Source organism: Stenotrophomonas rhizophila (genome assembly GCF_000661955.1).
Lineage (GTDB): Bacteria > Pseudomonadota > Gammaproteobacteria > Xanthomonadales > Xanthomonadaceae > Stenotrophomonas > Stenotrophomonas rhizophila.
This window is the reverse complement of the sequence record NZ_CP007597.1, coordinates 3140789-3371474: the sequence shown is the minus strand read 5'-3', so window position 1 is coordinate 3371474 and position 230686 is coordinate 3140789. Positions and strand designations below refer to the sequence as shown.

Below are 230686 nucleotides of genomic sequence, written 5' to 3'. Positions count from 1 at the left end.
TTTTACGCGGCATCGACATTACTTAATCGGTCCTCGTCGAGAGGTGCCGGTCACACAATATCTACACAGAAGCCGTTGCTAGACTCGCCGCGTCGAAATTGGCGAACCTATGCAGACACAAACTTCCCGCGTCACCACCGGCATCCAGGGCCTGGATCAGATCCTCCGCGGCGGCTTCCCGCAAGGGCGGCTGTACCTGCTGGAAGGCCCCCCAGGCTCCGGCAAGACCACGCTGTCGCTGCAGTTCCTGCTGCAGGGGCTCAAGAAGGGCGAGCGCTGCCTGTACATCACGCTCTCCGAGACCGCCGAGGAGCTGCGCGAAGTCGCCAGCGCACACGGCTGGTCGCTGGAAGGGCTGCACCTGTTCGAACTGGGTTCGGCCGAGGACGCGCTGGGCAACGGCCGGCTGCAGTCGGTGCTGCACGCCTGGGAGGTCGAGCTGGATGAAACGGTCAACCTGATCCTGGGGGAAGTAGACCGCATCCGCCCCAGCCGGGTGGTGTTCGACTCGCTGTCCGAGCTGCGCCTGCTGGCGCAGGATTCGCTGCGCTACCGTCGCCAGATCCTGGCGCTGAAACAGTTCTTCGCGCCCAAGAGTACGACCGTGTTTCTGGTCGATGACCTCACCTCCACCAGCGAAGACCGCGACGGGCAGCTGCACAGCCTGTGCCACGGCGTGCTGTCGCTGGAGCGGCTGACCCTGGACTTTGGCGCCGCACGTCGTCGGCTGCAGGTGCAGAAACTGCGCGGCGTGGATTTCGTCGCTGGCTACCATGACATGGTGATCCGCGAAGGTGGGCTGGAAGTGTTCCCGCGCCTGATCGCGTCCCAGCACCACGAGCAGTTCGTGGGAACCACGATCAGCAGCGGCGTGCCCGCGATCGACAACCTGCTCGGCGGGGGGCCGCTGCGCGGCACCTGCACGCTATTGACCGGCCCGGCCGGCAGCGGCAAGACCAACGTGGCCCTGCAGTACATCTGGGCCGCCTGCGAGCGGGGCGAGAAGTGCTGCATCTTCGAGTTCGATGAACGCGTGGGCACGCTGCTGATCCGGGCCAAGGCACTGGGCATGGACCTTGAGGCGCACCTGCAGGCCGGTCGTCTGGAGATCATGCAGATGGACCCGGCGGAGATCTCGCCGGGCGAGTTTTCCTGGAACATCCAGCGCGCGGTCGAGGAACGCGGCTGCAGCGTGCTGTTGATCGACAGCCTCAACGGGTATGTCGCGGCGATGCCGCAGGAAAAGCAGTTGATGCTGCAGCTGCACGAGATGCTCTCCTACCTCAACCAGAAGGGCGTGGTGACGTTCCTGATCAATCCGCAGCATGGACTGGTCGGCACCATGTCCACCGGCAACATCAACGTGTCCTACATCGCCGATGCGGTCATCCTGTTCCGCTTCTTCGAGGCACAGGGCCGCATCCGCAAGGCCGTCTCGGTGATCAAGAACCGGGGCGGTGGCCATGAAGACACCATCCGCGAACTCAAGATAGACGGCTGCGGGGTGTCGCTGAGCAGCCCGCTGAAGGAGTTCAAGGGCATCCTGACCGGCACCCCGGAGTTCGTCGGCGACAACGGCGCGTTGCTGGGCCATCCCTATGCCGGATGACAGCGGCGGGGCGGGCGTTGTCCACATCGTTGCCCCGTTTGGACGCGATGCCGAGAGCATCGCCGCGGTGCTGCACAGCGCTGGGCTGGCCACCGCGATAGCGCCGACCCTGGCCGCACTGGGCGACGCGCTGGATGCGCGCGCCGGGGCGGTGCTGGTCACCGAAGAGGCGGTCGCAAGCGGCACCGATGCGTTGGTGGAGGCGCTGGCGCAGCAACCGGCCTGGTCGGACCTGCCGTTCATCCTGCTGCGTTCCCCGCGCGCGCACCGCCGGTCGCCGGCCGATGGCCTGCTGCCGCGCACGCTCAACGTGATCGAGCTGGACAGGCCGCTGGGCAGTATTTCGCTGCTCAGCGCGGTGCAGGGCGCGCTGCGTGCACGCGAGAAGCAATACGTGGTCCGCGATCAGATGCAGGCACTGGCCGACAGCCGCGTGGCGCTGGTCCGCAGCGAAGCCGAGCTGCGCCTGATCGCCGACGCCATGCCGGTGCTCATCGCCTTCATCGACCGCTCGCTGCATTACCGGTTTGCCAACAAGGCCTACGAAGCCTGGTTCGACCTGCCGATCGGTGAGGTCATCGGCCAGCATGTCAGTACGGTGATCGGTGCCGAGGCGTGGGAGTCGCGCAAGCCGGCGATGGCGCGCGCGCTGGCCGGGCGCGAAGCGCTGTTCGAGACCAGCTGGCCGCGCCGGGATGGCCGCCGCCGCGATGTGGAAGTGCGCTATTCGCCGCGCTTCGGCGCCGATGGCAGCCCCGACGGCTTCCATGTGTTCGTCACCGACATCACCGCCTCCAAGGTGGCGCTGGAGGTCAGCCGGCAGCACGCCCAGCAGCTGGAGGTGATGGTTGCCCAGCGCACGCGTGAGCTGGAAGCGCAGATGGCCGCGCGCGAAGCCAGCGAGGCCGCGCTGCGCCAGTCGCAGAAGATGGAGGCCATCGGCCAGCTTACCGGCGGTATCGCGCACGACTTCAACAACATGCTCACCGGCATCCTCTCGGCGCTGGACATCGTACGGCTGCGGCTGGAAAAGGGCCGCTACGATGACCTGGAGCGCTTCTTGGATACCGCCACCGCGTCCAGCCAGCGTGCGGCGAGCCTCACCCAGCGCCTGCTGGCGTTCTCGCGCCGGCAGTCGCTGGATTCCAAGCCGGTGGAGCTCAATGAACTGGTGGGGTCGCTGCAGCACCTGCTGCGCAGCACGCTGGGCGAAACGGTGCACATCCAGACCCGGCTGGCGGACGATCCGCTGCATGCCGCGCTGGACACCAACCAGTTCGAAAGCGCGGTGCTGAACCTGGCGATCAACGCACGCGATGCAATGCCCAATGGCGGCCAGCTTGAACTCAGCACGTCGCTGGTGCGGGTGGGCGAGGGCGTGTCGGCCACGATACCGGCCGGCGTCTACGCGGTCGTCGGGGTCGCCGACACCGGCACCGGCATGCCGCCGGAGGTGGTGGAGCGCGCCTTCGAGCCGTTCTTCACCACCAAGCCGATCGGCAAGGGCACCGGCCTGGGCATGTCGATGGTGTATGGCTTCATGCAGCAGTCCGGTGGCCACATCGCCATCGACTCCGTGCCCGGCCAGGGCACCACCATTTCGCTTTACATCCCGCTGGCCGAGCCTGCCGCGGAGCCGGACACGGTCGTCAGTGCGCCCGAGGTCTCGCTGGGCGCCGGCCAGTCCATCCTGGTGGTGGAAGACGACGAACAGGTACGCATGCTGGTAACCGTGGTGCTGGAGGACCTGGGCTACCAGGTGGAGGTGGTGGGCGATGCCAATGGCGCGATCCCGATCCTGCAATCATCGCGCGGCATCGACCTGCTCATTACCGACGTCGGGCTACCCGGGCTCAACGGCCGCCAGTTGGCCGAGATCGCGCGGCAATCCCGGCCGGTGTTGCCGGTGCTGTTCATGACCGGCTATGCGGAAAAGGCGCAGGAGCGCGCCGCGTTCCTGGAGACGGGCATGGCGATGATCGCCAAGCCGTTCCTGCTCGATGAGTTCAGTGCGGCAGTGAGGCACTCCCTCGCGTAGAGCGGGGCGTTGCCCCGCTGCTCCACTGCCGCGCTGTACCCGACAGCCGGGTGGAACCCGGCGCTACAGGCTCACCTTGCGCCGGTTGTCATCGCTGACCCGGTCGATCAACTTGTTGTACGGATCAAACCCGGCCTCGTCCGGCTTGCCGTCCACCACCACGGTGATCGTCGGCGTCGCCTCGGTGACGTGGTGGCGCTGCAGGTACAGCACCTTCTGGTCCCGCTCCTTGCCCGAGGGGGCATTGGCGAATACGCCCACCTCGATCCAGTCGTCCATGGTGCCGGCGGTCTCCTTGCCGCCGCCGTCGGCGTAGCGCTTCTCGGCGTGCAGCTTCAGGGTGACCTCGTACTTGCCATCGGCACGCTTGCGCGCCTTGGCGTCCAGCAGCCGGTTGTCGTACAGGGTGATCTTCTCGAACAGGTCGGTGACCACCTGCTGGCGGTCGGCCGGCGTCTCGGCGCGGATGTAGCCCAGCAGTTCGCGTGAGGTGGTGTACGGCGGCTGCTGGTAGCCCTTGTCCTGCAGGAAGCGCTTGAGCGCGCGGTTGAGCGCGGCCTCGCCGATCTCCTCGCGCAGGCGGTAGAACACCAGCGAACCCTTCTGGTAGTGGATGTACTGCTGGTTCTCCACCCGCTCCAGCGGCAGCTCCTCTATGCCTTCGCCGCCGCGCCCGGCCAGGTAGCGGTCCAGTTCGGTCTTGAGGAACTGGCGCATGTGCGCGCGGCCGTACGCCTTCTCCATCACCATCAGTGCCGAGTACTGGGACAGCGACTCGGACAGCACCGTGGCCCCCTGCACGTTGGCGCCGATCACCTGGTGCGCCCACCACTGGTGGGCGATCTCGTGCGCGGTTACATAGAACACGTAATCGATCTTGTCCGGGTCACGCAGGTCGGCAATGAAACCGATCGACTCGGAGTAGGGGATGGTGTTGGCGAAGGACTGCGCGAAGCTCTGGTAGCCGGGGAACTCGATGATGCGCACCTGGCGGTGCTGGTACGGGGTGAAGTTGGCCTCGTAGTACGCCAGCGACTTCTGCACCGCCTCGATCATCCGGTCCACGTTGTAGCCGTGGCGCGGGTCGTAATACACCTCGATCGGGATGTCCTTGTACGTGCCGCGCTTGACCTCCCAACGCGCGGACAGGTACGCGTAGAAGTTGAGCATCGGCCGGTCCATGGCATAGCGGAAGCAGCGCCGCCCGTCCACCGTCTTCTCCTCCTGCAGGTAGCCGGGTGCCAGTGCGATCTGGTCCGGCGCGGTGCAGATGGTGGTGCGGAAGTCGAGCCAGTCGGCGTCATCGGAAATGTAGGTGTTGGCGCGCGCGGCCTCATCCTCCAGCTTGGGCATGCGGGTTGGTTCGCCCAGCCCGCGCTTGCGGCGCTCGTTGCGGTCCTCCAGCTCGTTGCCTGCGTCGTAGCCGAACGAGGGCAGCATGCGGCTGTTGAAGAAGCTGCCGTTGGCCACCAGGTTGGTCGGCGCCTGCCCGGCGGTGATGCCGTTCGGGTGCTGGTCCACGCGGAAGTGCACGCGGCGCTCTTCGCCCGGCTGCAGCGGCGTTGCCAGGCGGTAGATGCGGTAGCCCAGGTCCACGTCGTGGAAGGCCAGCGTCTGCCCGCCCAGGTCCACCGCCACCAGCTGGCGGTCATCGCCCATCGCGATATGGATATCGGTGATCGGCGCGGCGTGGGTGTTGCGCACGGTCCAATCCGCATCAATGGTGACCGATTGGGTTTCCGGGTGCAGGTCCACGCGGTTGTCCACCGCGGTGATGCGCGGCTGCGGCAGGTGGCGGTACTTGGACAGCTCGCGCTCGTAGCGCACCTGCAGGTCGCGTTGCTGATCAGGGGAAAGGAACGGATTGCGGATGTTGGTGTTCCAGTACAGCCAGCCGCCCACCGCGACGAAAGCCAGCAACGCTGCCACCGCGCCCACGCCGGCGGGGCCGCGCAGGCGGCGACCGGCCAGGGCGAGGCGTTGGCGCAGGCCCATGCCCACCCCGCGCACCCAGAACGCCGACGCCAGGCACAGCAGCGCCACCAGCAACAGGCCCCAATAGCCCTGGAAGGCCAGCTGTCCGGTCAGGAAGTGGCCGAAGCCGTTCATGTCCGAATACGGTGCGTTGGGCCAGTTGCCGAAGTTGTAGAGGTTCTGGGTGTAATCCAGCATTCCCAGCGCGACCTGGCCGATCATCACCACGATCAGCAGCGCATAGCCGAGGAACTTGTTGTTGGTCAGCACCTGCAGCACCAGTGCCATGCCGCCCATCAGCACGTAGAACACCGAGCCCAGCGCCAGCATTTTGAGGTACACCAACGGCTCAAGGTGGGTGTAGCCCTGGCCCAGCTGCAACGCCATCGAGGCCAGCGCGCCAATCGCTTGGAAGCACACGATCACCATCACCAGCACGCTGAACTTGGCCAGCAATGGCACCCAGTTGGGCACCGGCATGGCGTCGTTGACTTCATTGAGCCGCGCGGTGCGCTCCTTCCACACCAGCTCGCCGGCGTAGAACAGCACGATGATCACCAGCAGCCAGCTGTAGGCGCCCTGCAGCGCGCCGAGCATTTCGGCGGTGACCGGGTAGATCGGCGTGCCGTACAGCGTCTCCTGCGACAGCGCGCCCGGGATGAAGTTGGCCAGGCCCAGCACCAGCAGCACCAGGAATGGCACGCTGCGCAGCACGCCGGCGGTGTCGAAGCGGACCTGGCGCAGGTACTGCCGCCAGCCGGTAGCGGCGCCGAAGGTCGGGTGGATGCGCGGTACGGTGAGCTGCGTGGGGCGGGTGGTGGCGGCGACCGGCGCGGCGGGCTTGCGGCCCCAGCGTCGGCGCCCACTGCCGCTGCGCTCGGTGCGGAACAGCGCGAAGGTCGCCGCGAACAGCGCCACCGCCACGCCCAGCCACAGCGCGCGGTTGGCCAGCACGTAGCCGGCCAGCTGCGGCAGCTGGGTGTTGCTCTGCTCGGTCGCCCAATAGCGCACGGTGCGGCCCAGCGCACGCATGCCGAGCGGTTCGGCCAACGTGGCGATCCAGGTGTTGTCGATGTCGCGCAGCAGCGAGGCGCTCACCCCGTACAGCACGAAGTAGCCCACCAGGCCGATGTACACCCACAGGATCGAGCGGGTCAGCGCGGCCAGCATGGCCAGCAGCGCGGTGGTGAACACCAGGTTGGGCAGCACGATCACCGCGAACGTCCACGCGTAGGCGCGCAGCGGGGTGGGGCCTATCCGTGCCGGGTCCACCCACGGCATGAACGGGGCCAGTAGCAGGCCCAGCGCGATGATCAGGTAGAACAGCAGACCGGCGCACAGCGCGGCCAGGATGCGCCCGGCCAGGTAGTCACGGCGTTTGATCGGGCTGGCGAAGATCAGCTCGGCGGTGCCCAGCTCGAAGTCGCGCAGCAGCGCGTTGCTCACCAGCAGCGCGGACACCAGCATGCCCATCATGGTGAAGATGCCCATGAAGCGGGCAATCACGATCGGGGCATTGCTGTGCACGTTGCCGGCACCCCCGCCGATCTGCACGGCATCGCTGGAGGCCGCCGCGAAGGCCAGCGCGGCAAACAGCACCGACAGCAGCCACAGCAGCGGGGAACGGAGCTGCTCGCGCAGCTCGAAGCGGAAGAAGGCAGTGATCATGGGCGCGCTCCGGTCAGGCGGCCCGCGACTGCAGGCGCAGTCGCTGGAAATACACATCCTCAAGGTCCGGGGCCACCGGCTGGAACCCGTCGCCGGGGTCGCTGGCGCTGTGCACGTGGATCACCGGGCGGCCGCCCACCAGGCGGGTGGAGAGCACCACATGGTTGGCTTCGTAGGTGGCCAGTTCGGCGCTGTCCACCTGCTTGCGCCAGACCTGCTGCTGCAATGCGTCGATGGCATCGCTCGGCTTGCCGGTCAGCAATACCTCACCCTTGTTCATGATGGCCATGCTCGGGCACAGGTCAGTGACGTCTTCGACGATATGGGTGGACAGGATCACCGCCACGTTCTCGCCGATGGCGGCCAGCAGGTTGAGGAACCGGTTGCGCTCTTCCGGGTCCAGCCCGGCGGTGGGCTCATCGACGATCACCAGCCGCGGGTCGCCCAGCAACGCCTGGGCAATGCCGAAGCGCTGGCGCATGCCGCCCGAATACGTGCCCAGCTTGCGCTTGCGGGCATCCCACAGGTTCACCTGCTGCAGCAGCCCGTCCACCACCTCGCGGCGCTGCGCCTTGTGGGTGATGCCCTTGAGCACGGCGAAGTGGTCCAGCAGATCCAGTGCGCTGACCTTGGGGTACACCCCGAAATCCTGCGGCAGGTAGCCCAGCCGGCGGCGCACCGCATCCTTGTCGCGCAGCACGTCGATGGCCGGCTCGCCGGGAATCTCCAGGGTCACGCTGCCGCTGTCGGCTTCCTGCAGCGTGGACAGCGTGCGCATCAACGACGACTTGCCCGCGCCGTTGGGGCCGAGCAGCCCGAACATGCCCCGCGGGATGTCGAGGGTGACGCCGTTGAGTGCGTGCACGCCGTTGGCGTAGGTCTTGGACAGCGAGCGGATCTGCAGCATGCGTCGGACACCTTCCCCTGAATGGTGAACGACTTATCCCGGCAAAGCGGCCCGGCCACATCACCCGTAAGTCATGGGTGCGGTCGGGAGCGGCGCGCCTCTGCTCCCGGCACGACGGGCTTTATCGCGACCAGGTCGGTTTCATCGCACCGCGCTGGCGCCTGGCCAGGCGGGCAGGCAGGCTGGGCCATCCACTGCAGGAGCGTGCCATGCCGATCCACCTCCATCTGACCCGCACGGCCCTGCGCGGGAGCGCGTTGTGGGCGCTGCTGGTCAGCAGCGCACTGGCCAGCGCCGCGCCGGCGCCCGAAGTCGCAACCGCCGCGCAGTGCGCGGTCGGCAGCTACCGCATGGCCGATGGCGGCAGTCTGGACATCGGGCCGGGAGCAACGGCCGAACAGTTGCGCTGGCGGCTCCCGGACGGACGCACCGGGCAGCTGCACGCGCGCGGCCATCGTCGCTGGGCCAGTACGCTGGGCTGGACCGACCGCGCCGATGGCCACACGGTCGTGCTGCCTGCATGCGGCAGCACGGCCATCCGCTTCGACGGCCAGCCCGGTGAGCGCATCGCACTGGTACAGACCGACACCCGCTTCGTGTCCGGCGGCGTCACGCTGGCCGGGCGGCTGACCTTGCCGCCGGGCAACAGCCAGGTGCCGATCGTGGTGCTGGTGCATGGCGCCGAGCACGATGCCGCGTTGCCGGCCTATTCACTGCAGCGCGAATTCGCCGCCGCCGGCATCGGTGTGTTCGCCTACGACAAGCGCGGCACCGGTGACTCGGGCGGGCGCTACACCCAGAACTACCTGACCCTGGCCAACGACGCCATCCACGCCGCACGCCAGGCCCGCCGCCTGGCGGGCGCGCGGGCCGGCCGGCTCGGCTACCAGGGCGGCAGCCAGGGCGGGTGGGTGGCGCCGCTGGCCGCACGCATCGAGCCGGTCGACTTCGTCATTGTCAGTTTCGGGCTGGCGGTATCGCCGCTGGACGAGGATCGCGAAGCCATCGCCTATGACATGGCACGCGCAGGCGTAAGCGCCGATGACACCGCCAAGGCGATGGAGGTGGCCGACGCGTCGGCGGCCATTGTCGGCAGCGGCTTCACCGACGGGTTCACGCAGATGGCGTCCGTCAAAGCCCGCTACGGCCACCTGCCCTGGTTCAAGGCGGTGCGCGGCAACATCAGTGGCTACCTGTTGGCGACCCCGGAAGCGACCGTGCGCGTCGACGGCCCGCGCCTGCTTGAGGGCGTGCCGGCCGACTACGACCCGCTGCCGGTGCTGGAACACCTGGACGTGCCGCAGCTGTGGCTGCTGGCCGGGCAGGACCGCGACGCGCCGCCCGGCCAAACCCTGCAGCGGTTGGCCTGGCTGCAACGCGATGGCCGCCCGATCCAGACCGCGGTGTTTCCCGATGCCGACCACGGCATGTACGACTTCGAACGGGATGCGGCCGGCGAGCGCGTCTCCACCCGCCAGCCCGACGGCTACCTGCGGCTGATGCAGGACTTCATCCTGGCGCGGCCGTTGGCGGCGTCCTACGGTGCGGCAAAGCTTGCTGCGGGGCCGCGCTCAACGCCGCCGTGACGACTCGCGCAGCACCTGCTTCACCGGAATGGTCTGCCCGTCCACCGGCGCGCCGCTGATCAGCGCCAGCAGCTTTTCCACCAGCAGCTGCCCGGCCTGTTTGGTGTCCTGCTGCACGGTGGTGAGCGGCGGCGACACCGATGCGGCCAGCGGGATATCGTCGAAGCCGGCCAGCGCCACATCCTGCGGCACGCGCAGACCGTGCTCGCGCAGCGCCCGCATGGCGCCGATCGCGATCAGGTCGCTGGCCGCGAACACGCCATCCACTGTCTCGCCGCGTGCCAGCAACGCCTGGCAGGCGTCGAACCCGTCCTGCTCGGTGGTGATCGCGTCGTGCTGCAGGCCCGGTTCGGCGCGGATGCCGCGTGCCGCCATCGCCGCCACATGCCCGCGGTAGCGCTCCTCGAACTCGGGGTAGTGGCTGGACGCGTGGCCGATGAAGGCGATGCGCTGGCAGCCCTGGTCGAGCAGGTGGGCGGTGATGTCGAAACCGCCCTGGAAGTTGTCGCTGCCGATCGAGACCCCGGGCTGGTCGGGCAGGGCCGCGCCCCAGCGCACGAAGTGGGTGCCCTGTTCAACCAGCCGCTGCAGCCGCTCGCGCGACTCGTGGTAGTCGCCATAGCCGAGCAGGATGATGCCGTCGGCCTTGTTGCTGTCTTCGTAGTCGGCCTGCCAGTCGGTGGACAGCTGCTGGAAGGACACCAGCAGGTCGTAGCCGCGCAGCGCGCAGGCACGGGTGATCGAGCCCAGCATGGCGTGGAAGAACGGGTTGATCAGCGAGTCGTCGTTGGTGGGGTCTTCGAAGAACAGCAGGGCCAACGTGCCGGCATTGCGCAGGCGCAGGCTGGAGGCGTTCTTGTCGACCTTGTAGTTCAGCTCCCGGGCGATGCGCAGGATGCGCTCGCGGGTTTCCGGATTGACCATCGGGCTGCCGCGCAGGGCGCGCGAGACGGTCGGCTGCGACACCCCGGCCAGGTGGGCGATGTCCAGGGAGGTGGCTTTGCCGCGGATGGTCATTGCTGGGAACGGCGGGAACGACGACCTGCATGATGCCATGCGGCACGGCACCCGGGCGCTGGCCGGGCGGGTGTCACCGGGCCAGGCAGGGCGGGCATTGGCCCCGGGGAATGTGAAATCCATCACGCCCGGCGATCCCGTGCCATGAAAACGTTTTCTGCGATAGACAGAATGCACAAGCCGGCTATAGAGTCGCGCCACAGGGGCCAACAGGACAGGGCAGTGGCAAGTGACGGATCAAGGATTGATCTGCAGGATGAACCCTGCGCGGCTGACGAGAATGCGCTGGGGTGCTTTGTCGCGCTGTTGGGGTTTCTCGACCGACCGGCCGAGCCGGACCAGCTGCGTCACCAGCTGGGCAATCCCGGCGGTGCGATAACCCCTCAGGATCTGCTCAAACTCGCCAAACGTCTGGACGTGAAGGCGCGCGTGGTCAATGCCGATGCCTTCAGTCTGGGCGACTACCCGCTGCCGGCGATGGCCTGCCTGGCCGGGGGGCGCTACACCCTGGTGCTGAAAGCCGACGCTGAGCGCGTGCTGCGTTTCGACGCGGGCGACCACGAACGCCCGGTTACCCAGTCACTGGCCGATTTCGCCCTGGACTACGATGGCCGCCTGCTGCTGATGACCACCCGCGAGGGGGTGGCCGGCGCTGCGCGTGCCTTCGATATCAGCTGGTTCATTCCCGCGCTGGTGAAGTACCGCCGGTTGCTGCGCGATGTGCTGCTGGCCTCGTTCTTCCTGCAGTTGATGGCGCTGATCACCCCGCTGTTCTTCCAGGTGGTGATCGACAAGGTGCTGGTCCACAAGGGCATCACCACGCTGGAAGTGCTGGCGATAGGCCTGATGGTGGTGTCGGTGTTTGAAGTCACCATGGGCGGTCTGCGCACCTATCTTTTCTCGCATACCACCAGCCGGGTCGACGCCGAACTGGGGTCGAAGCTGTTCGCGCACCTCACCCACCTGCCGCTGGCCTATTTCCAGGCCCGCCGGGTCGGCGATTCGGTGGCGCGGGTGCGAGAGCTGGAAACCATCCGCGACTTCCTGACCTCCTCGGCGCAGACCGTGGTGCTGGACCTGTTCTTCGCCATCGTCTTCCTGCTGGTGATGTGGCTGTACAGCCCCACCTTGCTGCTGATCGTGTTGATCACCCTGCCGTTGTATGCGGCCGTGGTGATGCTGGTTGGTCCGATGCTGCGCCGCCGGCTGGACGAGAAGTTCATCCGTGGTGCGGAGAACCAGTCGTTCCTGGTGGAAGCGGTGACCGGCGTGGAAACGCTGAAGGCGCTGGCGGTGGAGCCGCAGGCGCAGAATCGCTGGGACAAGCAGCTGGCCGGCTACATCCAGGCCAGTTTCCGCGCCAGCATGCTGGCCAACTGGGGCTCGCAGGCGATCCAGCTGATCCACAAGCTGGCCACCGTCGCGCTGCTGTTCTTTGGTGCGCGCCTGGTGATCGATGGCAAGTTGACCGTTGGCGAGCTGGTGGCCTTCAACATGCTGGCCGGCCAGGTGTCCGGCCCGGTACTGCGGCTTGCGCAGCTGGCGCAGGATTTCCAGCAGGCCCGCATCGCCGTGGATCGGCTGGGCGACATCCTCAATTCTCCGACCGAGCCGGCCAGCTCGCCCTCACGCGCCAGCCTGCCCAGCGTGGAGGGACGCATCGCGCTGGAGCATGTGGCCTTCCGCTACCGGCCTGACGGGCCGGAAGTGCTGTCGGAGTTGTCGCTGGACATCGCCCCCGGCGAGATCATCGGTGTGGTCGGTCCGTCCGGGTCCGGCAAGTCCACCCTGACCAAGCTCATCCAGCGGCTGCACACGCCCGAACGTGGGCGCATTCTGGTCGATGGCGTGGACCTTTCCATGGTCGACCCCACCTGGCTGCGCCGGCAGGTGGGCGTGGTGCTGCAGGAAAGCCTGCTGTTCAACCGCAGCGTGCGCGAGAACATCGCCATGGCCGACCCGGCGATGCCGATGAGCCGGGTGGTCGAAGTGGCCAAGCTTTCCGGGGCGCATGAGTTCATCCTGGAACTGCCCGAAGCGTATGACACCCGCATCGACGAGCGCGGTGGCAACCTGTCCGGCGGGCAGCGCCAACGTATCGCGATCGCGCGTGCGCTGGCGACCGATCCGAAGATCCTGATCTTCGACGAAGCGACGTCGGCGCTGGACGCCGAAAGCGAAGAGATCATCCAGGACAACCTCAAGCGGATGGCGGCCGACCGCACGGTCATCATCATTGCCCACCGGCTGTCGGCGGTACGCCAGGCCCACCGCATCATCACCCTGGAACGTGGCCGCATCACGGAAACCGGTACGCACGACACTCTGCTCCGCGCCGGTGGCCGCTACTCGATGCTCTACACCAAACAGATGGGGCTGCCTGCAATGGCCGCCCCGGTCAACTGACCCCGCCCCACACTCCCCACACGGCAAGGACGCATCGTGATGTTCAAGGGTCTTCGGCACCATCTTGCGATCCTGCGCGAGAGCCTGCGCGCGGAGCGTGCCGCGGGCGACCGTCCCGTATCGGCCGCCCCGGATTTTCTGCCTGCAGCGCTGGAAATCCTCGAAAAGCCGCCCAATCCACTCGGCCGTGCGGTGTTATGGGTGCTGATCGCGTTCCTGGCCATCGCGTTGGTCTGGTCATGCATTGGCCGCCTTGACATGGTTGCCGTGGCCGAAGGCAAGGTGATCCCGCGTGGCAACGTCAAGATCCTGCAGGCGGCCGATCAGGGCGTGGTACGCGCCATCCATGTAGTCGAAGGCCAGATGGTCAAGGCCGGCGCGCCCCTGCTTGACCTGGATCCCACCGTCAGCCGTGCCGAGGTGGAGCAGGCGCGCCAGGCGTTGTTGAGCGCGCAGATCGATGTGGCCCGTGCTCGTGCCGTCGTGGAGCATATCGAAGGGCGGGAAGGCCGCTTCATCGCGCCCGAAGGCGCTGAACCGTCGACAGTGGCCATCCAGCAATCGCTGCTGATCGCCAAGCACCGCGAATTCGACGCCACAGTGGCCGGGTTGCGCCAGGAGCGCAGTCAGCGCGATGGCGAGCGCGGGATGATCGATGCCGAAGTCGCCAAGCTCGAGGAACAGCTGCCGCTTGCGACGGACCAGCTGACCAAAATGGAAGCTCTCAGTCGTGACAACTACGTGCCGCGACTGCAGGTGGCGGAGATCAAGGAGCGGGTAGTGGGAATGCGCCAGGACCTGGCGATCCGTCGCGAAGAGCGTGGTAAGGCCGGTGCGGCACAGTTGGCCGCCAACCAGCAGTTGGCCAAGAGCCGCAGCGAATTCGCGCGCGAAGCACTGGATGCACTCACCGAGGCCGAAGCCGCCCGCGCGCTGCGTGCCGAAGAACTCAAGAAGGCCGAGGACAAGGCCAGCCACACGATACTGCGTGCTCCGGTGACTGGCGTGGTGCAGCAGTTGCAGGTGCATACCCTGGGGGGAGTGGTGAAACCTGCCGATCCCCTGATGGTAGTGGTGCCGCATGACGGCGAACTGATGGTGGACGCGATGTTGCCCAACCGAGATGCCGGTTTCGTACGTGAAGGGCAAGCGGTTGAAGTGAAGCTGGAGGCATACCCCTTCACCCGCTACGGCGTGGTCGACGGCGTGATCGAAACCGTCGGCCGGGATGCGGTGCAGACCGAGAAGGAAGGCCTGCGCTATCCCGCGCGCGTGCGCTTGCTTCGTTCCTGGATCGAGATCGACGGCCGGCGCATGGCGCTTGCACCAGGACTGGCCGCCACCGCCGAGATCAAGACCGGGGACCGAAGGATCATCGAATACCTGCTGTCGCCGCTGTCGAGGCGGATGCAGGAAGCGGGGAGGGAACGATGAGAGTCTGCGCACCATTCGACGTCCGGCACAGGCGGGTACGTAGCCGCATGGCAGCTTTGCTTGGCCTAAGCCTGCTCTTTCTCCCGCTTGGCCAGCCATTGGCCGGTGAGCCGTCTGCGCGCTTGGCGAGCCCTGAAGACCGGCTCGTTGCATTGATCGGCGGCCAATCGGGGAGCAACGCGTGGCACGGCATATCGATCGCCGATGTTGAACGGGCATTTGCCGTGCGACTGCTACCCGGAATAGGAAGGGTGCGCGCACGCGGTGCGCGGCGCGAGGTCCCAGCCGGATGGTCCTATGGGGTGGATGTGAAGACGTCCCAGGCTGGTCGCGAGTTCCAGTTCGTCGCATTTGCACCGCTGCGCCCTGGCGAGCTCAAGCGTCAGTGCACCTTCCGCGTTGATTCGTTCGAGCGAAGGCTCCGCGGCTTGGGGTTCTCAGGCGGATTCGCCGGTGGACCTCCAGTTAGTCCGAACCTCTGGCACTACTCCCGGCGACGTATCTCTATCCATGTGATCAGCTACGACGCCGTCGAAACCGATACGCCGAACTCCAAGTGCGTCGAAACCATTTCAATCCTGCCGACGGAGCAAGATCATGTCTGAGTTGAACGCAAGGCTCACTGGAATGTTGAACGACCTCGCCTCCAGAGGCGCAGCTTCAGCTCGGGCAGCAACCCAGCTACGCAAGGCTCTTGCCGGCTCGCCAAGTTTGGTTGAGCGATTCCAGCGTGCCATCCAGACCGGCCAACTCAAGCGGATCGAGCTCCTTTCCAACGATGCGGCGGAGTTCGCACACATGACCTTGGACGGCACTCTTCGCATCAGGGAGAGCGCGACGGTGGGGGTTTCGGACGTCCAGAAGATGGATGTCCTTCGCTCAGCCCTTGGCCACGAGATTGCCCACGGCTTGTACACCGACTTCTACAAAGACTATGCGGCGGTCACCTACGCCGCCGCAAATCTCGCGCAAAATGGCGGCCCAGTCCGCGATTACACAAAGCTGATCGGCAATTACCTCGCGTCCGCGCGTAGGAACGAGGCTGTAGCCAATATTGGGGGCTGGAACGCGGTAGTTTCACAGATGAATGCAGACAATGGCGGGAAGCCATTGGTGCGCAGCGAAGTGATGGAGCGCATGCGTCAGGCCATGCCTGAGTCATTTGAACAGGTTTCCCCCGGAGTCTTCGAGCTGCGTTCGGGCATCACGCTTACAGCGGATATGCGGATCAATGCCGGAATTGCGAGCAACGTTGAGGCATTTGCGCGTGATCATTTCGACAGAGGTTCTTCCAGCCTCGGTCCCGGCAAGGACGTCAACTACCTCCACTACTATGCTGCCGGAATAATCAGCTATGTACTTTCCGCGGAGATGGACTTCAACCATGGAGAGGGCCAGAGCGGCGTACATATCAACCTGGGCCAGCTTGGGCTGGTCGAATCAATGCTTGAGCGCGCAGGTCTGTACTTCAATGGCAGTAGTGACTACTTCCATTTCACCAACACAGGCGGTTCCCCGCTTGACGGCTTCAAGCGGCGCGGCACAACGGCAGACCAGAGGTACAGTCCCTTCCAGTCCATGAACCTGGATTTGGCGGCGCTCCAGAAGCTGGCGCAGTCGGGCTTCCTGGGAGGAGCGATCGGGGGGGCGATCGCCTCGGCGTTGAAAATCAACGATCCAGGATGGCAGGTGCTGGCCTCGGCTACGTTGACAACCGTTGGCCAGAACCTTGCGCAGGCGATCACTGCCGGCGGAATGGGAGGTCGCCTGCCATCCGGGGTGTTCATCGAAGTTCTGGCCGATCTTCCTGAAGAGTTCCAGACCAACCTGCGTGGCGCAGCGGCGGGAGCTATTTCTGCCTACCTCACCGCTGAGTTGTTCAGCTCGCTGGGCATCGAGGGGACGCTGGGAGAACTGGGGCAGACGGCCGCTTCAGCCGCGCTTGCACAGGTAGTCCAGAATGCGGCGTTGATTGCCGATGGCGCCAAAATAAGCTTGTTCGATGGGCTTGGGGCCGCACAGATATTCAATGCGGTAGGCGGCTATGTAGGGGCCCGCCTTGGCGCGAGTCTAGTGAAGTTTGATACCGTCGGCGGCCAGATCGGTGCCCAGATCGGCTCCGCAGTTGGTGCGTATGTTGGGGCTTCGGTGGCCACGACATGGGCTGCGGCGGGCGGCAAAGTTGGTGCGATTTACGGACCTCTGGGCGCAGCGGTGGGCGCCTTGGTTGGCTACGTGCTGGGCGGATTGATCGGTTCGTTCTTCTCCAGTGGAAAGCCTCGTTCCTGGGCGTCGGTCACATGGGAAGAGGGCGCCGATATCTTTGTAGTCAGCGGCGCCCGAGCGCGGTCCGGGGGCTCGCGCCTTGGCGCGACACTGCTGGCAAACGCCGTTGCAGAGACGCTAAATACGGTACTGGACATCACCGGAAGCCAAGTCGGATTCGGGGCCCGTGTGGATGGCGGAACCTACGGAACCTATGGGAGTGACTACCGATACTGGTCGGCAACGCCCCTTGATCTATCCACCGCGGAAGAGCTGATAGCGCACGGAACGACGCGGGCGCTGATCGGGTTGTCGGGCACGCTGGTCGGGGGCGATGTCTATATCAAACGTGCACTTACCACCCACCTCGCCAATCTGGCTGCTCCGACTGCCTTCACTACCACTTCGCTTATCGGTGATCTGGCCATGGCGGCCGACTATAGTCGTTACTCTGCCGACCCTTGGCAGATCAACGCGTTGATCTCTGGCGCTGGGTCCAGTGGCCTTGGCGCGCAATGGGCCATTACTTTCGCCCGTGCCATTGAGCTTGGACTCAATAAGCGTGCGTTTACCGATTGGACGGGCGGGTTCGCGGCTTGGTTCGACCAGATGGCGGATGGGCGCCTGGACGGAAAGGGATTGAATGCAGCGAACGTGGCACCCGTTTTCAGTCGTACAGAGGGCCGTCAGTTCCGATTGCTCGATTCGAGCGGTGACGCAGTTGCGACCTTGGAAGATACTGTCGTCGCCGCTGACAAGGATGAGGTGTTTGGCACCAGCGGCAACGACAGCATCGTTGTGGATGGCGCAACACTTTCGTCTAGCGCGGGTGTCCTGATCAATGGAAGTGCTTTGCAGGCCAGCCACCGCATCGAGATCGCAGCCGTCATCGACGCCGGCGCCGGAGACGACATCGTCCGTGGCGGCGACTTGGGCAATGACCTGCTGGGTGGAAGCGGAAATGACACTCTGGTGGGCGGCCTGCTCGATGACTGGTTGTTCGGCGGCGACGGCAATGACGTCCTGTTCGCGGGCAACGTCGCCAATGTGAACTTCGTCGTCGGCGACACGGCTGCCCAGGCGACAGCCATCGCCGGCAACGGTGGCAACGGCAACTACCTCGACGGTGGCGCTGGCGATGATCGCTTGTACGGCAGCATCGGCTCGGACTGGCTGGAAGGTGGCGCGGGCAACGACCTGTTGGTCGGTGGCGAAGGCGGCGATATTCTCGCCGGTGGTGCGGGCGACGACCGCGGTGCCGGTGGCGAAGCGCGCCTGTTCGGTGGAGGTGGTTCGGACCAGTACCTGTTCCGCCTCGGCGACGGCCGCGACGTGGTGTACGACGAGCAGGGCAGCGGCGGGATCCGTGGCAGCGGCGACAGCCTAAACGACCGCCTGGCGAAGATTGCCAACGGAGAGCTGGCGCGCAACTGGGCCGGCGGTGGTGACTATGAAGTCAACGGGTCGGTAAAGGGGGGCGAAGATGCCATCGTGTTTGGCAGCGGTTTGTCGCTGCAGAATGTCCAGATGCGTCGTTCAGCGGCCAGTGGCGCAGGCAATGATCTGGTCATTGCGCTGCTTGCCTACGATGCGGCGGGCAACGCGATCCTTACCGGCGACGAGCTGATCATCAAGGACTGGTTCGAGTCCTCACACCGCGTGGAGTGGCTGCGTTTTGCCGACGGCGAAGAGATCCGCATCGGGGACATGACCTCCTACATCATCGGCACCGGTGGCTCGGACGTTATTTTGGGCACCTATGGCGCTGACTTCCTGTACGGCGGCGCTGGCAACGACGAGATCCGCGGCCTGGCCGGCAACGACTTCGGCAATGGCGGGTCGGGTGACGACTTCGTCGCCGGTGACGGCGACCAGGACTGGGTGATGGGCGGGTCCGGTAATGACCAGGTGCTGGGCGGCGCGGGTAACGATACGGTATTCGGTGACGACGGCGACGACCGTGTGTACGGCGGCACTGGAGCGGATCTGGTCGTTGGTGGCCGTGGGAACGATGAAGTAGTCGGCGGCGCAGGTGATGATGTCTTCCGCTACCAGCGTGGCGATGGCGATGACACCCTCATGGACGACTATGTCGACAATTGGGATCTGGTCTGGCAGAACGGCGGGTACGTCAACGGCTATGTGCGCAATGCCGATGGAACCGTCAGCAAGGACGGTATCGTCTACTTCGACGGTTCCACCTGGACCAGCCATAACGACTGGAACGACGAGGCCCAGGTGCTGCGCCGCCACCAGGGCGCGATCAACGGCTTGATCGCGCGCAACGCTGGTGTGGATTCGCTGGAGTTCGGTGTCGGCGTCGACATCCAGGACGTGATGCTGCAGCGGGATGGCAATGATCTGCGGCTGGTGATCGGTCGTGATGGCGAGGTTGGCCAGCTGTCCGGTTCCGGCGATCGCATCACCATCAAGGACTGGTATGCCCTGGGTGGCTCCATCGAGAACATGGTCTTCGCCGCAACCGGGCGGCACGCCCTCACCGACATGACCCTCCTGGGTGGGGGCGATGGGAACGACACCATCAACGGAACAGCTGGCAAGGACTGGCTGACTGGTAATGGCGGCGATGACGTGATCGACGGCGGGCAGGGGGGCGACCTGCTGATGGGGAACGACGGCAACGACACGCTGCGTGGCGGCGCCGACAACGACGTTCTCTACGGCGGGCGGGGTGACGACCTGCTGCACGGTGGTGCGGGTGCCGACACGCTGTTTGGCGGCGGCGGTGTGGACATCGCGTCGTATGCGGGCAGCGTCGGCGTACGCGCATATCTGGAAGGTACCTTCGCCAACACGGGTGATGCCAAGGGCGATGTGTACAGCAGCATCGACGGACTGGAGGGCAGCAGCGGCGACGACCGGCTGGGCGGCAGTGTCGGCGCTGATGTCCTGCGTGGTGGCGGCGGCAGCGATGTTCTGTATGGCGGCGAGGGAGACGATACGTACGAATACAACCTGGGTGATGGAAACGACCAGATCTTCGAGGGTGCCTTCGCCCTGGAGGAAGTGGTCACCTCCGCTGGTGACGTAGCGGGCGGCTATTCGGCATCGTGGGAGTCGCTTGGTCAGGGGGCGGGCGGTCTGTATGCCCATCGTCTGACGATCACCAGCCGGGAGACCGGTCAGGTTGTCTACAAGAGCATTGACCGCGTTGACTTCCTGTTTGCCACCGCGCAGGCAACCATGCCGCCTGCGTCGGCATGGCCTTATGGCGTCGCGCGGCTGCTGGGCAATGCATGGCGTAACACCGAAAACGGTTCGCAGATCGTCCGCGAAGCCTTCCAGGATGTTGAAGGTGGCAACGATGTCCTGGCGTTCGGCGGCGGCATCAGCCTGTCAAACCTGCGCATGCGGACCGTGAGCGGCGATACCCAGCTTGATGTCATTGCGGCACAGACCGGCTCGGTCAGACTCAGTGATGGGTTCACCAGCCAGCGCCGCGTTGAGAAGGTCCAGCTCAGCGATGGACTTGTGTTTGACCTTGAAAATCTGCGTCAGCTTGCGCAGGGGGGGACGACCGCTGATGACGTTGTTCTGGGAGGCGCTGCGGCCGACACCATCAACGGCGGCGCCGGGCATGACGTGATCTCTGGCGGGGATGGGGATGACAGGCTGTCCGGCGGCGAGGGTGACGATACCCTGGAAGGCGGTGCGGGTGCGGATGTGCTGGACGGTGGGAGCGACCGCATCAGTCTTGGTCTGCCGTTGGAGTCAGGTCGTGGCTACGGGGACACGATCCGCTACGTAAGCTCCGACGCCGCGCTGGTCCTTGATCTGGCGGCTGGCACGCTGTCCGGCGGTCATGCAACGGGCGACACCATCGTGATGAGCGGGGGTGTGAGGTCCATTGAGAATGTGGTCGGAACAGATGGCTTTGCCGATACCTTCAGTGGCGATGCGCGGGCCAACCGCCTGATTGGCCTGGGCGGCAATGACTGGCTGGATGGCCGGGGGGGCGATGACGTCCTCATCGGCGGCGATGGCAACGACACCCTGATGGGCGGGGATGGCAACGACGCGATTTCTGGCGATGCCGGCGACGACCGTCTTGAAGGCGGAGCGGGCAATGACGTGCTCGCCGGTGGTTCGGGTGCCGATGACATCTACGGTGGCGTGGGCGACGACCAGATCAGCGGTGATGTCGGTGACGACAAGGCATGGGGTGGCGAGGGCAATGACACCCTTGGCGGTCAGGAGGGGGCCGACCAACTGTACGGCGACGCCGGCGACGATACCCTGGTGGGGGGCGCCGGTGATGACCTGCTCGATGGTGGTACCGGCAATGACACGCTGGTGGGCGAGGCGGGCAATGACCTGCTGCGCGGAGGAGATGGCAACGATACCTATCTCTTTGATCGCGACGGCGGCAGCGACCGGATCGAAGACGCACAGGGCGTGAACCGCATCGTGCTGCAGAACGCCGCGCCCAACGAAGTATGGTTGCAGCGCGTTGGCAACGACCTGCTGGTAAGCGTGATCGGTGGCAGCACCCGCATCACCATTGCCGGCTACTACGCCGGAACCAGCCGCATCACCGAGATCACCACCGGCGGTGGGTCGCTGTTCCTGGCGCACGCCGAGCCGTTGCTGGCGGCGATGGCGGCCGATTCGGTCTTGGTACCGGGCAGTATGTCGTCCGCACTCCAGGAACAACTGGCCAGCTACTGGCAGAACTCCAACAAGCCTGCTCCGCTGGTGGCCACCCAGTATCTGGCAACCGACGAAGACGTGCCCCTCACTGGCAACGTCAACGCCGTGGACCATGATGACAACATCACCGGCTATACGCTGCTGACAGCGCCGGGCATGGGTAACTTGACCCTCAATGCAGTCACCGGCGCATGGGTCTATACCCCAGCGGCAGACCGCCACGGCAATGATCGCTTCGTGGTCCGCGTCACCGATGCCGATGGCAACACCGCCGACCAGGTGGTCGAGCTGGCGGTGCGGTCGGTCAACGACGTGCCAAGCGACATCCTTGCCCCGGGCCCGTTGGCCGTCGACGAGAACGCGGCAAACACCCTGTCGCTGGGTCGCTTTGGCCATGTGGACCGCGACGGCCCCGAAGACACCGCCACCTTCACCCTGGTTGACGATGGCGGTGGGCGCTTTGCGATCAGCGCCGATGGCGTGCTGAGCGTACGCGACGGCACCAGGCTCGACTACGAAACCGGCGTGGCGCACACGGTCCGGATACGCGTCACCGATGGTGCGGGCGCCTGGTTCGAAAAGAACTTCGTCATCGACGTGCGCAACGTCAACGAAACCCCGTTCACGCCCAGCCGTCCGCCCAACATGGCCCCGGTACTGGCGGGTGAGAAGACCGGCGCCGGCACAGTGGTTGGAAGCTTCGTGCTGAGCGATCCGGACAAGACCACGCCAACGCTGCAACTGGTGACCAATCCGGGTGGACTGCTTGAGGTGGTGGGCAACCAGGTGCGTGTCCGCGCAGGGGTTGCGATCGATTTCGAGGCGCTGTCCAAAGCGCAGGGCGCCACGCTGGTTGATCTGGACGGCGATGGCATCAAGGAGGTGTTGTTGACTGCCAGCGTGCGCGCGCATGACGGCAGCCTGGCCTCGGACGGGACGCTGAGCTTCACCTACGCAATCGAAGACGAGAACGAGGCGCCCACGGCCGTTGCGTTCGCTGCGAGCACCACCAGCATTACCGAAACCGACCGCGTACCCACCGGGACCGCGCGGCCGGCGATCCTGCTTGGCACGTTGTCGGCGACCGATCCGGACACGACCCCGGGCAGTGATTTCGCCACGATGGCGTACAGCGTGTCCGACAGCCGCTTCGAGATCGTCAACGGCAACCAGCTGCGGTTGAAGGCCGGTGCGATCGTCGACTACGAGGCGGGTACCACCATCACGGTGACCGTTGTTGCCACCGATCGTGGCGGTGCTGGGCTGAGCGTCAGCAAGCAGCTGGTGTTCACCGTGGTCAACCGCGATGACTACCTGTATGGCACCGCCGCAGGCGAGACCCTGGTGGGGCAGGCCAACCGGGACGTAATCCAGGGCTTGGGCGGCAACGACATCATCAACGGGGGAGGCGGCAACGATGATCTGTACGGTGGTGACGGCGACGACACCCTGCGCGGTGAAGCCGGCGATGACAAGCTCTGGGGCGATCTAGGCCGCGACACCTTGTATGGTGGGGCGGGCGTTGATGAGCTGCGTGGCGGTGACGGCGACGACACGCTCTATGGTGACGACGGTGATGACCGCCTGTACGGCGAAGCCGGCAACGACGTGCTCGACGGCGGTGCCGGTAGCGATCTGCTGGACGGTGGCCTTGGCAACGATACGCTGCTCGGCGGACTGGGCAACGACACGCTGCGTGGCGGTGAGGGCGATGACATCGTTGATGGCGGGGCCGGGGCCGATGTGCTGTCCGGTGGCGCAGGTGTCGATACGCTGACCTACGCCACGGCCACCGCTGGCGTCGTGCTGGACATGGCTACCGGAACGCACGGCGGGGCTGCGCAGGGCGATGTGCTGGAAGACGCGTTTGAACGCGTTATCGGAAGCAGCTTCGCTGACACGATCACCGGCACCGCCGGTGATGACTACATTGAAGGTGGCGCAGGCAACGACAAGCTCTACGGTGGTGCCGGCAACGACACGCTGTACGGCGGCGATGGCGATGATCTGCTCGACGCGCAGGCCGGCAACGATACGCTCTATGGTGGTGCCGGCAACGACATCCTGATCGGCGGCGACGACAGTGATGTCTATCTGATCGACCGGAGTTCCGGGGCTGACGAGATCCGTAACTATGATTCGAGCGGTGACGACATCGACGTCATCGGCTACCGCGACATCAGCCGCAATGATCTGTGGTTCAGCCGCACCGGGGATGACCTGGTGATCTCGGTCATCGGGACCAGCGTGCAGACCACGATCAAGGGCTGGTACACCACCACCAATGCCAGCGATCGGGCGAGCTACAAGATCGATTTCTTCCTGGCCGGTGAGCACGCAACGAGCACGATCAACGCCGAGGCGCTGGTGGCGCTGATGGCTGGAAAAACCAAGCCTGCAACCTTGGCCGACTACCAGGCCCTGCACGCGGACGCAGCGTTCGAGAACCAGTGGCGCCACCACTGGGATGGCAACGGCCTGCCGACGGTCAGCGTGGTGGCCAACCAGCAGATCAATGAGGACGGCCAGGTGGCCGTGCAGTTCACCGTAGGCGATGACCTGACCCCGGCCAGCGGCGTGAGCGTGCGTGCCGTGGCCGTGGATGCCACAGACCTGAGCACCGTATTGGCGTGGATGAACCCACCGACCATCACCGTGGGCGCCAACGGCTCGCGCACGGTGACGCTGGTTCCCAAGGGCAACGCCAGTGGCCGGGTGGCCATCAAGCTGATCGCCACTGACGCCGGTGGCCTGGTGACCGAGCGTGTCTTCTTCCTGGACGTGGCGCCGGTGGTCGATGCGCCGCTGATCACCCGCGCGGTGCAGGTGGGCACCACGCTGGACGGTGGCACGCTGGCACTGGACGTGCAGGCGGCGTTGTCCGACAAGGATGGGTCGGAAACGCTGGAAATCCGTATTTCGAACCTGCCGGCCGGGTTGACGCTCAACAAGGGCACACACCTGGGCAATGGCGTCTGGTCGCTGACGCCTGCGCAGCTGGCGGGACTGGCACTGGTGGGCCCGGCGACGTGGTCGGCCGACCTTGCCGGCACCGCTGCATTGACGGTGACGGCCATTGCCAAGGAGCTGGCGACCGGCCAGACCAGCAGCAAGACACAGACACTGACGGTGACCATCAACGCTCGCCCGACCGACATTACCGTGGACCGGGCGCTGAGCACTGCCGAGTCCACCAGCGAGGCACCGCTGGCCAACGGGACAGTGTTGGGCAACTTCGCGCGCGTGGATGCGGACAATGATGGGTTCACCTTCAGTCTGGCCGACAACGCAGGCGGTCGCTTCGCGATCTCGGCGGCCGGTGTCCTGACCATCGCCAACGCCAGCCTGCTCGACTACGAAACCAATGCCTCGCACCAGATAGTGGTGCGCGTGACCGACGCCGGCGGCCTGACCCGCGACAAAACCTTCACTGTCGCGGTCACCAACGTTGACGAAGCACCTGGCACGCCCACGGTGTCCAACCAGCCGGTCGCGATCGCGGCTGAGAATGCTGCGCTGGGGGGCGTGCTGATCGCCAACCTGTCCTCCAGTGGCGGCAATGGGACCTACAGCTATGTGCTGGAGGGCGATTCCAGGGGGTGGTTCACCCTGGTCGGCAACCAGCTGAAGTTCCGTGCTGGCTTGGTGCTGGACTTCGAGGCGCTGAAAGCTGCCGGCATGACGTTGAGCGATGCGGATGGCGACGGCCGCCAGGAAGCGGTGTACTCGGTGTCGGTGCGCGCCGTATCTGGCGGGCTGTCATCGGTAGGCGTACGCACCATCACGGTGCGGCTGGAAGACGTCAATGATGCGCCGCACGGCATTACCGCGGACCGGACACTGACCATCGCCGAAAACACCGCAAATGGCGCGGCAGTCGGTACGTTCAGCGGCCAGGACCAGGACACCACCGACGGCCTGACCTTCAGCCTTGTCAACAATGCCGGCGGGCGCTTCGCGATCTCGGCCGCCGGCGCATTGACGGTGGCCAATGGCAGCCTGCTCGATTATGAGTCCGCGACCACGCATGCCGTCACGGTACGGGTGACCGACAGTCATGGTGCCACTCGCGACCAGGTCTTCCAGGTCGGCGTGTCCAACGTGAACGAGGCACCGCGCACTCCGGATGTCGTCCAGCACATCGTGCTCACCGGCGAGAACACCGGGGTGGCCGGGCAGGTGGTGGCAACCCTGTCGTCGTCCGACCCGGACGGCACCACGCCGTCCTATCAGGTCATCAACGATCCCTTCGCCTGGTTCGTCATTTCCGGCAACCAGCTCAAGTACAACGTCAGCAGCTTCGATTTCGAAGCGGTTGCCCCGTATCTGCAGCTGATCGACGGTGATGGCGACGGCCAGTTGGAGGCGTATTACAACGTGACCCTCCGGGCCACGGATGGCGCGCTGGTGTCGGGCAACCGGGAAGTCACTGTCCGCATCGAAGACGTCAACGAAGCGCCGACTACCTGGGGCCAGAGCGTCTCGCTGGCGGAGTCAGCGCCCGGCGCCGGTCAGACGGTGTTCCAGTTCACCAACTGGTCCGATCCGGACAGCCAGTGGTACAACCGTGACCACCGCTTCGCCATCACCGGCGGTGCCAGCAATCTGTTCGGTATCAACGCCACCACCGGGCAGATCGCGCTGCATGGCCAATTGGACTACGAGGCCGCGCAAAGCCATCAAATACTGGTCACGGTGACCGACCGGGGCGGCCTTTCGTCCAGTACCTGGGTGACGATCAACGTACAGAATGTCAACGATCGTCCTACCGTCGTACGGGTCGAAGACAATGGTATCCAGGTTATGTGGGGCAGTGACGCCGAAGATGGGTTGGCTCTGCTGGTGGTGACAAGTGCAATCGAGTTCGTGCATGTCACCGGGCAATACACCGATACCTATAGTGGTGAAGGTTATAGCTATGATCGCGGAATAACGACGCGCGCGGTATCCGGGGACGGTTTCCTCACCGGGTATCATCACAGCGCCAATTATCTTGCCACTCGCGTGAATGCGCGTGGCAGCTGGCGTCAGGAGACGTCTGGCAATTGGGGCGATCCGCGCGGAAGTGGTGCAGGCTACTTCGAAGAAACCAACTACGAAACCTGGTACGAAATTACAGTCGCCTCAGTCGACAGTGGCGGTCTTTGGAGCGACCCCATCAAGTTCGTCGTCAACATGCACGGCGCACGCCTTGGGCCGGTGGTGCTGGATCTGGACGGCGACGGCGTTGAAACCGTTGGCTGGGCGCAGAGCGCAACCCGCTTCGACATGAATGGCGACGGCGTGCGCGACCTCACCGGTTGGGTGGGGCCGCATGATGGCCTGCTGGTCCTGGACCGCAATCGCAACGGCGTGATCGATTCCGGCGCCGAAATCTCGTTCACCGCTGACCTCGACGGTGCCCATTCGGACCTGGAGGGTCTGGCGGCCTACGACAGCAATGGCGATCGCCGCTTTGACGCCAACGATGCACGCTTCGGCGAGTTCCAGGTGTGGCGTGACGGCAACCGCGATGGCATCAGCCAGGCCGATGAATTGCTGACCCTCCAGCAGGCGGGCGTGGCGTCGATCAACCTCGATGCGCAGCGCACCGGGCAGATGCCAGGCCAGACGCCAGACAACACCACCTATGCCAACGGCCAGTTCACCCGCACCGATGGCAGCCAGGGGGCACTGGCGGACATGTTCTTCGCCTTCGGCGAACGCAACAATGACGAGGGTGGCACCGGGCAGAACCTCAATGCCGGCAACGGCAACGGGGGGCGCGATCTGGGCAGCGGCGATGCCACGTCCGGCCGCGTCAACCGTCGCGGTGGGAATCTGAGGGTCGCGGCCAGTGCAGACCTGCCGCAGTCCGGGACCCCTCCGGTAGTGGCCGGTGCGCCGGATCGCTTCGGCGGGGTCGAGCAGACAGCGGCCGAACGCAGGCAGGCCCCGTCTGGACAGGATCGTCGACCGGCCGTTGACGACAGCCTCCCGACCAGCCCCCGGACGTCACGCTCGGCCCTGCATGACAATCTGGCACTCGCCCAGAAGAAGCGGTTCCAGATGATCGAAGCGATGTCCACCTTCGATGCCCAACCCTACGCGCAGGGCATCAGCACGGCCGCGCGCAACCCTGCCACCATGGAACTGCTCACTGCCATTCCCGACTACAGGATTTCCCACTCATGATCACGTCCCCGACGTCCGCTTCACCGGCCAGCGATGGCGCCCCCCGCACCGTGGCCGAGGCATTGGGCCAGATCGTCTGGCTGCTTTCTCAGTCTGCGCTGCATCGTGAGCTGAAGTTGAAGGACTTGGAATGGTCCTTCATGCCGCCGGTGCTGAAGGAACAGTTCCGGGTGTTCCGCTTCGGCACCCTGCCGCCGTTGCCCGGGCTGCAGGATGCCTCGCCGGCCTTCAGCGGGCTCACCCAGCAGGCGCTGGAGCAGCTGCCGCTGGGCGTGGCCATCTGGGCGAACTTGTCCGAGGTGGCCGAGCGGAAGCTGGAACAGGGGCAGCGCCTGGAACTGGAGGAGTGGAATAGCGGCGACCGGCTGTGGCTGATCGAGTTCGTCACGCCCTTTGCGACCCCCGGCAACGGCCTGGCAGAAGCCATGCTCACCGACCTGCTGACCGGTCCGTTCGCGGGCAAGCTGGTCTCGATGCACCGGACCGACCCGCAGACCGGCCGGCGCGACAAGGTCACCCTGAATGCCCCGGGGGCCGAGGCGGCCTGAGGGCGGGCGCTGAGCCCCGTCGCAATTGACGCCCGCTTGCGTTCTGGTGGGTTTCATCGAACTTTCCGTGGTCGCCCCCAGCGGGCGGCCAGGGGCGGTTCCAGTGGTACCATGGCGGCCAAGTACCCCAACGAATCACCCCCCGCAGGGCCGCCGCATCCCGGCATCGATCCGCTTGTGCGATGACACCAGGCGGCCCTCGGACAACGGAAGAGCAACCCTATGGCGCGCGGCATCAATAAAGTCATCCTGGTCGGCAACCTCGGCAACGACCCGGACGTGAAGTACACCCAAGGCGGCATGGCGATCACCCGCATCAGCCTGGCCACCACCAGCGTCCGCAAGGACAAGGATGGCAACCAGCAGGAGCGCACCGAATGGCACCGCGTGGTGTTCTTCGGCAAGCTCGGTGAAATCGCCGGCGAATACCTGCGCAAGGGCAGCTCGGTCTACGTCGAAGGCAGCCTGCGTTACGACAAGTACACCGGCCAGGATGGCGTGGAGAAGTACTCCACCGACATCATCGCCGACGAAATGCAGATGCTGGGCGGCCGCGGTGAAGGCGGCGGTGGCGGCGGTGCAGGCGCCGGTGCCGGTGGCAACTACGGCGGCGGCGAGCGTCCGCAGCGCCAGCAGGCCCCGCGCCAGGAGTACGGTGGTGGTGGTGGTGGCGGTGGTCAGCGCCAGGGCGGGCAGGGCGGTGGTTACGGCCAGCAGCGCCCGCAGCAGCAGCCGCAGCAGCCGGCGCCGCCGATGGACGACTTCGCTGACGACGATATTCCGTTCTAAGCAAAACTCACCGGTACATCCCGGCAGAGTTTCAAGAAAAGCCCCGTTCTTACGGGGCTTTTTTGTGGGTCTTCGCCTGTTCACGGGGAGCAACGCAGACCGATCAACGGTCGGGCAACGCAGGCGCCCGTGAAAGCGGATCTGTGTCCACGGAAGAATCGCACGCACACCCGTAGAGCCGACCGTTGGTCGGCTTCTCCCAGCGCCCGACGATACCGACGTAAGCCCCCAGGTCGAGCCAAACGGACGTGCGCTTTGTGCTCTGCAGCATAGGTTTTAGTGCACTGCGTCTTGCAAAAAAAAGACGCGCTCCTCTATGGTGCAATCGATTGCATTAAACCGAATCGTCAGCGTGTGATACCGGTTGGGAGGCCGGAAAGTGGATGCCTATCCATTCGATCGGACCAGGCCCGGCCCCGGGGCTCACACGGCGCGATGCGCTGCGCATGGCGGTGGCCGGGAGCGTTGGCCTCGGCGCAGCGGCCGTTCTGCCCGCGTTCGCAGCCACCGCGCCGCTCAAGGGCAACCTGAAGCACTCCGTCGCCCGCTGGACGTTCCCGCAACAATCGATCGCCCAGCTCTGCCAGACGGTGAAGGGCATCGGGTTCGCCGCCATCGATCTGGTGGGGCCGGCGGACTGGCCCACGCTGAAGGCCCATGGCGTGGACAGCGCGATGTGCAACGGCGCGGAGCTGGGCCTGACCAAGGGCTTTGCCGGCAGCCAGTTCCACGACGAACTGGTGGAGCGTTATACCCGGCACATCGACCTGGTGGCCGATGCCGGCTATCGCAACCTCATCTGTTTCTCCGGCAACCGCAACGGCATGGACCCCCAGGAGGGCATGGCCCATGCCGAGGCAGGGCTCAAACGCATCCTCGGGCATGCAGAGAGGCGCGGCGTGGTGCTGGTGATGGAGCTGCTGAACTCCAGGGTCGATCATCCCGACTACCTGTGCGACCACTCCGCATGGGGCGTCGAGCTGTGCCGACGGATCGGCTCGGATCATTTCGGCCTGCTATACGACATCTACCACATGCAGATCATGGAGGGCGACATCATCGCCACCATCGGCAGGCATCACGCGTACTTCAAGCACTACCACACCGCGGGCGTGCCTGGCCGACACGAGATCGGCGACCAGCAGGAGCTCCATTACCCCGCCATCTGTCGCGCGATCCGCGACACCGGTTTCGATGGGTATCTGGCGCAGGAGTTCATGCCTGCCGCGCCGGATCCCATCGGCTCGCTGCGCGAGGCGATCCGCCTCTGCGACGTCTGAAACGCTATCCACCCAGGTGAAGTAGAACCCATGGCAGACAATCACTATGACGCAATCGTCGTTGGCTCCGGCATCAGCGGCGGTTGGGCGGCGAAGGAACTGACCGAGAAAGGCCTCAAGGTCCTGATGCTGGAACGCGGACGCAACATCGAGCACGTCAAGGACTACGTCAACGCGATGAAGGAGGCGTGGGATTTCCCGCACCGCAACCGGCCCACCCAGGCGATGAAGGCCGACTATCCGGTGTTGATGCGCGACTACGGCTTGGCCGAGAACCTTGAGGGCATGTGGGCCAACGAAAAGGAATCGCCCTACACCGAGACCAAGCGATTCGATTGGTTTCGCGGCTATCACGTCGGCGGGCGGTCACTGATGTGGGGGCGGCAGAGCTATCGCTTCTCCGACCTGGATTTCGAGGCGAACCTCAAGGACGGCATCGCCACCGATTGGCCGATCCGGTATGCCGACATCGCACCGTGGTACGACCATGCGGAGAAGTTCGCGGGTATCGCCGGCACCCGGGAGGGGCTGGATGTGCTGCCCGATGGCGAGTTCCTGCCGCCGATCCCGTTGAACATCGTCGAGAAGGATGTGGCCGCGCGGATCCGGAAAGCCTTTGGCGGAACACGCCATATGATCCACTCGCGCACTGCCAACATCACCCAGCCCATGCCCGAACAGGGCCGGGTCAACTGCCAGTACCGCAACAAGTGCATCCTGGGCTGCCCCTTTGGCGCCTATTTTTCGACCCAGTCGGCGACGCTGCCGGCGGCGATGAAGACCGGCAACCTGACATTGCGGCCGTTTTCGATCGTCAAGGAAGTGCTCTATGACAAGGACCGCAAGCGTGCGCGCGGCGTGGAGATCATCGACGCCGAGACCGGCCAGACCTACCAATACACGGCCAAGGTCATCTTCCTCAATGCGTCGTCCTTCAATTCGACCTGGCTGCTGATGAACTCGGCGACCGATGTCTGGGACGGTGGGCTGGGCTCCTCGTCCGGCGAACTCGGGCACAACGTGATGGACCATCACTTCGGCGCGGGCGCCTCCGGCCGGGTCGAAGGGTATGAAGACAAGTACTACTTCGGCCGCCGCCCCTGCGGCTTCTACATTCCCCGTTTCCGCAACGTCGCTGCGGACAAGCGCGGCTACCTGCGCGGGTTCGGTTATCAGGGCGGTGCCAGCCGCAACGGGTGGTCACGCGAGATCGCCGAGCTGAACATCGGTGCCGACCTGAAGGAGGCGCTGACCGTTCCGGGTGACTGGCGCATCGGCATGACCGGCTTCGGCGAAATGCTGCCGCACCACGACAATACGATCCGCCTGGACGCCGAGCGCAAGGACAAGTGGGGCCTGCCGGTATTGGCGATGGACGTGTCCATGCGCGCGAACGAAAAGGCGATGCGCAAGGACATGGCCGCCGATGCCGCCGAGATGCTGGAGGCTGCCGGTGTGAAGGACGTGGAGATGCACGACAACGACTACGCCCCGGGCAAGGGCATCCACGAAATGGGGACCGCGCGCATGGGACGTGACCGCAGAACCTCCGTACTGAACCAGCACAACCAGGTCTGGGATGCGCCCAACGTCTATGTCACCGACGGTGCCTGCATGACCTCCAGCGCCTGCGTGAATCCTTCACTGACCTACATGGCACTCACCGCGCGCGCTGCGGACCACGCCGTGCGCGAACTGAAAGCGGGGAACCTCTGATGGATCGCCGCGAACTGCTGAAGATGATCGTCGCCGCCACCGGCGCAGCCATGATCGGTCTGCCCGCGCTCGTCCAGGGCCAGGCGCCCGCCACAGGGATGAATACGCCTTTCTCCGACGCTGATGTGGGCATGCTGGATGAGATCGCCGAGACCATCCTGCCGCGTACCGCAACGCCGGGGGCGAAGGACGCCGGGGCCGGTCTGTTCATGGCGCGGTTCGTCACCGACTGCTACACGGTCCGGCAGCAGGCGACGTTCCGGGCCGGCCTGGCCGATATCGACAAACGCGCGGGCGGCCGGTTCGTTTCGCTCGCGCCGCAGACCCGCACCGAACTCCTGCGCGCACTGGATGCAGAGGCCCGGAAACACGCGGTCGACGTGACCGAGACCGGCACCGCCGAGGAAGGAGAACCGATGCCGCACTACTTCACGATGATCAAGCAGCTCGCCATCTTCGGCTTCTTCACCTCGAAGGTCGGCGCGACCGACGTGCTGCGCTACGTCGCGGTACCGGGTCGCTACGACGGCGATCTGGCCTATGTGCCTGGCACGCCCGCCTGGGGGACCAGCTGATGGACCGCGGCACGTTGATCAGGTCTCTCCACGTCGCAGCGGGCCTGCTGGCCACCGCATCCGTGTTTGCGCAGGCCGAGACTGATCCTGCGCGCGATCCAGCCAGGACCGAGGTGTGGACGCCCGTGCCTGCCGTGGTGTCCGCGCCGCCGGGCAAGGCGCCTTCCGATGCGATCGTGCTGTTCGACGGCAAGGATGTGTCTGCCTGGGAGTCGGAGCAGGGCGGACGCGTGCCTTGGCGCGTGGCCGACGGCGCGCTCACGGTGGTTCCGGGCAGCAAGGGCATCCGCACCCGGCAGCGCTTCTGCGACATCCAGCTGCATGTCGAGTGGCGCACGCCCACCGACACGAAGAGGTTCGACGGACAGAACCGGGGCAACAGCGGCATCTTCCTGCAGGAGCTCTACGAGCTGCAGGTGCTGGACAGCTACAACAACCCGACGTACGCCAACGGCCAGGCCGGCTCGATCTACAAGCAGGCCATGCCACGGGTGAATGCCTCGCGTGCGCCGGGCCAGTGGCAGGCCTACGACATCCTCTGGAAGGCGCCGCGCTTCTCGCCGGGTGGCGGGCTCATCTCGCCCGCGCGCATCACCGTGCTGCACAACGGTGTTCTGGTGCAGGACGACACCGTTCTCTCGGGCAAGACCGAGTACATCGGCGCACCGTCGTACGCGCCACACGGGTGCGCGCCGCTCTACCTGCAGGAGCACGATGCCAAGGTCAGCTACCGCAACATCTGGGTACGCGAACTCTGACGGCGCAGGGCCGGCGCCAGTGCCGGCCTGCTACTTCGCCAGGTAACTGCTGATGTCGTCGATCTCCTGCTGTGACAGGTGGGAGAAGGGAGGCATCAACCCGCCGCCCTTGCTGATCTTCTCCTTGATCTGCACCGGCGTCATCCGCTTGCCGATATCGGTCAGCGCGGGGAACGCGCCGGGCATGCCGGCACGATCCGCGCCATGGCAGGCCGTGCAGTGGGTCGCGTACAGCTTCGCGCCCGCAGCAGGGTCGTCCTTGGACCACGCCGCCGGGGCATGCGTTGCCGCCCAAAGGGCCAGCGTCAGTATCAGGGTCGTTCTCAAGCAGGGCTCCTTTGCGGGCTAGCGCGGTGCGCGGGCGGGCAGGCTGACGGTCAGGTGGTCGCGCAGGTAATCGGCACCGGTCTTGATGACCTTGGCAGGATCACGGGGTTGGTCGTGTTCGATGATGTACCACTGCACACCGGCACCCGCCGCCGCCGGCAGGATCGCGTTCCAGTCGAGCACGCCCTGACCGACCGCGGCGAAACCGCCTTCGTCTTCGGCCTGGCCCTTGGGCGCATTGTCCTTGGCATGAACGGCGAACAGCCGGCCGCGGAACTTGCCCAGCATCACCGCCGGGTCGTAGCCGGCGCGTGCCACCCAGGCAAGATCCAGCTCGGTCTGCAGGTCAGGCCCGGCCGCGGCGAACAGCAGTTCCAGGCCGGTCCTGCCATTGAAGTCGACCAGCTCGAAGTCGTGATTGTGGTAGGCCAGGCGCATGCCCTCCGCCCGCACCTGTTTCGAGATCCGGCCCAGTTCCTTACCCAGTGCGGTCCAGCCTGCGGCGTCTGTGGGCCGATCCTTCGCATCCAGGTAAGGCACCACCAGCGTGGTGTTGCCGATCGACCGGTTGAAGGCCACCACGCCGGGCAGGTCCTTGCGCAGCTCGGCCAGCGGCACGTGCGACGAAATCGCCTTGATCGCGTATCGGTCCAGCAACTGCTTGAGTTCGGGGGCGCTGACGCCCTGCGTGCCCACCGTTTCCACCGCACCCACGCCCGCGTCATGGACGATCTTCAACTGCTGGTCGAGCGAGCCGGCGTTGCGCAGTGAGTACATCTGCACTGCGATGGGCTTCTGCGGAGTGGCGATGTCGTGCGCGAAGGCGGGCAGGGCAGCGAGCAGCAGGGCGAGGATTGCAGTTCCGCGAACAGAGGTGTTCTTCAAGAGAGTCTCCCGGGATTCAGCCGATGGTGGTCCAGGCGCGTGTCCTGGCCGATGCAATGACGCGGTCGACGATCAGCGCCGATCGCACGCCGTCTTCGAAGGTGGGCAGACCTTGCGGCTGCTCGCCTTCGATGGCGCGATAGGTGTCGGCGACAAACGCCTCGAAACACGGGCCGTAACCCTGCGCATGCCCGGCGGGCAACACCGACAGCCGGCGTTGTTCGGCACTGCCGGCGCTCGGCCCACGCACGAAGACTTCCTCGCGCTGGTCGGGCAGGCCGATCCACAGCCGCTCGGCGTCTTCCTGGTTGAACGCCACGCTGGCCCTGGCGCCATCGATCTCGAACCAGAGGCGATTGTGGCGTCCGGCCGAGACCTGGCTGACCGTCAGCGACGCCAATGTGCCGGCGCCGGTCCGGAACATCGCCGCCGCCACGTCCTCGCTCGCAACCGCCTGCATCGCGCCGCCGGCCACCGCTGTGGTGAAGCTCTGCCCGGTGTCGGTGCTGCGTTCGGCGATCACCGTGGCGAATGCCGCGCTGACCTCGGCGAAGCGCTCGCCGCTGACCCATTCCACCAGGTCGCACCAGTGCGAGCCGATGTCGGCGAACACGCGCGACGCGCCGCCCAGCGCCGGGTCCACGCGCCAGTTGTTGCTGGCCGGGTCCAGCAGCCAGTCCTGCAGGTAGCTGCCGTGGATGAGGTGCAGCGGTCCCAGTTCGCCCTGCGCGATGCGGGCGCGGGCCTCGCGGATCACCGGGTGGTAGCGGTAGACGAAGGGCACCGTGGCGACCAACGCGTTCGAGGCGGCCAGCGCAGCCAGGGCCTGGGCGTCTTCCAGCGTCGTCGCCAGCGGCTTCTCGCAGATCACGTGCTTGCCCGCTTCCAGCGCGGCCTGCGCCATGGGGCGATGCAGGTGGTTGGGCGTGCAGACGTGCACCACCTGCACCTGTGGATCGGCGACCACGTCCTCGAGGTCCCGATAGGCACGCGGAACACCCCACGCCTGCGCCACGTCGCGGGCGCGTTGCGGTGACGAAGCGGCCACGCCACGGATCTCCGCACCGGCCAGCAGCGCCGCGCGACGGTGTACGGCGCCGATCATGCCGGTGCCGACGATGGCAATTCCAAGCTTGGGCATCGGGTGCGGTCCTCAGGGGGTGGACGGTGCGGCCGCGACCACCGGCCGGTCGCGGAACAGCAGCAGGAAGGCGATCAGCACAACCAGCGCCACGCCCGCCGGGAACAGCCAGATCTTCTGCCAGTCCGGGCCCGCCGCGGTGGTGTAGTGCTCCACCACCGCGCCGGACAGGAACGTGCCGATCAGCATGCCCACGCCGTAGGTGGCCAGGGTGATGAAGCCCTGCGCGCTGCTGCGCGCGGCAGGGCCGGCATGCGCATCGGTATAGATCTGCCCGGTGACGAAGAAGAAGTCGTAGCAGATGCCGTGCAGCACGATGCCGATCACCAGCAGGGAAAAGCCGCTGCCCGCATCGCCAAAGGCGAACAGGACGTAGCGCACCACCCACGCGGCCATGCCCACCGCCAGCATGGTCTTGACCCCCAGCCGCACGAACAGGAACGGCATGGCCAGCATCAGCAGGACCTCGGACACCTGGCCCAGCGATTGCAGGCCGGCGGCGCTGCGCACGCCCAGATCGTTGAGATACGGGTTGGTGAAGTTGTAGTAGAACGCCAGCGGGACGCAGATGGCGATGGAGGACAGGAAAAACACCAGGTAGGCGCGCGACTTCAGCAGCCGCAGCGAATCCAGCCCCAGGATCTGCCCGAGACCGGCGTCGCGCTGTTGCGCCAGCGGCGGCGTGTGCGGCAGGGTGAATGCATACAGGCCCAGGGCCAGCGACGCCATCGCGGCCATCTGGAAGGTCAGCTCCAGCCGGTGTGCCTGTTCCCAGCCCAGCCAGCCGATCAGCACGCCCGCCACGATCCAGCCGACGCTGCCGGCCACCCGCACCAGCGGGAATTGTTTCTCAGGCGATTGCATGTGCCGCATCGCCACGCTGTTGGCCAATGCCAGCGTCGGCATGAACAGCAGCATGTAGCCCATGACGCAGGCGAAGAACATGCGGAAGTCGGTTGCCGTGGACGCCAGCCACATCAGCACCGCGCCGGCCAGATGCAGCACCGCGAGAATGCGCTGCGCCGCGAAGTAGCGATCGGCAATCAGGCCCACCAGGAACGGCGCGACGATGGCGCCGATGGACTGGCTGAGGAAGGCCGTCGCCACCTGGCTCGCACTGGCCTGCAACGGCCCCTGCACCAGGTACGTTCCCAGGGTCACGAACCACGCGCCCCAGATGAAGAACTGCAGAAACATCATCGCGCCCAAGCGCGACATGGTGTGCATCATGGCTTGCCCTCCCAGGCAGTGATGGCTCAGATTCCCAGCATGCGGCGCAGTGATCCAGGATCGGTCCCGCTGTCGGCAAAGTCGTCGAAGGCGCGCTCGGTCACGCGGATGATGTGGTCGCGGATGAACGCGGCGCCCTCGCGCGCACCGTCTTCCGGGTGCTTCAGGCAGCACTCCCACTCCAGCACCGCCCAGCCGGGGAAGTCGTACTGCGCGAATTTCGAGAAGATCGCCTTGAAGTCGATCTGCCCATCGCCGAGCGAGCGGAACCGGCCCGGACGATCGATCCAGTCCTGGTAACCGCCATACACGCCACTGCGCGCACTGGCGTGGTACTCCGCGTCCTTGACGTGGAAGATGCCGATGCGCGCGTGGTAGCGGTCGATGAAGCCGAGGTAGTCCATCTGCTGCAGCAGCAGATGGCTGGGGTCGTACAGGATCTTTGCGCGGGGGTGGTGGTCCACCACGTCGAGGAAGCGCTCGAAGGTCGCGCCGTCGTGCAGGTCCTCGCCCGGATGGATCTCGAAGCACAGGTCCACGCCGCAGGCGTCGAAGGCATCGAGGATGGGGCGCCAGCGGCGGCCGAGTTCGGCGAAGGCTTCTTCCACCAGTCCGGGCGGGCGTTGCGGCCAGGGATAGAAGTAGGGCCAGGCCAGCGCGCCGGAGAACGTGGCGTGCGCGGTCAGCCCCAGGCGCTCGCTGGCCTTGGCGGCCAGCAGCAGCTGCTCCACCGCCCAGGCCTGGCGGGCCGCGGGATCACCGCGCTTGTCCGGTGGTGCGAAGCCGTCGAACAGGCTGTCATAGGCCGGATGGACGGCAACCAGCTGCCCCTGCAGGTGGGTGGACAGCTCGGTGATCTGCAGGCCATGCCCGGCCAGCATGCCGGCGACGTCGTCGCAGTAGGCCTGGCTGCGCGCCGCCTCGGCCAGATCGAACAGGTGGGGCGCGCTGGTCGGTACTTGTACGCCAGAATAGCCCAGCCCCGCGGCCCAGCCGGCCAGCGTGTCCAGCCGATCAAAAGGAGGTGTGTCGCCGATGAACTGCGCCAGGAACAGCGCTGGACCCTTGAGCGTTTTCAAGAGGATTCGCCCTCGATGCAATCGATTGCATTATCCTAGCAGGGGCATTCGAAAGAGCCGTTGTGCACTGCACAGCGGAAGGAAGAGGTAACCCCATGGCCACCATCTACGACATTGCAAAGCACGTCGGCGTCTCGGCCGGCACGGTGTCGCGGGCGCTGTCCCGGCCGGAGAAAGTGCTGCCGGCCACGCGCGCGCGCATCGAGCAGGCGGCCGCCGCGCTGGGCTATGTCCCCAACACGGTGGCCAGAACGCTCAAGACCCAGCGCAGCGGCAAGATCCTGGTCACCGTGCCGGACATCGCCAACCCGTTCTTCGCCCAGATCCTGCAGGGCGCGGAGGACGCGGCGCAGGCCGTTGGCTACGCCGTGCTGCTGGGCGACACCCAGAACCTGCCCGAGCGCGAGGAGCGCTACGCGCAGATGCTCCGGCGCAACGAGGCCGATGGTCTGATCGTGCTGGGGCATCGCCTCCCGCCCACGGCACGTGACATCGTCCAGCAGCAGGGCAGTGCCGCGCCGGTGGTCAACGGCTGCGAGTTCGATCCCGCGCTGGGCATCCCCAGCGTCCACATCGACAACGCGGCTGCCGCGCGCGCGGTGATGGACCACTTGTATGGCCTGGGACACGAGCGCATCGCCGTGGTCGGCGGGCCGCCGGACAATCCCCTGCACCAGCAACGGCTGGAAGGGGTTCGGGCCGCCGGCAAGGCGCGCGGTCGCCTGCGTCACCTGAGCGTTGTGCCGGGTGACTTCTCGGTGGAGTCCGGCCATGCGGCCGGGATGGAACTGCTGGCCCGCGCGTCGGTGCCGACAGCGGTGTTCTGCTTCAGCGACCAGATGGCACTGGGTGTCCTGGCGGCCTGCCGGGATCTGGGCGTCCGGGTGCCGGGTGATCTTTCCGTCGTCGGCTTCGACGACCTGGCATCGTCGCGTTACCTCACGCCTCCGCTGACGACCATCCGGCAACCGATGCGGGAGATCGGTGCCCGCGCGGTCAACCTGCTGCTCGCCATCATCGAACGTGTCGATGTGCCGCTCCAGCAGACGCTGGATTTCAGTTTGATGCTGCGGGGCTCGACTGCCTCGCCCGGGCGGAGGTGAGGGCAGTCCGGTGCCTGGCACCCCGCCGCGCCGGTTGGTCGAAGCGGCGGGGCAACGTGTCCATCCGCGATGCCGGTGGCACCGCAGCCTCAGCAGCCATGCACCCAATCGATTCCATTACGCAGGTGCGTCTGCAACGGGCTCCTTGCAGACGAAGTACGCGTAGTAGGCAATGACGCATGCCATCGCTGAGATTATCACGACCGAAGCATAGCTCCAGCGGATGGAAACATGGGCGCCGGCTCCGCCGACCAGGCCATACATCACGAGTATGAGAGCGCTGGAGACCGCGTTGGCTGCAGTCTGTACACGCCCCTGCATCCCCTTCTCGGTAAGCCGCTGCGCGGCGGTCGTCACCACCGGCCAAGCGGCCAGGCAGGTGCCGATCACAAAGTAGAGGAAGAATGCCTTCCAGAACGAACTGGTCAGGGCAAAGATTGCAAAAGAGAGGGCCATTACAAGCGTCGCGGCCACCAGCGCAGGACCATAACCCCATCGCGTGGCGGCAGCCGGGAGGACGAACGCCCCTATCACGGCACCTGCCGACAGCGACGCTTCGATTGCACCAAACTGGCCTGAACTGAGGTCCAGCACCACCTTGGCGAACGGCGCAAGTAGGATGCTTGTCGTCATCAGAGTGACGTAAACAAGCATCTGTATGCTGTACAGCAGTACCAGCCTATGCTCTCCCAGTAGGTAGCGGACGCCGTCACGGGTGTCCTGCCAGTAGCTGCCCTTGCTGGTTGGATCGCAGCGGAACTCCAGGTGTTCCTTGCGCACGAACAGCATGCAAAAAAATGCCGCTGCGAAAAGGCCCGCGGTTATCAGCAGCACCGTCGCCGGTGAAGCGACCATCATGAGTGCTCCGCTGATAGGCATGCCGACGATGAAACCAACCTCGAATGCGATGTCAACCGTGGAATTGGCATGCAGCAGCCTGCTGTCGTCGACCAACTCACGGACCATGGCCAGCAGGGCTGGTGTGTACAGGGCAGCACAGGAACCCATCACGAACGCCAGAGCCATCAGCGCAGCAACGCCCGGGTGCCTGATGTAGAGTGCAGCGGCAGCAACAAGGGCAACCACGCGCAGGATCTTCGTCGCCATGACGATGTGACGTCTGTCCACCCGGTCGACCAGCAGGCCGATTGCGGGGGCAAGAAGCAGGGAGGGCAGCCAGAAACAGACCATCAGTCCCGCCAGTGCGGATACGGATGCGTGTTGGTTTACGACCGTCCACGACATGGTGAGCAGCACCATGCCAGCGCCGATGTTCGCCAACAGGCAGCTGACTATGAGCCAGCGCACGGCGGGGATACCCAGAAGCGCCATCCGCGCGGTCAAGTGGTTCATTCGTTGCTCCTGCATGGCGTTCAAGAAGGGGTGTGGGCAACATCCAGGACGAAGCCGTCGAGGATCCGTTGCATGCGCTCCTGGACCTCGGCAGAGGTCCGTCCTTCGACCTGCACGTAGCCGGCGCAGAATCCGGACGATCGCTTCGGTTGAATGCAATCGCCGATCGCAACGTTCATCTGGCAGCTGAGCACGCCGGGATAGGCCATGAGTTCCCGTGCTGTCGACAACCGGGTCACAACGCCAGCAACCGCCGGCAGCAGAAGATCGCCAACAGCCCTGTCACGCGTGTAAACCAGTTCGGGGTGCCGTCCTACATAGGTATCCATGATCGCGTGCAGAAGATCAAAGCCATACGCGTGGCCATGATTGAGTGGCACTTCGCAGCCGCTCAACCTTGCGGCGATCTCGCTCATGAAGAACCGGCCGTCGTCAGTCATAAAGAATTCTCCGTGCAGGTAGCCATGGTCGAGACCTACGAGTGAAGCAAGTCGCTGCATGATCGCAACAGGGTCGATCGGCTTCTGTTCCGAAGGAGCAAGGGTGATGTTGGCATTCATCCCTCCCGTGAATACCTCGATGATGGGCACAGGGTTGCTCGCTACGTAGGCATCCAGCACTTTGCCACCAGCGACAATGGCGCAGATCTGGTACTCGCGTCCGGCGATGTAGGTCTCTACCATCCATTGGACGTCGTCACAAAGACAAGGAACATCCGTCGCACTGTCCACGCGGAAGGTATTGATGCATGAATCGGAATCGACAGGTTTTACGATGGCCGGGTAACCATGCAGGGCCGCGAAGGACTCGACGTCGCGGCTTGACTGCACGGCACTGAAGGCCGCGCAGGGGATGCCATTCTGCTGATAGAGCATCTTCATCGCAACTTTGTTCCTTACCAGCTCAACCTGCGCTTGGGTCAGGTGCGGCAAGCCAAGGGCGGCCGCGAAGCGCTGCGCTGTGTGCTGCATGGCTTCGTTCGGATTGCAGAAGAAGTCCGGGTTGAACTGGTGTGCTACTGCCCACTGCTGGAACCGTGACACTGCGTTGCCCATTACAAGGGCTTCTATCTGGTCCCGCTCATCCCTGTCGATTTCGAGTTCAGCGTTGCTCATAGGTTTCCCATCGAGCACATGAGGATCGCCCTCATGGCAGTGTCTGTTGATGCGCCCTGGCGCGATTGCCCGAAAAATGGGCAGCGGAGATGACATGCGTCCGCAAAGGCATCCGACGTGCGTTTGGCACATCGGCACCGGCTTGGGCGTGCGGGAAGAGGACCGGGGGCCTCGCTCAGCGTTTCACTCGCCCCTCGATGTGATGACGAAGGGGGGCGCTAGATCAGATGGCCGCGATGGCGGCGGCGATTACAGCGAAGGTGAGATCTTCAGGCGTGCCATCGGCTTGACTGAGCGCTGGATGGCGTTCTGCCGTTGTGACAAATGTGGTCTCGTTGCGAGACGGTCAATCGGATGGCGTGAAGTGTGCGTGGTCGACATCGTGGAGATTCCATCAGGCATCGATACAGCTCCTTGCTTGCGTGTCGAAACACTAACATGGTGACCTGCGCCGGTGCCAAGATGGTGGTCTCATTCTTGATCGCTGAAGCGTATTGAATGACGTACTCCAGCGCCTTGAAGAGATAGCACGCAGCATCATCTGCACCGTTGAATGTGGGCGAGGCGTCGGGGATTCTGCAGCCGAAGTGGCCTCCTTAATGTGCTCGATGCAGACAGCCATCGAGCTCGGGCCGACGCTGCGCGATGGCGGCGAGCTGAACCCGTTCGCCTGGGCCTGTGCAGTTTCTTGATGGCGCTGGGCAGTACCATGGGCCACCCGTCAGGATGCGCCCGCATGTCCATAGTGATCCCCGCGTTGCCCAAGCCGCCCACCGCCCGCATCGCCGCCTGGTTGCTGATGCTGCTGGGCATGTGGCTGACCTTGAAACTCGGGCTGGTGGTAACCCTGCTGTCGGGCCTGCTGGTGTTCCACCTGACCCACCTGCTGGCCTCCACCGTCGAAGGCAAGCTGCCGCCGGGGCGCGCACGGGCCTATTCGGTGATCGTGCTGTCTGCCCTGATCATCGGCGCGCTGACCCTGGCGGCGATCGGCATCGCCTCGTTCTTCCGCAACGAGACCGGTGGACCGGATGCGCTGCTGATGCGCCTGATGGACATCCTCAACACGTCCCGCCACCAGGTGCCGGACCTGCTGCAGCCCTATATCCCGGAAGACCTGCAGGCGCTGCGCACGGCCATGAACGACTGGGCGGCGACGCACCGCCAGCAGCTCGGCATCGCGGGTACCTCGGCGGTGCAGATCAGCGTGCGGATCCTGATCGGCATGGTGCTGGGCGCGATGATCGCGCTGTACGACGAACTGCCGCTGCCGAAGATGGGGCCGCTGGCGCAGGAACTGATCGGCCGCACCTCGCGGCTGGCTACTGCGTTCCGCCAGGTGGTGTTCGCGCAGGTGAAGATTTCCCTGCTCAACACATTGTTCACCGCGATCTTCCTGCTCGGCGTGCTGCCGCTTTTCGGGGTGCACGTGCCCCTGTCCAAGACCTTGGTGCTGATCACCTTCCTGGCAGGTCTGTTGCCGGTGGTGGGCAACATCATCTCCAATACCGTCATCACCATCGTCGCGCTGTCGGTGTCGTTCTACGTGGCCGTGGTCGCGCTGCTGTACCTGGTGGTGATCCACAAGCTGGAGTACTTCCTCAACGCGCGCATCGTCGGCGGCGAGATCCAGGCACGTGCTTGGGAGCTGCTGTTGGCGATGCTGGTGATGGAAGCAGCGTTCGGTCTGCCCGGGTTGGTGGCCGCGCCGGTGTTCTATGCCTACATCAAGCGCGAACTGCTGGACCAGCGCTGGATCTGAGCGCGACCGCGCACACCCTGGGCGGCGCTAGCGCCGGGTGATTTTGCTGCGGCGGTAGTCGGTGCGGTTGGCCTGGAAGCGGGCGATGCTCTGGCCCAGTTCGTCCAGCGCTCCGGCCGGCAGCCACAGCTGCTGGGTGCCGCGGGTCATCGCCGTGTACGCCGCACGCACCGGGTTGTGCGCGTAGCCCCGGCCGAAGCCGGTGCGGAAGCAGCACATCGACATCGCCACCACCGCGAACTCGGTGTTCTTGGCATGCTCCACCAGCAGCAGTTGCAGCGTGGCGTCGTGGAACTCGGCCAGGCGCTGGCCCAGTTCGATGAAGCGGTCGCGGTTGTAGCCGCGCATGAACATGCGCGGGATCTGCGGCATGTCCTGCTCGTTGCATTCGGCCAGCAGCGCTTCCCAGCGCTGGCTGCTGCCGCCGTGCGAGGTCATTTCGCGGTAGGCCTCTTCGCCGCGGTTCACCTCGCGGCCCACGCTGGTCAGCGTGTCCGGGTGGATGCCGAACGGGACGCCGGCGGCAGCCAGGCGCTGTGCTTCTTCCAGCAGCCGCCATGGGTTGCCGTAGACGCGCGCACCGCTGCCGGGAACCTCGTCCCAGCTGCTGTAGGTCCGGGTCAGCGTGGGCTGGTCGGCCGAGCCTTCGAACGGCCCGTCGAAGAAGCCGGTGGCGTCCAGTGCCACGGTTTCGTTGACCAGTTGCTCCACCAACCGGCCCTGGCGTACGGACTGGGCGATCTCCAGCTTCATACCGGTGGCAAAGCGCGGCGCGCGCCCCACCAGGCGCTGGTTCGGATCGCCCAGGCTGATCACCGACCCTTCGTAGCCGGACAACAGGCCTTTCCAGGCCGGGCTCATGTCGTGGCCTTCATCGATCAGCAGCGTGCCCCACAGCGTTGGAATGCGCGCGCGATGGAGCGCCAGCCACTTGCCGATGTGGTCGACGTTGAGGCTGAGCAGGGGGGTCTTCTGCACGGCCGGGTCGAACATGCAGCGCCACACGTGCTCGGCGGCGGCGATGTAGGGGCCGGCATCGACCATCGCCCACGGCAACGCGCGGACGAAGTGGCGCGGCTCCAGCCGCTCGGCCGGGGACCGGCACCATGCGGCGATGCCGTCGAAGGCCACGCGCAGCACGCTGGTGGGGGCATGGTTGCCGATCGCCTGCAGGCCGATGCGCTGGGCGATATCGCGGAACGAGGCCTTGCTGATCTGGAAGGTCGGGCGGAACGCGGTGCCCAGAATGCCCTGGCGGAAGGCGGCACCGGCAATCTGGTTGGCGAAGCTGATCTGCGACAGGATCTCGATCGGCAGCGCGCCACTCAGCCGGCGCCGGAATGCCTGCACCTGGCTGGGGCGTGGCGCGATGTAGGTGTAGCGCCGGGTCGCGCTGTCCAGCAGCTGCAGGATCAGGTGGGTCTTGCCCGCGCCTGCATAGGCGTCCAGGTCGATGTGTTCGTCATCGTTGGCCACGATCGCGCGCAGTGCACGGGCCTGCTCGGCGGTGTAATCGTGGGTGCGCTCGACATAGGCCGGGGCCTGCGCAACGTCGATCCCGACGTCGTCGGGTTCTTCACCGGCGGCGTCGGTATAGAAACGGATGGTGTGCGGCTCCAGCGTGGTACGGCAGGCCGCCTGGAACGGGTCCACCGGGTAGTCCGCCGGCGACATCCGGCAGAACTCGGCCACCACCGCGTCCGGGCCCAGCACCACACTCTGTGCGGCCAATGCCTGCAACGCGTCGTTGAGCTGGCCAGGCATGCCGGCGGCCAGGGCCTTGAACTGGGCATCGGCATCGTCGGGCTGCGCGGCGAACAGCGCACAGGCCTGGTCGATCAGCCGGGTCAATGCGGCGCTGTGATGGGCGCGCCCCTGGCACAGGGCTGCGGCGAACAGGCCGGCACGCTCCAGCGCGCTGGCCGGGATCTGCCCCACATCAAGGAACGCGGCAAGCGCTGTTTCGCTCAGCGGCAGGAAATACACGGGTTGGGTCGGCAGGGGCATTGCAGGGGCAGTCGGACGGCTGCCGGCACGGTAGCAGATGCACCCCGGCTGCGCGTGCAACCGGGGTGCGTTGGCTTATGCTGCGGCAGTGCCCGGCACCTGCCCGGGTCGCCGTGCCCCGTCCAGCATCACCCGGATCAAGGACCTGTCCATGTTGTTCTTCCTGCTGTTGCTGGCCATCACTGTGGTGAGTGTCTGGATTGTCTTCCTGGGCGGCGCCGAGCGCATGCAGGGGCTGTTTTCGCTGCTCAGCTTCGACCTGGTCGATCTATTCACCGAACCGCTGACCGTGCAGCAGGTGCGCCTGTGCACGGCGATCACCTGGTGCATCGCGGTGGTCATCATCGCGGTGGTCGGCCTGCGCTGATCACATCGCGCTGCCCACCGGGGTGATCCGGCGCGCGTCCTGTTCGGCCTTCACCTGGCGCCACCACGGCGTGCCGGGCTGCGGTGCGTCCAGGTCCAGGCGTTCGCCCATGCCCGGCGTTGCCAGCGGAATGGCGCGCTGCCGCGCCAGTGCGCTGACCCGTTCAAACGGCTCGTCCCACTGGTGCAGGGCCAGGTCGAAGGTGCCGTTGTGGATCGGCAGCAGCCAGCGGCCCCGCAGGTCCTGGTGGGCCTGCACGGTCTGCTCGGGCTGCATGTGCACGAACGGCCACTTGGCGTCGTAGGCACCGGTTTCGATGAAGGTGACGTCGAACGGCCCGTAGCGCTCGCCAATCTGGCGGAAGCCGTCGAAGTAGCCGGTGTCGCCGCTGAAGAACAGGCGCAGGCCGTCATCCAGGATTACCCACGACGCCCACAGCGTGCGGTTGCCGTCGCGCAGCCCGCGGCCGGAGAAGTGCTGGGCCGGGGTGGCCGCGAAGCGCACGCCGTCCACCTCGGTTTCCTGCCACCAGTCCAGCTGGCGCACGCGGTCGCGCGGCACGCCCCAGGCGATCAGCCGGTCGCCCACGCCCAGCGGGGTCAGGAACACATCGGCGCGGCTGGCCAGGTACTTGATGGTGGCGCGGTCGAGGTGGTCGTAGTGGTCGTGCGAGAGCAGCACGCCACGGATGGGCGGCAGGTCGTGCAGCGCGATCGGCGGGGCGTGGAAGCGCTTGGGACCCATCCACTGCACCGGCGAGGCACGCTTGGAGAACACCGGGTCGGTCAGCCACCAACCGCCGCGCAGCTTCACCAGCAGGGTCGAATGGCCCAACCGGTACAGGCTGTGCTCGGGGGCACTGGCCAGCTCGGCGGCGGTGATCGCGCGCACCGGTGGCGGCGCGGGCGGCGTGGTGCCTGCGGGGCGGTCGAACAGGAATTCCCACAGCAGCTTGAGCGTACCGGTCACGGTTTCCTTGGGCTTGGGGGCAACGTTGGCGAAGTGGCCGTCGTGCATCTGCGGCGACTGGTCATTGGGGGCGATAGGCACGGTCAGGGTCATCCCGATAAGTACGGTGAGGGAGAAGGCAAGGGCAAGCAGGGGGAGGGCTCTCATGCGGTGCCTTCTGGTTTATGAGTGTGTACGCACTCATTTAATGGAGGAAAAAACGGGTTCATCGTTGGATGCCTTTCCAGAACAGGTCGAACCCGGCCTGCTGCAGCGTGGCGGCGTGTGGGGGGTCGGCCGCCATCGCCTCCAGCGTGGTTTCCAGCAGGTTGATCAGCACCCGGCCCAGGTAGAACGGCAGCCGTTCGGGATCGATGTGGCTGGCCAGGCTGGTTTCCAGCGCCTGCAGCATGCTGCCGAACAGGCCCGCGCATTCGCTGCGGGTGTGCGCGCTGATGCGCTCGGACACCTTGAGCTGGCGCAGCGCCATGCGATCGATGGGGTAGGTCGAGCCCCATGCGATCAACGCATTCCAGGCATGCAGCACCAGGTCGCGGGCGTCGGCCTGGTCCGGGAAGTCCGCGCCGAGCACCATGGCCAGCCGGGTTTCCAGACGCACGAACAGCGCGTTGAGCAGCGCGTCCTTGGTCTCGAAGTAGGTGAACACCGTGCCTTCGGCCACCTTGGCCGCCCGTGCGATCTGCGCCGTGGACGCGCCAATGCCCTGCGCGGCCACCAGTTTGGCGGTAGCGTCGAGGATAGCGTCGCGTTTCTGTTCGCTGAGCGGGCGGGCCATGGGAATGAGTAAGTGAGTGCTTGCTCATTTATAGGCGCGCGACCTTCCCGGCGCAAGTGCTGGCGGCCGCGCTGGCGGGTTTTGTTCAGCCACGCCGGACCGGGGGCTTGATCGGCCGGTGGCCCCCGCGTGACCATGCCGGCCTGTTCACCTTGGGACCCTGAAATGGCGCCCGCCGCCCCGATCACCTTGCGCACCCCGCGCCTGCTGCTGCGCGCGCAGGCCATCGCCGATTTTCCCGCGTATGCCGCGTTCCTGGCGTCGCCGCGCGCAATCGGGCTGGGCGGTCCGTTCGACCTGCGCGCGGCATGGGGCATGTTCTGCCACGACCAGGCCTGCTGGCACTTCTTCGGCCACGGTGCGCTGATGATCGAGCACGCCGACACCGGCACCTGCCTGGGGCAGATCGGCATCAACGACGGCCCGTTGTTTCCGGAAAAGGAGCTGGGCTGGCTGCTGTATGCCGGCCACGAGGGGCACGGCTATGCCACCGAGGCGGCGCAGGCCATGCGCGACTGGGCCTTCGGCACGTTGGGCGTGGCCACGCTGGTCAGCTACGTGGCGGCCGACAACCCCGGTTCGGCGCGGGTGGCCCAGCGGCTGGGCGGAACGCTGGATGCCGGCGCCCCGCGCAGCGATCCGCACGATCGGGTGTACCGCTACGCGCGCTGAGCCCTGCCTGCGTTGCCATCCCGTCCGCCGGGGTCTATAAGGCGGTTCTGGTCTGCTTCCGGAAGGCGTACACCATGCCAACGCGATCGACACCGTCTGCCACCACTCCGCCCGCCAACGCCGCGCCGCGCCTGTTGGCCGGCGGCAATCCGCAGATTGCCAAAGGCGAGGGCGACGCGCCCGTGCAGGCCTACATCGCGGCGATGCCCGGCTGGAAACGCGCCGTGGGTGAACGCCTGGATGCCCTGATCAGCGCGGCGGTGCCGGGCGTGCGCAAGGCGGTGAAGTGGAATTCACCGCTGTATGCCGCCGGCGATGACGGCTGGTTCCTGAGCCTCCATTGCTTCACCGGGTACATCAAGGTGGCCTTCTTCCGCGGCACCGCGCTGAAGCCGGTGCCGCCGGAGCCGTCGAAGAGCCAGGACACGCGCTACCTGCATATCCGCGAAACGGTGCCGTTGGATGAGGCGCAGTTCAGCGCCTGGGTCCGCCAGGCCAGCCGCCTGCCCGGCGAGCGCATGTAACCGGCCCGCGTGCCGGTGGCGCCTTCCAACCGTCATCCCTGCCAGGACATTCCCATGACCAAGGCTACCTCCAGCGTCACCCCGAGCGCATCGGCCGACACGGAGGGGCCTTCGGCTGCGCAACTGATCGACGCGAAGATTGCCGGCCTCGACGACTGGCGCGGCACCACTCTGGCACGCGTGCGCCGCATCATCCAGCAGGCCGACCCGGCCGTGGTGGAAACGGTGAAGTGGCGCGGCGTGCCGGTCTGGGAGCACGACGGCATCCTGTGCACCGGCGAAATCTATGCGCGCGCGGTCAAGATGACCTTCGCCAAGGGCGCCGCACTGGCGGACCCGGCCGGGCTGTTCAACGCGAGCCTGACGGGCACCACGCGCCGGGCGATCGATCTGCATGAAGGCGAGACCATCAACGCGACGGCCTTGAAGGCGTTGATCCGTGCGGCGGTGGCAGCGAACGTGGCGGCCACGACAGCGAAAACGCCGCCAGCGCGCAGACGTACCGCAACAAAGACGCCAGCGGACACGCGTGCCGCGGCGCCAACCAGCAGGCCACGCACTCCGCGGCGATAGGTGGTCGCACGCCGGCCGCGAGGCGCATCGTTGCCCACATGACAGTGGCGCGGTGGCAGCCACCGGCGGATTCGGCAAAGATGGGGGCTGCCTTGTCGCCGTGTAGCGGCGATGTCGGCTCTCCCCCATTGAAACTGGATCTGCCTGTGCTGAGTGTTGTTGGTGTGTTGCTTGCGCTGTACGTGGTGTGGCGTGTGGTGTGGCCGTTGCGGGTGTCGCTGTCGCTGCGCGGCCCGCTTGGATTGCTGGTGGTGTCGCTGGCCCTGCATCACCGCATCGTGGCCCGGTTCGCCAGCACCATGGCCTCGCCGGAACTTCCCAAGCCGGTCATCGCGGTGCTGGCCACCGGCTTCACCGCGCTGCTGATCGGCGCGCTGGCGGTACTGCTGCTGGATATCCTGCTGCTGGGCGCGCGCCTGTTGCGCCGCCCCCGTGCCACCGCCGCACTGCGCACCCCATGGCTGCGGCCAGCCGCGATGGGCGCTGCACTGGTGGTATCGGCCTATGGCATCTGGCAGGGCATGGCCGTGCCGCAGACGCGGCAGATCGAGGTGACCCTCGATGGCCTGCCGGCACAGTTCGACGGCTACCGCGTGCTGCAGCTCACCGACATCCACGCCAGCCGCCTGCTCACCGGTGGCTGGGTGGCCCAGGTGGTGGCCAACAGCAATGCGCTGTCGCCGGACCTGGTGGTGATCACCGGTGACCTGATTGACGGCACGGTGGCGGCACGTGCCGCCGACTTTGCCCCGCTGGCCGGGCTGCGCGCCCCTGATGGTGTCATCGCCATCACCGGCAACCACGAGTACTACGCGCAGTACGCCGACTGGATGCAGGCGTTCCGCGCGCAGGGCATGCAGGTGCTGGAGAACTCCCACACCGAGGTCCGCCGCGACGGCGCCGTGCTGACCATTGCCGGTGTCACCGACCCGGTGGCCGTGCGCTATGGCCTGCCCATGCCGAACTTGGCCGCCGCACTCGCCGGCGCCGATCCGCGCGCCCCGGTGATCCTGCTCGACCACCGCCCGGGTGCGGCGCGCGCGAACGCCGCGCACGGCGTTGCACTGCAGTTGTCCGGGCATACCCACGGCGGTCACATCCTGGGCATGGACCAGCTGGTCAAGCACGCCAACGGTGGCTACGTGTCCGGGCGCTACACGGTGGACGGCATGACCCTGTATGTCAGCAACGGCGCCGGTTTGTGGGCCGGATTCGCGGCGCGCATCGGCGTACCGTCGGAGATCACGCTGATTACGCTGCGCCAGGGCGCGGCCAGCCACACCGCAGCTGAACGCCCCGGCTTGGCAAGCCCGCAGGGAATTGCGACGCTTGCGCGCTGATACGGCGGAAGAACGCGGATGAAAGCAATGCGCAACGTGCTGGGAACGATGATGGTGCTGGCCACCACCGGTGGCTGTGCGCTGCACGGCGATGCGCTGCGCAGTGCACCTGCGGCGGCGGTGCCGGCGGCAGGCGTGGTCCTGCCCGATACCGAGAGCTGGAGCGTGCATGATCCGGCCGGGCGCGATTACCCGATCTGGGTGGCGCTGCCGGCCAGCTACGCGCAGCACCCGGAGCGGCGCTACCCGGTGCTGTTCGTCACCGACGCGCTGTACAGCTTTCCGCTGGTGCGCAGCGTGCGCAACCTGGTGGGACAGGGCGGCGCCAACCTGGAAGATTTCATCCTGGTCGGGCTGCCGCCGCAGCAGGGGCTGACCTCCAAGCAGAGCCGCTCGCGCGACTACACGCCCACCCAGCCGCAGCGCACTGCCGACGACGACTACAGCAACGACGTGGTCTACGGCGGTGCCGCGCACTACCGCGATTTCCTGGCCACGCACGTGTTGCCCGCGGTGGACGCGCGCTACCGCACCGATCCGGCACGGCGCAGTTTCGCCGGGCATTCCTACGGGGGTCTGTTCGGCACCTATGTGCTGCTCACGCGCCCGCAGATGTTCCAGACCTACATCCTGTCCAGCCCCTCGCTGTGGTTCGACGGGCACTATATCGACCGCCTTGAAAAGGACTACGCGCAGCAGCACCGCGCACTGCCGGCACGGGTACTGCTGGCGATCGGTAGTGAAGAGACGCCCACGCCCGATACGGTAGATGGCCCGCGCAACGACATGGTGCGCGATACGCAGGCCTTCGCCGATCGCCTGCGCCAGCGCGGCTACCAAGGCTTGCAGGTGGACAACCGGGTGGTCCCGGCCGAAGACCACCTCACCGTGTACCCCAGCACGCTGACCCGCGCGCTGCTGCAGGTTTACCCGGGCACCGGACCGTACAACGGCGGCTGAGCATGCAGACCGTGCGCACCGTGCCGTTGTTTGACGCCCGTTGCAGCCACTGCGGTGAGGCGTTTGCCCATCCCAGCCTGGGCGATGCGGTGTACGGCGCGCTGATGCTGTGCAGTGTGGACGGACGCCAGCACGCGATCGTGGACGGCTTCAGCGCGGTGCCGGCGCAGGTCGCCGCGTTGCTCGCGGACGATCAGGACACCGCGCTGTGGCCGGTGCTGGCCGCGTTGGCCGATCCCCCCGCAGGCTCGTCCTGGTCGGTAGAACTGCATTGCCCGCACTGCGGTCAGCCTGATCCGGCCTTCCAGGAAGGCACGCGCCGCGGCATGGCGGACATTCCGCTGGCCCGCTTCGGCCAGTGGGCAGCGGGCGACCTGGCCGCGCAGGTCGCACGGCTCGCGGATCACCAGCGCTGAGCCCACCCGATCAGGCCAGGGCGGTGTCCTGCAGCGATATCGCGGTAGCCAGTTCCGGTGCCAGCGCGTGTGCCACGGCCATGCGCAGCATCGCCGGGCTGACGTGGCGGCGGTGCACCCGGTTGATCGCCGCCATGTACAGGCGGCCGAACGCGTTGAGCGTACGCACCCGGGTGCCCAATGCGATCACCGCCGCACCATCGTCCAGCACCTGCACGCGCACGCACGAGCGGAACTGCAGGTGGCGGTCGTCGGCGCCGAGCAGGACTTCGGCGCTGCGATCGGCGGCGTCGGTGACCTGGGCATGCACCGGGAAGCGACCGGCGAAACGCTCGCCGGGCCCGTTAGACAGCAGCGAGGACACCGGGCAGCCCAGCGACGAGGTGCGCAGCCGCAAGGGGGTCACCAGCACATTGCGCAGGGCCATCAGCCGACCCACGCCCGGCGGTGGGTTGCGGACGAATCCCTCCAGCACCGCTTCCAGCAGCGCACGCGCCGAGTGCCCGCCGAGGCTGTGGGCGGGCAGGGTGAGATAGGTGTAATCCTGGTGGTCGAAGCCCTGCGGCAACGCCTGCCGCAGCAGTGAATCTGCCGGCGCTGCGGGTTGCGTGGCCAGCGTGCCGCATGCTGCGCGCTGCCCGATGTAGCCATGGGCAGGGCGCAACCATGCCAGGCTGCTGCGCACCCGGCCGACCAGGTCGCGGCTGCCGGCGCAGCAGCGGGCCAGTACCGACGCGGCCGGTGCGCGCAGCGACAGCGTCACCCGCGGAAGCTGGTCCAGGTCGGTCTGGTCAAGCAGCTGCTGCAACGCCGGCGGCAGGGTGTCGGTCAGGGAAGGAATATCGGCGGCGCCTGCATCGATGCGCGCACGTTGCGCCTCGCTCAATGCACCACTGCGCTCATCGGCATGGCAGGACAACGCAAACAGCGCCGGGTGCCGGGGATGACGCGACACGAACTGGTGCCAGGTACCGCTGCCAAAGCGCACGGTGAACAGGCAGTCCGGCTGCACGTCGATGCAGCGCAGGGCGCGCACGAAGGCGGCCGGGTCCTGCAGCAGCTGTGCGTCGGACACGGTGGAAAAACGCAGCTGGGCGCCGCCGCTGCCGGCAATGGCGGTGAACATGCGCGGGCCGGCATGGCGATGGAACGGATGCCCCTTGCGGCCTACCGAGAACGAGTACAGCGACGAGGCATCGCCGTGCGCCAGGTGCATGCCGCCCAGTCGCGCAGAGGGTTCATCCAATGCGTCGACGAAGCGCGGATGCTGCGCCTGGCGCAGGCCCGCATCGCGCAGCAGCGCATCGCCGGCACCGATCCCAAGCTGGGCGATCAACGCCACCTCGACCGGGCTGCCATCGCCGCAGGAGGGCAGGCTGATGCTGGGAAACGAACGACTCACGTGGGCGGTGTCCAGCATGCCGATCTCCTTGTCGTTGGGTCGCTCAGCTCACGCGGTGGGTTTGCGGCGGGCACGGGCGCGGCTTTCGCGCTGCAGCGGGCCGCCCACCGGACAGACCTCGGCGGCCCACGCGAACAGGGTATTGGCCAGCGTGTCGGGCACCTGCCGGAAATACACGAACTGGCCGCGCTTCTCGCGCTCGATCAGCCCGGCGTCTTCCAGGATGCGTAGGTGGCTGGACAGCGCCGGCTTGCTGAAATCGAAGCGCTCGCCCAGCTCGCCCGCGCTCAACTCGCCGCCATTGAGGTAGGCCAGGATCTGCCGACGTGCGGTGGAGGCGAGGGCTTCGAAGATGCGGTCCATGGGTGGTAATTAACTAATTCGTTAACTGATGGTGTTCCGTTGGTGGGCGGCTGTCAAGCGCCTTTCTTCGCCTTGCCAACCGCCACGTCCCGGCCACCGTCACCACACGGTCATCTTCAGCGCCTACCTTGCGCCGCACTTCCGGGGGTGGGGCGAGGCCGTGGCCGAACACGCAAGACGGCGCCTGGCGCGCATGTTCGTTGAGCACGCGCCGGTGCTGCGGGGCTTCTTCGCGCGGCGTGGTGCGCGCCAGGAGGCCGAAGACCTGGTGCAGGAAACCTACCTGCGCCTGCTGCGCGCGCACGACGGGCAGGGCGGGGAGATCGCCAACCCGGAGGCCTACCTGTTCACCGTCGCGCTGAACCTGGCGCGTGAGCAGGCCGCACGGCGACGCTGGTCGGTGCTGCCGATCGAGGACATCGAGCATCTCAGCCAAGGCCTTCCCAGCGAGGAAAGCGTGGAAGATGCCGCCGAGCGCGAACAGCGCAGTACGCACCTGCAGGCGCTGCTGGCCACGCTGCCCGCGCACACCCGTGCGGTGCTGGTGATGCAATACCGCGATGGAATGAGCTACAAGCAGATCGCCGAGCGCCTCGGGGTGTCCACGCACATGGTGAAGAAGCACGTGGTGCGGGGCTTGTCGGTATGCCGCCGCGCACTGGGCCATGGAGCACGGCCATGGTGAACGAGATTCGCCGGCATCCGTCGGCGCTGACCGCCGTGGCCGCGCGGTGGCACGCGCTGCAGCGCGAGGGTGCGCTGGACGCGGCACAGCAGCGCGCCTTCATGCAGTGGCTGCTGGTATCGCCTGACCACCTGCGCGAATACATGGCCATCAGTCAGGTGGCAGGCGCTCTGGGCGACGCGCTGCGCAGCATGCCCATCGACCTGGAGGCGCTGATTGCCGCCCCGGCGCCCAGCGAGGCCGGCGACAACGTGGTCCGCCTGCCACTGCGGCGAAGTCCGCCACCGGCGCCCGCGCCGCGCCGTGCGCGCCGGCATCTGCCTGGGCTGGCGGCTGCGGCAACCCTGTTGTTGGCACTGGGCATCGGGGCACACCTGGCGTGGCCGCAGAACCTGCACTACATCGCGGCGCATGGCGCACCACGCCAGGTCGTGCTGCCCGACCAGACGGTGCTGCACCTCAACGCAGAGAGCGAGGTCAGCGTGCGCTACACCCTGCTGGGCCGCCGCGTGGAGCTGGAACGCGGCCAGGCAAGCTTCGTGGTCGCCGCCGACCGCCGCCCCTTCGCCGTGCACGCCGCCGGTCTGCAGGTAACCGATATTGGTACGACGTTCGACGTTTCGCTGCTGCGTGAGCAGGCCCGCATCGGGGTCAGCGAAGGCCGCGTGCAGGTGCGTGGCGACGGCGGGCGGGGCCGCATGCTGGCCGATCTGGTGGCCGGCCAGACGGCGCAGGTGGACTACCGCGACCAGCGCGTGCGCATCGACCGCGAGGATCCGGCCACCATGACCGCGTGGTGGCAGGGGCGCATCGTGTTCCGCGATGTGCCGCTGCGTGAGGTGGCCGACCGCTTCAACCGCATCAACGAGCAGCGGCTGCTGGTGAGTGACGCCGCCGGCGCGTTGCGTCTGACCGGCAACCTGCGCGCGGGCGATCTTGCCTCGCTGCGTGCCTTCCTGGACCAGCAGCCCACGCTCACCACGACAGAAACAGGCCAGGGCATCTACGTGCGCACCCGTGCCCCCGCCCACGCCGGCGCATACGAACACTGAGCATTGCGAGGCGGTGCTGCGCAGGAAAATGTTGCATGCCGATGTCAGTAGCGCGGCACGTACGGCCAGCACGCTGTCAGAAAAAATTCATCAAGAAAGCGGTGCCCGATCCGCGCTGTGCACCGTCGTAGTCAGGGCATGCGCGAACGATCCCGTTGCGCGCCACCGCCATTCCCAGACTGGATTCCACGATGCGTCGCACTCTGTTCCTCTCGATCGCCCTTGCCCTGCAGGCAGCCGCCGGCACCGCCGCCGCCGAACCCGCCCGTGCTGCCACGCAGGCCATTGCCGCCCAGCCGCTGGACAGCGCACTGAACGCCCTGTCGCGGCAGACCGGCCTGCAGTTCGTGTACAGCGCGCAGGTGGCGGGCAACCCGCGCTCCCCCGGCGTGCAGGCCGGGCTGTCGGCCGATGCGGCACTGGCCCGGCTGCTGTCGGGCACCGGGCTGCGCTACCGCTATCTCAATGCGACCACGGTCACCATCGAAGCGGACTCCGGCGGCACGCCAACCTCGTCCCTGCCGGACGCGGCTGCACCGTCACTGGCCGCGGCCACGCCGATGGCACCCACTGCGGAAGGCATGGGCGCGCAGAATCTGGAAACCATCCAGGTCACCGGCAGCTACAGCCGCAGCCTGGAACAGGCGGTGGACCTCAAGCGCGCCAACATCGGCTTCTCCGATTCGATCGTGGCCACCGACGTGGCCGACTTTCCCGAGCAGAACCTGGCCGAAGCGCTGCAGCGCGTGCCGGGCGTGACCATCGAGCGCAGCAAGGGGCTCGGCACGAAGGTCAACGTGCGCGGGTTGCCGTCGGAGTACACGCTGGTGTCGATCAACGACCTGGCCACCGCCTCGGGCAGTGGCGGGCGTGACGTCGAGTTCGACATGTTCGCCTCGGAGATCATCCAGCAGGTCACGGTGCAGAAGTCACCGACCGCCGCCGACGAGGAAGGTGGCATTGCCGGCGCTGTGAAAATCTCCACCGCGCGGCCGTTCGACTACAAGGAACGCAAGCTGGTGCTGTCGGCCGAGGGGGCGCACAACAGCATCTCCGAAGAGGTCGACCCGCGGTTTGCCTTCCTGGCCGCCGATACCTGGGGCGACTGGGGCGGGCTGGTGTCCTTCTCCAAGGCCAAGCGCACCAACCGCACCGATTCCACCTCGGGCATCAACTTCCGCCCGATGTCGCGCTTCCTCGGCGCGTCCGGCACGCGCGGCACGCAGGCGGCGGCAGTACTGGCGCGCGACGCCGGGGTGAACGTGCAGAACCGCACCAACACCGATGAAACCAATCTGATCGTGTTCCAGGACAAGGTGGGCGATCGTGTCTACCTCAACGAGCAGGACAAGTGGGGCGCCACCGCGTCGCTGCAGTACCAGCCCAGCAGCACCTTCAGCGTTACCTTCGACGCCATGCTGGGCGGCTACGACACCACCGAAGACGAGTACGACGCCGCCGCGTACTCGGCCTCCAGCCGCAGCACGCTCGATACCATCCACGATTACGATGCCACCACCCTGTCCGAGTACGGCATGGTGGTGCTGCGTGATGTGTCCTACACCGCCACCCAGCACGAGATGCTGAGCAAGGAACGGATCAACAAGACCGACTACAGTCAGTACAGCGTGGCGCTGGACTGGAAGGGCGAGGACTGGCACGTCGATGCGATGGCCGGCTTCTCCGGCGCCGAGAAGACCTCCGATTTTTCCAACCTCAAGCATGTGGCGTACGCACCGTCGCGGACCCGATGGACCGGGCGCAGCGGCGAGACCGTTCCCAGCGCCGCGTCCAACGGCTTTGACATGTACAACTCGCCGGACAAGTACCTGTTCGAGGCCTACGAAACCACGCTGGAGAAGGTCAAGGACGACAAGTACGCCGCCCAGGTCAATGTCACCCGCATGCTCGACCTGGCCTTCCTGCCCGCGCTGCACAGCGTGACGTTCGGCGCACGCTACACCGACAAGTCCAAGCAGCGGCAGTACGGTGAGCTGAAGATCACCGGTCCCGCCGCCGGCGACAGCGCCTGGGTGAACAAGCGCACCCTGGCCGACAGCCCGCTGCAGTGGATCAGCGACATCGTTCCCGGCGGTGACTACTCCATCAAGGACCTCGACTGGCAGCAGGTCTCCAACGACTACGCACGCAGCGCCTTCCGCTACCCCGGTTTCCACACCCCCTTCGATGCAGGGCAGTACTACCAGGTGGATGAGAAGGTCACCAGCCTGTATGCGATGACCGATTTGGCCTTCGACATCGGCAGCGTCCCGGTCACCGCCAATGCAGGCGTGCGTTACGTGGACACTGCGGTCACCTCGTTCGGCTACCACCCCATCCAGCGCCCCGACGGCAGCACCGGCTACACCGACACCCCGGTGTCCAAGGACGGCAGCTATGACGACCTGCTGCCCAGCCTGAACATGACCGCCGAGCTGGCCCATGGACTGCTGCTGCGCGCGGCGGCGTCCAAGACCATGATGCGCCCGGCGCTGACCGACATCGCCTACAAGCGCACCGCCAGCTGGAGCTCGTTCCGCTTCACCGACGGCAACCCGGACCTCAAGCCCACCTACGCCAAGCAGTGGGAAGTGGGCCTGGAACAGTACCTGGACAACGGTGCCCTGCTGGCCGCCTCGTACTTCCGCAAGAACATCGACGGCGTGGTGATCAACTCCTTCACCGGCATCGTGCCCGACGTGGCGGTGTACAACGCCAACGGCAGCCTCAACGGCATCTACGATTTCGACGTGTACCAGCCGGTCAACGCCAAGGGGGCCTACCAGGTGGATGGCGTGGAGCTGGTGGCGCAGCTGCCGCTGGGCATGTTCCACCCGCTGCTGGATGGCTTCGGCATCAACGCCAACTACACCATGCTCGACAGCTCGCTGGCGGGCGAGTCCTCGCTGGGCATCCGCACGCCGATGCCGGGCCTGTCGGAGAAAACCTGGAACCTTACGGCGTACTACGAGAACAGCCGCTTCGACGCCCGGGTGTCGTACAACCACAAGGACGAGTACGTCGAATCGATCGGTTATGACATGTACCCGATCTGGCGCGATGCCTACGGCCAGCTGGATGTATCGATCGGTTACCGCATCACCGACACCCTCAAGGTCAGTCTGAAAGGCATCAACCTGACCAACGAGATCACCAGCGGCTACACCATGGATCCATCGTTCCCGACCATGTACGAAGCATCCGGTCGTCGCATCAGCCTGGGCCTGCGCGCCGACTTCTGACCGCCGCATGCCCTGCACGCGCGGCCGACGCGCTCGGCCGCGCGCGTGCCGGCTTACACGAACAAGGACACCCATGCGTGAATTGATTCTGCTGGCCGCACTGCTTGCGGCCGGCCCGGCGCCGGCCGCCGTTCCCTCCATCGCGCCGGACGACGGCCGCCATTGGTTGGCCGGCGACCACCACGTACACAGCGAGTGGAGCGTGGACTGGGACCGCAGCACCACCCCGCCCACGCCGATCCGCGGCGGCGATTCGTCTTACACCCGCAGCCGCAACGCCGTGCAGGCACAGGCCTTCGGGCTGCGCTGGGTGGTGCATACCGACCATGGTGGGCCGGGCCACTCGGCGGTGACCCGGGACCATGCTTACCCGGCGTTGCTGCAGGCGCGCGCCGACGTGCCGGGCCTGATCCAGTTCAATGGCATGGAGTTCGACGTACCGGCCGGTGAGCACGCGTCGCTGATCATTGCGCCGGGGCCGGACGAGCGCGACCAGCTGGTCACGGTGGAGCGGGATTTCAGCCGCGGCGAGCCGTTGGTCGACGGCAGCCGTAATACCCAGCAGGACATGCTGGCCGCGCTGTCGCACCTGCGCACGCTCTCGCCATTGCCACTGATGCTGATCAACCATCCGTCGCGTACTGCAACTGGCGTCGGGCAGTGGGGCGAGGTTGCCCCGCAGGAGCTGCGCAGCTGGCACGATGCGGCGCCGCAGCTGCTGGTCGGCATGGAAGGTGCACCCGGTCACCAGGCCACGCGCGACGAGCGTGGCCTGTACCGCAACGGCGCCGCGCCCACCTTCGGTGGCTTCGACCAGATGACCGCCACGGTGGGGGGCGTATGGGACCAGCTGCTTGCCGAGGGACGCCGCTTCTGGGTCACCGCCAGTTCCGATTCGCACGTGAACCAGCGCGACGGCGGCAGCGACTTCGATCCGGGCGAGTACAGCAAGACCTACGTGTGGGCGCGACCGGTTGCCGATGACGTGCTGGACGGGCTGCGCGGCGGCCGCACGTTCGCGGTCACCGGCGACCTGATCGATGCGCTGGACCTGCAGGTACAGGCGGACGACGGCAGCGGCCCGGTCGGCCGCATGGGCGATACGCTGCCGATGAAGCGCGGCGCGCGCATGCGGGTGCAGCTGCGCGTGCATCAGCCCACCGTCGCCAACGCGGTGGGCCAGCGCCCTGCGTTGCAACACCTTCAGCTGATCGTGGGCAGCCCGGGCGACGGCGGGCCACAGATGCTGACCCGCCGTTTCACCGCCGCCGACTGGCAGCGCGACGGCCAGTGGTACAGCGTGACCTGGACGTTGCCGGTGCCTGCCAACGGTGGCTTCGTGCGCGCCCGCGGCAGCAACACGGCCGAGCCCACCCCGCTGGCCGACCTGAAGGGTGAAGACCCGTGGCAGGACCTGTGGTTCTACGCCAACCCCGTGTTCATCGACACCTTCCTCCGGTAGAGCCACGCCATTGAACTGACCCCCGGAAGTTGGACACCCATTCAATAGCCGGGGTGTTCATGACGAAGTACGACAGGTGTTTCAAACTCAAGGTCGCCCGGGAGGGTGCCGCAGGCACCCTCCCGGTGAGGGCTGTAGCCGCGCGGCATGGGCTGGATCCATCAATGGTCCATCGGTGGATCGCTGCTTACCGCCACCATGGACAGGACAGCTTCCTGATCGATGCTGGGCGCTACACCGACCAGTTCAAGGTGTCGGTTCTGGCGCGGATGAGCCGTGATGGCCTTTCGGTACGTCAGGCCATGGCAATCTTCGGGATTGCTGGACCCGGCGTCATCCCCCGTTGGCAGCGGCAGTATGATTCGGGTGGTATCGGCGCACTGACGCCCACTCGTGATCGATTCCGAATGAGAAAAAAGCCCGCGACCTCCCAGCCTGCCAAGGATCTCACGCACGATCAGCTGCTCAAGGAGGTGGAGTATCTGCGCGCGGAGAATGCCTTCCTAAAAAAACTCGATGCCTTGATCCAGGAAGAGCAGGCGGCCAAGCGCGCATTACAGCGCAAGCCGTCCAAGGATTGAGGCAGCATCACCGACTGTCGCTTTTGCTCAAAGCGGCAGCGCTATCTCGCAGCACGTTCTATTACCAGACTCAGGCCATCTCCCGGCCTGACCATCAGGCCGGGTTGAAGCGCCGCATCAAGGCAATCTACCGTCGCCATGAAGGCCTATATGGCTACCGACGCATTGCCGATGAACTGCGCCAGGCCGGCGAGCTGATCAATCGCAAGGTCGTCCAACGTCTGATGGGGTTGATGGGCCTCAAATCGGTGGTGCGGGTGAAAAAGTACACCTCATACCGCGGCGCGGTGGGCGCGGTTGCCCCGAACACCCTTCAACGCGAATTTCATGCTTCACGTCCTAATCAAAAGTGGGTTACCGACGTCACGGAGTTCAGGGTGGGCGGGAAAAAGCTCTATCTGTCGCCGATCATGGACTTGTACAACGGCGAAATCGTGGCCTACCAGACAAACACACGCCCATTGCTGGATATGGTCACAGCCATGCTCGGCAAGGCCTTCTTGCGACTGAAGTCCGGTGAAAAGCCACTTCTTCACTCAGATCAGGGTTGGCAGTACCAGCACCGGACATATCAGCACCTGCTGAAAAAACAGGCCGTCACGCAGAGCATGTCGCGCAAGGGCAATTGCCTGGACAATGCCGCCATGGAGAGCTTCTTTGGCACCCTGAAATCGGAATTCTTCCATCTCAAGCGCTTCACCAGCATTGACCAGCTCAAACGCGGACTGGACCACTACATCCGGTACTACAATCACCAGCGCATCAAGCTCAAACTGAATGGCCAGAGCCCGGTTCAATTCCGGATCCAAGCCTTCGGTACCTAGATCCCACTGTCCAACTTTGTGGGGTCAGTTCACATGCGTGGCTGCGACCCCATTCGCGCATAATCAGCCCGAAGCGGGGGGAAGGCGGGTGCGCAATCCGATATCGTGCTGCTCTGCGGTTCTCGGCCTGGCGTTGTGCGTCGCCTGCCCGGTGAATGTAGCGCAGGCGTTCTCTCCCGATCCTCGTCCAACCAGGAATCAGACATGAAATACCTGTGGAGCCTGATCATCGTACTGTGCGCATTTCCAGCCTCGGCGACCTCCATAGTGCCGAAGTCCCTGGAGGAGATGGTCGCAGAGTCGGACCACATCGTGGTGGCCACCATCCGCGCGGTGGACATGGTCAATGCGCGTGGAGTGCTCGTCCTTGCCCCTGACGCGCGTACCGGTCCCGGCGAATCCAACCAGATGCGCCTGCAACTGGAGATCAGTGAAGTATTGTCGCCGCGCGACGGTGCCATACCCGTTGCGGTGACCGTGCCGCTATGGAAGATGTGGCACTACCGTCTGGGCACGATGCAGGAAGAACTGGTGGGATCACGCGGCATCTTTCTGCTGGTCGGCCCGCAGCATGCGCCGGTGTATCCGATCGGTTTCCAGCGCTCACCGGAGGAGCGTCAGGCCATTCTCGCCTTGCTCCGGAACTGAGCGCCCGCGCCCGCGCGTGAAGGGTATGACAGGGACTGTGCACGGCGCGGTCACCGCGGCGCGCCGACGCTGGCAGCCTGTCCCCAACCCGGATGCATCATGACCACGCTGACCCTGCCCGAACTGGCCAAGAAGATGGCCAACATCGACTTCACCATGCTGCAGACCCATGCCGACAGCGGCGAGATCGCGGCGCGGCCGATGAGTAACAACGGTGATGTGGACTATGACGGCGACAGCTGGTTCTTCACCACCGAAGACACCGACATGGTCCGCGAGATCACGCACGACCCGAAGGTGGCGCTGAGCTTCACCGGCAGCAAGTCGCTGCTGGGCAAGCCGCCGCTGTTCGTGGCAGTGCAGGGCAGGGCGACCCTGATCCGCGACAAGGCGGTGATGCAGCAGCACTGGGTGAAAGATCTGGAGCGCTGGTTCGAGCAGGGCGTGGACAGTCCTGGGCTGGTCCTGATCCAGGTGGCTGCGGCGCGTATCCACTACTGGGATGGGGAAGACCAGGGCGAAATCCTGCGCTGAAGGAGTCCCGCATGGCCGCGTCGCGTATGCCGAAGATCGGGTGTGCCGGCTGGTCGATCCCCAGCCGCTACGCCACGCACTTCGGGCCCGGCGACAGCCTGCTGGCGCGCTATGCCACGCGCTTCGACGTGGTGGAGATCAACTCCTCGTTCTACCGGCCGCACCAACGCACGACCTACGCGCGCTGGGCGGCCACCGTACCGGCCAACTTTCGCTTCTCGGTAAAGTTGCCCCGGACCATCTCGCACGATTCGGGACTGGTCGGCGTGGGCCCACTGCTGGACCGCTTCCTCGACGAGGTGGGCGGACTGGGGCGCACGCTGGGCGCCTTGCTGCTGCAGTTGCCGCCATCGCTGGTACTGGACACGCGCCGCGCCGGGAGCTTTTTCCGCGCGCTGCGTCGACGCACCCCGGCGCCCGTGGTCTGCGAGCCCCGCCATGCCAGCTGGTTCAGCACGCAGGCCGATGTGCTGTTGCAGCGGCACGCGATTTCCCGGGCTGCAGTGGATCCGGCGCGCGTTGCCGCCGGCGCGCTTCCGGGTGGCGCGCGGGGATGGCACTACTGGCGCTGGCACGGTTCGCCGCGCATGTATTACAGCGATTACTCCGATGCCGCATTGGCCCAACTGGCGACACAGGTCGTGCAGCAGCCAGGACAGGCACAGGCACCATGGGTGATCTTCGACAACACCGCCCATGGCTTTGCGATCGCCAATGCCCTGCGCCTGAAGGAGATCGCCACGCATGCCTGAAGGTCCCTCCATCGTCATTCTGCGCGAAGCCACCGCCAAGTTCCGCGGCAAGACCGTGCGCCGCGCACTGGGCAACAGCAGCCTGGACCTCACCCGCATGGAAGGGCGGCGGGTGCTGGCGCTGCGCAGCTGGGGCAAGCACTTCCTGATTCAGTTCAGCGGCTTCAGCCTGCGCGTGCACATGCTGATGTTCGGCAGCTACCGCATCGACGAACGCAAGCCCTCACCGCCGCGCGTGTCGCTGCAGTTCGACAACGGCGAGTTGAACATCTACGCCTCGTCGCTGAAGTACATCGAAGGACCGCTGGAGGACACCTACGACTGGCGTGGCGACGTGCTCTCGCCGGACTGGGATCCGCGCCTGGCCCGGCGCCGGCTCAAGCAGCAGCCGGACACCCTGATCTGCGATGCGCTGCTGGACCAGGCGATCTTTGCCGGGGTCGGCAACATCATCAAGAACGAAGTGCTGTTCCGCACCCGCGTGCATCCCGAATCGACGGTGGGCAGCATCCCGCCGCGCACGTTGGGCAAGGTGATCGCCGACGCGCGCACCTACAGCCAGGCCTTCCTAGCCTGGAAGAAGGCCGGCACGCTGCGCCAGCACTGGCAGGTGCACACCAGACGGACGTGTCCGTGCTGTGGCGGGCCGCTATCCAAGACCTACCCGGGGCGCAGCAAGCGGCGGACCTTCTTCTGCCCCAACTGCCAGGTGAAGTACTGACACAACGGGCGTCTGGGCCGCCGTAGAAGGCATCAGACGGGTGAAACTGCCGGTGGGCAGGCTGCTGTAGGATGGCTGCGTCACACGCCATTACGCGCGTCCTGCGCGGTCTGCACCTGACCGCCCGCTTCGCTCCACTTTTCGGGTACGGCGTCCAACAGGGCCGCCGTGCTCCCCGTGTCCAACGGAGCGCACATGCCGGGCTATACCACCCGCATTCTCACCATCCCGGTCGGTGGTCACGACTTCCGTATCCGCGCGCTCAGTGATCTGCAACAGTTCGCCGATCCCACCGGTCGCGCCCAGCGCGCCGGCATCCATTCCTCGTTGTGGAGCCTGTTCGGCCAGATCTGGCCGGCCGGTCGCGTGCTGGCCGAAACGATGCACAGCTTCGACGTGGCCGGCAAACGCGTGCTGGAACTGGGCTGCGGGCTCGGTCTGGCCAGCCTGGTGCTGGCCCATCGCGGCGCCGACGTGGTGGCGAGCGACCACCACCCGCTGGCCGAATCGTTCCTGGCCTACAACGCCGGGCTCAATGACCTGCCCGCGCTGCACTACCGCGATCTGCCGTGGGAACTGCCAGATACGACACTCGGTCGCTTCGATCTGATCATCGGCAGCGACGTGCTGTACGAGCGCGGCCACGCGCTGCAGATCGCCCGCATGATGGAGCGCCACGCACGGCCCACCGCCGAACTGCTGCTCACCGATCCGGGGCGCGGCAACGTGGGGTCGTTCTCGCGTGCCATGGCCGCGCAGGGCTACACCGTGGACGAGGCCTACGGCTTGTTTGATGACGAAGGCGATGCGCCGGGGCGCGGGCGGCTGCTGCGCTACACGCGCGAGGCGGCCTCCCAGGCGGCGTGAGGCAATCCGGCGGCTTCTGCGCGGTCGCGATGTGGTGACTGCGTGAGCCTGCTGCGCGGTCGCATATCGTAGGCTCGGCGGCATTCCAGTGCAGGTGGGAGTCGTGATGCCGTTGAGTCTGTCCCGCTGTCGTGTCGACAGCGCACCCGCGCGTTGGCGGTGCCGGTGAGCGCGCCGTCGCCGGCCCCGGCGCGTACCCGTTCGATGATCGTGGCCGGGTTGTCGACCGTGGTGGAGTGGTACGACTTCACCTTGTACCTGTACCTGGCCACGGTTCTGTCGCGGGTGTTTTTTGGCGGCGGCGACAACGCCCTGCTGGCCACGCTGGCGGGGTTTGCGGTGTCCTACCTGATGCGTCCGCTGGGCGCGCTGTGCTTTGGCCACCTCGGCGATCGCTTCGGGCGGCGCTACATGCTGCTGGCCTCGATGCTGCTGATGACCCTGGCGATGCTGGCCACCGCGCTGCTGCCCACCTTCGACAGCATCGGCGCCAGCGCCGGGGTGCTGCTGTTGCTGCTGCGCTGCCTGATGGCGTTTTCGGTGGGCGGCGAGTACACCGGCGTGGTGGCCTACCTGCTGGAGACCGCGCCCGCCCGCCGGCGTGGCCTGGTCACTTCGTTGGCATCGGCGGCCAGCGAGGTCGGTGCGTTGCTGGCGGTGGCGCTGTCAGCCTTGACCGTGGCGGTGTTGAGCACCGCGCAGCTGGACGGGTGGGGCTGGCGCATTCCGTTCTTCGTCGGCGCGGCATTGGCCGGGGCGATCCTGCTGGCACGCTCGACCATGCACGAATCGCCCGAGTTCGAGCGGCAACAGGCGGCCGGCACCGTGCCCACCTCGCCGATCCGCGACACCTGGCGTTACCACCGGGGCGCGGTGGCCCGCACCTTCGCGATTTCCGCACTCGGCTCGATCACCTATTACGTGGGCATCACCTACGTGCCGGCGTTCCTGGGATCGGCCGGTGAGGTGGGGGAATCGGAGGCGCTGTGGCTGTCCACGGTGGCCGCGGTGGCGGTGATCGTGGTGACCCCGCTGGCCGGCGCATTGTCTGATCGAATCGGGCGGCGACCGGTATTGATCGCCCTGGCGCTGTTGTCGGCGTTGCTGCCGTTGAGCATGTTCAGCCTGATGGCCGGGGGCAATACCTGGTTGATTGGCGGCGCGGCGGTGGTGCTGGCCTGTCTGGCCGGTGGCGTGAGCGCGGTGGCTGCACCGGCCACCGCCGAACAGTTTCCCGGCGAGGGCCGCCTCAGCGGTTTGGCGCTGGGGGTCACCATGGCCACCGCGTTCTTCGGCGGCGCCACCCCGCTGCTGGCCGAGCTGCTGGTGCGCCACACCGGCTGGGCCGCCGTGCCCGGCGCGATGATCGCCGTGGTGGCGCTGCTGGTGTTGCCGGTGATGTGGACCCTGCGCGAAACCCGTCCGCCGCGCACACCCGAGTAGGTACCGACCGTTGGTCGGTACACCGCAATGCACCCCGGAACACCGCGCGCACCCCCGAACATCGCGCGCACTGGTAGTGCCGGCCGCTGGCCGGCTCTGCACCATGTTGGATCGCGAGGAGCCGGCCAGCGGCCGGCACTACCGGTGAGGTGGATTTGCGAGGAGCCGGCCAGCGGCCGGCACTACCGGGGAGGCGGGTCTGCGGGGAGCCGGCCAGCGGCCGGCACTACCGGGGGGTCAGGTCCCACCCTCGGTGGGCAGTGGGGCGGGTACGTTCAGCAGGCCGCCCGAGGCGACGTAGGCGGCCAGCGCCTGGCCCTGGCTGAGCAGGTGGCGTTCCATGGTGCGTTCGGCCGCCTCGGCATCGCGCTCACGGAAGCACGCCAGCAATTCACGGTGTTCGGCCAGCGATTGCGCGGTGCGACCCGGTGCCAGCAGCTGGCGGCCGCGGTGCATCTTCAGGATGCGGTGCAGGTCATGGGTGATGCGGATCAGCCACGGGTTGCCGGCGTAGTGCTGCACGGTCTCGTGGATGCGGTAGTTGTTGCGGTAGTACTCGGCAATGTTGCCCTCGGCGGCCGCGGCCTCCATGGCTGCATGCAGCTCTTCCAGCAGTTGCACGCCCGCATCGTCGATATGTTTGACGGCTTCGTGGGCGCAGCGGCCTTCCAGCATCGCCATCACCGGGAACAGCTGGTTCAGGTCTTCCAGGGTTAACCGGGTCACCCGGCACCCACGCCCGGCATCGATCTGCACCAGGCCTTCGGCGGCCAGCAGCTTCAACGCCTCGCGCAGGGGGGTGCGGCTGATGCCCAGTTCTTCGCACAGCGCCGGCTCGTCGATCCACTCGCCCGGGGGCAGGCGGTAGTCGTAGATGCGCTCGCGCACGTGCTCGGCCACCTCTTCGTACAGCGGGGCGCGTTTCTTGGTCGAGCGTGGTGCGGGAGCAATGGCCATGCGGAATTGTAATCCCTCCGTTCGTTGACCGGCCCTGACAGCATGCTTCCGGGCGGAAAGCCCCCTGAGTCAGGGGGCGACAGCACGTGCCCTTACATCCAGCCCGGCACCACGAACACCAGCCAGGCCAGCAGCGGGCCAAAGGCGACCACCAGGCCGCTGTAGATGAGGAACTGGCGGAACAGCGATTCACGCTCTTCCTTGGCGGCCGAGGCCACCACCAGCGCACCGTTGGTCGAGAACGGGCTGACATCCACGATGGTCGAGGAGACCGCCAGCGCGCAGATCACGCCCGCCGCCCCCAGGTGCCCCTGCATCAGGAACGGCACCGCCAGCGGGATGGTGGCGCCCAGCACGGCCGCCGACGAGGCGAACGCCGAGACGATGCCGCCCACGTAGCAGACCAGCAGCGCGCCCAGCAGCGGAATGCCGATCTGCGATACGCCGTTGCCGATGAAGTCGACCGCGCCGGCTTCCTGCAGCACGCCGATGTAAGTGACCACGCCGCAGATCAGCAGCACCGTGGACCAGCTGATGCCGTCCACCGCGCCCTTCTGGCTTTTCGGCGACAGCAGTGCCAGCGCCACCGCAACGGTGATCGACACCAGGCCAACGTTGAGGTTGTAGATCAGCGCGGCCACGCCCAGCCCGAGCAGGCCGATCAGGGTGAACACACGCTCGCGGGTGATGCCCACCGCCTCCAGTGCATCGGGGTCGTTGGACAGCGTGCCGCCACCGGCCGACACCAGCGCACCGTGGCCTTCAATCGCGAACTGCCGCGACGACGCCTGCGGCCCCCCGGCCATCGCCAGCTCGGCCGTACCCACGCCACCGCCTACCGACACCGCACCGCGCCGCAGCAGCGCCACGCCGCCGAAAGCGAAGAAGCAGATCGTGGCCATCATGAAGTTGAAGCCCAGGCTGGTCAGGAACACCGCCATCTCGGTCACTTCCAGCCCGGCCTTCTGCACCACGCCGTTGGTGATGCTGCCGTACACGCTGATCGGCGAGAAACCGCCGGCCTGCGCGCCATGAATGACCAGCAGGCCCATCAGCAGCGGGTTGATCTTGTACTGCTTGGCAAACCGCAGCGCCACCGGACCGATGATCGCCACCGCGGCCGGTCCCAGCGCACCGAATGCGGTGAGCACGGCGGTCACCACGAACATCACCCACGGAATGGCCACGATGCGCCCACGCACCGCACGGACCGCCCAATGCACGAGCAGGTCGATGGTGCCGTTCTTCTGGGCGATGGAGAACAGGTAGGTGATGCCGACCAGGGTCAGGAACAGGTCCCCGGGGAATCCGCCCAGCACCTCTTTGCCTTCCATGCCGACGAACACACCGCCGATGATGAAGGCCAATGCAAACGCGACCGCACCCATGTTGATCGGCAGGGCGGTGGCGACGATGAACATGATCACCAGGCCGATGATCGTTGCGACTTGTGGACTCATGCGCCCTCCCAGACACTTGACTCGCATACAGCAAGGATGGAAACCCGCCATCCCGGGTTACGGCGTGCTACAGGCAACTCCCACCTTCATTGCTGCCGGCCCAGCGCGGCATGTACCCACGCCGCCGCGCCCTCCAGCTGCTGGAACTCTTCCACCGCGCGCACTTCACAGCACGGGTACGCGCTGGCCACCATGCGCGCCAGCGCCGTACCGGGACCCAGCTGCAGGAACACCCGCGCGCCGCGCTCGAATGCCTGGCGCATCAGCTGCGCCCACTCGATGGTCTGCGCCAGTTGCGCGGCCAGACTGTGTTCCAACGCGGCACGCGTGCGCACCGGACGTGCATCGATGCCCGCCAGTACCTGCAGCTGCGGCGCCTGCAAGGGCGCCTGCGCGAGTACCTGGGCGAAGCCGTCCGCGGCGCTGGCCAGCAGCGGGGTATGGGCCGGCACATGCACCGGCAGCACGCGCACCTCGGCACCCTGCTGCACGGCGGCAGCGGCCAGCGCATGCAGCGCGAGCAGACGCCCGCCCAGGATGAAATGATCAGCGCCGTTGGCAATGGCGATGTACGCGCCGTGTGTCTCGCACAGCGCCTGGACAGCGGCACGCGGCAGGCCAAGCACCGCCTGCATGCCCGCGTCGGGCGGGCTGGCGGCATCCATCAGCTGCGCGCGTTGGGACGCCAGCGTCAGGCAGGTGGCCGCGCTGAAGCTGCCGGCAATGGACTGCGCCGCCAGTTCACCGATGCTGTAGCCGGCCACCAGCGCAGGCGGCGGCAACCGCTCGCGCAGGCCCTGCCAGTGCGCCAGGCTGGCCGCGCAGAGCAGCGGCTGGGCCACCGTGTTGTCGAACCGATCGTCTGCCGCCGCCGCTGCGGTGACATCGCGGCCCAGCAGCGCGGAGGCGGTGTCGAGCACCTCGCGTGCGACGGGCAGGTCGCGCACCCGGTCGAACATCGCCGGATGCTGCGCACCTTGGCCGGGGCAGAGCAGGGCCAGGCTCATACGCGCTCCTGCTGCAGCAGGAACCAGCTGCAGGCCAGCAGATCGGCGCTGCCACCGGGGCTGAGCCGGCGCGCCACGAAGGCATCGCCAAGCTGCTGCAGGCGGGTACGCCAGTGCGGTGCAAAGGCGCCGCCGTCGGCGATGAAGCTCGCCGCCTGCGCACGTGCCCACGCCAGTCCCTGCGCACCGCCGCGATGCAGCAGGTTGAGGTCATCGGTGTGGGCCAGCAGGTGCATCAAGGTGTGGCACAGCGCGGCCTCACGCGGCAGCCCGGCCGCCAGCGCGTTCCGCAGCACGGGCACGCCGATGTCACGCAGCAGCGGATAGCCGGCGATGGCCTGCTCACGCACCCCGGCGATGCCGTGCTGTGCACGTGCGCGTTGGCCGGGGCTGTTTGGATCCAGCGGGGCCACGGCCAGCGCCGGCGCCCAGCGCTGCACCGCCACGCACACGGCGTCGGCGGTAATCACGCCGCGGCGCTCGCGCCGGCAGGCGGCCGCCGCGGCCACCAGCAGGCCCAGGCTGAAGATCGCGCCGCGATGGGTATTGATGCCGCCGGTGGCGCGCAGCATCGCCGCTTCGGCGGCGATGCCATGGCCGCGCAACACGGAGAAGGGAGCGCTGTCAGCGCCGGCCTGGGCCACGTGGCGGAAATAGTGGCGCAGCGCGAACAGGCTGCGCAGGAAGCTGCCGGCGTCCATGTCGGTGTGGCTGCCGCAGTCGAACGGCGTCACCAGCCCCGGCTTGGGCGCGCAGGCCAGTTCGGCGTGCAGGCTGACGATGGCCAGCCGCCCCAGGCGCGCGCAGTCGACCTGTGCAGCCGCCGGGGGATGCGCCTGTACCACGGCGTTCATGCGGCAACACCGGCGGGCACGAACAAGGTGTCGCGCGGGGCCAGCATGGCGCCGTCGATGCGCTTGACCAGCACCTCCCGCGCGCTGCCGGCGTACTCGCGCCAGTTCACCGCCGCGCCGCCGGGCAGGCACAGCTCGCCATCCACACGCCGACCCTCGCGCACTTCCCACGCCTGCAGCCGTTGCACAAGGCGGTCGGCCACTTCCGGCGCGTGCACCTGCCACAGCAGATCAATGTCCGACTGGGCGTGCACATAGGGCAGCCCGGTGAGGGCCTGCCAGGCAAACGCGCCAAACACCCGTGCCGGTGCGATCGCGTCCAGTCCCTGCAGCGCCGTGTACCACTCGGCGCTGATCAGGCGGTCGGGCCGGGCGATCAGCGCGTGCAACGCCAGCGGTGGTTGCTGCCGCGCGATGTCCTGCAGCGGCACGCGCAACGCCAGCCGCTGCTTGCCTTCGTTCGGCGGCAGCGGCACGCCCAGGCGCACGCGCGGATCGGGATCGTCGGCGGCGCGGCGCGCCACCACCGCCGGCCAGCCCTGGGCGAACCAAGTGGCCAGGCGCGGGTCCTGGGCGGGCACGTCGGCGCGCCAGTGGGCCTGCGCGGACATCCACACCAGCGTGTGGCGGGCAGGCTGCTCAGGCATCGCCGGCCACCACCGCCGCAGCGACCGACGCGGCCAGGGTACGACCGCCGCGTTGCGCGCCGAGGACCGCGCGGCGATCGCCGTCGGCGGGTGTGCGCAGCGCTTCCAGCAGGGCCTGGGCCAGGTCGTGCTCCCACACCGTGTGCACCGCGCCCATGGCCACGTAGTTCTCCACGCCGGGCGCGAACACCGGTGAGCTCTGGCTCAGCGCCTGCAGCTTTTCCAGGGGTTGTTTGGTGACGCGCGCCATGGCGCGCAGGTCCATCACCCGCACCTGTGCGTCGGGCAGGGCGTGGATGTGGTCGGCCATCAGGCCGAAGGACAGGAACCCACCGCTCACCGATTCGCCGTACACCAGGGTGACCAGCGTCGCGCCGCGGCGGCGGGCCAGGTCCAGCGTCTGCGCCAGGTGGGCGAAGTAGCCGTTGATGCCCAGCAGTTCATCGCGTCGGGCCAGGCGCTGGCCGGCGGTGTCGACCAGCATCACGATCGGCCGCCGAGGATCGGCGGCGGTACTGGCGAGCACGGCGGCGGCCAGGGTGAGCGCATGGTCCACGCCGACCTCAAGCTTGTCGGTGGTGCCGATCACGGTCACCTCGCCTTCGTCGGTGCTGGCGCTGCCGGTCAGCACCGCATCGTTCACCGCGACGGCGTGCCCGCGCGGGAACAGCGCATCCAGCAGCGTGTTCAAGGGCATGCTCATGGCAGTCTCCGGGCGGCGGTGGCGGCAAGGAAGGCGTCGGTTTCCAGCAGCGGCAGCTGCTGCGGATCGGCAATGCCCTGCAACGCCCAGATGTCCAGCCCATCCCGGCAGCCGCCCCAGGCCTGCACCCGTGCCTGCAATGCGGCATGGCGGGCCTGCAAGGCGGCCAGTGCCGCATCGGTGTCGGTGCTGTCGGTATCGGGCACCAGTGCATCGAAGGCGGCCTGCGCGAACGCGCTGATCGCATCGGTCACCAGTACCTGGGCCTGGTCGATCAGGTAGCGGTGCTTGCCGCCGGTGACGCGCCACACCAGGGCGCGGTCGCGGGCGTCGAACTCTTCCACGCCGCGCACTGTTTCGATCACCTCCGGCCCAGACAGCGACAAACGCCCCTCTTCGGACATGATGACCGTGGTGCAGCAGCGCGCCACGATGCCCATGCCGCCGAACGCGCCGTTGCCGCTGCCGATCAGAGCAACCACCGGCACCCCGGCGGCACGCGCGGCCAGGGTGGCGCGCATGATCTCGGAAATGGCGATCAGCCCGGCATTGGCTTCATGCAGTCGCACGCCGCCGGTATCCAGCAGCAGCAGCACGCCGTCGGGGCGCTGTTCGGCGGCACGGCGCAGCAGGCCGGTGAGCTTGGCGCCGTGCACCTCGCCCACGCCGCCGCCCATGAAGTGGCCTTGCTGTGCGGCCACCAGCACGCGCTTGCCGCGCAGCAGGCCGTCGCCCACCACGATGCCGTCGTCGAACGCGGCGGGCTGGTCCAGCTGCGCCAGGTGCGGGCTCATCGCGCGCCGGACCGGGCCCAGCAGTTCCTTGAACGAGCCTGCATCGAGCAGGCCGGCGATACGCTCGCGCGCATCGGCTTCGTAATAGCTGTGGCGGTGGGCGATGCTCATGGCTGGGCTCCACTGCGCAGGGTCTGCACCGCCTGGTCCAGGCGCAGGCTGACCACGGCCGGGGTGGCGCCGGCATCGTTGATCGATACCTGTACGTCACGCAGCGGATGGCGTTGCGCGAAGTCGCCGATCACCGCGGCCCAGATGGTGCCGAAGCCCTTGGCAGCGGTGACGATGTGGACCGCCATGGCGCCGTCCAGCGCGGCCGGTTCCAGCAGCACTTCGAGGTTGCCCGACGCGAGCACGCCGACCAGTACCGCCTCGGTGGGAAAGCGCACGGCGGTGGTGCCGTCGAATCGATATGTGAGGGTTTCCATGGGCCTGTCCCTTACCAGTTGCGGAAGCGCTTGGGCGGGTCGTACAGACCGCCGGACCAGCGCACCAGGTCTTTCACCGAGCGCGCGGCCAGCAGGTCGCGGCTGGCATCGCGTACGTTGATGCCCAGGTCGTCGGGGCGTTGGATCACGCCGCGGTCGCGCAGGTTCTCGACCATGGCGCGGTCGCGGCCCAGGCCCACCGCGGTGTAACCGGCCACGCCACGGATGGCCTGTTCGCGCTCTTCGGGGGTGCGGCACAAGAGCAGATTGGCGATGCCTTCTTCGGTGAGCACGTGGCTCACGTCGTCGCCGTAGATCATCACCGGCGGCAGGGGCATCGCGGCGCGTTCGGCCAGCTCCCACGCATCCAGGCGATCGACGAACGCCGGTGCCATGTGCTCGCGGAAGGTTTCCACCATCTGCACCACCAGCTTGCGCCCGCGCGGCATGTCGCCGGGGCGTGCGGCCTGCTGGCCGGCCTTGAGCCAGGCATCGCTGGCATGGCGGCGACCGCGCGCATCCGAGCCCATGTTGGGCGCGCCACCGAAGCCGGCGATACGGTCGCGGGTGGCGGTGGAGCTGTTGCCCTGCAGGTCGATCTGCAACGTGGAGCCGATGAACATGTCGCAGGCATACAGGCCGGCGGTCTGCGAGAACGCGCGGTTGGAGCGCATCGACCCATCGGCACCGGTGAAGAACACATCGCCGCGCGCGGCGATGTACTTCTCCATGCCCAGTTCCGAGCCGAACGAATGCACCGATTTGACGAAGCCCGACTCGATGGCCGGGATCAGCGCCGGGTGCGGATTGAGCGCCCAGTGCTGGCAGATCCTGCCCTTCAGCCCCAGCGATTCGGCATAGGTGGGCAGCAGCAGTTCGATCGCCGCCGTGTCGAAGCCGATGCCATGGTTGAGGCGGTTGACCCCGTACTCGGCGTAGATGCCCTTGATGGCCATCATCGCCATCAGCACCTGGATCTCGGAGATCTGTGCCGGGTCGCGGGTGAACAGCGGTTCGATGTGGTTCGGGCGCGGCGCCTGCACCACGAAGTTGACCCAGTCGGCGGGGATGTCGACGCGGGGCAGGGTATCGACGATCTCGTTGACCTGCGCGATGACGATGCCGCCCCCGAAGGCGGTCGCTTCGACGATCACCGGGGTGTCTTCGGTATTCGGGCCGGTGTAGAGATTGCCGTGCCGGTCCGCCGCCTGCGCGGCCACCAGCGCCACCCGCGGGGTGAGGTCGATGAAGTAGCGGCCGAACAGTTCCAGGTAAGTGTGGATGGCGCCGATCTGGATGCGCCCTTCGGCGACCAAGTTGGCCAACCGCACCGACTGCGGCCCGGAGAAGGAGAAGTCGAGCTTGGAAGCGATGCCGCGCTCGAACACGTCCAGGTGCGCGGGCAGCGACAGCACCGACTGCACCATGTGCAGGTCGTGCACCCGCGCCGGGTCGAGGTCGGCCAGGGCCTGGGCGAGGAAGTCGGCCTGCTTCTGGTTGTTGCCCTCCAGGCAGACCTTGTCGCCCGGTTCGAGCAGGGCATGCAGCAGCTCGGCGACATCGCCGGCCGCCACCTCACGGCCCCTGGCCCATGGCGCGGCGCGTTCCAGCCGCGCCTGGCGGCCGCGCTCCAGTGTGTCCCAGCTCGGGTTCATCGACGGACTTCCGATTGGCGTTGAGATAATTACGCCATAATTATGAAGCCGTGCGCAACCCGCAGTGCAGCAAAAAAAGGCCCGCCGAGCGGCGGGCCTGTTCAGGTTGATGGCGTGGGACGCCGTAGCGCCGGGCTCTGCCCGGCCGGTGTCCGGCAGCCGGGCAGAGCCCGGCTCTACGCGCGTGGTCGGGCAGCCGGGCAGAGCCCGGCTCTACGTGTGTGGTCAGGCAGCCGGGCAGAGCCCGGCTCTACGTGTGTGGTCAGGCAGCCGGGCAGAGCCCGGCTCTACGTGTGTGGTCCGGGTAGTGCCGGCCGCTGGCCGGCAACCCCATGACCCCCGGCAGCCTCAGAACGTCCAGCGCAGGCTGGCCGCCACGAAGCGCGGTTCGCCGTAGTTGTTGTAGTCCAGGTTGGCCCAGTAGGTCTTGTCCAGCGCGTTGCGCACGCTCAGGGTGGCCGTCCAGTTGTCGGTGAGGCGGTAGTTGGCGTTGAACTGCACCAGCGCATACGCCGGCTGGTTCACCGTGACCGTGCCGCCCAGCGGGTAGGGGATGTTGTAGCCCTGCACCTTGCTCTGCCACTGCACGCCACCGCCCACGCTCAGGCGCGACAGCGCGCCGCGCAGCTGCACCTGCGTGTTGAGCTGCAGCAGGTCTTCGGCCGGGTTGGCGTACAGCTGGTCGGTGGCCGCGCGGGTCACCTTGACGTGGGTGAAGCCGGCATTGACCGTCCAGCCCGGCAGGATCTCGCCGTTGATGTCCACTTCCCAGCCGCGCGCCTTGGTGCCGTTGACGCCGATGTAGGCCGAGCTGCCGTCGCTGAGCGAGCCGTCCGGCACGCTCATGTCGCGCATCGCGTAGTTGTCCTGCTTGGCCTCGAACACCGCCGCGTTGGCGGTCAGGCGGCCGTCGAACCACTGGCTCTTGATGCCCGCTTCCAGGTTGGAGCCCTGCACCGGCGCCAGCAGGTTCTCGTTCTTGTCCTTGAAGTTCTGTGGATTGAAGATTTCGGTGTAGCTGCCGTAGACCGAGAACTGCGGGGTGATGTCATACACCAGGCCCACGTACGGCGTCACTTCGTCCTTCACCTTGTAGGCGCCGCTGGTGGCGGTATACGCACCGGCCACGTTGTAGGCGCGGGTCAGCGTCTCCCAGCGGCTCAGGCGCGCGCCGGCAATCAGCGACAGCGGATCGGCCAGGCGCAGGCGGGTGGCCAGGTACACGCCGCTCTGCCGGGTGCGCGCCACGCGGCGGGCACCGGTACGGGTGTAGGTCACTTCGGAAATGTCGCCGTCCCACGACCGGATGTTGGGGATGTAGTAGCAGCGCTCGGTGCCGCAGCGCGCCCAGTCGGTGGGGTAGTTCAGGGCGAGGGTGTTGGTGGTGCTTTCCAGGTCGGACCACTGCCCGCCCAAGGTCACGTCATGCTCGCGGCCGAACAGATTGAAGGTGCCGCTCAGGTAGGCATCCACGTTGCGCCGGGTGTCTTCCGAATCGCCGGCGGCCGTGCGCAGGTAGATGCCCGCGCCGGTGGTCGGGTCCGGGTAGCCGGTGCCATACAGGCGCACGTTCTGCACGTTGCCACGGGTGTAGGCGGTGTTGACCTTGAGCAGCCAGTTCTCGCCGAAATGCTGTTCCAGGTTGGCGAACACGGTACTGGTTTCGCGCTGCCAGTAGCTCCACTTGGGGGCCACGTTGGTCGAGCGCGGCAGGTGCGCGAAGTTGCCCTGGCTGTCGAAGAACGGCACGGTGCCCCAGGTCGAGCCGACCGGGTTGTTGTCCTGGGTCTGGTAGCCCACGGTCACGGTGGTGCTGTCGGTGAGATCACCTTCGAGCACGGCCATGCCGGCCATCTTGTTTTCCTTGTAGCGGTCGTAATAGAAATCACGATCGGTGTAGGCGGCCACCACGCGGCTGCGGAAGCGGCCGTCGGCGGTCAGCGGCGCGGTCACGTCCGCTTCCATGCGGCGATAGTCCCAGCTGCCGGCGCTGACCGAGAAGGACGCGTCGAACTCCTTGCCCGGGCGCTTGCGCAGCAGGTTGACCGTGGCCGAGGGCACGCCGGCACCGCTGAGCAGGCCGTTGGCGCCGCGGATCACTTCCACGCTGTCGTAGAAAGCGGTGTCGTATTCCTGGTTGGTCGAGCCGCTGTAGGTGGGAATGCCATCCACCTGGAAGTCGGTGATGGCAAAGCCGCGCGCGTAGTACAGCGGGCGCTGGGTGTCATAGAAGGACACGCTGACGCCGGTGACGTTGCGCATCACGTCGTTGAGGCTGAACAGCGATTCGTCCTGCAGCCGCTGCAGGCCGATCACGCTGGACGACTGCGGGGTTTCCTGCAGGCTGATGGGCAGGCGCGTGGTGCTGGACGGCGCAGCGCGCTCGCCCAGCACGCTGACCTTGTCCAGGGTTTTGGCATCGCTGGCGTCGGCGGCGGTGTCGGCCTGGGCCAGGGGCGAGGCCAGCGACAGCACGGAGAGCAGGGCCAGGCACAGCGGGGCGCGGCGGAGGGGGCGGGGCGAAAGATCGCGGAGGGACATGCGCAGGTCTCGAATCGGTCTCGGGAGGGAAACAGCAGGCGGCAGGCACAGCGCGCCGGGCGCTCGGAGCGCCAGGCGGTAGATCCTTCTGGGGTGGGAGCCAGCGGGTGGCGCCATTGCGGCCGTGGGGCGTGCAGCAGGCCTGGCGGCAGTCCATTGAGGCCGTCCCGGCCCGCGCCGGCAGCGCAGGGGTGCGTAAATGTAAAGCGTTCTCATTCGCTTTACAAATACTGAATGCGGCCGGAGGCCCTCTGAGGGGAGCGCCGTGTTGCAAGAGCCGTCGCGGAGTGAGCACGACGCTACGCGGGTGGCCGGGTGTGCCAGGTGACGTTTGGATCGGCGTCTCCGATCGGGGCGGTCGCGAGCGTGAGGGCCCCGTAGTGGCCGGTAGGCCCCTGGTGCAAATGTCCCCCGGCCGCGGTCGCGGCCTCCTCCTTTATTTTGCCCAGGCGCCTACCGGCCACTACGGGGCTCGGCTTGCGGTGCGCAGGTGGACGCCACGCTTTTGGGAGGTGGTCGGCGGGTCGGGCGCTGGGCCCCGATGCGCTTGGAGGCGAAATAAAGGGGGAGGGGGCGGCCGCAGGCCGACGCCGGAGGACATTCGCCGGAAAGGGTATCGGGGCCCAGCGCCCGATCCGCCAACAACCCCGCCCGCAAAAATTCAAAGCACGCTTCTACTTACCCCGCTTAATCAGGGGCGAAGAACGCAAAAAAAATCCGGCCCACGATGGGGCCGGATCTGATTCACGCACGCGGCAGGCGTTACAGCGCCTGCAGTTCCTCGTTGGCGTTGCGACTCTTCTGCTTCTGCGCCGGCGCGTTGGCCGGCGGCGGGGTCAGCATCACCGCCGGCGAGGTCTCCACCGGCACGTCCAGGTAGGGCAGTTTCAGCGTGTCGCTGGTCTGGCGGCGGATCTCGTTGGTCAGCGCCGCGCTCTCGTTGAGCTTGCGCCCATAGGACGGCACGATCTGCTGCAGGCGCGCTTCCCAGCCGGCAGCCATCTGCTGCGGGAACGCCTTCTTCAGCAGGTCCAGCATGATCGGCGGCGAGGTCGAGGCACCCGGCGAGGCACCCAGCAGCGCGGCCAGCGTGTGGTCCTTGTCGGTCACGATCTCGGTGCCGAACTGCAGCACCGGACCCTTCTCCGGATCGCGCTTGATGATCTGCACGCGCTGGCCGGCGGTGACCAGCTTCCAGTCCTCGCGCTTGGCGTTGGGGAAGTACTTCACCAGTTCGGCCTGGCGGTCGGCATCGTTCAAGCGCGCCTGGCCCATCAGGTACTTCACCAGGTCCAGGTTCTCCGCGCCCACGTCCAGCATACCGGCCACGTTGTTGTGGTTCACCGACGAATACAGGTCGAACCACGAACCGTGCTTGAGGAACTTGGTGCTGTACAGCGCGAACGGCCCAAACAGCACCACCGGCTTGCCGTCCAGCTTGCGCGCATCCAGGTGCGGCACCGACATCGGCGGCGACCCGGTTTCGGCCATGCCGTAGGCCTTTACCGAATGGCGTCCGGCAACGGCCGGGTTCTGGAAGGCCAGGAACTGGCCGCCCACCGGGAAGCCGGCGTAATCCTTCGATTCGGGAATGCCCGACAGCTGCAGCAGCTTCAGCGCCGCACCACCGGCACCGATGAACACGAAGCGCGACTTGATCGTGGACTCGGTGCCGGACGTCAGGTCCTTCACGGTCACGTTCCAGGTCTTGTCATCGTTCTGGCGCAGCGCGCCCACTTCGTGCTGCAGGTGCAGCTGGAAGTTCGGGCTGCGCTGCAGGCCGGCGGTGAGCTGGCGGGTGATCACGCCGAAGTTGACGTCGGTGCCCAGCGGCATCCACGTCGCGGCCACCTTCTGCTTCGGGTCGCGGCCTTCCATCAGCAGCGGCGCCCACTGCTTGATCTGCGCGGCGTCTTCGGAGTACTGCATGCCGTAGAACAGCGGGTTCTTCACCAGCGCCTGCTGGCGCTTGTGCAGGTAGGCGATGTTGTCATCGCCCCAGACGAAGCTCATGTGCGGGGTAGGGTTGATGAAGTCCGACGGCTGGCTGAGCCGGCCCGCCTTCACCTGGTGCGACCAGAACTGGCGCGAGATCTCGAACTGCTCGGCGATGCCCACCGCGCGCTTGGTCTCGATGCTGCCATCGGGCAGTTCCGGGGTGTAGTTCAGCTCGGCGAAGGCCGAATGGCCGGTGCCGGCGTTGTTCCAGCCGTCCGAGCTTTCCAGCGCCACGCCGTCCAGGCGCTCATACACCTGGATGTTCCAGTCCGGCTGCAGCTCCTGCAGGAACGTGGCCAGGGTGATGCTCATGATGCCGCCACCGACCAGCACGACGTCTACCGGCTTGTCGTTGCCGGCGGCCGGGACCGAGCGCTGATGCAGCGGCCAGTACAGGAACACGGCCGCCACCAATAGCAGCAGCACGAACAGGCCGAGGACGACCTTCGCGAGTTTTTTCATGGGAATCTCAAAGGGGGGAGATATGGAAAGGATGCCGCCGTTGGCGCGCAAGCCTGTGAAGACGGGCTCAAAGCGGCTTCCTGGCGCGGATTTTAGCCCTTTCTGGTACGGATTTGGTGCAACGCAGCATCCGACGGGGTGCCGGTGGAAGGGAGTCTCCGGTTAAACTGACAAGGCTGAATACGTCGAAATAAAGATAGGTACGCAATGGCAAGGATGCTGGTCGTGGTCGGAGACCACCTCCATCTGGGCGGTACGGTAGTCGCCGGTTCCCCGTTCACGGATATCGACGGGCGCGCCGTCGCCCGGGTCAACGACCCGGTGGTCTGCAAGGTGCATGGCCCCGGGGTGATCGCCAGCGGCGACGCCACTCTCATCATTGACGGCAACCCGGTGGCCCGCCACGGCGACAAGGCCAGCTGCGGCTGTACGCTGCTGGCAGGCCAGCAGGCGATGGTCAGCGTGGATGCCGGTGGCAGCGGGGGGGCCAAGGGCAGCAGTGGCGGCGCAGGCAAGGCGGCGGTGATCGCTGCGGCGGTGTCGCTGGCCGGGGCGGTGCTGAAACAGACCGCCACCGCGTCGCCGCCGTCGCAGACCCCGCCGCCGCCGCAATGCTGGCTGCGCGACCATGAAGCGCAGATCGCAGTGGATGCCGATGGCCGCTACTTCGAAACCCTCGATCCGCAGGGCACCAAGTACGAAGGCCCGTTCCCGGTGTCCTACCACATTGCCGTGCCGGCCAAGTCCGGTGGCGATGTGGTGGTGTCGATCAAGGCACGCGTCACCGCGTTGGCCGGGGTCACGCCGGGCGATGTCACCACCGCCAAACTGCGCATGATGGAAGGTGTGGCCAGCCACTGGAACGGCAAGTTCACCCTGGCGGTGAACGACCCGCAGTGCGGCACGCGGTCCTTCCCGATCCGCTACGAGATCCACTGGGTCGATGCAGGGCAGGATTACACGCTGCTGCTGCACAAGGACTACGATCGCGAGATGGTCGATCCGCCCACGGTCTACGTTGCCACCACCACGGATGGGTGGACCTACGCGCACGAGTTCGCCCACTGCCTGGGCCTGCCCGACGAGTATTCGGAGAACGAGGACGACGCCCCGGACACCGTGCGCTACATACGACCGGATGGCAGTGTCGATCCGGCCACGGTGGAGGCGCTGGCGTTCCGCGACAGCACCGATGCGCTGGCCACCATCATGTCCACTTACCATGCCACCCGTACCCACCCCAGGCACGCCTGGAACATCGGTCGCGAGGTGCAGGAACTGCTCCGCCGCGACCTTGGCCGGGAGATAACATGCACCGTTTCCTGATTCCGCTGATTGCCCTGTTTGCCGCCTCACCCACGTTTGCCCAGACCCCGGAACCTGCCCCCATGATCGAACTCCACGCCCGCTGCATCGATGATGCCCAGTGCCGTTTCCTTGGCGATGACGTGCGTGTCGAGCTGGAGCTGCGCAACAGCGGCCGCAACAACGTGTCGCTGCCCGTGGCCTTCCTGCGCAAGCGCGGCCCGGCCGTGCGCCTGGTGGACCGCCATTCGGGCAAGGAAAAGCAGTTGCGGCGCAATCCTGTCGACGGCCTGATGCTCAAGGACCTGGAGACGCTGGCGCCGGGCCAGTCGGTGCGCTTCACCTGGCCGATCACCCCGAAGGAAATCACCGACTTCGCACTGCGCCCGATCGATCTGGACGCGGTGTTCGGTTTGAACATCACGCCCGAGCGGAAGGGCGCAGACGCCACCATCATCCGCGCCAAACTGCACATCGTGGACGGCCGGGTGGGCGAGGGCGCGCGCTGAGGCGCCACTCCCTGTAAACATGCGGCGGCATGCACCGCATGCCGCGCACGAATGGCCGATGGCGTCATCCCGCCATACGCCTGAAAGGCTGCGGACGCCCGCCAGGGCTGCAAGGCAGCTGCGCACCCGCGTCCAGCGCGTCAGCCCTGCCTAGACTTTTTCCCCATCAACGTTGGATGGGGGGAGTGCATGGCGAGGATGCTCGTGGTGGCCGGCGACCGGCTTCATCTTGGCGGAGCCGTGGTGTCAGGCTCGCCATACACCGATATCGACGGAAAGGCAGTGGCGCGGGTGAATGACCCGGTGGTGTGCGCGGTCCATGGCCCAGGCGTCATCGCCAGCGGTGATGTGACCCTGATCATCGATGGCCAGCCGGTCGCCCGCGAGGGGGACAAGGCGAGTTGCGGCTGCATGCTCCTGGCGGGGAAGCAGTGGCTGGTCTCAGTGGAACATGGTGCCGCAGATGCCAACCCGGGCGTCCAGCCTGCGCCACACGCGCACATGGACGTCGCCAGCGGAGCCGCCGCGGGTCACTACTCCTCCACGCTGACGCCAGCGGCGTCTGATACGACGCCGCTGTCGGATCCCCAGTGCTGGATGCGGGACTACCGCAGGCACATCTCAGAAAATGCCGAGGGGCGGTACTACCAGACGTATGACCCCACCGGCAGGAAAGTGAGCAAGCCTTACTACGTCAAGTTCCATGTCGAGGTTCCCGCAAAACGGGGCGGCGATTTAGTGGTCACGGTGAAGATGTTGGTGATCCGACAGGCCGGAGTGGAGGCAGTGCATGCACAAACTGCCCGTGAGCGCATGGACGCAGGCGTGGATACTTACTGGAATCGTCGGTACGCCCTCGAGGTGAATGATCCGATCTGTGGCGTTCGCTCCTTCCCGCTGAGGTATCAGGTGGAATGGGTGGCGCATGGACAGGATTGTGTCGTTGCACTGCATGGGGCGCTCGAGCGTGAGAATGTGGATGCTTCCGTCCTCAGTGCGTCCACGACCACCGACGCATTTACCTATGCCCATGAATTCGCCCACTGCATCGGCATTCCGGACGAATACGGCTACATTGTCGATAATGACTATTACGTCCACTATTTTCGTCCGGATGGAACGGTCGATGGTGAGGTGATCCGGGCAGGAGAGCCCCGCGAGGTGGACGATCCGCTCGCCACGCTCCTGTCGGGCTATGAGGCCTTCAGGTATGAAGCCGTTCCAAGGCACGCCTGGAACGTCGCCCGGGAAGTTCAGGAGCTGCTACGCGATGAGACCGGACGGGAAATAGCATGCGAGATACGATTGCGGCGTTGATTCTATTGGGGGCGTCTCCTGCGGTAGCGGGCGAGACGGCTCGGCTGTCGGATGGCGTCGCGCTGAGCGTACGGTGTCTTGATGACGCCGCCTGCCGCTTCCACGGCAGCGACCTGAGGGTGGAACTGACACTGCGCAATACCAGGGATGCCCCGGTCGAATTGCCTATCGCGTACTTCCGCCGGCGCGGCCCAAGTGTGCTGCTGACCGATGTGCAGAGCGGCAGAACGCTGCAGCTGAGAACCAACCTGGCGGGCGCGCGCCAACGCCAGAACCCTCAAACGCTGGCCCCCGCCGAATCGGTGGCGTATACGTGGCGGATATTTGCCACCGAGATCAACAGCATGGCGTCGCGTCCGGTTGACCTCATCGCCGAATTCTCGGTGAATCTCGCCGCGGGCGCCCCTGGGAAAAGCGCAGACGTTGTCCGGCATGAGATCCATGTCCACGGGGACGATGGTGGAGCGTTACCCCTATCTGATCGGTAGCCGCATGCCGCCGAAAGCCGGGCGCTGGCTCAATCGCTCCCCAGCGTGAAGTACTCCGCTGCGAAATACCCGCACTGGTAGCCCAGCGCCGCCAGTGCCAGCCACAGGTGGCCCCGGCGGGTTTTCATCGCCATACCCAACGCGGCAATGGCCAGCATCAGCACGGTATGCACCCAGTACGCCTGGCCCAGCATCTGCCAGCGGCTGTGGCCCTTGATCGCGGTGTCCACCAGGTCCAGCACGGTGATCAGCGCCAGCACCCCGAAGAATCCGCCGCGCCGCTGCAGCAGGTAGTTTTCCAGGCTGCCGAACTCGCGCACGTCGTCGGGGAACAGCAGGGTGCACAACATGAACCACGAGGCGCAGTAGCCGATGACGAACAGGTAGGTCTCGACGTTCCAGTGCCGCACCTCGCCCAGGCGGAACTCCCACCACCAGAAGGTCACCACCGACACCAGCGCCCACACCACCCAGCACAGGTGGATCCACGACCAGCCACGTCGTTTCGGGTGCTCGATGATCGAGGCCAGCCCGCGCAGCAGGGTGGTGATGCTCAGGCCCAGGATGATGCTGAGCACCACCCGGATATGCAGGTAGACCGGATCGCTGTCCATTGAGGCCCCCGTGGCTGGATTGCGCTGATGCTGCGCTGGGCGGGGTGGTCGGGTCGTGTAGGGCTTGGGTACGGCCCTGGTCAGGCAGCCGACCAACGGTCGGCTCTACCGGGGTGTGAACGGTGGATTTGTGCAGCCGACCAACGGTCGGCGTTGCACGGGGGCGTTGGATTTCTGCAGCCGACCAGCGGTCGGCGTTACGGGCTGGCGGTCATCGCTTCTTTCTTACGAGCGCCGCCGAGGCGGCCAGCACGGCCCGGGTGAGCAGGGCCATTGTCTGCACATCGCCCTTCCAGTGCTGCCAGTACAGCGGCACGTCTTCCCACGCGCGCTGCTTCATGTAGACCAGCCGGCCAGCTTCCAGGTGGCGCTTGACCAACGGCAGCGGGTTCATGGTCCAGCCCAGCCCGCCCAGGTTGGCCTGCACGAAGGCGCGGGTGGAGGGAATCCACCAGGTCGGCGCGGTCAGCGGCAGGTCCTCGCCGGCCAGACGCCGGGCGAAGCGCGCCTGCAGGTCGTCCTTGCGGTTGAACACCAGCACCGGGGCCTGTGCCAGCGACTGCGCGTTGACCCCCTTGGAGAAGTGCCTTTCGTGGAACGCCGGGGTGCAGGTGGCGGCATAGCGGATGCTGCCCAGCGCGTGGATCTGGCAGCCCTGCACCGGCTCATCCAGCGTGGTAACCGCGCCCAGCACCGCGCCCTGGCGCAGCAGCGCCACGGTGTGGTCCTGGTCTTCCAGGCGCAGGTCCAGGGTGGTCCCGGTCTGCGAGGCGAAGCTGCGCGCCGCCTCGGGGAACCAGGTTTCCAGGCTGTCGTGGTTCACCGCCACCGGGATGCTGGCCTGCGGCAGGTCTTCGTCGGCTAGGCCCATCCGGTGCAGGGCGTCGTGCTCGAGCAGGGCGGTCTGCTCGGCCAGCTGCACCAGCACCTGGCCCTCGGGGGTGGCCACGGCCGGCGAAGACCGCTTGACCAGCAGCCGTCCCACCCGGTCTTCCAGCGCCTTGATCCGCTGCGACACCGCCGAGGAGGTGACATTGAGCGACTGCGCGGCGCGCTCGAAGCTGCCCTCGCGGACCACGGCGGCAAGGGCGCGAAGCTGGGCATGGTCGATCCGCATGGTCTTAAGCCTGGCTAATGGTGGTTAAGCAAGTTTAGCTCTACTTTTCCATGTTGCGGCGCGACAATATGCGCCATCCGGTGCTGTACGCCTTGGCGAGGCACCGCCCCCACAAGCAAGACAAGGCGGTATCCCATGTTCTCCTTCATCTCCGGCGGCCCCGGTCTGGCCGCGTGGTTCAGTGGTGCGGCAACCGGCATCGGCCTGTTCGCGGTGGTGGGTGCACAGAGCGCCTTCATCCTGCGCCAGGGCATCCTGCGCAAGCACATCGTGCCGGTGGTGGCCACCTGTGCGGCCATCGATGGCATCTTCATCTTCGCCAGCGTGGCCGGCCTGCGCACGCTGACCCAGGCGCTGCCGTGGCTGACCACCGTGGTGCTGTGGGGCGGCGTGGCCTTCCTGGCGTGGTACGCCTGGCAGTCGGCGCGGCGCGCGCTGGCCGGTGGCGGCGGCATGCACGTGGACGACGGCGACAGCACCTCGCGCCGCGCGGTGCTGATGTCGGCGGTCGGCTTCTCGCTGATCAACCCGCATTTCTGGCTCGACATGATGGTCATTGGCGGCATCGCCGAAAACTTCGGCAATGCGCGCATGGCCTTCGCGGCCGGCGTGTTCACCGCCAGCTGCCTGTGGCTGACCGCCCAGGGCCTGGGCGCGCGCCTGCTGGCCCCGCTGTTCACCAAGCCGAAGACCTGGCGCATCCTCGACGGCACCATCGCGGTGATCCTGTCGATCCTTGCCCTGACCCTCGCGTTCCGCGGCATGCATTGAACTCTCTCCTCAATGCATTCCTGGAGTGGCACCGCTTGCGGTGCCATTTTTTTTTCTCCCATCTGAGGGGAGCGTCTTGCAGCAAGGGCCGTCGCAGAGTGCGCACGACGCGACGCGGGTGGCCGGGTATGCAGGCGCCTATTGGATCGGCTGGCGTCTTCGATCAGGCTGGTCGCGAACGTGAGGGCCCCGTAGCAGCCGGTAGGCCCCAGGTGCAAATGTCCCCCGGCCGCGGGGCGGCCTCCTCCTTTATTTTGCCCAGGAGCCTACCGGCCGCTACGGGGCTCGGCTTGCGGCAAGCAGGGGAAGCCAGGCTTTTCTGGCGCTGTCGGTGGGTCGGGCGCTGGGGTCCCATGCCCTTGGAGGCGAAATAAAGGGGGAGGGGGCGGCCGCAGGCCGACGCCGGAGGACATTCGCCGGAAAGGGCATGGGACCCCAGCGCCCGACCCACCGACGGCTGCGCCTGGAAAGCGTCAATGTACGCTTCTGCTTGCCCTCAGACGGGCGAAGAACCGTTTTTTTGTCCCCATTCGAAGGGAGAAGCACCATCCTCCCGGGGCAAGAGCGACACCGCCTGCCGGAATTGACGCTCACTGGCACCCGCGCGGCGCTTACGCCTAGAATCGGCCACCCGGACAGGGTGTCCGGACGTACAGGGGATAAGGATGCGCACGACGACGTGGGTGGCGTTGATCGCCATGGGGATACTGGCCGGGCAGGCCAGCGCAGTGGATCTGGAGCACTACCTCAAGCGTGACCAGTTCACCGATATCAAGATCTCGCCCGATGGCGAGTACTACGCGGCCACCGTGCCGATGGAAGACCGCACCGCACTGGCCATCCTGCGCCGCACCGACGGCAAGATCGTCGGCTCGTTCGTGCCGCCGCCCAAGAACCATGCCACCGCGTTCGACTGGGTCAACCGCGAGCGCGTCCTGATCGGCCTGGCCGAGAAAATGGGCTCGCTGGACCAGCCGCGCCTCACTGGCGAGCTGTACGCCATGAACGCCGACGGTGGCCGTGGCGAACTGCTGGTCGGCTATCGCGTGGAAGGCAGCGGCCCCGGCACGCGCATCCAGCCCAAGAAAGTCGAAACCGTGGCCGCCTTCATGTTCGATGAGCTGGCCCAGGACGACCGCAACGTGCTGGTCTCGATCTGGCCGTTCGCCGAAGACCCCTTCACCCGCGTTGATCGCCTCGACGTACAGAGCGGGCGTCGCACCACCATCGCCCGCTCGCCGGTGCGGCGCGCCGACTTCACCAGCGACAACGCGGGCCAGGTGCGGTTCGCCCACGGCGCCGGTGCCGACAACGTCAACAAGCTGTACTACCGCGAAGCCAGTGGCGACACCTGGAAGCTGGTCAACGACGAAGCGGTCAATGGCCGGATCGAACAGGCGATCGGCTTCTCGGCCGACAACAGCCTGGCCTACTTCACCAGCGAACAGGATAAGGGCCCCGACGTGATCGTGTCGTGGGACCCGGCCACCGGCAAGCGCACCCCGCTGCTGCGCGACCCGCAGGTGGACCCGAGCCGGATCATCCGCCGCCCCGGCACCTCGATTCCAGTGGGCGCGCTGTACCTGGGCGACAAGCCGCGCACCCGCTTCTTCGATGAAACCTCGGCCGACGCGCGCCTGTACCGCAGCCTCGAGGCGGCGTTCGGTGGCGATGCCATCTACATCACCTCCAGCACCCGCGACGGCAAGCAGCTGCTGGTCCAAGCGTGGTCCGGACAGAACCCCGGCGACTTCTACATCTTCAACACCGACGCCAAGAAGGCCGAGCACCTGATCAGCCGTAGCAGCTGGGTCGACGCCACGACGTCGGCCAAGGTCACCCCGGTGGCATTCAAGGCGCGCGATGGTCTGGACATCAACGGGTTCCTCACCGTGCCCGCCGGCAAGGCCGGTGCGAAGCTGCCGCTGGTGGTGCTGCCGCATGGCGGCCCGTTCGGCATCTTCGATGACGGCAGCTATGACATCGAACCGCAGCTGCTGGCCGCGGCCGGGTATGCGGTGCTGCAGGTCAACTTCCGCGGCTCGGGCAACTTCGGGCGTGCGTACCGCTCGGCCGGTGCGCGCCAGTGGGGCGGGGCCATGCAGGACGATGTCACCGACGCCACCCGCTGGGCGATCGCCCAGGGCCATGCCGACCCCGCGCGCATCTGCATCTACGGCGCCAGCTACGGCGGCTACGCCGCATTGATGGGCGCGGCCAAGGAGCCGGCGCTGTACAAGTGCGCGGCCGGCTATGTGGGCGTATACGACCTGCCGATGATGTTCACCACTGGCGACATCCAGAGCCAGGGCTCGGGCGAAACCTACCTGAAGGAATGGCTGGGCAACCCGCAGCAGCTGGGCGCGATGTCACCGGTCAACCTGGCCGCGCAGATCAAGGTGCCGGTGTTCCTGGCGGCCGGCGGCGAAGACAAGCGCGCGCCGATCCAGCACACCAAGCGCATGGAAGCGGCCTTGAACAAGGCTGGCGTGCCGGTGGAATCGCTGTACTACCCGACCGAGGGTCATGGCTTCTACACCGACCCGCACCGCCGCGAGTACTACACCAAGCTGCTCGCGTTCCTGTCCCGGCATCTGGGCGGTGAAACCGCTGCGGCCGGCAAGCCCGCGCAACCCTGATCGCATCGTTCGGCTGAAAATAACAACGGCACCGCGAGGTGCCGTTGTTGTTGATGGCCCCGCACGCGGCTTACTTCACCCCGTGCATCATCTTCTTCAGCAGCGGCGAACAGGCCAGCGCCACGGCCGCGCAGCCCAGGCCGATCCACATCAGCAGCCAGAACAGGTGTTCGTAGCTGGCGGCGGCGCTGGCGATGTTCATGGTTTCGCCTTCGGGCACCTCGATCGCGGCGAGCTTGCCGAACAGCGCGGCCAGCGTTTCGGAGAACGCCGTGGCCAGGAACCACGTGCCCATCATCAGGCTGACCACGCGCGGCGCAGCCAGCTGGGTCACCGCCGACAGGCCCACCGGCGACAGGCACATCTCGCCGATCTCCAGAATCAGGTAGGCCAGCACCAGCCACCACACGCTGGCCATCTGCCCGGTCGCGCCCACCTGCTGCGCAGCCAGTGCCAGCGGCACGAACGACAGCGCGGCGAAGATCAGCCCGAACGACGACTTCACCGGCTTGGACGGGTCCAGCCGACGCCGGTCCAGCCACGCCCACAACGTGGCGAACAAGGGCGCCAGCACCACCAGGAACAACCCGCCCAGGTAGGTCAGCGAGCCGGCGGTCTGCGGAATCACCAGGCAGTCGCGGACCAGCATCACCAGCATCAGCACGACGATGCCGACGAACAGGTTGCGCGGAGCCGTCGAGCCGGGGTTGCGCTCGGACAGCCGTGCCGCCACCACGAAGCCCAGCGGCGCCAGCAGCAACGAGGCGATCGACCACGGCAGCGGCGTGCCGCCCTGGATCACCAGTGACGGCACCAGGTCCTTGGTCAGCAGGCGGTCGGTGAAGGTCACCCACGAACCGTAGGTCTGCTCGTACAGGGTGAAGAACACCAGCGCCATGAAGATCAGCGCCATCAGCGCGATCATCTGCTGGCGCTGCACCGGCGTGCAGCGGGTACCGGTGAACCAGGCGAACCACACCAGCACGCCGCCCAGCACCACGATCATCAACATCAGCGCCAGGCTGATTTCACCGCCCAGCGCGAACGCGCCATTGGCCGCGGCCCACATCAGCGCTGCCACCGGCACCACCCCGAGCACGGCCACCGCATAGATCAGCCATTCGCGGCGGATGCCCAGCACGCGCTGGCGCAGGGCGGGCACGTCGGTGGGCTCGGCGTGGCCCTGCAGGTATTTCTGGCCCCACAGGAACATGCCCAGGCCGATCACCATGCCGATCCCGGCGGCACCGAAGCCGTACTTCCAGCCGTAGGCCTCGCCAAGGAAGCCACACACCAGCGAGGCGAACAGCGCACCCAGGTTGATGCCGGCGTAGAACAGCGAGAAGCCCGAATCGCGGCGCGGATCGTTTTCCGGGTACAGCTTGCCGACGATGGTGGAGATGTTGGGCTTGAGGAAGCCTACACCCATGATGATCAGCGCCAGCGACAGATAGGTGATGCCCAGCGCGGCGTCATCGCGGACCACCGCGCCATCGACGCGGACGGCGGCATGCCCTTCGAACGCCATGCCCAGGTGCCCCAGCACCAGCAGCACGCCGCCGAACACCACCGCCTTGCGCATGCCCAGCCAGCGGTCGGCCAGCAGGCCGCCGAACACCGGAATGCAGTACACCAGCCCGCCATACGCCCCCAGTAAGTCCAGCCCGGCCTTGTCGCCGAACAGGTGGTACTTGGTGAGGTACAGCAGCAGCAGCGCCTTCATGCCGTAGAACGAGAACCGCTCCCACATCTCGGTGAAGAAGCAGACGTAGACGCCCTTGGGATGGCCGAGGAAGTCGTCGGTGGCGGTGGACGTGGCGGAGGCGGGCAGGGCGGCTGCGGTCATCGAGGGATCGGGCAGGGCGGACAAGGGGGCGAGTATAGGCCGGGGGCGAAGGGACAGCCGTGCCGCGTCTGGCCGCTCCGCCGTCGTGGTGCCGCCCGCTCCATTGTCGTAGTGCCGGCCGCTGGCCGGCAGCCTCACCATCCCGGCATCGCGCGCTTACAGATAGCGAAGCCAGGCCAGATCCCGCCGCCGCGCCTTGAACCGCGCGAATGTTCTGGTCGGCCAGTACAGCGCCAGTGCCAGCACCGCGGTGATCACCCACAGGCTCGCCACGTGGTCCACGGCGAAATACGCGCCGTGGGTGTGCCCCCAGCGTGCCTCGGCCAGCACATACAGCAGCTTCAGCACGTACAGGTGCAGCAGGTAGAAGAACATCGGTGCCGCGCCGATGTCGGCCAGCGGCGCCAGCGCCCGGGCCACGCGCGGCTGCTCGTACAGGCGCAGCAACAGCAGGCCGATGCCCAGGGTCAGCAGCAGGAACAGCAGCGAAGGCGGGTACTTGGTGACATTGAAGATGCTCATCAGCGTGCTGCCCACTGTGGCGAAGGACTGCCACGGGCTGTCCCCGTAGAGGTTCACCGCCCGCAGGATGACGAACGCCAGCAGCGCACCGGCGCCGGCCATCCACAGGCGACGCTGGCGCAGGAGGGCATCGCCGCCGCGCGCGAACCACGGGCCGATCACCCAACCCAGCGCAATGACGCCGATCCACGGCAGCGCCGGGTAGGAGGTGCGCAGGCGCAGCCCGTCGGTCACGGCGATCCAGTCGCGCTGGTGCAGCACCTTCCACAGCACGGCCAGCGCCCCGTCGCCCTGCACGCGGACGCCATCGAGCAGGTTGTGCCCGGCGATCACAGCCAGCGCCAGCACCGCCAGTGCGCCGCGTGGCAGCCACAACAGCCCGGCCAGCGCGATCATGCTGATGCCGATCGCCCAGATCACCTGCAGGTACATCACGCTGGGCGGGAACTGCAGCGTCCACGCGAAGTTGACCACCAGCAGTTCCAACACCACCAGGAACAGGCCGCGCTTGAGCAGGAAGGCCGACGCGGCCCGGCGCCCATCCGGCTTGCCACTGGCGTACAACCAGGCCGACAGGCCGGTGAGCAGCACGAACACCGGGGCACACAGATGCGCCAGCAACCGGCTGACGAACAGCGCCGGCTCGACCTGGTCCACCGCCATCGGGTCGCCGACCTGCTGGTGCATATGGAAGGTTTCGCGCACGTGGTCGAGCAGCATCAGCACGATGACGGTGCCACGCAGCTGGTCGATGGAGGTCAGGCGGGAGGTGGGGGGATACGTCACAGCAGCGCCAGTTGCTCGGTACGATAGGATATAACATAACTAAAGTGGACGGGCCCGGCCTTGGACGTTGCCGAGTCCGGCGTGTCGTGGCTGCGGCGGCACGCGTAGGTCAACGGGGGCCTTGATCGGGTGGTGCAAGGTTGCCGGCCAGCGGCCGGCACTACTGGACTTGCCCGTACATGAACGCTAGCGTGGCAGGGATTTTTTGCCATCAGGGGCATCCATGAACAACGACGCTGCGCCCAAGCAGCTCACCCTCCGCGCGGTGGTGCTTGCCATCGTGCTGGCGGTGGTGCTGTCGGCCGCCAACGCCTATCTCGGTCTGTTCGCAGGCCTGACCATCGCCACCGCGATTCCCGCGGCCGTCATCTCCATGGGCGTGCTGCGCCTGCTGGGCGGTGGCACCATCCTTGAAAACAACATCGTCCAGACCGGCGCTTCGGCCGGCTCGTCGATCGCCGCCGGTGTCATCTTCACCATCCCCGCGCTGGTGATCATGGGCTACTGGCCGGACTTCAAGTATTGGTGGGTGCTGGGCATCGCCGGCCTCGGTGGCCTGCTGGGCGTGCTGTTCTCGGTGCCGTTGCGGCGTTCGATGATCGTCGAAGACCCGCTGCCCTTCCCCGAAGGCAAGGCGGCCGCCGAAGTGCTCAAGGCCGGTGAAAACCCCGGCCCGGGCCTGAAGATCCTGGCCGTGTCGGCCGTGATCGGTGCGTTCGTGAAGGTCGCTGCCGCCAGCGGCATGCGCCTGATTCCCGATGCCTGGGCGCAGTCGGCCTACATCGGCAGTTCCAAGATCACCGCCTTCATCGGCACCAACCTGTCGCCGGCGCTGCTGGGCGTGGGCTACATCGTCGGCCTCAACGTCGGCATCGTGGTGGTGTCCGGCTCGATCCTGTCCTGGCACATCGCCATTCCGCTGTACCAGGCGTTCTTCATGGACAGCGACCCGGCGCTGGCCGCCTCGATCGTCAGTGCGTCCTCCACCGATGCGGCCTTTGCGATCTGGAGCGCCAAGATGCGTTACCTCGGCGTCGGCGCGATGCTGATCGGCGGCGTTTGGACCCTGATTTCGCTGCGCAAGTCACTGCTCAGCGGCGTCAAGAGCGGCTTTGCCGCCGCGCGCAAGAGTGGCGGTCCGGCCCTGGCCGAGACCGAGCGCGACCTGCCCATGAAGTGGATGCTGGTGGCCCTGGTGGTGTTCACCCTGCCGCTGCTGGCGCTGTACCAGGCCATCGTGGGCCAGTGGCACGTGTCGATCCCGATGACCATCATCATGATCGTCGCCGGCTTCCTGTTCGTCTCGGTGTCGGCCTACCTGGCCGGCCTGATCGGCTCGTCCAACAACCCGGTCTCGGGCATCACCATCTCCACCATCCTGTTTGCCTCGGCCGTGCTGGTAGTGCTGCTGGGCAAGAGCGGCCTGACCCCGGTCGGCGTGGGCGGTGCCCCGCTGGGTGCGGTGGCGGCCATCATGATCGGCGCGGTGGTGTGCTGCGCCGCTGCGGTCGGCGGTGACAACCTGCAGGACCTCAAGGCCGGCTACATCGTCGGCGCAACCCCGTGGAAGCAGCAGTTGATGCTGGGCATCGGTGCGTTCTCGTGCGCATTGATCATGGCGCCGGTGCTGAACCTGCTGGCCACCGCGTACGGCATCGGTGCGCCGACCGCCGCGCACCCCAACGCGCTGGCGGCGCCGCAGGCCAACCTGATGGCCTCGGTGGCCAAGGGTCTGTTCGGTGGCCAGTTGCCGTGGACCTTCATCGCCATCGGTGCGGGCATCGGTGCGCTGATCATCGCCTTCGATGGCTGGCTGAAGTCGCGCGGTTCCCGTTTCCGCGTGCCAGTGCTGGCCGCGGCGATCGGCATCTACCTGCCGCTGGAGCTGATGGTGCCGATCTTCCTGGGCGGCCTGATCTCCTACCTGGTCGAGCGCTTCCACAAGGTGCGTGCCGAGGACGAAGAAGGCCGTGACCGCGTGCACAAGCCGGGCGTGCTGTTCGCCGCCGGCCTGATCACCGGTGAAGCGCTGATGGGTATCGCCATTGCGATCCCGATCGTGCTCACCGGCGAGGCCGATGTGCTGGCCCTGCCGTTCGCCCTGCCGGGTGCCGACTGGATCGGCCTGGCCGTGCTGTTCCTGGTGGGCTGGCTGATCTACCGCACCGGCAAGCGGTCCGGCGGCAAGGTCTGACCGACTGGTGTGATGCCCGACAAACCCCGCCCCGGCGGGGTTTGTCGTTTCCGGGCGGCGCCATGACCGATGGCCTTTGCAACGGCCACCCCCTCGGCCCTACCATCGGCGTTTTGCCGTTCCGCGGAGAACCCGATGAAACTTCGTTACGCCCTGCTGCCGTTGTGCCTGCTGACCGCACTGCCGTCGCTGGCCGCCACGCGTGGCCTGGATGTGCGCGACATGATCGCGCTGGATCGGGTTTCGGCCCCGCTGCTCACAGCCGACGGTGGCAACGTGGTGTTCGCCAAGCGCGTGGTCGGCGCCGACAGCAAGGCCAGCACCGGCCTGTTCATCCGCAACCTGCGCACCCGCGACGCCGCCCCGCCCAAGCCGCTCACCCCGGCCGGCTGGAACGTCAACTCGGCCGCGCTGTCGGCCGACGGCCAGAGCGTGTACTTCCTGAGTGCCAAGGGCGGCAGCCAGCAGCTGTACGTGCAGCCGATCAGCGGCGGCACCCCGCGCCAGCTGACCGATTTCCCGGTCGACGTGGACGGCTTCCACATCTCCCCGCAGGGCGACCGCGTGGTGTTCAGCAGTGGCGTGTTCCAGGCCTGTGGTTCGGACCTGGCCTGCACCAGCAAGAAGCTGGACGCGCACAAGGCGCGCAAGAACACCGGCGAAGTGTTCGACAACCTGTTCGTGCGCCATTGGGACACCTGGAACGATGGCCGCCGCAACACTCTGTTCGTCGCCCCGCTGCCGGCCGCCAAGGGCGCGGCGGTGAAAGGCGCCTCGGCGATCAGCGCCACCCTGGATGGCGATGCGCCGTCCAAGCCGTTCGGCGGCAATGACGACTTTGCCTGGGCACCGGACGGCAAGACCGTGGTGGCGTCCATCCGCGTAGCCGGCAAGCAGGAACCGTGGTCGACCAACTTCGACCTGTACCAGCTGGATGTGGACGGCAAGCAGGCGCCGGTCAACCTGACCGCCGCCAACCCGGCCTGGGATGCCGGCCCGGTGTTCAGCGCCGACGGCAAGACCCTGTACTACCGCGCCATGAAGCGCCCGGGCTTCGAAGCCGACCGCTTCGGCGTGATCGCGCTGGACCTGGCCACCGGCAAGGCCCGCGACATTGCCCCGACCTGGGACCGCTCGGCCGGCGAGATCGTGCTGAGCGCCGACGGCGGCAGCTTCTACACCGCCGCCGATGACCTGGGCGAGCACCGCCTGTTCAACATCGACATCGCCACCGGCAAGGCCACGGTCGTCGCCGAGGGCGGCAGCATCGGCTCGCCGGTGATTGCCGGCACCACCCTGGCGTACACGAAGAACAGCCTCAAGAGCGGTGACCAGATCGTGGTGGCCGGCGCCGACGGCAGCAGCCCGCGCGAGATCACACCGAGCGCGGCGCAGATGCTGCCCGACGTGGCCTTCGGCGATTACGAGCAGTTCCAGTTCAAGGGCTGGAACAACGAAACCGTGCACGGTTACGTGGTCAAGCCGTACAACTACCAGGAAGGCAAAACCTACCCGGTGGCCTTCCTGATCCACGGCGGCCCGCAGGGCAGCTTCGGCAACGGCTGGAGCTATCGCTGGAACCCGCAGACCTATGCGGGCCAGGGCTACGCGGTGGTGATGATCGACTTCCACGGGTCCACCGGCTACGGCCAGGCGTTCACCGACGCGATCAGCCAGCACTGGGGCGACCGCCCGCTGGAAGACCTGCAGAAGGGCTGGGCCGCGGCGCAGAAGCAGTACGCCTTCCTCAACGGCGACAAGGCCTGTGCGCTCGGCGCCAGCTACGGCGGCTTCATGGTCAACTGGATCGCCGGTAACTGGAATGCGCCGTGGAAGTGCCTGGTCAACCATGACGGCGTGTTCGACCAGCGCATGATGGGCTACGCCACCGAAGAGCTGTGGTTCACCGAGTGGGAGCAGGGCGGCACGCCGTACCAGAAGGCGGCCAACTACGAGAAGTTCAATCCGGTCAACCACGTGTCCGACTGGAAGAAGCCGATCCTGATCATCCACGGCCAGCTCGACTACCGCATTCCGGTCGAACAGGGCCTGGCCGCGTTCACCGCCGCACAGCGCCAGGGCATCGAGTCCAAGTTCCTGTACTTCCCGGACGAGAACCACTGGGTGCTCAAGCCGCAGAACAGCGTGCAGTGGCACGACACCGTCAATGGCTGGCTGAAGCAGCACATCGGCGAATAAGCCGGATGGACGCGCCGCCCCATGGGGCGGCGCTTCTTCATGGCACCGGCTCTTGTTGGCCGCGGTATCACCGGTGATCGGCGGCTGTGCAACCGGCCATCGCCGGCGGTGCAACCGGTCATCGTCGGCGGTATAACCGGTGATCGTCGGGGGTATAACCGCTGATCGTCGGCGGTGTAACCGGTAGAGCCGACCGTTGGTCGGCTGCTCTTTTACGGCAGCCGACCAACGGTCGGCTCTACCGGTGATTGTTTTCCCGAAACGTGTGGAATCGCACGCCCCTCCTTCAGGTACTCCACACCCGTGAAAGCTCCCGCCCTGATCCAGAACGACATCGTCGTCTTCGGCCTGATCGCCGCCACCCTCGGGGCCGTGTTCTGGACCGCCTCGCGCGAGCAGGGGCTGTGGAAGCGCTTCTATACCGTCGTGCCGGCGTTGCTGCTGTGCTACCTGATCCCGGGCATCTACAACACGTTCGGGCTGATCGACGGCCAGAACACGCACCTGTACAACCCCATCGCCCGCGACATCCTGTTGCCGGCGGCGCTGGTGCTGCTCACCCTGGCGGTGGACATCAAGGGCATCCTGCGGCTCGGGCCGAAACTGATCGTGATGTACCTGGGCGCGTCCTTCAGCATCATGCTGGGCGCGGTGGTGGCGTTCCAGTTGATGAAGTGGCTGCACCCGGACACGGTGGCCGGCGACACGTGGGCCGGCATGGCGGCGCTGGCTGGCAGTTGGATCGGCGGCGGCGCGAACATGCTGGCGATGCGCGAGGTGTTCGAGGTCAACGCCACCACGTTCGGCCAGTTCGCGGTGGTGGACGTGGGCGTGGGCTATGTGTGGATGGCGGCGCTGATTTTCCTGGCCGGGCGGTCGGCGAAAATCGATGCGCGCAGCGGGGCCGATACGTCGGGCATCGACGAGCTGAAGCTGCGTATCGAGAAGTTCCGCAGCGAGCATGAGCGGGTGGCGAGCCTGACCGATCTGATGCTGATCGTGGCAGTGGCCTTCGGCACGGTGGGGCTGTCGCACGCGATCGCGGGGCCGCTGTCGGCGTGGTTCAAGGGCCATGTGTCCTGGGCGTCGCAGTTCAGCCTGGACGCGCCGTTCGTGTGGGTGGTGGTGATTTCCACGACGTGCGGGTTGGCGTTGAGTTTCACGCGCGCGCGCAACCTGGAAGGGGCGGGGGCGTCGAAGCTGGGCTCGCTGCTGCTGTACTTCCTGATTGCCTGCATCGGGATGCAGATGGATCTGCTGGCGCTGCTGGACCGGCCGTGGCTGTTCCTGCTCGGCATCATCTGGATCGCGGTGCACATCGTGTTGCTGTGGGCATTGGCGCGGGTGCTGAAGGTGCCGTTCTTCTACTTCGCCATTGGTTCGCAGTCCAACATCGGCGGGCCGGCGTCTGCGCCTGTCGTTGCGGCGGCGTTCCATCCTTCGCTTGCGCCTGTTGGGGTGCTGCTGGGGACGATGGGGTATGCGACCGGGACGTATCTGGCGTACATCGTGGGCATCACCCTGCGCGCGATGGCGGGGCAGGGCTGATCCGGGTAGTGCCGGCCGCTGGCCGGCAATCTCCTGGACAAGTGACGCATCGCCTGGTTGCCGGCCAGCGGCCGGCACTACCGGGGATCAAGGCCGCCAGGAATGACCGCGCGTGCGGATTTACGCAGGAAGAAGGCCGCGTTCGAGCAACCACGCTTTGGCATCTTCCGCATCCTGCTCGAACCGCTGCGCCTGTTGTTGCGGCGGCCTTCCATCCGTCGCTCGCCCCGGTCGGGGTGCTGCTGGGGACGATGGGGTATGCCACTGGGACGTATTTGGCCTACATCGTGGGCATCACCCTGCGCGCGATGGCGGGGCAGGGCTGATCCGGGTAGTGCCGGCCGCTGGCCGGCAATCTCCTGGACAAGTGACGCATCGCCTGGTTGCCGGCCAGCGGCCGGCACTACCGGGGATCAAGGCCGCCAGGAATGACCGCGCGTGCGGATTTACGCAGGAAGAAGGCCGCGTTCGATCAACCACGCTTTGGCATCTTCCGCATCCTGCTCGAACCGCGCCGAGTGAACACCTTGGCGCCTACAGGGTTGGCGCGTCGCCACGCGCCCAGGACTAACCGCGCGTGCGGATTTACGCAGGAAGAAGGCCGCGTTCGAGCAACCACGCTTTGGCATCTTCCGCATCCTGCTCGAACCACGCACGCGTGGACCCCAATCGATAGGTATACCCCCACGCGTCCATGTCCAGCATCAGGCGGTCGCTACCCACGCCGGGCAGTTGCCCGGCCAGCACGATCTGCAGGTAACAGGTGGCGTCTTCTTCGGGGACCGAATCGGTGGCGTCGGTGTGCACCAGCGCGCGTCGCTCCGGTGGCAGCACGATCAGGTGGCAGGCCTCGTGCAGCATCGAGTGCACCGGCGTATCGTCGCGCACGTACACATCGCTGCCGATGATGCCCGCCTCCGGCTCGCCCCAGTAACTGCCTGGAATCGGCGCGGCGGCGCCTACCCGGTGCAGCCGCAGGTCGTGCGCGGCAAGCAGGGCAACGGCATCATCAAAGTGGATATCGCCGACGCAGGTAACCTGCACATCGGCGGCGGCAACGTCGGTCGTCATGGCATGCATTCAACCGCCCCTCCCAACCGGAAGGGGCGACAAGGCTCAGGGCTGCTGCGGGCCTTCCGGCAAGGCGACGGAAATATCGAGCACATCGTGCTCCCCGTCCTTCACCAGATCGACCTTCACCGCATCCGCGTCGATGTTCACGTACTTCTTGATCACTTCCAGCAGCTCACGCTGCAGAAGCGGCAGGTAGTCTGGGCCACCGCGATGGCTGCGCTCCTGCGCAATGATGATCTGCAGGCGGTTCTTCGCCGTTTCGGCCGTCGTCTTCTTCCGGTTCAGGAAATCGAACAGTCCCATGCTTACCCTCCGAACAGCTTGCTGAAGAAGCCTTTCTTCTCCACGGTGGTGAAGCGCATCGGACGCTCTTCGCCAAGAATGCGGCCAACCGCATCTTCATACGCCTGGCCCGCCGCCGATTCGGGGTCCAGGATCACCGGCTCGCCCTTGTTGGACGCATTGAGCACGTCGCCCGACTCGGGCACCACGCCAATGGCCTTCAGGCCCAGCACTTCCTCAACGTCGGTGATGCTCAGCATCTCGCCACTTTCCACCCGGGCCGGGCTGTAGCGCGTGAGCAACAGGAACGCCGGCACGTTCTGGCCCGACTCGGCCTTGTGCGTCTTCGAGTCCAGCAGCCCGATGATCCGGTCCGAGTCGCGTACCGACGACACTTCCGGGTTCACCACCACCACTGCACGGTCGGCGTAGTACATCGCCAGGAACGCACCCTTCTCGATACCGGCCGGCGAGTCGCAGATGATGTACTCGAAACCGTCCGCGGCGAGGTCCTTCAGCACCTTGCCCACGCCTTCCTGGGTCAGCGCATCCTTGTCGCGCGTCTGCGAGGCCGCCAGCACGTACAGGTTGTCGAAGCGCTTGTCCTTGATCAGCGACTGCTTGAGCGTCGCTTCGCCGTGCACCACGTTCACGAAGTCGTACACCACCCGACGCTCGCACCCCATGATCAGATCCAGGTTGCGCAGGCCGACGTCGAAGTCGATCACCGCCACCTTCTTGCCGCGCCGCGCCAGGCCGCATGCCAGGCTGGCGCTGCTGGTGGTCTTGCCCACGCCGCCCTTGCCGGAAGTGACTACGATGATTTCAGCCAAAGGACTTCTCCTGATTCATATGGTTGGGCGCCGGATCAGTCCAGCGCCGCGATCTTGATCTGGTCCTGCTCCAGCCACACCTGCACGGCCTTGCCGCGCAGCGTGTCCGGAACATCGTCCAGTACCTTGTAATGGCCGGCAATGGCGACCAGTTCAGCATGGAATTCACGGCAGAAGATACGTGCCGTGGTGTTGCCTTGGGCACCGGCCAGGGCGCGGCCCCGCAGCGTACCGTAGATATGGATGCTGCCATCGGCGATCACCTCGGCCCCGGCACCCACCGTGGCCATCACCGTCAGGTCGCAGTTCTCTGCGTACAGCTGCTGGCCCGAGCGCACGTTGCTGGTCTGCATGCGGCCCGGCTGCGGTGCCTTGGCCGGGGTGGCAGGTACGGCGGCCGGCGTGGCCGCGCGTGCACGCCGTGCCGGTTCCGGCGCAGGCGCAGGCGCGGGCGGCGGCGGGGCGACCGGGACCGCGTCCAGCTCGGCGCGTTCGTACTGCGCGCGGAACTTGGCCAGCAACGGCAGCCCCAGCTGCTGCGAGAGCAGCTCGGTCTCGGTGGTGCCGTAGGCCAGCGCCACCGGCAGCACGCCGGCGCTGCGCAGCCCATCCAGCAGTGCCTTGGCCGTGGCCACGTCCGGGATCTGGCTGAGCCCGCCGAAATCCAGGATCACCGCGGCGCGCCCGAACAGCTTCGGCGCACGCGCCACGCGGTCGTGCATTTCGCGGGTGAGGCGTTCCACATCCAGGGTGCGGATGCGCAGGTTGGCAATCCCCACCTGGCCGATCTTCAGTTCACCGGCCTGTTCAAAATCCATGTTCGCCGCCACCTCAGGTCCCCGTCGGCCGGTGCGCACGCAGCGGCTCGCGACGATGGCCCACCCAGGGCACGTCGGGCAGCTGGTCGCCGTAGGTAGCGTGTACCCACTGGTAACTGCACAGGTCCTTGAGCAGCATGCTGGCGCGCACGTCGACGTGGGCCATGTTGTTCTGCCCGACCTCGCGGAAGCCGAAGCTGCCATGGAACAGCAGCGCCGCGTCGGCGCCGTGGTCCAGGAACACCTCGCAGGTCATCTGCGGGTAGCGCAGCTCGGCGTAGCTCTGTGCATCGGCATAGAAAGCACGGCCGACGCCACCGCCGCGACGGCGGCTGGCGACCACGATGCGGTCGATATAGAAGAATTTGCTGTCCAGCTGCTGCTGGAACCAGGCGAAGTTGCTGCTGTCGTGCTGGCTGTCGCTGCCGAAGCCGATCAAAAAGCCGGCCAGGTTGCCGTCGCGCTCGGCGACGCGGAAATACTCAGCGGTTTCATAGAACAGGCGCAGGCGGGCGGCATCCAGCGGCAGGATGGCCAGGCCGGCGTTGTTGTTCAGGGCCAGGACGGAATCGAGCTCGTGCTCGCGCACGTCGCGGATGACAATCGACATTGTGACTCCGTGGGGTAACGCGGTTGGTCCATCAAGGGACCCTCATCGGATTATTGCACGGGTGGCGGGCCCGGGCGAATCGCCGCCCATGACTTATGTGGGAGTGCAGGGGCGCAGGTTCAGCCTAAGATGCGTCCATGTTGGGATACCTGAGCCAAACCCGAGTACTGCGACTGGCCGGCCTGTTCACCTGGGTCATGGTCGGCCTGCCCGTGGTCTATTCCCAATACGAGTCGCTGCTGCGCCACCGTGGCGACGGCCTGGACAGCTGGGCGGTCTGGCTGTTCACCGCCTACCTCACCTTCGGCGCCTGCTACTTCTGGCTGACCCGCGGCCTGCGCGATGGCGGCGGCCATTCGGCCTGGTACGACCGGGTGGTGCTGCTGCTGCTCACCACCTCGGCGCTGGGCGTGAGCTACCTGAGCGGGTCGGGCCTGGGCAGCATCCTGATGATGGTGGCCGCCGGGGTCATCCCCTGGATGCTGCAGGTGCGCGGTGGGGTCCTGTGGCTGTTGCTCAGCCAGCTGGCGGTGCTGCCGGTGTACTACCTGATCCTGCGCATGCCGCTGTTCGAGGCGCTGATGCAGTCGCTGCTGTATGGCGGGTTCTCCATGTTCATCTTCGTGACCAGCCTGGTCGCGCGGCAGCAGACCGACGCCCGTGAAGAACAGCGCCGGCTCAACACGGAGCTGCGTGCCACCCGCGTGCTGCTGGCCGAGAGCGCCCGGGTCAACGAGCGCACCCGCATCTCGCGGGAACTGCACGACCTGCTGGGCCACCACCTCACCGCGCTCAGCCTGAACCTGGAAGTGGCTGGCCACCTCACCGACGGCCAGGCCCAGGAGCATGTGCACCAGGCCCATACCCTGGCCAAGCTGCTGCTCACCGACGTGCGCGAGGCGGTCAGCCAGATCCGCGACAGTGGCGCCATCGACCTGGCCGCCGCGCTGCGCCCGCTCACCGAACAGGTGCCGTCGCTGGCCATCCACCTGGACATCGCCGAACCGCTGAACGTCGAAGACCCCGAGCGCGCCCATGTGCTGCTGCGCTGCACCCAGGAAATCATCACCAACGCGGTGCGCCACGCCAACGCGCGCAACCTGTGGATCCAGGTCCGGCGCGAAAGTGGCGGCGAAGTGGTCATTCAGGCGCATGATGACGGGGTGGGCGCGGACGGCATCGTGGTCGGCAATGGCCTGCGCGGCATGCGTGAACGCTTGTATCAATGTGGCGGTGAGCTGCAGATTGAAACCCGCCGGGGTCAGGGCTTCCGCCTGCGCGCCTCGGTTCCCGGCGCGCCAGTGCTGATGCTGGCCCCCGTTACTTGAGGAGTTCGTTGATGATTCGCGTCTGCCTGGTCGACGACCAAACCCTGGTGCGGCAGGGGATCCGCTCGCTGTTGGCGCTCGACGACGGGATAGAAGTGGTCGCCGAGGCCGCCGACGGCCGCCAGGCGGTCGAGGTGGTCCCGCAGATCCGTCCGGACGTGGTGCTGATGGACATGCGCATGCCGGTGATGTCCGGGCTGGAGGCGCTGCAGATGCTGTCCCGGCTGGGCCAGCTGCCCCCGACCATCATCCTGACCACCTTCGACGACGACCAGCTGGTGCTGGCCGGGCTCAAGGCCGGTGCCAAGGGCTACCTGCTCAAGGATGTCACCCTGGAACAGCTGGTGGGCGCGATCCGCACCGTGGCAGACGGCGGTTCGCTGGTGCAGCCGGCGGTGACCCAGCGGCTGCTGTCCGGGCTGGAGCACATGCGCAATGAATTCGTCAGCCTGGACCGGCCGGACCCGCTGACCGACCGCGAGACCGAGATCCTGCGGCTGATGGCCAGCGGTTTCTCCAACAAGGAGATCGCCAATTCACTGGGTGTGGCCGAGGGCACGATCAAGAACCACGTGTCCAACATCCTGTCCAAGCTGGGCGTCCGCGACCGCACCCGCGCGGTATTGAAGGCCTTCGAGCTGCAACTGGTCTGAGACCGCGCCAGGGCCACCGGCGAGCCGTTGCCGGTGGTCTTTGTGCAATATCCTGAATATGCGCCGGATCCCTTGTGCCACAAGGGCTGCGCGCCGAGAAACGGCCCATTCGGCCGAATCCGGCAAAGAAATATTCCCGAACCGCTACGTGCTGACACGCGCGATACGTTATCGTTCCGCTCCTTGTCTATGCAAAACCGCTGCCGGCATGGAAACCGGTGCGCCAATCCTGATCTACAACACCCGCGAAGCCTGCTAGGATTGGCGCTTCGCTTCAATCAACCCGGCCGTGGGATCGGCCCCGGAGACTTCTGAATGACCCGTATTATCGAGTTCCTGATCGCCTTGGGGATCGTGGCTGGCCTGTTCGTCATCATTGGCGTATGTCTGCCGGGCGAGCGCCATATTTCCGAAAGCATCGAGACCAACCGCAAGATGACGATCGTGTTCGACACGGTCAACAGCCTGCGCCGCTTCAAGGACTGGAACCCGCTCGTACTGCGCGATCCCGCCGTTGAACTGAAGCTCTCCGGCCCTGCTGCCGGCGTTGGCGCACGTCTGGATTATTCTTCCAAGGAAAGCTCGTTGGGCCAGGGCAGCTGGGAGATCACCGAGTCGGAGAAGAACAAGCTGGTGTCCATCGCCATCGAGGACCCGACCAAGGGCCACGACAAGAAGACCAGCTTCACCCTGGAGCCGACCGGCAAGGGTGGCCGCAACGTCAAGATCACCCAGGACTACAGCATCAAGTACGGCTTCAACCTGTTTGGCCGTTATGCGGGTCTGTATGTCAGCCGTCACGTCGGTGACGACCTGAAGCTGGGTCTGTCGCGCATGGCCAACATGCTGGCCACCGTGCCCAACATCGACTACCGCACCGCCGAAGCCCCGCTGACCGATCTGGCCATCGTGGACGTCCCGGTTGAAGACCTGCTGGTGGTCACCGCCGGCAACGTCGATCGCGGCCAGGAGACCATCACCAAGTCCATCAAGGACAACCAGGAGTGGATCAAGCGCGTGATGGAGGCCAATGACCTCGAAGCCGCCGGTCCGTTCCGCATCATCACCACCGATTTCGGCGCCGAGAAGTACGCCTTCGACGTGGCCCAGCCGGTCAAGAAGAAGGGCACCCAGGGTGCTGCTGCTGATGCCCTGACCGTCAAGATCGACGCCGGTGCCCCGGTGAAGTACGTGCACGTCGCTCCGCACCGTTCGGCCCACGCGGCCTACACCGGCCACATGGCTGGCCTGGACATCGCCCGCAACGCCCTGCGTGCGTGGTCGGTGACCAACGGCAACGAAGTGATCGACCGTCCGTACGAGTCCTGGAAGGACGGCGTGGACAAGTCGTTCACGCCGGAAGGCACGTACGACATCTACTGGGCCGTCAAGTAATCCGACGGTCACCGGTGATGTAACGCACGACGAAAAACGCGCCGCTCCTTGCGGCGCGTTTTTTTTTGCTCCGCCCGCGGAGCATTCATCGAAGGATGCCCGCATGCTCAACCTGGAACGACGCGCACGCAAACCCTCCCTGCTGGCCTGCTTCGGCGGCCTGCTGGCCGCCACCGCCGTGGGCCTGTCGGCCTACGCCTCGCATGGCATCGCCGACCCGTTGGCACAGTCGCACGTGACCACCGCCGCGCTGTACGCGTTCGGCCACGGGGTGGCCCTGGCGGTGCTCGGGCCCACCCAGCAGAACAGCCTGGGCAAGCTGGCGCTGTATGTGCTGCTGATCGGCACGCTGCTGTTCTCCGGCAGTCTGGTGGCCGGGGCGTTGTGGAAGCTCAGTACGCAGTTGGCGCCGGTCGGCGGCACCGCACTGATGCTGGGCTGGCTGGCGTACGGCCTGAACGCGCTGCGCCGCTGACATGCCACGCTTCGCTCGCGGCTTCGACGTAGCGGAGGCACACGCCTGGCTGAGCCGGCGCGACCGCCGCCTGGGCACGTGGATGAAACGGCTGGGTCCGATTGATGCCCAGCCCGGCTGGGCCAAGCGCTTCGACCCGGTCGATGCGCTGGCGCGCGCGATCCTGTTCCAGCAGCTCAGCGGCAAGGCCGCCTCGACCATCGTGGGGCGGGTAGAGGTAGCCATTGGCAGCCAGCGCCTGCATGCCGATACGCTGGGCCGCATCGACGACGCCGCGTTGCGCACCTGCGGGGTATCGGGCAACAAGGCACTGGCGCTGCGCGACCTGGCCCGGCGCGAAGCCGACGGCCAGATTCCCGACCTGCGCCGGATGTCGGTGATGGGGCACGACGCGATCATCGACGCGCTGGTGCCGATCCGCGGCATCGGCCGCTGGACCGTGGAAATGATGCTGATGTTCCGCCTGGGCCGCCCGGACATCCTGCCCATCGACGACCTGGGCATCCGCAAGGGCGCCCAGCGCGTGGACAAGGCCGAGACCATGCCCACCCCGAAGGAACTGCAGGCGCGCGGCGAGAAGTGGGGCCCGTACCGCACCTACGCCAGCCTGTACCTGTGGCGCATCGCCGATTTCAGCGCGGACGCCAAAGAAGCAACCAACCGCTCGCAGGACTAGACCAACCGGTAGTGCCGGGCTCTGCCCGGCAACGCAAGATCCCGTAGCGCCGGGCTCTGCCCGGCAACGCAAGATCGTAGTGCCGGGCGCTGCCCGGCAACGCAACCTCGTAGTGCCGGGCGCTGCCCGGCAACGCCACGCCAGCAAAAAAGCAGCCGGGCAGAGCCCGGCTCTACGCGGCAACGCCATGCCAGGCCAAGAGCAGCCGGGCAGAGCCCGGCGCTACGCGGCAATGGCAACCCAGCGCAGCCGGGCATACGACTCAGCCCACCGGGCTTCAAGCACGCCAGCACCAATGCCAAGGCTCGTAAACGATGCCGTGCGGGTTGTCGCGCGGGTAGCTCAGCTGGAAGCCGAACCGCCCCGCGTTGTCCTGCAGCCACGCAAACGCGGCGGTGTGTTCGAAACTCTCTTCGGCCGGCGGTTCGTCGGGGGTGCCGATATCCAGCGCGAAACCGCTGTGGTGTTCGCTGTAGCCGGGGGCGGCATTGACCTGCAGGATGTCGGCCACGGCCAGCCCGCGCGCGCGCTTGCGCTCGAAAATGCCCAGCTGATAGGCATGGCTGCGGTAACCGGAGATCGCATCCAGCGCGACGCCCTCGGCGGCGGCCGCCAACCGCAGCCGCTGCCAGCCGCGTGCGGCAGATCGGCGCAACCACAGCGGCCGCCGATAGCGATCGAACCCAGCCAGGTGCAGCTGCGCCGGCTCGGCCTCCAGCGCCAGCCCGGTAGCGGCTTCATAGCCGTCTGCATCGATCTCCAGCTGCGCCAGCCGCTGCTGCAGGCCGCTCAGTGGCAGCAGCGTGCTGTCGGCCGCCGCGCGACGGGCAGGGGCCAGCGCCTGCTGGTCCAGCGCGTCGAGCGCGGCTTCAATGCCGTCCTCACGCATCAGGCGCGGCACCAGGGGCAGCACGCCGTGTGCGGTGGCAACAGCGAGATAGCGGCCATCGCGCTTGCGCCGCAATACCCAGCGCGCCTGGGCCAGCGCGCGCGCGTCGGCGTTGCTGCGTGCACGCAGCAGGCCGCCGGGCCACAGTTCGATGTCGGCGGTGTTGATCAGCAGGGCAGGGGCGCGGCGCATGCGACCAGCTTAGTGCGTGCGCCCAGGCGCGGCCAGCGCCTGCAGGGCCGCCAACAGGTCGCGGGGCTTTTCCGGGCTGATCACCAGCACGCTGCCATCGCGCAGCGGCAGATACAGCACGCGGCTGGCGTCGGTGAGCAGGCAGAACGCCTTGCGCCGGTCACGCATGCGGTAGTGCCCGGACAGGAAGCCGGGCATGCCGTAGCCGTTGGTCTTCACCACCGGCTTGAGGCTGCCATGCTCGGCCAGGTCCACCACCCGCGCCTGGTCCAGCTGCAGGGCGTCCACCGCCACCCGTTTGCGATAGAACGTGGACACCACCTCCAGTTCGCGACCCTGCAGGTGGATGCGGCGGCGGAAGAACGCCGCGCTCAGCACCGCGGTGAGCACCGCCAGGAACGGCAGCGTCAGGCCCAGTTCGTGCGGGGTGCGCTGGGCCGACTGCAACGTGGTGGCCACGATCAGCGCCGCCACGGCCACCATGGGCACCCACAGCCACAGCAGGCGCCAGATCGGGGCCGGAGCCACGGCAAAGGCGGTGTCAGTCGCGCGCGCCACACTCATGGCTGCGCCGCTATCCACGCGGCGACATCGTCGATCAGCGCCGGCAGCACGTGGCCCGGCCGGCTGTACTCCTGCAGCGACCCCGGTCCTTCGCCGGCGATGCCGAGGTGGTTCAACGGCGGGTAGTGCTTGAAGCTGACCTGGCGCTGGCGGGCCAGGCCGCGCTGCCACAGCTGCCAATCGGTCTCCACCACCTGGAAGTCACGGCCGCCCTGCAGCAACAGCATCGGCAGCGGCGACGCCCGGGCATCGGCGACCGGATCGATCGCCTCGAATGTGCGCCAGTAGTGGGCCGGCATGCGCAGCGGCAGGTCGGCCGGGGCCACGTCGGCATGACTGCGGGCCGCGGCGATCTGGCGGTCCAGCGTGTCCAGGAAGACGTGTTCGTCGGCGCTGATCTGGCCGTCCAGCCCGAGCAGATAGCGGTTCTGTTCGGGCAGCAGGGTCAGCAGCGACCGGGCCGGTGCCGCCCACAGGATCAGCCCGGCCACCTTGCCCGATTGCGCGGCGATGCGCGGCGCCAGCATCCCGCCCTGGCTGTGCCCCATGACGTAGACATGGCGCGGATCGATCCCGCGCTGGGCGGCCAGCGTCGCTACGGCGGCGACGGCGTCGTGGGTGGTCTCATCGTCCACGGTGTAGCGGTTGCCGGTGAAATCCTGCGGCCGCACGCGGCTGCGCTTTTCGTAGCGCAGTACCGCGATGCCCTGGGCGGCCAGGCCGCGCGCCACGTCCAGGAACGGGCGGTTGGCACCGATGGTTTCATCCCGGTCCTGTGGTCCGGAGCCGTGTACCAGCACCACCGCGCGCACGGGGCCGTCGCCCTGCGGCCGGGCCAGCGTGCCGGGCAGGGTGCCCGTGGCGGTCACCACGTCCAGCGGCACTTCGGCGTAGGCAGCATCGGCCGGTACCGGTGGCGCGGCGGCAGGCTCGGCGGGCTTGAAAAACAGCCCGGCGATACGGCCCTGGTCGTCTACCACCACGGTGGCCGCAATGGTGCCGGCGGCAAACTGCAGCGGTTGCGTCACCACGTCGGGGCGGTGACTTGTGGAGATGACCTCCGCTGCGCCGCGGCCACGGGGTTCGCCGAACGATTGCCACAGGGCCAGCAAGCCGGGCGCGGGGGCGGCCTTGGCCATTTCCGGGGTGAACATCGCCACGGCGGCGGCACCGTCACCGGCCTGCAGATGGTCGAGCAGCCGGGTAGCCACCTCCTGGGGTGGCGTGGCGGCCGAGGCGGCAAAGGCCAGCGTGGACAACAGCAGTGCAGCACCGCGCCAAAGCAGGGCGACCACCTCAGACCTCCTTCTTGAACATCAGCACCGCCACGCCCATCGGCTGGGTCTGCAGCACGTTCACCAGCTCCCAGCCGAGTTGGCCGTGGCGGTTGAGTTCGGTCTGCAGCTCATCGGACTTCACCCCGGTCCACGACGGCTTTACTTCGACAGTCAGGTAGCTCCAGCGCTTGCTCATTCCTTGCTCTCCTTGCTCGACTCGGGTTTGGGAAGGCGTCCAGCCTTGCGCAGTGCATCGCGCAGGACGTATTCGATCTGCGCATTGGCACTGCGCAGTTCGTCATCGGCCCAGCGCTGCAACGCCGCCAGGATGTCGGCGTTGATCCGCAGCGGGTAGGCTTTCTTCTCGCTCATGGCTCAGTACAACGAGCCGGCGTTGACCACGGGCTGGGTGCCGCGGTCCGAGCACAGCACCACCAGCAGGTTGCTGACCATGTGCGCCTTGCGCTCTTCATCCAGCTGCACCACGCCGTTCTTCTGCAGCTCGGCCAGCGCCATTTCCACCATGCCCACTGCGCCGGCGACGATCCGCGTGCGCGCGGCGATCACCGCGTTGGCCTGCTGGCGCTGCAACATCGCCTGCGCGATTTCCGGTGCGTAGGCCAGGTGGCTGATGCGCGCATCGATGACCTGCACACCGGCATCGGCCAGGCGCTCGGCCAGTTCGTCCTTGAGGTGCTGGGAAATCTCGGCGGCGTGGCTGCGCAGCGACAGCTGGCCTTCCTCATGCTGGTCGTAGGGGTAGCTGGTGGCCATCGCCCGCAGCGCCGATTCGGACTGGATGTGCACGAAGCTCTCGTAGTCATCCACGTTGTAGACCGCCTCGGAGGCGTCCACTACCTGCCAGACGATCACCGCGGCGATTTCGATCGGGCTGCCGTCCAGTTCGTTGACCTTGAGCTTGCCGCTTTCGAAGTTGCGCACGCGCTGGCTGACCTTCTTCTTGCTGAAGAACGGGTTGTTCCAGCGCAGGCCGTTGTCCTTGACCGTGCCCACGTACTTGCCGAACAGGCTCAGCACCACGGCCTGGTTGGGCTGCACCGTGTACAGGCCGGTCAGGCTGAGCATGGCCACGATCGACAGCGCGACGCCGCCGAACATCAGGCCGGGCGACACTGGAACAGTGCGTGCGCCTGCGATGAACAGCCACACGGACAGCCCCAGCAGGACCAGCACCCCGAGCAGGAACGGCAGGCCGGACAGCGAACGGGTGGGCATCTCTTTCATGGCGGGGCGTCCTTGGGTGGTTGACTGGAACGATATCAAATTGATATCAGGTTGCAAGTACCCGGTTTCGCCCGCGAGGAAGCCTTAAAATGCGCTCCCACCCTGTTGCCCGGAATACCGCCATGTCCACGCTCGGCACGCCGTTGTCTCCCTCCGCCACCCGCGTCCTGCTGCTGGGCTCCGGTGAACTGGGCAAGGAGGTCGCCATCGAGCTGCAGCGCCTGGGCGTGGAGGTGATTGCCGCCGACCGCTATGCCGATGCGCCGGCCATGCAGGTGGCGCACCGCTCGCACGTGATCGACATGCTGGACGCGATGGCGCTGCGCGCGCTGATCGCCCTGGAGCAGCCCCACCTGGTGGTGCCGGAGATCGAAGCCATCCACACCGAAACCCTGGTCCAGCTGGAGCAGGAAAGTGGCCTGCGGGTGATTCCGACCGCGCGCGCCGCCCGCCTCACGATGGACCGCGAAGGCATCCGCCGGCTGGCCGCTGAAACCCTGGGCCTGCCCACCTCGCCGTATCGGTTCGTGGATACCGAAGCGGAATACCGCGCGGCGGTGGCCGCGATTGGCCTGCCGTGTGTGGTCAAGCCGGTGATGTCGTCCTCGGGCAAGGGCCAGAGCACGCTGCGCAGCGAGGCCGACATCGCCCCGGCCTGGGAGTACGCGCAGACCGGCGGCCGTGCCGGTGCCGGGCGCTGCATCGTGGAAGGCTTCATCGACTTCGAGTACGAAATCACCCTGCTGACCGTGCGGCATGCGGGCGGGACGTCGTTCTGCGCACCGATCGGGCACTGGCAGAAGGACGGCGACTACCGCGAAAGCTGGCAGCCGCAGCCGATGTCGCCGCGTGCGCTGGCGCGTGCCGAGGAAATCTCGCAGGCGATCACCGATGATCTCGGCGGCTGGGGCCTGTTCGGCGTGGAGTTGTTCGTGAAGGGCGACGAGGTGTGGTTCAGCGAAGTGTCGCCGCGCCCGCATGACACCGGGCTGGTGACGCTGGCATCGCAGGAGCTGAGCGAATTTGCCCTGCATGCACGCGCGATCCTGGGCCTGCCGATCCCGCTGATCCGCCAGAATGGTCCGTCGGCCTCGTGCGCGATGCTGGCCCATGGCGAAGGCGTGCCGTTCTTCAGCAACGTGGCCGAAGCGCTGGTGCAGCCGGATTCGGCGCTGCGCCTGTTCGGCAAGCCGAGCGTGCATGGGCACCGCCGCGTGGGCGTGACCCTGGCGCGCGGCGAAGACATCGATACCGCGCGGAAGATCGCGCGCGAGGCGGCGGAAGCGATCGGGATCGAATTGCGGTGATCGAACGGGGGCGACGACCAACCTTCGTCGCCCACCAACCGCGACGCGACGATCAACGGTCGTCGCCAACCAACCGCGACGCGACGACCAACGGTCGTCGCCTACCGCGGGGATGGATTACCGGTAGGTACCGACCGTTGGTCGGTACGCTTTTGTCAACGTACGTCCACCCACACCAGATGGTGGTCGCTGCCATCGGCGATCTTCGCTTCCGGGGTTTCGTTGGCCGGCCAGAAAACGCCGCTGCCGATGTAGTTGAAGCCGACCGAGGGCAGGACGTAGTCCAGCCGCATCGTGCCCGACTTCGGGCCGAAATCGCCGGTGGCATGGAACGGTGCGCCCTTGCGGACGATGCCCTTCTCCGCATACGCCAGGCTGGTCTGCTCCGCGCCGACGCTGCGCGGGGTGGGGTAGCGCAGGACGCGGGGGTTTTCGATCAGTTCGACGATTGCTTCGTGGCGGCCATCGCCATCGACCGGGTCGTTGTTGAGGTCGCCGAGGATCACGAAGCGCGCGTCCTGCGGGAGGCCGCCGCAGTGGCCACGGTCATCGCACAGCCACGAGGTGTCGCGGTCCTTGAGGTAGTCCTGCCACAGCCGCAGCTCGTCGTGGTTGCGCGCCGCGTTGCGCTTCTCCGGGCCGTCGAACACCGGCGGGGTGGGGTGGGACACCAGCGCATGCACCACGCCATTGGGCGTGGTCACCGGGACGTCCCAATGCGACTTGGACGACAGCCGCAGCTGCGACCAGACATGGTCGTTGTAGAAGGATTTGCCGGTGCGCGGGTCGATCGGGCGCAGCGCGCCGGGCATCGTGCTCCACTTCAGCAGCTGGAAGCTGCGCACCTTGGCCTCGTCGATCGGGTAGCGCGACAGCACCAGCATGCCGTACTGGCCCGGGTGCAGTCCGTAGCCCCAGGCGTCGTTGCCACGGGCGCGGCCATCGCCGCCGATCTGGCCGTTGTTGTCCAGGTCCAGCCCGCTCTGCACGCCGGTGTTGACCGGCGCCAGGTAGCGGTAGGCGTAGTGCAGCGGCTTGCCGCCGCCGGGCTGGGCGGTTTCCAGGTAGCGCTGCTGGAACAGGTCGGCGGCGCGGTGCGCGTCGTCGTAGTCGAACTCGTTGAGCAGCACCAGGTCCGGGCGGACCTGCTGCAGCACCGCGGCGATCTTGCGGGCGTGCTCGCTGTCGCCTTCCAGCTCGGCGATCAGCCCGCCGGTCTCGTCGCTGTACAACGAGGTGTTGTAGGTGGCAATCCGCAGCGGTTCGGTGGCGGCTTCCTGCATGGCGGTCTTGGCGGGGGTCTGGGCGCAGGCGCTGCACAGCAGGGCCAGGGCAAGGATCAGGGGATGGGCTTTCATGCGCCTATTCTGCACCCAAGCCGGTGTCAGGGATGCGTCAGCCCCGACTTGTAACCAGAAATGTGCTGGACAGGATCCCACCCGGCCATACGATCCTCCAAGACGGGCTGTCGCTCGAATCGCCCATTCTTCAGGATATAGCGGCGATGCAATTCGGGGGAGCGCGCGCGGGTGTATTCCAGAACATTGCCCGCGCGATCCCGACGCTCTGGGTCGATGTTTGCATAGGCGACAGTCAGTCCCACGTCGTCCAGCGTCGCATCTTCCAGCCAAAGGCTGCTCTCATTTGTCAGGTAGAGCGAGATCTGAGGAACGCAATCCGATACGCGGCCTTCCGTGTTGAACATAACGGCTGATACCGCCACCGCATTGTCTCCCGCGAGGTAGCTTTCGATCATCCGATGCGCGTACAGCACCAGGAAGTTGCCGGTCTTCAGACGAAGGGCGCGTATGGGATGCAGGTCGCCGGGCTTGACCGTCCTGGGCCTGATGCCACCCTCGGCGTCGCGTTCATAGACGTCGAATGTGAAGGGCAGCGACGGCAAGCAGTCCGGCGAAATGTTCACCCGGTGCAGCCGCCGCACATCGACGGCATCAAAGTCTTGGGCGTCGTACAGAGCGCCTGGACGTGGCGGATAGGCATTGAACATGCGGAATATGCTGACGGTCTCCCGCACCCGCGGCGCCCGTGCATGCGCCTTCAGCGAGGCAAGGCACGCCTTGGTATCGGTCAGGGCCAAGGCCTGGACAGGCGACGGTTCGGCCGCCGGGACGATGGCCGGATCGACGTCGACAGGTTCGGGAATGGCCGCAGGGCTGCCGACCGTGGCTTCGGTGGGCGAAATCGAGGCAGGATCGCCATCATTGCCGCCGCCGCTACCACAACCACTCAACAACAGCAGCGCGGATGCTGCCAGATACGGTACTCGCTGCATGGTGTTAGCCGGTGCGGTAAATGCTGCCCCACTTTGCCCAGCCAAGGCGTGTGGGCCAAGGCCGGATGCGACAGCTGCTGCACCTGCAGGTCGTCGCGTTCATGCAGGGCGGCGTCAGCGCCCTTCCCGGGCGTCGTCGAACTCGTGCCAGCGGCGCCCGTCGTAGGCCTCCAGCGGACGGAAGCGGCGCTTGTAATCCATCTTGCGGTGGTCGCGGATCCAGTAGCCCAGGTACAGGTGCGGCAGCTGCTCGCGCCGGGCCCAGGCAATCTGTTGCAGGATCGCGAAGGTGCCCAGGCTGCGGTGGGCGTGCTCGGGGTCGAAGAAGGTGTACACCGCCGACAGCCCCTGCGGGGTGACATCGGTGACCGCCACGCCCAGCAGGTCGCCGCGCTTGCCGGGCTGGCCGGGCGCGCGCAGTTCCATGAAGCGGCCCTGTGCCCATTGCCCGATCAGGAACTGGTCGAACTCGTGCGGCCCGTGCCCGTCCATGCCGCCCTGCGCGTGGCGGTGGGTGAGGTAGCGGTGGTACAGCGCGAACTGTTCTTCGGTCTGCTCGGCCGCCACGATCCGCACCTCCAGGTCCGCGTTGCGGGCCAGGCAGCGGCGCTGGCTGCGGTCCGGCGCGAAGCGGGCCACCGGAATGCGCACCGACACGCAGGCGTGGCAGTTGGCGCAGTGCGGCCGGTACACCAGGTCGCCGGAGCGCCGGAACCCCCAGCTCAGCGCCATCGGGTACAGCGTGCCCAGCCGCGCATCGTGCGGGTCCAGCACCAGGTCGCGCGCGGCCCGTTCCGGCCAGTAACCACAGGGGTGGTCACCGGTCTGGAACAGTCGCAGCTCGTCGTCGCGGTCGCCATGCATTGCCATGCCCACAGCATAGCGCCGGGGCGTCGCAGCCGGCGCGACTGTCCGCCAGATGAACATGACCGGCGCGGCTGTCAACGCCGCCGGCGGCCGCGCGTTGTTGTAGGCGTGGGTGCCGATGCACCGCACGCCGATTTCCCCTACCGGAGTGACCCATGCGCAATCGCAAACCCCTTCTGCTGCTGGCCCTGCTGCTGTCCACCGGCGCCGCCGGCCTGGCCATGGCTGCTGATGTTCCGCCCCCGGCCGGTGCGCCGCCGCGCGCCAAGCTGGACACCAATGGCGATGGCGTCATCGACCGTGCCGAAGCCGCCAAGGCGCCGCGTCTGGCCGCGCAGTTCGACACGCTGGACAAGAACAAGGACGGCAAGCTGTCGCGCGACGAACTGCCGCGTTGGCACGGCAAGCGGCATGGCCGCGGCCCGGGTGGCCGTGGCGAGATGATGGCCAAGCTGGACACCAACAAGGACGGCCGCATCAGCCGCGAGGAAGCCAAGGCCGATCCGCGCCTGGCCGCGCGCTTCGATCAGATGGACGTCAACAAGGACGGCTACCTGGACAAGGCCGACCGCGAGCTGGGCCGGAAGCAGCACCGCGATGCGTGGTTCGCCGCCGCTGACACCAACAAGGACGGGCAGCTGAGCAAGGCCGAGTTCGACGCGGCCAAGGGCCCGATGGGGGGCCCGCGTGGCGGCCACCGCGATGGCAAGCCGCCGATGTCGCCGATGGCGCCGGCGGCCAAGTAAGCCCCCGCCGTACTACGCACGGGCGCCGGTCATCGACCGGCGCCCGTTTTTCGTTCAGAGCCGCCCGGTGCGCACCAGGCTGTACAGCACCAGTGCGGCCACGCCCAGGGTGACCAGCACGATCGCCCAGCGGCCATACATCAGCTGATAGGCCCAGCTTGGCCCGTTGCGGCCGTGGCGCGCCGCATCGCGCGCCAGCATGGGCGCCATCACCTTCTGCAGCGGGTACAGGCACTGGTAGTTGACCGCGGCCATGCCAAGCGCCATCGCCGACAGCAGCATCCAGACCGGTGCTTCCAGCACGCTCAGCATCAACACCGACAGGCACATCACCATCGCGGTGACGCTGCTGAGCACCACGAACCGGCGGATCTGTTCGCGTTCGCCGGACGATTCGGCATACGACAGCAGGTAGCGCCCGCCGAGATAGCTGCCCAGCATGCCGCCGACCAGGCCGCCGATGGCCGCCCCCAGGCTCAGCATCTCGCCCGGTGCCGCATTCTGGCTGAACGCCGCGCTGAGCGAGCCCAGGGCCGTGCCGCCGGAGACCGTGGCCCCGCCCAGGCCGAGTTTGCCGGTGCCCAGCCCGGTGCCGAGCAGGATCGCGGCACTGGCGGTGCCGGGGGCGGCGATCATCAGCGCCGAGGCCAGGGTGGTGGCGAACGCGGCGCTGGGGGCGCTGCTGCGCGCGAAGTCGCCGAAACGGCGCAGCATCTCTTCGCGCACGCTGGCACGGGCGCGCGACAGGCGCTTGCGCACGGCGGCATCGCTGAGCCCCAGCAGGTCGGCCACCTGCTGCGAGCGCTGGCCCTCGCGGTAGTACAGCAGCAGCGTTTCGCGGGCGTCTTCGGGCAGGGCCGAAATGATCTCTTCGGCCGCCAGTTCCTCTTCCACCCGCTGCAGGCGCTCGGGTGCGGTCGGGCCGGGGTCGGCGGCCATGCTGATCGCGATCTCGGCCGCTTCGCCGGACAGCGGGCGGCCGCGGTTGGCGCGCAGCCAGTCACGGGCCAGGTTGCGGGTGATCTGGCGCAGCCACGGCAGGAAGCTGGACGGATTGCTCAGCTGGTTGAGCTGCTGCCAGGCCTTGATGAAGGCCTCCTGCGCGATGTCCTCGCTGGCCTGCACGTCACGGGTGATCGCCAGGGCGATCGCGGTGACGGTGTTCTGGCAGGCCAGCACGATGCGCCCGTACGACTGGGTGCAGCCGGAGGCGGCCGCGGGCAGTTCGCGTTCCAGGGTGGCGGTCAGCAGGGGCGTCATGGCGGAATTTCCGGAGGTGATCCGAGTATGACGATGGCCGCGAAAGAATGTGACGGGGTAGGGGCCGGTTGCTTGTGCCCGGTAGTGCCGGCCGCTGGCCGGCTCTGCACGGGGCCGGCCGTACGGGCAGCCGGGCAGAGCCCGGCTCTACGGGGCGGCCGGGCAGCGCCCGGCGTTGCCGGTTACTTCGCCGGTTGGATCCGTACCCGCACTTCCTCTTCTTCCGGGCGCGCGGGCTGGGCCGGGGCTGCGGCCGGGGCCTGCTGTACGGCGGGGGTCGGGGCCACCGGTGGGGCGTTGCGGTGGCGCATCACCACCACCATCGCCACGGCGGCAATCACCAGCAGCAGGCCGATGCGGATGCGCCAGGCCCAGTTGCGGCGCGGGGCCACCTCGCCCACCTGGTCGCGGAAGGCGAACTCGGCGGTGGGGTGGTCGCGCCGCGTGGTTTCCAGCAGGCGCGCGTCGCGCAGGATCTCGCGCGCACGCGGCTGGTCATTGGCATGCACCACCCACAGCGTGGGATGGGTGGTGGCCTTGCTGGTATCCAGATAGCTGAACTGGCTGCCGCGCTTGCTGTGGTACGAACGGCCGTTGGTGATGCGCACCTCGATGCCGGCATCGCGCAGCAGCTGGGCCACGCCTTCCACGGTTTCCACGCGCTGGCTGTTGAAAATCTGTCTCATGTCAGTCCTTGGCCGGAACGGCGGCCGCCGCGGCGCTGTCGGGTACCACGCGGATCAGGCCTTCCTGCGCGGTGCTTGCGACCAGCAGACCATCGCGGGTGAAGAACTGGCCACGGGCCAGTCCGCGTGAATCCTGCGCGCTGGGGCTGTCCAGCGAGTACAGCAGCCAGTCGTCGGCGCGGAACGGGCGGTGGAACCAGATCGCGTGGTCCAGCGAGGCCATCTGTACGTGTGGCTGGTAGTAGCTGATGCCGTGCGGGAAGGTCGCCGTGCCCAGCAGGTGGAAGTCCGAGGCATAGGCCAGCAGCGCCTGGTGCAGCTCCGGCGCATCGCCCACTTTCTCATTCAGGCGCAGCCAGACCTGGTGGTAGGGCGGGCGCTTGGGCGGGTTGAGTTCGTCGCGCGGGTACACGTGGCGGAACTCGAACGGGCCGCCGCGCGACAGCCAGCGCTGCACCTTGATCGGCAGGCGTTCGAGCACCTCCGGCGGCAGCGGGCGGTTGGGTTCGATGTCTTCCGGCTGCGGCACTTCGGGCATCTTGTGCTGGTGCTCGGCGCCCTGTTCGGCCTGCTGGAAGGAGGCCGCGCAGAAGAAGATCACCTTGCCGTGCTGGATCGCGGTGACCCGGCGCACCGAAAAACTGCCGCCGTCGCGGGTGCGGTCCACGTCATAGACGATGGGGTGGTCGATGTTGCCCGCGCGCAGGAAGTAGGCATGCAGCGAATGCACGTGGCGACCGTTGTCCACGGTGGCCTGCGCGGCCGACAGCGCCTGGCCCAGCACCTGGCCGCCAAACACGTACTTGGTCCCGATGTCGCGGCTCTGGCCGCGGAACAGGTTGTCTTCCAGGCGCTCGAGCGTGAGCAGGTCGATCAGCTCGGAGACGACGGGTTCGTGCGTGTCGGACAAGGGAAGCAACCTGCAGGGGGCAAGCCCGAATTATAAGGTAGTGCCGGCCCATGGCCGGCAACCAGGCGAAGAACGATCGAAGCAGTCCGGGGTTGCCGGCCAGCGGCCGGCACTACCGGGTCAGGCCTTGCCGAGTCGGGCCGCCAGCTGCTGCAGTGCCTGCTGGGCGTCCGGGGCGTACCAGGCCTCGACGAAGCGGTCGAGCTGGATCAGGTCGGCGTGCAAGGCTTCGTGCAGGTCGGCGCGGGCGATGGCGCGGGTCAGCAGCATCGGCTGGCGGGGCAGCTTGAGCAGGCGCTGCAGCCACGCCACCGCGCGCGGCACCACCTGGGCGGCGTCGGCCAGTTCGTCCACCAGCCCGATTTCCAGCGCACGTTCGGCCGGCACCATCTCCCCGCCCACCAGCAACTGCGTGGCGCGGTGGTGGCCGACCACGCGGCGCATCAGGCGCTGGATGCCTTCGGGGGCCACCAGCCCCACCTGGACCTCGTTCAGGCCGATCACGGTTGGCTGGGCCGGGTCCGGGCTGCGCGCCAGGATCCGGTAATCGCAGCACAGCGCCAGCACGCAGCCGCCGGCCGGCGCATGCCCGGTCAGCGCGGCCACCACCGGTACCCGGCATTCGGCCAGGGTGCGCACTGCGCCGAAGAAGGCCTGCCAGCTGTCGAGCAGCTTGTGCCTGTCCTCGCCATGGCCGAGCAGGTGCGGCACGTCCATGCCGGCGCTGAAGATGCGCGCGCTGCCCGACAGCACGATGCCGTGCGCGTCATCGGCCATGGCCTGGTTGATCGCGTGGATCAGGTGGCGGCACAACTCGGTGTCCAGCGCGTTGACCGGCGGCCGCGCCAGCCGCAGTTCGCGGATGGGGCCATGGTTGATCACCTCGATGAGCGTCGTCATGCTGCAGTCTCGTTGCGGACAGGGAACGAAGCCGATGATAACCAAACCATTCGTGTGCGTATTGTTGGGACTGTGTGCGATCGCAGCATCGGCGCCGACAGTGGCCGCAGAACCTTCCTGTGTGTCACTGCGCGACGGCTGGCTGCGGTTGCCGCCGGCCGCGATGCCGATGGCCGCCGGTTACGCGCGGATCCGCAACGACTGCCGCGAGGCGGTCGTGGTGATCGCTGCCGGCAGCAAGGCGTTCGGCGATGTGTCCCTGCACGAAACCACGCTGGTCGACGGGGTCAGCCGGATGCGCGCGGTGGACCGATTGCCGATCGCGGCCGGTGCGACCGTCGAGCTGAAGCCGGGGAGCTTGCACCTGATGCTCATGCAGCCGGAGGTGCCGCTGAAGGAGGGGGCACAGCTGCCGCTGCGGCTGAGCCTGGAAGACGGGCGCAAGGTGGATGGACAGCTGCAGGTGCGCGGCGCGCGTTGAGCGCGTGTTGGCCGGCAGGCGCGCGCTCAGCTCCAGTCGTAGGAGAACAACACGGTGCGACTGTCCGGTTCGTACAGCATCACGATGGCATCGGCACCCGCGGCGCACCAGTTGTAACCGGCCACCTCGGCGACCGCGAAGAACGGTTTGCCATCACGGGTGATGCGCACGTTCTCGGCATCGTCAGGTCGGTCGCGGTCATACATCGCCGGATCCAGTGCGATCTCGAATGCCGGCGGGATCTCGGCGGTTTCGGTCCAGTTGCCGCCGGAAATCTGCCCGCCGAGCCTGTCCAGATACGCCTGTTCGCCCGGCTCGCCATCGCCATAGCGCATGTAGCTGGCCAGGGAGCCGTGGGTCTGGAAATAGGCGTGTGCCTTGGCATGACTGTCGCGCATCTCGGCGATGTGCTCGACCGCGTCGCTGTCCTGCTCCTGGTCGCCGACGAAGTAGCCCGCGTTGCCAAGGAAGCGCATGCGGTTGTCGGTGGTCAGTTCGAATGCGATCCAGTTGGTGCCGGTGAACGCGTTGTGGTGCTCTTCGGTGTCTTCGCCGATGCAGCCTTCATACGGCTCTATCGGGCACAGCATCGTGGCCACGGTGCCGGCCAGTTCCGGACGCAGGATGCCCAGGTCGATGCCGATCAGCGGCAGCAGGTGTTGGGCCAGCCACGGTTGTTCCTGGGAAAAAACGTCGGCGGGGAACGGCGTCATTCCGGGAAGAAGTGTGCGGATGTCGGTCTGGTGGAACATGGCATTCCTTTGAATGAATGGCGGTAGTGCCGGCCGCTGGCCGGCATCCATGCACATCCTTCCGGCGTCATGGGGGTGCCGGCCAGCGGCCGGCACTACCTTCAGGTGGACGCGGTGCGGATCGCGTCGGGCAGCGGTGCGCTCTTGCCGGTCTGCGTGTCCATCCAGACCACCACCACGTTGCCGTCCGAGTACAGCCTGGCGTCGTCGTTCTGGTCCACGATGCGATGGCCGATCGTCACGCTGCTGTTGCCCAGCCGCTCCACGAACAGTTCCACCACGATGTCGTTGGGCCACACGATCGGCAGGCGGTAGTTGACGTTGGTGGCCGCCACCACCGGAGCGATGCGGTCGGTCATCGACACGCCGTCCACGCCCAGCATCCAGCGCACGCGCGCCTCTTCCAGGTAGGAGATGTACTTGGCGTTGTTGACGTGGCCCATGCTGTCCATGTCGCGCCAGCGCACGCTGATCGGTACGCGGGCCAGGATCTTGTGTTCGCTGCTCATCAGGCGTCCTTCTTCTTGCTGGCGGTGCTGGTCTTGCTGGCCTTGCCGGTGCTCTTGGCCGCGGCCGCCTTCTTGGCCGGCTTCTCCGGCTTGACCTTGCGGGGCGGGCGCGCATCGGGCTTGTTGGCCATTGCGGCCGGCTGCTGTGGGCGGGCGCTGATCGAGGGCAGCATCTTGGCCAGGAACTGGCCGGTGTACGAGGTCGGGCAGGCCGCCACGTCTTCCGGCGTACCGGTGACCAGGATGGTGCCACCGCGGTGGCCGCCCTCCGGACCCAGATCGACGATCCAGTCAGCGGTCTTGATCACGTCCAGGTTGTGCTCGATCACCACCACCGTGTTGCCTTCGTCGCGCAGCTTGTGCAGCACGCCGAGCAGCGCTTCGATGTCGTGGAAATGCAGGCCGGTGGTCGGCTCATCCAGGATGTACAGCGTGCGGCCGGTATCGCGCCGCGACAGTTCCTTGGACAGCTTCACGCGCTGCGCTTCACCACCGGACAGCGTGGTCGCGCTCTGGCCCAGCTTGATGTAGCTCAGGCCCACGTCGACCAGCGTTTCCAGCTTGCGCGCGATGCTCGGCACCGGCTCGAACAGCTTCAGCGCATCTTCGACGGTCATCTGCAGCACATCGTTGATGTTGAAGCCCTTGTACAGGATCTCCAGCGTTTCGCGGTTGTAGCGCTTGCCATGGCACACGTCGCAGGGCACGTACACGTCCGGCAGGAAGTGCATTTCCACCTTGATCAGGCCATCGCCCTGGCACGCTTCGCAGCGGCCACCGCGCACGTTGAAGCTGAAGCGCCCCGGCGAATAGCCGCGCGCACGCGCTTCGGGCACCTGTGCGTACAGCTCGCGCAGCGGCGTGAACAGACCGGTGTAGGTGGCCGGGTTCGAGCGCGGGGTGCGGCCGATCGGCGACTGGTCGATGTCCACCACCTTGTCGAACAGGTCCAGCCCGTCCACTTCCCTGTACGGCGCGATCGGGTGCGAGGCGCCGTTGATCTCGTTGGCGGCCAGCGAGAACAGGGTGTCGTTGATCAGGGTCGACTTGCCCGAGCCGGACACGCCGGTGATGCAGGTCAGCAGGCCCGACGGAATGTCCAGGTCCACGCCCTTGAGGTTGTTGCCGCTGGCACCGCGCAGGTGCAGCGTCATCTTCGGGTTGGGCTTGTGCCGGCGCGCGGGAATCTCGATGGCACGCTTGCCCGACAGGTACTGCCCGGTGAGCGAACGCGGCGCATCCAGAATGTCCTGCAGGGTGCCCTGGCCGACGATCTCGCCGCCATGCACGCCCGCGCCCGGACCGATGTCCAGCACGTAGTCGGCCAAGCGGATCGCGTCTTCGTCATGCTCGACCACGATCACCGTGTTGCCAAGGTCGCGCAGGCGGGTGAGGGTGCCGAGCAGGCGTTCGTTGTCGCGCTGGTGCAGGCCGATGGACGGCTCATCGAGCACGTACATCACCCCGACCAGGCCGGCACCGATCTGGCTGGCCAGGCGGATGCGCTGGGCTTCGCCACCGGACAGGGTGTCGGCCTTGCGCTCCAGGGTGAGGTAATCCAGGCCCACATCGACGAGGAAGCCGAGGCGCTCGCCGATCTCCTTGACGATCTTGCCGGCAATCTCGCCGCGCCAGCCGGGCAGGGTCATGCCGCTGAAGAACTTCAGCGCTTCATCAATCGGCAGCACCACCAGTTCCGGCAGTGCGCGGTCGGCCACGAACACGTTGCGCGCGGCCTTGTTCAAGCGCTGGCCCTGGCACTCAGGGCAGTTGCGCTCGCTGATGTACTTGGCCAGTTCTTCGCGCACCGCCGCCGATTCGGTTTCCTTGTAGCGGCGTTCCAGGTTCGGAATGATGCCCTCGAAGCGGTGCTTGCGCTGGGTGCGGCCACCGGCTTCGGTGAAGTAGGTGAAGGTGATGGTCTCTTCGCCGCTGCCGTACAGCACCGCCTGGCGCACGTCCTCGGGCAGGGTCTGCCAGGCCGCATCGACGTCGAACTTGTAGTGCTTGGCCAGCGAGGCGATCAGCTGGAAGTAGTACGCATTGCGGCGGTCCCAGCCGCGCACGGCGCCGGCCGACAGCGACAGCTCCGGGTGCACCACCACGCGGGAAGGGTCGAAGAACTCGGCCATGCCCAGCCCATCGCAGCCCGGGCAGGCGCCGACCGGCGAGTTGAACGAGAACAGGCGCGGTTCCAGCTCCGGCAGCGAGTAGTCGCAGACCGGGCAGCTGTACTTGGACGAGAACAGGTGGGCCGGCGCGTCTTCGACGTCCAGCGACTGCACCGAGACCATGCCATCGCCCAGCTTCAGCGCGGTTTCAAAGCTCTCAGCCAGCCGCTGCTTGATGTCTTCGCGCGGGCGGAAGCGGTCGATCACCGCCTCGATGGTGTGCTTCTGGCGCAGTGCCAGCGGCGGCACCGCGTCGATTTCATGCAGGATGCCGTCCACGCGCACGCGCACGAAGCCCTGCGCGCGCAGCTGGTCGAACACCTGGGCGTGCTCGCCCTTGCGCTCGCGGATCACCGGGGCCAGCAGCATGTAGCGCTGCTCGGCATCCAGGCTGAGCACGTGGTCGACCATCTGGCTGACCGTCTGGGCCTCCAACGGGTAGCCGTGGTCGGGGCAGCGCGGGCTGCCGACGCGGGCGTACAGCAGGCGCAGGTAGTCGTAGATCTCGGTGATGGTGCCCACGGTGGACCGCGGGTTGTGCGAGGTCGACTTCTGCTCGATCGAGATCGCCGGGGACAGGCCCTCGATGTGGTCCAGGTCCGGCTTTTCCATCACGCTGAGGAACTGGCGGGCATAGGCCGACAGCGACTCCACGTAACGACGCTGGCCTTCCGCGTAGATGGTGTCGAACGCCAACGAGGACTTGCCCGAGCCGGACAGGCCGGTGATGACAATGAGCTTGTCGCGGGGCAGGTCGAGATCGATGTTCTTGAGATTGTGCGTCCGCGCGCCGCGGATGCGGATGAAATCCATCGCCATGGGGGATCCGTTGTGGGGCTCTGGCCCGGAGGGCCGGCAAGCGGGTGGGGCAAGCGGAGACGGCAATCGGTCAGCCTACCGAGCTTGGGATTTGGGGGCAATCGCGCACATTGCCAGCCCCGGGTCTCACCGCCTGAGACCTGCCGGGGCGTTACCTGAACAGGATTCAGCCCCAGACAGGGCAAGGCGGGGGGTGACTTGACCCGACCCACCACCAGTCATTAAAATCCCGCTTCTGTCTGCCCTCGATGGCAGCAGTCCATAGACCACAATAACTACAGAGGAAGTCTGGTCATGTACGCAGTACTGGTAACCGGCGGTAAGCAATACCGCGTGGCGCAGGGCGAAACGCTCCGCGTCGAAAAACTCGAAGTCGAAGTCGGCAACGAGATCACGTTCGACACCATCCTGATGCTGGGTGACAGCGATGGCATCAAGCTGGGCGACGCTCTGAGCGGCGCTTCGGTCACTGCCAAGGTCGTGTCCCAGGGTCGTGCTGACAAGGTCCGGATCATCAAGTTCCGTCGCCGCAAGCACCACATGAAGCGCCAGGGTCACCGTCAGTACTACACCGAAATCGAGATCACCGGCATTGCCGGTGGCAGCAAGTAATAAGGAGAACCAGTCATGGCACATAAAAAAGGCGTAGGCTCTTCGCGCAACGGTCGCGACTCCAACCCGAAGTACCTCGGCGTCAAGATCTTCGGTGGCCAGGCCATCGATGCCGGCAACATCATCGTGCGTCAGCGCGGCACCCAGTTCCACCCGGGTAGCGGCGTTGGCCTCGGCCGTGACCACACCCTGTTCGCGCTCGTCGACGGCAAGGTGGAGTTCTCGGTCAAGGGCCCGAAGAAGCGTCGTACCGTCAGCGTCGTCGCCGAAGCCTGATCTTCGCGATACGCAGGCGCCCACGCCTAGCGCGTGGGGCCGCTGACGAAAGCCCCGCTTCGGCGGGGTTTTTGTTTTTTGTTTTTGTTCGAACATGGGCGGGGATCCTTCCCGCCACCGTCCACGGATCGTACCGGGGACGTTAGACTCTGCGGTCGGGTGCATCCGCTGCCCGCCGCCTCCAGTTGGCATCCAGAATCATGAAACTTGTAGACGAAGCAGAAATCCAGGTCACCGCCGGCAATGGCGGCAACGGCTGCGTCGGTTTCCGTCGCGAGAAGTTCATTCCGCTGGGCGGCCCGGACGGTGGCGATGGTGGCAATGGCGGCAACGTCTGGATCCGCGCCGACGCCAACCTGAACACCCTGGTCGACTTCCGCCACGAGCGCATCTTCAAGGCGCAGCGCGGTGAGAACGGCATGGGCCGCCAGGCCTACGGCAAGGGCGGCGAAGACCTGGTCATCACCGTGCCGGTTGGCACCGTGGTCATGAACGTGGCCACCGATGAAATCATCGGCGACCTGACCCAGCACGACGACCGCCTGCTGGTAGCCAAGGGCGGCCGCGGCGGCCTGGGCAACATGCATTTCAAGAGCTCCACCAACCGTTCGCCGCGCCAGGCGCTGCCGGGCGAAGAGGGTGAAGAGCGCCTGCTCAAGCTGGAGCTGAAGCTGCTGGCCGACGTGGGCCTGCTGGGCTTCCCCAATGCCGGCAAGAGCACCCTGATCCGCGCGGTGTCTGCCGCCACCCCGAAGGTGGCCGATTACCCGTTCACCACGCTGTACCCGAACCTGGGTGTGGTGCGCGTTGAAAATTACCGCAGCTTCGTCATCGCCGACATTCCGGGCCTGATCGAAGGGGCCGCCGACGGTGCCGGCCTGGGCGCGCAGTTCCTGCGCCACCTGCAGCGCACCCGCCTGCTGCTGCACCTGGTGGACATCTCCCCGATGGAAGGTGGCGTGGAAGGTGTCTCGCCGATCGAGCAGGTCCGTGCGATCGAGCGCGAGCTGGAAAAGCACGATCCGGAGCTGCTGGACAAGCCGCGTTGGCTGGTGCTGAACAAGGCCGACCTGATGTTCGAGGACGAGGCCAAGGCCGCGGCCGAGAAGATCGTCGCCGAGCTGGGCTGGACCCAGCCGTGGTACTTGGTCTCGGCGCTGGGCCGTGAAGGCACCTGGCCGATCATGACCAACATCATGGCCTTCTTCGATCGCCAGAAGGAAGATGAGGCGCAAGCGCGCGATGCTTACTGAGCGCTTCCGCGCGCCCCTGAACAACCCGGCTGCGGCCGGGTTTTTCTGTGGTGCGCCCGCACCGCGTGTGCAGGGCATCGTCTTGCGGACGCTGCGTTTGAATGGCCTCGTAGAGCCGGGCTCTGCCCGGCTGGCGTCCGACGTTCACGATATTGCCGCGCAGGTCAGCCGGGCAGAGCCCGGCTCTACGACGGGGCTTGCTCACGATATCGCTGCCAACGGCAGCCGGGCAGAGCCCGGCGCTACGGGGCGTCTTGCTCATGATGTCGCCGCCAAGGGCGTTACGGATCTGCGGGCAACAAAAAACCCGGCCGGGGCCGGGTCTTTTTCTGCGGTTGGGTCGAAGCCACGCGGGGCGTGGCTCTACGACACCCGCAGCGCCGTATCAGGCGGCCTTGATGGCCTTGATGCGCGCGGTCAGGCGGCTCTTGTGGCGAGCAGCCTTGTTCTTGTGGATCAGACCACGCGAGCTGAAACGGTCGAGGATCGGCTGGGCAACAGCAAAGGCTGCCTCGGCGCCGGCGGCGTCATTGGCATCCAGAGCCTTGATCACCTTCTTGACAGCGGTGCGCAGCATCGAACGCTGAGCCGTATTGCGCGCGTTGCGCACGACGGTCTGCTTGGCGCGCTTCTTGGCGGACTTGATATTGGCCACAGTGGTGGTTTCCTGAAAAATCGGTGTAATGGGAACAGCAAGCTGGAAAGTATGATGGCTCGAAAAATGTACGTCAAGTCAATTGTCAAGAGGGAACACGGGTGAGTTCACCAAGGATGTTGCGGGGTCTGCTGTCTTTCAGCAGCATGACCATGATTTCGCGGGTGTTGGGGCTGGTTCGCGACCAGGTCATCACCACCACGTTCGGCACCAATGCGGTGACCGATGCCTTCTGGGTGGCCTTCCGGGTGCCCAACTTCCTGCGCCGGCTGTTCGCGGAGGGCTCCTTCGCCACCGCCTTCGTACCGGTGTTCACGGAAGTGAAGGAAACCCGCCCCCACGCCGAGCTGCGCGAGCTGATGTCGCGGGTGGCCGGCACCCTGGGCGGCGTGTTGATGCTGGTCACCGCGCTGGCGCTGATCTTCGCGCCGCAGCTGGCGACCCTGTTCTCCAGCGGGGTGGACACCGACCCGGCCAAGCACGGCCTGCTGGTCGACCTGTTCCGGCTGACCTTCCCGTTCCTGCTGTTCGTGTCGTTGACCGCGCTGGCGGGCGGCGCCCTGAACAGCTTCCAGCGCTTTGCGATGCCGGCGCTGACCCCGGTCATCCTCAACCTGTGCATGATCGCCGGCGCGGTGTGGCTGGCGCCCCGGCTGGGCGGCACCCCGGAGAAGCAGATCCTGGCCCTGGGCTGGGCGGTGCTGGCGGCGGGCCTGCTGCAGCTGCTGTTCCAGCTGCCCTCGCTGAAGGGCATCAACCTGCTGACCCTGCCGCGCTGGGGCTGGCGGCATCCGGGCGTACGCAAGGTGCTCACCCTGATGGTGCCGACCCTGTTCGGCTCCTCGGTGGCCCAGATCAATCTGCTGCTGGATACGGTGATCGCGGCCAAGCTGACCGACGGCTCGCAGTCCTGGCTGTCGCTGGCCGACCGCTTCCTGGAGCTGCCGCTGGGCGTGTTCGGCGTCGCGCTGGGCACGGTGATCCTGCCGGCGCTGGCCCGCCATCACGTCAGCACCGACAAGGCCGGCTTCTCCAGCGCGCTGGACTGGGGCCTGCGCACGACCCTGCTGATCTCGGTGCCGGCCATGCTTGGCCTGGTGCTGCTGGCCGAGCCGCTGATCGCCACGCTGTTCCAGTACAAGGAATTCACCGCCTTCGACACCCGCATGACCGCGCTGTCGGTGTACGGCCTGAGCTTCGGGCTGCCGGCGTTCGCGCTGCTCAAGGTGGTGCTGCCGGCGTTCTACGCGCGCCAGGACACCCGCACCCCGGTCCGGGCCGGTATCGCCGCGCTGGTGGCCAACATGGTCTTCAACTTCATCCTGCTGGCCGTGCTGTACCAGGTGATGGTGCCGGATGAACTGAAATCGCAGGGCGTGTGGGTCGCGCTGGGCAAGCAGCCGGGCCTGCATCTGGCGCTGGGCATCGCCAGCGCGATGTCCAGTTACCTGAACCTCGGCCTGCTCTGGTACTGGCTGGGCAAGACCGATGTGTACCAGCGCAAGCCCGGCTGGGGCGGCTATGTGACCCGCCTGGGCCTGGCCTGCGCGGCCATGGTGGCGGTGCTGCTGGGCCTGCTGCACGGCATGTCCGGCTTCACCGAGATGGACAAGTGGCACCGGATGGGCAACCTCGCGCTGCTGGTCGGCGGCGGCGGCCTGACCTACCTGGTGGCCCTGGTGGCGATGGGGTTCCGCCCGCGCCACCTGCGCGAGCATTGATCCGTGGACACCCCGGCTATACTTCATGGCTATCCCTTGCACTCTATCGGCCCTGGTGGGCCGGATTCCCAGTTGATGAGCAGGTTGTTCAGAAGCATTGAAGGCGGGCAGCTGTTCCCGCACGGAAGCGTGGTCTGCATCGGCGCATTCGACGGCCTGCACCTCGGCCATCGTGCGTTGGTGCGGCATGCGGTGGCGCGTGCGCGCGCGTTGGGCGTGGCCGCCGTGGCGGTGGCGTTCGAACCGTTGCCGCGCGAGTACTTCGCCCAGGGCGAGCCGCCGCCGCGGCTGACCCTGGCCCGCGACAAAGTGGCCATGCTCAACGAACTGGGTGTGGATGCGGTGGGCCTGCTGCGCTTCGATGCGCGCATGGCCGCCATGCAGCCCGAAGACTTCGTCCAGCAGCTGCTGGTGCAGCGCCTGAGTGCGCGTGAAGTCTGGATCGGCCCGGAGTTCTGCTTCGGCAACCGCCGTCGCGGCGACCTGGCGCTGCTGCAGGCCATGGGCGCGGAGCAGGGCTTTACGGCGGGCGAAATCGACCCGGTGGACCTGCACGGCGAGCGCATTTCCAGCACCCGCATCCGCCAGCTGCTGCGCGAAGGCAACTTCACCCACGCCAACGATCTGCTGGGCCGCCCGTACTCGATCGGCGGCCGGGTGGTGCGTGGGCGCCAGCTGGGCCGTACGCTGGGCTTCCCGACGGCGAACCTGCGCTTCCCCAAGACCCCGGCGTTGTCGGGCATCTACGCTACGTGGGTGCACGGCGTGTTCGACCAGCCGTGGCCGTCGGTGTCCAGCTTCGGCACCCGTCCCACCGTGGACGGCGTGGAGCCGCTGCTGGAAGCCCACCTGTTCGATTTCCAGGGCGACCTGTACGGTCGTCATATTGAAGTGGAATTCGTCGCCAAGCTGCGCGATGAAGAGAAGTTCCAAGATCTGGCTGCGTTGACCGACCAGATGCACCGTGACGCCGAACAGGCGCGTCACATCCTTTCCGAACACAGATTGCGAGCCACTGCGTGAGCCAGGACTACAAAGCCACCCTTCATCTGCCGGCAACCGAATTCCCGATGCGCGGCGACCTGCCCAAGCGCGAGCCGGGCATTCTGTCGCGCTGGGAAGACGAGGGCCTGTACGCCCGCCTGCGCGAGAACGCGCAGGGTCGCCCGCTGTTCGTGCTGCACGACGGCCCGCCCTACGCCAACGGCCAGATCCACCTGGGCCATGCGGTCAACAAGATCCTCAAGGACATCATCGTCAAGTCGCGCTACCTGGCCGGCTTCGATGCGCCCTACGTGCCGGGCTGGGATTGCCATGGCCTGCCGATCGAGATCGCGGTCGAGAAGAAGTGGGGCAAGGTCGGGGTCAAGCTGGATGCCGCGCAGTTCCGCCAGAAGTGCCGCGAGTTCGCCGAAGAGCAGATCGAGCTGCAGCGCCGCGACTTCAAGCGCCTGGGCGTGATCGGCGATTGGGACAACCCGTACAAGACGCTGAGCTTCGATTTCGAGGCCAACGAAATCCGCGCGCTGTCCAAGGTGTTCGCCAACGGCCACATCGTGCGCGGCGCCAAGCCGGTGCATTGGTGCTTCGACTGCGGCTCGGCCCTGGCGGAAGCGGAAATCGAATACCAGGACAAGACCTCGCCGGCGATCGACGTGGCCTACGCCGCGCGTGATGGCGCGCAGCTGGCCGCGCGCTTCGGCGCGACCGTGCCGGCCGATGTCGAGGTGGCCGTGCCGATCTGGACGACCACCCCGTGGACGCTGCCGGCCTCGCTGGCGGTGTCCCTCGGTGCGGAGATCGAGTACGTGCTGGCCGAAGGCCCGGCCCACAACGGCAAGCGCCGTTGGCTGGTGCTGGCGGCCGCGCTGGCCGAGCGTTCGCTGCAGCGCTACGGCGTCGATGGCCTGGTCGTACACGGCCACGCCACCGGTGCGGCGCTGGAAAACCTGCTGCTGGCCCACCCGTTCTATCCCACCCGCGACATCCCGCTGCTCAACGGCGAGCACGTCTCGGCCGAAGACGGTACCGGTGCGGTGCACACCGCCCCGGGCCATGGCCAGGAAGACTTCGTGGTCAGCCAGCAGTACGGGCTGATGGAGCAGTACAACGCAGGCCAGATCAACCCGGTCGACGGCCGTGGCGTGTACCTGCCCTCGACCCCGCCGGCCGGCGATGTCGAGCTGGCCGGTGTGCACCTGTGGAAGGCGCAGCCGCTGATCGTGGACGTGCTGCGCGCCTCCGGTGCGCTGCTGGCCCATGTCGAGATCGTGCACAGCTACCCGCACTGCTGGCGTCACAAGACGCCGGTGGTGTTCCGCGCCACCCCGCAGTGGTTCATCTCGATGGACAAGGCCAACCTGCGCAGCGATGCGATGGCCGCCATCGACAACGTCGGCTGGTTCCCGAGCTGGGGCAAGGCGCGCATCGGCGGCATGGTCGAAGGGCGCCCGGACTGGTGCATCAGCCGCCAGCGCACCTGGGGCGTGCCGATCGCGATGTTCACCCACCGCGAAACCGGCGAGCCGCACCCGCGCACCGTTGAACTGATGCAGCAGGTGGCCGACCGTGTGGAGCAGGGCGGCATCGACGTCTGGTATTCGCTGGACAGCGCCGAGCTGCTCGGTGACGACGCCGCGCAGTACGAGAAGGTCACCGACATCCTGGATGTGTGGTTCGATTCCGGCGTCACCCACGAAGGCGTGCTGCTGGCACGTGGCTTCGGCAAGCCGGCCGACCTGTACCTGGAAGGGTCGGACCAGCACCGCGGCTGGTTCCAGTCTTCGCTGCTGACCGGCGTGGCCATCGACAAGCATGCCCCGTACAAGCAGTGCCTCACCCATGGCTTCACCGTGGATGAGAAGGGCCGCAAGATGTCCAAGTCGCTGGGCAACGGCATCGAGCCGCAGGACATCATGAAAACGCTGGGTGCGGACATCCTGCGCCTGTGGATCGCCTCGGCCGACTACAGCAATGAAATGTCGCTGTCGCAGGAGATCCTCAAGCGCAATGCCGACGCCTACCGGCGCCTGCGCAACACCGCGCGCTTCCTGCTGGGCAACCTGGACGGCTTCGATCCGGCCCAGCACCTGGTGGCGCCGGCCGACATGGTCGCGCTGGACCGCTGGATCGTGCATCGCGCCTTCGAGGTGCAGGAGAAGATCAAGGCCGCCTACACCAGCTACACCATGGCCGAGATCGTGCAGCTGCTGCTGAACTTCTGCAGCGTCGACCTGGGGTCGCTGTACCTGGACGTCACCAAGGACCGGCTGTACACCATGCCGGTGGACTCGCGTGGCCGCCGCTCGGCGCAGAGCGCGATGTACCACATCGCCGAAGCGTTCACCCGCTGGATCGCCCCGATCCTGAGCTTCACCGCCGACGAGCTGTGGGGCTACCTGCCGGGCGAACGCAAGGACAACGTGCTGTTTGCCACCTGGTACGACGGTCTGGAACCGCTGCCGGCCGACGCGCCGCTCACCGCCGCCGATTTCGACCAGCTGCTGGCCCTGCGCGAGCAGGTGTCCAAGGTGCTCGAGCCGATGCGTGCCAACGGTGCCATCGGTGCGGCGCTGGAAGCGGAGATCACCGTGGCCGCCGATGCGGACACCGCCGCCCGCTGGCAGCCGCTGGCTGACGAACTGCGCTTCCTGCTGATCAGTGGCGATGTGCAGGTGCGCCCGGCGACCACCGATGAGGTGTTTGTCAGTGCGCAGCCGACTGAAAAAACCAAGTGCGTGCGCTGTTGGCATTACCGTGCCGATGTAGGCACGGTGGCGGCCCATCCGGAACTGTGCGGTCGCTGCGTGACCAACATCGACGGTGCCGGCGAAGATCGGCGGTGGTTCTGATGAGCGCCGTCCGTCCGCGTCCCAATGCGTTGGTGTGGTTGCTGCTGTCGGTGGCGATCATCGGCCTGGACCAGTGGAGCAAGGCCTGGGTGCTGTCCAGCCTGCCCGAGTACCAGCCGGTGGTGGTCATCGAGGGCTTCTGGAACTGGTTCCGCACCTATAACACCGGTGCGGCGTTCAGCTTCCTGAGCGATGCCGGTGGCTGGCAGCTGTGGTTCTTCACCGCGCTGGCGGTGGGCATCAGCGGCCTGATGGCGTTCTGGCTGTCGCGCACCGCCCGCGCCCATTGGCGCAGCGCGGTGCCTTACGCGCTGGTCATCGGCGGGGCGGTCGGCAACGTGATCGACCGGCTGATGCACGGCCACGTGGTGGATTTCATCCAGTGGCATATCGGCGACCATTACTGGCCCTCGTTCAACATCGCCGACGCGGCGATCGTGGTCGGGGCGGTCGGGATCGCTGTGTTTGGCCTGTTCGACGGCAAGTCCGAGAAAAAAGCGGGATAATTCCCTCCTGTTTCCTGCAATCAACCGGCCGCGTGCCGGCCGGAGTATCTGACCGATGGACGTGTTGCTCGCCAATCCGCGTGGTTTCTGTGCCGGTGTCGATCGTGCGATCGAGATCGTCAAGCGCGCGATCGAGACCCTTGGGGCGCCGATCTACGTGCGCCACGAGGTCGTGCACAACCGTTTCGTGGTGGATGACCTGAAGGCGCGCGGCGCGATCTTCGTCGAGGAACTCGACGAAGTGCCCGACGACAACACGGTCATCTTCAGCGCCCACGGCGTCTCCCAGGCCGTGCGCCAGGAAGCCGAGCGCCGTGGCCTGAAAGTGTTCGATGCCACCTGCCCGCTGGTCACCAAGGTGCACCTGGAAGTGGCCCGCCACTGCCGCGCCGGCCGCGACGTGGTGCTGATCGGCCACGCCGGCCACCCGGAAGTGGAAGGCACCATGGGCCAGTGGAACCGCGAGCGCGGCACCGGTCGGATCTACCTGGTGGAAGACGTCGAAGACGTGGCCACGCTGGAGATCGAGCAGCCGGAAAACTTCGCCTACACCACCCAGACCACGCTGTCGGTGGACGACACGCGCGGCATCATCGAGGCCATGCGTGCGCGCTTCCCGGCGATGCAGGGGCCGAAGAACGACGACATCTGCTACGCCACCCAGAACCGCCAGGACGCCGTGCGTGACCTGGCCCAGCGCTGCGACCTGGTGCTGGTGGTGGGCTCGCCGAACAGCTCCAACTCCAACCGCCTCAGTGAACTGGCGCGCCGTGAAGGCGTGGAGTCGTACCTGATCGACGGCGCCCACGAGATCGACCCGGCGTGGGTGGTGGGCAAGAAGCACATCGGCCTGACCGCCGGCGCATCGGCACCGCAGGTGCTGGTGGACGGCGTGATCGCGCGCTTGAAGGAGCTGGGTGCCACCGGCATCGGCGAACTCGACGGCGAACCGGAATCGATGGTGTTCGCGCTGCCCAAGGAACTGCGGCTGCGGTTGATCAGCTGACGCGGCGCAGCCACGCATGGCGTGGTTTTACCCACGCGCGACGCCCGTGCTTTGCATAGTCTGGCCGCTGCCCCACGCATGACCTTTGGCCATGGGGCAGGGCAGGGACGAGGGCTAGGATCGGCTCTATCACCGCCGGAGCGTTGCCGATGAACATGCGTACCACCGTCCTGTCCGTGCTGCTGGCACTTACCGCCACCGGCGTACAGGCGCAGACGCCGCCCCCGCAGGATGTTGCCTGGCCGGGTGTGCTGCGCATCGAGGTGGACGCGCGCGACATCGGCCGGCGCATCTTCAAGGTCAAGGCGACCATTCCGGCCAAGCCCGGCCCGCTCACCCTGCTGTATCCGCAGTGGCTGCCCGGTGCGCATTCGCCCAGTGGCCCGATCGACAAGGTGGCCGGGCTGGTGGTCACCGCCAACGGCAAGCCGCTGCAATGGACGCGCGATCAGTACGACGTGTACGCCTTCAAGGTGAATGTGCCCGACGGTGCCAGCGAAGTGGTGGCCGAGTTCAAGTTCCTGTCCTCCCAGGGCGGCAGCCAGGGCCGGGTGGTGATGACCCCGGAAATGCTCAACCTGCAGTGGAACGCCAACTCGCTGTATCCGGCCGGCGTGATCACCCGCAACCTGCAGGCGCAGGCCAGCGTGACCCTGCCCAAGGGCTGGAACTACGCCACCGCGCTGGAAACCGAGCGCCGCGACGGCGACACCGTGGTATTCAAGCCAATCAGCTACGACCACCTGGTCGATTCGCCGCTGTTTGCCGGCCGCTACTACCAGCAGTTCGACCTGGATCCGGGTGCCAAGGTACCGGTGCGCCTGAACGTGTTTGCCGACGATGCCAAATCGCTGGTCGCCAAGCCCGAACAGCTGCAGGCGCACCGCGCGCTGGTGCAGCAGATCTACAAGCTGTACGGCGCACGCCACTTTGATCATTACGACTTCCTGCTGGCGCTGACCAGCAAGCTTGGCGGCATCGGCCTGGAGCACCAGCGCTCCAGCGAGAACAGCGCCGAACCGGGCTATTTCACCGAGTGGGACAAGAACTGGCTGGGCCGCGACCTGCTGCCGCACGAGTTCAACCACTCCTGGAATGGCAAGTTCCGGCGCGGTGCGGATCTGTCCACGCCCAACTTCAACGTGCCGATGGGCGACAGCCTGCTGTGGCTGTATGAAGGCCAGACCCAGTTCTGGGGCCAGGTGCTGGCCGCGCGCTCGGGGTTGTGGAGCGTGCAGCAGACCCGCGAAACCCTGGCCAACGTGGCGGCTACCTACGATCGCGGCCGACCGGGCCTGGCGTGGCGCGCGCTGCAGGACACCACCAACGATCCCACCATCGCCCAGCGTCGCGCGCTGGCGTTCCGCAATTACCAGCTGAGCGAGGACTACTACTCCGGTGGCCAGATGGTGTGGCTGGAAGTGGAAGGCAAGCTGCGCGCGCTGACCGGCAACAAACGCAGCCTCGACGATTTCGCCAAGGCGTTCTTCGGCGTGAACGATGGCGACTGGAACGTCCATCCCTACACCTTCGAGGACGTGGTGCGCACCTTGAACGGGATCGCCCCGTTTGACTGGGCCAGCTTCCTGCGCGAGCGCCTGGACGGGCATGGATCGCTGACCGGCGGGTTGGAAGCGGCCGGCTGGAAACTGGTCTACACCGATACCCCGAGCGATGCGGTCAAGGCCCAGGAAACCCGCGCCGCCGGTATAAACCTGACCTACTCGCTCGGCGTCAGCGTGGCCAACAGCGGCGCGCTGACCGACGTGCTGTGGGACAGCCCGGCGTTCAACGCCGGCCTGGCGCCGGGCATGACGGTGCTGGCCGTCAACGGGCGCGTGTTCAAGGGCGACGTACTGAAAGACGCAGTGACGGCCGCCAAGACCGACAAGGCGCCGATCACCCTGCTGGTGCGCAGTTTCGACCGCATCGACACGGTGAGCCTGGACTACCACGGTGGCCTGCTGTACCCGTCGCTGCAGCGCATCGCCGGCAAGCCTGATCGCCTGGCCGAGCTGTGGAGAGCCCGATGACCTCGCGCGGCCGCGATGTACTCATCGTGGCCGTGGCCATCGCGGCCATCGTCGGCGCGGGCCTGGACGGCGATGGACGTTGGGTGCACTGGCTGGCCAAACCACTGGCGACCTTGTTGATCGCTTCGATCGCATGGCAGGCCGTGGCCTCATCAATGTCACCGGCACCCGGCTACCGCCGTGCGGTGCTGGCCGGTATGGGCCTTTCCTGCCTCGGCGACATCGCGCTGATGCTGCCGATGGACGCCTTCGTGCCGGGCCTGGTGGCGTTCCTGCTGGCGCATGTCTGCTACATCGTCGCGTTCCGCGCCGGCATCCACGCCGGGCGCGGACTGGGCGTGGCGGTCGTGCTGCTTGGCGCGTTCGCTGCGGGCAACCTGATCGCGTTGTGGCCGCACCTGCCGGCCGACATGCGCGTGCCCGTCCTGGCCTACGTGGTGGTGCTGGCGGTCATGGCGATCCTCGCGCTGGCCCGGCATTGGCGCGCGCCGGCACCGCAGGGCATCGACCGGCGCAGCACGGCGTGGGCGGCGGGCGGCGCGGTGTTGTTCGTGGCCAGCGATTGCCTGCTGGCCTGGGACCGTTTCGGCGGTGGGTTGCCGATGGCCAGCCTGCTGGTGTTGAGTACGTATTACGCCGCGCAATACGGCATTGCGCGGTCGGTACCGGGCGCCCACGGCACGCGCGGAAGTTGATTGTCGCTGCGCAGCAGCTCAATCTGCGGCGCCCACATCCTGTGCACTGACGCACGTACGTCGCGGCGGACACAGCCGGTCCAGCAGCGCCAAGGTCACCCCGTTACTCCAGCCGAAGCCATCCTGCAGCGGGTACTCGCCGCCACCGCCGCCGCCGGCCGAGCCGTCCACCACGTACTTCTCCACCAACTTGCCTTCGCTGTCGTACACGGCCTGCACGGTGTGCAGGAAGCGCGTGCCGATGCGATGCGCCAGGGTGTTCTCGCCATAGCGCTGCAGCCCATCCACGGCGATCCACTGCAGCGGTGCCCAGCCGTTGGGCGCGTCCCACTGCTGCCCGGTGCGCTCCGTGGTGGTGAGTAGGCCGCCCTGGCGCAGCAACTGCGCATCCACCGCCGCTGCCGTCTGCCGGGCCTGCGCGCGGGTGGCCACCTGCAGCCACAGCGGAAACAGCGCCGCTGCCGTGAGGGCAGGGCGGGTTTGACCGCGCCCGATATCACGATCCACGTACCAGCCTTGGGCGGCGTCCCAGAGCAGCGTATTGATCGCCTCCTGGCGCGCCTGCGCCAGCTGCTCGTAATCGCGTGCAGCAGCGCGGTCACCGGCCACCTTGCTCGCGCGGGCCACGGTTTTTTCCAGATGGAACAGCAGGCTGTTCAAGTCCACCGGCACGATGGCAGTGGTGTGGATGCTGCCCAGCGCGGCCGGATCGGCCAGCCAGCGGGAGCTGAAATCCCAGCCCGACTCCGCCCCCGCGCGCAGGTCGCGATAGACCTGCGATGGCGCGCGCTGTGGCGCCTGCGCCGCGGTGGCCAGATCGTCGGTCCACGATTCAGTACGCGGTACCGCACGCGCATCCCAGTAGCGGTTGAGCAGTTGGCCGTCGGCCAGACGCACCACGCGCTCGCTGGCCGCGCCCGGTTGAAGGCCGTCGGCGCCGCGCATCCAGAACGCATGCTCGGTGCGCAGTTGGGGCAGGTAGCGGCGGTAGGCGTCATCGCCTTCGTGGGTGGCCAGCAGATCCACCATCACGCTGAAGAACGGCGGCTGCGAGCGGCTCAGGTAGTAGCTGCGGTTGCCGTTGGGGATGTGCCCGTACTGGTCCAGCTGCCAGGCGAAGTTGTCGACCATGTCGCGCACCTGCTGCCAGCGCCCGCTGGACGCCAGCCCCAGCATCGTGAAGTAGCTGTCCCAGTAATAGACCTCGCGAAAACGCCCGCCCGGCACCACGTAGGGCTTGGGCAGCGGCAGCAGTGAGCCGTGCGGGTCGACAGTGCGGGTGGTGCGGGTCAGTACCGGCCACAGGCCGTCGATGTGGGCCCGCAGGCTTTCGCCGGCCGGGGGCACGTAGGCGGCCGTATCGCCGGGTACCGTGAACTGGGCGGCGACGAAGGCGGGCAGGCTGTAGCCCGGCTGCGTCTGGGCCTGCTGCCAGCGATCGAGCAGCGCACGGGCGTCCTGGCGCGGGATGGCGTCGGCGAAGGTCTTCTGGTCCTTGAACAGGTGAGCACCCTGGACCTGCTGGAACAGCGGCTGCCACTGCTGGTCGGGTGGCTGCGGCGTCTGGCGGGCGGGTTCGGCGGCGGCGCTGCCGGTGCAGAGCAGGGCGGCCAGCATGAGGCCGGTCAGTCGGGAACAGGCGGGCATCGGGGGCTTCCAAGCGGGACAGCACTACTGTAGGTGGCCTTGCGTCAACGCCTGGTGGGGTGGGGCGTGTGTGTGTGCCCCTTGGTGGCGGGCCGGGGCGGTGCCAATTGACCGCTTGGGGCCGCCACCGTAGAATTGCGTGCTCAGCCGGAATAGCTCAGTTGGTAGAGCGGCGCATTCGTAATGCGTAGGTCGTAGGTTCGATTCCTATTTCCGGCACCAGTTGTACGAAAAGCCCCGGCCTTGGTCGGGGCTTTTTGTTTGTGGGTGTCGGAACTGATTGACGGGCAAAGGGAGCTTGTTGAGACGCTTGCTGGCAGTGCTTCCTTGCGGTGAGTAGAAGAGAGTTCGTTTCCTTGCGGCAAGTCTGAATCTGTGTGATCGACCGGTCTAAAGGCCACTTACTGCGAAGCCCCTACGAGTCAGCGGACGGCTGTCTTCATGGCGCGGTCGGGCACTAGCTAGGACCGCGCTCACTTGCTGAACTTTGGACCTTTCCGAGAAAAGACTTGGCCACTCAACGCTTCAATGACTTGCAGGACGGCTCAGGTTCTACGCGCTGAGCACTAGCCAGATAGCTATCCGAAAGAGCCAATAGACGATGACGGACCCGCCGATGGTTGCCAAAATCCATGTACCCCACGACACAAATCGGCTCGGTCTAGGGGTAGGGACAATATCCAAAATCCTTGCCATTCCCTCATTGCTTAAGACGTTGCCAAGGATCTGGCTGTAAAGCAGGGGAGGGAAGTACAGATAGGAGATGGTGATTTGCTGCTTAGGGACCAACACCGGGAACACGATCTGCGGATACCCCTCGGGGTTGGTCTCGATGGAGTACTGAATTGGAGGGTGGATGGCATGGGCAGGCAAGGTCTGCTTGATGCCATGGGTGACGCGGACGCCGGTTGCTGGCTTGCGGCCAGTGTTAGCAACTACGATTGAATGAGAGTGCACAACTGCGCCTGGCGTACCGTCCGAGCCAGCTTCGATCCGCACTCCCCATGACTGGACAAGGTAGGAGATAACACGGGGTCTGCCTTCCGTGTACCACTTGAATCCAGCAATCAGCAGCGCCGAGACGATGGGCGCTAGCAGCTTGGCCCATGTCTCGATGGTATCCATACTCATTACGATCCCCTTCCGACGGCCCCCGTCGCCTTCGGCGAACAGTAGCAGCAGCTTTATGTCTGTACTAGCGGCCCTTGCGATGGGCCTCCAGGTGCCCGAGTAGTTGGCCCATGCATTGTCTAGCAGGCCCAGAGTCCTTTGACAGAATCAGGCCCATGATTCGGCCCAAGGTTGCTCCCATCAGTGGCATCACGGCCAAGGTGGAAACCGCCGGCAATCGGTGCCCGGTCTTACTGGTGGAGGAAGCGCGCAGGCGGTAGAAGGGGCGGAAGGTTCTCTCTTTCGATGCCACCTAGGCCGTCTGAAGACAGAGTCGTAATCAAGCCGTGCGTAGAGGCTATTTCGTGACTCCTGCTTCCCACAGGATGCCTTCGTGTGGCTCGATGTTGGGGCAAGTTGACTGTTAGGGATACTTAACGTAAAATTCTTTCCAACAGAGCCAAATCCCCTCCTGACTAAGTGTCAGTGACGGTTTGGCCTTTTTTTTGTCTGAAAATCGGATCACTAGGACGTGACAGAATACAGCACCCCTGCCGCCACGGCAAAGCCATTCAGGGACTACCCCGACCTCGTCGACCTCTTGGAGGCGCGAGGCATGATTGTCGAGGACAAGGATAGGGCGATTCGGAAGATTGCCCAAGTAGGCTACTACCGCCTGTCGGGGTACTGGCATCCTTCTCGACGATTCCACATAGAACGTCGGGAAGGGAAACGCATTTCCCATCGTTTTGATGATTTTCAGCAGAATACTTCGTTCGATGCCGTGTTCCAGTTCTACCTTATGGACAAGTCACTCCGTATTCTTATGACGGATGCTCTTGAGCGCATTGAGGTCCATCTGAGGACGATCATTGCGCATGAGCTGGGACGGCATGACCCCTTGGCGCATCTTGATCGTTCCAGTGTGATTCGATCGGCTCTGGCGGTCCGAGAGGGTACTCCTGCGGGAACGTTATCATTGCATTCGGCATGGCTAGCGCGGCACGAAAAATTGATAGCCCAGAGTCATGAGGACAGCATCCGTTCGCATGTTGAAGCCAATAAACCCATACCGGTGTGGGTGGCCAGCGAAGCATGGGACTTCGGCGCAGTTTCAAAGCTGTACAGTATGTTGACTCCGAGTCATCAGGACAGCATCTGCGAACGTCTGGATATCGTGGAGCGGAATGTCGTCGATAACTGGCTTATCAACTTGAATGTTGTCCGGAATCGGTGCGCTCATCACGCGCGGCTGTGCAACCGGCCGAACCCCCGCACGCTCATGCTGCCTCGGCGTGGATACTTCAATGAGCTCAATCTGGATCTGCGCGCAAAGGGCCGATTCTACGGACTGATCGCGGTTGTGTGGTACCTGTTGAAGAGGATTGGGCCAAGTTCAGACTGGTTGGCAAAAGTTGCGGACGTAATGGATTCGATGCCGAGATTGCCCGGTCTCACGTTAAAGTCGATGGGCTTTCCTGATGATCATTTTCCAAGGGGCAGGTTTCCAATTACGTCACGTCCGGTCTTGGTGGAGCCGACACTGGGGGAAGTCTGTTCTGCGACGATGGATGCGTTCGCGGCTTCACGGGAATTAATCCTGGCATTCCCGGACAATCACGACTCATCTGAAATGCGGAGGCGTTTTGCGGACGGTATGCTGGACTTAATTGTAGATATCTGAGCTCTTTATGGTGTGGGTGTTTCCCGTTGAAGCCGTTTGTCGTTCCCTGCAGGGTGGTGCTGTTGGGTCGATACCGTGAGAAGACACCGTACTCGGCGTCTTTCTGGAGCATTTGATAAAATATTGCAACGGGCTTTAAGTGCTTTTGTCCTAGCTCATAGCTTTTGATATTGCGTTTGTTGATGATTTCAATGCCGCAGTCGCTATTGGTAAATTTTCACAATACGAATGGTGGAGTTGTAGTGTTCTCAAGTTCAGCCTGTAAGTGGAATCCTGGTTTATAGGGGGCTTTAGCTGGAAAATCGCTAAAGCCTGCTGGGTGGATGGATGGTTGCCAACGTGCTCGCTGACGTACACAGTGATTGAAGTTCTTTGAAGGATGTGCGGGGTTTTTTGGGGAGGACCGGGCTGCAGTTGGTGTATCGCCCCGCTTGTAAGAACTGAAGGAGCAACATGCTTCGAGGCCGCGCATTGAATGGCCTGATCAACCGGGTCAAGGATTGAAGCAATACTGACGGTGCTTCGAAACGGGGGCGTCTCATGTTCGTCAAACAACTGTTGACCGTAGCCGTACTGGTGATACTTGCCACATCGTGCAGAACCCACGTCGCTGCTGTTCAGGGCGAAACAACGCTCCGCGGGGTTATGACGGTGTACGTGGGTGGGCACGGATTGGGATCGGTACAGGCCCTTTCGGGCGAGTGCGTTGATCTTGCTCTACCCAAGAATGTCCTACGCAGATCCGCTGCCTGGGATGGACAGGCCGTGGTACTCACCGGGGCCATGGATTTTCGGCCGCGGTCTCTGAATCTTCTGTGGCACGACATCAGGGACAGGCGCATTGAAGGCGGTGGATGCTCCGACGACGTCCTGTATGTGCAGACCATCGAGGCACTGCGGTGACTAGGGGGCGATCTTCAATAGCCCTCTATCCAAGCGCCGATGGCGGCGCGCTGTTTTGCCTGGTTCCTGAGGTTTGGTCACGAACGCTACAGGCGTATGGCAATGCCGATGCCGCCAGGAAGCGGTTCGCAGAGACCGACCTTCCGTTCCCCCGGCCCACATGCTGCGATCCCGCTTCTCAAGCCCTGCATCGAACACCCACATGCGCCAAACCACCCGCATCACCTTCGCCACCGCCACCGCCACCGCCGCGATGATCCTGCTCACCGCCTGCGGCAAACCCGCGCCGGACTCGGCCGCTGCCAGGGCCGCCGCGCGCCGCATTGCGGATGAGAAAGTCCGCGCCTGCGCGCTTGCCAAGACCGGCAGCGAAACGGGCATGACCTTCATCAGCGACGCGCGTTCGGACACGGCCTGGTCGTACGAGTACGAAGGCGATGGCCGGTTGTGCATGGTGTGGGTGGGGGATGACGGAAAGGTCGAAATCGATCCGCTCGAGAACTGAGGCCTGCGCGACCCGTGCAGGTGATGGTCGCGACTGATCAGCCTACGCTGCCATGCTCACCCGGTTACGTCCGGCTGTCTTCGCCTGGTAAAGCGCCTCATCCGCACGGGCCACCAGGTCCTCCAGCAGCGTCGCATCGCAGCCCGGCAGCGCTTCGCCCACCGCACCGCCCACGCTCACCGACACCGCAATGCGGGTGCCGCCCACGGTGATCGGCTCGGCGGCAATCGCATTGCGCAGGCGCTCGGCGGCGGCGGGCACTTCATCGATCACAGGCGCCGACAGCAGTGCAATGAACTCCTCACCGCCGAACCGCGCGAACAGGTCGCGGTCGCGCAGCGCGTCGCGGCAGCGCCGGGCCACGATCTTGAGCACTTCATCGCCCACCGGATGGCCGTGCGTGTCGTTGATCGCCTTGAAATGATCCACGTCGACCATGAGCACCGCCACCGAATGTCCGCTGGCTTCGCGGGCGGCGATGATCTGTGCGGAACGCTCCTCGAAATGACGTCGGTTGGGAACGCCGGTCAACGGATCCGACGACGCCAGACGGCGCAGTTCGGCGGCCATCAACAGGTCGGCGGTGACGTCGGTGAACAACCAGATGCGGCCGTACTCGCCGTTGCCGCGCACCGGGTGGGTGTCCACTTCGAAGGTGCGTTCGCCGAACGTCCAGTTCAACGTGGCGGCGAAGTTGACGTTGCCCATCTGCGCGGCATAGGCCTGTTCCAGCTCGGCGTGGTTGTCGCTGCGCAGGCGCAAGGCTCGCATCGGGCCAGCCAGGTCGGCGGCGCGGTGGTTGCCTGCGGCACAGCTCAGCAGCGCGGCAGCGTGCTCATTGATCACCGCGCCCACGCCATCGCCGTCGATCAACACGATGCCGGCCGGCACGCTTTCCACCAGATCGATGAACTGATTGTGCGCGATGAGCTGGCGGGTGGCTTCGCGTCGCGCGGAGAGAAGTCCGGCCACGCTGCTGGACAGCAATGGCAGCTGGGCCGTGATCCCCTCGGCAGGCGCTTGGTGTTTCCAGAGCAGCAACAGGCCGCTGTGCGGGCTGCCCACCGACGGGGCCGGCACGTACAGCAGCTGGGTGGGCGGACCCTGCAAGGTCTGCAGGATGGCCGTCGGCAGGCGGAAGCCGGTCGCGTCCACGGGTTGGCCCTGCCAGGCGCGCTCGAGAATGCCGCTGCGCGCCAGGTTGAAGCCGGACAGTGGCAACGTGGGCGATCCGGTCGACCACGTCGAACGGCCCTGCGCATCCAGTTCAACGGCCAGGGCCAGGTCTGCGTGGGTGGTGAGCCGGGCGAAGCCGCACAGGGCGGCAAGCGCCTCGCTGCTGGGCGCGTTCAAGGCGCCGTCTCGATCAATCGCCGTTCCAGGATGCGTGTCACTTCGTCGGCGGCGGTCATATGCGGCAGGTGCCCGGACGCATCGATGATGTCCAGCGTTGCACCGTCGATGGTATCGGCCAGCCACTGGGCCACCTCGACCGGAACCGCCATGTCCACCGCGGTCTGGATCACGTGCACCGGCATGGACAACTGCGGCGCCAGCGTGCGCATGTCCGAAGTGAAAATGGTGCGGGAGGTGTTGAGCGCGATGTCCGGCTGCATCTGGAACAGGGTGCGCGAGAAATCCGCGAGCACGCGGTTGTCCTCGACGCCCACCACCATGGGCGCGAACCCGGCCACCCAGGCCTGGTAATTGGCCTGCATGCTCTCGAACAGGTTGTCCAGGTCCTGCGGCTTGAAGCCGCCGGTGTAGCCGTCATCGTCGAGGTAGCGCGGCGAAGCGCCGATGGTCACGACGCGTTCGAACAGTTCCGGGCGTGCAACCGCGGCGGCCGCCCCGATCATGCCGCTCATCGAGTGCCCGACATACGTAAATCGGTGCAGGTCGAGCTCGTCGACGATATCGAGCAGATCGTCGGCATAGCCGAACATCGCGCCATGCCGGTCGAAATCGTAGGTGTCCGCGCCGTTGGGACCGCAGCCGGCGAGATCAAACGAGATCACGTCGAACCGTTGGTCGAACCAGGGCCGCAATGCCGTCCACGCGGTCTGGTCGGTGCCGAAGCCGTGGGAGAGGATGACGACCTCGTTGCCCTGACCGCTGCGGCGGCCGTTGAAGCGCTCAAAACTGCCCAAGTACGTTTACCCATGGCGTTTCCCAAGGGGCGAATACTAGGGCAGGTGGGCAGCCGGGTCCATGGTGGGGGCCGGTATCTGCCGCGTGTTTCCGTGTGTCATCGAGGAGCGGTATGGTGGGGCTGGAATTCCCGGAGAGCCCGTCATGCGAACTGCCGTCTTCAGCGCCCGGCCCTACGACCGCCGCTTCCTCGAGGAGGCCACCCAGCGTGCCGATGCGGCCCGGCCGGTGGAGTTCCTTTACTTCGATGCCACGCTGGACGTGCATACCGCAGCGTTGGCGCAGGACTGCGAGGCGGTCTGCGTCTTCGTCAACGACCGTCTGGACGCGCCGGTGCTGCAGGCGCTCCACGCCCTGGGCGTGCGCGCGCTCCTGCTGCGCTGTGCCGGCTTCAACAACGTGGACCTCGCCATGGCCGGGCAGCTGGGCTTCTTCGTGGCGCGGGTGCCGGCGTATTCGCCCGAGGCGGTGGCCGAGCACGCATTGGCGCTGGTCATGACGCTCAACCGGCACACCCACCGCGCCTACAACCGGGTACGCGAAGGCAACTTCATGCTCGACGGGCTGCTCGGGCGCACGCTCTACGGCAAGACGGTGGGCATCGTGGGCACCGGCAAGATCGGCCTGGCCACGGCGCGTATCTTCAAGGGCATGGGCTGCACCGTGCTCGGCCACGATCCGTACCCGTCGTCCGCGCTCGATGCGATCGGCACGTACGTCGCGCTTGACGAGCTGCTGGCGCGCGCGGACATCGTGTCGCTGCATTGCCCGCTGACACCGGACACCCACCACCTGATCAACGCCACCTCGCTGGCGCGGATGAAGCCCGGCGCGATGCTGGTCAACACCTCGCGAGGTGGACTGGTCGATACCCACGCGGTGATTGGTGCGCTAAAGGCGCGGCAGCTGGGGCACCTGGCCATCGACGTGTACGAGCAGGAAAGCGCGCTGTTCTTCCAGGACCGCTCCGGGGAGATCATCGATGACGACGCCTTCCAGCGCCTGATGACCTTCCCCAATGTGCTGGTCACCGGGCACCAGGGCTTCTTCACCGTGGAGGCGCTGCAGGAAATTTCCGAGATCACCCTGCGCAACCTGGGGGATTTCGCCGCTGGCCGGCCGTGTCCCAATGCGGTGCCGCTGCCCTGATCCACGCGTACCGCTGTTCCCCGTCTTTTCCCACCGCAGGGGCTGACCATGTGGCATCAGAACTACGATCCGCTCGGCAATGCGAACCTCTCGGCGCTGCTGGCCGCGCTGCCGGTGCTGGTGTTCCTGCTGGCGCTCACCGTGCTTCGCCTCAAGGGCCTCACCGCCGCGCTGCTGGCGGTGCTGGTCTCGGCCCTGGTGTCGTCGCTGGTGTTCGGCATGCCGCTGGACACCCTGCTCGGGGCGGCGTTGCTCGGCATCGCCAACGGCGTATTCCCGATCAGCTTCATCGTGCTGATGGCGGTCTGGCTGTACAAACTGGCCATCCGCAGCGGTAAGTTCGAGGTGATCCGCGGCAGCATCGCGACCATTTCCGAGGACCAGCGCATCCAGGTGCTGCTGATCGCGTTCTGTTTTGGCGGCTTCCTCGAAGGCGCCGCCGGTTTCGGCGTGCCGATCGCGATCTGCGCCGCGCTGCTGGTTGAACTGGGCTTCCGCCCCCTGAAGGCGGCCATGCTGTGCCTGGTCGCCAACGGCGCGGCCGGTGCCTACGGCGCGATCGGCATTCCGGTGCTGGTGGGTGCGCAGCAGGGTGGGGTGGGGCTGGGCGAGATGTCGCAGATGCTGATCCCGCTGGTTCAGCTCTGCGCGCTGCTGCTGCCGGCGGTGCTGGTGCTGCTGCTGGACGGCTGGCGCGGGGTGCGCGAGACCTGGCCGGTGCTGCTGGTGGTCGGCGGCGTGTTCAGTGGCAGCCAGACGCTCGTGCTGTACCTGCTGGGGCCCGAACTGGTGGATATCATCGGGCCGCTGGCCGCGATGGGTAGCCTGGCCGCCTTCATGCAGGTCTGGCGCCCGCGCCGGATCTACCGCGAGGCGCAGGCGCCGCCGGTGTCCAGCCAGCGCTGGACGCTGCGGCAGGTGCTGCTGGCCTGGTCGCCGTTCTACATTCTCACCGCCACCATCCTGGTCTGGAGCCTGCCGGCGTTCAAGGCGTTGTTCGCCGCCGATGGCGCGCTTGGGTCCACGGTGCTGCACCTGCCGGTCAGCCTGCTCCACCAGCGCGTGCAGGAATTGCCGCCGCTGGTGGCCGCCGCGCACACGCTGCCGGCGGTCTGGACCGTGGGCTGGCTCAACGCCTCGGGCACCGCGATCCTGATTGCCGCGCTGCTTACGGTGGTGCTGTCGCCGAAGCTGGGCCTGCGCGCGGCCGGCGAGGAACTGGCCCAGTCCGGCCGGGAGATGTGGAAGCCGCTGGCCACCGTGGCGCTGGTGATGGCCGTGGCCTACATCACCAATTACTCGGGGGCCTCGTCCACGATCGGGCTGGCGCTGGCCCAGGCCGGCGGGGTGTTCCCGGCGCTGGCGCCGGTGATCGGCTGGACGGGCGTGTTCATCACCGGCTCGGTGGTCAACAGCAACACCCTGTTCGCCCACCTGCAGGCGGTCACTGCTGCGCAGATCGGGGTCAGCCCGGCGCTGCTGGTGGCCGCCAACACCGCCGGCGGGGTGATGGCCAAGCTGGTGTCGCCGCAGTCGATCGCCATCGCGGCCGCGGCGGTGAAGCTGGTGGGCCAGGAATCGGCGATCATGCGCACCACCCTGGCGGTGAGCCTGGCGCTGCTCGGCTATGTCTGCCTGTGCACGCTGCTGCTGTCGTGGCTGCTCGGGTGACGGGCAGGGCATTCATGTCTATACATGAACGTGTTGGCGTGCTGAATCGGGCGTATTGCCCGCACTGCGACAACGTGTCGCAGCCAAAACGGGGCTTTCCTGCGCTGGATCATTGTCAATGCCTTTCTTAAATGATGCATGACGGCCTAAAATTAGAGGGCTGACATGATCGTCCCCTGTGCCTGTCCCCCTGGACCGGCACAACCGGCCTTTGGCCGGGACGGGGCGCGCTTGAGCTGGCATTCCCTACGCAATTGGATCGACCGATGATTCCGTTGAAACCCCTTGGACGCTATTTGCGTCCGGGCCTGCTGTTCGCGTTGTCCGTGTTCCTGACGGGCTGCAACTCGGCCATCCTCAACCCCAAGGGCCAGATCGGCCACGATGAGAAGACGCTGCTGATCACGGCTACCGTGCTGATGCTGCTGGTCGTCGTGCCGGTCATCATCATGACCCTGACCTTCGCCTGGAAGTACCGCGCGACCAACACCAAGGCCCGTTATGAGCCGAAGTGGTCGCACTCCACCGCGATCGAAGTGGTGGTGTGGTCGATCCCGTGCATGATCGTGCTGGTGCTGGCCGTGCTGACCTGGCGTTCCTCGCACGCGCTGGACCCGTACCGTCCGCTGGAGTCGGACAAGAAGCCGGTGGTGATCGAAGCCATCTCGCTCGACTGGAAGTGGCTGTTCATCTATCCGGAAGAGAAGATCGCCACGGTCAACGAGATCACGTTCCCGGTCGATACCCCGCTGAACTTCAAGATCACGTCCGATTCGGTGATGAATGCCTTCTTCATCCCGCACCTGGGCAGCATGATCTACTCGATGACGGCCATGGAGACCAAACTCCACCTGATCGCCAACGAGACCGGTGAGTTCCCGGGCATGTCCTCGCACTACAGCGGCGCGGGCTTCAGCAAGATGCATTTCAGCGCCCATTCGGTGACGGATGCGCAGTACCAGCAGTGGCTGGCCAAGGTCCGCGCCGACGCGGCGACCCTGGACAAGACCGCGTTCAATGCGCTGGTGGCCGAAAAGAACCACGACTGGCACCCGGTGACGTACTTCGGTACCGCCGAAGCCGGCCTGTTCGACTGGGTCATCGCCAAGCACATGGGCGACAACCAGCACTACGGCATGAAGCACGACCACAACGCGATGGGCCATGACGGCGCCGCGGGCGAAAGCCACGCCGGCCACGACATGCCTGCCGCTGCGAGTCCTGCCCCGGCGGACGTGCACGCCGACGACACGCACGCGGCGCACGCCGCGGGTGCTGACGCCGAGCACGCCGAACACACTGCAGACGAGCATGCCGCCGCCGGTCACACCGGCCACGCAGGCTCGGGAGAATAAGCATGAATCTGTTGGGTAAACTGACATTTGCCGACATCCCGCACGATCCGATCATCATCACCACGTTGATCGGTGCTGGTATCGGTGGCCTGCTGGTGCTGGCCCTGATCACCAAGTTCAAGCTGTGGGGCTATCTCTGGAAAGAGTGGTTCACCTCGGTGGACCACAAGAAGATCGGCGTGATGTACCTGGTCATCGCCTTCGTCATGCTGCTGCGCGGCTTCGCCGACGCGATCATGATGCGTGTGCAGCAGGCCATGGCTGCCGGCGGTAATGAAGGCATTCTGCCCCCGCATCACTACGACCAGATCTTCACCGCCCACGGCGTGATCATGATCTTCTTCGTGGCGATGCCGCTGATCACCGGCCTGATGAACGTTGTCGTGCCGCTGCAGATCGGCGCACGCGACGTGGCCTTCCCGTTCGTCAACTCGCTCAGCTTCTGGCTGTTCGTGGCGGGCGCGGGCCTGGTGATGATCTCGCTGGGCGTCGGTGAGTTCGCGCAGACCGGTTGGCTGGCCTTCCCGCCGTTGTCGGGCAAGGAATACAGTCCAGGGGTAGGTGTCGACTACTACATCTGGGGCCTGCAGGTAGCAGGCCTGGGTACCACGCTGAGCGGCATCAACTTCTTCATCACCATCTTGAAGATGCGTACCCCGGGCATGAAGCTGATGCACATGCCGGTGTTCACCTGGACCGCGCTGGTCACCAACGTACTGATCATCGCTGCCTTCCCGGTGCTGACCGTCACCCTGGTGCTGTTGACCCTGGACCGTTACCTGGGCACGCACTTCTTCACCAATGACGGTGGCGGCAACGCCATGCTGTACATCAACCTGATCTGGATCTGGGGTCACCCGGAAGTCTATATCCTGGTGCTGCCGGCCTTCGGCGTGTTCTCCGAGGTCATCGCCACGTTCTCGCGCAAGGCGCTGTTCGGCTACAAGGGCATGGTCTACGCCACCGCCTGCATCGGCGTTCTGTCGTTCATCGTGTGGCTGCACCACTTCTTCACCATGGGCTCGGGTGCCAACGTCAATGCCTTCTTCGGCATAACGACGATGATCATCTCCATTCCCACCGGCGTGAAGATCTTCAACTGGCTGTTCACCATGTTCCGCGGTCGCGTGCAGTTCACCACGCCCGTGCTGTGGACCATCGGCTTCATGGTCACCTTCACCATCGGCGGCATGACCGGCGTGATGCTGGCGATTCCGGCCATCGACTTCGTGCTGCACAACAGCCTGTTCCTGATCGCCCACTTCCACAACGTCATCATCGGCGGCGTGGTGTTCGGCATGTTTGCCGGTATCACCTACTGGTGGCCGAAGATGTTCGGCTTCCGCCTCAATGAAACCTGGGGCAAGCGCGCGTTCTGGTGCTGGTTCATCGGCTTCTACGTGGCCTTCATGCCGCTGTACATCCTGGGCTTCATGGGCATGACCCGCCGCATGCAGAGCTACCCGAACCCGGAATACCAGCCGCTGCTGGTGATTGCGATGTTCGGTGCGTTCATCATCGGCGCCGGCATCCTGTGCCAGGTGATCCAGATCGCCGTGTCGATCCGCGACCGCAAGAAGACCGCCGACCTGACCGGCGACCCGTGGGATGCACGTACGCTGGAGTGGGAAACCTCTTCGCCGCCGTCGTTCTACAACTTCGGCTCGCTGCCGCGCGTTACCGAGCTGGACGAGTTCTGGGAACGCAAGCAGCGTGGTGAAGCGTGGGAGCGCCCGGCCAAGTACACCGACATCCACATGCCGCGCAACACCGGCACGGGCGTGGTGATCGGTGCCTTCAGCCTGGTCCTGGGCTTTGCGATGATCTGGCACATCTGGTGGCTGGCCATCGTCGGCATCGTCGGCATGATCGGTACCTTCATCTGGCGCACCTTCGACAAGGACACCGATTACTACGTGCCCGCCGCCGAAGTGGAGCGCATCGAAAATGAGCACCGTCGCCACCTGGTGGCGCAGGGCCTGGTGAAAGCGGAGCTGAAGGCATGAGCAGCACTACCTCCAACGCCATGAACCATGGGCACGCCGCGCACGCGGCGGCCCACGGCCATGATGATCACGAGCACCACGACACCGGCGGCAATACCGTCTTCGGTTTCTGGGTGTACCTGATGAGCGACTGCCTCATCTTCGCCAGCCTGTTTGCCACCTACATCGTGTTGTCCGGTGGCACCAACGGTGGCCCGGGCCCGAAGGATCTGTTCGACCTGACCTTCGTTGCCTGGGAAACCACGCTGCTGCTGGTCTCTTCGCTGACCTTCGGCCTGGGCATGATTGCCCTGCACAAGCACAAGGTGGGCCAGATGTACCTCTGGCTGGGCCTGACCTGGCTGTTGGGCTTCGGCTTCATGGTCATGGAAGTGTGGGAGTTCAACCACCTCATCCATGAGGGCTTCGGTCCGGACCACAGTGCGTTCCTGTCGGCGTTCTTCGCGCTGGTGGGCACCCACGGCCTGCACGTCAGTGCCGGTCTGCTGTGGCTGCTGATCATGTTCATCCAGATCAAGCAGAACGGCCTGACCCCGACCAACAAGACCCGTATGGCGTGCCTGAGCCTGTTCTGGCACTTCCTGGACCTGATCTGGATCGGCGTGTTCTCCGTCGTCTACCTGAAGGGAGCGCTGTAATGTCCGCACACGACAACCACGCACACGACCATGGTGCCGGCGGCGAAAGCCACGGCAGCGTCAAGTCGTACCTGGTCGGCTTCGCGCTGGCCGCGATCCTGACGATCATCCCGTTCTGGCTGGTGATGCACGGCAACCTGCCGACCTTCACCACCGGCGTGATCATCGTGATCGCCGCGGTGCTGCAGATCCTGGTGCACCTGGTGTTCTTCCTGCACTTGAACCGCTCGTCGGAGCAGCGCTGGAACGTCAGCGCGGCGGCCTTCACCGTGGTGGTGATCGGCATCATCGTCGCCGGCTCGCTGTGGGTCATGCACAACATGAACGTGCACATGATGCACTGACGTCCTCGCGACGTTGCTGCACGGAGAAAGGCCGCCTTCGGGCGGCCTTTCTGCGTCTGGCACCCGCCGAGGTGGGGTCGGTTCCCAAACGACTGCCGATATCCCGTCCACACCCGACGAACGCATGGCAATTATCGCGGCCACGCACGGTCACCGCAGAGCCGGCATCGTTCAATCGTAGGGCAGGACCTGCGCCGTTCAACGGTCATGTCGCCACCGCACGTTGCACCGTTACCGGCAGTCGACCAAGGTTCGACCCTACCGGCAATCTGGCACCCGCCGAGGTAGGGTCGGTTCCCAAACGACTGCCGATATCCCGTCCACACCCGGCGAACGCATGACAATCATCGCGGCCGCGCACCGCAACGGCAGAGCCGGCGTCGTTCAATGGCACGGCAGAGCCCGCGCCGTTCAACGATCATGTCGCCACCGCGCGTTGCACCGTTACCGGCAGTCGACCAAGGTTCGACCCTACCGGCAATCTGGCACCCGCCGAGGTAGGGTCGGTTCCCAAACGACTGCCGATATCCCGTCCGCGCCCGGCGAACGCATGACAACCATCGCGGCCGGGCACGGCAAGGGCAGGGCCTGCGGCGTTCAATGGCACGGAAGGGCCTGCGTCGTTCAACGGTCATGTCGCCACCGCGCGTTGCACCGTTACCGGCAGTCGACCAAGGTTCGACCCTACCGGCAATCTGGCACCCGCCGAGGTAGGGTCGGTTCCCAAACGACCGCCGATATCCCGTCCACACCCGACGAACGCATGGCAATCATCGCGGCCACGCACGGTCACCGCAGAGCCGGCATCGTTCAATCGTAGGGCAGGACCTGCGTCGTTCAATGGTCATGTCGCCACCGCACGTTGCACCGTTACCGGCAGTCGATCAAAGGTTCGACCCTACCGGCGGACGCGGTGCGTGCGGTCTCCTACGCCGCCTGTGCCAGGCGCAGGAACGCGTCGGCGGCCACCGGCCGACCCAGGTGGTATCCCTGCAGCATGTCGCAACCGAGGTCGCTCAGGTACTGGCGCTGGCCATCGGTCTCCACGCCTTCGGCGACGATCTGCAGCTGCAGCGAACGCCCCAGCGCGATGATCGAGGACACGATCGCGGCGTCTTCGGCGTTGTCTTCCAGGTCGCGCACGAACGCACGGTCGATCTTCAGTTCCGTGGCCGGCATGCGCTTGAGGTAGAGCAGGCTGGAATAGCCCGTGCCGAAATCGTCGATGGAGATGTTCACGCCCATGTCGGTCAGGCCATGCAGGATCTGCAGGCTGGCTTCCACGTCCTTCATGGCGGTGGTTTCGGTGACTTCCAGGGTCAGGTGGCGCGGGTTCAGGGCGTGCTTTTCCAGCGTGCGCCGCACCGTTTCCAGCAGGGAACTTGAGGCGAACTGCAGCGGCGACAGGTTCACGGCCATCGACCAGTCCGGGTGGCCGGCATCGTGCCACTGCCGCAGCTGCGCGCAGGCCCGGTCCAGCACCCAGTCGCCCAGCGGCAGGATCAACCCGCTGCGTTCGGCCACCGGAATGAAGCTGTCCGGACTGAGCAGGCCCAGCTCCGGGTGCTGCCAGCGCACCAGGGCTTCGGCGCCAATCAGGGCCTGGCCATTGGCCGGGAATTTGGGCTGGTAGTGCAGCACCAGTTCGTCGCGCTGGATGGCACGGCGCAGTTCCTGCAGCAGCTTGAGCTGGCGGTTGGCGCTGACATGCATCGATTCGGTGAAGAAGGTATAGCCGTTCCGGCCCGAATCCTTGGTGTGGTACATCGCCGCGTCGGCATGGGCCATCAGCGCCCGCTCGTCGGTGGCATCGGCCGGGTACAGCGCGATGCCCAGGCTGGCGGTGACCTGCAGTTCCAGCGCATCGATGAGGAACGGCTCGGCCACGCAGGCGATGATGCGTTCGGCAACCACGGCGGCATCTTCGGGATCGTCCACCTGGAACACGATCACGAACTCATCCCCGCCCAGCCGCGCGAACGTGTCGTGGCTGCGCAGCAATGCACTTACGCGCTCGCTCATCTGGATCAGCAGCTTGTCGCCAAGCTGGTGGCCGTAGGCATCGTTGATGGCCTTGAAGCCGTCCAGGTCGCAGAACATCACCGCAAAGCTGAACTGCCGCCGCTGCGCCTTTTCGATGGCCTGTTCGATGCGGTCCTGCAGCAGCATGCGGTTGGGCAGCTGGGTCAGGGGGTCGTGCAGGGCAGCCTGCAGCAGCTTCTCGTTGGCGTGGGCCAGTGAATCGGCCAGCAGGCCGGTGCGGGTGCGCATCTGGCGGTCGAACACCGAGGCCAGCAGGGCGATGCCGAGCGTGGCCAGGGTGGTCACGATGACCAGCACTGCCAGCCACTTGCTGTCCAGCCCGTCGCCGATCACCGCGCCGCAGATGCTGCCGGCGGGGAAGTTCGCCGCCGCCATGCCGGTGTAGTGCATGCCCACGATGGCCAGCCCCATCACCACCGAGGCCATGCCACGCAGCAGCAGTGCACGGCGCTGTTCCAGCCGCAGCCGGAAGGCGATCCAGAGGGCTGCACCGGCCGCAACCACGGCAATCAGCAGCGACAGCGTGAACCAGAACGGGTCGTACTCGATGCCCGGCTGCATCTGCAGTGCGGCCATGCCCAGGTAATGCATGGCCGCGATGCCCAGGCCCATCAGTACCGCACCGGCGCACAGCCGCGCCCACGGCAGTGCCGGGCGCGAGACCAGCCACAGCGCGTAGGCCGACGCGCCCACCGATACCGCCAGCGAGAACAGGGTGATGCCCAGGTCGTAGCCCACCGGGATCGGCAGGTGGAAGGCCAGCATGCCGATGAAGTGCATCGACCAGATGCCCAGCCCCATCGCACCGGCGCCGCCGGCCAGCCACCAGCGGGCGACCCGCCCCTGGGTGCTGGCCAGCCGGCCGGCCATGTCCAGCGCGGTGTACGAGGCGAGGATGGCGACCAGCAGCGAGAACACGACAAGACTCTGGCTGTAGGTGCCGGTCATGGAAAAGCCTGGAAAAGAACGGAAGGGGCAGTCGCCCGCTGTGGTATCGGCATCGCCGGGAGGATCTTTAGCGATGGGGGTGAGGCGGCGTCTCGGTTGCTGCGACGCGGCTCGGCTATCCTGCCCGACAACCGATGAAGTGGAAGTGGACATGGCCAAGCGACTCACCGCGTACGTCTGCAGTGAATGTGGCGCCGAATACAGCAAGTGGCAGGGCCAGTGCAGCGAGTGCGGGGTCTGGAACGTGCTGACCGAGATCACCCTGGAAAGCGCGACCCCCGCCGGCAAGGCCTCGCCGGCGTCGCGCCGCTCGGGCTGGGCGGGCAAGGTCGACGCGCCCAAGATCATGGCGCTCAAGGACGTGCAGCAGACCGAACACCTGCGGGTGAGTACCTGCATCGGCGAGTTCGATCGCGTGCTCGGTGGTGGCCTGGTGGAGGGCGCGGTGATCCTGGTCGGCGGTGACCCGGGCATCGGCAAGTCCACGCTGCTGCTGCAGGCGGTGGCGAAGATGGCCGCCACCCTGCCGGTGCTGTACATCACCGGCGAGGAATCGCTGTCGCAGGTCGCCGGCCGTGCGGTGCGGCTGGATCTGCCGCTGGACAACGTCAACGCACTGGCCGAAACCCAGGTGGAAGCGATCCTGCAGCACGCCAGCGTGGCCCGGCCGAAGCTGATCGTGGCCGACTCCATCCAGACCCTGTGGACCGAATCGCTGACCGCCGCGCCCGGCTCGGTCAGCCAGGTCCGCGAGAGCGCCGCGCGGCTGGTGCGCTTCGCCAAGGAAACCGGCACCGCCGTGTTCCTGGTCGGCCATGTCACCAAGGAAGGTGGTATCGCCGGGCCGCGCGTGCTCGAGCACATGGTCGATGCGGTGCTGTACTTCGAAGGCGAGAGCGGCAGCCGCTTCCGCCTGCTGCGCGCGTTCAAGAACCGCTTCGGGGCGGTCAACGAACTGGGCGTGTTCGCGATGGGCGAGAAGGGCCTGAAGGAAGTCTCCAACCCGTCGGCGATCTTCCTGTCCGGCGGCAGCACCCAGCAGCCCGGCAGCTGCGTGATGGTCACCCGCGAGGGCACCCGGCCCCTGCTGGTGGAAGTGCAGGCGCTGGTGGACACCTCGCCGTTGTCCAACCCGCGCCGCGTCGCGGTGGGGCTGGAGCAGAACCGGCTGGCGATGCTGCTGGCGGTGCTGCACCGTCACGGCGGCGTGCTCACCGGCGACCAGGACGTGTTCGTGAACGTGGTGGGGGGCATCCGGGTGCAGGAAACCGCCGTGGATCTGCCGGTGCTGCTGGCAGTGCTGTCCTCGCTGCAGGACCGGCCGCTGGCCGAGAAGACCATTGCCTTTGGCGAGGTCGGCCTGTCGGGCGAGATCCGCCCGGTGCCCAACGGCGAAGATCGTCTGCGCGAAGCGGCCACCCATGGGTTCAAGCGCGCGATCGTGCCCAAGGCCAACGCGCCCAAGACCGGCAGCGTGAAGGGCATGGAGGTGATCGCGGTGGAGCGGCTGTCCGAGGCGATCGAGGCGATCTGAACGCGGTGTTTCCGAGGCACCCGCCGCGCAGGCAATGCGCGGCCGGGCTGTGCTAGTTTTCCTCCCCTGAAATCCTCGTTCCAGCGCGTATCCCGGCCGGGGTGCGCCCGCCAGAGAAAACGATTCCATGCAAGAGACTCCCCTGGATGTACAGGGCGCCAGCGAGATCCGTCGCGCGGGTGTCGACCTCAACGGATTGATGACTGTCCTTGGCAAGCATCTGTATTCCACCCCGGTGGTGGCACTGCGCGAACTGGTGCAGAACGCGCACGATTCGCTGGTGCGACGGCGCCTGGAACAGGCCGACTGGCAGGAGCCGGGCCGGATCGAGGTGCACGGCGATGCGGTCAGCGGCATCGTGCGCATCGTCGATACCGGCGCCGGGCTGACCCAGCAGGAAATCCACGATTACCTGGCCACGGTTGGCGTGGGCTATACCCGTGGCCTGCGCCAGGCCGGCGAGGACGACGAAGGCCTGATCGGCATGTTCGGGTTGGGCTTCCTGTCCGCGTTCGTGCTGGCGCGCCGGGTGACCGTGCGCACCACCTCCTACCAGCAGCCGATGCTGGGCCACTGCTATGTCTCCAGCAACGCCGAGCAGTACACGGTGTCCCCGATGCCGGCACGCGCGGTCGGCACCGAAGTGGTGCTGGAACTGCATGGCAGTTACGTGCACCTGGCGCAGGAGCAGAACCTGCGCGATATCCTCGGCCGCTATTGCGCGCTGCTGGGCGAGCCGATCCACATCGGCCAGGATGCGCGCGCGATCAACCCCGAGCCGCCGCCGTGGCGCCCGCAGGCCGGCGTGGTCATGCACCCGCTGCAGGCGCAGCGCCGCGGCCTGGAGTTCGCCGCGCACTTCGAGCGCAGCTTCGAGCCGATCGCCTGCATGCCGCTGCGCGCCGATGGCGGCAGCGATGCGGTGGGCCTGCTCTGGGTACAGGACGGCGCCACCTACGGCACCAGCGACAACCGCAATCTCTCGGTGTTCGTGCGCGGCATGCTGCTCGACGACGACGCACGCGACCTGCTGCCGCCCTGGGCCGGTTTCATCGGTGGTGTCATCGAATCCAGCCGGTTGACGCCTACCGCCAGCCGCGAGGACCTGCAGCGCGATGAAACCTACAGCGCAGTCCAGCACGCATTGGGCGAGGCGCTCATCGATGGGCTGGTGGAGATCGCACGGCAGCAGCCGGAGGCCTGGCGACGCATCCTGGTGCGGCACAACGAAGCGCTGCTGGGTGCCTCGCTGTGCGATGACCGCCTGTTCCAGTTGCTGCTCGAACACGTGCGCGTGCCAAGCTCGCAGGGCGACATCAAGGCAAGCGAACTGCCCTCGCGCGGTGCGGTCCACGTGATCCTGGACAACGGCGGCGGTTTCGAGGAAATGCTGTTCCGCGCGATGGGCGTGCCGGTGGCGCATGGCAACCGTTACGCGGTGGTGCCGTTCCTGCGCCGCTGGACCCAGGCCAAGGGCATGCGGCTGGTGGAGCTGGGCACCGAACAAGGCAACCGCGCGCTGTTCCGCACCGATACGCTGCCCGAGGCGGACATGGAGTGGCTGCAGACCCACCTGGGCGACGGTGAGCAATTGTTGCCGGCGCATTTCAGCCCGGCCGAACTGCCGGTGGTGGTGGTGCCCGACCGCGAGGCCGAGCTGAAACGCCGCCTGGAAGACGACGAAAACGACAAGCGTGTATCAATGGCCGCGCTGCGGCTGGCGCGCCAGTTCACCGCCCGGATCGTCGCGCGCGCACCCTCGCGCCTGTACCTCAACCTGGACAACGCCGCCGTGCAGGCGTTGCTGGCGGCGATGCGCGCCGGCAACCCGCAGGCCGCGTCCGCCGCGCGCCTGCTGCGCTCGCTGAAGGTGATCGTCAGCGCGCAGGGGCGCGCCCAGGACGGCGGCGCGGCCAGTAGCGACCTCAACCGCGCGTTCGGCGACATCGCCGATGCCTTGCAGCAGATGCTGCAGGCGCGCTGATATTCCCTTTCTTCATCATTACGCACTGCAGGACGACACGACCGCATGGATATCTGGAACTGGGTGGAAAAACTGCAGGACGATCTTGGCGAGGCCGGGCAGGCGCAGAGCGCACAACTGCTGACGCGCTTGACCGACGAAGTCTGCGAACTGCGCCTGGACCGTGTGGACGCCTTGCTGCCCGAAGCGCGTGCGTTGGGCAAAACGCTGGGCAATCCGTGGCTGGACGTGTTCGTCGGCCATTGGGACATGCGCAACCGCGTCGGCAACCGCCTGGAAGGCGAGTCGGCGCTGGGTGACGCCGTGGCGCTGTTCGAGCGCGCGCACCGTGCCGACACGGTGGAGTGCCCGCAGTCGATCTGCGTAACCCAGGACCTGGCGGCCTGTTACGGCAACATCGACGGCCCCGGCTGGGTGCCCGAGCGCATCGAGGTCTGCGAGGAAACGCTGGCGCGGATCGATCCGAGCTGGGCATGCTTCCAGTGCCTCAGCTGCGAGAAGGCCGATGCATTGCTGGACGACGGCAACAGCCAGGGCGCCCTGGATTACCTGGACGTGCAGGCCGGCACCGTGCTGGCGCATGGCGGCAAGGTGTACGACAGCTTCCCGGAAATGCGCATCAAGATCCTGCTCGCCAGCGGCCGCGCGGCCGAGGCGCTGGCATTGATCGACGCGCGCCAGGCCGAGGTGGATGCCGAGGGCGACTACGAGCCGGCAAACTGCACCATCCCGCGCAAACTGTCGCGCGCATGGGCGCTGGCGCAGCTGGGTCGCGATGAAGAAGCGCTGGAATCGCTGGTGCCATGGAACCAGTTGTCACCGAACTACCGCCGCATGTGGGCGCATACGGTGGCGCTGCTGGTGCGCAACGCACCCGAGCGCAACAGCTGGGACCTGGGCCGCCGGCTCAGCGCGACCCTGGCGCATTACGCAGCGGTCGGCGCGCATCGCTTCGTGATCGAGATTGCCGGACTGTGCGTGGACATGGCGCTGCAGCGTGGCGCGGTGTGGACCGCACGGCGCCACCTGGCGCTGGCCCGGGAGCACCTGGGCAGCCTGCGCCAGGACCGCGGTGCAAGCGAGGCCGTGGCCGCGATGGCCGCGCGCATCGATGCCGCCCCCGGCGCGGTGGCGTTGCCGGTGCCCGCCGAGGGCCTGCTGGACTGGCTGGTCGAACAGGGCGAGCAGGGCGAGGGGCGCGACCCCGAACGCGAGGCGCAGTGGTTGCTGCAGGGCGTGGAGCAGCGTTCCGACGACGCGGCGATGCTGGATGTCGCCGCCTCGGCGCTGAATGCCTGCGGTGCCGAGGATGACGCGATTGCGATGCTGTGGGCGTTCGTCGAGCGCCACGCGCATGAGGATGCTCCCCCGGCGTACTCCTTGATGGGCCTGCTGGTGCAGCGTGGCGACCAGGCTGGGCTGGATCGCCTGGCGCAGCATTATCAGGCGCGGGTGCCGGTGTTCGCACTGTGGTGCCAGGCGCAGATGGCGCACAAGCTCTCCGACTGGCCCGCGCTGGAGCAGGCGAGCAGCGCGCTGCTGGCACTTTCGCCGCAGTCGCATGGCGCCCGCAACCTGCTGGCGATGGCCCTGATGGCCATGCAGCGCTTCCAGGACGCGGCCGCGCAGTACCGCCACCTCACCGAGGTACTCGAAGAGCCGCGCAGCGCGCACTGGGACCACATGACCGCCGCCAGTGCCGCCCGCGACTGGGCCGCCGTGCGTGGTTCGGCAGCGGCCATCGGCATGGAACTGGAAAGCACCGATGGCCCGGTCGAGGAATCCTTCGGCTGGGTGATCATCCGCTGCGCGGACGGCGGCGAGCCGATCGAATACTATGCGCGCCGCACCGGCCCGGTCACCGCGCGCATTGTCGAGAACGCGCCGGCCAACCGCCGCCAGCGCGTGGATGACTGGGTGGTGTTCGACGCCGAACTGGTCCATCCGGCACCGGAGGACGAGCAGGAGCGCGAGCGCTTCATGCCTACCTACGCCGAAGTCCACCTGCTTCAGCGCGGTGGCTATGCAGGCAGCTGGCTGGTCGATGGCGTGCACCCCGGTGAAGACGCGTGGACCGCATTCTCCGAGGCCGTGGAGGCCCGGGGCTGGAAGCTGTGGACGCACAGCCCGGACGATTACCAGCTCACCGATGCCCAGGGCGACGATGCGCCGCTGCCGGGCGTGCTGTTCACCCTGGCGCAGCCGCTGGAACAGCCGCCGCTGGACCTGCACCGGTTCCTGCTCGAGGCCACCGCGCACTGGCCGCACCGGCTGTGCTGGCTGCGCCTGGCCGAGGCCTGTGGCCAGGACGAGCAGCGTCATGTGGACGTGATCGAGCGCTACGGTCTATAAGAGCCAGGCCGGGTGCGCCAGTGGGGCGCCTGGCCCATTCACAGGGAAGGGAACGGGATATGCGGACACGTGGTTGGAAAATGTGCGGTGGCATGGTGCTGATGGCGCTGTGCGTGCCGGTGGTACAGGCCGCGCCGGCCTGTAGCGATCCGGTGGCAGTGGGGCAGGCCTTCCTGAAGGCCAGTGCGGACGATTTCCTCGCCACCTCGCCGAGCGTGCTTACCCCCGGTTTCGCCCAACTGCTGGCGGCCGAACGCGAATGCCAGCGGGTGGAAGAGGGTATCTGCCGGTTCGATAGCGATCCGTGGCTGGATGGGCAGGACGGTGAGATCGATGCGCCGCCGGTATTCACGGCCACGCCGTCGAAGCAGGCCACGCGCGTCACCGTGGAAGCGCGCTACCGGGTGTGGAAGGCCGCGCGGTTGACCCGCCTGACGCTGGTGCGCGCCGACGATGGCTGCTGGCGGGTGGATGACATGATCACCAACAGCGGGCAATCGCAGCGCGCCTTGTTGTCGGCGCCGCTGTAACCCATTGCCCGGGTCCCGCCCGGCAATGGGAACACCGGTAGTGCCGGGCTCTGCCCGGCAGCCCTGGATCAGCAGCCGGGCAGAGCCCGGCTCTACGAGGCAGCGCTGGATCAGCAGCCGGCCGTAGTGCCGGGCTCTGCCCGGCAACCCTGGATCATGCAGCCGGGCAGAGCCCGGCGCTACCTGGAATGGCCGAACACCAGTTCGATCACGAACTGGCTGCCGAAGAACGCCAGCAGCAGCAGCGCCATCGCGGTGAGGGTCCAGTGCACGGCCTTGGCGCCCCGCCAGCCGTACCGGCGGCGGCCGATCAGCAGCGTGCCGAACACGATCCACGACAGCACGCTGAGCACGGTCTTGTGCACCAGCTTCTGGGCCAGCAGGTCATCGACGAACAGCACGCCGGTGACCAGGGTCAGGGTGAGCAGCGCGAAGCCGACCGTGATCACCCGGAACAGCAGGGCTTCCAGGTCGGCCAGCGGCGGCAGGGCCCGCAGCCAGGGGCGGAAATCGCGGCGGCGCAGCGCACGTTCCTGCAGCCACAGCATGATCGCCAGCAGCGCGGCCACGCTCAGCGTGGCGTAGGCCAGCAGCGCCATCCACGCGTGCGTGGCCAGCTGCCAGCCCAGCGGCTTGCTCGGCTCGTGCCCATACCCGTGGTAAATGCACAGCACCGCTGCGGCCATCGGGAAGACCAGTACGCCCAGCGCGGCCATGCGCCCGCGCGCGGCCACCAGCGAGGTCAGCCAGGCCATGCCCAGGCCCACCAGCGACAGCGCGGCGAAGAAGTGCATGTCCGGGCCGCCGGTGGTGCGCATCGCCACCAGCACGTGGTAGCCGCCGTGCAGCAGCATGGCCGGCAGCGCCGGCCACAGCCAGGCAGGTGAGCGGATCGCGTCATCGCGGCTGACGGCGCGCACCAGCAGGGCGGTGGCGGTCAGGTACAGCAGGGTCGCGATGAGAACGATTGTCATCGTGGCAGTTTCGCATACCCCCGGGGTGCTGGCGATGCCTGCGGCCACGGGGCGCAGGTGCGGTCCGGGGTGCTTGGTGGACCCGCTATACTGTGCGTCTCTCTGTCTTTCGTTCTGAACAGGTTGCCTCCATGTTCGAGTCCCTGACCCAGCGCCTCTCCGGCACCATCGAGCGGCTGCGTGGCCGCGGTCGCCTCACCGAGGAAAACATCCGCGAGGCCACCCGTGAAGTGCGCATCGCGCTGCTCGAAGCCGACGTCGCCCTGCCGGTCGTGCAGGCGCTGGTCGAGCGCATCAAGGTGCGCGCCGTCGGCCAGGAAGTGCTCAAGTCGCTGACCCCCGGCCAGGCGCTGATCAAGGTCGTGCGCGACGAGCTGACCACGGTCATGGGCTCGGCAGCGTCGGACCTCAACCTCAACGTGCCGGCCCCGGCGATCATCCTGATGGCCGGCCTGCAGGGTGCGGGCAAGACCACCACGGTGGCCAAGCTTGCCAAGCACCTGAAGGAAAAGCGCAAGAAGAAGGTGATGGTGGTGTCGGCCGACGTCTACCGTCCGGCCGCGATCGAGCAGCTCAAGACCCTGGCCGACCAGGTGGGCGTGCTGTTCTTTGCCTCCAGTGCCGACCAGAAGCCCGAAGCGATCGTGCGCGCGGCCATCGATGACGCACGCAAGTCGTTCGCCGATGTGCTGATCGTCGATACCGCCGGCCGCCTGGCCATCGACGACGCCATGATGGCCGAGATCAAGGCGCTGCACGCAGCGGTCAACCCGGCCGAAACCCTGTTCGTGGTCGACGCCATGACCGGCCAGGACGCGGCCAACACCGCCAAGGCCTTCGGCGAAGCGCTGCCGCTGACCGGCGTGGTGCTGACCAAGACCGACGGTGACGCCCGTGGCGGTGCCGCACTGAGCGTGCGCTACATCACCGGCAAGCCGATCAAGTTCGTCGGCGTCAGCGAAAAGCCCGACGGCCTGGACGTGTTCCACCCCGACCGTATCGCCAGCCGCATCCTGGACATGGGCGACGTGCTGTCGCTGGTGGAGCAGGTCGAGCAGCAGGTCGACAAGGACAAGGCCCAGAAGCTGGCCGAGAAGGTCGCCAAGGGCAAGAAGTTCGACCTGAACGACATGCGCGACCAGCTCGAGCAGATGCAGAACATGGGCGGCATTGGTGGCCTGATGGACAAGCTGCCGGGCCTGGGCAACATTCCCGAGCACCTCAAGCAACAGGTCAGCCAGGGCAAGGAAGTGCCGCGCATGATCGCCATCATCAACTCGATGACCAAGAAGGAACGCCGCAACCCGGGCCTGCTCAACGGCTCGCGCCGTGCCCGCATCGCGCGCGGTTCCGGCCTGACTCCGGCCGACGTCAACAAGCTCATGAAGCAGTTCCAGCAGATGGAAAAGATGATGAGCAAGATGGCCGGTGGCGGCATGAAGGGCATGATGCGCAGCATGAAGGGGATGATGGGGGCCATGGGCGGCCGCGGCGGCCTGCCGTTCCGCTGAGCACCCTGTGCGCGGAAGGCCTGCGGGCCCCGCGCGCCTCTGCTTCAACGTAATGTCCGCATGCGTCATCGGCCTGCGCGGTTGCCTCTTGCCAGCGTCTTGGCCGGGTGATTGACTAACCCGCTGTTGAACCTCTCAAAGGAATGCCCGTGAACAAGTCGATCGTGGTGGTGGCGCTGGTCCTGGCGCTGGCCGCCTGCAAGGACGACACGTCGATGTCGCAGAAGGCAGGCAGTGCCATCAGCGGCACCGCCGCCGATTTCGTCGCCGGCCTGGGCGAGGGCGTGGACAAGCGCATGAGCGTGACGCTGCAGACCGACCCCGGTCTGGCCGCGCGCGGCCTGACCGTGACCCAGGGCAAGAGCCGTGGCATGGGCTCCAAGGACGCGGCGGTGTACGTGGTGGCCGACAAGCCGTTCAAGGGCAAGCTGGTGGCACGCGCGCTGGATGCCGAGGGCACCGAGATCGGTCGGGCCGTGGTCGAAGAGGAATTCGCCGCCGACGACGCGCGCTATGTGACCTTCACCTTCAACGAAGAAATGGACAGCCAGCTGGTCCGCACCTACGCGGTGTCGGCGCGCTGAATCCTGCCGGCGTGCATGCCGGGCAGGGCGGTGCGGCGTATGCTGGCCGGGTCTGACCCTACAGGTGTGCCGCGCGTGAGTCTTTCGCCGATCCTCGAACGCGCCGACAGTTTCTGTCGGCGTTTTGCCTTGAAGGCCCCGATCCTGCTCGCCCCGATGGCCGGCGCCTGCCCGGTGCCGCTGTCGGCCGCGCTGGCCACCGCCGGCAGCATTGGCGCGATGGGGGCGGTGTTGTCGCAGCCGCAGGACATCGTGGCGTGGATGGACGATTTCCGCGCGCAGTCCAACGGCCCGGCCCAGGTCAATGTGTGGGTACCCGACGCGCCGCCGCAGCGCGATGCGCAGGCCGAGGCCGCCACGCGCGCATTCCTGGCGCAGTGGGGGCCGGAGGTGCCAGCCAGTGCCGCCGATGCCGGCCCGGCCGATTTCGATGCGCAGTTCGATGCGCTGATCGCCGCGCGTCCGGCGGTGGCCTCGACCATCATGGGTGTGTTGAACGCCGGCCAGGTGCAGCGTCTGAAGGACGCCGGCATCGCCTGGTTCGCCTGCGCCACCACCTTGTCCGAAGCATTGGCCGCGCAGGCCGCCGGTGCCGATGCCGTGGTCGCGCAGGGCTTTGAAGCGGGCGGCCATCGCGGCGCCTTCGAGCCGGACGCGGCTGAGCGCCAGCTGGTGGGGCTGTTCGCGCTGCTGCCGCGGCTGGCCGACAACCTGCAGGTGCCGGTAATCGCCGCCGGTGGCATTGCCGATGGGCGCGGCGTTGCGGCGGCGTTGCTGCTCGGTGCCAGTGCGGTGCAGGTGGGCACCGCCTTCCTGCGCACCCCCGAATGCGCGATCGACCCGGCCTGGTCGGAGGCGCTGGCCGCGGCCGAGCCGGAAGACACCTGGCCGACGCGGGCGTTCAGTGGCCGTCTTGGTCGCGGGCTGGCCACCGCCTACGTGCGTGCCGCTGCCGGTCCCGCCGCGCCGACGCCGCGGCCGTATCCGGTGCAGCGTGGGCTCAGTGCGCCGATGCGCGCGCAAGCCAACCGCGAGCACCGCATCGACGCCATGCAGGCCTGGGCCGGGCAATCGGCCTGGATGGCACCGGCGCGCCCGGCCACCGAGGTGCTGCAGCAGATGTGGTCCGACGCGCGGGCGCTGCTGGAATGACGCTGTATTGCAACGGCCAGCGCGCCAGCGTCGATGACCTTGCCGGCGCCTTGACCAACTACGGCCACTTCACCTCGCTGCAGGTGCGCGGTGGCGCGGTGCAGGGCCTGGACCTGCACCTGCAGCGTCTGCAGGAGGGCACCGAGGCCTTGTTCGGCACCGCGCTGGATGCGGCGCAGGTACAGGCCTGGATGCAGCACGCGCTGCACGCCGAAGGCCTGCGCGATGCCGCGTTGCGGGTGACGGTGTTCTCGCGTGCGTTCGATTTTCGCCAGCCGCTGCGCCCGGTCGCGGTGGATGTGCTGGTGGCCGTCGCCCCGCCAGTGTCGATGCCGGCCACGGCGCGGCGCGTGCGTTCGGTGGTGTACCAGCGCGAGCTGCCGCACCTCAAGCACGTAGGCACCTTCGCGCTGTTCGAACAGCGTCGCCGGGCGTTGCAGGACGGGTTCGATGATGCGGTCTTCGTCACCGACGACGGGCAGGTCAGCGAGGGCAGTACCTGGAACATCGCCTTCCTGCACGACGACCAGGTGGTGTGGCCGCAGGCGCCGGCCCTGCGCGGTACCCACGAGCGGCTGCTGCAGGCCGGGTTCGCAGCGGCGCAGCAGCAGGTGCGCCCGGTGGCGCTGGCCGAGCTGGACCGGTTCAGTGGTGCCATCGCCTGCAATTCGGCCGGGGTCTGGCCGATAGAAGCGATCGACGGGGTGGTCTTCGCCCGGTCCGAGATGTTCTGCCAGTGGGCCCGGGGCAGCCTGGAGGCCGCGCCCTGGCAGCCTCTGGGGGCCATCAGTAGCGCAGGTTAGCGCGCTATTCAGCTTGGCCGGTCTTCACAGGCTTGGAATGGCGGCAGGCCGCCGCTATAATCGCCGGCTTACCGCGCCATCCTGGCGACTGGGCAATTGAGGAAACAACACCATGGTCAAGATTCGACTGACCCGCGGCGGCGCCAAGAAGCGTCCCTTCTACCACATCATCGTGACCGACTCGCGCAGCGCCCGTGATGGCCGCAACATCGAGCGCGTCGGTTACTACAACCCGGTGGCCCAGGGTGCGGAATCCCGCATCGTGCTGGACCTGCCGCTGGTCGACAAGTGGGTTGCCAACGGCGCCCAGATGACCGACAAGGTTCGCAACCTGTACAAGGAAGCGACCAAGGCCCAGGCCTCGGCGGCCTGATCCTGAAGGGCCGCGCCTGCCGCGGCCCATTCGGTCTATTCAGATGAAAGATACCGAGCGCCGGATCCTGCTGGGCAGGATTGTCGGCGCTTTTGGTGTGCGAGGCGAGATCAAGCTCGAGTCCTGGACCGAGCCGCGTACCGCCATTTTCAACTATCAGCCCTGGATCCTGCGTACGCCCGCCGGCCAGGAGAGCACCCTGACCGGGGCACGCGGACGTCAGTCCGGCAAGCATCTGGTCGCGGTGTTTCCGGGCATCACCGACCGCGATGTGGTCGAGTCGATGTACGGAACCGAAGTCTATGTATCGCGCAGCGCACTGCCGCCGCCGAAGGCCGACGAGTATTACTGGGTCGACCTCGAAGGCTTGCAGGTGCGTACCGTTGACGGCGTCGAACTGGGGCGGGCTTCGCACCTGTTCTCGACCGGCTCCAACGATGTGCTGGTGGTGCAGGGCGACCGTGAGCGGATGATTCCGTTCGTGCAGCCCGAATTCGTTGTCTCGGTGGATTTCGAGACCAACCTGATCGTGGTCGACTGGGACCCGGAGTTCTAATCCGGTGCGCATCGACGTCATCACGTTGTTCCCGGAGTTCATGGCACAGTCGGCCGCGCTGGGCGTGGTCGGCCGTGCCGCCGAGCGCGGCCTGCTCGACCTGCATGGCTGGAATCCGCGTGACTATGCCGAAGGCAACTACCGCCGGGTGGACGACCGTCCGTTCGGCGGCGGCCCGGGCATGGTCATGCTGATCGAGCCGCTGCGCGCCTGCCTGGCCGCGGCCAAGGCGGCCGATCCGGCGCCTGCGCCGGTGATCTACCTCAGCCCGCAGGGCGCGCCGCTGACCCAGGCCAAGGTCCGCGAGCTGGCCGCGTTGCCGCGCATGATCCTGCTGTGCGGGCGGTATGAAGGCATCGATGAGCGGTTCCTCGATGCGGAAGTCAGCGAGGAAATCTCGATCGGCGATTACGTCCTGTCCGGCGGTGAGCTGGGTGCGGCGGTGATCGTCGATGCCGTCACCCGGTTGCAGGAGGGCGCCCTGGGCGATGCCGAATCGGCGGCCCAGGACAGTTTCGAAGGCCCGCAGGGGCTGCTGGACTGCCCGCATTTCAGCCACCCGGCACAGCATGAATGGGGCACTGTCCCGGATGTGCTGCGCTCGGGCAACCATGCCGCCATCGCCCGCTGGCGCCGCCAGCAGTCGCTGCTGCGGACCGCAACACGGCGGCCGGACCTGCTTGACGAGGCCCAGCTGTCCAAGGCCGACCGGATTCTGCTCGCGCAGGCCCGGCAGGCCCTTGCCGACGACCCTTCCCCCTAGCGCGGGGCGGGAATCTTCGGTTATCATTGGCGATTCCCATCAGGCCTTTGCGCCCGGTGGTGGAAACCCTACAAAAAACGTGCAGCACAGTCCGGTGACTGCATGAGCCCACGTTGTCGAACGACACGACCACCCGAACACTATCGGTGCACCCATGAGCAAGCTGAACAAAACCATCCTTGCGGATTTCGAATCCGCCCAGATCACCCGCGAGCTGCCGAAGTTCAGCCAGGGTGACACCGTCGTCGTCAACGTGAAGGTCAAGGAAGGCAACCGTGAGCGCGTCCAGGCTTACGAAGGCGTCGTGATCGGCACCAAGAACGCCGGCCTGAACTCCGCTTTCACCGTCCGCAAGATCTCGCACGGCTACGGCGTCGAGCGCGTCTTCCAGACCCACAGCGCCATCATCGACTCGGTCGAAGTGAAGCGTCGTGGTAAGGTCCGCGCCGGTAAGCTGTACTACCTGCGTGGCCTGGAAGGCAAGGCTGCCCGCATCAAGGAAGATCTGGCTGCCGCTGCGCAGGCCAAGCAGGCCCGCCTGGCTGCTGCCAAGGCTGCCCAGTAATACCGCGCCGACAACCCCGGTTGTCGCGCAACGAACGGCCACCTTCGGGTGGCCGTTTTCGTTTGTGGCGCAGGCCAACGGCGTGGGCATGATCCGCAGGTGTCCGTTGGAGTTGCCCTACCGGCCACGCACCGATTACGGTAACCCCCCCGCTCAAGTCAGGACGACGATGCCCCATTACCCCGCCAAGGTCCGCACCGCGCTGCAGCTCATGCACGACGCGGGTGTTCCGCAAACGCTGCGCGCGCCGCCGTTGCACCGGCTGCTGTGGCGGTTGGGCATCGCGGTGCCGCCACCGCTGCTGGCCGGGTTCGCCGCCAACGCGCTGTCGATGGGCGTGTTCTTCGGCGTGACCTGGGGCGTGTTGATGCTGCCGCTGTTCGGGCTGCTGGTACCGCTGAAGACGTGGGGGATCGCGGGTAGCGCATGCTTGGCCGGCGCATTGTTCGGCGTGATCATGGGGCTGATCATGCGCGCCCAGCAGCAGCGCTACCGGCTCCCGGCGTGGCGCAGCCTGCCGGATGGGCGCGCCGCTTAACCCGTGCGGTGTGGCACCGGTTGCGGGGCCGCCGTGGGCGGCGCGTCCGGGTTGAGGTCGGCCACCGGCGAGGGCGGCATGGCCGGCACTTCGGCCGGGGCCGCCAGTTCCTCGCGATGGGTCGGCAGCATGTGCGCCTTGCGCCAGCCACCCCAGCGGTAATACGCCAGCGACAGCAGCATCGCGCAGAACGAGCTGACCGGGAAACTCCACCACACCGCGTCGGCGCCCCAGCTGTCCTGCAGCAGTTCGGCGAACGGCACACGGATGCCCCACAGCGAAACGGCCAGGATCAGCAGCGGCGGAATCACCGCGCCGGTGGAGCGCACCACGCCGGAGATGACGAAGTTCACGCCGAAGAACAGGAACGACCACACCGCGATGTGGTTGAGGTGGCGGGCCACCTCCAGCGACTGGCTGGCCTCGGGCAGGAACAGCGCCAGCGTGTAGCGGTCCAGCAGGATCAGCGGCAGGATCAGCACGCCGGTGAGCAGGAAGTTGTACAGCACGCCACTGCGCGCGGTGCCCCGCACGCGATCCCAGTTGCCGGCGCCCACGTTCTGCGCCGCCATCGATGAGCAGGCCGCGCCGATCGCCATCGCCGGCATCTGCACGTACGTCCACAGCTGCAGCGATGCGCCGTAGGCGGCGGCCGTGTCGGTGCCGTAGCCGTTGACCATGCTCATCATCAGGATCATCGACAGGGAGATCAGCACCATCTGCAGGCCCATCGGCACGCCCTTGACCACCAGCGCACGCAGGATGGTGGGGTCGATGCGGAACATGGCCATGTCCTTGCGGCCCAGCCACAGCACGTGCCGTTTGTTGCGCATGTACCAGAGCAGGCCGATCAACGACAGCGTCTGTGCGATCAGCGTGGCCCAGGCCGCGCCGGCGATGCCCAGCTGCGGGAACGGACCGATGCCGAAGATCAGCAGCGGGTTGAAGCCGATGTCCAGCACCACCGACAGCAGCAGGAAGCGGAACGGCGTGCGCGAATCGCCGACACCACGCAGTGCGGAGCTCAGGAACGCGAACGCATACAGCGTAGGCATCGCCAGGAAGATGATGCGCAGGTAGGCCTCGGCCAGCGGCAGCGATTCGGCCGGGGTGCCCATCGCGGCCAGCAGCGGGTGCGACAGCCACCAGCCGGCGATGGCGATCACCACTGACAGCCCGATGAAGAAGGTGGCACTGGTGCCCATCACCCGGCGCGCCTGGGGGATGTCGCGCGCGCCCATGGCCTGGCCGATCAGGATGGTGGCGGCCATGCCGATGCCGAACACCGAGCCGATCAGGAAGAACATGATGTTGTTGGCGTTGGCCGTGGCTGTCAGCGCCGCTTCGCCGAGGAACCGCCCCACCCAGATCGCATTCACCGACCCGTTCAATGACTGGGCAATGTTGCCGGCCAGGATCGGCAGCGCGAACAGGAACAGGTTGCGCCCGATAGGGCCGGTGGTCAGGTCAAGCGGCGCCTTGGCCATGTGCGGTGGAGATCGGGCTCGGGGAGAGGCACACTAGCATCAAGCCCGTCAGGGGAACATCGCGATGCCAACCTTCATCCGCAACAGGTGCCGGCGCGCCGCGCTGGCTGACCGGTTCATGCCCGCGCTGGCGCTGCTCTTGATTGCTGCGGTGCTGCCCGCATGTTCTTCGGGTATGGACCGCCTCGGCGATGCGCAGGTGCGGCCCATGGACCGACCGGAATGCCAGGTCGGCAGCGAGCGCCGGGATCTCGATGCGGGCGTGCCCGTGCTGATCGGTGGCACCGGCTGCCGCGGCAATCCGGCGGCGCCGCAACCCTTGAACCGACGACCGGCAGAGCCGGGGAGCTGAACAACCCGCATGATCGAAGCAACGCCGTTGGCCGCCGTGCGGCTGGACGTGTGGCTGTGGGCCGCACGCTTCTTCAAGACCCGCAGCCTGGCCAAGCAGGCCGTGGAGACGGGCAAAGTGGACGTGGCCGGGCAACGCCCCAAATCCTCGCGCGCGGTGCGCGTGGGCGAGCAGCTGCAGATCAGCCGGGGCGACGACGTCTACGAGGTGCAGGTGCGTGGCCTGAGCGAGCTGCGCGGGCCGGCACCGGTGGCGCAGCAGCTGTACGAGGAAAGCGAGGCGTCGCGCGCGCGACGGGCCGAGGCGCATGCCCAACGCCAGGCTGCGCGCAATGGTTACCTGCCGCCGGAGCATCGCCCGGACAAACGCGCGCGTCGCTTGATCCGTGCACTCGGGGACATCGATTCGCTCTAGTGGTTTCGTGGCTTCCACGCATTGTGACTATTGATGTCGGAAACAGGGACGTAGTCACGGTGTATGCCATGGGCATGCGTCAGGCTGCCGCTTCGTTCAAGGAGGTGCGCCCATGCGCCCGCTGTCGATCCGCCTTTGCTGCATGCTGCTGTGCCTGTTCGCCTTCAGTGCGCAGGCCGCCGTCAACACCTTCTGGAGCCAGCCGCAGCGCGGCGGCAACAGCTTCAACGAACAGCCACCGGACCGCGCCTATTTCGATGCGCTGCGCGCCACCGGCGCCACCTGGGTACGGCTGACACCGGACAAGTGGCGTTCGGCCGGTGGCCGCGATTTCCTGATGGGCAATGCCGATCGCTACCAGGGCTTGGTGCCGGCCGACGTCGCCACCCTGCGCCGGGTGCTCGACGATGCCGATGCCGCCGGCATCAAGGTGGTGCTGGTGCCCTTGTCGCTGCCGCTGCTGCGCTGGAAGCAGAAGAACGGCGGGGTGGTCGACCAGCGGCTCTGGCAGTCGTTCGACAACCATCGGCCCGCGCAGGCGTTCTGGCGCGACCTCGCGCGTGCGCTGCGCGGGCACCCGGCGCTGGTGGCCTACAACCTGATCAACGAGCCCGCCCCGGAGTACGGCACCCCGCTGCGCGAGCATGCCGACCCGGCCGCGATGCGCGCGTGGTATGCCACCGTGAAGGACGGGCCGCGTGATCTGCCACGCTTCTACACCGGCTTGATCGCGGCGGTGCGCGAGGTCGATGCCGACATGCCCTTGATGCTGGACCCGGGCTGGTATGCAGCTGCCGACGCGCTGGCGTACTGGCCTGCGCCGCTGAAAGATCCGCATCTGCTGTACAGCGTGCACATGTACGAGCCGTACGCGGCCACCAGCGCCCCCAACCAGAAGCGGGCCACGCCGTATCGGTATCCGGCCGTGGTGCCGTTCGGCCCGGGCAAGACGCAGTGGAATGCAACGCGCGTGGCCAGCTATCTGCAGCAGCCCCTGGCGTGGGCCGACGAGCATGGCGTGGCGCGAAGCCAGATGGTGGTCGGTGAGTTCGGCTGCATGCGCCGTTGGCCGGATTGCCCGGCCTACCTGGACGATGTCCTGCGCGTGCTCGAGGCACAGAAGGTGCATTGGGCGTTCTACGCCTTCCGCGAAGACGCGTGGGATGGCATGGACTACGAACTGGGCGACGCCGCACTGCCGGCGACGTACTGGCGTGACGTGGAGGCGGGCAAGGTGCCTACGCCCATGCGCACCGAAAGCCCGCAGTTCGCGCCGATCCTCAAACGTCTGCGCGCTGCCGGCCGCTGATACCCGCATGCGGCTGCAGGCCGTGGCACTGCATGTCGACGGACGCCGGAAGGGACCGACCCGCAGGTCGGTCCCCTGGATGGCTCAAGCGTGCAGGTCGTAGCGATCCAGTTCCATCACCCGCGTCCAGGCGGCGACGAAATCCTGGACCAGCTTCTTCTCGCCGTCGGCACTGGCGTACACCTCGGCCAGGGCACGCAGCACCGAGTTGGACCCGAACACCAGATCAGCCCTGCTGCCGGTCCAGCGCTTGGCACCACTGCTTTCATAGCCACCGCCAGCGGCCTTCCACTGCGTGCGCATGTCCAGCAGGTTCACGAAGAAATCGTTGCTCAACGTGCCCGGGCGATCGGTCAGTACACCCTGCGCATTGCCATCGACGTTGGCACCCAGCACGCGCAGCCCGCCGACCAGCGCGGTCAGCTCCGGCGCGGTCAGCGTGAGCAGCTGCGCCTTGTCGATCAGCAGCACCTCGGCGGGCACGCTGTAACGGCCCTTGAGGTAATTGCGGAAGCCGTCGGCATACGGCTCCAGCACCGCGAACGATTCCACGTCGGTCTGGTCCTGGCTGGCATCGGTGCGGCCGGGCGTGAACGGCACGCTGATGTCGTGGCCACCGGCCTTGGCCGCCTGTTCAACACCCACGCCGCCGGCCAGCACGATCAGGTCGGCCAGCGATACCTGCTTGCTGCCGCTGCCGTTGAAGCCCGACTGGATCTTCTCCAGCGCGGCCAGCACCTTGGCCAGCTGCTGCGGCTGGTTCACCGCCCAGTCTTTCTGCGGGGCCAGGCGGATGCGCGCGCCGTTGGCGCCACCACGCTTGTCCGAGCCGCGGAAGGTCGACGCCGACGCCCACGCGGTGGACACCAGCTCGGCCACGCTCAACCCGGCGCTGGCGATCTGTTGCTTCAAGCCGGCGATGTCCTGGGCGTCGATCAACGGCCGTGTCGCTGCGGGCACCGGATCCTGCCAGATGAATTCCTCGGCCGGGATCTCCGGGCCCAGATAGCGCGTGCGCGGGCCCATGTCGCGATGAGTGAGCTTGAACCAGGCGCGTGCGAAGGCGTCGGCGAAGGCCTGCGGCTCGGCCAGGAAGCGGCGCGAGATTTTCTCGTACGCCGGGTCCACGCGCAGCGACAGGTCGGTGGTGAGCATGGTCGGGCGATGCTTCTTCGACGGGTCGTGAGCGTCTGGAATGATCGCCTCGCTGTCCTTGGCCACCCACTGATGGGCACCTGCCGGGCTCTTGGTCAGTTCCCACTCGTGGCCGAACAGGATCTCGAAGAAGTCGTGGCTCCACTGCGCCGGGGTGCGCGTCCAGGTCACTTCCAGGCCGCTGGTGATGGTGTCGCCGCCCTTGCCGGTGCCGAATCTGTTGGCCCAGCCCAGGCCCTGGCTCTCGAGGCCCGCCGCTTCCGGTTCCACATCGACGTTGTCGGCCGGGCCGGCGCCGTGGGTCTTGCCGAAGCTGTGGCCGCCGGCGATCAGGGCAACGGTTTCCTCGTCGTCCATGGCCATGCGCCCGAAGGTATCGCGGATGTCGAAGGCGGCCTTGAGCGGATCGGGATTGCCGTCCGGGCCTTCCGGGTTCACGTAGATCAGGCCCATCTGCACGGCCGCCAGCGGGTTCTCCAGGTCGCGCGAGTGCACGTCGCCGTCGGCGTCGTCATCGGACACCAGCACGCCGTGGTCTTCCTGCACGCCCTCGGAGCCATGCGCATAACGCACGTCGCCGCCAAGCCAGGTGGTTTCGCGGCCCCAGTACACGTCCTGGTCCGGTTCCCAGGTATCGGGGCGGCCACCAGCGAAGCCCAGCGTCTTGAAGCCCATCGATTCCAGCGCGACGTTGCCGGTGAGGATCAGCAGGTCGGCCCAGGAGATGGCTTGGCCATACTTCTGCTTGATCGGCCACAGCAGGCGGCGTGCCTTGTCCAGGCTGACGTTGTCCGGCCAGCTGTTGAGCGGGGCGAAGCGCTGCTGGCCGCGACCGCCGCCGCCGCGCCCGTCGCCGATGCGGTAGGTGCCGGCGCTGTGCCAGGCCATGCGCACGAACAGGCCGCCGTAATGGCCGAAGTCGGCCGGCCACCACTCCTGCGAGTCGGTCATCAGTGCGGTGAGGTCGGCTTTGAGCGCGGCGTAGTCCAGCCCCTTGAACGCGGTGGCGTAGTCAAAGCCGTCATCGAGCGGGGTGGAACGGTTGGAATGCTGGTTGAGCAGGTCCACGCGCAGCTGCTTGGGCCACCAGTCGCGGTTGGTGGTGGCATCGCCGACGAGGGCGTGGTTGAACGGGCACTTGGCTTCGCTTTTCATGGGTCGCTACCTGTGTACTTGCGAATGTGGGCACCTGCCGCGGTTGGGCAGGGCAATCGGAAAGAGCGCTTCGCTCAGGGCGAGGAGCATCCGGCACGGTCGATGGGCATGGATTGGACGCGCGTGCGCGATGGGGTCAATCGATGCATCCGACGATCTCCTGCGGGAATGCCTCTACGTTAAGCACGTTCAGGCATTCGGTAAATTCGAACGAATCAACCAAAGCGATAGGACGGGCCTATACCAAAGCGGCCCCCCGGTAGTGCCGGCCGCTGGCCGGCTCCCAGCACCCTATGGTCAATCGGACATCACCGCTTGCCGAGCAACCCGCCCCCCAGCTTGAGCAGATCCCCAATACCCAGCTGGCCATCGCCGTCCTGGTCCAGCACCGAGGTGAGCAGGCCGCCACTGCTGGCCGCTTCCGCTTCCTGGCCGAGCGCCTGGGTGAGCTGGCCGGCGTTGCCGCCATTGGCGAAGCGCTGCGCCAGGTAGGACATGACGATCGGGGCGAGGATGGCCAGCAGCTGGCTGGTCTTGCTGCTGTCCAGCCCGGTGGCCTGGCTCAGGCCCTGCGCGGCGCGGTCGCTGTTGCCGCCAAACACATGGCCGAGGATGCCGGCCCCGTTGGTGGCGTTGCCACCGCCGCCGCCCAGCACGCTGCCGAGCAGGCCGCCCAGATCGAAGCCACCCCCGGCGGCCGGCGCGTGATCGCGCTGCAGTGCGCCAAGCAGGGCGTCGGCGCCCTGCGGTTGCTGGGCGTTGCGGCCCATCGCGCCGAGCAGCAGCGGCAGCGCCGCGCCGACGGCGCTGCTGGCCTGGGCAGGTTCAATGCCCAGTTGCTGGGACACCTGCTGCAGGCCTTGGCCCTGCTGCAGTTGTTGGAAGAGGGAAGCAGCAAGCGATGCGTTGTTCACGACGGACTCCAGGCAGGTGGCGGACCGCCCGAGCATACCGCCGGATTTACTACGGGGATGCGAAGGGCCCACCCGACCAACGGTCGGGTGCTACCGGGGGAAGAGGCCACCCAACCAACGGTCGGGTGCTACCGGTGTGGGGGGCCGTCCGACCAATGGTCGGTCGCCCCCGTTGTGGTGTTCCGTGGGCGGTGCCCGGTTATCACCCGGTAGGGCACGACCGTTGGTCGTGCTGCGGTGGGGGTGCGTGGAGCCGGCCAGCGGCCGGCACTACCGGGGTCGCCCGGGCACGGGGCCACCCGACCAACGGTCGGGTGCCACCGGGCGGTTCGGCCGACGGGTGGCATCGTCGTCGCCACCCGACCGACGGTCGCGTGCCACCGTGTGGGCGCGTGGGCGTCCTCGCATCGCCCGGTAGGGCACGACCGTTGGTCGTGCCGGGCGCCGGTCAGACCAGCGCCTTCAACCGGTACAGCGCTTCCAGCGCCTGCTTGGGGGTGAGCTCGTCGGGGTCGATCGCGGCCAGCGCGTCCTGCGCGGCGGTGCTGGGCGCGTTGAACAGGCCGAACTGCTGCGGTGCATCCAAGGCCTGCGGGGTGACCGTGGCGACCTGGCTTTCCCCGCCACGCTGCTCCAGTTCGGCCAGGCGCCGGCGGGCCTGGGCGACCGTGGATTTCGGCAGCCCGGCCAGCGCGGCGACCTGCAGGCCGAAGCTGCGGTTGGCCGGGCCGTCCTTCACCGCGTGCATGAACACCAGCGCGTCGCCATGCTCCACCGCATCCAGGTGCACGTTGGCGATACCGCTGGTGCCGCCTTCGTGCTGCTCGTCGGCCAGTGCGGTCAACTCGAAGTAATGGGTGGCAAACAGCGTGTAGCAGCGGTTCTGGTAGGCGAGGTGGCGCGCCACCGCGTCGGCCAGGGCCAAGCCGTCGTAGGTGGACGTGCCGCGGCCGATCTCGTCCATCAACACCAGCGAGTGGCCGCTGGCGTGGTGCAGGATGTAGCTGGTTTCGGCCATTTCCACCATGAACGTCGACTGCCCGCGCGCGAGGTCGTCGCCGGCGCCAATGCGGGTCAGGATACGGTCGATCGGGCCGATCACCGCGCGGCTGGCCGGCACGAAGCTGCCGATGTGGGCCAGCAGTACGATCAGCGCGTTCTGGCGCATGTAGGTGGATTTACCGCCCATGTTCGGGCCGGTGATCACCAGCATGCGGCGGTCCGGGTGCAGGTCCAGGTCGTTGGGTTCGAACGGCTGCTCGCGCACCGCTTCCACCACCGGGTGGCGGCCACGTTCGATGCGCAGGCACGGTGCGGTCTCCAGCTCCGGGCGGGCCCAGTCCAGCGCCTGGGCGCGCTCGGCGAAACCGGCCAGCACGTCCAGCTCGCTCAAGGCACCGGCGCACTGCTTGAGCGGCTCCAACTGCCCGCCCAGCGTGTCCAGCAACTGCTCGTACAACACCTTCTCGCGCGACAGCGACCGCTCGCGCGCGGACAGTACCTTGTCCTCGAACGACTTCAGCTCTTCGGTGATGTAGCGCTCGGCATTGGTCAGGGTCTGGCGGCGGGTGTAGTGCACCGGCGCCTTGTCGCTCTGGCCCTTGCTGATTTCAATGTAGTACCCGTGCACGCGGTTGTAGCCGACCTTCAGCGTGGCGATGCCGCTGCTGATGCGCTCGCGCTGCTCCAGGTCGATCAGGAACTGGTCGGCATGGGTGGACAGGCGGCGCAGTTCGTCCAGCTCGGCATCGAAGCCTTCGGCGATCACGCCGCCATCGCTCAGCTTCATCGGGGGCGTCGGCGCGATCGCGCTGGCCAGCAGGTGTGCGCATTCGTCGTGCTCACCCAGCGCTGCATGCAGCGCCACCAGGCGCGGCGAATCCAGTGGCGCCAGTACCGCGCGGACCTCGGGCAGCAGGCCCAGGCCATCGCGCAGGGTGGAAAAATCGCGCGGGCGCGCCGAACGCAGCGCCACGCGGGTGAGGATGCGTTCCAGGTCGCCGAGCGCCCGGAAGGCATCGCGGATGTCGCCCTCGGCACCGCGGTCGATCAGCGTGGCCACCGCATCGTGGCGGTGCACCAGCACCTCGCGCAGCCGCAGCGGGCGGTGCAGCCAGCGCCGCAGCAGGCGCCCGCCCATCGGGGTCACCGTGGTGTCGAGCACGCCAAGCAGGGTATTGCGGGTATCGCCGTCTACCCGCGTGTCCAGTTCCAGGTGACGGCGCGTCGCCGCGTTCATCGCGATGGCCTCGCTGGCCGTCTCGGTGGCGATCGCGGTCAGGTGGGGCAGGCGCTGTTTCTGGGTCTCTTCGACATAGCCCAGCAGCGCGCCGGCCGCGGCGGTGGCGCGCGGCTTGTCGTCGATGCCGAAGCCGGTCAGGTCGTGCAGTTTGAAGAAGGCGAGCAACTGGCGGCGGCCACTGTCGGCATCGAACAGCCAGGGCGCACGGCGGCGGATGCCGTTGCGGTGCTTGAGGAACTCGGGCCAGTTTTCTTCATCGGGCACCAGCAGCTCGGCCGGCTCCAGCCGGGCCAGCTCGGCCTCCAGCGCGTCTTCCGAATCCACCTCGTTGACCAGGAAGCGGCCACCGGCCAGGTCGGCCCAGGCCAGGCCATAGCCGTGCTTGCCGCGCGACAGCGCCATCAGCAGGGTGTCGCGGCGCTCGTCCAGCAGCGCTTCGTCGGTGACGGTGCCGGGGGTGACGATGCGCACCACCTTGCGTTCCACCAGGCCCTTGGCCAGGGCCGGGTCGCCGATCTGCTCGCAGATCGCCACCGATTCGCCCAAGGCCACCAGCCGGGCCAGGTAGCCTTCATAGGCATGCACCGGCACACCGGCCATCGGGATCGGCGCGCCGCCGGAGCTGCCGCGCTGGGTAAGGGTGATGTCCAGCAGGCGCGCGGCCTTGCGCGCGTCGTCGTAGAACAGCTCGTAGAAGTCGCCCATGCGGAAGAACAGCAGCAGGTCCGGGTACTCGGACTTTGCGGCGAAGAACTGCTTCATCAGGGGGGTGTGCTCTGCGGCCCCCTTGCTGTCCTTGGATTTCATTGTCGAATCAGTGGTTTGCAAGAAACGTCCTTACGAACTGGCGGTCAATCCGGGTGCTCACGGGGAGAATCGGTGCCCTGGTGGCGCTGCGCGGGAACCGGGTGGGATTGACCATGGATCTGGTGGGTGCGATCGAGGGGGAAGCCCTTCGTCGGCGTGACGCCAAGTGTAACGTGACACCCTCCGATGGATGCCAGGAAGCCCTATGCGCGATGCCAAGAAGACCCTGCTGCCGCTTATGAGCGGCATGCGCTGGCCGGGTGGGTCCTATGTTGAGGTGGCCAAGCTCTCCATCACGGACGCGGATGTGACCGGCTACTTTGGCTGCGATCTGGTCCGGGGCGATGAACCCGGTCTGGGGCCATGGCGATCGATCGGAATGCAGTGTGCCTCCGGCGCCATTGCCGAATTGATTTCCTACGAGGCGGAGGAGGGGCAGGGATTTACGCTGCGGATCGATGCGCTCTCGGACCCGCCCAGCGTGTTCAACGAAATTGTGTCCGAGCTTGTGCCCAGCAGGAGTCACGTTCTATGGCGAAGCGCCCTGATCGGATCCGCGTAGGCGGGTAGCTGCAATGACCACCGCACACGCACGCCCACCCACGGCCGACATGGATGCATCAAGGCGAGGTACCACCGTGAAGCAATGGCTACGCGCACTGAAAAGCAAGGCTGTGTTTGCATGTGTCCTGGGCATGATCTCTCCGGCGGGTCTGACCCACGACCGGCAAATGCGATGGTCGCCGAGTGAGGATCTTTCCCATTACAGCGGGCTCGACGGTGATGCGTCCGGGGGCGGGAGCACGGCCTTCCCTGCATACCTCAATGCTGCCCTTCAGTCGCCGAACTATCGTGAGGGCACGCGCCGGGCTTCCGAATCCGCTTGCAGTGCCTGGGTCGCGGTGCAGGTGATCAACGTGTACTCCTCGATGTACGCGTACACGTTCCACGTGCCAGAAGCTGCGTCGTCAAGCGGAGACTCCCGGGCGGTCTCAGCGGTGTCCCTTGTGCGCGGTGTGGAAGACCTGGCCAGACGCGCAAGGCAGAAATGATCCTTCTGTGTCGCACCGGGCAACGCGGCCGTCATGTTCGCAGTATGCGTGACCCCTCAGGAGGTCAGCCGCACGTTGGGATGCGCGGCGAAGATGTCCATCACGATGTCGAAGTAGGTCTGGACCTGGCCGCGCTCCAACGCTTCGAGCTGGGCATCGATAGCGCGGATATTGAAGGTGCCGGGGCGCGCGCGTTTTTCCTGCAGCCAGGCGCGCGTTGCTGCCTCGCCGAGTGCCACACGGCTGTGTGCGATGTCTTTCCAGTGCACGCTCACTGCCGCATGCCCGGCCAGTGCGCCGTAGCCGCCGTACAGCAGGTCATCCAGCGCATCCAGGCTGGGGCCGAGCTGCCAGTCTTCGTCGGCCATGAACACGCGGTTGATCTCGGCATAGAAGCTGGCGATGTCGTGTATCGCGCTGCCGTCGATAAGCAGCGAGAGGGATGTCATCGCGCTACCCGCGGGCTGGCAGCAAAAGATGGTTTTCCAGTGCGGCGCATGGAGGTCCACCACGGCGTGGGTGAGAGGGTCACGCCGGATCATACCGGGCCGTTGGACACGCCTGCGTCGACGCCGCGCCGCATCGCCCGCAGGTGTCCGCCGCCTGAACGCAATGGCGATGTTGACGTGACCTCGACATGTTTTCACTGCCGGTTGCAGCCAACGGGCGCAGGCTGGTCCCATGTCCTGCGAATGAGGAGACGAACATGAAGACGATTCAACGTGTGATGTGCATGGGCGCGCTGGTGGCCGCTTCGTTCGGCGCCGCTGCGCAGACCTATGGTCCGAAGGACGAAGGCCGCCGCTTCAACGACGGCAGCAAGGTGGTCTGCAAGAACGTGGAAGTGCAGCGCAACGCCAAGGACCCCAATCGTATCGCCGGTACCGCCACCGGTGCGGTGGTGGGTGGCCTGCTGGGCAACCAAGTGGGCGGTGGAAACGGCAAGAAGCTGGCGACGGTGGCCGGTGCCGTTGCCGGTGGCGCTGCAGGCCGCAACATCCAGGGACGCAGCCAGCAGAAGAACGGCGACCGCGTGGTCGAGCGCCGCTGCGAGCGTCAGTACCGCTGATTCTGCGCCCCTGTAGCGATGACACGATGCCGGCCACTGGGGGCCGGCATTTTCGTGTCCGGGCCAGTGGCAACCTCGGGGACCGGCCGTATACTCCGGCAACACACCCCAGCACGAGCTGCCCGTGAGCGAAGCATTGGAGCCTGGCAGTACCCCCGGCCACCCGCCAACGGCGCCGGACCACGAGGGACGCTTCGCACGCCTGCGCGAACGCACCGATGAGCTGGAGCTGTTCATTTCGGGCCTGTTGGCGTTCGCGCTGTTGGCCGTGCCGGGGCGCATCTTCGAGGCGTGGGCCACCAGTACCGTGCATACCGAGGGCGTCTACGGCTACGCGTTGTGGTTTGGCTTCAGCACCAGCGTGGGCCTGTGCTACGTGGTGGCGGTGGCGCTCATCGCACACCTCGCCATCCGCGGGTACTGGGTGGGCCTGATCGGGTTGAAGGTCCACTTCCCCGACGGAATCCGTTGGGAACGGATACCGCTCATGGGGCGGGTGTCGCGGGTGTTCTACCAGGCACGCGTGGGTAGTCTGGACGGGGTGATCGCCAACGCCGACCGCGCTGCGTCCACGCTGTTTTCGGCCACCCTGCTGTTCGCCCTGACCATGGTGCTGATCGGCGCGGGCGCGGTTCTGCTGTTCGCCGTCGCCGGCGCCATCGGCGCGCTGTTCGGGAATGCCGACCGCGTCATGCTGATCATCGCCGGGCTGTTCTTCACCGTCCTGGTGCTGAGCAACTGCGTGCCCCTGGTACTCGAGAAAGTGATTGCCCGCCGGCACCTGCGCGGCGTGGCCAGCCCCGGGCTGGAACGGATCACCCATCGCGTGCTTGCCTTCAACCAGTGGTTGATCCCGATGCGCCTGCTGCTGCCGGTGCAGTTGACCCTGCAGAGCAACCGCTACGCCCGCAATTTCATGGTGGCGTACTTCGTCGCGGTGATGGTGGCGATGTCCATCGGCGGGTTGCAGGCGATCAGCTCGGCCAAGTTCTCGCTGTTCAACCGCTATGAGGTCATCACCACCGAAGCGGTGGACGAGGGTATGGTCAGTGCGCATTACGAGTCGCTGCGCGCCGACCACGATCGCCTGCTGCGCTACCCGATGATTCCCACCGACGTGGTGGAGGGTGCGCTGCTGCGGGTGTTCATCCCGCACCAGCCGCAGCGTGACAATGAACTGGCACGGCGGCTGTGCGGCGCACTGCCCGGCGGCGAGAACCGGCTGCGCGGGCCGGCGGCTGAAACGGCGGCGGTGCAGTGTGTGGCGCGTTTCTGGGCGGTCACCCTGGATGGCACGCCGGTCGCGTTGGACGGATTCGTGGCAATGGAGCGGCGCGACCTGGAAATGCGGGGCCTGGTCGGCTACCTGCCGCTGTCGGCGTTGTCACCCGGCCGCCACGACCTGCGGCTGGTCTGGAATGCCGGCGGGCCCGAGCGCGGCGCCATGCGCCACCGCGAGTTCCGCATTCCGTTCTGGTACGCGCCGGACGCTTCGCGCTGACTCATGGCGTGCGCCGGCGCGCGCCCAGCCGCCACACGGCAAGCGCACCGTAGAGCACCAGCAACGCGGCCAGCGTCCACAACTCGTGGCTGACTTCGCCCAAGCGGGCATCCATCTGGTTCAGGCGCACCATCAGGTTGATGCCGGTGGTGGTGGGCAGCAGGTGTGCCAAGGCGACCAGCGCTGGCGGCGATGTGACCGCCGGCCAGGACAGATTGGCCAGGAAGAACAGCGGGATCGAGCAGGCGATCACCACCTGGAAGGCGCGTTCGCGGGTGGCGAAGAAGCTGCCGACGAACAGGCCGAACGCCACCGTGGCGGCAATGAACAACGTCCCGCCCAGCAATTGCCCGAGCGGATTTCCGCCGCGCGGATAGTCCTGCACCCACGCGGTGAAGCCAGCGTAGTAGAGCAGGCCCAGCAGGCCGATGATGCCGAAGCCAAGCGCCATGCCGGCCAGGGTGGGCAGGTCGAAGCGCAGGCGCCGGCCGAGTGCCCGACGCCGCGTACCCAGCAGCACGCCAATGCCCATCAACAGCGTCTGGTGCACGATCAATTCGGCCACACCGGGCACGATGGCGCTGCCGTAGCCTTCCAGCGTGTTGAACAGCGGCCGCTGCACCAGGGTGATCGGCGGTGGCTGCGGGGCGCCCATGAAGGCGGCCTGCGAAACCGCTGTTTCGCGCGCGAACGCGGTCAGTGCATCGGCCACGCCACCGAGTACCCAGCTCGCCCGGCCGAGGTAGGCACCGTTACCCATCAACACCAGGTGACCGGCACCGCCGCGCAGGATGTCGCGCTCCAGCTGGGCAGGAATCAGCAGGATGCCTTCGGCCTCGCCACGCTCGAGCGCGTGGCGGGCCTGGTCGAGGGTGGCGGGCTGGGCAACGATGCGAACGGTACGCAACGCGTCCACGCGCCGCAGCAGTTCGCGGCTGGTGGCGCTCTGGTCGTGGTCGACCATCACGATGGGCAGGTTGCTGGCCACCTGGTGGCGGTACGCGGCCGGGTAGAAGAACGAGTACAGCACCACCGCACCAATCATCAACACCACCGCATAGCGGTCGGTCAGCACCGCACGCAGGGTCTGGCGCAGGCTGGTGGTGAAGCGGCTCATGCGGCCGCCCCGTTGGAGGCCACCGGCGTGGGCAGGGCGCGCGCTGCGACGATCAGGCGCCAGCCGCCGATGCCGCCGGCCACCAGCACCATCAGCAGCAGCGTGGCCAACGGCCACAGCGATACCGTCCACGGTGCGCCCACAAACTGCTGCTGGGTCTGCAGCTTGACGTAGGCGGTGAGCGGCAGCAGCAGGTTCCAGATGCGGGTGAACAGCGGCGCATCCACCACCGGGAAGGTGGCCCCGGAGAATGCCAGCGCGGTGCCGATGCTCAAGCCGATGGCCGACAGCGCGGTGCCCATGTCACGGGTGAGCCCCACAAACAGCAGCGCCACCGCCGCGCATGCCAGGTAGAACAGCGGCTGGCCCAGCATCAGCAACAGCAGGCTGCCGGCGATGCCGTCGCCGCGCAGCAGCGCCAGGTACAGCACGCCGAGTGCGCCATACACCGAGAACAGCGCGACATAGGGGCAGATCTTGCCGGCGATGGCCGCCCAGGGGGTGCTGCCCAGCCACGCACGCAGCTGGCCGTCGCGCACCTCGCGGCCCAGGCTGGCGGCCACCGCCAGCGCCAGGCCCAGCGACAACACTGCCGGAAACAGCAGCGGCAGCAGGAACAGTTCGTAACTGCGCGCCGGGTTGTGCAGGATGTCCGACTGCACCGCGATGGGCGGCGCGCGCAGTTTGGCCGGGCCGACCTGTTTGCCGATGCCGCCGGTCAGCAGGCGTGCGTTCCAGGCACCGACCGCTTCCACGATATCGCGCACCGCCGACTGCCCGGTGGTGAGGTAGGTCGCGTTGTAGTAGGCGAACACGGTGCCCTGGCTGCCACGCAGCGCCTGGCGGGTGGCGTCGCGGGGGACCAGCACCACGGCAAAGACCTCCAGCCGCCGCAGCTCGGCCTGTGCATCGGCCAGGCTGGCCGGTTGGCTGGCCACGGCGATGCCCGGGCTGGCATCCAGCATGCGCGCCAGCAGACGGCTCTCGGCACTGTGGTCGAGGTCGACAATGGCAATGGGAATGTCGCGCATCACCGACGCGGCAAACAACCAGGCCATCACCGCCAGCATCAGCAGCGGTAACAGTGTCACCAGCAGCAGGTCGGCGCGGTCGCTGCGCAGGTGCTGCAGCTCGCGTTGGAAGGCGGCGCCGAAGCCCGCCCGCCGCGACCGGTTCATCCCTGCGGCCACGCGAACAGCACGCTCATGCCGGGGCGGAAGCCCTCCACGCGCGCCACCGGGCGCAGCCGGATCTCGAAGCTGCGCACGTCGTAGCCCGACGACTGCCGGGTAGCGCGCCAGGTGGCGTAATCGCCGGCCGGGTTGATGAAGTACACCTCGAACTCGACATCGCGATCCAGCGCGGGGACCTGCCCGCGCAGCCGATTGCCGATCTTCAGGCCCCGCATCTGCGATTCGCGCAGGTTCACCGATACCCACATGCGGTCGATGTCGACCAGGGTGAACACCGGGTAGCCCGCCGGCACCAGTTCGCCCACATCGGCCATGCGCTTGTTGATCTCGCCGGCCAGCGGCGCGCGGCCGTTGACCTCCTCACGCGCGGCGTCCACTTCGGCCACCGCGCCGCGTGCCTGGCGGACCTGGCCCTGTGCGGCACGCTTGTCCTGCTCGCGCGCGCCGGCCAGCGCCTGGTCGTACTGTGCGCGGGCGGCGTTGGACAGCTCGCGCGAACTGCGTGCCTGGGCCAGCGCTTCGTCGCGCTTCTGCCGGGTCATCACGCCTTCGTTGAACAGGTTCTGCACGCGCTGGTAGGTGGCATCGGCAAGCGTGGCACCGGCTTCAGCGCGTTTCCAGTTGGCCTGCGCGGCGCGGATGTCTTCGCTGCGCGCGCCGGCATCGGCCTTGTCGGCCACGGCGCTGGCAGCCTCCAGCGCGCCTTGCGCCTGTTCTTCCTTGGCGGCCACTTCCGGGCTGTCCAGCACGAACAGCACCTGGCCGGCCTGGACCCGGTCGCCTTCGCGCACCTTCAGTGCGGCCAGACGTGCGGTGATCTTGGCGGCCACGTTGACGGTGTCGGCGTCGGCCATGCCCTGCAGCTGTTCGGCCGGGCTGCGCCAGGCCAGCCACAGGCCAACCACCACCACGATCGCCAGCACCAGCGCGAGGGCAATACCGAGTTTGCGCTTGTTCGGCGGCGGCGCATCGGCGGGCGCCTGCAGTGTGTCATTCATGCGCGATCACCTCGTCGGCCTGGCGGCGGAATTCGTCATAACGGTCCATCTGTCCACTGATCTCCAGCAGTTGTGCCAGCGCCACGTCGTACTGGTACGCCGCCTGTGCGCGTTCCACCTGTGCACCGCCCAGCCCCAGCCGCGCATCGATCACGTCCAGCGAGGTGGCCTGGCCTTCGCGGAACGCCAACTCCTGCAGGCGCAGGTTCTCGCGGTTCTGTTCGATGCTGCTGTCCAGCAGCAGGAACTGCTGGCGTGCGGTATCCAGTTCGTACCAGGCCTTGCGCACGCCCAGGGTGACCTGGTTTTCCGCTTCGCGCAGGCCGGCCTCGGCCTGCTCCTGCTGCGCGCGCGCGGCGCTGATCTGCGCCGGGCGTGAACTGGGGGACAGGAAGGTGTACTTCAGGCCGATGCCGAACGCCCAGTCCGGGTCGGTCAGCATTTCGTCGCGGCGCAGGAAGTCGTACTGGCCAAACAGGTACACGGTGGGCTTGAGCTTGGCCTGCTGCACGCGCACGCCTTGCTCGGCCTGGGCCACCAGTGCGCGCAGCCGCGCGATCTGCGGCTGCCGGGCCTGCGCATCGCGTTCGAAGCTGGGAAGCGCGCCGATCGGCGTGCGATGTACGAACAACGGCGACAGCGGGCGCACTTCGCCCCCGCTGCGCAGCAGGGTGGCCAGCGCGGCCTTCAGGGTCTGCAGGTCGTTGAGCGACTTCTGGTAGTCGCGCTCGGCCTTGTCGCGGGCCACGTTGGCCTGCAGGCGCTGGGCGCGGGTGGCGAAGCCTTCGCGTTCCAGCTTCAGGGCATCGTCGAGGTGGCGCTGCAGCCCGTCGCGCACGTCACGGCGCACGTCCACGGCCTGCTCGGCCAGGCGCTGCCCGAAGTAGGCCTGGGCCAGCTGCACGCTCAACGACTGGCGCTGCGATTCGCGCTCGGCGCTGGCCTGCGCGGTGGCGCCGGCGGCGGCCTGTTGGGCGGCCGGGATCAAACCGCCGGTGTACAGCGGCAGCACCGCGGTGACGACCGGGCGGGTGCGCCAGTCGCGCTCGGTGAACTGCAACGGCGACTCGATGCCGAACGCCTCGGCCACCGGGGCCAGCGAGCCCAGGGGCAGGGTCAGCGTCTTCTGGAACTGTAGGCGGCGCACTTCACCGGTGATCTCCGGCAGGCGCAGCAGGCGGGTGGCGTCCTGCAGGTCCTGCTTGTTGCGCACCGAGGCATCGGCGGCGGCCAGTGCGTCGGACACCTGTTCCAGGCGCTGCTGCGACTGCTGCCAGTCCAGCGCCGGAACGGCGGCCTCGCCGATGGGCGACTGGGCCATGGCCGCGCCGCTGCACAGGAGCAGGGCGGTGCAGTGAAGTCCTTTCTTTGCGCGCGCAAGCGCCGTGTGCCGGCTCACGAATGGGCGTTCCGTATGTAAAGCATTCGGCAAAGTATGGTGCGCGCCGCGTGAAGCCCGGGTCTTCACGCCGGTCCCGTGCGGTGGCGGCGGTCTGCGAACCGCGTTGAGATGCGGTGCCTCGCATCATCGCTCGCTCGCACGCAGGCGATGCCGTGCGTATTGATGTCGATCAAGGCGCGGCGGGATCGGCGGCGTAACCTGACGGAAAGCACGGCGGTGCTACCGTCGGCGCAAGGCCGCGAGCGGCCATGCGATACCCCTGCAGACCAGAAGGATAGGTGCAATGACCCAGCAGCCCGCGCAGTCCGCTACGCCCGCCACGTCGCCCACGTTCGACCATGAGCCCGACGGCAGTGGCACCTACTGGTCCAACCAGCCGCTCAACACCCTGCCGCCGCCGGACACGATGGGCGCCTACATGCGCAATCGCCCGCTGCCGACGGAAGGCATCGCGCAGCGCCATGCGTACATCATCGGCACCGGCATTGCCGGGCTCGCCGCGGCGTTCTACCTGATCCGCGATGGCGGCATGCCGGCGGCCAACATCACCCTGATCGACAGCCTGGACATCGAAGGCGGGTCGCTCGATGGGGCAGGCAATCCCGAGCAGGGTTACCTGGTGCGCGGCGGGCGCGAGATGAACTGGAACTACGACAACTTCTGGGACCTGTTCCAGGATGTGCCCGCGCTGGAACTGCCCGAGGGCTTCAGCGTGCTGGACGAGTACCGCGCGGTGAACGACCACGACCCGAACTGGTCCAAGGCGCGGCTGCTGCACCAGCAGGGCAAGGTCCAGGATTTCTCGACCTTCGGCCTGAGCCGTGGCCAGCAGTGGGAACTGGTGAAACTGCTGCTCAAGCGCAAGGAAGAGCTGGACGATGTGACCATCGAGGACTACTTCAGCGAAGGCTTCCTGCAGAGCAATTTCTGGTTCTTCTGGCGGTCGATGTTCGCCTTCGAGAACTGGCAGAGCCTGCTGGAGATGAAGCTGTACATGCACCGCTTCCTGGACGCGATCGACGGCCTCAACGATATGTCGGCGCTGGTATTTCCCAAGTACAACCAGTACGAGAGTTTCGTGGTGCCGCTGGCGCGCATGCTGCGTGCGCAGGGCGTGCAGATCCAGTTCGATACGCGCGTGCATGACCTGGAAATGGCCGTGGACGGCGATGCACGCACCGTCACTGCGATCCGCTGCAAGGTGGGCGGGCGCGAGGACCGCATCGCGGTGGGCGAGGGGGACCTGGTGTTCGCCCTGACCGGTTCGATGACCGAAGGCACCGCCTACGGCGACATGGATACCGCGCCGGTGCTGCAGCGTGATCGGCATGAACCGGGCGAGGACAGTGACTGGGCGCTGTGGCGCAACCTGGCGCGGCAGTCGCCGATCTTCGGCAAGCCGGAGAAGTTCTACGGCGACATCGACCGCTCGATGTGGGAATCGGCCACGCTCACCTGCCGTCCGTCGCCGTTGGTGGACAAGATCGCCTCGCTGTCGGTCAACGACCCGTATTCGGGCCGTACCGTTACCGGCGGGGTGATCACCATCACCGACTCCAACTGGGTGCTCAGCTTCACCGTGAACCGCCAGCCGCATTTCGTCGACCAGCCACGCGACGTGCTGGTGGTCTGGGTGTACGCACTGCTGATGGACCAGGACGGCAACCACATCAAGAAGCCGATGCCGGCCTGTACCGGTCGCGAGATCCTGGCCGAGCTGTGCCACCACCTGGGCATTGGCGACCAGCTGGATGTGGTGGCCGAGGCCACCAAGGTCCGGCTGGCGCTGATGCCGTACATCACCGCGCAGTTCATGCCGCGTGCCGCTGGCGATCGCCCGCACGTCGTCCCGGCCGGCTGCACCAACCTGGGCCTGCTCGGCCAGTTCGTGGAAACCCGCAACGATGTGATTTTCACCATGGAAAGCTCGGTGCGTACCGCGCGGGTGGCGGTGTACACGCTGCTGGGGCTGGCCAAGCAGGTGCCGGACATCAGCCCGGTGCAGTACGACGTGCGCAACCTGCTCAAGGCGGCGCGGGCGTTGAACAACGGCGAGCCGTTCCCGGGCGAGCGGGTGCTGCATCGGTTGCTCGGCAAGAGCTACTTCGCCCACATCCTGCCGCCGCTGCCGGACGCGGAGAAGGCGCAGGACAAGCGCGGTTTCATGGAGGACGAACTGTCGTGGCTGTCCAGCAAGGGCAGCCTGGCATTGAAGGAGGTCTCGGCCCGCCTGGACCGCCTCGGCCGGTAGGTACCGACCGTTGGTCGGTGCGTTGTGCGACCACCAACGGTGGTCGCCTACCGGGGCATTCACGTTGAGTTGGCCGTGGGTCGACCGACACCGGTCAACGCGTCGGCGGATTCCCGGCGATGGTGCGCGCGCCGGTGATGATCATGCGCAGCATCTGCGACAGCTGCTCGATCAGTTCGGCGTCCTTTTCCTGCGGCTGGTCCACGGCGGTGGCCCCCATGGCGAACACCAGCCGGGTGATCGCCTTGGACGCCAGCGCCGGTTCGTGCAGCACCGCGCCGCCATCGGCGGCGGCCAGGCGGATCAGGTCGACCCGCAGTTCGTCTTCGAAGTAGTTCAGTTCGCGGTCCACTGCCTGCTTGAACGCGTCTGAGCCGGCGCTGCCTTCGCGCAGCAGCACGTGCAGCAGCTTGTGGTCGGCGCGCAACTGCTCGAAGAAGGTCTCCACCGACAGCCGGATCACGCTGCGCTCGGACGACGCCGCGCGCTGGCGCGCCTCGCCGATGATCGTGCGCAGCGAACGCCCGGACAGATCGATCAGCGCCACGGTCAGTTCGTCCATGTCGCGGAACTGGCGGTAGAACGAATTCGGGGCGATGCCGGCCTCGCGGGCCACTTCGCGCAGGCTCAGCGTGGAGACACTGCGGTGCGGGCCGATCAGGGCCAGCGCGGCGGCCAGCAGGTCGTCGCGCGAGATCGAAGCTTTGCGCGCCGGATGGGCATCGTCGGCAGCGGACAGGGGCAGGTCTGGGGAGGTCATCAGGGGCAGGGCGGTCAAGTCCCTGAATCATAGCCCGTCCGGTCAGTATACAAGTGTATACACGTCTGTATGTGCGTGCGTATAGTGATCCCATGAGCGCTCATCCCCGCCCCCCGATCCGCCGCCGCAACCCGATCTCGCCCCGTCATTGGGTGTCCGAGGAGCTGTTCGACTTCTGGGCCGGGCGCCTGCACCCGCTGTGGACCCTGCGCCGGGCGCGGGCGCGGCTGGTGGCGCGCGAGCAGGCCAGCGCCGATGCGGTCACCCTGGTGCTGCGCCCGAACCGGCATTTCCGTGGGATGCAGCCGGGCCAGCACGTCACCCTCGGGGTTGACGTGGATGGGCGCCGGCTGTCGCGCAGCTACAGCCCCACGCGGCTGGCCGATGGCACCCTGGCGATCACCGTCAAGGCGATCGAGGGCGGCAAGGTCAGCCAGCACCTGGCCCATCACGCGGTGATCGGCGAGGCGTTCGAGCTGGGCCAGGCCTTCGGCGAGATGACCGTGGACCCGCGCCAGTCCCAGCGCCTGCTGCTGTTGGCCGCCGGCAGCGGGATCACCCCGATGCGCGCGCTGCTGCGCCAGCTGGATGCCGCCGGCATGCCCGGCACGGTGGACCTGGTGTACTGGGCCCGCCGCCGCGAGGAACTGTGCTTTGCCGACGAACTGGCGGCACTGGCCGCGCGTCACCCGAACCTGCGCGTGCACCTGGCACTGACCCGCGACCCGCACGCCGCGTCGCCGCGCGTGGATGCCTACGCCTTCGATGCACTGGGCGACCTCCGTGCGGCCCAGGTGCTGGTGTGCGGCCCGGGTGGCTTCGTTGATGCCGCCCGCGCACGCCTGCAGGGCAGCGTGGCCGCGCTGCAGTTCGAAGCGTTCACCCCGCCGCTGCTGCCCGACGCGGAAACCGGCACGGTGCAGGTCGAACTGCGCCGCAGTGGCCGCACCCTGACCCTCCCGCGCGGCACCTCGCTGCTGCAGGCGCTGGAAGCCGAAGGCCTGCGCCCGGCCAGCGGTTGCCGCATGGGCATCTGCAATACCTGCGTGTGCGGCAAGGCGTCCGGTGTCACCCGGCACACCCTGACCGGCGACTACGCCGATGAACCGGCCACGCAAGTGAAGCTGTGCGTCAACAGCGCCAGCACCGACCTGATCCTGGAGCTCTGAGCATGTCTTCCGTGCACAACCGCGTGCTGTCGCCTACCGAACTGGATGCGTTCGGCAATGAACTCGATGCGCTGCGTGCGCGCCAGCTGGCCACGCTGGGGGCCGCCGACGCGCGTTACATCCGTCGCGTGGTGGCCGGCGTGCGCTGGACCGGCGTGGCCGGCCGCGCGCTGCTGTTCCTCGGTGCCTTCGTGCACAGCGTGCTGATCCCGGCGTGGATCGCCGGCGTGGTGCTGCTGGCGCTGTCCAAGATCCTGGAAAACATGGAGCTGGCGCACAACGTCATCCACGGCCAGTACGACTGGATGGGCGACCCGCAGCTGCAGGGCAGCACCTACGAATGGGACATCGTCGGCACCGCCGACAACTGGCGCAAGACCCACAATTTCCGCCACCACACCTACACCAACGTGCGCGGGCTGGACGATGACATCGGCTACGGCCTGCTGCGCATCTTCCCCGAACAGCGCTGGCGCCCGTTCTACCTGACCCAGCCGGTGGTGGCGGTGGTGTTCGCACTGCTGTTCGAATGGGGCATCGCCATCCAGGACCTGCGCCTGGGCCGCTGGTTCGCCGGCAAGATCACCTTCCGCCAGCTGCTGGCGCAGGCGCGCCCGGTGGGCCGCAAGATGGGCAAGCAGATGTTCAAGGACTACCTGCTGTTCCCCGCGCTGGCCGGCCCGTTCTTCCTGCCGGTGCTGCTGGGCAACGTGGTGGCCAACCTGATCCGCAACGTGTGGACCTACGTGATCATCTTCTGCGGCCACTTCACCGCCGACGCCGAGACCTTCCCCAAGGAATGCGTGCGCGACGAAAGCCGTGGCCACTGGTACCTGCGCCAGCTGCGCGGCTCGTCCAACCTGACCGGTGGCAAGCTGATGAATGTCATGTCGGGCAACCTCAGCCACCAGATCGAACACCACTTCTTCCCGGACATCCCGGCCAACCGCTATGCGGCCATCGCGGTGGACGTGAAGGCGATCTGCGCACGCTACGGCCAGCACTACAACACCGGCTCGTTGCCGAAGCAGTTCGGCCAGGTGATGTGGCGCATCGTGCGGCATGCCTTCCCGAGCCGGCCGGTGCGCGCCAAGGCCGCTGCCGTCAACGCTCAGCCACTGCCGCAGCAGGGCTGAGCCGGAACGCCGGGGCTCAGTCCTCCAGCCCCATCGTCCCCTCGGCCAGCGGCACCCGGCTGCCGTCGAGCAGGCCGCGGCTGAGCCCCCCGTCCTCGATGAACAGCAGTTCGCCGTTCTCGCCATTCTTGATGCTGCTGTCGATGGCGATGATGCGGTCGCCATGGAAACTGCTCACGTGCGGCATCGAGGTGTGCCCGACCACGATGCGCTTGAGCTCTAGCTGGGTGAGCAGCGCATCGACCTGGGCCGTGTCCAGTTGCCCGTCGAAGTAGCCGCGGTACCAGATCGGGCTGGTCTTGCCGTCGAACAGGCGCGCCGTGTCAGGCGCTGCCTTGACCTGATCGCGCGGCAGCCCCACGGCGGCCTGGTAGGTGGCGTTGGTGGCGTCCATGCCGCGCACCAGGTCCAGGTTCTCCGGTGCGATGCCACCGTGCAGGAACAACGTATCGCCGATCTTCAGCAGCACCGGGCGGGTGCGCAGCCACTGCCCGATCACCGAATCCGGCCCGTACAGCGCCGGGTAGCTGCGGCCCAGCAGCTGCGCGCTCCGGAGGTACTTCGGGTTCACGTAGCGCAGGTCGTCGTAAAGCACCATCGTTTCGTGGTTGCCCAGCACGAAGTGCACCGCGCCGCCGGCCGCGCGCGCCTGCTGCTGCAGGTTGTACAGCAGCCAGAACGCCTCGGTCACCTGTGGGCCGCGGTCGAAGACGTCCCCGGCCACCACCAGGGTGGCACCGCCCAGCGACCACTGGTCGTGCGCGTCGATCACGTGGTGGGCGCGCAGCAGCCTGACCAGCAGGTCGTACTGGCCGTGGATGTCCGACACCGCGACAATGCGGGGCGTGGCCGGATACTGCGCCACCTCGGCGGTGCGCGGCGGCAGCACGGTCACCGGATGCGGGTAGCCACACTCGGGCAGCACCTGGGTGGTATCGCCGCGGGCGTTCAGCGTACGGCGCACGATGTGGTCGTTGCAGATCCAGTCTGCCTCGTGGCCCTTGGCGGTGACGAACACGTACGGGCCGTCTGCATCGACGTGCTCGGCCGGTGCGGCCACCTCGCGCGCGCTGGTGGTGAAGGCGGCCAGCAACAGCAGGCAGGGAAGCAGCGCGTGCATCGCGCGCAGGGAACGGCAGGCAGGCATCGGCGACGTCCAGGCAGAAAAAGGCGTGCGCAGGCGCACCGGATGATCCTACTCGGCGGCGCACGCGTTGGGCATGCGCCGTTGGTACCGATGGATGTGCAGGAACAGGCGGTTGGCGGGTGACTCAGCCGCGCTGCAGGGCCTGGCGGCCCGGCGCTTCCGGCAACGTATCGTCGGCCAGCACCACGCGGTTGCGGCCGCGCTTCTTGGCCTGGTACATCGCTGCATCGGCGCGCGCCATCAAGCGCTCATAGTCCGGGTGGCCATCGTGCGCCGCCACGCCGATGCTGGCGGTCAATGCCAGTGCGGTGCCATCGGCCAGCTGCGCCGGGGTCTGTGCAATCTGCCGGCGCAGGTTCTCGGCAATTACCTCGGCCTGCGCCGCGGTGGCCGCCACCAGCACCACCACGAACTCCTCGCCGCCATAGCGGAACAGGTAGTCGCTGCCACGCGTCAGCTGCCCGAGCAGCGCGGCCACGTGCTGCAGGGCGCGATCGCCGCCGTCGTGCCCGTGCGCATCGTTGATCGCCTTGAAGTGGTCCAGGTCCAGCAGCAGTACCGAGAAGGGGGTGCTGGCCGAGGTGGCCAGTTCGATCTCACGGCGCAGCACGGTGGGCAGGAAGCGCCGGTTGAGCAGGTTGGTCAGGGCATCGCTGCCTGCGTCCAGTTCGCCGATCCGCTCGAACAGCATGCCCATCAGGGTGCGGATGCGCGCCAGCTGCTCGCGGATGCCCTGCAGCGCACCGAAGCGTGCGGCCACATCGGCATGGGCCAGCGCGGCGTGCAGCTGCGCGTCCACCTGGGCCACCAGTGCCCCCACCTGCGCGGTCTCGCTGCTTTCGCCGAAACTGGGAATGCCCTTGTGGGTGAACCACAGGCCGAAGTCGGAGTGCGCCAGATCGACGGTATCGGCGTCGGTGGCCTGGCTGGCGATGGCGTACAGCAGCGCGTTTTCCCAATCCAGCAGCAGGGCCCGTTGGCGTTCGCGTTCGGTGCTGACGTTCTGCACCAGCGAAAACAGCCGGTACGCCGCATCGGTGCGCGAGGAGCGCTCGCGTGCGTGCGTGTAAGCCAGGGTCATGCCTTCCAGGGCGATGTCCACCGAGGCACTCAGGCAACTGATGGCGTCGAACGCCACGTGGCTGTTCGGTGCCTGGGCGACGATCCGCTCGAACAGGCGCTGCTTGAGCACGCGCGTGCCGCGCGTGACCAGGTCTACCGGAATGCCGACGCGCGCATGCACGTCGCCGATCACCCGTTGCGCAGCCACCAGTGCGGCGACGCTGGCGGGCGTAGCCGTCAGCAGCTGGGTCAGCCAGCGCTGCATGGCCGGCTTCAGCCGCAGCCGCACCTGGTCGTGGGACAGGAAGCGGCTGGCGCGCGGGTCCTCCAGCAGTACGTCATAGAAGTGATGGGCCAGGTCAGGCGGCGAGTGGGCCGCCAGATCGGCCAGCAGTGCGGCCGCCTCGGGGCGGGTGGCCTGCAGCGTCTGCTGCCATGCATCGGCCAGTGGCCGGCTGGCCTCATCCAGGTTTGGAACGATATCCACGATGGTTGCTCTTCCCGCCACACAGGCCGTCGAAGGTTAACGGCCGCGCGTGGCTGTAATGAAGTTACAGAATGAACGCGAGCCCAAGTGTAATAGTCTCCGCCGCATTGCCTGCTTACTCTGCGCGCATTGCAACGGAGACACCTTCATGGGTCACGACCACGATCACCTGCCCAGCGAAATCCGCCACGAAAAACCCTTGTGGTGGGCGCTGGGCCTGACCACCACCTTCCTGCTGGTGGAAGTGGCGGGCGCGTTCTGGACCAACAGCCTGGCGCTGCTGTCCGACGCGGCGCACATGGCCACCGATACGCTGGCGTTGATGATCGCGCTGGTGGCGGTGCGGCTCAGTCGCCGCCCGCCGGATGCCAAGCGCACCTATGGCTACGCGCGGCTGGAAGCGCTGGGCGCGATGTTCAACGGCGGCATGCTGTTCGTGGTGGCCGGCTACATCCTCTGGGAAGCCATCGAACGGTTCCGCCAGCCGCAGGAGATCGCCTCCACCGGCATGCTGGTGATCGCCGCGTTTGGTCTGGTCATCAACCTGATCTCGATGCGCCTGCTGCGTGCGGGCAGCGGCGAAAGCCTCAACGTGAAGGGCGCCTACCTGGAAGTCTGGGCCGACATGCTCGGGTCGGTTGCGGTGATCATCGGCGCGCTGCTGATCCGCTGGACCGGCTGGAAGCCGATCGATCCGATCCTGGCGGTGCTGATCGGTCTGTGGGTGCTGCCACGCACGTGGGTGCTGATGCGCGAGGCCATCAACGTGCTGCTTGAAGGCGTGCCCAAGGGCACCGACATCGCGGCCGTGCGCACGGCGTTGTGCGCGCAGGGCGGCGTAGTCGATGTGCACGATCTGCACGTATGGGCGCTGGCATCCAGCACACCGGCATTGACCGCGCACGTGGTGATGGCCGACGGCGTGGAGGCCGATGCGCTGCGACGCGCGCTGACCACCACGCTGCATGACCGGTTCGAGATCGAGCATGTCACCCTGCAGATCGAAGCGGATCATTGCGGCGACAGTTGCAGCGTGGGCAGCCCCACGGCGGGCGATGCGCATGCCGGCCATGAGCACGGCGACCACGCGCATGCCCATGCCGACCACGCGCATGCCGCCACCGACGGCGGTCGCACCGGCACCGACAGCGGTCGCACCGGCACCGACGCGCAGGGCCACCACGGCCATCCACATCCCTGAACCGGCCCGCCCGGCTGCCGGGTGCGGGGCAGGGCAGGCTTGCCGCTACAATGCGGGTCTGCCTTGCCATCTGTCGGAGATACTGCAGTGACCCGGAAACTCGTACTGTTGCGCCACGGCCAGAGCCAGTGGAACCTGGACAACCGCTTCACCGGTTGGGTGGACGTGGAACTCACCGAACAGGGCCGCCGCGAGGCCGCCGCCGCCGGCCGCCTGATGCGCGAAGAAGGGCTGCAGTTCGATGTGGCGCATACCTCGGTGCTCAAGCGCGCCATCCACACCCTGCAGGGTGCATTGGCCGAACTGGACCAGGACTGGCTGCCGGTGAGCAAGAGCTGGCGCTTGAACGAACGCCATTACGGCGGGCTGCAGGGCCTGGACAAGGCCGAGACCGCGGCCAAGCACGGCGAGGACCAGGTCAAGATCTGGCGCCGTTCCTACGACATCCCGCCGCCGGCCATGGACATCGAGGACCCGGGCCACCCGATCCACGACCGCCGCTACGCCGGCCTGGACCGCAACGCGCTGCCCGGCACCGAATCGCTGGCCACCACCCTGGACCGCGTGCTGCCGTACTGGTTCGATGCGATCGCCCCGCAGTTGAAGGACGGCAAGACGGTGCTGGTGACCGCGCACGGCAATTCGCTGCGCGCGCTGTACAAGTACCTCAACAACGTCTCGCAAGAAGCCATCCTGGAGCTCAACATCCCGACCGGCATTCCGTTGCTGTTCGAGCTCAACGACGACCTGACGGTGCAGTCGTTCCGCTACCTGGGCGACCCGGAAGCGGCCCGCAAGGCCGCCGAAGCGGTGGCCAACCAGGGCAAAGCGAAGTAACAACGAAAGGCCGGCACAAGCCGGCCTTTTCTTTACCCCCGCGGGTAGAGCCACCCCATGGGTGGCTGCACGCGACGCACGGTTCACGCAGCCACCCATGGGGTGGCTCTACCGGCGTGTGATGGTGTGACCTTTGGCCGGTTCCCCGCCGGCGCTCCCGCGCTACGCTGCCTGATTGCCCGCCCGCCGGGCAATGCATCCATCTGTAGCCGGAGAGACGAATGAAGTTTTCCAAGCTGGTCCCGCTGGGCCTGACCGTTGCCATCGCCGCGTCGCTGGCGTCCTGCGGCAAGACCGATACCGCGCCTGCCGCCACCGCCGATGCGGCCACGCCGGCGTTTGATCAGTCGCAGATCAAGACCGCGCTGATCTCGCTCAACAGCGCCGACCTGGACCCGTCGATCGCCGCCTGCACGGACCTCAACGGCTTCGTCAACAGCAAGTGGCTCACCGCCAACCCGGTGCCCAACGACCAGACCACCTGGGGCAGCTTCGAGATCCTGCGCGAGCGTTCGCTGGAAGTGCAGCACGCGCTGGTCCAGCAGGCCGCCGCCAGCAAGCCCAAGGCCGGTTCGGTGGAAGCCAAGATCGGTGACATCTGGAGCACCGGCTCGGACGAGGCCAAGATTGAAGCGGCCGGCATCACCCCGCTGCAGCCGCAGCTGGACAAGATCGCCGCGCTGAACGACACCGCCGCCATCACCCAGTACCTGCGCGACAGCCAGGCACAGGGCCAGGGCGTGCTGTTCTCGCTGTCGGCCAATGCCGACTACAAGGATTCGGCCAACGTCATCGCCTACGTGGGCCAGGGCGGGCTGGGCCTGCCGGAGAAGGGCTACTACGTCGATGATGCGCAGGCCAAAATCCGCGACGCGTATGTGGCCTACATCGCGCAGGCGCTGACCCTGTCCGGCGTGGATGCCGCGCAGGCCAAGGCCCAGGCCAAGGCCGTGCTGGACTTCGAAACCCGCCTGGCCAAGGCCTCGCTGTCGCGCATCGAACTGCGCGATCCGGCCAAGCGCTACAACCCGGTCAGCGCCGCCGAAGCCGACAAACTGACCCCCAACTTCAGCTGGACCGCGCTGTTTGACACCCTGAAGGTGCCGGCCGCGCAGAAGTTCTCGCTGGCCCAGCCGGGTTTCTTCACCGAAGTGGACAAGATGCTCGCCGACGTGCCGGCCAGCACCTGGCAGGCGTACCTGCGCTTCCACACCATCGATGATGCGTCGCCGTACCTGAGCAGCGCGTTCGAGAAGGCCAACTTCGACTTCTACAGCACCACCCTGCGTGGCCAGAAGGAAATGCAGCCGCGCTGGAAGCGTGTGCTGGAATCGGTGAATGGCGCGATCGGCGAAGGCCTCGGCCAGCTGTACGTCAACGCGGTGTTCCCGGCCGACTCCAAGGTGCAGATGCAGCACCTGGTGGAAAACCTCTCGGTGGCGCTGAAGGCGCGCCTGGAGAAGCTGGAATGGATGGGCGAGGACACCCGCAAGAAGGCGCTGGAAAAGTGGGCCAGCTTCACCCCGAAGATCGGCTACCCGGACAAGTGGCGCGACTGGTCGGGCTATGAAACCAACGCCGACAGCTACCTGGGCAACATGCAGGCCGCGCGCGCGTTCAACTACCGCTACATGCTGAACAAGATCGGCAAGCCGGTGGACAAGACCGAGTGGGGCATGACCCCGCAGACCGTCAACGCCTACTACAACGCCACCAAGAACGAGATCGTGTTCCCGGCTGCCATCCTGCAGGCGCCGTTCTTCGACGCCAAGGCGGATCCGGCGTTGAACTACGGCGGCATCGGCGCGGTGATCGGCCATGAAATGATGCACGGCTACGATGACTCGGGCAGCCAGTTCGCCGCCAACGGCAACTTTGACAACTGGTGGACCGACAGCGACCGCAAGGCCTTCACCGGCCGCACCGACCAGCTGGTGGCGCAGTTCGACGGCTATGAATCGCTGCCGGGCGTGAACGTGAAGGGCAAGCTGACCCTGGGCGAGAACATCGGCGACCTGGGCGGCCTGACCGTGGCCTACGACGCGCTGCAGATGGCGTTGAAGGAAGACCCGAAGGCCAACGTGGCCGTGGACGGTCACAGCCAGGACCAGCGCTTCTTCATGAACTGGGCCACCGTGTGGCGCCGCAACTTCAACGAAGGCGAGCTGCGCGTGCGTCTGAACACCGACCCGCACGCCCCCGCCAACTTCCGCGCCAACGGCGCACCGTCCAACATGCCGGCTTATGCCAAGGCGTTCGAGTGCAAGGCGGGCGATGCGATGGTGCGTGCCGATGACAAGCGTGTTGTGATCTGGTGATCGCAGCGCGTTGAGTGGAACAAAGAACCCGGCGCAAGCCGGGTTTTTTGTTGGAGCATCGATGCGGGCAGTTGGCCATGCCCGGCGATCCGTGCGCGTCGTCGTGGCACGCGGAGGTAGGGTTGGATCCCAATCAACTGCCGTGAGCGGGTCAACGCGCTTTGACGCATGGAGCTTGAACGGGAAAGCGCCTTCACCGTTCTCAGGTGCTGCGTTCGTCGCGCGTTGAATGATGGTCTGCGGTCGATCGGGATGCGACCCTACCTCTGTGGGGCAGTGCCGCTTCTGCGCGTTGCGTTCATCGACCTTGCGTTCGTCGCGTGCTGCACGCGCATTGCGTGACAGCGCGATCGGATCCGTCCTGCGCAACTGCAGGTGTACTCGTTCGGCACGGGGCCTTACGCCAGCGCCGGTTCGCGCCGCAGCAGGTCCTGGAAGGCACCCAGCAGGTAAGCATCGATCATGCCACCGGACGCGTCGTCCAGGATGCGCATGACCCGGCCGCGCTCCATGGCGCCGCGGTAGGGGCGGTCGCTGGTCATCGCGTCCCAGGCGTCGACGATGGTGAGGATGCGTGCGCCCAGCGGAATGCTCTCGCCGCGCAGGCCGTCGGGATAGCCGCTGCCGTCGAACGCTTCGTGATGGGCGCGGATCAGGCGGGCCACGTCGGCGGCGTCGGCGCGCCCGGTGGCCAGGAAAATGCGTTCGCCGTGTTCGGGGTGTTGGCGCATGATCGCCTGCTCGGCGTGGTCATGCCGCCCGGGGTTGAGCAGTACGTCGTCGGGAATGCCGATCTTGCCGATGTCATGGAAGCAGGCCGCCAGTTCGATCTGGTCGCACTGGGCAGGGTCCAGGCTGCAATGCCGGGCCAGCGAGCGGGCCAGCAGGCCGACGCGGTCGCAGTGGTGGCGGGTGTAGGCATCGCGCAGCTGCAGCGACACCGACAGCGCGTCGATGGAGCAGGCCAATGCGGCGGGGGTGTCGTGTGGGGAGTAATCGGTCACGGGGAAATACTGCCACGCTCCCGGTCGCCGAAGCGACCGGGAGCGGCGGAATCAATGCCTCTGCAGCTGGATGCCGTGCTTCTTGGCGTACGCATCCTGCGCCGCGTCCAGGGCCTGCATTTCCGTATCGATACGGTTGCCGACGGTCTGCAGCTTCTCGGCCAGCGGCATGACCTGTTCCTTGGTCTTGTCGGCCGGCAGCGCGGCCATTTCCACCAGGATGCCGAACATTTCCTCGGCGCTCTGCACGTAGGCGCGCAGCTTCTGGTGCACGTCCTTGGCATCCTCGTCCGGCGGCATCTGGTCGATGCGGGTCAGGTACTGCTGCATCTCGGTGCGGGCACGTTCCAGGCCGGGCTTGAGCGTGTCCAGGCCCTCACCGGTGGCCAGCGCCTTCTGCAGCGGCTCGCTCTTGTTGCCGACGGTCCACTCCTGCACGGTGCTGGCAGCGCCGTTCCAGAAGGCGACGTTCTCGGTGAGGTATTCGCTGGCGCTCATGCCACTGCCACTGCCACCGCAGGCGCTCAACAGGCCGAGGCTGGCAGCCAGCAGCAGGGTACGGAATCGTTTCAAAGCAACTCTCCTTGTCGCGGGCAGATAACAGGGAAAAAACCCTCCGGCCCGCAGAAGCGGAGGGTCACAGGGGAAACAGGGATCAGCGTGGCGACAGGGTCAACAACAGGGCCTTGGCCGCGCTGAAACGGTCTTCGGGCAACGGCAACGGGTGCTTGATGCGCAGTTTGTCCGGACCGTCCATCGTGTACAGCTTGGGCTGCTTCTGGATCATCTGGATGACCGCCATCGGGTCGATCGCCGGCTTGGCCTCGAACACGATGCGCCCGCCATTCTCGCCCAGTTCCAGCTTGCGCACGCCCAGCACATTGGCCTGCAGCTTCAGTTCGGCGATGGCGAACAGGTGCTTGGCCGGGTCGGGAAGCAGGCCGAAGCGGTCGATCATTTCCACCTGCAGCTCGCGCAGTTCATCGGTGTCGCGCGCGCTGCTGATGCGCTTGTACAGCGTCAGGCGGGTATGGACGTCGGGCAGGTAGTCGTCGGGGATCAGCGCCGGCACATGCAGTTCGACCTCGGCACCGCGCACTTCTTCGCCGGCATCCAGGTCGGGCAGCTTGCCCAGGCGGATGCTGCGCACCGCACGTTCCAGCAGCTCGGTGTACAGGCTGAAGCCCACCTCGGCCATCTGGCCGCTCTGGTCTTCGCCGAGCAGTTCGCCGGCACCGCGGATTTCCAGGTCATGGGTGGCCAGGGTGAAGCCGGCGCCCAGCTCGTCCATCGACGCGATCGCATCCAGGCGCTTCTGCGCGTCGGGGGTCATCGCGCGCTTGTCCGGCACCACCAGGTAGGCATAGGCGCGGTGGTGCGAGCGACCCACGCGGCCGCGCAGTTGGTGCAGCTGGGCCAGGCCGAAGCGGTCGGCGCGGTTGATGATGATCGTGTTGGCGTTGGGGATGTCGATGCCCGATTCGATGATCGTGGTCGACAGCAGCACGTTGTAGCGCTGCTTCTGGAAGTCCAGCATCACCCGTTCCAGCTCGCGCTCGGGCATCTGCCCGTGGGCGATGCCGATGCGGGCCTCGGGCACCAGCTCGGCCAGGTCGCGCTGCATGCGGCCGATGCTTTCCACGTCGTTGTGCAGGAAGTACAGCTGGCCACCGCGGGCCAGTTCGCGCTGGAAGGCTTCGCGCAGCAGCGCGTTGTCCCACGCGGTGATGAAGGTCTGCACCGCCAGCCGGTTCGGCGGCGGGGTGGCGATGATCGACAGGTCGCGCAGCCCGGCCATGGCCATGTTCAAGGTGCGCGGGATCGGGGTGGCGGTGAGGGTGAGCAGGTGCACGTTGGCGCGCATCGCCTTCAGCGCTTCCTTCTGGCGCACGCCGAAACGCTGCTCCTCGTCCACCACCACCAGGCCCAGGTCCTTGAACTTCACGTCCGGCTGCAGCAGGCGATGGGTACCGATGATGACGTCGATGGTGCCGGCGGCCACCTTCTCCAGCTCGGCCTTGATTTCCTTGGTGGTCTTGAAGCGCGACAGCACTTCCACCCGCAGCGGCCAGTCGGCGAAGCGGTCGCGGAAGTTGCGGTAGTGCTGCTCGGCCAGCAGCGTTGTGGGCACCAGCACGGCCACCTGCTTGCCAGCGCTGGCGGCGGCGAACGCGGCGCGCACGGCCACTTCGGTCTTGCCGAAGCCGACGTCGCCGCAGACCACGCGGTCCATCGGCTGGCTGCTGGCGAGGTCGCGCAGGGTGGCGTCGATGGCGGCCAGCTGGTCGGGGGTTTCCTCGAACGGGAAGCCGGCCGCGAACGGCTCGTACATCGAGCGGTCCACGTGCAGCGCCAACCCCGCACGGGCGCGCCGGCGGGCCTGGATTTCCAGCAGTTCGGCGGCCACGTCGCGGACCTTTTCGGCCGCACGGCGCTTGGCCTTGCTCCACTGCTCGCCGCCCAGTGAATGCAGCGGCGCGGTTTCGGCCGATGCGCCGGAGTAGCGACTGATCAGGTGCAGCTGCGCCACCGGCACGTACAGGCGGTCGCCCTTGGCGTATTCGATCTCCAGGAATTCGCCCGGCATGCCGCCGGCGTCGAGCACGATCAGGCCGCGGTAGCGCCCCACACCGTGGTCTTCATGGACGATCGGCGCGCCTTCGGTGAGCTCGCCGAGGTCGCGGATGATCGCTTCCGGCTCGCGCCCCACGCGGCGGCTGCGGCGGGTGGTGCCGGCACGCTCGGGGAACAACTGACGCTCGGTGAGCACCGCGATCTGCGGTGTGTCCAGCGCGAAACCGTCTTCCAGCGGCGCCACGGTGATCGCAAAGCGGTTGCTGGCGTCGGCCAGGAACGCCGGCAGGTCGACCACCACCGGCGGCTTCAGCTCGGCTGCCTGCAGCACTTCCAGCAGCGCTTCGCGGCGCCCCGGCGAATCGGCGGCAATCAGCACCCGACCCGGGTAGTGGCCTATGAAGGACTTCAGTGCTTCGCCGGCCGGCGCATCGCGCGCGGCCACCGGCAGCGGCGGCAACGGCTGGTCGCCCAGCGGCTGCGCGTCGTCGATGCGCGCGTGGTCGGCGTTCCAGATCTCGATGCGGGGCAGGGCATTGAGGGTGGAGTTCAGTGTTTCCGGGCTGAGGTACAGCTCCTGCGGCGCCAGCAACGGGCGCTCCACGTCATGTCGGCGCTGCTCGTAGCGGTTGCCGGTCTGCGCCCAGAAGGCGGCGGCCGCTTCGCCCACGCCGGCGCCGACCACCGGCAGCACGTTCGGCTGCAGGTAGTCCAGCAGGGTGGCGGTCTGGTCGAAGAACAGCGGCAGGTAATACTCCACGCCGGCCGGGGCCAGCCCGGCCTTGAGATCCTGGTACAGCGCGCTGCGCCGGGTATCCACGTCGAAGCGTTCGCGCAGGGTGGCCAGCACCCGCGACACGGCCAGGTCGTCCAGCGGGACTTCGCGGCCGGGCAGCATGCGCACAGCATCGACCTTGTCCAGCGAGCGCTGGCTTTCCGGGTCGAAGGCGCGGATCGAATCGATGTCCTCGTCCAGCAGCTCGATGCGCAACGGCGTCTGTGCGCCCATCGGGAACACGTCGAGCAGGCCGCCGCGCACCGCGAAATCGCCCGGGTCCATCACCTGCGGCACGTTGCGGTAGGCCGCCGCTTCCAGGCGTCGCTTCTCCGCATCCAAGTCCAGGCGCTGGCCGACCTTCAGGTCGAAACTGCCCCCGATGATGTACTTGCGCGGGGCCAGCCGCTGCAGCAGGGTCTGCACCGGCACCACCACGATGCCACGGGTGAGCGTGGGCAACTGGTGCAGCGCGGCCAGGCGCTGGGAGATGATGTCCGGGTGCGGGCTGAAGGCGTCGTAGGGCAGGGTTTCCCAATCCGGGAACGCGACCACCGGCAGCGCGGACGCGCTGCCCAGCAGGGTGCGCAGATCCGATTCGATCTGGTTGGCCCCGTGGTTGTCGCGTGCGATGACCAGCAGGGGCCCGTCATGGACCTCTGCGGCACGGGCGACGTACCAGGCCAACGCCGTGGCCGAAGCGGGAGCGCGCCACCAGGCGCGGAGCTGGCCGGAACGGGGCAGCGGCGGAGCGGGATAGGAGGGGCGTGACATGAACCGTCGATTTTAGCAGACGCCGAAGTCACGGCCATGTCAGCCCGGCTCGCTGCCGCTCACCGTTGCGTGCCTGGTGGCACAGCCCCGGTAGGTGCCGGCCGTTGGCCGGCACGCCCTCAAAGCCGTAGGTACCGGCCGTTGGCCGGCACGCGCACAAAAGGTAGGTGCCGGCCGTTGGCCGGCACGCCGTCAGCTGTCGAGCTCCAGGACCATGCGCACCAACCCGGGCGTGCCCTGCGGGTGCGGCACCGGCTTGAAGCCCAGCGAAGCAGCCAGCTGCTTCATCGGCTCGTTCTCTTCGGCCACGTCGCCGTACAGGCGATCCAGGTACTTGCCGCGCGCCCACTTGACCAGCTTGCGCATCAGCTGCCGGCCCAACCCCTGGCCCACCAGGAAGCGGCTGACCAGGATGGCGTACTCGGCCTCGCGGGTGCCTTGGATGATCGAAGCCCGTGCCACCGCGCCGACCACGGCTTCACCGGCGGGCAGCGACTCGGCCGCCACCAGGGTGATTTCGCTCTTCGGATTGGGGTGGGTCAGGCGCTGGGTGGTTTCCGGCGACAGCTCGGTCACCGATTGCAGGAAGCGGTCGCGGATCTCTTCGGGCCCGAACAGGCTGAAGGCCGCATGCAGCGGCGCCCCGTCTTCGGGGCGGATCGGGCGGATCAGCAGCTCGTGGCCACTGGGTGCCTTGAAAATCTCGTGCCAGGGCGGCATGCGGTTACGGGTAGCCATACCGGTGATTCCTAGGTGGTCTTTGGATTCTCGCATCCCGGGGCGCCGGTTCCGTGAACGGAACGCTCACGCCGTTCAGGGGCGCGCAAGGACGCTCATTCGGCCTGCTTGAGCCACTGCAGCCGGGTGCTGGCGCCGGCCTCGCCCAGGAACTGCTTCAGCGCCGGCATGGCCGGGGCCAGCACCTGGTCGAACTGCCAGGGCGGGTTGAGCAGCAGCATGCCGCTGCCATTGAGCCGCAGCGGCGAGTCGTCCGGCCGGATCAGCAGTTCGGCGGTCAGCACCGACTTCACCGGCAGCGCACAGGCCTTGCGCAGGAAATGCAGGATGGTGCGGCGCTGCTTGATCGGGAACCAGATCGCGAAGGTGGCCTGTGGCCAGCGGCCGAGGATCTCGCTCACCGAGGCCAGGATGGCCTGGTATTCGGCGTCCTGGCCCTCGTAGGGCGGGTCGATCAGGACCAGCCCGCGGCCGATCTTCACACCGTTGGCCTTGGGCGGCAGCAGGGCACGGTTCTGCGCGTAGCCGTCGGCGTGGTAAACGCCGACCCGGCTGTCGTGGGCGAACAGCGCCTTCAGCGAGGCGGCCTCGTCGTCCTGCACCTCGCAGACCGCCATGCGGTCCTGCTCGCGCAGGGCGCGGGCGGTCAGCAGCGGCGAGCCGGGGTAGCTGATCATGGCCCCGACCGGGTTGTCGGCCTGGACGGCCTTCAGGTAGCGCTCGACCACCGCCGGCAGCGTGGGCTGGGCCATCAGGCGCATCACCCCCTCCTCGGCCTCCAGGGTCTTGCGGCTTTCCTCGCTGGCCAGCAGGTAGCGGCCAGCGCCGCCGTGGGTGTCCAGCACGAAGAACGGGCTGTCCTTGCGCTTGAAGGTGTCGAGCAGGGCAAGCTGCACGATGTGCTTGAGCACATCGGCATGGTTGCCGGCATGGAAGGCGTGGCGGTAATTCATCGGCGCAGTGTACGGGGCGGCGGGCCCAGCGGCTATGCTGCGCGCATGAACCGCCCCCTGCACAACGTCCTGGTCGTCGAAGACGAAACCGCCATCGCCGACACCGTCCTGTATGCCCTGCGCAGCGAAGGCTACGGCGCCCAGCACTGCCTGCTGGGCGGCGGCGCGCTGGAGGCCCTGCGCCAGCAGGCCTTCGACGTGGTGGTGCTGGACGTGGGGCTGCCGGACATGAGCGGGTTTGAAGTGTGTCGCAGCCTGCGCACCTTCAGCGAGGTGCCGGTGATCTTCCTGACGGCGCGCAACGACGAGTTCGACCGCGTGCTGGGCCTGGAACTGGGCGCGGACGATTACATGGCCAAGCCTTTCTCGCCGCGCGAACTGGTGGCCCGGGTGCGTGCGCGGCTGCGCCGCAGCAGCAGCGCCCCGGCCGAGCAGGCCGGCTGGCAGCAGCACGGCCGCTTCGCGATCGACCGCGAGGGCCGTCGCATCCGCTTTGCCGAGCAGCCGCTGGAGCTGACCCGCTACGAGTACGCGCTGATGGCCGCGCTACTGCAGCGCCCGGGGTCCATCCTCAGCCGCGCCCAGCTGATGGACCGTGGCTGGGACACCGACGCCGACAGCGCCGACCGCACCGTGGATACCCACGTCAAGACGCTGCGGGCCAAGCTGCGTGCCGCAGGGGCTGACCCCGACCCGATCCGCACCCATCGCGGGCTCGGCTACGCGCTGGAGGTCTGAGCCATGCGGCTGGGCCTGAAGCTGTTCCTGGGGTTCTTCCTGATCGTGGGCATCGCCGCGTTCTTCGTGATGCGCATCTTCGTCAACGAGGTCAAGCCGGGCGTGCGCCAGGCGATGGAGTCGACCCTGGTCGACGCCGCCAACGTACTGGCCGAGATGGCCGCCGCCGACCTCAAGGCCGGGCGCATCCGCAACGGTGCGTTCGTGGCCAGCCTGGCCCGCGCGCAGCGCCGCGACCCGAAGGCGATGGTGTGGCGTTTTCCCAAGCGCACGCTGGATTACCGGGTGACCATCACCGACGCCAAGGGCATCGTGGTGTACGACTCCACCGGGCAGGGCATCGGCCGCGACAACTCGCGCTGGAACGATGTCTACCGCACCCTGCGCGGCGAATACGGCGCCCGCTCCAGCCCGGAAACCCCCGGCGACGACACCCATTCGGTGATGCACGTGGCCGCGCCGATCCATGACCCGGCCGATGCCACGCGCCTGATCGGCGTGCTCAGCCTGGCCCAGCCCAACCGCAGCATCGACCCGTTCATTGCCGCCAGCCAGCGCGCCATCATGCGGCGGGGCGCGTGGTTGATCGGCTTGTCGGCGCTGATCGGGCTGTTGATGACGGCGTGGTTGATGCATGGCGTGAACCGGCTCAACCGCTACGCCAAGGCGGTCAGCGCCGGCGAACCGGTGCCGCCGCCGAAGCCGCGCCGCGATGAGATCGGCGACCTTGGCCAGGCGCTGGAAACCATGCGCCGCAAGCTGGAGGGCAAGGCCTACGTGGAGCAGTACGTTCAATCCCTGACCCACGAGATGAAGAGCCCGCTGGCCGCGATCCGCGGTGCGGCCGAACTGCTGCAGGAACCGTTGCCCGACGCCGACCGCGTGCATTTCGCGCGCAGCATCCAGGGCCAGGAACAGCGCCTCACCGAGACCATCGACAAGCTGCTGGCGCTGGCCGAAGTGGAACAGCACGGCTGGCTGCAGAAGCGCGAACGCATCGCGCTCGCCCCGTTGCTGCAGGCCGCTGCCAGCGCGGTGGCGGTGCGCGCGCAGGCGGCCGCGGTGGCGATCGACGTGGAGGTCCCCGATGGCCTGGTCATCCAGGGCGACGGTTATTTGTTGCGGCAAGCCTTGAACAACCTGCTGGAGAACGCGCTGGCGTTTTCCAGTGCCGACAGCCGCCTGCAGCTGAGCGCCGCGCGCGAGGGCGGCGGCGTGGTGCTGCGCGTGGCCGACCGCGGCAGCGGCGTGCCCGACTATGCGCTGGACCGCGTGTTCGAGCGCTTCTATTCGCTGGCGCGGCCCGCCACCGGCCTGCGCAGCTCCGGGCTGGGGCTGTCGTTCGTGCAGGAAGTGGCGCGCCTGCATGGTGGGCGGGTGCAGCTGCGCAACCGCGAAGGCGGCGGTGCGCTGGCCTCGCTGTGGCTGCCAGTACGCGATCCGGGCGCGCCGATCCGGCGCTGAGCCCAGTCGCCGCGGGCACTTCACACAGACTTCAAACTCAGCACAAACCCCGCACACCACCGCGCCCGAAGCTGGCCCCCTCCCAACCGAGGACGGGCCATGAAATCCCTGAAGATGCTGTTGCGGTTCGCCATTGTCGGCGGGCTGATCCTGTTGCTGCTGATCCCGTTGATGATGATCAAGGGCGTGATCAAGGAGCGCGAGGCGTACCGCGACGAAGCCTACCTGCGCGTGTCGCAGAGCCGCGCCGGCGCGCAGACCCTCACCGGCCCGGTGCGCGTGGTGCCGTGGACCGATACCCGCGAGGTCGAGGTGGTCGACGCGGCCGGCAACATGAAGAAGGAAATCCAGACCGAGCACAGCTACTGGCTGCAGATGCCGGCCACGCTGCGGGTGGACGGGCAGATGCAGCCCGACGAACGCCGGGTCGGCCTGTTCCGGGTGCCGGTATACAGCTGGAAGGCCAAGATCACCGCCGAGTTCGCCGACGACGATTATCCGATCAAGGCCGGGCGCGTGTATGGCACCCCGTACCTGGCCGTCGGCATCGCCGACCTGCGTGGCCTGGTCGGTTCGCCCACGCTGCAGGAGGATGGGCAGGCGTTGACGCTGCAGCCGGGCATCGGCGAGGTCAACGGACTTGGCAAGGGCCTGCACGTGCCGCTGCGCGACTTCGACGACAGCATCGGCGGCATGCTCAAGGGCAGCCGCCTGCAGCTGGACATGGTGCTCGACGGCACGCGTTCGCTGGCGGTGGTGCCGGTGGGTGACGACAGCCGCATCGCGATCCGCTCGCCGTGGCCGCACCCGCTGTTCGGCGGCAGCTTCCTGCCCAACCAGCGCACCGTCACCGACACCGGGTTCGACGCCCAGTGGGCCGTCTCCTCGCTGGCCTCCGAAGCACAGCGCCAGCTGCGCGACAGCAAGGACCTGGACCCGGAAACGGTCAGCGTTGAACTGGTCAACCCGGTGGACATCTACACCCAGGCCGACCGGGCCAGCAAGTACGGCATCCTCTTCATCCTGCTCACCTTCGTCGGCTTCATCCTGTTCGAGCTGATCAAGCGCCTGCGCATCCATCCGCTGCAGTACCTGATGGTGGGCCTGGCCCTGGCGATCTTCTTCCTGCTGCTGCTCAGCCTGTCCGAGCACATTCCGTTCTGGCTGGCCTATCTGGTGTCGGCGGTGGCCTGCATCGGGGTGCAGGCGGTGTATCTGTCGGGGGTGTTGAAGAGCTGGACGCGCGGCCTGGGCTTTGCCGGCATGCTCACGGTGCTGTACGGCGCGCTGTACGGCCTGTTGATCTCGGAGAACAACGCGTTGCTGATGGGCTCGCTGCTGCTGTTCGGCGTGCTGGCCAGCGCCATGTGGATCACCCGCCGGATCGACTGGTACGAAGTCGGCGCGAGCCTGAAGTAAGGAGCGGCACATGAGCTGGCGCAACGGGTTGCGGCAACGCGCGTGGCAGGGCATTCCGGAACTGCTGGAAGTGGACGCGCTGCTGCAGGCCAGCAGCGTGCTGGCGGCCTTGCCGGGGGCGCGCATCGCCCCCGGCCTGGTGCGCTTCAAGCTGGCGGCGCGGACCTGCGAAGGGGTGCAGCAGCAAGGCCTGGACTGGCTGTCCGGCGCACGCCAGGGCCGTGGTGCCCTGGCCGGGAAGGTGCCGCGTTACCGGCCATGGAAGGCCGGCAATGCGGCGCTGGCCGAGATCGGCATCGCCGGGCTGCCCATGGACTGGCCGGCGCACGCGGCGGTGTATGGCTGCAGCAGCGTCGACCGCCGGCACTGGCTGTTGCTGGTGCCGGGCAGCGCTCAACTGTGGCTGGGCTGGACCGGCTGAGCAGCGCCCGCCGGACACATCCATGCGTGCGCACATGACCGATGGGACGGGGGCCAGGCGCTCGCGCTGGCTAGACTCGATGGCTTGACGAGCAGTGCCGAAGGGCCGGGGTGGGGCGTGTTGAAGTGGAGCGGGCTGAAGTGGGGCGTGCTGGCTGTAGCGCTGGCGATGGGTGGCAATGCAATGGCGCAGCAGCGCGAAACGGTGGACCTGGACATGGTGGGCAAGATCCGCCAGCAGGCCTTCCACCAGTCCCAGGTGATGGACACCTTCAGCTACCTCACCGAACGCATCGGGCCGCGCCTGACCAACTCGCCGGCGATGGGACGCGCCAACGCCTGGACGCGCGGCCGGTTCAACGACTGGAAGCTGGACAACGTCCACGACGAAGCCTTCGATGCCTTCGGCCGTGGCTGGGAATTCACCTCGGCCAGCGTGGAAATGCTGGGCGATCGCGTGCAGCCACTGCATGCGCTGCCCAAGGCCTGGACGCCGGGTACCCAGGGCCCGGTCGAGGGCGAGCTGGTGCAGGTGGACATCAAGAAGCCCGACGACATCGAGAAGTACCGCGGCAAACTGCGCGGGAAGATCCTGTTGCTGGGCGAGGCGCGCGAGTACAAGCGGGGCACCGACGCCGATTCGCACCGGCATGACGCAACCTCGCTGGAGGGCCTGCAGGAATTCACCCTGCCCAAGGACAAGGACGTGGCGGCCGACCGCGCCAAGCGGGTCAAGGAGTACCAGGAGAAGCAGGCGCTGGCGGCCAAGGTCAACGCCTTCTTTGTCGACGAAGGCGCACTGGCCTCGATCAGCATCAGCAGCTGGGACAACGGCATCATCCGTGTTGCCGGCGGTGGCTCGCGCAAGGCGGGTGAATCGGTCGGTATTCCGGAGCTGGCGATGATCGCCGAGCATTTCAATCCGCTGGTGCGTGCGCTGGAGGCCAAGCAGACCGTGCGCCTGCGCGTGGATGTCGCGGCGCGCTTCACTGACCAGACCGACCAGCCGGGCTACAACACGCTGGCCGAGATCCGCGGCAGCAGCCGACCCGATGAAGTGGTGATGATCGGCGCGCACCTGGATTCGTGGCACAGCGGCACCGGCGCCGCCGACAACGCCGCCGGCGTGGCGGTGATGATGGAGGCCATGCGCATCCTCAAGGCCGCTGGCGCCAAGCCGAAGCGCACCATCCGGGTGGCCCTGTGGAGTGGTGAAGAACAAGGGCTGATCGGCTCGCAGGCCTATGTGGCCAAGCACTTCGGTGGCTTCCCCGAGCCTGCCGATGCGGCGCAGAAGGCGCTGCCGGCCTCGTTGCGCGAACCGACCGGTGCCCTGCAGAAGACCCGCGATTACAGCAAGTTCCAGGTCTACTTCAACATGGACAACGGTTCGGGCCGCTTCCGCGGGATCTACGCGCAGGAGAACATGGCGGCCGTGCCGATCTTCGAGGCCTGGCTGGCCCCCTTCCACGACGTGGGTGCCACCACCGTGGCCACCCGCAACACCGGCAGCACCGACCACATCAGCTTCGACCGCATCGGCCTGCCGGGCTTCCAGTTCATCCAGGACCGGCTGGACTACTTCACCAACGTCCACCACAGCCACCTCGATACCTGGGACCACGCCGAACCGGAAGACCTGAAGCAGGCCGCCGCCATCGTGGCGTCCTTCGCCTACCACGCGGCCATGCGCGAGCAGTCCTTCCCGCGCAAGCCCGCGCCGCAGCCGCAGCCGTAAGGAGGCCGGACGGAGGGGGCGCCCGCCGCCTCCGTGCCCTCCCGGGGGTAATGGTAAAATCGGGGGATTCCCGTTCCCCGAGCCTTCCATGACCTGCCGCACCCGCTTCGCCCCCAGTCCCACCGGCTACCTGCACATCGGTGGCGCCCGCACCGCGCTGTACTGCTGGCTGGAGGCCCGTCACCGTGGCGGCGAATTCGTGCTGCGCATCGAAGACACCGACCGCGAGCGCAGCACCCAGGGCGCGATCGACGCGATCCTGGAGGCAATGGACTGGCTGGGCCTGGGCTACGACGAAGGTCCGATCTACCAGACCCAGCGCGTGGCCCGGTACCTGGAAGTGGCCGAGCAGCTGGTCGCCGACGGCAAGGCCTATTACGCCTACGAAACCCGCGAAGAGCTCGACGCGATGCGCGAAGCGGCGATGGCCAGGCAGGAAAAGCCGCGCTACAACGGCGCCGCGCGCGACCTGGGCCTGCCGTACAAGGACGACCCCAACCGCGTCATCCGCTTCAAGAACCCGCTCGAGGGCACGGTGGTGTTCGACGACCTGATCAAGGGCCGCATCGAGATCGCCAACAGCGAGCTGGACGACATGGTCATCTTCCGCCCGGACGGCTTCCCCACCTACAACTTCGCGGTGGTGGTGGACGACTGGGACATGCGCATCAGCGAAGTGATCCGCGGCGATGACCACATCAACAACACCCCGCGCCAGATCAACCTGTACGAAGGCATCGGCGCGCCCGTGCCGAAGTTCGGCCACATGCCGATGATCCTGGACGAGCAGGGCGCCAAGCTGTCCAAGCGCACCGGCGCGGCCGACGTGATGCAGTACAAGGACGCCGGTTACCTGCCCGATGCGCTGCTGAGCTACCTGGCCCGGCTGGGCTGGTCGCACGGTGACCAGGAACTGTTCAGCCGCCAGGAGCTGATCGACCTGTTCGACGTGACCAACTGCAATTCCAAGGCCGCGCGCCTGGACATGGCCAAGCTGGGCTGGGTCAACCAGCACTTCCTGAAGACCGAAACGCCGGACAGCATCGCCCCGCACCTGGTCTACCAGCTGAACAAGCTGGGCCTGGATCTGGCCGCCGGCCCGGCCCCGGCCGACGTGGTGGTGGCACTGCGCGACCGCGTGCAGACCCTGAAGGAGATGGCCGAGAAGGCGGTGGTCTGGTACCAGCCGCTGACCGAGTACGACGAGGCGGCCGTGGCCAAGCACTTCAAGCCGGGCGCGGAACTGCCGCTGGGCAAGGCCCGCGAGCTGTTGGCGGGGGTTTCCGACTGGACCGCCGAGGGCGTGTCGGTGGCGCTGCATGAGGTGGCCACGGCGCTGGAGATCGGGATGGGGAAGGTGGCCCAGCCGCTGCGCGTGGCCATCACCGGCACCCAGGTCAGCCCGGACATTTCGCAGACGGTATTCCTGGCCGGGCGTGAAGAGGCCTTGAAACGCATCGACGTCGCACTCACTAAAGTACCGACGGCCTGACCACAGGAGACCGCGCATGCCTGCCAAATCCGCTTGTACCGCCCCGCACCACCACGTCCACGACGCATCCGACTTCGTGAAGGTGGTGGAACGCGTGTGCTCGGAACGCGGGCTGCGCCTGACGCCGATCCGCGCCAACGTGCTGCGCCTCATCGCCGAGGCCGGCAAGCCGGTCAAGGCCTACGAACTGCTGGAGTGGGTGCGCAACGGCAAGGGCGTCGGTGCCGACGCCCCGCCCACGGTGTACCGCGCGCTGGATTTCCTGATGGCCAACGGTTTCGTGCACAAGCTCGAATCGGTCAACGCGTTCGTGGCCTGCCACCATCCCAGCAGCGCGCAGCATTCGGTGCCGTTCCTGATCTGCAACAGCTGCCACAGTGCGGTGGAACTGGAAGACAAGGAGATCGTGAGCCAGCTGGAAAAGCGCGCCAAGGAGCTGGGCTTCCAGCCGCAGGCGCAGACCCTGGAAGTGCACGGCCTCTGCGCGCGCTGCGCCGGGTAGGTACCGACCGTTGGTCGGTGCGCTCCCTGCAAAAATCGCCGCGCCCTGCGCGGCTTTTCTTTGGTTTTTCGCCCATATGCGGGACAAGCAGAAACGCCCCTTGACGCTTTCCAGGCGCGGCCGTCGGCGGGTCGGGCGCTGGGCCCCCATGCCCTTTCCGGCGAATGTCCTCCGGCGTCGGCCTGCGGCCGCCACCTCCTCCTTTATTTCGCCTCCAAGGGCATGGGGCCCCAGCGCCCGACCCACCGACAGGGCCAGAAAGCCTGGCTTCCCCTGCTTACCGCAAGCCGAGCCCCGTAGCAGCCGGTAGGCTCCTGGGCAAAATAAAGGAGGAGGCCGCCCTGCGGCCGGGGGACATTTGCGCCAGGGGCCTACCGGCTGCTACGGGGCCCTCACGCTCGCGACCAGCCCGATCGGAGACGCCGGCCGATCCAAACGGCGCCCGCACACCCCGGCACCCGCCCTTGCAACAAAGACGCCCCCCTCTGATGGTGATGGGAGAAGAGCCTTTTCTACGCGATCTCCCGGATCGATCATCCCCTTGGCAGAGCCACGCCATGCCTGGCCGCCCCGGTGATCAGGTGGCCCTGCTGCGTGCCTTCGCGATCTCACGCCGCTTCCGGGCGTCCGGGGCTGCGTAGTTCGCATCCAGGCGGCGTGTGAGACATTTCAGGACGCCCCGGCGGGCGGATACGAGATCGGGGTCCGCCACGAGCAGCGCATCAACCCACGCAAGCGATGCGGCCACGGGGGCGCCGCGCAGGGCGTAGAGCGAGACGGCCTTGAGGTGCGTAACAGAGGTCGCATCCCATGCCTTCACGGCCGTCTCGTACAGCGCATGCTGAAGCGTCGCATCGATCGGCACACTGTCGTCGAAGGAAAGCTGCAGGTTCAACGCACCCAGCGCCCTCCACGGCGCTGCGTCCGCGTCGCTCGCCCGCCAGTCGGCACGTTCGCAGTAGGCAAGCAGTTCGGCGACGGCGTCGCGCGTGCGTACCGCTTCAAGCACGTCGATTGCGAAGGCGGCCATCACCGGATCGGCCAGCAGGGCGCGCAGTCCGGCAACACCGTCGCGCGCGTACGCCGCGCAGGCGGTCGCCCATCGCGCGAACGGCACCACGCGACGGCCATCCGGCAGCAGGCCGTCCTCCAACCAGCCATGCAGGGCGCACAGACGCTCGATTTCGTCGGCGCCCGCAGCACCATGTTCGAGGGCGAAGGCGATCAGCTGCTCCACCTCCAGCGCACCACCGTAAGCCGCCGGCGCACTGCCCTTGGCCGCCTTCTGCGCCAATGCGTTGAACTTCATCGGCGCTCCGCCGCGGCGGTATCGCTGCCGTCTGCCGCCGTATCCACCTTCACCACCACCGACATGCCCGGGCGCAGCCGCTTGGCCAGCGGCTGGTCCGGGTCGATGGAAATGCGGATCGGCAGGCGCTGCACCACCTTGGTGAAGTTGCCGCTGGCGTTGTCCGGGCGCAGCACGCTGAATTCCGAGCCGGTGGCCGGGGCGATCTGCTCGATGTGCCCGTGCAGCTTTTCACCGTCGAAGGCATCCACCTTGAACGAGGCGGGCTGGCCGATGCGCATTTTCCAGGTCTGGCCTTCCTTGAAGTTGGCCACCACCCACAGCGTGTCCGGCACCAGGAACAGCAGCTGCGAGCCGGCCGTGACGTACTGGCCCAGGCGCACTGAGGCTTCGCTGATCTGGCCGTCGCGCGGGGCATGGATGACCGTGTTGGCCAGGTCGATCCGGGTCAGTTCCAGCTGCGCCTGCGCGGTTTCCACGCGGGCTTCCAGACTCTTGCGTGCCACCTGGGTGGAGGTCAGCGTTTCCTCGGCGATGCGGATCTGCGCCTGCGACTGCAGCACGGCCGCCTGCGCCGACTGCGCCCCGGTACGCAGCTTGTCGCGGTCGCTGAGCGCCACCAGCTGCTGCGCGGCGAGGGCTTCATAGCGCTTGAGCTCGGTGCGTGACCGCGCCAGCTCCGATTGGCCGGCAACAAGGTTGGCCTGCGCGGCACCAATCTGCGCGCGGTTCTGCGCCTGGGCCTGGTCGGAGTTGGCCAGCGCGGCCTTGGCACTGTCCAGGTCGGCCTGGGCCTGCGCCACTTTTTCCTTGTAGATGCGGTCATCGACGCGCACCAGCGGGTCGCCCTGCTTCACGTGCTGGAAATCCTTGACCAGCACCTCGGTGACATAGCCATTGACCTGCGGCGCCAGCACGGTGATCTGGCCCCGCACGTAGGCGTTGTCGGTGCTCACCCGGGTGCTGTCGAACGGCCACAACGACCACGCGCGCAGGATCAGCGCGATGCCCAGCAGCGCGATCACGATCATGATCACCACGCTGCGGGTGCTCGGCTTGAGGTACTTGGGCGCGCTCGGCGGCGGCACCGCCCCCGCCGCGGCCGCACTGCTGGCCGGGGCGGCATCGGTCGGCGGGGCCGGGTTGACGTTCTCGGGTGCGCTGTCGTCGCGGGGCGGGGGCGTGGGCATGGGGGGGCTCATCGGGGCGGGGCGGGCAACGGCGCCGCGACTGAAGGGGAAGAGGGGGCAGGGTGGCGCTTGCGCCACTGCTTGAGGACGGCGGTACGCACCGATAGCAGCAGCAACCAGCCCAGGAAGCCCAGCGCGACCGTGCCGCTGAGCCGGAACACATCATTGAAGGCGCGCACGTTGGCTTCGCGGCGGGCAGTCAGCGCCAACTGCGCCGTGCCCTGCGCACTGCGCTGCACCGGGTCGGTGATCAACCCGGCATAGAGCTGCTGTTGTTGTTTCAGGCGCTGTGCGACCACACCGTCGGCCGGGTCGAGCTGGCTGACCAGTGCGCTGGAATACAGCTGCTCGCGGTGCAGCTGGTAGGTGCCCAGCACCGCCGAGCCGGCCAACCCGCCCAGGGTCTGGGTGATCGACAGGGTGACCAGGAAGGTGATCATGTGGTCCACACCCTGCTTCAATGCCTGGGTGATGCCAAGCATGATCAACGGCCCCATGAACATGCCGGCACCCACCGACGCCAGGAACTGGCTGGCGTAGAAGTCGTGCGGGCGGTCCAGGCTGGTCCGGCTCTGGTCGAGCAGGGCCGCGCTGCCGAGCAGCAGAATGGCCATCAGCAGCTGGGCGATGATGCGCTTGGGGCCGAAGGTGAGCGAGGCGGCCGCGATGCCGGTGACCACGCCGGCCAGGATCACCCCGAACAACGGGCGCATCTGGTCCGGCCCCATGCCCAGCTGGCGCATCAACCCGACCACGCCGTACGACTGCTCAGTGGTGAGAAAGCGGATCAGGAACGCGCCGACGATGAAGTGCAGCACCGGCAGGCTGGCCAGCCAGCGCGTCTGCAGCAGCGGGTTGCGCCGGTAGTGCTCGAGGATGAAGCCGGCGGTGGCCAGCGCGACGGAGGCCACCAGCGCCCACCCCAGCCACGGCGTGTCCAGCCACCAGCGCACGTAGCCCTGCGCCAGCACCACCACCAGCAGGCCCACCGCCGGGGCGAGCAGGGCGAAGGTGAGGAAGTCCAGCGGCTCGAATGCCTTGATCTGCACGCCCGGCGGCAGCTTCAACACCACCACCGCGGCGAAGGCGCACAGGGCCAGGCCGGCCTCGAACAGGTACAGGTTGTGCCACTGGCCGGTGTCCACCAGCCCCGGCGACACCAGCCAGGCGATCGGCACGGCCAGCTGCGAGATGCCCACGCCGATCACCAGCAGGTTGCCGGTGTATTTGCGCGGCAGCGACTGCAGCATGTACAGCGTGCCCAGGGTGCTGCAGGCAGCGCCGGCGAACCCGCTGGCCGCGCGGGTCAGCACGGTGGTTTCATAGCTGCCCACGAACAGGTGCAGCACCGCCAGCGCGGCATACAGGCCCAGGCCGATTTCGGCGAACAGGCGAATGCCGTACTGCTGGCGGAACTTGAAGGCGAGCAGGTTGGCGGTGACATTGACCATCGCATAGGCGGCCACCAGCCAGCTGCCCTGCGCCGGGGTCAGGCCGAGCTGGCCCTGCATGAACGGCAGGTTGGCGGTGACCAGCGCATTGCCCAGCCCGCCGGTGATGCCCACCAGCAGCGCCACGGCGGCATAGGCCACGCGCCGGTGCCAGGGATGCCACGGCATCGACGCCGAGCCGGGCAGGGTCGGCTTTTCGTGGTCTTCCCAGTCCGGGATCGGTTTGAGGTACTGCGCCATCAGCCCTCCGCGTCGACGGGTCCCTGCAGTCCGGTACGCAGCAACTGCAGGGCGCGCGCCACCAGCTTGGCCCGCTCTTCGCGGGATTTGCCACGCAGCGCGGCTCCCAGCATGCCTGAGATCAGTGAAATGTCCGTCACCTGCAGGTCCGCCCGGCACAGGCCGGCGGCGATCGCGCGCTGGATCGGCGCTTCCAGCAGGCCCCAGATGGTGTGCCGGGCGGCCTTGATGGCCGGGTCATCGGGGTCCACCGCGCGCCAGTAGTCCGACAACGCCGGCGACTGCACGATGCGGGCGGCCATGCTTTCGAGCACGTCGAACAAGGCATCATCGCGTTCGCCCAGGCTCTGCACCTGGCGGTTGATGCGGGCCACCGTGCGCTGCAGCAGCGCCTCCACCAGCGCGGTGCGGTCGGGGAAATTGCGGTACAGCGTGGCGCGGCCGACCTGCGCACGTTCGACCACCAGGTCGAGCGGGGCGGTGACGCCATGCTGGCCGAACACCGCATCGGCGGCGTCCAGGATGAGGGCGCGGCGGGCAGCCGCATCGGCACGTTGGGAGGTCATGAGACATCTTCGGACGAAAATGTCCGCAACGGAAGGGGCCGATGAGACGGGGGTGGGGCAGGATGCGGAAAGGTCTGCGGGGCGTGAAGCCGTCGGTACGACGATCGCGCGCCCTGGTAGTGTCAGCTCACAGCACCCGCGGACGGTACTGCAGGATCCGATCGGCGATCTGGGGCGCGGACAGGTCCGCATGGAAGATGTAGTTCACCGCGTCCGGATCGAGCACGGCGTCCACCAGCCGCTGGATATCGGCATCGGTGTCCTGTTCGGTGCCCGGTGCGGCCTGGATGCGCGCGATGAGCGCGACCAGCGCGTCACGGTCCAGGCGTGAACCGGCAGGGAAGGATTCGGTCATCGTGCACCGGCATCAACGGGAGGTGGGGACACCGTGGCAACCATAGCGCGCTTCGCGGATCGGCAGGTTGACCAAAGCGGCGATGGCGGCCAGCGCGATGTCGGCGTACCACATCCACAGGTAGTTGCCGGAATGGGCCAGCGCCACGCCCCCCAGCCACGCACCGAAGAAGCCACCGAGCTGGTGCGAGAGCAGGGTCAAGCCAAACAGGGTGCCGAGGTAGCGTGGCCCGAACAGCTTGCCGACCAGGCCGGCGGTGGGCGGGACGGTGGCCAGCCAGGTGAAGCCGAGCGCGGCGGAGAACACGTAGAAGGTGGTCGGGGTGGGCGGGGCAACCAGGTACAGGCCGATCATCACCGCGCGACTGGCGTACATCCAGAACAGCAGGTACTTCATGCGGTAGCGCTGGCCGAGCGCGCCCACGATGAGGCTGCCGGCGATGTTGAACAGGCCGATCAGCGCGATCGAGGTGGAGGCGACGGTGGGCGACAGCCCGCACAGGGCGATTTCGCCGGGCAGGTGGGTGACCAGAAAGGCGATGTGCAGGCCGCAGGTGAAGAAGCCCAGGTGCAGGCACCAGTAGCTGCGGTCGCGCACGGCCAGGCGCAGCTGTGCGCGAAGGCCGCCGTCCTCGTCGCTGCTGGCGCCGGCGGCGTGGTCGCCGGCACGGCGGCGCAGGGGCCAGGCCAGGGGGAGCGAGAGCAGGGTGATGGCGGCCATGGTGAACATGGCGCGGGCCCAGCCGGCGCTGCTGATGATCCATTGCACGAGCGGGGCGAACACGAACTGGCCCAGCGAGCCGCCGGCGTTGATGAGGCCGGCGGCGAAGGAGCGTTTTTCAGCGGGCAGGCGGTGCGCGGTGGCGCCGATCAGTACGGAGAAACTGCCGGCGCCGGCACCGGCGGCCATGAGCAGACCAAGGCTGAAGCTGAGGCCGAGCGGGCTGGTGAGGTAGGGGGCCAGCAGGAGCCCGATGGCGAGCAGGACGCCACCGAACAGCAGTACGGGGAGCGCGCCGCGCTGGTCGGCCACGGCGCCGAACACGGGTTGTACGGCGCCCCAGACGAACTGGCCGATGGCGAGGGCGAAGCTGATTTCAACAATGCTGACGCCGGTGCTGCGGTGGATGGGGTCGAGGTAGAGGCCGCTGGTCTGGCGCACGCCCATGGTGACCATGAGGATGGCGGAGGCGGCGACGAGCAGGCCCCAGTGCATGGTCGGGGCGCGCGGGGTGGCGGGCTGGGCGTTCATGCGGGGGCTCCAGGCGCGAGGGCGTGGTCGAGCTGGTCGAGGAGGGTGTTGAGGTGGGTGGTGGGGAGGGTGCCGAAGGCGCGTTCGATGTGTGCCTGGGCGCGCTGCCAGAGGGGGCGGGCGCGGCGCAGGACGGCTTTGCCGGCGGGGGTGATGGCGATGAGGCGTTGGCGGGCGTCGTGACCGCGTTGTTCCTGGAGCCAGCCGGCGAGGAGGAGGGGTTTGAGGTTGCGGGTGAGGGTGGTGCGGTCCATGCCGAGGGCGTCGGCGAGTTCGCCAAGCTGGCGGGGCGCGGGGGCGCGGCGAAGGATGGAGTAGGCGTTGAGGCTGAGCCCGGCCGGCGCTAGGTGGCTGTCATAGATCTGCGAGAGCTGGCGCGAGGCGCGGCGCAGGCGGAAGCAGGTGCATGGGCTGGCGGTGGTGGGGTCCATGGGGGCGCGCCGGGTGGTCTGGCTGGATCATACGTGTATATGCACGTAAAAGGTCAAGTGCCGGAGCCAGAGCCACAGCCGAAGCCGGAGCCACAGCCGCAGCCACAGCCGAAGCGGTTTGGCGGTGGCCTGTGGTTGGCGTGTATGGGGGGCGGGTACGCGGTTCCAGGACACGCCGTGAACCCATCCATGGGGGCTCGTGGGCGCCATCCATGGCGCCCAACGGTCCTGGAACCGCGTACCCGCCCCCCATCTCACAGACCACGCGCGCGCTGGCAAACAGCTGGGCATCGCGGCTTTTGTTTACTGCGACGCTCGCATTGGTTATCGGAGCGGTTGTTGCTTTAGAAATTGCTTTCGCAGTTGCGATGGCAGTTGATCTTGTTGTTGATGTTGCTTTGGCGGTTGCGGTTGCTCTTTGCTTTTGGGCCACCAACCAACTGTCGAGGGTGGGGGTGTGTGGGTTCACGGGACCCTGAGCGCCATGGATGGCGCGACGGAGCCTACATGGGTGAGGGCGCATTGCTTGCGAGGCACTGCCTCGCATGCGTCCGAACGCACAGCCGCCAGCGGCTGGGCCGGGCCGCGGAGCGGGACTTGCAGCGTGTCCCGTGAACCCACACACCCCCGCCCAGCTTGGTAGCAAACGGAAACAGCGCTCTTGGCTTAAAAAAAAGGGGGCCTATCGGCCCCCTCAGGGTGATCAAACGACCCCAGTCGCAAAGCGTGTTTTAGAAGAAGGCGCGGATACCGAAGGCGACGCCGCGGCCCGGCAGTGGGGAGTAGTCGCGCAGCAGCGAGGTGTGCGGGCGCACTTCCTGGTTGGTCAGATTGTTGCCGTCCAGGAAGACCTCGTAACTGTTGCTGTCGTTGCGGTCCCAACGGTAGGCCAGGTGCGCGTCCACCAGCGTGTAGCCCTTGCTCGTATCCTCGTTCTGCGCCACGTCCTTCTGGCTGCTGTAACGCACCGCGCCCACCGATGCGCGCCAGCCGTCACGCGACCAGCGCAGGTCCGCGCCTACCCGGCCCGGCGCGATCCGCGGCAGATAGCCGGTGTTGGCCAGCTCCACGGTGTAGTTGTGGTTGTGATCGCCGTGCGGCACGGCGATGTCCACGTTGCGGCTGCCGCTGCCATCCAGCTCCGCCTTCACGTAATCGCCGAACACCCGCAGATCCCAATCACCCGCGTTGCCCTCGAACAGGTGGAACAGCGCTTCCGCTTCGGCACCCTTGAAGGTGGCGTCCTGCTGCGTCCACAGGCGGACCGGCAGCGATTCGACCACCCCGGTGTCGGCCAGGTAGATGAAGTCCTTGAACTTGGTCTGGTAGATCGAGGCGGAGAAGTCGACGCGGTCGCTGTGGGTATGGATGCCCAGTTCGACGCGCTGGCCGCGTTCGGTCTTCAGGTTTGCATCGCCGATCTCCAGCGAGCGGGTGGCGATGTGCGCACCGGCGGCGTAAAGCTCTTCGTTGGTCGGAGCGCGCTCGGAGCTGTCGATGCCGAAGCGCAGATCGACGGCGTCGTTGAGGGTCCAGATGCCGGCCGCGGAGAGATTGGTGGCGTCGAATTTACGCGCGCGGTAATCGCCGGTCGGGTCCAGCTTCACCTGGTCATGGCGGCCGCCCAGTTCCAGCTTGAACGGGCCGAACTGCTTTTCCTGCAGCACGAACAGGCCGATGTTCTTCGTGCCCGTGTCCGGCACGAACGCTTCCTCGCCCTTCGCGCCGAAGTCGCTGTTGCCGAACTGCAGGCCGAACGCGCCGTCCCAGCCGCCGATCTGTTCCTGCACCGCTTCCAGGCGGCCTTCGATGCCACGGTTGGTGAAGCGCGTGGCCGGCGTGCCGGCTTCCAGTTCGGTGTGCTCGTAATCGGTGTAGGCGGTACGCAGGCTGATGTTCTTCAGGAACGAGGTCGGCTGGTAAATGCCGCCCTTGGCCTCGAAGCGGTTCTGCACCATGTCGATGCGGACGTCATGCTCGTCGCCTTCTTCCTCGTCGCCATGGTCGTGATCGTGGTCATGGCCATGGTCGTCGTCGGCATGCACGTGCGCGCCGTTGGGAATGCCGTAGTTGGTGCGGTAGGTGCTGGCGGACACGCCGAAGTAGCCGTCATCGCCCAGCCAGGTGGCACCGACGCCACCGGCGCGGGTGCGGATCGAACTGTTGTCCAGCCGGCCGCGGCGCGGTTCGTCGGTGTCGCCTTCGGCGTGGTCGTGACCGCTGTGGTCTTCCAGGCCGTCGATCACCGCATAGCCGGGAATGCGGTAGTCATCGCCGTTGCGGACCAGGCCGTCCACATGCAGCACGACGTTGCCGCTGACACCGTCCAGGCGGAACATGCCGCTACGCTCATCATTGACCGAATTGCCGCGCAGTTCGGCGCGACCACTCAGCGGACGGTCCGGCAGTTCGCGGGCGATGCGGCCGTCCACCACGTTCACCGCGCCGCCGATCGCGCCACTGCCGAACAGCAGCGTGGCCGGGCCCTTCAGGACCTCGATCTGATCGGCCAGGAACGGCTCGATGCTGGTGGCATGGTCGGCGCTCACCGTGGAGGCATCCATGTTGCCCATGCCATTGGACAGCACCGCCACGCGCGGACCTTCCTGCCCACGGATGATCGGGCGGCCCACGCCGGGGCCGAAGAAGGTGCTCTGCACGCCGGGCAGCTTGGCCACGGTGTCGCCCAGGGTGCCGGCCTTCTGCTCGTCCAGGCGCTCACCGGCCAGCACGTCGACCGGGCGGGCCAGCGATTCTGCATCGCCCTGCAGCGGCGAGGCGGTGACTTTCACGGTGGACAGTTCGGTCAGGTGGCCGTCGCGGTGGGTGCCGGGGGCGTCCGCGGCCATGGCCAGCGACGGCAGCAGGGCGGCGGCAAGCGCCAGGGACAGGGCGTGGGGGGTGAGCAGGAGGGAGCTGGAGCGCATAGGGCAAGGGCCTTCGGTCAATTGTTACAATATATCAATGGTGGGGCGCGCGAATCCCGTAATGGGACGGGGGAGGGCAAGTCAGGGGGAGGCAAGGGTGCGCGTCAGGATTGATGTTATATTATTCCATAACGCTTCGCCGACCCTGCTGGAAGTCATGCCCCTGTTCGCTCGTGTTCGCCATCTGCTGGATCGTTTCGGTGCCACCGGCTCGTTGCTGTGCGCCGTGCATTGCGCTGTGCTGCCGGTGCTGCTGGCGGCTGCGCCGTCGTTGGGGCTGTCGGTCTGGATGGGCGACGGCGTAGAGCTGGCCCTGGTGAGCTTTGTCACCCTGCTGGGCCTGTTCAGCCTGGTCTGGGGCTGGCGCCGGCACGGCGCGTTGCGCGCGCTGGCCTTTCTGATTCCGGGCCTGACCGCGCTGTGGGCGGGGTTGCTGTACGACCCGCTGCACCACTCGGCGGTGCCGCATGCGGTGGTGATGACCCTGGGCGGCGTGCTGGTCGGCGTGGCCCATCTGGTCAACCTGCGCCTGAACCACGGCCACGTCCACGACGCCAGCTGTGCTCATTGAGAGCGCGCATGGTAGGCTTCCAGATCGTGCGCGGGGGCGCCTGAGAGGGCGGCCCCGCCGAACCCGTGTCAGTGCGGGGTAATCAGAATCAGGTTTCAGACTAAGGAGTTGACGACATGGGTAAGGGTGACCGCAAGACCGCCAAGGGCAAGCGTTTCAACGCCAGCTACGGCAATTCGCGCTCGCACGTGGTGAGCAAGGTGGCCGTGGGCGCAGCTGCGCCGGTCGCCAAGAAGACCGTTGCCAAGGCACCGGCCAAGAAGGCCGTGGCCAAGAAGGCTGTCGCCAAGGCCGGTTGATCCCGCCTGGCGGGTCGAAGAAAACGCGGCGCTTGCGCCGCGTTTTTTTTATGCGTCACGCACAGGCCGCGCGGCGCGCGCGGGATGCAGATCAGCGCAACGCCGGCAGCAGCCGCTCGGCATCGCCATCGTTGGGGGCCGCTGGAACGCCCAGCAGGCGCGTCAGCAGCGGATACACGTCGACGTTGTCGAAGCCTGCGATGGTCTGGCCCTGCTTGAACGACGGGCCGCGTGCAATGAACACCGCGCGCATCGAGGGCAGGGCGTTGTCGTACCCGTGCGAACCACGGGTACCGGGCGCGCGGGTGGCCACGCTGGCGCGGCTGAGTGCGTTCCAGCCCTCGTGCATCTGGCACACGATCGGCGGAATGCGCGGGTTGGACCCGTAGTGCCAGCGCGCCGGCAACGTTTGCCGGGTCCAGCAGTCGTACTGCGCGTGTGCGCCCAGCAGCACCTTTTCGGCTTCGCGGCGCTTGCCCGGCAAGGGCGCAAACCCCACCGACTGGCCCATCGACACATCCGTGGCAATCGTCGGGTCGACCATGTCTTCAATGGCGATGGTCTGGCCGTCGGGCACGCTGGCCATGCCGTGGTCGGACACCACGATCACGTTGGTGCTGTTCTCCAGCCCGCGCGCTTGCAGGCCGTCCAGCAGCCGACCAATCGCCTGGTCGACCTCGCCGATCGCGGCGGCATATTCCGGCGAATCCGGGCCATGGTCGTGGCCGGCGTGGTCCACCTGTTCCATGTACAGCGTGACCAACCGCGGCGCATCGACATCGGTCTGGCCGACCCAGCCCAGCACCTGGTCCACCCGGTCGGGCAACGGCACGCTGGCATCGTAGGTGCGCCACTGGCTGGGGCGTACGCCCTGGATGGCGGCCTCGCTGCCGGGCCATGACAACGTCGCGGTGCGCACACCGGCTTTTTCCGCGCCCACCCAGATCGGCTCGCCGCCCCACCAGCGTGCATCGGTCACCGCTTCACGCTTGCTCAGACGGAAGCTGCCCAGTGCGTCCTCGTGCATGCTGTTGTGGATGATGCCGTGGTGGTCCGGACGCAGCCCGGTGACGATGGTGTAGTGGTTGGGGAAGGTCAGGGACGGATAGGACGGGGTCATCCAGCGTGCACGCACGCCCCCGTCGACAAGGCGCGACAGGTTGGGGGTGATGCCGCGGTCGAGCATGTCCGCACGCAGGCCGTCGATGGACACCAGCAGCAGCTTCGGCGTGGTAGCGGGCGCGGCAACCGGCACGCGGCCCGCCGTCGCAGAGTCGAAAGGAACGCTGGCACAGCTGGTCAACGCGAGGGTGGCGGCAAGCGCCAACGAAAGGCGGACGGAAGTCATCCGGCCATGATAGTCCGGTGGGGTGACGCGGCGAAGACAACCGATGGCAGGGTCAGGCCAGGTGCGCCGTGTGCATCACCTGCGCGATCAGGCGAACAGCGCGCCAGTGTGCGCTTCCAGCTGCAGCAGCGCGGCCTTAGTCGGCAGCCCGCCGCCGAAGCCGGTGAGTGCGCCGCTGCTGCCGATCACCCGGTGGCAGGGCAGCACGATCGGCAACGGATTGCGGCCGTTGGCGGCACCGACCGCGCGGCTGGCCGTGGGGTGGCCGATGTGGCGGGCCAGCTCCACATAGCTCCAGGTCTGGCCGAACGGAATGTCGGCCAGCGCCTTCCACACGCGCAGCTGGAAGGGCGTGCCATGCGGGGCCAGCGGCAAGGCGAAGCGCTGGCGCTCGCCCTGCAGGTACTGCAGCAGTTGCGTACGCGCATCGCGCAGTGCATCGGCGTCGTGCTGCCACTGCGCGCGGCCCTTGGCGTCGTAGCGGTTGTTCTCGAACAGGATGTGGTGGATGCCCTGGGCGTCACCGGCCACGGTCAATGCGCCGATGGGGCTGTCGAAGGTGTCGTAGAACAGGGTCATGGGGTCGCTCCGGAAGTGGGGGTGGACAGGTGCCAGAGGTGCAGCACCGCATAGGCGCGCCACGGTCGCCAGGCCTGCGAGCGCGCTTCGGTGGCGCGTTCGCTCAGGCGGGTCTGGCCGCCAAGCACCTGCTGCAGCACCAGGTCGCCGGCGGGGAAGGCATCGGGAAGCGCCAATGCGCGCAGTGCCATGTAATGCGCGGTCCACGGCCCGATCCCGGGCAACGCCACGCAGCGTTCGACGAAACTCTCCAGCCGCTGGCCGGCGCTGAAATCCAGGCGGCCTTCGGCTACCGCCAGGGCCACGGCGCGCACGGTGGCGGCGCGGGTTTTCGGCAGCCCGATACTTTCCAGCGGCGCCTCGGCCAGTGCCTGCGGGGTGGGGAACTGGCGGTCCAGTCCGGCCGGCATGCCCGCCAGGTCCTGTCCGAACCGATCCACCACGCGCCGCGCCAGGGTCGTGGCGGCGGCCACGCTGACCTGCTGGCCGAGCACCGCGCGCACCGCCACTTCGAAGCCATCCCAGCCACCGGGCACGCGCAACCCGGGGCGCAGTGCGATGCCGCGCGCGAGCAGCGGGTCCTGCGCCAGCGTGGCGTGCACGATGCGCAGGTCGGCATCGAGGTCGAAGATGCGACGCACCCGGCGCACGATCCCGGGAATGGCACGCGGGTCGACCTGGCCCAGCTGCAGGCGCAGTTCGGCACGTTTGGGGTCGGCGCTGACCCGCAGCACGCTGGGCCGTTCGGGCGGGCCGATGACGCGCTGATAGCTGTCCGCGTCGATGCACTCGATGCCGGGAATGGAGCGACGGCGCAGGAAATCCAGCATCGCGGCGAAATGCAGCGGCGGCCGATAGCCCAGGCGCAGGGTCAGCGCGCCATCATCAAGGGCCCCGCGCTGGCGGCGGATCGCGGTGGGCGGCATGCCACAGCCGTCCACGAAGGCGGCGTTGAAGCGGCGCAGGCTGTTGTAGCCGGCAGCCATGGCCACGTCGGTGACCGGCAGCGCGGTTTCGGTCAGCAGCTGCTTGGCCAGCAACAGGCGGCGGGTGGCATGGATCTGCGCCGGCGCCGCGCCCAGGCGCGCCACGAACAGGCGCTGCAGCTGGCGCGCGCTCAGTCCCAGCCGGGTGGCCAGCGCGGGTACGGCGGCGTCCTGCAGGTAGCCATCGTGGATCAGGGCCAGGGCGCGCTGCAGCGTTTCGTTGCTGAGGGCGTCCTGGGCCTCCGGCGCCAGTTCCGGGCGGCAGCGCAGGCAGGGACGGAACCCGGCCGCCGCGGCCGCCGCAGCGGTGGGGTAGTAGTCCACGTTGCGCGGCTTCGGCGGGGGCGCCGGACACACGGGCCGGCAGTAGATGCCGGTACTGCGCACGGCGGTGAAGAACACCCCGTCGAAGCGGGCATCGCGGGCGAGGCGGGCGCTTTCGCAGGCGGCGTAGTCCAGGGGCAGGGCGGTGTCCATGGGGCCCAGTCTATGCCCGGCCGCGGCGCTCGGCTCGCCATTTTCGGACAGCAATGCGACGGCCGGTCGCGCTGGTTCAGGGCAGGTTCCCGCGCAGACGGTCGCGCACACTAGACTGTGTGTTCACGCGCCGCTGCGCGCGCTCCTTCGTACGGATACCGGGTCGTTCATGTTGCTCAAGTCGTGGTGGTTGCCCCTGTTGTGCCTGGGTCTGGCCGGTTGCAGCCAGCTGGAGAATCCCGGCAACGTCACTGCCGCCGACAAGGCGGTGCGTGCACAGACCGCCGATGGCGACCACATGGTGTCGTTCAACGCCGCCGATGCGCCGGCACCGGCCCCGTTGCCGCCCAAGCGCGGCGACCAGGGCTGGGGCGAGGCGGCGCTGGAAAACGGCAAGGCGTGGGTGAGCTGCGACACCGATTACGCCGGCGAAGGCGGCGATGGCATCGCGCTGGAAACGCTGGACCGCGCCAGCATCGACGCCGCGCTGGCACCGTGCGTGGAGCGCGGGCTGGTGCGGGTGCGCTACGTGGGCAAGATCAACCCCGGCTTTTCCGAGCTGGTGGCGCGGTTGGCGATGGTGGCCGACGCGCAACGCATCTCCAAGCGTGTGCTCGACCTGGATTCCAGCGGTGGCCAGGTGGAAGCGGCGATCGTGGCCGGCGACCGCATCGGCGAATCCAACTGGACCATCTGGATCCGCGAAGGCTCGGTCTGCCACAGCGCCTGCGTGTTCGTGCTGGCCGCCGGCGACAACCGCCTGGTGGCGGGCAAGGTCGGCATCCATCGGATGATGCGGATCAGTTCCAAGGCGACCTCGCGGGCCGAGCTCAACCGCGAGCTCCATGAGGTCTACGACAACGTCAAGGATTACCTGCAGCGCAACGGCGTGGCGGTGGGCGTGGCCGACCTGATGATGACCGTGCCCAACCGCAGCCTGCGCCTGCTGACCAGCGACGAGCTGCGCCAGTTCGGGCTGGATGGCACCAACGCGGTGCAGGACGACCTGGAGCGGATCAAGCAGATGCGCAAATGTGGCGATGATTTCGTGCGGCGCAAGGACGCGTTCCTGATCGCCTTCGACCAGACCTGCAAGCGCGAAGGCACCGAACTGGAGACCGTCAACAGCTGCGGGCAGACGCTCAAGCAGCGCTACGGTTTCCCCGATGCCACCTGCCCGGACGAGAGCCCGCTGTCGGAGATCGACGTGTCCACGCTGCTGCCGTCCAGCGTTGCGCCCGGCCATGACGCGCCGGCCGAGCGCACTGCCAGCGACGTCGGCCAACCCTCGCCGGAAACCGCCGAACGCAACTGACGAACCACTCACGGGGTTCCCGTAGACTGGCTTGGATCCTTCCAGCCAACGGTGTCCTGATGCGTGTTCCGCTGCTGCTGTCTTCGTTCCTGCTTGCTGCTGTTGCCGAGGCCCAGACCCCGCCGCCGGCCACGCCCGCGCCGGCCCCTGCGCGCCCGGCACCGGCCGCCGCACCCGCTGCACGCCCGGCCCTGACCCCGGCGCAGCAGGCGCAGGTGCACAAGCAGGATGCGGAAATGAGTGCAGCCGCGTTGCAGGTGGCGCAGCTGGTGGACACCAACCGCGCCGCCGAGGCATGGAAAGGCGCCTCGGCCGTGGCGAAGAAGTCGGTCACCGAGCAGGCCTTCGTCAGTCAGCTCAACGCCGACCGCAAGCGCCTCGGCGCGCTGGCGGCGCGCGGCCAGCCGGTGGTGACCCGGGTCAAGTACGCCGCCGGCGCAACCGTGCCCGAAGGGCTGTACATCAACGTCAGCTTCCCCACCCGGTTTGCCAACAGCGCCCAGCCGGTACGCGAGCTGGTGTCGTTCCGGCTGGACGAAGACCGGGTCTGGCGCCTGGCCGGTTACAGCGTGCGCGCCGCTACGCCCTGATCGACCCCGTCATTTCCTGAGGAGTGCAGCATGAGTATCGAGATCCAGATGCTGGTGTGGTCGATGGTGCTGGGCATCGTGCACCTGTTCGCCGCCTCCACCGCCGTCACCCGCGAGCGCGGGCTGCAGTGGAACGCCTCGGCCCGCGATGGGCAGAATCCACCGGTGCGGCCGCTGACCGGTCGCCTGCAGCGTGCGCAGTCCAATTTCATGGAGACCTTCCCGTTCTTCGCGGCGGCGATCCTGGCGGTGGTGCTGACCCAGCGTCAGGACGGGCTGACCGCACTGGCCGCGCAGCTCTATTTCTGGGCACGGGTGGTGTATCTGCCGCTGTACGCAGCCGGCGTGCCGTACGTGCGCAGCCTGGTGTGGCTGGCCTCGCTGGTGGGCATCGTGCTGTTGCTGTGGGCGTTGCTGTAACGGACCAGTGAACGGCGGCTGCGGCCGCTGATCCAGATCAAGGCGGGGCGCGCGCGATCGGCGCTAAGCTGGCATGGACCAGTCACCGCAGGATCGGACATGTCGGACCAACCCACCCAGGAGCAGTGCATGCCGGAGCAGCCGGTGGACGTGGTGGTGGTGGGCGCCGGCCCGGCCGGGCTGTGTTTCGCCCGCGCGCTGGCCGGCAGCGGCCTGCAGGTGGCGCTGGTGGAACAGCAGCCGCGCGCGGCACTGGCGGAGGCGGCCTTCGATGGCCGCGAGATTGCGCTGACCCATGCCTCGCGGCAGATC

Annotated in this window: 192 protein-coding genes, 1 tRNA gene and 1 pseudogene (1 of these 194 only partly in view); 108 read left to right on the top strand and 86 right to left on the bottom strand. The window is 66.9% G+C overall.

What is annotated here, in order from left to right; all coding sequences use genetic code 11:
- Window positions 1-97: 97 nt before the first annotated feature.
- Window positions 98-1609: a DUF7125 family protein gene (locus DX03_RS14530; RefSeq protein WP_280512944.1), complete on the top strand. Its 1512-nt coding sequence runs from the start codon at window positions 98-100 to the stop codon at window positions 1607-1609.
- Window positions 1599-3647: a hybrid sensor histidine kinase/response regulator gene (locus DX03_RS14525; RefSeq protein WP_038689853.1), complete on the top strand. Its 2049-nt coding sequence runs from the start codon at window positions 1599-1601 to the stop codon at window positions 3645-3647. The genes DX03_RS14530 and DX03_RS14525 overlap by 11 nt, the downstream gene beginning before the upstream one ends.
- Before the next feature lie 63 nt (window positions 3648-3710).
- Here the strand turns inward: DX03_RS14525 and DX03_RS14520 are convergent, their stop codons facing one another.
- On the bottom strand, window positions 3711-7289 hold the full coding sequence (locus tag DX03_RS14520) for an ABC transporter permease/M1 family aminopeptidase (RefSeq protein WP_038689851.1): 3579 nt from the start codon (window positions 7287-7289) through the stop codon (window positions 3711-3713).
- A 13-nt stretch (window positions 7290-7302) separates the two neighbouring features.
- Window positions 7303-8196, bottom strand: a complete 894-nt coding sequence (locus tag DX03_RS14515; RefSeq protein ID WP_038689850.1) for an ABC transporter ATP-binding protein — start codon at window positions 8194-8196, stop codon at window positions 7303-7305.
- A 209-nt stretch (window positions 8197-8405) separates the two neighbouring features.
- Between DX03_RS14515 and DX03_RS14510 the strand changes: the two genes are divergently transcribed.
- A complete protein-coding gene (locus tag DX03_RS14510) occupies window positions 8406-9782 on the top strand; it encodes an alpha/beta hydrolase family protein (protein WP_081797254.1) in 1377 nt (458 codons plus the stop codon).
- Here the strand turns inward: DX03_RS14510 and DX03_RS14505 are convergent.
- Entirely contained in the window at window positions 9768-10799 is a 1032-nt protein-coding gene (locus DX03_RS14505) for a LacI family DNA-binding transcriptional regulator (protein ID WP_038689848.1), read from the bottom strand. The two genes, DX03_RS14510 and DX03_RS14505, sit on opposite strands and share 15 nt — an antisense overlap.
- Before the next feature lie 222 nt (window positions 10800-11021).
- Between DX03_RS14505 and DX03_RS14500 the strand changes: the two genes are divergently transcribed.
- The 10 genes from DX03_RS14500 to DX03_RS14455 all read left to right on the top strand — a co-directional run bounded on the left by DX03_RS14500 (window position 11022) and on the right by DX03_RS14455 (window position 33415).
- Window positions 11022-13205, top strand: a complete 2184-nt coding sequence (locus DX03_RS14500) for a type I secretion system permease/ATPase (RefSeq protein WP_244880130.1) — start codon at window positions 11022-11024, stop codon at window positions 13203-13205.
- A gap of 39 nt (window positions 13206-13244) precedes the next feature.
- Window positions 13245-14639 carry an HlyD family type I secretion periplasmic adaptor subunit gene (locus DX03_RS14495; RefSeq protein ID WP_038689846.1) on the top strand — a complete coding sequence of 465 codons (1395 nt, stop codon included), beginning with the start codon at window positions 13245-13247 and terminating at the stop codon, window positions 14637-14639.
- A 47-nt stretch (window positions 14640-14686) separates the two neighbouring features.
- Window positions 14687-15244, top strand: coding sequence for a hypothetical protein (locus DX03_RS21255; RefSeq protein WP_185753359.1), 558 nt, complete (start codon window positions 14687-14689; stop codon window positions 15242-15244).
- Window positions 15237-27749, top strand: coding sequence for a cadherin domain-containing protein (locus DX03_RS21435; protein WP_244880129.1), 12513 nt, complete (start codon window positions 15237-15239; stop codon window positions 27747-27749). The genes DX03_RS21255 and DX03_RS21435 overlap by 8 nt, the downstream gene beginning before the upstream one ends.
- A complete protein-coding gene (locus tag DX03_RS14480; protein WP_038689840.1) occupies window positions 27746-28297 on the top strand; it encodes a toxin-activating lysine-acyltransferase in 552 nt (183 codons plus the stop codon). The genes DX03_RS21435 and DX03_RS14480 overlap by 4 nt, the downstream gene beginning before the upstream one ends.
- A gap of 222 nt (window positions 28298-28519) precedes the next feature.
- A complete protein-coding gene (locus tag DX03_RS14475) occupies window positions 28520-29086 on the top strand; it encodes a single-stranded DNA-binding protein (RefSeq protein ID WP_038689838.1) in 567 nt (188 codons plus the stop codon).
- 383 nt (window positions 29087-29469) lie between these two features.
- Window positions 29470-30366, top strand: a complete 897-nt coding sequence (locus DX03_RS14470; RefSeq protein ID WP_038689836.1) for a hydroxypyruvate isomerase family protein — start codon at window positions 29470-29472, stop codon at window positions 30364-30366.
- A gap of 30 nt (window positions 30367-30396) precedes the next feature.
- Complete coding sequence (locus tag DX03_RS14465) at window positions 30397-32082, top strand: GMC oxidoreductase (protein WP_038689833.1); 1686 nt, start codon at window positions 30397-30399, stop codon at window positions 32080-32082.
- The gene (locus tag DX03_RS14460) at window positions 32082-32657 is read left to right on the top strand and encodes a gluconate 2-dehydrogenase subunit 3 family protein (RefSeq protein ID WP_038689831.1); all 576 of its coding nucleotides are present in this window, start codon (window positions 32082-32084) and stop codon (window positions 32655-32657) included. Before DX03_RS14465 ends, DX03_RS14460 begins: the two co-directional genes overlap by 1 nt.
- Entirely contained in the window at window positions 32657-33415 is a 759-nt protein-coding gene (locus DX03_RS14455; RefSeq protein WP_038689830.1) for a 3-keto-disaccharide hydrolase, read from the top strand. Before DX03_RS14460 ends, DX03_RS14455 begins: the two co-directional genes overlap by 1 nt.
- Before the next feature lie 30 nt (window positions 33416-33445).
- On the opposite strand, the gene DX03_RS14450 is transcribed toward DX03_RS14455, so the two are convergent.
- The 5 genes from DX03_RS14450 to DX03_RS14430 are packed head-to-tail and all read right to left on the bottom strand — an operon-like array spanning window position 33446 to window position 38077.
- A complete protein-coding gene (locus DX03_RS14450; RefSeq protein ID WP_038689828.1) occupies window positions 33446-33742 on the bottom strand; it encodes a c-type cytochrome in 297 nt (98 codons plus the stop codon).
- A gap of 18 nt (window positions 33743-33760) precedes the next feature.
- Window positions 33761-34627 (bottom strand): sugar phosphate isomerase/epimerase family protein, encoded by an 867-nt coding sequence (locus DX03_RS14445; protein ID WP_038689826.1) that lies wholly within the window; start codon window positions 34625-34627, stop codon window positions 33761-33763.
- A gap of 16 nt (window positions 34628-34643) precedes the next feature.
- The gene (locus DX03_RS14440; RefSeq protein ID WP_038689824.1) at window positions 34644-35768 is read right to left on the bottom strand and encodes a Gfo/Idh/MocA family protein; all 1125 of its coding nucleotides are present in this window, start codon (window positions 35766-35768) and stop codon (window positions 34644-34646) included.
- A 12-nt stretch (window positions 35769-35780) separates the two neighbouring features.
- On the bottom strand, window positions 35781-36998 hold the full coding sequence (locus DX03_RS14435) for a nucleoside permease (RefSeq protein WP_038689822.1): 1218 nt from the start codon (window positions 36996-36998) through the stop codon (window positions 35781-35783).
- 26 nt (window positions 36999-37024) lie between these two features.
- Window positions 37025-38077 carry a sugar phosphate isomerase/epimerase family protein gene (locus DX03_RS14430; RefSeq protein WP_038689820.1) on the bottom strand — a complete coding sequence of 351 codons (1053 nt, stop codon included), beginning with the start codon at window positions 38075-38077 and terminating at the stop codon, window positions 37025-37027.
- Between the two features lie 95 nt (window positions 38078-38172).
- On the opposite strand from DX03_RS14430, the gene DX03_RS14425 reads away from it, so the two are divergent.
- Window positions 38173-39180, top strand: coding sequence for a LacI family DNA-binding transcriptional regulator (locus DX03_RS14425; RefSeq protein WP_038689818.1), 1008 nt, complete (start codon window positions 38173-38175; stop codon window positions 39178-39180).
- 117 nt (window positions 39181-39297) lie between these two features.
- Here the strand turns inward: DX03_RS14425 and DX03_RS14420 are convergent, their stop codons facing one another.
- Window positions 39298-40533 carry an MFS transporter gene (locus tag DX03_RS14420; protein ID WP_185753358.1) on the bottom strand — a complete coding sequence of 412 codons (1236 nt, stop codon included), beginning with the start codon at window positions 40531-40533 and terminating at the stop codon, window positions 39298-39300.
- Between the two features lie 20 nt (window positions 40534-40553).
- Window positions 40554-41648: an ATP-grasp domain-containing protein gene (locus DX03_RS14415; protein ID WP_051598874.1), complete on the bottom strand. Its 1095-nt coding sequence runs from the start codon at window positions 41646-41648 to the stop codon at window positions 40554-40556.
- Between the two features lie 736 nt (window positions 41649-42384).
- Here DX03_RS14415 and DX03_RS14410 point away from each other — a divergent pair.
- On the top strand, window positions 42385-43410 hold the full coding sequence (locus DX03_RS14410; protein ID WP_038689814.1) for an AI-2E family transporter: 1026 nt from the start codon (window positions 42385-42387) through the stop codon (window positions 43408-43410).
- 27 nt (window positions 43411-43437) lie between these two features.
- Here the strand turns inward: DX03_RS14410 and DX03_RS14405 are convergent, their stop codons facing one another.
- Window positions 43438-45417 (bottom strand): hypothetical protein, encoded by a 1980-nt coding sequence (locus tag DX03_RS14405; RefSeq protein ID WP_051598873.1) that lies wholly within the window; start codon window positions 45415-45417, stop codon window positions 43438-43440.
- 151 nt (window positions 45418-45568) lie between these two features.
- Between DX03_RS14405 and DX03_RS14400 the strand changes: the two genes are divergently transcribed.
- The gene (locus DX03_RS14400; protein ID WP_185753357.1) at window positions 45569-45784 is read left to right on the top strand and encodes a hypothetical protein; all 216 of its coding nucleotides are present in this window, start codon (window positions 45569-45571) and stop codon (window positions 45782-45784) included.
- Here the strand turns inward: DX03_RS14400 and DX03_RS14395 are convergent, their stop codons facing one another.
- Both DX03_RS14395 and DX03_RS14390 read right to left on the bottom strand, forming a co-directional pair.
- Window positions 45785-46846, bottom strand: coding sequence for an MBL fold metallo-hydrolase (locus tag DX03_RS14395; RefSeq protein WP_038689810.1), 1062 nt, complete (start codon window positions 46844-46846; stop codon window positions 45785-45787). It lies immediately after the preceding gene.
- 112 nt (window positions 46847-46958) lie between these two features.
- Window positions 46959-47528, bottom strand: a complete 570-nt coding sequence (locus DX03_RS14390; protein ID WP_038689808.1) for a TetR/AcrR family transcriptional regulator — start codon at window positions 47526-47528, stop codon at window positions 46959-46961.
- A gap of 165 nt (window positions 47529-47693) precedes the next feature.
- Between DX03_RS14390 and DX03_RS14385 the strand changes: the two genes are divergently transcribed.
- From DX03_RS14385 to DX03_RS14360, 6 genes are all read left to right on the top strand, one after another.
- Window positions 47694-48200 (top strand): GNAT family N-acetyltransferase, encoded by a 507-nt coding sequence (locus DX03_RS14385; protein ID WP_038689806.1) that lies wholly within the window; start codon window positions 47694-47696, stop codon window positions 48198-48200.
- 74 nt (window positions 48201-48274) lie between these two features.
- Window positions 48275-48724 (top strand): DUF1801 domain-containing protein, encoded by a 450-nt coding sequence (locus DX03_RS14380; protein WP_038689804.1) that lies wholly within the window; start codon window positions 48275-48277, stop codon window positions 48722-48724.
- A gap of 54 nt (window positions 48725-48778) precedes the next feature.
- Entirely contained in the window at window positions 48779-49297 is a 519-nt protein-coding gene (locus tag DX03_RS14375) for a DUF1801 domain-containing protein (RefSeq protein ID WP_051598872.1), read from the top strand.
- A gap of 146 nt (window positions 49298-49443) precedes the next feature.
- Window positions 49444-50637 carry a metallophosphoesterase gene (locus DX03_RS14370; RefSeq protein WP_244880128.1) on the top strand — a complete coding sequence of 398 codons (1194 nt, stop codon included), beginning with the start codon at window positions 49444-49446 and terminating at the stop codon, window positions 50635-50637.
- A 27-nt stretch (window positions 50638-50664) separates the two neighbouring features.
- Complete coding sequence (locus tag DX03_RS14365; RefSeq protein ID WP_038689802.1) at window positions 50665-51597, top strand: alpha/beta hydrolase; 933 nt, start codon at window positions 50665-50667, stop codon at window positions 51595-51597.
- A 2-nt stretch (window positions 51598-51599) separates the two neighbouring features.
- On the top strand, window positions 51600-52013 hold the full coding sequence (locus tag DX03_RS14360) for a hypothetical protein (RefSeq protein ID WP_038689800.1): 414 nt from the start codon (window positions 51600-51602) through the stop codon (window positions 52011-52013).
- Between the two features lie 10 nt (window positions 52014-52023).
- Here DX03_RS14360 and DX03_RS14355 read toward each other — a convergent pair whose 3' ends face one another.
- Together DX03_RS14355 and DX03_RS14350 are read right to left on the bottom strand one after the other, a co-directional pair.
- Window positions 52024-53433, bottom strand: a complete 1410-nt coding sequence (locus DX03_RS14355; protein WP_038689799.1) for a DUF2867 domain-containing protein — start codon at window positions 53431-53433, stop codon at window positions 52024-52026.
- A 30-nt stretch (window positions 53434-53463) separates the two neighbouring features.
- The gene (locus tag DX03_RS14350) at window positions 53464-53778 is read right to left on the bottom strand and encodes a metalloregulator ArsR/SmtB family transcription factor (RefSeq protein WP_016922200.1); all 315 of its coding nucleotides are present in this window, start codon (window positions 53776-53778) and stop codon (window positions 53464-53466) included.
- 160 nt (window positions 53779-53938) lie between these two features.
- Between DX03_RS14350 and DX03_RS14345 the strand changes: the two genes are divergently transcribed.
- The 11 genes from DX03_RS14345 (at window position 53939) to DX03_RS14290 (ending at window position 66589) form a co-directional block, all read left to right on the top strand.
- On the top strand, window positions 53939-54463 hold the full coding sequence (locus DX03_RS14345; RefSeq protein ID WP_038689796.1) for an RNA polymerase sigma factor: 525 nt from the start codon (window positions 53939-53941) through the stop codon (window positions 54461-54463).
- A 5-nt stretch (window positions 54464-54468) separates the two neighbouring features.
- Window positions 54469-55515: a FecR family protein gene (locus DX03_RS14340; protein WP_038692428.1), complete on the top strand. Its 1047-nt coding sequence runs from the start codon at window positions 54469-54471 to the stop codon at window positions 55513-55515.
- Window positions 55516-55706: 191 nt separating this feature from the next.
- A complete protein-coding gene (locus DX03_RS14335; protein ID WP_038689794.1) occupies window positions 55707-58757 on the top strand; it encodes a TonB-dependent receptor in 3051 nt (1016 codons plus the stop codon).
- Between the two features lie 73 nt (window positions 58758-58830).
- Window positions 58831-60219 (top strand): CehA/McbA family metallohydrolase domain-containing protein, encoded by a 1389-nt coding sequence (locus DX03_RS14330; protein ID WP_038689792.1) that lies wholly within the window; start codon window positions 58831-58833, stop codon window positions 60217-60219.
- Window positions 60220-60278: 59 nt separating this feature from the next.
- Window positions 60279-61624, top strand: a protein-coding gene (locus tag DX03_RS20760) for an IS3 family transposase (protein ID WP_425598280.1) whose coding sequence is annotated in 2 segments (ribosomal slippage) — window positions 60279-60732 and window positions 60732-61624 — 1347 coding nt in all. Because the reading frame shifts where the segments join, the coding sequence is not laid out codon by codon here.
- A 204-nt stretch (window positions 61625-61828) separates the two neighbouring features.
- Window positions 61829-62272 carry a hypothetical protein gene (locus DX03_RS14315; protein WP_038689790.1) on the top strand — a complete coding sequence of 148 codons (444 nt, stop codon included), beginning with the start codon at window positions 61829-61831 and terminating at the stop codon, window positions 62270-62272.
- A 99-nt stretch (window positions 62273-62371) separates the two neighbouring features.
- The gene (locus DX03_RS14310) at window positions 62372-62806 is read left to right on the top strand and encodes a pyridoxamine 5'-phosphate oxidase family protein (protein ID WP_038689788.1); all 435 of its coding nucleotides are present in this window, start codon (window positions 62372-62374) and stop codon (window positions 62804-62806) included.
- Window positions 62807-62817: 11 nt separating this feature from the next.
- The gene (locus DX03_RS14305) at window positions 62818-63558 is read left to right on the top strand and encodes a DUF72 domain-containing protein (protein WP_038689786.1); all 741 of its coding nucleotides are present in this window, start codon (window positions 62818-62820) and stop codon (window positions 63556-63558) included.
- Complete coding sequence (locus tag DX03_RS14300) at window positions 63551-64279, top strand: DNA-formamidopyrimidine glycosylase family protein (RefSeq protein WP_038689784.1); 729 nt, start codon at window positions 63551-63553, stop codon at window positions 64277-64279. Before DX03_RS14305 ends, DX03_RS14300 begins: the two co-directional genes overlap by 8 nt.
- Window positions 64280-64474: 195 nt before the next feature.
- A complete protein-coding gene (locus tag DX03_RS14295; protein ID WP_038689782.1) occupies window positions 64475-65146 on the top strand; it encodes a class I SAM-dependent methyltransferase in 672 nt (223 codons plus the stop codon).
- 204 nt (window positions 65147-65350) lie between these two features.
- Window positions 65351-66589, top strand: a complete 1239-nt coding sequence (locus DX03_RS14290) for an MFS transporter (protein WP_038692427.1) — start codon at window positions 65351-65353, stop codon at window positions 66587-66589.
- Window positions 66590-66826: 237 nt separating this feature from the next.
- Here DX03_RS14290 and DX03_RS14285 read toward each other — a convergent pair whose 3' ends face one another.
- The 11 genes from DX03_RS14285 to mqo all read right to left on the bottom strand — a co-directional run bounded on the left by DX03_RS14285 (window position 66827) and on the right by mqo (window position 80095).
- Window positions 66827-67546 carry a GntR family transcriptional regulator gene (locus tag DX03_RS14285; protein WP_038689779.1) on the bottom strand — a complete coding sequence of 240 codons (720 nt, stop codon included), beginning with the start codon at window positions 67544-67546 and terminating at the stop codon, window positions 66827-66829.
- Window positions 67547-67638: 92 nt separating this feature from the next.
- The gene (locus tag DX03_RS14280) at window positions 67639-69006 is read right to left on the bottom strand and encodes an SLC13 family permease (protein WP_038689777.1); all 1368 of its coding nucleotides are present in this window, start codon (window positions 69004-69006) and stop codon (window positions 67639-67641) included.
- An 86-nt stretch (window positions 69007-69092) separates the two neighbouring features.
- Window positions 69093-70013 (bottom strand): malonate decarboxylase subunit epsilon, encoded by a 921-nt coding sequence (gene mdcH / locus DX03_RS14275; protein ID WP_038689775.1) that lies wholly within the window; start codon window positions 70011-70013, stop codon window positions 69093-69095.
- Entirely contained in the window at window positions 70010-70867 is an 858-nt protein-coding gene (gene mdcB / locus DX03_RS14270; RefSeq protein WP_038689774.1) for a triphosphoribosyl-dephospho-CoA synthase MdcB, read from the bottom strand. The genes mdcH and mdcB overlap by 4 nt, the downstream gene beginning before the upstream one ends.
- Window positions 70864-71514, bottom strand: coding sequence for a malonate decarboxylase holo-[acyl-carrier-protein] synthase (mdcG, locus tag DX03_RS14265; protein WP_038689771.1), 651 nt, complete (start codon window positions 71512-71514; stop codon window positions 70864-70866). Before mdcG ends, mdcB begins: the two co-directional genes overlap by 4 nt.
- Entirely contained in the window at window positions 71507-72211 is a 705-nt protein-coding gene (gene mdcE, locus DX03_RS14260) for a biotin-independent malonate decarboxylase subunit gamma (RefSeq protein WP_038692426.1), read from the bottom strand. Before mdcE ends, mdcG begins: the two co-directional genes overlap by 8 nt.
- A 2-nt stretch (window positions 72212-72213) precedes the next feature.
- On the bottom strand, window positions 72214-73122 hold the full coding sequence (locus DX03_RS14255; protein WP_038689769.1) for a biotin-independent malonate decarboxylase subunit beta: 909 nt from the start codon (window positions 73120-73122) through the stop codon (window positions 72214-72216).
- Complete coding sequence (mdcC, locus tag DX03_RS14250) at window positions 73119-73439, bottom strand: malonate decarboxylase acyl carrier protein (RefSeq protein WP_038689767.1); 321 nt, start codon at window positions 73437-73439, stop codon at window positions 73119-73121. Before mdcC ends, DX03_RS14255 begins: the two co-directional genes overlap by 4 nt.
- 11 nt (window positions 73440-73450) lie before the next feature.
- Window positions 73451-75094 (bottom strand): malonate decarboxylase subunit alpha, encoded by a 1644-nt coding sequence (gene mdcA / locus DX03_RS14245; RefSeq protein WP_038689765.1) that lies wholly within the window; start codon window positions 75092-75094, stop codon window positions 73451-73453.
- A gap of 348 nt (window positions 75095-75442) precedes the next feature.
- Window positions 75443-77635: a TonB-dependent siderophore receptor gene (locus DX03_RS14240; protein WP_051598870.1), complete on the bottom strand. Its 2193-nt coding sequence runs from the start codon at window positions 77633-77635 to the stop codon at window positions 75443-75445.
- A gap of 762 nt (window positions 77636-78397) precedes the next feature.
- The gene (gene mqo / locus DX03_RS14235; RefSeq protein ID WP_038689762.1) at window positions 78398-80095 is read right to left on the bottom strand and encodes a malate dehydrogenase (quinone); all 1698 of its coding nucleotides are present in this window, start codon (window positions 80093-80095) and stop codon (window positions 78398-78400) included.
- 207 nt (window positions 80096-80302) lie between these two features.
- Between mqo and DX03_RS20755 the strand changes: the two genes are divergently transcribed.
- The 4 genes from DX03_RS20755 to DX03_RS14215 all read left to right on the top strand — a co-directional run bounded on the left by DX03_RS20755 (window position 80303) and on the right by DX03_RS14215 (window position 83714).
- A complete protein-coding gene (locus DX03_RS20755) occupies window positions 80303-81421 on the top strand; it encodes a PAAR domain-containing protein (RefSeq protein WP_081797250.1) in 1119 nt (372 codons plus the stop codon).
- Window positions 81406-81909: a hypothetical protein gene (locus DX03_RS14225; protein WP_038689760.1), complete on the top strand. Its 504-nt coding sequence runs from the start codon at window positions 81406-81408 to the stop codon at window positions 81907-81909. Before DX03_RS20755 ends, DX03_RS14225 begins: the two co-directional genes overlap by 16 nt.
- A gap of 189 nt (window positions 81910-82098) precedes the next feature.
- The gene (locus DX03_RS20750) at window positions 82099-83226 is read left to right on the top strand and encodes a PAAR domain-containing protein (protein ID WP_081797249.1); all 1128 of its coding nucleotides are present in this window, start codon (window positions 82099-82101) and stop codon (window positions 83224-83226) included.
- Entirely contained in the window at window positions 83202-83714 is a 513-nt protein-coding gene (locus DX03_RS14215; protein WP_185753354.1) for a hypothetical protein, read from the top strand. Before DX03_RS20750 ends, DX03_RS14215 begins: the two co-directional genes overlap by 25 nt.
- Window positions 83715-83743: 29 nt before the next feature.
- Here DX03_RS14215 and DX03_RS14210 read toward each other — a convergent pair whose 3' ends face one another.
- On the bottom strand, window positions 83744-84328 hold the full coding sequence (locus DX03_RS14210; RefSeq protein ID WP_038689755.1) for a hypothetical protein: 585 nt from the start codon (window positions 84326-84328) through the stop codon (window positions 83744-83746).
- Window positions 84329-84539: 211 nt separating this feature from the next.
- Window positions 84540-85445, bottom strand: a complete 906-nt coding sequence (locus DX03_RS14205) for a LysR family transcriptional regulator ArgP (RefSeq protein ID WP_038689753.1) — start codon at window positions 85443-85445, stop codon at window positions 84540-84542.
- A 135-nt stretch (window positions 85446-85580) separates the two neighbouring features.
- On the opposite strand from DX03_RS14205, the gene DX03_RS14200 reads away from it, so the two are divergent.
- Window positions 85581-86216, top strand: a complete 636-nt coding sequence (locus DX03_RS14200; protein WP_038689752.1) for a LysE/ArgO family amino acid transporter — start codon at window positions 85581-85583, stop codon at window positions 86214-86216.
- Window positions 86217-86881: 665 nt separating this feature from the next.
- Window positions 86882-88855: an alpha/beta hydrolase family protein gene (locus tag DX03_RS14195; RefSeq protein ID WP_038689749.1), complete on the top strand. Its 1974-nt coding sequence runs from the start codon at window positions 86882-86884 to the stop codon at window positions 88853-88855.
- A 70-nt stretch (window positions 88856-88925) separates the two neighbouring features.
- Here the strand turns inward: DX03_RS14195 and DX03_RS14190 are convergent, their stop codons facing one another.
- The gene (locus DX03_RS14190; protein WP_038689747.1) at window positions 88926-90701 is read right to left on the bottom strand and encodes a peptide MFS transporter; all 1776 of its coding nucleotides are present in this window, start codon (window positions 90699-90701) and stop codon (window positions 88926-88928) included.
- Window positions 90702-90857: 156 nt separating this feature from the next.
- A complete protein-coding gene (locus tag DX03_RS14185) occupies window positions 90858-92009 on the bottom strand; it encodes an acetyltransferase domain-containing protein (RefSeq protein ID WP_038689745.1) in 1152 nt (383 codons plus the stop codon).
- Window positions 92010-92232: 223 nt separating this feature from the next.
- Between DX03_RS14185 and DX03_RS14180 the strand changes: the two genes are divergently transcribed.
- The 4 genes and pseudogenes from DX03_RS14180 to DX03_RS20940 form a co-directional block, all read left to right on the top strand.
- Window positions 92233-94203 carry an OPT family oligopeptide transporter gene (locus tag DX03_RS14180; protein ID WP_038689743.1) on the top strand — a complete coding sequence of 657 codons (1971 nt, stop codon included), beginning with the start codon at window positions 92233-92235 and terminating at the stop codon, window positions 94201-94203.
- A 135-nt stretch (window positions 94204-94338) separates the two neighbouring features.
- Entirely contained in the window at window positions 94339-96402 is a 2064-nt protein-coding gene (locus DX03_RS14175) for a dipeptidyl-peptidase 5 (protein ID WP_038689741.1), read from the top strand.
- A gap of 303 nt (window positions 96403-96705) precedes the next feature.
- Window positions 96706-97950, top strand: coding sequence for a DUF819 family protein (locus DX03_RS14170; protein WP_038689738.1), 1245 nt, complete (start codon window positions 96706-96708; stop codon window positions 97948-97950).
- A 185-nt stretch (window positions 97951-98135) separates the two neighbouring features.
- Window positions 98136-98276, top strand: a pseudogene (locus DX03_RS20940) (DUF819 family protein); the annotation flags it as partial.
- Between the two features lie 259 nt (window positions 98277-98535).
- On the opposite strand, the gene DX03_RS14165 reads toward DX03_RS20940, so the two are convergent.
- Genes DX03_RS14165 through DX03_RS14145 form a run of 5 tightly spaced genes read right to left on the bottom strand, consistent with a single transcriptional unit; the run spans window position 98536 to window position 101567 of the window.
- On the bottom strand, window positions 98536-99021 hold the full coding sequence (locus tag DX03_RS14165) for a hypothetical protein (protein WP_038692418.1): 486 nt from the start codon (window positions 99019-99021) through the stop codon (window positions 98536-98538).
- Between the two features lie 45 nt (window positions 99022-99066).
- Window positions 99067-99327 (bottom strand): cell division topological specificity factor MinE, encoded by a 261-nt coding sequence (minE, locus tag DX03_RS14160; protein WP_017355894.1) that lies wholly within the window; start codon window positions 99325-99327, stop codon window positions 99067-99069.
- A 2-nt stretch (window positions 99328-99329) separates the two neighbouring features.
- On the bottom strand, window positions 99330-100139 hold the full coding sequence (gene minD / locus DX03_RS14155) for a septum site-determining protein MinD (RefSeq protein ID WP_038689737.1): 810 nt from the start codon (window positions 100137-100139) through the stop codon (window positions 99330-99332).
- 35 nt (window positions 100140-100174) lie between these two features.
- Window positions 100175-100957 (bottom strand): septum site-determining protein MinC, encoded by a 783-nt coding sequence (gene minC / locus DX03_RS14150; protein WP_038692416.1) that lies wholly within the window; start codon window positions 100955-100957, stop codon window positions 100175-100177.
- Between the two features lie 13 nt (window positions 100958-100970).
- On the bottom strand, window positions 100971-101567 hold the full coding sequence (locus DX03_RS14145) for a GNAT family N-acetyltransferase (protein ID WP_038689735.1): 597 nt from the start codon (window positions 101565-101567) through the stop codon (window positions 100971-100973).
- Window positions 101568-101704: 137 nt separating this feature from the next.
- Between DX03_RS14145 and DX03_RS14140 the strand changes: the two genes are divergently transcribed.
- From DX03_RS14140 to DX03_RS14120, 5 genes are all read left to right on the top strand, one after another.
- Entirely contained in the window at window positions 101705-102895 is a 1191-nt protein-coding gene (locus tag DX03_RS14140) for a sensor histidine kinase (protein ID WP_038689733.1), read from the top strand.
- Window positions 102896-102906: 11 nt separating this feature from the next.
- The gene (locus DX03_RS14135) at window positions 102907-103548 is read left to right on the top strand and encodes a response regulator (RefSeq protein ID WP_038689731.1); all 642 of its coding nucleotides are present in this window, start codon (window positions 102907-102909) and stop codon (window positions 103546-103548) included.
- Window positions 103549-103863: 315 nt separating this feature from the next.
- Window positions 103864-104943, top strand: a complete 1080-nt coding sequence (locus tag DX03_RS14130) for a polyketide cyclase (RefSeq protein ID WP_038689730.1) — start codon at window positions 103864-103866, stop codon at window positions 104941-104943.
- Between the two features lie 103 nt (window positions 104944-105046).
- The gene (locus DX03_RS14125; protein WP_038689728.1) at window positions 105047-105418 is read left to right on the top strand and encodes a DUF423 domain-containing protein; all 372 of its coding nucleotides are present in this window, start codon (window positions 105047-105049) and stop codon (window positions 105416-105418) included.
- A gap of 1 nt (window position 105419) precedes the next feature.
- Window positions 105420-106094 (top strand): DNA-3-methyladenine glycosylase family protein, encoded by a 675-nt coding sequence (locus tag DX03_RS14120; protein ID WP_038689725.1) that lies wholly within the window; start codon window positions 105420-105422, stop codon window positions 106092-106094.
- Between the two features lie 277 nt (window positions 106095-106371).
- On the opposite strand, the gene DX03_RS14115 is transcribed toward DX03_RS14120, so the two are convergent.
- The 6 genes from DX03_RS14115 to DX03_RS14095 are packed head-to-tail and all read right to left on the bottom strand — an operon-like array spanning window position 106372 to window position 110261.
- Window positions 106372-107175: a M15 family metallopeptidase gene (locus tag DX03_RS14115; protein WP_038689722.1), complete on the bottom strand. Its 804-nt coding sequence runs from the start codon at window positions 107173-107175 to the stop codon at window positions 106372-106374.
- Window positions 107176-107184: 9 nt separating this feature from the next.
- Window positions 107185-107739, bottom strand: coding sequence for a PH domain-containing protein (locus DX03_RS14110; RefSeq protein WP_038689720.1), 555 nt, complete (start codon window positions 107737-107739; stop codon window positions 107185-107187).
- Window positions 107736-109034 (bottom strand): alpha/beta hydrolase, encoded by a 1299-nt coding sequence (locus DX03_RS14105; protein WP_244880127.1) that lies wholly within the window; start codon window positions 109032-109034, stop codon window positions 107736-107738. Before DX03_RS14105 ends, DX03_RS14110 begins: the two co-directional genes overlap by 4 nt.
- 1 nt (window position 109035) lies before the next feature.
- Window positions 109036-109212 (bottom strand): DUF4177 domain-containing protein, encoded by a 177-nt coding sequence (locus tag DX03_RS20740; RefSeq protein ID WP_081797247.1) that lies wholly within the window; start codon window positions 109210-109212, stop codon window positions 109036-109038.
- Window positions 109209-109388, bottom strand: coding sequence for a type II toxin-antitoxin system antitoxin (locus DX03_RS14100; protein WP_038689718.1), 180 nt, complete (start codon window positions 109386-109388; stop codon window positions 109209-109211). The genes DX03_RS20740 and DX03_RS14100 overlap by 4 nt, the downstream gene beginning before the upstream one ends.
- A gap of 3 nt (window positions 109389-109391) precedes the next feature.
- Entirely contained in the window at window positions 109392-110261 is an 870-nt protein-coding gene (locus DX03_RS14095; RefSeq protein WP_038689716.1) for an SPFH domain-containing protein, read from the bottom strand.
- Window positions 110262-110383: 122 nt separating this feature from the next.
- Between DX03_RS14095 and purT the strand changes: the two genes are divergently transcribed.
- The gene (gene purT / locus DX03_RS14090; protein ID WP_038689714.1) at window positions 110384-111568 is read left to right on the top strand and encodes a formate-dependent phosphoribosylglycinamide formyltransferase; all 1185 of its coding nucleotides are present in this window, start codon (window positions 110384-110386) and stop codon (window positions 111566-111568) included.
- 155 nt (window positions 111569-111723) lie between these two features.
- Here the strand turns inward: purT and DX03_RS14085 are convergent, their stop codons facing one another.
- The 3 genes from DX03_RS14085 to DX03_RS14075 all read right to left on the bottom strand — a co-directional run bounded on the left by DX03_RS14085 (window position 111724) and on the right by DX03_RS14075 (window position 114731).
- The gene (locus tag DX03_RS14085) at window positions 111724-112926 is read right to left on the bottom strand and encodes an endonuclease/exonuclease/phosphatase family protein (RefSeq protein WP_038689712.1); all 1203 of its coding nucleotides are present in this window, start codon (window positions 112924-112926) and stop codon (window positions 111724-111726) included.
- A gap of 26 nt (window positions 112927-112952) precedes the next feature.
- A complete protein-coding gene (locus DX03_RS14080) occupies window positions 112953-113861 on the bottom strand; it encodes a hypothetical protein (protein WP_038689710.1) in 909 nt (302 codons plus the stop codon).
- A gap of 114 nt (window positions 113862-113975) precedes the next feature.
- The gene (locus DX03_RS14075) at window positions 113976-114731 is read right to left on the bottom strand and encodes an arginyltransferase (RefSeq protein WP_038692412.1); all 756 of its coding nucleotides are present in this window, start codon (window positions 114729-114731) and stop codon (window positions 113976-113978) included.
- Between the two features lie 152 nt (window positions 114732-114883).
- On the opposite strand from DX03_RS14075, the gene DX03_RS14070 reads away from it, so the two are divergent.
- Window positions 114884-115474: an EF-hand domain-containing protein gene (locus tag DX03_RS14070; RefSeq protein WP_038689707.1), complete on the top strand. Its 591-nt coding sequence runs from the start codon at window positions 114884-114886 to the stop codon at window positions 115472-115474.
- A 54-nt stretch (window positions 115475-115528) separates the two neighbouring features.
- Here the strand turns inward: DX03_RS14070 and DX03_RS14065 are convergent, their stop codons facing one another.
- The 4 genes from DX03_RS14065 to DX03_RS14050 form a co-directional block, all read right to left on the bottom strand.
- The gene (locus DX03_RS14065) at window positions 115529-116734 is read right to left on the bottom strand and encodes an RNA polymerase sigma factor (protein ID WP_038689706.1); all 1206 of its coding nucleotides are present in this window, start codon (window positions 116732-116734) and stop codon (window positions 115529-115531) included.
- Between the two features lie 182 nt (window positions 116735-116916).
- The gene (locus tag DX03_RS14060; RefSeq protein WP_038689704.1) at window positions 116917-117420 is read right to left on the bottom strand and encodes a putative signal transducing protein; all 504 of its coding nucleotides are present in this window, start codon (window positions 117418-117420) and stop codon (window positions 116917-116919) included.
- 1 nt (window position 117421) lies between these two features.
- Complete coding sequence (gene tesB, locus DX03_RS14055) at window positions 117422-118330, bottom strand: acyl-CoA thioesterase II (RefSeq protein WP_038689702.1); 909 nt, start codon at window positions 118328-118330, stop codon at window positions 117422-117424.
- A 120-nt stretch (window positions 118331-118450) separates the two neighbouring features.
- Window positions 118451-119230, bottom strand: coding sequence for an enoyl-CoA hydratase/isomerase family protein (locus tag DX03_RS14050; protein ID WP_038689700.1), 780 nt, complete (start codon window positions 119228-119230; stop codon window positions 118451-118453).
- Between the two features lie 34 nt (window positions 119231-119264).
- On the opposite strand from DX03_RS14050, the gene DX03_RS14045 reads away from it, so the two are divergent.
- Window positions 119265-119711: a copper chaperone PCu(A)C gene (locus DX03_RS14045; RefSeq protein WP_038689698.1), complete on the top strand. Its 447-nt coding sequence runs from the start codon at window positions 119265-119267 to the stop codon at window positions 119709-119711.
- A gap of 26 nt (window positions 119712-119737) precedes the next feature.
- Here DX03_RS14045 and DX03_RS14040 read toward each other — a convergent pair whose 3' ends face one another.
- From DX03_RS14040 to uvrA, 3 genes are all read right to left on the bottom strand, one after another.
- Window positions 119738-120463 carry a hypothetical protein gene (locus DX03_RS14040; RefSeq protein WP_038689696.1) on the bottom strand — a complete coding sequence of 242 codons (726 nt, stop codon included), beginning with the start codon at window positions 120461-120463 and terminating at the stop codon, window positions 119738-119740.
- Between the two features lie 101 nt (window positions 120464-120564).
- Window positions 120565-120972, bottom strand: a complete 408-nt coding sequence (locus tag DX03_RS14035) for an acyl-CoA thioesterase (RefSeq protein ID WP_038689694.1) — start codon at window positions 120970-120972, stop codon at window positions 120565-120567.
- Window positions 120972-123962 carry an excinuclease ABC subunit UvrA gene (gene uvrA, locus DX03_RS14030; protein WP_038689692.1) on the bottom strand — a complete coding sequence of 997 codons (2991 nt, stop codon included), beginning with the start codon at window positions 123960-123962 and terminating at the stop codon, window positions 120972-120974. The genes DX03_RS14035 and uvrA overlap by 1 nt, the downstream gene beginning before the upstream one ends.
- Window positions 123963-124256: 294 nt before the next feature.
- Here uvrA and rplU point away from each other — a divergent pair, with 294 nt between their 5' ends.
- The 3 genes from rplU (at window position 124257) to obgE (ending at window position 126103) form a co-directional block, all read left to right on the top strand.
- Complete coding sequence (rplU, locus tag DX03_RS14025; protein WP_038689690.1) at window positions 124257-124574, top strand: 50S ribosomal protein L21; 318 nt, start codon at window positions 124257-124259, stop codon at window positions 124572-124574.
- 15 nt (window positions 124575-124589) lie between these two features.
- Entirely contained in the window at window positions 124590-124850 is a 261-nt protein-coding gene (gene rpmA / locus DX03_RS14020) for a 50S ribosomal protein L27 (RefSeq protein WP_038689688.1), read from the top strand.
- 200 nt (window positions 124851-125050) lie between these two features.
- Window positions 125051-126103 carry a GTPase ObgE gene (gene obgE, locus DX03_RS14015; RefSeq protein WP_038689686.1) on the top strand — a complete coding sequence of 351 codons (1053 nt, stop codon included), beginning with the start codon at window positions 125051-125053 and terminating at the stop codon, window positions 126101-126103.
- A gap of 385 nt (window positions 126104-126488) precedes the next feature.
- Here the strand turns inward: obgE and rpsT are convergent, their stop codons facing one another.
- The gene (gene rpsT, locus DX03_RS14010; protein WP_019184515.1) at window positions 126489-126758 is read right to left on the bottom strand and encodes a 30S ribosomal protein S20; all 270 of its coding nucleotides are present in this window, start codon (window positions 126756-126758) and stop codon (window positions 126489-126491) included.
- A 116-nt stretch (window positions 126759-126874) separates the two neighbouring features.
- On the opposite strand from rpsT, the gene murJ reads away from it, so the two are divergent.
- The 7 genes from murJ to DX03_RS13975 all read left to right on the top strand — a co-directional run bounded on the left by murJ (window position 126875) and on the right by DX03_RS13975 (window position 136570).
- The gene (gene murJ / locus DX03_RS14005) at window positions 126875-128479 is read left to right on the top strand and encodes a murein biosynthesis integral membrane protein MurJ (RefSeq protein ID WP_038689683.1); all 1605 of its coding nucleotides are present in this window, start codon (window positions 126875-126877) and stop codon (window positions 128477-128479) included.
- 75 nt (window positions 128480-128554) lie between these two features.
- On the top strand, window positions 128555-129502 hold the full coding sequence (locus tag DX03_RS14000; protein WP_038689681.1) for a bifunctional riboflavin kinase/FAD synthetase: 948 nt from the start codon (window positions 128555-128557) through the stop codon (window positions 129500-129502).
- Window positions 129499-132330 carry an isoleucine--tRNA ligase gene (ileS, locus tag DX03_RS13995; protein WP_038689679.1) on the top strand — a complete coding sequence of 944 codons (2832 nt, stop codon included), beginning with the start codon at window positions 129499-129501 and terminating at the stop codon, window positions 132328-132330. Before DX03_RS14000 ends, ileS begins: the two co-directional genes overlap by 4 nt.
- Complete coding sequence (gene lspA, locus DX03_RS13990; protein WP_038689678.1) at window positions 132330-132836, top strand: signal peptidase II; 507 nt, start codon at window positions 132330-132332, stop codon at window positions 132834-132836. Before ileS ends, lspA begins: the two co-directional genes overlap by 1 nt.
- A gap of 55 nt (window positions 132837-132891) precedes the next feature.
- Window positions 132892-133842, top strand: a complete 951-nt coding sequence (gene ispH, locus DX03_RS13985; RefSeq protein WP_038689676.1) for a 4-hydroxy-3-methylbut-2-enyl diphosphate reductase — start codon at window positions 132892-132894, stop codon at window positions 133840-133842.
- A 149-nt stretch (window positions 133843-133991) separates the two neighbouring features.
- On the top strand, window positions 133992-135875 hold the full coding sequence (locus tag DX03_RS13980; protein ID WP_038689674.1) for a M61 family metallopeptidase: 1884 nt from the start codon (window positions 133992-133994) through the stop codon (window positions 135873-135875).
- Window positions 135872-136570 (top strand): lysoplasmalogenase, encoded by a 699-nt coding sequence (locus DX03_RS13975; protein WP_038689671.1) that lies wholly within the window; start codon window positions 135872-135874, stop codon window positions 136568-136570. Before DX03_RS13980 ends, DX03_RS13975 begins: the two co-directional genes overlap by 4 nt.
- Window positions 136571-136588: 18 nt before the next feature.
- On the opposite strand, the gene treA is transcribed toward DX03_RS13975, so the two are convergent.
- Window positions 136589-138217, bottom strand: coding sequence for an alpha,alpha-trehalase TreA (gene treA / locus DX03_RS13970; RefSeq protein ID WP_038689669.1), 1629 nt, complete (start codon window positions 138215-138217; stop codon window positions 136589-136591).
- 146 nt (window positions 138218-138363) lie between these two features.
- On the opposite strand from treA, the gene DX03_RS13965 reads away from it, so the two are divergent.
- Window positions 138364-138439, top strand: a tRNA-Thr gene (locus DX03_RS13965).
- 330 nt (window positions 138440-138769) lie between these two features.
- On the opposite strand, the gene DX03_RS13960 is transcribed toward DX03_RS13965, so the two are convergent.
- Window positions 138770-139348 carry a hypothetical protein gene (locus DX03_RS13960; RefSeq protein WP_038689667.1) on the bottom strand — a complete coding sequence of 193 codons (579 nt, stop codon included), beginning with the start codon at window positions 139346-139348 and terminating at the stop codon, window positions 138770-138772.
- A 511-nt stretch (window positions 139349-139859) separates the two neighbouring features.
- Between DX03_RS13960 and DX03_RS20735 the strand changes: the two genes are divergently transcribed.
- Together DX03_RS20735 and DX03_RS21200 are read left to right on the top strand one after the other, a co-directional pair.
- Window positions 139860-141011 carry an Abi family protein gene (locus DX03_RS20735; protein WP_081797245.1) on the top strand — a complete coding sequence of 384 codons (1152 nt, stop codon included), beginning with the start codon at window positions 139860-139862 and terminating at the stop codon, window positions 141009-141011.
- Window positions 141012-142116: 1105 nt separating this feature from the next.
- Window positions 142117-142419, top strand: coding sequence for a hypothetical protein (locus tag DX03_RS21200; protein WP_038689663.1), 303 nt, complete (start codon window positions 142117-142119; stop codon window positions 142417-142419).
- 42 nt (window positions 142420-142461) lie between these two features.
- Here the strand turns inward: DX03_RS21200 and DX03_RS13945 are convergent, their stop codons facing one another.
- Complete coding sequence (locus DX03_RS13945; protein WP_038689661.1) at window positions 142462-143772, bottom strand: GGDEF domain-containing protein; 1311 nt, start codon at window positions 143770-143772, stop codon at window positions 142462-142464.
- Window positions 143769-144569, bottom strand: a complete 801-nt coding sequence (locus DX03_RS13940) for an alpha/beta fold hydrolase (protein WP_038689659.1) — start codon at window positions 144567-144569, stop codon at window positions 143769-143771. The genes DX03_RS13945 and DX03_RS13940 overlap by 4 nt, the downstream gene beginning before the upstream one ends.
- 145 nt (window positions 144570-144714) lie before the next feature.
- Here DX03_RS13940 and DX03_RS13935 point away from each other — a divergent pair, with 145 nt between their 5' ends.
- The 6 genes from DX03_RS13935 (at window position 144715) to cyoD (ending at window position 151733) form a co-directional block, all read left to right on the top strand.
- A complete protein-coding gene (locus DX03_RS13935) occupies window positions 144715-145719 on the top strand; it encodes a 2-hydroxyacid dehydrogenase (protein WP_038689656.1) in 1005 nt (334 codons plus the stop codon).
- A 48-nt stretch (window positions 145720-145767) separates the two neighbouring features.
- On the top strand, window positions 145768-147390 hold the full coding sequence (locus DX03_RS13930; RefSeq protein WP_038689654.1) for a lactate permease LctP family transporter: 1623 nt from the start codon (window positions 145768-145770) through the stop codon (window positions 147388-147390).
- A 266-nt stretch (window positions 147391-147656) separates the two neighbouring features.
- Window positions 147657-148745, top strand: coding sequence for a ubiquinol oxidase subunit II (gene cyoA / locus DX03_RS13925; RefSeq protein ID WP_038689652.1), 1089 nt, complete (start codon window positions 147657-147659; stop codon window positions 148743-148745).
- Window positions 148746-148753: 8 nt separating this feature from the next.
- Entirely contained in the window at window positions 148754-150751 is a 1998-nt protein-coding gene (gene cyoB / locus DX03_RS13920; protein ID WP_038692409.1) for a cytochrome o ubiquinol oxidase subunit I, read from the top strand.
- Complete coding sequence (gene cyoC, locus DX03_RS13915; RefSeq protein WP_038689650.1) at window positions 150748-151389, top strand: cytochrome o ubiquinol oxidase subunit III; 642 nt, start codon at window positions 150748-150750, stop codon at window positions 151387-151389. The genes cyoB and cyoC overlap by 4 nt, the downstream gene beginning before the upstream one ends.
- Complete coding sequence (gene cyoD / locus DX03_RS13910; protein ID WP_038689648.1) at window positions 151389-151733, top strand: cytochrome o ubiquinol oxidase subunit IV; 345 nt, start codon at window positions 151389-151391, stop codon at window positions 151731-151733. The genes cyoC and cyoD overlap by 1 nt, the downstream gene beginning before the upstream one ends.
- 927 nt (window positions 151734-152660) lie before the next feature.
- Here the strand turns inward: cyoD and DX03_RS13905 are convergent.
- A complete protein-coding gene (locus tag DX03_RS13905; protein ID WP_038689646.1) occupies window positions 152661-154724 on the bottom strand; it encodes a putative bifunctional diguanylate cyclase/phosphodiesterase in 2064 nt (687 codons plus the stop codon).
- A gap of 151 nt (window positions 154725-154875) precedes the next feature.
- Here DX03_RS13905 and radA point away from each other — a divergent pair, with 151 nt between their 5' ends.
- The 4 genes from radA (at window position 154876) to DX03_RS13885 (ending at window position 161124) form a co-directional block, all read left to right on the top strand.
- Window positions 154876-156258, top strand: coding sequence for a DNA repair protein RadA (gene radA / locus DX03_RS13900; protein WP_038692408.1), 1383 nt, complete (start codon window positions 154876-154878; stop codon window positions 156256-156258).
- A gap of 127 nt (window positions 156259-156385) precedes the next feature.
- Window positions 156386-158242: an ATP-binding protein gene (locus DX03_RS13895; RefSeq protein WP_038689643.1), complete on the top strand. Its 1857-nt coding sequence runs from the start codon at window positions 156386-156388 to the stop codon at window positions 158240-158242.
- Window positions 158243-158287: 45 nt separating this feature from the next.
- A complete protein-coding gene (locus DX03_RS13890; protein WP_038689641.1) occupies window positions 158288-160594 on the top strand; it encodes a tetratricopeptide repeat protein in 2307 nt (768 codons plus the stop codon).
- Window positions 160595-160653: 59 nt separating this feature from the next.
- Window positions 160654-161124 carry a hypothetical protein gene (locus tag DX03_RS13885; RefSeq protein ID WP_038689639.1) on the top strand — a complete coding sequence of 157 codons (471 nt, stop codon included), beginning with the start codon at window positions 160654-160656 and terminating at the stop codon, window positions 161122-161124.
- A 179-nt stretch (window positions 161125-161303) separates the two neighbouring features.
- On the opposite strand, the gene DX03_RS13880 is transcribed toward DX03_RS13885, so the two are convergent.
- Window positions 161304-162098 (bottom strand): cytochrome C assembly family protein, encoded by a 795-nt coding sequence (locus DX03_RS13880; protein WP_038689637.1) that lies wholly within the window; start codon window positions 162096-162098, stop codon window positions 161304-161306.
- A gap of 131 nt (window positions 162099-162229) precedes the next feature.
- Here DX03_RS13880 and ffh point away from each other — a divergent pair, with 131 nt between their 5' ends.
- From ffh to DX03_RS13835, 9 genes are all read left to right on the top strand, one after another.
- Window positions 162230-163609, top strand: a complete 1380-nt coding sequence (ffh, locus tag DX03_RS13875) for a signal recognition particle protein (RefSeq protein WP_038689636.1) — start codon at window positions 162230-162232, stop codon at window positions 163607-163609.
- Window positions 163610-163758: 149 nt separating this feature from the next.
- Window positions 163759-164193 carry a hypothetical protein gene (locus DX03_RS13870; protein ID WP_141057214.1) on the top strand — a complete coding sequence of 145 codons (435 nt, stop codon included), beginning with the start codon at window positions 163759-163761 and terminating at the stop codon, window positions 164191-164193.
- Between the two features lie 75 nt (window positions 164194-164268).
- The gene (locus DX03_RS13865) at window positions 164269-165345 is read left to right on the top strand and encodes an NAD(P)H-dependent flavin oxidoreductase (RefSeq protein ID WP_038692407.1); all 1077 of its coding nucleotides are present in this window, start codon (window positions 164269-164271) and stop codon (window positions 165343-165345) included.
- Entirely contained in the window at window positions 165342-166148 is an 807-nt protein-coding gene (locus DX03_RS13860; protein WP_038689632.1) for an aminotransferase class IV family protein, read from the top strand. Before DX03_RS13865 ends, DX03_RS13860 begins: the two co-directional genes overlap by 4 nt.
- Before the next feature lie 112 nt (window positions 166149-166260).
- Entirely contained in the window at window positions 166261-166521 is a 261-nt protein-coding gene (gene rpsP / locus DX03_RS13855; RefSeq protein WP_017356068.1) for a 30S ribosomal protein S16, read from the top strand.
- A 43-nt stretch (window positions 166522-166564) separates the two neighbouring features.
- Window positions 166565-167077 carry a ribosome maturation factor RimM gene (gene rimM / locus DX03_RS13850; protein ID WP_038689629.1) on the top strand — a complete coding sequence of 171 codons (513 nt, stop codon included), beginning with the start codon at window positions 166565-166567 and terminating at the stop codon, window positions 167075-167077.
- 4 nt (window positions 167078-167081) lie between these two features.
- Window positions 167082-167840 (top strand): tRNA (guanosine(37)-N1)-methyltransferase TrmD, encoded by a 759-nt coding sequence (gene trmD / locus DX03_RS13845; protein ID WP_038689627.1) that lies wholly within the window; start codon window positions 167082-167084, stop codon window positions 167838-167840.
- A gap of 154 nt (window positions 167841-167994) precedes the next feature.
- Entirely contained in the window at window positions 167995-168405 is a 411-nt protein-coding gene (gene rplS / locus DX03_RS13840) for a 50S ribosomal protein L19 (protein WP_038689625.1), read from the top strand.
- 169 nt (window positions 168406-168574) lie between these two features.
- Window positions 168575-168943, top strand: coding sequence for a DUF6404 family protein (locus DX03_RS13835; protein WP_038689623.1), 369 nt, complete (start codon window positions 168575-168577; stop codon window positions 168941-168943).
- Here the strand turns inward: DX03_RS13835 and DX03_RS13830 are convergent.
- Window positions 168940-170430 carry an MATE family efflux transporter gene (locus tag DX03_RS13830; protein WP_038689621.1) on the bottom strand — a complete coding sequence of 497 codons (1491 nt, stop codon included), beginning with the start codon at window positions 170428-170430 and terminating at the stop codon, window positions 168940-168942. The genes DX03_RS13835 and DX03_RS13830 overlap by 4 nt on opposite strands.
- 64 nt (window positions 170431-170494) lie before the next feature.
- Here DX03_RS13830 and DX03_RS13825 point away from each other — a divergent pair, with 64 nt between their 5' ends.
- The 3 genes from DX03_RS13825 (at window position 170495) to DX03_RS13815 (ending at window position 172505) form a co-directional block, all read left to right on the top strand.
- Window positions 170495-170782 carry a hypothetical protein gene (locus DX03_RS13825; RefSeq protein ID WP_244880126.1) on the top strand — a complete coding sequence of 96 codons (288 nt, stop codon included), beginning with the start codon at window positions 170495-170497 and terminating at the stop codon, window positions 170780-170782.
- A gap of 9 nt (window positions 170783-170791) precedes the next feature.
- Window positions 170792-171196, top strand: a complete 405-nt coding sequence (locus DX03_RS13820) for an RNA-binding S4 domain-containing protein (protein WP_038689619.1) — start codon at window positions 170792-170794, stop codon at window positions 171194-171196.
- A gap of 112 nt (window positions 171197-171308) precedes the next feature.
- Window positions 171309-172505, top strand: a complete 1197-nt coding sequence (locus tag DX03_RS13815) for a glycoside hydrolase family 5 protein (protein ID WP_038689617.1) — start codon at window positions 171309-171311, stop codon at window positions 172503-172505.
- 84 nt (window positions 172506-172589) lie between these two features.
- Here DX03_RS13815 and katG read toward each other — a convergent pair whose 3' ends face one another.
- From katG to mutS, 3 genes are all read right to left on the bottom strand, one after another.
- On the bottom strand, window positions 172590-174815 hold the full coding sequence (katG, locus tag DX03_RS13810) for a catalase/peroxidase HPI (protein ID WP_038689615.1): 2226 nt from the start codon (window positions 174813-174815) through the stop codon (window positions 172590-172592).
- A 308-nt stretch (window positions 174816-175123) separates the two neighbouring features.
- A complete protein-coding gene (locus tag DX03_RS13805) occupies window positions 175124-175765 on the bottom strand; it encodes a DUF937 domain-containing protein (protein WP_038689612.1) in 642 nt (213 codons plus the stop codon).
- 412 nt (window positions 175766-176177) lie between these two features.
- Window positions 176178-178778 (bottom strand): DNA mismatch repair protein MutS, encoded by a 2601-nt coding sequence (mutS, locus tag DX03_RS13800; RefSeq protein WP_051598869.1) that lies wholly within the window; start codon window positions 178776-178778, stop codon window positions 176178-176180.
- A 205-nt stretch (window positions 178779-178983) separates the two neighbouring features.
- On the opposite strand from mutS, the gene DX03_RS13795 reads away from it, so the two are divergent.
- Window positions 178984-179340: a hypothetical protein gene (locus tag DX03_RS13795; RefSeq protein ID WP_038689607.1), complete on the top strand. Its 357-nt coding sequence runs from the start codon at window positions 178984-178986 to the stop codon at window positions 179338-179340.
- A gap of 546 nt (window positions 179341-179886) precedes the next feature.
- Here DX03_RS13795 and DX03_RS13785 read toward each other — a convergent pair.
- Window positions 179887-180279: a barstar family protein gene (locus DX03_RS13785; RefSeq protein WP_038689603.1), complete on the bottom strand. Its 393-nt coding sequence runs from the start codon at window positions 180277-180279 to the stop codon at window positions 179887-179889.
- Window positions 180280-180536: 257 nt separating this feature from the next.
- Between DX03_RS13785 and DX03_RS13780 the strand changes: the two genes are divergently transcribed.
- Window positions 180537-180899 (top strand): glycine zipper 2TM domain-containing protein, encoded by a 363-nt coding sequence (locus DX03_RS13780; protein WP_038689601.1) that lies wholly within the window; start codon window positions 180537-180539, stop codon window positions 180897-180899.
- Between the two features lie 124 nt (window positions 180900-181023).
- Entirely contained in the window at window positions 181024-182400 is a 1377-nt protein-coding gene (locus tag DX03_RS13775) for a hypothetical protein (protein WP_244880125.1), read from the top strand.
- A gap of 1 nt (window position 182401) precedes the next feature.
- On the opposite strand, the gene DX03_RS13770 is transcribed toward DX03_RS13775, so the two are convergent.
- Genes DX03_RS13770 through DX03_RS13755 form a run of 4 tightly spaced genes read right to left on the bottom strand, consistent with a single transcriptional unit; the run spans window position 182402 to window position 187029 of the window.
- Window positions 182402-183517 (bottom strand): ABC transporter permease, encoded by a 1116-nt coding sequence (locus DX03_RS13770; RefSeq protein ID WP_038689597.1) that lies wholly within the window; start codon window positions 183515-183517, stop codon window positions 182402-182404.
- Window positions 183514-184695 (bottom strand): ABC transporter permease, encoded by a 1182-nt coding sequence (locus DX03_RS13765; protein WP_102100635.1) that lies wholly within the window; start codon window positions 184693-184695, stop codon window positions 183514-183516. Before DX03_RS13765 ends, DX03_RS13770 begins: the two co-directional genes overlap by 4 nt.
- Window positions 184692-185708 (bottom strand): HlyD family secretion protein, encoded by a 1017-nt coding sequence (locus DX03_RS13760; RefSeq protein ID WP_038689594.1) that lies wholly within the window; start codon window positions 185706-185708, stop codon window positions 184692-184694. The genes DX03_RS13765 and DX03_RS13760 overlap by 4 nt, the downstream gene beginning before the upstream one ends.
- The gene (locus DX03_RS13755; RefSeq protein ID WP_244880124.1) at window positions 185701-187029 is read right to left on the bottom strand and encodes a TolC family protein; all 1329 of its coding nucleotides are present in this window, start codon (window positions 187027-187029) and stop codon (window positions 185701-185703) included. Before DX03_RS13755 ends, DX03_RS13760 begins: the two co-directional genes overlap by 8 nt.
- A gap of 364 nt (window positions 187030-187393) precedes the next feature.
- On the opposite strand from DX03_RS13755, the gene DX03_RS13750 reads away from it, so the two are divergent.
- Complete coding sequence (locus DX03_RS13750) at window positions 187394-189361, top strand: oleate hydratase (protein ID WP_038689590.1); 1968 nt, start codon at window positions 187394-187396, stop codon at window positions 189359-189361.
- Window positions 189362-189455: 94 nt separating this feature from the next.
- Here the strand turns inward: DX03_RS13750 and fabR are convergent, their stop codons facing one another.
- Window positions 189456-190121 (bottom strand): HTH-type transcriptional repressor FabR, encoded by a 666-nt coding sequence (gene fabR, locus DX03_RS13745; RefSeq protein WP_038692404.1) that lies wholly within the window; start codon window positions 190119-190121, stop codon window positions 189456-189458.
- 92 nt (window positions 190122-190213) lie between these two features.
- Between fabR and DX03_RS13740 the strand changes: the two genes are divergently transcribed.
- Together DX03_RS13740 and DX03_RS13735 are read left to right on the top strand one after the other, a co-directional pair.
- Window positions 190214-191290, top strand: coding sequence for a ferredoxin reductase (locus DX03_RS13740; protein WP_038689588.1), 1077 nt, complete (start codon window positions 190214-190216; stop codon window positions 191288-191290).
- Window positions 191291-191292: 2 nt separating this feature from the next.
- Complete coding sequence (locus tag DX03_RS13735; RefSeq protein WP_038689586.1) at window positions 191293-192426, top strand: fatty acid desaturase family protein; 1134 nt, start codon at window positions 191293-191295, stop codon at window positions 192424-192426.
- Window positions 192427-192442: 16 nt separating this feature from the next.
- Here DX03_RS13735 and DX03_RS13730 read toward each other — a convergent pair whose 3' ends face one another.
- Window positions 192443-193573, bottom strand: coding sequence for a metallophosphoesterase (locus DX03_RS13730; RefSeq protein ID WP_051598868.1), 1131 nt, complete (start codon window positions 193571-193573; stop codon window positions 192443-192445).
- A 124-nt stretch (window positions 193574-193697) separates the two neighbouring features.
- Entirely contained in the window at window positions 193698-195122 is a 1425-nt protein-coding gene (locus tag DX03_RS13725) for a GGDEF domain-containing protein (RefSeq protein WP_051598867.1), read from the bottom strand.
- Between the two features lie 148 nt (window positions 195123-195270).
- Between DX03_RS13725 and DX03_RS13720 the strand changes: the two genes are divergently transcribed.
- From DX03_RS13720 to DX03_RS13710, 3 genes are all read left to right on the top strand, one after another.
- Window positions 195271-196323 carry a cation diffusion facilitator family transporter gene (locus DX03_RS13720; RefSeq protein ID WP_038689582.1) on the top strand — a complete coding sequence of 351 codons (1053 nt, stop codon included), beginning with the start codon at window positions 195271-195273 and terminating at the stop codon, window positions 196321-196323.
- An 87-nt stretch (window positions 196324-196410) separates the two neighbouring features.
- The gene (gene gpmA, locus DX03_RS13715; RefSeq protein ID WP_038689579.1) at window positions 196411-197160 is read left to right on the top strand and encodes a 2,3-diphosphoglycerate-dependent phosphoglycerate mutase; all 750 of its coding nucleotides are present in this window, start codon (window positions 196411-196413) and stop codon (window positions 197158-197160) included.
- Window positions 197161-197381: 221 nt separating this feature from the next.
- Window positions 197382-199478, top strand: coding sequence for a M13 family metallopeptidase (locus DX03_RS13710; protein ID WP_038689577.1), 2097 nt, complete (start codon window positions 197382-197384; stop codon window positions 199476-199478).
- Between the two features lie 398 nt (window positions 199479-199876).
- On the opposite strand, the gene DX03_RS13705 is transcribed toward DX03_RS13710, so the two are convergent.
- The 5 genes from DX03_RS13705 to DX03_RS13685 form a co-directional block, all read right to left on the bottom strand.
- Entirely contained in the window at window positions 199877-200482 is a 606-nt protein-coding gene (locus DX03_RS13705; RefSeq protein WP_038689575.1) for an HD-GYP domain-containing protein, read from the bottom strand.
- Between the two features lie 51 nt (window positions 200483-200533).
- Complete coding sequence (locus DX03_RS13700) at window positions 200534-201055, bottom strand: kinetochore Spc7 family protein (protein ID WP_038689572.1); 522 nt, start codon at window positions 201053-201055, stop codon at window positions 200534-200536.
- 82 nt (window positions 201056-201137) lie between these two features.
- The gene (mfd, locus tag DX03_RS13695) at window positions 201138-204605 is read right to left on the bottom strand and encodes a transcription-repair coupling factor (RefSeq protein WP_038689570.1); all 3468 of its coding nucleotides are present in this window, start codon (window positions 204603-204605) and stop codon (window positions 201138-201140) included.
- 192 nt (window positions 204606-204797) lie between these two features.
- Window positions 204798-205343, bottom strand: a complete 546-nt coding sequence (locus tag DX03_RS13690; RefSeq protein WP_038689569.1) for a GNAT family N-acetyltransferase — start codon at window positions 205341-205343, stop codon at window positions 204798-204800.
- A 95-nt stretch (window positions 205344-205438) separates the two neighbouring features.
- The gene (locus DX03_RS13685; protein ID WP_038689566.1) at window positions 205439-206296 is read right to left on the bottom strand and encodes a 23S rRNA (adenine(2030)-N(6))-methyltransferase RlmJ; all 858 of its coding nucleotides are present in this window, start codon (window positions 206294-206296) and stop codon (window positions 205439-205441) included.
- Window positions 206297-206341: 45 nt separating this feature from the next.
- Between DX03_RS13685 and creB the strand changes: the two genes are divergently transcribed.
- The 7 genes from creB to DX03_RS13650 all read left to right on the top strand — a co-directional run bounded on the left by creB (window position 206342) and on the right by DX03_RS13650 (window position 214069).
- The gene (creB, locus tag DX03_RS13680; RefSeq protein WP_038689564.1) at window positions 206342-207034 is read left to right on the top strand and encodes a two-component system response regulator CreB; all 693 of its coding nucleotides are present in this window, start codon (window positions 206342-206344) and stop codon (window positions 207032-207034) included.
- A 3-nt stretch (window positions 207035-207037) separates the two neighbouring features.
- On the top strand, window positions 207038-208498 hold the full coding sequence (gene creC, locus DX03_RS13675) for a two-component system sensor histidine kinase CreC (protein ID WP_038689562.1): 1461 nt from the start codon (window positions 207038-207040) through the stop codon (window positions 208496-208498).
- Between the two features lie 99 nt (window positions 208499-208597).
- Window positions 208598-209917, top strand: coding sequence for a cell envelope integrity protein CreD (creD, locus tag DX03_RS13670; RefSeq protein WP_038689560.1), 1320 nt, complete (start codon window positions 208598-208600; stop codon window positions 209915-209917).
- 10 nt (window positions 209918-209927) lie between these two features.
- On the top strand, window positions 209928-210338 hold the full coding sequence (locus DX03_RS13665) for a hypothetical protein (protein ID WP_038689558.1): 411 nt from the start codon (window positions 209928-209930) through the stop codon (window positions 210336-210338).
- Between the two features lie 168 nt (window positions 210339-210506).
- A complete protein-coding gene (locus DX03_RS13660) occupies window positions 210507-212075 on the top strand; it encodes a M28 family metallopeptidase (protein WP_051598997.1) in 1569 nt (522 codons plus the stop codon).
- 88 nt (window positions 212076-212163) lie between these two features.
- Entirely contained in the window at window positions 212164-213567 is a 1404-nt protein-coding gene (gltX, locus tag DX03_RS13655; protein WP_038689557.1) for a glutamate--tRNA ligase, read from the top strand.
- A 16-nt stretch (window positions 213568-213583) separates the two neighbouring features.
- On the top strand, window positions 213584-214069 hold the full coding sequence (locus DX03_RS13650) for a Fur family transcriptional regulator (RefSeq protein WP_038689556.1): 486 nt from the start codon (window positions 213584-213586) through the stop codon (window positions 214067-214069).
- 577 nt (window positions 214070-214646) lie between these two features.
- Here DX03_RS13650 and DX03_RS13645 read toward each other — a convergent pair.
- From DX03_RS13645 to DX03_RS13605, 8 genes are all read right to left on the bottom strand, one after another.
- A complete protein-coding gene (locus tag DX03_RS13645; RefSeq protein ID WP_038689554.1) occupies window positions 214647-215378 on the bottom strand; it encodes a hypothetical protein in 732 nt (243 codons plus the stop codon).
- Window positions 215375-216568 carry an HlyD family secretion protein gene (locus tag DX03_RS13640; protein WP_038689551.1) on the bottom strand — a complete coding sequence of 398 codons (1194 nt, stop codon included), beginning with the start codon at window positions 216566-216568 and terminating at the stop codon, window positions 215375-215377. The genes DX03_RS13645 and DX03_RS13640 overlap by 4 nt, the downstream gene beginning before the upstream one ends.
- Before the next feature lie 8 nt (window positions 216569-216576).
- Window positions 216577-218262 carry an MFS transporter gene (locus DX03_RS13635; RefSeq protein ID WP_038692398.1) on the bottom strand — a complete coding sequence of 562 codons (1686 nt, stop codon included), beginning with the start codon at window positions 218260-218262 and terminating at the stop codon, window positions 216577-216579.
- Window positions 218259-218825, bottom strand: coding sequence for a TetR/AcrR family transcriptional regulator (locus DX03_RS13630; protein WP_038692396.1), 567 nt, complete (start codon window positions 218823-218825; stop codon window positions 218259-218261). The genes DX03_RS13635 and DX03_RS13630 overlap by 4 nt, the downstream gene beginning before the upstream one ends.
- A gap of 127 nt (window positions 218826-218952) precedes the next feature.
- The gene (locus DX03_RS13625; protein ID WP_219335231.1) at window positions 218953-219180 is read right to left on the bottom strand and encodes a hypothetical protein; all 228 of its coding nucleotides are present in this window, start codon (window positions 219178-219180) and stop codon (window positions 218953-218955) included.
- 12 nt (window positions 219181-219192) lie between these two features.
- Window positions 219193-220431, bottom strand: a complete 1239-nt coding sequence (locus DX03_RS13620; RefSeq protein ID WP_051598866.1) for an MFS transporter — start codon at window positions 220429-220431, stop codon at window positions 219193-219195.
- Window positions 220428-220862 carry a MarR family winged helix-turn-helix transcriptional regulator gene (locus DX03_RS13615; RefSeq protein ID WP_038689550.1) on the bottom strand — a complete coding sequence of 145 codons (435 nt, stop codon included), beginning with the start codon at window positions 220860-220862 and terminating at the stop codon, window positions 220428-220430. Before DX03_RS13615 ends, DX03_RS13620 begins: the two co-directional genes overlap by 4 nt.
- Window positions 220863-221593: 731 nt before the next feature.
- Window positions 221594-223789 (bottom strand): TonB-dependent receptor, encoded by a 2196-nt coding sequence (locus DX03_RS13605; RefSeq protein ID WP_038689546.1) that lies wholly within the window; start codon window positions 223787-223789, stop codon window positions 221594-221596.
- A 157-nt stretch (window positions 223790-223946) separates the two neighbouring features.
- Here DX03_RS13605 and DX03_RS13600 point away from each other — a divergent pair, with 157 nt between their 5' ends.
- Together DX03_RS13600 and DX03_RS13595 are read left to right on the top strand one after the other, a co-directional pair.
- Window positions 223947-224360 carry a MerC domain-containing protein gene (locus DX03_RS13600; RefSeq protein WP_038689545.1) on the top strand — a complete coding sequence of 138 codons (414 nt, stop codon included), beginning with the start codon at window positions 223947-223949 and terminating at the stop codon, window positions 224358-224360.
- A gap of 116 nt (window positions 224361-224476) precedes the next feature.
- A complete protein-coding gene (locus DX03_RS13595; RefSeq protein ID WP_038689543.1) occupies window positions 224477-224659 on the top strand; it encodes a 30S ribosomal protein THX in 183 nt (60 codons plus the stop codon).
- A gap of 91 nt (window positions 224660-224750) precedes the next feature.
- Here DX03_RS13595 and DX03_RS13590 read toward each other — a convergent pair whose 3' ends face one another.
- The 3 genes from DX03_RS13590 to DX03_RS13580 form a co-directional block, all read right to left on the bottom strand.
- Window positions 224751-226007: an alkaline phosphatase family protein gene (locus DX03_RS13590; protein WP_038689542.1), complete on the bottom strand. Its 1257-nt coding sequence runs from the start codon at window positions 226005-226007 to the stop codon at window positions 224751-224753.
- Window positions 226008-226094: 87 nt separating this feature from the next.
- Window positions 226095-226586 carry a methylated-DNA--[protein]-cysteine S-methyltransferase gene (locus DX03_RS13585; protein ID WP_038689539.1) on the bottom strand — a complete coding sequence of 164 codons (492 nt, stop codon included), beginning with the start codon at window positions 226584-226586 and terminating at the stop codon, window positions 226095-226097.
- A complete protein-coding gene (locus DX03_RS13580) occupies window positions 226583-228049 on the bottom strand; it encodes a DNA-3-methyladenine glycosylase 2 family protein (RefSeq protein ID WP_038689538.1) in 1467 nt (488 codons plus the stop codon). The genes DX03_RS13585 and DX03_RS13580 overlap by 4 nt, the downstream gene beginning before the upstream one ends.
- A 169-nt stretch (window positions 228050-228218) precedes the next feature.
- Between DX03_RS13580 and DX03_RS13575 the strand changes: the two genes are divergently transcribed.
- From DX03_RS13575 to ubiM, 4 genes are all read left to right on the top strand, one after another.
- Window positions 228219-229364, top strand: a complete 1146-nt coding sequence (locus DX03_RS13575; RefSeq protein ID WP_038689537.1) for a COG3904 family protein — start codon at window positions 228219-228221, stop codon at window positions 229362-229364.
- Window positions 229365-229420: 56 nt separating this feature from the next.
- Window positions 229421-229954, top strand: a complete 534-nt coding sequence (locus DX03_RS13570; protein ID WP_038689535.1) for a DUF4019 domain-containing protein — start codon at window positions 229421-229423, stop codon at window positions 229952-229954.
- 30 nt (window positions 229955-229984) lie between these two features.
- Complete coding sequence (locus DX03_RS13565; RefSeq protein ID WP_038689533.1) at window positions 229985-230374, top strand: MAPEG family protein; 390 nt, start codon at window positions 229985-229987, stop codon at window positions 230372-230374.
- A gap of 99 nt (window positions 230375-230473) precedes the next feature.
- Window positions 230474-230686: the 5' end (the start) of a 5-demethoxyubiquinol-8 5-hydroxylase UbiM gene (gene ubiM / locus DX03_RS13560; RefSeq protein WP_244880122.1), read on the top strand. 1008 nt of this gene lie beyond the right edge of the window; the window shows 213 of its 1221 coding nt (coding positions 1-213); it begins with the start codon at window positions 230474-230476; its stop codon lies beyond the right edge, outside the window.

What these genes read in the sequence shown, in the direction of transcription:
- DX03_RS14310 (WP_038689788.1), top strand. Translation starts at nt 62,372, where the DNA reads ATGACCACGCTGACCCTGCCCGAACTGGCCAAGAAGATGGCCAACATC.
- DX03_RS14065 (WP_038689706.1), bottom strand. Translation starts at nt 116,734, where the DNA reads ATGACGCCCCTGCTGACCGCCACCCTGGAACGCGAACTGCCCGCGGCC.
- DX03_RS14080 (WP_038689710.1), bottom strand. Translation starts at nt 113,861, where the DNA reads ATGCAGCGAGTACCGTATCTGGCAGCATCCGCGCTGCTGTTGTTGAGT.
- DX03_RS14475 (WP_038689838.1), top strand. Translation starts at nt 28,520, where the DNA reads ATGGCGCGCGGCATCAATAAAGTCATCCTGGTCGGCAACCTCGGCAAC.
- rpmA (WP_038689688.1), top strand. Translation starts at nt 124,590, where the DNA reads ATGGCACATAAAAAAGGCGTAGGCTCTTCGCGCAACGGTCGCGACTCC.
- DX03_RS13895 (WP_038689643.1), top strand. Translation starts at nt 156,386, where the DNA reads ATGCAAGAGACTCCCCTGGATGTACAGGGCGCCAGCGAGATCCGTCGC.
- rplS (WP_038689625.1), top strand. Translation starts at nt 167,995, where the DNA reads ATGAGCAAGCTGAACAAAACCATCCTTGCGGATTTCGAATCCGCCCAG.
- DX03_RS13575 (WP_038689537.1), top strand. Translation starts at nt 228,219, where the DNA reads ATGTTGCTCAAGTCGTGGTGGTTGCCCCTGTTGTGCCTGGGTCTGGCC.
- uvrA (WP_038689692.1), bottom strand. Translation starts at nt 123,962, where the DNA reads ATGGCGATGGATTTCATCCGCATCCGCGGCGCGCGGACGCACAATCTC.
- creD (WP_038689560.1), top strand. Translation starts at nt 208,598, where the DNA reads ATGAAATCCCTGAAGATGCTGTTGCGGTTCGCCATTGTCGGCGGGCTG.
- DX03_RS14280 (WP_038689777.1), bottom strand. Translation starts at nt 69,006, where the DNA reads ATGAGTCCACAAGTCGCAACGATCATCGGCCTGGTGATCATGTTCATC.
- DX03_RS14420 (WP_185753358.1), bottom strand. Translation starts at nt 40,533, where the DNA reads ATGAACCACTTGACCGCGCGGATGGCGCTTCTGGGTATCCCCGCCGTG.
- mdcH (WP_038689775.1), bottom strand. Translation starts at nt 70,013, where the DNA reads ATGAGCCTGGCCCTGCTCTGCCCCGGCCAAGGTGCGCAGCATCCGGCG.
- DX03_RS14520 (WP_038689851.1), bottom strand. Translation starts at nt 7,289, where the DNA reads ATGATCACTGCCTTCTTCCGCTTCGAGCTGCGCGAGCAGCTCCGTTCC.
- purT (WP_038689714.1), top strand. Translation starts at nt 110,384, where the DNA reads ATGTCCACGCTCGGCACGCCGTTGTCTCCCTCCGCCACCCGCGTCCTG.
- DX03_RS14330 (WP_038689792.1), top strand. Translation starts at nt 58,831, where the DNA reads ATGCGTGAATTGATTCTGCTGGCCGCACTGCTTGCGGCCGGCCCGGCG.
- obgE (WP_038689686.1), top strand. Translation starts at nt 125,051, where the DNA reads ATGAAACTTGTAGACGAAGCAGAAATCCAGGTCACCGCCGGCAATGGC.
- DX03_RS14210 (WP_038689755.1), bottom strand. Translation starts at nt 84,328, where the DNA reads ATGGACAGCGATCCGGTCTACCTGCATATCCGGGTGGTGCTCAGCATC.
- DX03_RS14315 (WP_038689790.1), top strand. Translation starts at nt 61,829, where the DNA reads ATGAAATACCTGTGGAGCCTGATCATCGTACTGTGCGCATTTCCAGCC.
- DX03_RS14085 (WP_038689712.1), bottom strand. Translation starts at nt 112,926, where the DNA reads ATGAAAGCCCATCCCCTGATCCTTGCCCTGGCCCTGCTGTGCAGCGCC.
- DX03_RS14120 (WP_038689725.1), top strand. Translation starts at nt 105,420, where the DNA reads ATGCCACGCTTCGCTCGCGGCTTCGACGTAGCGGAGGCACACGCCTGG.
- DX03_RS14385 (WP_038689806.1), top strand. Translation starts at nt 47,694, where the DNA reads ATGGCGCCCGCCGCCCCGATCACCTTGCGCACCCCGCGCCTGCTGCTG.
- DX03_RS13765 (WP_102100635.1), bottom strand. Translation starts at nt 184,695, where the DNA reads ATGAACCGGTCGCGGCGGGCGGGCTTCGGCGCCGCCTTCCAACGCGAG.
- DX03_RS14295 (WP_038689782.1), top strand. Translation starts at nt 64,475, where the DNA reads ATGCCGGGCTATACCACCCGCATTCTCACCATCCCGGTCGGTGGTCAC.
- DX03_RS13890 (WP_038689641.1), top strand. Translation starts at nt 158,288, where the DNA reads ATGGATATCTGGAACTGGGTGGAAAAACTGCAGGACGATCTTGGCGAG.
- DX03_RS14255 (WP_038689769.1), bottom strand. Translation starts at nt 73,122, where the DNA reads ATGAGCATCGCCCACCGCCACAGCTATTACGAAGCCGATGCGCGCGAG.
- DX03_RS21200 (WP_038689663.1), top strand. Translation starts at nt 142,117, where the DNA reads ATGCGCCAAACCACCCGCATCACCTTCGCCACCGCCACCGCCACCGCC.
- DX03_RS14060 (WP_038689704.1), bottom strand. Translation starts at nt 117,420, where the DNA reads ATGAGACAGATTTTCAACAGCCAGCGCGTGGAAACCGTGGAAGGCGTG.
- minC (WP_038692416.1), bottom strand. Translation starts at nt 100,957, where the DNA reads ATGGATTTTGAACAGGCCGGTGAACTGAAGATCGGCCAGGTGGGGATT.
- DX03_RS13835 (WP_038689623.1), top strand. Translation starts at nt 168,575, where the DNA reads ATGCCCCATTACCCCGCCAAGGTCCGCACCGCGCTGCAGCTCATGCAC.
- DX03_RS14495 (WP_038689846.1), top strand. Translation starts at nt 13,245, where the DNA reads ATGTTCAAGGGTCTTCGGCACCATCTTGCGATCCTGCGCGAGAGCCTG.
- mdcG (WP_038689771.1), bottom strand. Translation starts at nt 71,514, where the DNA reads ATGCCTGAGCAGCCTGCCCGCCACACGCTGGTGTGGATGTCCGCGCAG.
- DX03_RS14145 (WP_038689735.1), bottom strand. Translation starts at nt 101,567, where the DNA reads ATGTCGATTGTCATCCGCGACGTGCGCGAGCACGAGCTCGATTCCGTC.
- creC (WP_038689562.1), top strand. Translation starts at nt 207,038, where the DNA reads ATGCGGCTGGGCCTGAAGCTGTTCCTGGGGTTCTTCCTGATCGTGGGC.
- DX03_RS20755 (WP_081797250.1), top strand. Translation starts at nt 80,303, where the DNA reads ATGGCAAGGATGCTGGTCGTGGTCGGAGACCACCTCCATCTGGGCGGT.
- creB (WP_038689564.1), top strand. Translation starts at nt 206,342, where the DNA reads ATGAACCGCCCCCTGCACAACGTCCTGGTCGTCGAAGACGAAACCGCC.
- rpsP (WP_017356068.1), top strand. Translation starts at nt 166,261, where the DNA reads ATGGTCAAGATTCGACTGACCCGCGGCGGCGCCAAGAAGCGTCCCTTC.
- DX03_RS13980 (WP_038689674.1), top strand. Translation starts at nt 133,992, where the DNA reads ATGAACATGCGTACCACCGTCCTGTCCGTGCTGCTGGCACTTACCGCC.
- DX03_RS13755 (WP_244880124.1), bottom strand. Translation starts at nt 187,029, where the DNA reads ATGGCCCAGTCGCCCATCGGCGAGGCCGCCGTTCCGGCGCTGGACTGG.
- DX03_RS14360 (WP_038689800.1), top strand. Translation starts at nt 51,600, where the DNA reads ATGCAGACCGTGCGCACCGTGCCGTTGTTTGACGCCCGTTGCAGCCAC.
- DX03_RS13580 (WP_038689538.1), bottom strand. Translation starts at nt 228,049, where the DNA reads ATGGACACCGCCCTGCCCCTGGACTACGCCGCCTGCGAAAGCGCCCGC.
- cyoD (WP_038689648.1), top strand. Translation starts at nt 151,389, where the DNA reads ATGTCCGCACACGACAACCACGCACACGACCATGGTGCCGGCGGCGAA.
- DX03_RS13780 (WP_038689601.1), top strand. Translation starts at nt 180,537, where the DNA reads ATGAAGACGATTCAACGTGTGATGTGCATGGGCGCGCTGGTGGCCGCT.
- DX03_RS14200 (WP_038689752.1), top strand. Translation starts at nt 85,581, where the DNA reads ATGTTCTCCTTCATCTCCGGCGGCCCCGGTCTGGCCGCGTGGTTCAGT.
- DX03_RS14215 (WP_185753354.1), top strand. Translation starts at nt 83,202, where the DNA reads ATGCGAGATACGATTGCGGCGTTGATTCTATTGGGGGCGTCTCCTGCG.
- DX03_RS14480 (WP_038689840.1), top strand. Translation starts at nt 27,746, where the DNA reads ATGATCACGTCCCCGACGTCCGCTTCACCGGCCAGCGATGGCGCCCCC.
- DX03_RS14435 (WP_038689822.1), bottom strand. Translation starts at nt 36,998, where the DNA reads ATGATGCACACCATGTCGCGCTTGGGCGCGATGATGTTTCTGCAGTTC.
- DX03_RS14460 (WP_038689831.1), top strand. Translation starts at nt 32,082, where the DNA reads ATGGATCGCCGCGAACTGCTGAAGATGATCGTCGCCGCCACCGGCGCA.
- DX03_RS14240 (WP_051598870.1), bottom strand. Translation starts at nt 77,635, where the DNA reads ATGTCCCTCCGCGATCTTTCGCCCCGCCCCCTCCGCCGCGCCCCGCTG.
- DX03_RS14355 (WP_038689799.1), bottom strand. Translation starts at nt 53,433, where the DNA reads ATGCTGGACACCGCCCACGTGAGTCGTTCGTTTCCCAGCATCAGCCTG.
- rimM (WP_038689629.1), top strand. Translation starts at nt 166,565, where the DNA reads ATGAAAGATACCGAGCGCCGGATCCTGCTGGGCAGGATTGTCGGCGCT.
- DX03_RS13710 (WP_038689577.1), top strand. Translation starts at nt 197,382, where the DNA reads ATGAAGTTTTCCAAGCTGGTCCCGCTGGGCCTGACCGTTGCCATCGCC.
- DX03_RS14130 (WP_038689730.1), top strand. Translation starts at nt 103,864, where the DNA reads ATGACCCGTATTATCGAGTTCCTGATCGCCTTGGGGATCGTGGCTGGC.
- DX03_RS13665 (WP_038689558.1), top strand. Translation starts at nt 209,928, where the DNA reads ATGAGCTGGCGCAACGGGTTGCGGCAACGCGCGTGGCAGGGCATTCCG.
- DX03_RS13935 (WP_038689656.1), top strand. Translation starts at nt 144,715, where the DNA reads ATGCGAACTGCCGTCTTCAGCGCCCGGCCCTACGACCGCCGCTTCCTC.
- DX03_RS13815 (WP_038689617.1), top strand. Translation starts at nt 171,309, where the DNA reads ATGCGCCCGCTGTCGATCCGCCTTTGCTGCATGCTGCTGTGCCTGTTC.
- mfd (WP_038689570.1), bottom strand. Translation starts at nt 204,605, where the DNA reads ATGTCACGCCCCTCCTATCCCGCTCCGCCGCTGCCCCGTTCCGGCCAG.
- DX03_RS14135 (WP_038689731.1), top strand. Translation starts at nt 102,907, where the DNA reads ATGATTCGCGTCTGCCTGGTCGACGACCAAACCCTGGTGCGGCAGGGG.
- DX03_RS13640 (WP_038689551.1), bottom strand. Translation starts at nt 216,568, where the DNA reads ATGCCCACGCCCCCGCCCCGCGACGACAGCGCACCCGAGAACGTCAAC.
- DX03_RS14465 (WP_038689833.1), top strand. Translation starts at nt 30,397, where the DNA reads ATGGCAGACAATCACTATGACGCAATCGTCGTTGGCTCCGGCATCAGC.
- DX03_RS14175 (WP_038689741.1), top strand. Translation starts at nt 94,339, where the DNA reads ATGAAACTTCGTTACGCCCTGCTGCCGTTGTGCCTGCTGACCGCACTG.
- DX03_RS14415 (WP_051598874.1), bottom strand. Translation starts at nt 41,648, where the DNA reads ATGAGCAACGCTGAACTCGAAATCGACAGGGATGAGCGGGACCAGATA.
- DX03_RS13650 (WP_038689556.1), top strand. Translation starts at nt 213,584, where the DNA reads ATGCCTGCCAAATCCGCTTGTACCGCCCCGCACCACCACGTCCACGAC.
- DX03_RS14180 (WP_038689743.1), top strand. Translation starts at nt 92,233, where the DNA reads ATGAACAACGACGCTGCGCCCAAGCAGCTCACCCTCCGCGCGGTGGTG.
- DX03_RS14050 (WP_038689700.1), bottom strand. Translation starts at nt 119,230, where the DNA reads ATGACGACGCTCATCGAGGTGATCAACCATGGCCCCATCCGCGAACTG.
- lspA (WP_038689678.1), top strand. Translation starts at nt 132,330, where the DNA reads ATGAGCGCCGTCCGTCCGCGTCCCAATGCGTTGGTGTGGTTGCTGCTG.
- DX03_RS14510 (WP_081797254.1), top strand. Translation starts at nt 8,406, where the DNA reads ATGCCGATCCACCTCCATCTGACCCGCACGGCCCTGCGCGGGAGCGCG.
- DX03_RS13885 (WP_038689639.1), top strand. Translation starts at nt 160,654, where the DNA reads ATGCGGACACGTGGTTGGAAAATGTGCGGTGGCATGGTGCTGATGGCG.
- DX03_RS13860 (WP_038689632.1), top strand. Translation starts at nt 165,342, where the DNA reads ATGACGCTGTATTGCAACGGCCAGCGCGCCAGCGTCGATGACCTTGCC.
- DX03_RS14225 (WP_038689760.1), top strand. Translation starts at nt 81,406, where the DNA reads ATGCACCGTTTCCTGATTCCGCTGATTGCCCTGTTTGCCGCCTCACCC.
- DX03_RS13605 (WP_038689546.1), bottom strand. Translation starts at nt 223,789, where the DNA reads ATGCGCTCCAGCTCCCTCCTGCTCACCCCCCACGCCCTGTCCCTGGCG.
- rplU (WP_038689690.1), top strand. Translation starts at nt 124,257, where the DNA reads ATGTACGCAGTACTGGTAACCGGCGGTAAGCAATACCGCGTGGCGCAG.
- DX03_RS13620 (WP_051598866.1), bottom strand. Translation starts at nt 220,431, where the DNA reads ATGAACGCCCAGCCCGCCACCCCGCGCGCCCCGACCATGCACTGGGGC.
- DX03_RS14095 (WP_038689716.1), bottom strand. Translation starts at nt 110,261, where the DNA reads ATGAAAGAGATGCCCACCCGTTCGCTGTCCGGCCTGCCGTTCCTGCTC.
- treA (WP_038689669.1), bottom strand. Translation starts at nt 138,217, where the DNA reads ATGCCCGCCTGTTCCCGACTGACCGGCCTCATGCTGGCCGCCCTGCTC.
- DX03_RS14375 (WP_051598872.1), top strand. Translation starts at nt 48,779, where the DNA reads ATGACCAAGGCTACCTCCAGCGTCACCCCGAGCGCATCGGCCGACACG.
- DX03_RS13625 (WP_219335231.1), bottom strand. Translation starts at nt 219,180, where the DNA reads ATGACCGAATCCTTCCCTGCCGGTTCACGCCTGGACCGTGACGCGCTG.
- DX03_RS14390 (WP_038689808.1), bottom strand. Translation starts at nt 47,528, where the DNA reads ATGGCCCGCCCGCTCAGCGAACAGAAACGCGACGCTATCCTCGACGCT.
- DX03_RS13825 (WP_244880126.1), top strand. Translation starts at nt 170,495, where the DNA reads ATGCCAACCTTCATCCGCAACAGGTGCCGGCGCGCCGCGCTGGCTGAC.
- DX03_RS13795 (WP_038689607.1), top strand. Translation starts at nt 178,984, where the DNA reads ATGCGCGATGCCAAGAAGACCCTGCTGCCGCTTATGAGCGGCATGCGC.
- DX03_RS14525 (WP_038689853.1), top strand. Translation starts at nt 1,599, where the DNA reads ATGCCGGATGACAGCGGCGGGGCGGGCGTTGTCCACATCGTTGCCCCG.
- mutS (WP_051598869.1), bottom strand. Translation starts at nt 178,778, where the DNA reads ATGAAATCCAAGGACAGCAAGGGGGCCGCAGAGCACACCCCCCTGATG.
- DX03_RS14190 (WP_038689747.1), bottom strand. Translation starts at nt 90,701, where the DNA reads ATGACCGCAGCCGCCCTGCCCGCCTCCGCCACGTCCACCGCCACCGAC.
- DX03_RS14075 (WP_038692412.1), bottom strand. Translation starts at nt 114,731, where the DNA reads ATGGCAATGCATGGCGACCGCGACGACGAGCTGCGACTGTTCCAGACC.
- DX03_RS14470 (WP_038689836.1), top strand. Translation starts at nt 29,470, where the DNA reads ATGCCTATCCATTCGATCGGACCAGGCCCGGCCCCGGGGCTCACACGG.
- DX03_RS21435 (WP_244880129.1), top strand. Translation starts at nt 15,237, where the DNA reads ATGTCTGAGTTGAACGCAAGGCTCACTGGAATGTTGAACGACCTCGCC.
- DX03_RS14165 (WP_038692418.1), bottom strand. Translation starts at nt 99,021, where the DNA reads ATGACGACCGACGTTGCCGCCGCCGATGTGCAGGTTACCTGCGTCGGC.
- DX03_RS14505 (WP_038689848.1), bottom strand. Translation starts at nt 10,799, where the DNA reads ATGACCATCCGCGGCAAAGCCACCTCCCTGGACATCGCCCACCTGGCC.
- DX03_RS14040 (WP_038689696.1), bottom strand. Translation starts at nt 120,463, where the DNA reads ATGTTCCACCAGACCGACATCCGCACACTTCTTCCCGGAATGACGCCG.
- DX03_RS14440 (WP_038689824.1), bottom strand. Translation starts at nt 35,768, where the DNA reads ATGCCCAAGCTTGGAATTGCCATCGTCGGCACCGGCATGATCGGCGCC.
- DX03_RS14400 (WP_185753357.1), top strand. Translation starts at nt 45,569, where the DNA reads ATGTTGTTCTTCCTGCTGTTGCTGGCCATCACTGTGGTGAGTGTCTGG.
- DX03_RS14380 (WP_038689804.1), top strand. Translation starts at nt 48,275, where the DNA reads ATGCCAACGCGATCGACACCGTCTGCCACCACTCCGCCCGCCAACGCC.
- DX03_RS13930 (WP_038689654.1), top strand. Translation starts at nt 145,768, where the DNA reads ATGTGGCATCAGAACTACGATCCGCTCGGCAATGCGAACCTCTCGGCG.
- DX03_RS14070 (WP_038689707.1), top strand. Translation starts at nt 114,884, where the DNA reads ATGCGCAATCGCAAACCCCTTCTGCTGCTGGCCCTGCTGCTGTCCACC.
- DX03_RS13690 (WP_038689569.1), bottom strand. Translation starts at nt 205,343, where the DNA reads ATGGCTACCCGTAACCGCATGCCGCCCTGGCACGAGATTTTCAAGGCA.
- DX03_RS14305 (WP_038689786.1), top strand. Translation starts at nt 62,818, where the DNA reads ATGGCCGCGTCGCGTATGCCGAAGATCGGGTGTGCCGGCTGGTCGATC.
- DX03_RS13975 (WP_038689671.1), top strand. Translation starts at nt 135,872, where the DNA reads ATGACCTCGCGCGGCCGCGATGTACTCATCGTGGCCGTGGCCATCGCG.
- DX03_RS13760 (WP_038689594.1), bottom strand. Translation starts at nt 185,708, where the DNA reads ATGAATGACACACTGCAGGCGCCCGCCGATGCGCCGCCGCCGAACAAG.
- DX03_RS14035 (WP_038689694.1), bottom strand. Translation starts at nt 120,972, where the DNA reads ATGAGCAGCGAACACAAGATCCTGGCCCGCGTACCGATCAGCGTGCGC.
- DX03_RS14300 (WP_038689784.1), top strand. Translation starts at nt 63,551, where the DNA reads ATGCCTGAAGGTCCCTCCATCGTCATTCTGCGCGAAGCCACCGCCAAG.
- DX03_RS14100 (WP_038689718.1), bottom strand. Translation starts at nt 109,388, where the DNA reads ATGAGCGAGAAGAAAGCCTACCCGCTGCGGATCAACGCCGACATCCTG.
- mdcA (WP_038689765.1), bottom strand. Translation starts at nt 75,094, where the DNA reads ATGAACCCGAGCTGGGACACACTGGAGCGCGGCCGCCAGGCGCGGCTG.
- DX03_RS13630 (WP_038692396.1), bottom strand. Translation starts at nt 218,825, where the DNA reads ATGACCTCCCAACGTGCCGATGCGGCTGCCCGCCGCGCCCTCATCCTG.
- murJ (WP_038689683.1), top strand. Translation starts at nt 126,875, where the DNA reads ATGTTGCGGGGTCTGCTGTCTTTCAGCAGCATGACCATGATTTCGCGG.
- DX03_RS14335 (WP_038689794.1), top strand. Translation starts at nt 55,707, where the DNA reads ATGCGTCGCACTCTGTTCCTCTCGATCGCCCTTGCCCTGCAGGCAGCC.
- DX03_RS14290 (WP_038692427.1), top strand. Translation starts at nt 65,351, where the DNA reads ATGATCGTGGCCGGGTTGTCGACCGTGGTGGAGTGGTACGACTTCACC.
- DX03_RS13685 (WP_038689566.1), bottom strand. Translation starts at nt 206,296, where the DNA reads ATGAATTACCGCCACGCCTTCCATGCCGGCAACCATGCCGATGTGCTC.
- DX03_RS13735 (WP_038689586.1), top strand. Translation starts at nt 191,293, where the DNA reads ATGTCTTCCGTGCACAACCGCGTGCTGTCGCCTACCGAACTGGATGCG.
- ffh (WP_038689636.1), top strand. Translation starts at nt 162,230, where the DNA reads ATGTTCGAGTCCCTGACCCAGCGCCTCTCCGGCACCATCGAGCGGCTG.
- DX03_RS14110 (WP_038689720.1), bottom strand. Translation starts at nt 107,739, where the DNA reads ATGAGTGTGGCGCGCGCGACTGACACCGCCTTTGCCGTGGCTCCGGCC.
- DX03_RS13785 (WP_038689603.1), bottom strand. Translation starts at nt 180,279, where the DNA reads ATGACATCCCTCTCGCTGCTTATCGACGGCAGCGCGATACACGACATC.
- DX03_RS14515 (WP_038689850.1), bottom strand. Translation starts at nt 8,196, where the DNA reads ATGCTGCAGATCCGCTCGCTGTCCAAGACCTACGCCAACGGCGTGCAC.
- gltX (WP_038689557.1), top strand. Translation starts at nt 212,164, where the DNA reads ATGACCTGCCGCACCCGCTTCGCCCCCAGTCCCACCGGCTACCTGCAC.
- DX03_RS14405 (WP_051598873.1), bottom strand. Translation starts at nt 45,417, where the DNA reads ATGCCCCTGCCGACCCAACCCGTGTATTTCCTGCCGCTGAGCGAAACA.
- DX03_RS13820 (WP_038689619.1), top strand. Translation starts at nt 170,792, where the DNA reads ATGATCGAAGCAACGCCGTTGGCCGCCGTGCGGCTGGACGTGTGGCTG.
- DX03_RS13905 (WP_038689646.1), bottom strand. Translation starts at nt 154,724, where the DNA reads ATGACCGGCACCTACAGCCAGAGTCTTGTCGTGTTCTCGCTGCTGGTC.
- fabR (WP_038692404.1), bottom strand. Translation starts at nt 190,121, where the DNA reads ATGACCTCCCCAGACCTGCCCCTGTCCGCTGCCGACGATGCCCATCCG.
- DX03_RS13960 (WP_038689667.1), bottom strand. Translation starts at nt 139,348, where the DNA reads ATGAGTATGGATACCATCGAGACATGGGCCAAGCTGCTAGCGCCCATC.
- DX03_RS13565 (WP_038689533.1), top strand. Translation starts at nt 229,985, where the DNA reads ATGAGTATCGAGATCCAGATGCTGGTGTGGTCGATGGTGCTGGGCATC.
- DX03_RS13585 (WP_038689539.1), bottom strand. Translation starts at nt 226,586, where the DNA reads ATGACCCTGTTCTACGACACCTTCGACAGCCCCATCGGCGCATTGACC.
- DX03_RS14425 (WP_038689818.1), top strand. Translation starts at nt 38,173, where the DNA reads ATGGCCACCATCTACGACATTGCAAAGCACGTCGGCGTCTCGGCCGGC.
- DX03_RS13750 (WP_038689590.1), top strand. Translation starts at nt 187,394, where the DNA reads ATGACCCAGCAGCCCGCGCAGTCCGCTACGCCCGCCACGTCGCCCACG.
- DX03_RS14000 (WP_038689681.1), top strand. Translation starts at nt 128,555, where the DNA reads ATGAGCAGGTTGTTCAGAAGCATTGAAGGCGGGCAGCTGTTCCCGCAC.
- DX03_RS14455 (WP_038689830.1), top strand. Translation starts at nt 32,657, where the DNA reads ATGGACCGCGGCACGTTGATCAGGTCTCTCCACGTCGCAGCGGGCCTG.
- mdcE (WP_038692426.1), bottom strand. Translation starts at nt 72,211, where the DNA reads ATGCCCTTGAACACGCTGCTGGATGCGCTGTTCCCGCGCGGGCACGCC.
- DX03_RS14115 (WP_038689722.1), bottom strand. Translation starts at nt 107,175, where the DNA reads ATGCGCCGCGCCCCTGCCCTGCTGATCAACACCGCCGACATCGAACTG.
- DX03_RS14045 (WP_038689698.1), top strand. Translation starts at nt 119,265, where the DNA reads ATGATAACCAAACCATTCGTGTGCGTATTGTTGGGACTGTGTGCGATC.
- cyoA (WP_038689652.1), top strand. Translation starts at nt 147,657, where the DNA reads ATGATTCCGTTGAAACCCCTTGGACGCTATTTGCGTCCGGGCCTGCTG.
- DX03_RS13615 (WP_038689550.1), bottom strand. Translation starts at nt 220,862, where the DNA reads ATGGACCCCACCACCGCCAGCCCATGCACCTGCTTCCGCCTGCGCCGC.
- DX03_RS13740 (WP_038689588.1), top strand. Translation starts at nt 190,214, where the DNA reads ATGAGCGCTCATCCCCGCCCCCCGATCCGCCGCCGCAACCCGATCTCG.
- DX03_RS13645 (WP_038689554.1), bottom strand. Translation starts at nt 215,378, where the DNA reads ATGAAGTTCAACGCATTGGCGCAGAAGGCGGCCAAGGGCAGTGCGCCG.
- DX03_RS14195 (WP_038689749.1), top strand. Translation starts at nt 86,882, where the DNA reads ATGCGCACGACGACGTGGGTGGCGTTGATCGCCATGGGGATACTGGCC.
- DX03_RS21255 (WP_185753359.1), top strand. Translation starts at nt 14,687, where the DNA reads ATGGCAGCTTTGCTTGGCCTAAGCCTGCTCTTTCTCCCGCTTGGCCAG.
- DX03_RS13770 (WP_038689597.1), bottom strand. Translation starts at nt 183,517, where the DNA reads ATGAGCCGCTTCACCACCAGCCTGCGCCAGACCCTGCGTGCGGTGCTG.
- mdcC (WP_038689767.1), bottom strand. Translation starts at nt 73,439, where the DNA reads ATGGAAACCCTCACATATCGATTCGACGGCACCACCGCCGTGCGCTTT.
- DX03_RS14285 (WP_038689779.1), bottom strand. Translation starts at nt 67,546, where the DNA reads ATGGCCATTGCTCCCGCACCACGCTCGACCAAGAAACGCGCCCCGCTG.
- DX03_RS13805 (WP_038689612.1), bottom strand. Translation starts at nt 175,765, where the DNA reads ATGCTCGGGCGGTCCGCCACCTGCCTGGAGTCCGTCGTGAACAACGCA.
- DX03_RS13830 (WP_038689621.1), bottom strand. Translation starts at nt 170,430, where the DNA reads ATGGCCAAGGCGCCGCTTGACCTGACCACCGGCCCTATCGGGCGCAAC.
- DX03_RS13590 (WP_038689542.1), bottom strand. Translation starts at nt 226,007, where the DNA reads ATGACTTCCGTCCGCCTTTCGTTGGCGCTTGCCGCCACCCTCGCGTTG.
- DX03_RS13880 (WP_038689637.1), bottom strand. Translation starts at nt 162,098, where the DNA reads ATGACAATCGTTCTCATCGCGACCCTGCTGTACCTGACCGCCACCGCC.
- DX03_RS14350 (WP_016922200.1), bottom strand. Translation starts at nt 53,778, where the DNA reads ATGGACCGCATCTTCGAAGCCCTCGCCTCCACCGCACGTCGGCAGATC.
- DX03_RS14410 (WP_038689814.1), top strand. Translation starts at nt 42,385, where the DNA reads ATGTCCATAGTGATCCCCGCGTTGCCCAAGCCGCCCACCGCCCGCATC.
- minE (WP_017355894.1), bottom strand. Translation starts at nt 99,327, where the DNA reads ATGGGACTGTTCGATTTCCTGAACCGGAAGAAGACGACGGCCGAAACG.
- DX03_RS13720 (WP_038689582.1), top strand. Translation starts at nt 195,271, where the DNA reads ATGGGTCACGACCACGATCACCTGCCCAGCGAAATCCGCCACGAAAAA.
- DX03_RS20750 (WP_081797249.1), top strand. Translation starts at nt 82,099, where the DNA reads ATGGCGAGGATGCTCGTGGTGGCCGGCGACCGGCTTCATCTTGGCGGA.
- katG (WP_038689615.1), bottom strand. Translation starts at nt 174,815, where the DNA reads ATGAAAAGCGAAGCCAAGTGCCCGTTCAACCACGCCCTCGTCGGCGAT.
- mdcB (WP_038689774.1), bottom strand. Translation starts at nt 70,867, where the DNA reads ATGAACGCCGTGGTACAGGCGCATCCCCCGGCGGCTGCACAGGTCGAC.
- DX03_RS13730 (WP_051598868.1), bottom strand. Translation starts at nt 193,573, where the DNA reads ATGCCTGCCTGCCGTTCCCTGCGCGCGATGCACGCGCTGCTTCCCTGC.
- DX03_RS14125 (WP_038689728.1), top strand. Translation starts at nt 105,047, where the DNA reads ATGCTCAACCTGGAACGACGCGCACGCAAACCCTCCCTGCTGGCCTGC.
- DX03_RS14205 (WP_038689753.1), bottom strand. Translation starts at nt 85,445, where the DNA reads ATGCGGATCGACCATGCCCAGCTTCGCGCCCTTGCCGCCGTGGTCCGC.
- DX03_RS13600 (WP_038689545.1), top strand. Translation starts at nt 223,947, where the DNA reads ATGCCCCTGTTCGCTCGTGTTCGCCATCTGCTGGATCGTTTCGGTGCC.
- DX03_RS14395 (WP_038689810.1), bottom strand. Translation starts at nt 46,846, where the DNA reads ATGACCCTGACCGTGCCTATCGCCCCCAATGACCAGTCGCCGCAGATG.
- DX03_RS14140 (WP_038689733.1), top strand. Translation starts at nt 101,705, where the DNA reads ATGTTGGGATACCTGAGCCAAACCCGAGTACTGCGACTGGCCGGCCTG.
- mqo (WP_038689762.1), bottom strand. Translation starts at nt 80,095, where the DNA reads ATGAAAAAACTCGCGAAGGTCGTCCTCGGCCTGTTCGTGCTGCTGCTA.
- radA (WP_038692408.1), top strand. Translation starts at nt 154,876, where the DNA reads ATGGCCAAGCGACTCACCGCGTACGTCTGCAGTGAATGTGGCGCCGAA.
- ispH (WP_038689676.1), top strand. Translation starts at nt 132,892, where the DNA reads ATGGACGTGTTGCTCGCCAATCCGCGTGGTTTCTGTGCCGGTGTCGAT.
- DX03_RS20740 (WP_081797247.1), bottom strand. Translation starts at nt 109,212, where the DNA reads ATGAGCAAGCGCTGGAGCTACCTGACTGTCGAAGTAAAGCCGTCGTGG.
- DX03_RS13595 (WP_038689543.1), top strand. Translation starts at nt 224,477, where the DNA reads ATGGGTAAGGGTGACCGCAAGACCGCCAAGGGCAAGCGTTTCAACGCC.
- DX03_RS14365 (WP_038689802.1), top strand. Translation starts at nt 50,665, where the DNA reads ATGCGCAACGTGCTGGGAACGATGATGGTGCTGGCCACCACCGGTGGC.
- DX03_RS13660 (WP_051598997.1), top strand. Translation starts at nt 210,507, where the DNA reads ATGGGTGGCAATGCAATGGCGCAGCAGCGCGAAACGGTGGACCTGGAC.
- cyoC (WP_038689650.1), top strand. Translation starts at nt 150,748, where the DNA reads ATGAGCAGCACTACCTCCAACGCCATGAACCATGGGCACGCCGCGCAC.